Origin of the sequence: Sorangium sp. So ce281, from assembly GCF_051527395.1 — a bacterium.
In the GTDB taxonomy this organism is placed as follows: Bacteria; Myxococcota_A; Polyangia; order Polyangiales; family Polyangiaceae; genus Sorangium; species Sorangium cellulosum_B.
In genome coordinates this window covers 3,472,843-3,703,528 of sequence record NZ_CP150322.1, presented here as the reverse complement: position 1 = coordinate 3,703,528, position 230,686 = coordinate 3,472,843, and the positions used below count along the sequence as shown (strand labels likewise).

General features: G+C 72.0%; 169 protein-coding genes, 2 tRNA genes and 4 pseudogenes (2 of these 175 running past the window's edge). 82 read left to right on the top strand and 93 right to left on the bottom strand.

Annotation, left to right across the window (positions count from 1 at the left end):
* On the bottom strand, positions 1–1,543 hold the 5' portion of the coding sequence (gene groL, locus WMF27_RS14145) for a chaperonin GroEL (protein WP_437768349.1). The gene continues 146 nt to the left of window position 1, outside the view; 1,543 of the gene's 1,689 nt are visible here — the first part of the coding sequence; the start codon lies at positions 1,541–1,543; its stop codon lies beyond the left edge, outside the window.
* A 68-nt stretch (positions 1,544–1,611) separates the two neighbouring features.
* A complete protein-coding gene (gene groES / locus WMF27_RS14140) occupies positions 1,612–1,911 on the bottom strand; it encodes a co-chaperone GroES (protein WP_437768350.1) in 300 nt (99 codons plus the stop codon).
* Positions 1,912–2,518: 607 nt separating this feature from the next.
* Between groES and WMF27_RS14135 the strand changes: the two genes are divergently transcribed.
* Positions 2,519–2,592: transfer RNA gene (locus WMF27_RS14135), tRNA-Gln, on the top strand.
* 39 nt (positions 2,593–2,631) lie between these two features.
* A tRNA-Glu gene (locus tag WMF27_RS14130) sits at positions 2,632–2,706 on the top strand.
* Between the two features lie 237 nt (positions 2,707–2,943).
* Here WMF27_RS14130 and WMF27_RS14125 read toward each other — a convergent pair.
* Positions 2,944–3,915, bottom strand: coding sequence for a hypothetical protein (locus WMF27_RS14125; RefSeq protein WP_437768351.1), 972 nt, complete (start codon positions 3,913–3,915; stop codon positions 2,944–2,946).
* 547 nt (positions 3,916–4,462) lie between these two features.
* Here WMF27_RS14125 and WMF27_RS14120 point away from each other — a divergent pair.
* Positions 4,463–5,350, top strand: a complete 888-nt coding sequence (locus tag WMF27_RS14120) for a DNA adenine methylase (RefSeq protein ID WP_437768352.1) — start codon at positions 4,463–4,465, stop codon at positions 5,348–5,350.
* A gap of 22 nt (positions 5,351–5,372) precedes the next feature.
* Here WMF27_RS14120 and WMF27_RS14115 read toward each other — a convergent pair whose 3' ends face one another.
* Entirely contained in the window at positions 5,373–5,639 is a 267-nt protein-coding gene (locus tag WMF27_RS14115; RefSeq protein ID WP_437768353.1) for a hypothetical protein, read from the bottom strand.
* Between the two features lie 295 nt (positions 5,640–5,934).
* Here WMF27_RS14115 and WMF27_RS14110 point away from each other — a divergent pair, with 295 nt between their 5' ends.
* The 4 genes from WMF27_RS14110 (at position 5,935) to WMF27_RS14095 (ending at position 14,550) form a co-directional block, all read left to right on the top strand.
* Entirely contained in the window at positions 5,935–10,443 is a 4,509-nt protein-coding gene (locus WMF27_RS14110) for a DUF2339 domain-containing protein (protein WP_437768354.1), read from the top strand.
* A 77-nt stretch (positions 10,444–10,520) separates the two neighbouring features.
* Positions 10,521–11,762, top strand: a complete 1,242-nt coding sequence (locus WMF27_RS14105) for a putative metal-binding motif-containing protein (protein WP_437768355.1) — start codon at positions 10,521–10,523, stop codon at positions 11,760–11,762.
* Positions 11,763–11,902: 140 nt separating this feature from the next.
* A complete protein-coding gene (locus tag WMF27_RS14100; protein WP_437768356.1) occupies positions 11,903–12,796 on the top strand; it encodes a LysR family transcriptional regulator in 894 nt (297 codons plus the stop codon).
* Between the two features lie 62 nt (positions 12,797–12,858).
* Entirely contained in the window at positions 12,859–14,550 is a 1,692-nt protein-coding gene (locus WMF27_RS14095) for a right-handed parallel beta-helix repeat-containing protein (RefSeq protein ID WP_437768357.1), read from the top strand.
* A gap of 115 nt (positions 14,551–14,665) precedes the next feature.
* Here WMF27_RS14095 and WMF27_RS14090 read toward each other — a convergent pair whose 3' ends face one another.
* The 3 genes from WMF27_RS14090 to WMF27_RS14080 form a co-directional block, all read right to left on the bottom strand.
* Positions 14,666–15,388 carry a type II toxin-antitoxin system RatA family toxin gene (locus WMF27_RS14090; RefSeq protein ID WP_437768358.1) on the bottom strand — a complete coding sequence of 241 codons (723 nt, stop codon included), beginning with the start codon at positions 15,386–15,388 and terminating at the stop codon, positions 14,666–14,668.
* Positions 15,389–15,586: 198 nt separating this feature from the next.
* A complete protein-coding gene (locus tag WMF27_RS14085) occupies positions 15,587–17,134 on the bottom strand; it encodes an aminopeptidase (RefSeq protein WP_437944188.1) in 1,548 nt (515 codons plus the stop codon).
* A gap of 225 nt (positions 17,135–17,359) precedes the next feature.
* The gene (locus tag WMF27_RS14080; protein ID WP_437768360.1) at positions 17,360–18,472 is read right to left on the bottom strand and encodes an S-(hydroxymethyl)glutathione dehydrogenase/class III alcohol dehydrogenase; all 1,113 of its coding nucleotides are present in this window, start codon (positions 18,470–18,472) and stop codon (positions 17,360–17,362) included.
* Between the two features lie 248 nt (positions 18,473–18,720).
* Between WMF27_RS14080 and WMF27_RS14075 the strand changes: the two genes are divergently transcribed.
* Positions 18,721–19,938, top strand: a complete 1,218-nt coding sequence (locus WMF27_RS14075; RefSeq protein WP_437768361.1) for a hypothetical protein — start codon at positions 18,721–18,723, stop codon at positions 19,936–19,938.
* Positions 19,939–19,947: 9 nt separating this feature from the next.
* On the opposite strand, the gene WMF27_RS14070 is transcribed toward WMF27_RS14075, so the two are convergent.
* Positions 19,948–20,841: a serine/threonine-protein kinase gene (locus tag WMF27_RS14070; protein WP_437944530.1), complete on the bottom strand. Its 894-nt coding sequence runs from the start codon at positions 20,839–20,841 to the stop codon at positions 19,948–19,950.
* Between the two features lie 766 nt (positions 20,842–21,607).
* On the bottom strand, positions 21,608–22,030 hold the full coding sequence (locus WMF27_RS14065; RefSeq protein WP_437768362.1) for a tellurite resistance TerB family protein: 423 nt from the start codon (positions 22,028–22,030) through the stop codon (positions 21,608–21,610).
* Between the two features lie 253 nt (positions 22,031–22,283).
* On the opposite strand from WMF27_RS14065, the gene WMF27_RS14060 reads away from it, so the two are divergent.
* A complete protein-coding gene (locus WMF27_RS14060) occupies positions 22,284–23,327 on the top strand; it encodes a serine/threonine protein kinase (RefSeq protein ID WP_437768363.1) in 1,044 nt (347 codons plus the stop codon).
* A gap of 28 nt (positions 23,328–23,355) precedes the next feature.
* Here WMF27_RS14060 and WMF27_RS14055 read toward each other — a convergent pair whose 3' ends face one another.
* The 10 genes from WMF27_RS14055 to WMF27_RS14010 all read right to left on the bottom strand — a co-directional run bounded on the left by WMF27_RS14055 (position 23,356) and on the right by WMF27_RS14010 (position 35,342).
* The gene (locus WMF27_RS14055) at positions 23,356–24,681 is read right to left on the bottom strand and encodes a GNAT family N-acetyltransferase (RefSeq protein WP_437768364.1); all 1,326 of its coding nucleotides are present in this window, start codon (positions 24,679–24,681) and stop codon (positions 23,356–23,358) included.
* A complete protein-coding gene (locus WMF27_RS14050; protein ID WP_437768365.1) occupies positions 24,678–25,814 on the bottom strand; it encodes a D-alanine--D-alanine ligase family protein in 1,137 nt (378 codons plus the stop codon). Before WMF27_RS14050 ends, WMF27_RS14055 begins: the two co-directional genes overlap by 4 nt.
* Positions 25,815–26,321: 507 nt before the next feature.
* Positions 26,322–28,109, bottom strand: coding sequence for an ATP-dependent zinc metalloprotease FtsH (ftsH, locus tag WMF27_RS14045; RefSeq protein WP_437768366.1), 1,788 nt, complete (start codon positions 28,107–28,109; stop codon positions 26,322–26,324).
* A gap of 396 nt (positions 28,110–28,505) precedes the next feature.
* Positions 28,506–28,931, bottom strand: coding sequence for a DoxX family protein (locus WMF27_RS14040; RefSeq protein WP_437768367.1), 426 nt, complete (start codon positions 28,929–28,931; stop codon positions 28,506–28,508).
* A 129-nt stretch (positions 28,932–29,060) separates the two neighbouring features.
* Positions 29,061–29,906: an ABC transporter ATP-binding protein gene (locus WMF27_RS14035; protein WP_437768368.1), complete on the bottom strand. Its 846-nt coding sequence runs from the start codon at positions 29,904–29,906 to the stop codon at positions 29,061–29,063.
* Entirely contained in the window at positions 29,903–30,826 is a 924-nt protein-coding gene (locus WMF27_RS14030; protein WP_437768369.1) for an ABC transporter permease, read from the bottom strand. The genes WMF27_RS14035 and WMF27_RS14030 overlap by 4 nt, the downstream gene beginning before the upstream one ends.
* A complete protein-coding gene (locus WMF27_RS14025) occupies positions 30,823–32,262 on the bottom strand; it encodes an ABC transporter substrate-binding protein (RefSeq protein ID WP_437768370.1) in 1,440 nt (479 codons plus the stop codon). Before WMF27_RS14025 ends, WMF27_RS14030 begins: the two co-directional genes overlap by 4 nt.
* Before the next feature lie 4 nt (positions 32,263–32,266).
* The gene (locus WMF27_RS14020; RefSeq protein WP_437768371.1) at positions 32,267–33,262 is read right to left on the bottom strand and encodes a HEAT repeat domain-containing protein; all 996 of its coding nucleotides are present in this window, start codon (positions 33,260–33,262) and stop codon (positions 32,267–32,269) included.
* A gap of 21 nt (positions 33,263–33,283) precedes the next feature.
* A complete protein-coding gene (locus tag WMF27_RS14015; RefSeq protein ID WP_437768372.1) occupies positions 33,284–33,568 on the bottom strand; it encodes a 4Fe-4S dicluster domain-containing protein in 285 nt (94 codons plus the stop codon).
* A gap of 40 nt (positions 33,569–33,608) precedes the next feature.
* Complete coding sequence (locus WMF27_RS14010) at positions 33,609–35,342, bottom strand: fumarate reductase/succinate dehydrogenase flavoprotein subunit (RefSeq protein ID WP_437768373.1); 1,734 nt, start codon at positions 35,340–35,342, stop codon at positions 33,609–33,611.
* A 490-nt stretch (positions 35,343–35,832) separates the two neighbouring features.
* On the opposite strand from WMF27_RS14010, the gene WMF27_RS14005 reads away from it, so the two are divergent.
* A complete protein-coding gene (locus WMF27_RS14005; RefSeq protein ID WP_437768374.1) occupies positions 35,833–40,317 on the top strand; it encodes a serine/threonine-protein kinase in 4,485 nt (1,494 codons plus the stop codon).
* Positions 40,314–41,600: a patatin-like phospholipase family protein gene (locus WMF27_RS14000; RefSeq protein WP_437768375.1), complete on the top strand. Its 1,287-nt coding sequence runs from the start codon at positions 40,314–40,316 to the stop codon at positions 41,598–41,600. Before WMF27_RS14005 ends, WMF27_RS14000 begins: the two co-directional genes overlap by 4 nt.
* A gap of 52 nt (positions 41,601–41,652) precedes the next feature.
* Here WMF27_RS14000 and WMF27_RS13995 read toward each other — a convergent pair whose 3' ends face one another.
* On the bottom strand, positions 41,653–41,817 hold the full coding sequence (locus WMF27_RS13995; protein ID WP_437770011.1) for a hypothetical protein: 165 nt from the start codon (positions 41,815–41,817) through the stop codon (positions 41,653–41,655).
* On the opposite strand from WMF27_RS13995, the gene WMF27_RS13990 reads away from it, so the two are divergent.
* Both WMF27_RS13990 and WMF27_RS13985 read left to right on the top strand, forming a co-directional pair.
* A complete protein-coding gene (locus WMF27_RS13990) occupies positions 41,737–42,474 on the top strand; it encodes a DUF6602 domain-containing protein (RefSeq protein WP_437769850.1) in 738 nt (245 codons plus the stop codon). The two genes, WMF27_RS13995 and WMF27_RS13990, sit on opposite strands and share 81 nt — an antisense overlap.
* 22 nt (positions 42,475–42,496) lie before the next feature.
* A complete protein-coding gene (locus WMF27_RS13985) occupies positions 42,497–42,808 on the top strand; it encodes a hypothetical protein (protein WP_437768376.1) in 312 nt (103 codons plus the stop codon).
* 41 nt (positions 42,809–42,849) lie between these two features.
* Here the strand turns inward: WMF27_RS13985 and WMF27_RS13980 are convergent, their stop codons facing one another.
* On the bottom strand, positions 42,850–43,821 hold the full coding sequence (locus WMF27_RS13980; protein ID WP_437944187.1) for a phospholipase D family protein: 972 nt from the start codon (positions 43,819–43,821) through the stop codon (positions 42,850–42,852).
* Between the two features lie 1,078 nt (positions 43,822–44,899).
* The gene (locus tag WMF27_RS13975) at positions 44,900–47,200 is read right to left on the bottom strand and encodes a PilZ domain-containing protein (protein WP_437768379.1); all 2,301 of its coding nucleotides are present in this window, start codon (positions 47,198–47,200) and stop codon (positions 44,900–44,902) included.
* 393 nt (positions 47,201–47,593) lie between these two features.
* Between WMF27_RS13975 and WMF27_RS13970 the strand changes: the two genes are divergently transcribed.
* Complete coding sequence (locus WMF27_RS13970) at positions 47,594–47,950, top strand: hypothetical protein (RefSeq protein WP_437768380.1); 357 nt, start codon at positions 47,594–47,596, stop codon at positions 47,948–47,950.
* A gap of 20 nt (positions 47,951–47,970) precedes the next feature.
* Here WMF27_RS13970 and WMF27_RS13965 read toward each other — a convergent pair whose 3' ends face one another.
* Positions 47,971–53,121: an AAA family ATPase gene (locus WMF27_RS13965; protein ID WP_437768381.1), complete on the bottom strand. Its 5,151-nt coding sequence runs from the start codon at positions 53,119–53,121 to the stop codon at positions 47,971–47,973.
* Between the two features lie 264 nt (positions 53,122–53,385).
* On the opposite strand from WMF27_RS13965, the gene WMF27_RS13960 reads away from it, so the two are divergent.
* On the top strand, positions 53,386–54,027 hold the full coding sequence (locus tag WMF27_RS13960; RefSeq protein ID WP_437768382.1) for an RNA polymerase sigma factor: 642 nt from the start codon (positions 53,386–53,388) through the stop codon (positions 54,025–54,027).
* Positions 54,020–55,393, top strand: coding sequence for a FecR domain-containing protein (locus tag WMF27_RS13955; RefSeq protein ID WP_437768383.1), 1,374 nt, complete (start codon positions 54,020–54,022; stop codon positions 55,391–55,393). The genes WMF27_RS13960 and WMF27_RS13955 overlap by 8 nt, the downstream gene beginning before the upstream one ends.
* An 11-nt stretch (positions 55,394–55,404) precedes the next feature.
* On the opposite strand, the gene WMF27_RS13950 is transcribed toward WMF27_RS13955, so the two are convergent.
* On the bottom strand, positions 55,405–58,194 hold the full coding sequence (locus WMF27_RS13950; RefSeq protein ID WP_437768384.1) for an RICIN domain-containing protein: 2,790 nt from the start codon (positions 58,192–58,194) through the stop codon (positions 55,405–55,407).
* Positions 58,195–59,240: 1,046 nt separating this feature from the next.
* Between WMF27_RS13950 and WMF27_RS13945 the strand changes: the two genes are divergently transcribed.
* Positions 59,241–60,284, top strand: a complete 1,044-nt coding sequence (locus tag WMF27_RS13945) for an MBL fold metallo-hydrolase (protein WP_437768385.1) — start codon at positions 59,241–59,243, stop codon at positions 60,282–60,284.
* A gap of 52 nt (positions 60,285–60,336) precedes the next feature.
* Here WMF27_RS13945 and WMF27_RS13940 read toward each other — a convergent pair whose 3' ends face one another.
* Complete coding sequence (locus tag WMF27_RS13940) at positions 60,337–62,235, bottom strand: hypothetical protein (protein ID WP_437768386.1); 1,899 nt, start codon at positions 62,233–62,235, stop codon at positions 60,337–60,339.
* Positions 62,236–62,533: 298 nt separating this feature from the next.
* Between WMF27_RS13940 and WMF27_RS13935 the strand changes: the two genes are divergently transcribed.
* Complete coding sequence (locus WMF27_RS13935) at positions 62,534–63,661, top strand: hypothetical protein (protein WP_437768387.1); 1,128 nt, start codon at positions 62,534–62,536, stop codon at positions 63,659–63,661.
* 151 nt (positions 63,662–63,812) lie between these two features.
* On the top strand, positions 63,813–65,378 hold the full coding sequence (locus WMF27_RS13930; protein WP_437768388.1) for a hypothetical protein: 1,566 nt from the start codon (positions 63,813–63,815) through the stop codon (positions 65,376–65,378).
* A 12-nt stretch (positions 65,379–65,390) separates the two neighbouring features.
* On the opposite strand, the gene WMF27_RS13925 is transcribed toward WMF27_RS13930, so the two are convergent.
* The 4 genes from WMF27_RS13925 to WMF27_RS13910 are packed head-to-tail and all read right to left on the bottom strand — an operon-like array spanning position 65,391 to position 70,813.
* On the bottom strand, positions 65,391–65,969 hold the full coding sequence (locus tag WMF27_RS13925) for a TlpA family protein disulfide reductase (protein ID WP_437768389.1): 579 nt from the start codon (positions 65,967–65,969) through the stop codon (positions 65,391–65,393).
* A 3-nt stretch (positions 65,970–65,972) separates the two neighbouring features.
* Positions 65,973–69,107 (bottom strand): efflux RND transporter permease subunit, encoded by a 3,135-nt coding sequence (locus WMF27_RS13920; RefSeq protein WP_437768390.1) that lies wholly within the window; start codon positions 69,105–69,107, stop codon positions 65,973–65,975.
* Positions 69,108–69,117: 10 nt separating this feature from the next.
* Positions 69,118–70,482 (bottom strand): efflux RND transporter periplasmic adaptor subunit, encoded by a 1,365-nt coding sequence (locus tag WMF27_RS13915; RefSeq protein WP_437768391.1) that lies wholly within the window; start codon positions 70,480–70,482, stop codon positions 69,118–69,120.
* A gap of 1 nt (position 70,483) precedes the next feature.
* Positions 70,484–70,813, bottom strand: coding sequence for a hypothetical protein (locus tag WMF27_RS13910; RefSeq protein WP_437768392.1), 330 nt, complete (start codon positions 70,811–70,813; stop codon positions 70,484–70,486).
* 398 nt (positions 70,814–71,211) lie between these two features.
* Between WMF27_RS13910 and WMF27_RS13905 the strand changes: the two genes are divergently transcribed.
* Together WMF27_RS13905 and WMF27_RS13900 are read left to right on the top strand one after the other, a co-directional pair.
* Entirely contained in the window at positions 71,212–72,720 is a 1,509-nt protein-coding gene (locus tag WMF27_RS13905) for a 3' terminal RNA ribose 2'-O-methyltransferase Hen1 (protein ID WP_437768393.1), read from the top strand.
* Entirely contained in the window at positions 72,717–75,284 is a 2,568-nt protein-coding gene (locus tag WMF27_RS13900; RefSeq protein ID WP_437768394.1) for a polynucleotide kinase-phosphatase, read from the top strand. Before WMF27_RS13905 ends, WMF27_RS13900 begins: the two co-directional genes overlap by 4 nt.
* Positions 75,285–75,393: 109 nt before the next feature.
* Here the strand turns inward: WMF27_RS13900 and WMF27_RS13895 are convergent, their stop codons facing one another.
* From WMF27_RS13895 to WMF27_RS13865, 7 genes are all read right to left on the bottom strand, one after another.
* The gene (locus WMF27_RS13895; protein WP_437768395.1) at positions 75,394–75,591 is read right to left on the bottom strand and encodes a hypothetical protein; all 198 of its coding nucleotides are present in this window, start codon (positions 75,589–75,591) and stop codon (positions 75,394–75,396) included.
* 150 nt (positions 75,592–75,741) lie between these two features.
* Positions 75,742–77,250: a cellulose binding domain-containing protein gene (locus WMF27_RS13890; RefSeq protein ID WP_437768396.1), complete on the bottom strand. Its 1,509-nt coding sequence runs from the start codon at positions 77,248–77,250 to the stop codon at positions 75,742–75,744.
* A 511-nt stretch (positions 77,251–77,761) separates the two neighbouring features.
* Positions 77,762–79,141, bottom strand: a complete 1,380-nt coding sequence (locus WMF27_RS13885; RefSeq protein WP_437768397.1) for an MFS transporter — start codon at positions 79,139–79,141, stop codon at positions 77,762–77,764.
* 316 nt (positions 79,142–79,457) lie between these two features.
* A complete protein-coding gene (locus tag WMF27_RS13880) occupies positions 79,458–82,469 on the bottom strand; it encodes an ATP-binding protein (protein WP_437768398.1) in 3,012 nt (1,003 codons plus the stop codon).
* Entirely contained in the window at positions 82,466–82,768 is a 303-nt protein-coding gene (locus WMF27_RS13875; protein ID WP_437768399.1) for a hypothetical protein, read from the bottom strand. The genes WMF27_RS13880 and WMF27_RS13875 overlap by 4 nt, the downstream gene beginning before the upstream one ends.
* Before the next feature lie 97 nt (positions 82,769–82,865).
* Positions 82,866–83,864 (bottom strand): macrolide 2'-phosphotransferase, encoded by a 999-nt coding sequence (locus WMF27_RS13870; RefSeq protein ID WP_437768400.1) that lies wholly within the window; start codon positions 83,862–83,864, stop codon positions 82,866–82,868.
* A 280-nt stretch (positions 83,865–84,144) separates the two neighbouring features.
* Positions 84,145–85,305 (bottom strand): DTW domain-containing protein, encoded by a 1,161-nt coding sequence (locus tag WMF27_RS13865; protein ID WP_437768401.1) that lies wholly within the window; start codon positions 85,303–85,305, stop codon positions 84,145–84,147.
* 224 nt (positions 85,306–85,529) lie between these two features.
* On the opposite strand from WMF27_RS13865, the gene WMF27_RS13860 reads away from it, so the two are divergent.
* Positions 85,530–87,017 carry an amino acid permease gene (locus tag WMF27_RS13860; RefSeq protein ID WP_437768402.1) on the top strand — a complete coding sequence of 496 codons (1,488 nt, stop codon included), beginning with the start codon at positions 85,530–85,532 and terminating at the stop codon, positions 87,015–87,017.
* Between the two features lie 32 nt (positions 87,018–87,049).
* Here WMF27_RS13860 and meaB read toward each other — a convergent pair whose 3' ends face one another.
* The 3 genes from meaB to WMF27_RS13845 are packed head-to-tail and all read right to left on the bottom strand — an operon-like array spanning position 87,050 to position 91,137.
* Complete coding sequence (meaB, locus tag WMF27_RS13855) at positions 87,050–88,042, bottom strand: methylmalonyl Co-A mutase-associated GTPase MeaB (protein WP_437768403.1); 993 nt, start codon at positions 88,040–88,042, stop codon at positions 87,050–87,052.
* Position 88,043: 1 nt separating this feature from the next.
* Positions 88,044–90,692, bottom strand: a complete 2,649-nt coding sequence (scpA, locus tag WMF27_RS13850) for a methylmalonyl-CoA mutase (RefSeq protein ID WP_437768404.1) — start codon at positions 90,690–90,692, stop codon at positions 88,044–88,046.
* A complete protein-coding gene (locus tag WMF27_RS13845) occupies positions 90,685–91,137 on the bottom strand; it encodes a VOC family protein (protein WP_437768405.1) in 453 nt (150 codons plus the stop codon). The genes scpA and WMF27_RS13845 overlap by 8 nt, the downstream gene beginning before the upstream one ends.
* A gap of 230 nt (positions 91,138–91,367) precedes the next feature.
* Here WMF27_RS13845 and WMF27_RS13840 point away from each other — a divergent pair, with 230 nt between their 5' ends.
* Complete coding sequence (locus WMF27_RS13840) at positions 91,368–92,231, top strand: PAS domain-containing protein (RefSeq protein WP_437768406.1); 864 nt, start codon at positions 91,368–91,370, stop codon at positions 92,229–92,231.
* Between the two features lie 19 nt (positions 92,232–92,250).
* Here the strand turns inward: WMF27_RS13840 and WMF27_RS13835 are convergent, their stop codons facing one another.
* Positions 92,251–93,750, bottom strand: coding sequence for a M14 family metallopeptidase (locus tag WMF27_RS13835; protein ID WP_437768407.1), 1,500 nt, complete (start codon positions 93,748–93,750; stop codon positions 92,251–92,253).
* A 593-nt stretch (positions 93,751–94,343) separates the two neighbouring features.
* Here WMF27_RS13835 and WMF27_RS13830 point away from each other — a divergent pair.
* Positions 94,344–94,664, top strand: coding sequence for a hypothetical protein (locus WMF27_RS13830; RefSeq protein ID WP_437768408.1), 321 nt, complete (start codon positions 94,344–94,346; stop codon positions 94,662–94,664).
* A 145-nt stretch (positions 94,665–94,809) separates the two neighbouring features.
* Positions 94,810–95,619 carry a class I SAM-dependent methyltransferase gene (locus WMF27_RS13825; protein ID WP_437768409.1) on the top strand — a complete coding sequence of 270 codons (810 nt, stop codon included), beginning with the start codon at positions 94,810–94,812 and terminating at the stop codon, positions 95,617–95,619.
* A gap of 298 nt (positions 95,620–95,917) precedes the next feature.
* Here WMF27_RS13825 and rnk read toward each other — a convergent pair whose 3' ends face one another.
* The 5 genes from rnk to WMF27_RS13800 form a co-directional block, all read right to left on the bottom strand.
* Positions 95,918–96,340: a nucleoside diphosphate kinase regulator gene (rnk, locus tag WMF27_RS13820; protein WP_437768410.1), complete on the bottom strand. Its 423-nt coding sequence runs from the start codon at positions 96,338–96,340 to the stop codon at positions 95,918–95,920.
* Between the two features lie 945 nt (positions 96,341–97,285).
* Positions 97,286–98,449 (bottom strand): integrase core domain-containing protein, encoded by a 1,164-nt coding sequence (locus tag WMF27_RS13815; protein ID WP_437764580.1) that lies wholly within the window; start codon positions 98,447–98,449, stop codon positions 97,286–97,288.
* 357 nt (positions 98,450–98,806) lie between these two features.
* Positions 98,807–99,346: an LEA type 2 family protein gene (locus tag WMF27_RS13810; RefSeq protein ID WP_437768411.1), complete on the bottom strand. Its 540-nt coding sequence runs from the start codon at positions 99,344–99,346 to the stop codon at positions 98,807–98,809.
* 141 nt (positions 99,347–99,487) lie between these two features.
* A complete protein-coding gene (locus tag WMF27_RS13805) occupies positions 99,488–99,739 on the bottom strand; it encodes a hypothetical protein (RefSeq protein WP_437768412.1) in 252 nt (83 codons plus the stop codon).
* A gap of 118 nt (positions 99,740–99,857) precedes the next feature.
* On the bottom strand, positions 99,858–101,105 hold the full coding sequence (locus WMF27_RS13800) for an NrdH-redoxin (protein WP_437944186.1): 1,248 nt from the start codon (positions 101,103–101,105) through the stop codon (positions 99,858–99,860).
* A 162-nt stretch (positions 101,106–101,267) separates the two neighbouring features.
* Between WMF27_RS13800 and WMF27_RS13795 the strand changes: the two genes are divergently transcribed.
* On the top strand, positions 101,268–103,550 hold the full coding sequence (locus tag WMF27_RS13795) for a heavy metal translocating P-type ATPase (RefSeq protein ID WP_437768414.1): 2,283 nt from the start codon (positions 101,268–101,270) through the stop codon (positions 103,548–103,550).
* Here WMF27_RS13795 and WMF27_RS13790 read toward each other — a convergent pair.
* On the bottom strand, positions 103,451–104,131 hold the full coding sequence (locus WMF27_RS13790; RefSeq protein ID WP_437768415.1) for a phosphoribosyltransferase: 681 nt from the start codon (positions 104,129–104,131) through the stop codon (positions 103,451–103,453). The two genes, WMF27_RS13795 and WMF27_RS13790, sit on opposite strands and share 100 nt — an antisense overlap.
* Before the next feature lie 197 nt (positions 104,132–104,328).
* Between WMF27_RS13790 and WMF27_RS13785 the strand changes: the two genes are divergently transcribed.
* Positions 104,329–104,739 (top strand): hypothetical protein, encoded by a 411-nt coding sequence (locus tag WMF27_RS13785; protein ID WP_437768416.1) that lies wholly within the window; start codon positions 104,329–104,331, stop codon positions 104,737–104,739.
* Positions 104,740–104,747: 8 nt separating this feature from the next.
* The gene (locus WMF27_RS13780; RefSeq protein WP_437768417.1) at positions 104,748–106,316 is read left to right on the top strand and encodes a ferredoxin reductase family protein; all 1,569 of its coding nucleotides are present in this window, start codon (positions 104,748–104,750) and stop codon (positions 106,314–106,316) included.
* Here WMF27_RS13780 and WMF27_RS13775 read toward each other — a convergent pair.
* The 3 genes from WMF27_RS13775 to acsA all read right to left on the bottom strand — a co-directional run bounded on the left by WMF27_RS13775 (position 106,258) and on the right by acsA (position 109,590).
* Positions 106,258–107,166 carry a PLP-dependent cysteine synthase family protein gene (locus WMF27_RS13775; RefSeq protein WP_437768418.1) on the bottom strand — a complete coding sequence of 303 codons (909 nt, stop codon included), beginning with the start codon at positions 107,164–107,166 and terminating at the stop codon, positions 106,258–106,260. The genes WMF27_RS13780 and WMF27_RS13775 overlap by 59 nt on opposite strands.
* A gap of 252 nt (positions 107,167–107,418) precedes the next feature.
* Positions 107,419–107,601 (bottom strand): hypothetical protein, encoded by a 183-nt coding sequence (locus tag WMF27_RS13770; RefSeq protein WP_437768419.1) that lies wholly within the window; start codon positions 107,599–107,601, stop codon positions 107,419–107,421.
* 201 nt (positions 107,602–107,802) lie between these two features.
* Complete coding sequence (gene acsA, locus WMF27_RS13765) at positions 107,803–109,590, bottom strand: acetate--CoA ligase (protein ID WP_437769851.1); 1,788 nt, start codon at positions 109,588–109,590, stop codon at positions 107,803–107,805.
* A gap of 329 nt (positions 109,591–109,919) precedes the next feature.
* On the opposite strand from acsA, the gene WMF27_RS13760 reads away from it, so the two are divergent.
* From WMF27_RS13760 to WMF27_RS13720, 9 genes and pseudogenes are all read left to right on the top strand, one after another.
* Complete coding sequence (locus tag WMF27_RS13760; RefSeq protein WP_437768420.1) at positions 109,920–110,201, top strand: N-ATPase subunit AtpR; 282 nt, start codon at positions 109,920–109,922, stop codon at positions 110,199–110,201.
* Positions 110,198–110,875 (top strand): F0F1 ATP synthase subunit A, encoded by a 678-nt coding sequence (gene atpB / locus WMF27_RS13755; RefSeq protein ID WP_437768421.1) that lies wholly within the window; start codon positions 110,198–110,200, stop codon positions 110,873–110,875. Before WMF27_RS13760 ends, atpB begins: the two co-directional genes overlap by 4 nt.
* Positions 110,872–111,114, top strand: a complete 243-nt coding sequence (locus tag WMF27_RS13750) for a F0F1 ATP synthase subunit C (protein WP_437594783.1) — start codon at positions 110,872–110,874, stop codon at positions 111,112–111,114. The genes atpB and WMF27_RS13750 overlap by 4 nt, the downstream gene beginning before the upstream one ends.
* Before the next feature lie 3 nt (positions 111,115–111,117).
* Positions 111,118–111,870, top strand: a complete 753-nt coding sequence (gene atpF, locus WMF27_RS13745; RefSeq protein ID WP_437768422.1) for a F0F1 ATP synthase subunit B — start codon at positions 111,118–111,120, stop codon at positions 111,868–111,870.
* Entirely contained in the window at positions 111,857–113,428 is a 1,572-nt protein-coding gene (locus WMF27_RS13740) for a F0F1 ATP synthase subunit alpha (RefSeq protein ID WP_437768423.1), read from the top strand. Before atpF ends, WMF27_RS13740 begins: the two co-directional genes overlap by 14 nt.
* The gene (locus tag WMF27_RS13735) at positions 113,415–114,290 is read left to right on the top strand and encodes a F0F1 ATP synthase subunit gamma (RefSeq protein WP_437768424.1); all 876 of its coding nucleotides are present in this window, start codon (positions 113,415–113,417) and stop codon (positions 114,288–114,290) included. Before WMF27_RS13740 ends, WMF27_RS13735 begins: the two co-directional genes overlap by 14 nt.
* A gap of 2 nt (positions 114,291–114,292) precedes the next feature.
* Positions 114,293–115,817, top strand: a pseudogene (gene atpD, locus WMF27_RS13730) (F0F1 ATP synthase subunit beta); the annotation flags it as partial.
* Positions 115,708–116,139 (top strand): F0F1 ATP synthase subunit epsilon, encoded by a 432-nt coding sequence (locus WMF27_RS13725; protein WP_437944529.1) that lies wholly within the window; start codon positions 115,708–115,710, stop codon positions 116,137–116,139. The pseudogene atpD and the gene WMF27_RS13725, both read left to right, overlap by 110 nt.
* Positions 116,136–116,468 carry an AtpZ/AtpI family protein gene (locus WMF27_RS13720; RefSeq protein ID WP_437769853.1) on the top strand — a complete coding sequence of 111 codons (333 nt, stop codon included), beginning with the start codon at positions 116,136–116,138 and terminating at the stop codon, positions 116,466–116,468. Before WMF27_RS13725 ends, WMF27_RS13720 begins: the two co-directional genes overlap by 4 nt.
* A gap of 2 nt (positions 116,469–116,470) precedes the next feature.
* Here WMF27_RS13720 and WMF27_RS13715 read toward each other — a convergent pair whose 3' ends face one another.
* From WMF27_RS13715 to WMF27_RS13700, 4 genes are read right to left on the bottom strand one after another with little or no spacing between them, the layout of a single operon-like run.
* A complete protein-coding gene (locus WMF27_RS13715; protein ID WP_437768425.1) occupies positions 116,471–116,728 on the bottom strand; it encodes an acyl carrier protein in 258 nt (85 codons plus the stop codon).
* Positions 116,729–116,731: 3 nt separating this feature from the next.
* Positions 116,732–117,949, bottom strand: coding sequence for a dihydrolipoamide acetyltransferase family protein (locus WMF27_RS13710; protein ID WP_437768426.1), 1,218 nt, complete (start codon positions 117,947–117,949; stop codon positions 116,732–116,734).
* Positions 117,942–118,928: an alpha-ketoacid dehydrogenase subunit beta gene (locus tag WMF27_RS13705; protein WP_437768427.1), complete on the bottom strand. Its 987-nt coding sequence runs from the start codon at positions 118,926–118,928 to the stop codon at positions 117,942–117,944. Before WMF27_RS13705 ends, WMF27_RS13710 begins: the two co-directional genes overlap by 8 nt.
* The gene (locus tag WMF27_RS13700) at positions 118,925–119,188 is read right to left on the bottom strand and encodes a hypothetical protein (RefSeq protein ID WP_437768428.1); all 264 of its coding nucleotides are present in this window, start codon (positions 119,186–119,188) and stop codon (positions 118,925–118,927) included. Before WMF27_RS13700 ends, WMF27_RS13705 begins: the two co-directional genes overlap by 4 nt.
* Before the next feature lie 701 nt (positions 119,189–119,889).
* On the opposite strand from WMF27_RS13700, the gene WMF27_RS13695 reads away from it, so the two are divergent.
* Positions 119,890–120,186 carry a hypothetical protein gene (locus WMF27_RS13695; protein ID WP_437768429.1) on the top strand — a complete coding sequence of 99 codons (297 nt, stop codon included), beginning with the start codon at positions 119,890–119,892 and terminating at the stop codon, positions 120,184–120,186.
* Between the two features lie 171 nt (positions 120,187–120,357).
* Complete coding sequence (locus tag WMF27_RS13690) at positions 120,358–120,954, top strand: DUF981 family protein (RefSeq protein ID WP_437768430.1); 597 nt, start codon at positions 120,358–120,360, stop codon at positions 120,952–120,954.
* 71 nt (positions 120,955–121,025) lie between these two features.
* Here WMF27_RS13690 and mgtA read toward each other — a convergent pair whose 3' ends face one another.
* The 3 genes from mgtA to WMF27_RS13675 form a co-directional block, all read right to left on the bottom strand.
* Complete coding sequence (gene mgtA, locus WMF27_RS13685) at positions 121,026–123,593, bottom strand: magnesium-translocating P-type ATPase (RefSeq protein ID WP_437768431.1); 2,568 nt, start codon at positions 123,591–123,593, stop codon at positions 121,026–121,028.
* A 46-nt stretch (positions 123,594–123,639) separates the two neighbouring features.
* Entirely contained in the window at positions 123,640–124,620 is a 981-nt protein-coding gene (pdhA, locus tag WMF27_RS13680; RefSeq protein ID WP_437768432.1) for a pyruvate dehydrogenase (acetyl-transferring) E1 component subunit alpha, read from the bottom strand.
* Between the two features lie 154 nt (positions 124,621–124,774).
* Positions 124,775–125,734, bottom strand: a complete 960-nt coding sequence (locus WMF27_RS13675; protein ID WP_437768433.1) for a ribose-phosphate diphosphokinase — start codon at positions 125,732–125,734, stop codon at positions 124,775–124,777.
* Between the two features lie 299 nt (positions 125,735–126,033).
* On the opposite strand from WMF27_RS13675, the gene WMF27_RS13670 reads away from it, so the two are divergent.
* Both WMF27_RS13670 and WMF27_RS13665 read left to right on the top strand, forming a co-directional pair.
* Complete coding sequence (locus tag WMF27_RS13670) at positions 126,034–126,489, top strand: CBS domain-containing protein (protein WP_437768434.1); 456 nt, start codon at positions 126,034–126,036, stop codon at positions 126,487–126,489.
* Positions 126,490–126,550: 61 nt separating this feature from the next.
* A complete protein-coding gene (locus WMF27_RS13665; RefSeq protein ID WP_437768435.1) occupies positions 126,551–127,906 on the top strand; it encodes a phosphoribosyltransferase family protein in 1,356 nt (451 codons plus the stop codon).
* Between the two features lie 32 nt (positions 127,907–127,938).
* On the opposite strand, the gene WMF27_RS13660 is transcribed toward WMF27_RS13665, so the two are convergent.
* Entirely contained in the window at positions 127,939–129,099 is a 1,161-nt protein-coding gene (locus WMF27_RS13660; protein WP_437768436.1) for a CapA family protein, read from the bottom strand.
* Positions 129,096–130,049: a CNNM domain-containing protein gene (locus WMF27_RS13655; protein ID WP_437768437.1), complete on the bottom strand. Its 954-nt coding sequence runs from the start codon at positions 130,047–130,049 to the stop codon at positions 129,096–129,098. The genes WMF27_RS13660 and WMF27_RS13655 overlap by 4 nt, the downstream gene beginning before the upstream one ends.
* Here WMF27_RS13655 and WMF27_RS13650 point away from each other — a divergent pair.
* The gene (locus WMF27_RS13650) at positions 129,946–130,686 is read left to right on the top strand and encodes a CBS domain-containing protein (RefSeq protein ID WP_437944185.1); all 741 of its coding nucleotides are present in this window, start codon (positions 129,946–129,948) and stop codon (positions 130,684–130,686) included. The genes WMF27_RS13655 and WMF27_RS13650 overlap by 104 nt on opposite strands.
* Before the next feature lie 224 nt (positions 130,687–130,910).
* Here the strand turns inward: WMF27_RS13650 and WMF27_RS13645 are convergent.
* The 5 genes and pseudogenes from WMF27_RS13645 to WMF27_RS13625 all read right to left on the bottom strand — a co-directional run.
* Positions 130,911–131,036 (bottom strand): annotated as a pseudogene (locus WMF27_RS13645) (transcription termination/antitermination NusG family protein); the annotation flags it as partial.
* Positions 131,037–131,328: 292 nt separating this feature from the next.
* Positions 131,329–131,886 carry an HPF/RaiA family ribosome-associated protein gene (locus WMF27_RS13640; RefSeq protein ID WP_437768438.1) on the bottom strand — a complete coding sequence of 186 codons (558 nt, stop codon included), beginning with the start codon at positions 131,884–131,886 and terminating at the stop codon, positions 131,329–131,331.
* A 156-nt stretch (positions 131,887–132,042) separates the two neighbouring features.
* Positions 132,043–132,480 carry a CBS domain-containing protein gene (locus WMF27_RS13635; RefSeq protein WP_437768439.1) on the bottom strand — a complete coding sequence of 146 codons (438 nt, stop codon included), beginning with the start codon at positions 132,478–132,480 and terminating at the stop codon, positions 132,043–132,045.
* A gap of 13 nt (positions 132,481–132,493) precedes the next feature.
* Positions 132,494–132,919 (bottom strand): CBS domain-containing protein, encoded by a 426-nt coding sequence (locus WMF27_RS13630; protein WP_437768440.1) that lies wholly within the window; start codon positions 132,917–132,919, stop codon positions 132,494–132,496.
* A gap of 225 nt (positions 132,920–133,144) precedes the next feature.
* On the bottom strand, positions 133,145–133,903 hold the full coding sequence (locus WMF27_RS13625) for a BON domain-containing protein (protein WP_437768441.1): 759 nt from the start codon (positions 133,901–133,903) through the stop codon (positions 133,145–133,147).
* Between the two features lie 354 nt (positions 133,904–134,257).
* On the opposite strand from WMF27_RS13625, the gene WMF27_RS13620 reads away from it, so the two are divergent.
* The 3 genes from WMF27_RS13620 (at position 134,258) to WMF27_RS13610 (ending at position 138,158) form a co-directional block, all read left to right on the top strand.
* Entirely contained in the window at positions 134,258–135,487 is a 1,230-nt protein-coding gene (locus tag WMF27_RS13620) for an RNA polymerase sigma factor RpoD/SigA (protein WP_437768442.1), read from the top strand.
* Positions 135,488–135,563: 76 nt separating this feature from the next.
* Positions 135,564–136,337 carry a DUF72 domain-containing protein gene (locus tag WMF27_RS13615; protein ID WP_437768443.1) on the top strand — a complete coding sequence of 258 codons (774 nt, stop codon included), beginning with the start codon at positions 135,564–135,566 and terminating at the stop codon, positions 136,335–136,337.
* Between the two features lie 408 nt (positions 136,338–136,745).
* On the top strand, positions 136,746–138,158 hold the full coding sequence (locus WMF27_RS13610) for a glycoside hydrolase family 15 protein (protein ID WP_437768444.1): 1,413 nt from the start codon (positions 136,746–136,748) through the stop codon (positions 138,156–138,158).
* A gap of 27 nt (positions 138,159–138,185) precedes the next feature.
* Here the strand turns inward: WMF27_RS13610 and polX are convergent, their stop codons facing one another.
* From polX to WMF27_RS13595, 3 genes are read right to left on the bottom strand one after another with little or no spacing between them, the layout of a single operon-like run.
* Positions 138,186–139,937 (bottom strand): DNA polymerase/3'-5' exonuclease PolX, encoded by a 1,752-nt coding sequence (gene polX, locus WMF27_RS13605; protein WP_437768445.1) that lies wholly within the window; start codon positions 139,935–139,937, stop codon positions 138,186–138,188.
* An 11-nt stretch (positions 139,938–139,948) separates the two neighbouring features.
* Entirely contained in the window at positions 139,949–140,359 is a 411-nt protein-coding gene (locus WMF27_RS13600; protein ID WP_437768446.1) for a BRCT domain-containing protein, read from the bottom strand.
* Complete coding sequence (locus tag WMF27_RS13595) at positions 140,359–141,231, bottom strand: DNA ligase LigA-related protein (protein WP_437768447.1); 873 nt, start codon at positions 141,229–141,231, stop codon at positions 140,359–140,361. The genes WMF27_RS13600 and WMF27_RS13595 overlap by 1 nt, the downstream gene beginning before the upstream one ends.
* Positions 141,232–141,420: 189 nt before the next feature.
* Between WMF27_RS13595 and WMF27_RS13590 the strand changes: the two genes are divergently transcribed.
* Together WMF27_RS13590 and WMF27_RS13585 are read left to right on the top strand one after the other, a co-directional pair.
* Complete coding sequence (locus tag WMF27_RS13590) at positions 141,421–141,852, top strand: archease (protein ID WP_437768448.1); 432 nt, start codon at positions 141,421–141,423, stop codon at positions 141,850–141,852.
* Positions 141,818–143,287 (top strand): RtcB family protein, encoded by a 1,470-nt coding sequence (locus WMF27_RS13585; protein ID WP_437768449.1) that lies wholly within the window; start codon positions 141,818–141,820, stop codon positions 143,285–143,287. The genes WMF27_RS13590 and WMF27_RS13585 overlap by 35 nt, the downstream gene beginning before the upstream one ends.
* A 176-nt stretch (positions 143,288–143,463) precedes the next feature.
* On the opposite strand, the gene WMF27_RS13580 is transcribed toward WMF27_RS13585, so the two are convergent.
* Positions 143,464–145,239, bottom strand: coding sequence for an adenosylcobalamin-dependent ribonucleoside-diphosphate reductase (locus tag WMF27_RS13580; RefSeq protein WP_437768450.1), 1,776 nt, complete (start codon positions 145,237–145,239; stop codon positions 143,464–143,466).
* Between WMF27_RS13580 and WMF27_RS13575 the strand changes: the two genes are divergently transcribed.
* Together WMF27_RS13575 and WMF27_RS13570 are read left to right on the top strand one after the other, a co-directional pair.
* Positions 145,223–145,843, top strand: a complete 621-nt coding sequence (locus WMF27_RS13575; protein ID WP_437768451.1) for a CBS domain-containing protein — start codon at positions 145,223–145,225, stop codon at positions 145,841–145,843. The two genes, WMF27_RS13580 and WMF27_RS13575, sit on opposite strands and share 17 nt — an antisense overlap.
* 293 nt (positions 145,844–146,136) lie before the next feature.
* Positions 146,137–147,147: a universal stress protein gene (locus WMF27_RS13570; protein ID WP_437768452.1), complete on the top strand. Its 1,011-nt coding sequence runs from the start codon at positions 146,137–146,139 to the stop codon at positions 147,145–147,147.
* 135 nt (positions 147,148–147,282) lie between these two features.
* On the opposite strand, the gene groL (WMF27_RS13565) is transcribed toward WMF27_RS13570, so the two are convergent.
* From groL (WMF27_RS13565) to WMF27_RS13550, 4 genes and pseudogenes are all read right to left on the bottom strand, one after another.
* On the bottom strand, positions 147,283–148,905 hold the full coding sequence (gene groL, locus WMF27_RS13565) for a chaperonin GroEL (protein WP_437768453.1): 1,623 nt from the start codon (positions 148,903–148,905) through the stop codon (positions 147,283–147,285).
* A 167-nt stretch (positions 148,906–149,072) separates the two neighbouring features.
* On the bottom strand, positions 149,073–149,930 hold the full coding sequence (locus WMF27_RS13560; RefSeq protein ID WP_437944184.1) for a 2-oxo acid dehydrogenase subunit E2: 858 nt from the start codon (positions 149,928–149,930) through the stop codon (positions 149,073–149,075).
* Positions 149,931–150,214: 284 nt separating this feature from the next.
* Positions 150,215–150,385 (bottom strand): annotated as a pseudogene (locus WMF27_RS13555) (PAS domain S-box protein); the annotation flags it as partial.
* Between the two features lie 72 nt (positions 150,386–150,457).
* On the bottom strand, positions 150,458–151,000 hold the full coding sequence (locus WMF27_RS13550; protein WP_437768455.1) for a hypothetical protein: 543 nt from the start codon (positions 150,998–151,000) through the stop codon (positions 150,458–150,460).
* A 695-nt stretch (positions 151,001–151,695) separates the two neighbouring features.
* Here WMF27_RS13550 and WMF27_RS13545 point away from each other — a divergent pair.
* Complete coding sequence (locus WMF27_RS13545) at positions 151,696–154,407, top strand: cation-translocating P-type ATPase (protein ID WP_437944183.1); 2,712 nt, start codon at positions 151,696–151,698, stop codon at positions 154,405–154,407.
* On the opposite strand, the gene WMF27_RS13540 is transcribed toward WMF27_RS13545, so the two are convergent.
* Positions 154,331–156,241 carry a GNAT family N-acetyltransferase gene (locus WMF27_RS13540; RefSeq protein WP_437944182.1) on the bottom strand — a complete coding sequence of 637 codons (1,911 nt, stop codon included), beginning with the start codon at positions 156,239–156,241 and terminating at the stop codon, positions 154,331–154,333. The two genes, WMF27_RS13545 and WMF27_RS13540, sit on opposite strands and share 77 nt — an antisense overlap.
* Before the next feature lie 424 nt (positions 156,242–156,665).
* Here WMF27_RS13540 and WMF27_RS13535 point away from each other — a divergent pair, with 424 nt between their 5' ends.
* Together WMF27_RS13535 and WMF27_RS13530 are read left to right on the top strand one after the other, a co-directional pair.
* A complete protein-coding gene (locus tag WMF27_RS13535) occupies positions 156,666–158,465 on the top strand; it encodes a pyridoxal-dependent decarboxylase (RefSeq protein WP_437944181.1) in 1,800 nt (599 codons plus the stop codon).
* Positions 158,466–158,640: 175 nt separating this feature from the next.
* Positions 158,641–159,696, top strand: a complete 1,056-nt coding sequence (locus tag WMF27_RS13530; protein WP_437944180.1) for an alcohol dehydrogenase — start codon at positions 158,641–158,643, stop codon at positions 159,694–159,696.
* A 235-nt stretch (positions 159,697–159,931) separates the two neighbouring features.
* Here the strand turns inward: WMF27_RS13530 and speB are convergent, their stop codons facing one another.
* Complete coding sequence (gene speB / locus WMF27_RS13525; protein ID WP_437944179.1) at positions 159,932–160,924, bottom strand: agmatinase; 993 nt, start codon at positions 160,922–160,924, stop codon at positions 159,932–159,934.
* 262 nt (positions 160,925–161,186) lie between these two features.
* Here speB and WMF27_RS13520 point away from each other — a divergent pair, with 262 nt between their 5' ends.
* Positions 161,187–161,819: a pyruvoyl-dependent arginine decarboxylase gene (locus WMF27_RS13520; protein ID WP_437944178.1), complete on the top strand. Its 633-nt coding sequence runs from the start codon at positions 161,187–161,189 to the stop codon at positions 161,817–161,819.
* Between the two features lie 111 nt (positions 161,820–161,930).
* On the opposite strand, the gene WMF27_RS13515 is transcribed toward WMF27_RS13520, so the two are convergent.
* Both WMF27_RS13515 and WMF27_RS13510 read right to left on the bottom strand, forming a co-directional pair.
* Complete coding sequence (locus tag WMF27_RS13515; protein ID WP_437768461.1) at positions 161,931–162,413, bottom strand: ABC transporter permease subunit; 483 nt, start codon at positions 162,411–162,413, stop codon at positions 161,931–161,933.
* A 2-nt stretch (positions 162,414–162,415) separates the two neighbouring features.
* Positions 162,416–164,281: an ABC transporter substrate-binding protein gene (locus WMF27_RS13510; protein ID WP_437944177.1), complete on the bottom strand. Its 1,866-nt coding sequence runs from the start codon at positions 164,279–164,281 to the stop codon at positions 162,416–162,418.
* Positions 164,282–164,417: 136 nt separating this feature from the next.
* Between WMF27_RS13510 and WMF27_RS13505 the strand changes: the two genes are divergently transcribed.
* From WMF27_RS13505 to prdB, 3 genes and pseudogenes are all read left to right on the top strand, one after another.
* Positions 164,418–165,548: a proline racemase family protein gene (locus WMF27_RS13505; RefSeq protein ID WP_437944176.1), complete on the top strand. Its 1,131-nt coding sequence runs from the start codon at positions 164,418–164,420 to the stop codon at positions 165,546–165,548.
* 250 nt (positions 165,549–165,798) lie between these two features.
* A pseudogene (gene prdA, locus WMF27_RS13500) lies at positions 165,799–167,070 on the top strand (D-proline reductase (dithiol) proprotein PrdA); the annotation flags it as partial.
* A 94-nt stretch (positions 167,071–167,164) separates the two neighbouring features.
* Complete coding sequence (gene prdB, locus WMF27_RS13495) at positions 167,165–167,890, top strand: D-proline reductase (dithiol) protein PrdB (RefSeq protein WP_437768464.1); 726 nt, start codon at positions 167,165–167,167, stop codon at positions 167,888–167,890.
* 64 nt (positions 167,891–167,954) lie between these two features.
* On the opposite strand, the gene ppsA is transcribed toward prdB, so the two are convergent.
* Positions 167,955–170,282 (bottom strand): phosphoenolpyruvate synthase, encoded by a 2,328-nt coding sequence (gene ppsA, locus WMF27_RS13490; RefSeq protein WP_437944175.1) that lies wholly within the window; start codon positions 170,280–170,282, stop codon positions 167,955–167,957.
* Between the two features lie 171 nt (positions 170,283–170,453).
* Here ppsA and WMF27_RS13485 point away from each other — a divergent pair, with 171 nt between their 5' ends.
* Genes WMF27_RS13485 through hypE form a run of 11 tightly spaced genes read left to right on the top strand, consistent with a single transcriptional unit; the run spans position 170,454 to position 180,870 of the window.
* On the top strand, positions 170,454–171,707 hold the full coding sequence (locus WMF27_RS13485; RefSeq protein ID WP_437944174.1) for a 4Fe-4S dicluster domain-containing protein: 1,254 nt from the start codon (positions 170,454–170,456) through the stop codon (positions 171,705–171,707).
* Between the two features lie 6 nt (positions 171,708–171,713).
* Positions 171,714–172,181: a cyclic nucleotide-binding domain-containing protein gene (locus tag WMF27_RS13480; RefSeq protein WP_437944173.1), complete on the top strand. Its 468-nt coding sequence runs from the start codon at positions 171,714–171,716 to the stop codon at positions 172,179–172,181.
* On the top strand, positions 172,178–173,056 hold the full coding sequence (locus WMF27_RS13475; protein WP_437944172.1) for an FAD/NAD(P)-binding protein: 879 nt from the start codon (positions 172,178–172,180) through the stop codon (positions 173,054–173,056). Before WMF27_RS13480 ends, WMF27_RS13475 begins: the two co-directional genes overlap by 4 nt.
* A 5-nt stretch (positions 173,057–173,061) precedes the next feature.
* On the top strand, positions 173,062–173,838 hold the full coding sequence (locus WMF27_RS13470; protein WP_437944171.1) for an oxidoreductase: 777 nt from the start codon (positions 173,062–173,064) through the stop codon (positions 173,836–173,838).
* Positions 173,828–175,240 (top strand): Ni/Fe hydrogenase subunit alpha, encoded by a 1,413-nt coding sequence (locus WMF27_RS13465; protein WP_437944170.1) that lies wholly within the window; start codon positions 173,828–173,830, stop codon positions 175,238–175,240. The genes WMF27_RS13470 and WMF27_RS13465 overlap by 11 nt, the downstream gene beginning before the upstream one ends.
* Positions 175,237–175,797 carry a hydrogenase maturation protease gene (locus WMF27_RS13460; RefSeq protein WP_437944169.1) on the top strand — a complete coding sequence of 187 codons (561 nt, stop codon included), beginning with the start codon at positions 175,237–175,239 and terminating at the stop codon, positions 175,795–175,797. The genes WMF27_RS13465 and WMF27_RS13460 overlap by 4 nt, the downstream gene beginning before the upstream one ends.
* A gap of 4 nt (positions 175,798–175,801) precedes the next feature.
* Positions 175,802–176,143: a hydrogenase maturation nickel metallochaperone HypA gene (locus WMF27_RS13455; RefSeq protein ID WP_437768472.1), complete on the top strand. Its 342-nt coding sequence runs from the start codon at positions 175,802–175,804 to the stop codon at positions 176,141–176,143.
* Positions 176,144–176,145: 2 nt separating this feature from the next.
* The gene (hypF, locus tag WMF27_RS13450; RefSeq protein ID WP_437768473.1) at positions 176,146–178,473 is read left to right on the top strand and encodes a carbamoyltransferase HypF; all 2,328 of its coding nucleotides are present in this window, start codon (positions 176,146–176,148) and stop codon (positions 178,471–178,473) included.
* A gap of 2 nt (positions 178,474–178,475) precedes the next feature.
* Entirely contained in the window at positions 178,476–178,721 is a 246-nt protein-coding gene (locus tag WMF27_RS13445; protein ID WP_437768474.1) for a HypC/HybG/HupF family hydrogenase formation chaperone, read from the top strand.
* Positions 178,718–179,845, top strand: a complete 1,128-nt coding sequence (gene hypD, locus WMF27_RS13440) for a hydrogenase formation protein HypD (RefSeq protein WP_437768475.1) — start codon at positions 178,718–178,720, stop codon at positions 179,843–179,845. Before WMF27_RS13445 ends, hypD begins: the two co-directional genes overlap by 4 nt.
* On the top strand, positions 179,842–180,870 hold the full coding sequence (hypE, locus tag WMF27_RS13435) for a hydrogenase expression/formation protein HypE (RefSeq protein WP_437769856.1): 1,029 nt from the start codon (positions 179,842–179,844) through the stop codon (positions 180,868–180,870). The genes hypD and hypE overlap by 4 nt, the downstream gene beginning before the upstream one ends.
* A gap of 249 nt (positions 180,871–181,119) precedes the next feature.
* Here hypE and WMF27_RS13430 read toward each other — a convergent pair whose 3' ends face one another.
* The gene (locus WMF27_RS13430) at positions 181,120–181,665 is read right to left on the bottom strand and encodes a DUF4123 domain-containing protein (RefSeq protein ID WP_437768476.1); all 546 of its coding nucleotides are present in this window, start codon (positions 181,663–181,665) and stop codon (positions 181,120–181,122) included.
* A 71-nt stretch (positions 181,666–181,736) separates the two neighbouring features.
* Here WMF27_RS13430 and WMF27_RS13425 point away from each other — a divergent pair, with 71 nt between their 5' ends.
* Together WMF27_RS13425 and WMF27_RS13420 are read left to right on the top strand one after the other, a co-directional pair.
* Positions 181,737–182,300: a hypothetical protein gene (locus tag WMF27_RS13425; protein ID WP_437768477.1), complete on the top strand. Its 564-nt coding sequence runs from the start codon at positions 181,737–181,739 to the stop codon at positions 182,298–182,300.
* Positions 182,301–182,342: 42 nt separating this feature from the next.
* Complete coding sequence (locus WMF27_RS13420) at positions 182,343–184,760, top strand: DUF2169 family type VI secretion system accessory protein (protein ID WP_437768478.1); 2,418 nt, start codon at positions 182,343–182,345, stop codon at positions 184,758–184,760.
* Positions 184,761–184,778: 18 nt separating this feature from the next.
* On the opposite strand, the gene WMF27_RS13415 is transcribed toward WMF27_RS13420, so the two are convergent.
* From WMF27_RS13415 to WMF27_RS13385, 7 genes are all read right to left on the bottom strand, one after another.
* Entirely contained in the window at positions 184,779–185,603 is an 825-nt protein-coding gene (locus tag WMF27_RS13415; protein WP_437768479.1) for a DUF4123 domain-containing protein, read from the bottom strand.
* Positions 185,604–185,617: 14 nt separating this feature from the next.
* The gene (locus tag WMF27_RS13410) at positions 185,618–185,974 is read right to left on the bottom strand and encodes a PAAR domain-containing protein (RefSeq protein ID WP_437768480.1); all 357 of its coding nucleotides are present in this window, start codon (positions 185,972–185,974) and stop codon (positions 185,618–185,620) included.
* Between the two features lie 19 nt (positions 185,975–185,993).
* Positions 185,994–188,000 (bottom strand): type VI secretion system Vgr family protein, encoded by a 2,007-nt coding sequence (locus WMF27_RS13405; RefSeq protein ID WP_437768481.1) that lies wholly within the window; start codon positions 187,998–188,000, stop codon positions 185,994–185,996.
* A 166-nt stretch (positions 188,001–188,166) separates the two neighbouring features.
* Positions 188,167–189,000 carry a class I SAM-dependent methyltransferase gene (locus WMF27_RS13400; protein ID WP_437768482.1) on the bottom strand — a complete coding sequence of 278 codons (834 nt, stop codon included), beginning with the start codon at positions 188,998–189,000 and terminating at the stop codon, positions 188,167–188,169.
* The gene (locus tag WMF27_RS13395; RefSeq protein WP_437944168.1) at positions 188,997–189,407 is read right to left on the bottom strand and encodes a hypothetical protein; all 411 of its coding nucleotides are present in this window, start codon (positions 189,405–189,407) and stop codon (positions 188,997–188,999) included. Before WMF27_RS13395 ends, WMF27_RS13400 begins: the two co-directional genes overlap by 4 nt.
* Before the next feature lie 427 nt (positions 189,408–189,834).
* Positions 189,835–190,650 carry a hypothetical protein gene (locus tag WMF27_RS13390; RefSeq protein WP_437768484.1) on the bottom strand — a complete coding sequence of 272 codons (816 nt, stop codon included), beginning with the start codon at positions 190,648–190,650 and terminating at the stop codon, positions 189,835–189,837.
* Positions 190,647–190,904 carry a hypothetical protein gene (locus tag WMF27_RS13385; protein ID WP_437768485.1) on the bottom strand — a complete coding sequence of 86 codons (258 nt, stop codon included), beginning with the start codon at positions 190,902–190,904 and terminating at the stop codon, positions 190,647–190,649. The genes WMF27_RS13390 and WMF27_RS13385 overlap by 4 nt, the downstream gene beginning before the upstream one ends.
* 207 nt (positions 190,905–191,111) lie before the next feature.
* On the opposite strand from WMF27_RS13385, the gene WMF27_RS13380 reads away from it, so the two are divergent.
* Positions 191,112–191,384 carry a hypothetical protein gene (locus WMF27_RS13380; protein ID WP_437768486.1) on the top strand — a complete coding sequence of 91 codons (273 nt, stop codon included), beginning with the start codon at positions 191,112–191,114 and terminating at the stop codon, positions 191,382–191,384.
* Positions 191,385–191,623: 239 nt separating this feature from the next.
* Positions 191,624–193,198: a hypothetical protein gene (locus WMF27_RS13375; RefSeq protein ID WP_437768487.1), complete on the top strand. Its 1,575-nt coding sequence runs from the start codon at positions 191,624–191,626 to the stop codon at positions 193,196–193,198.
* A 232-nt stretch (positions 193,199–193,430) separates the two neighbouring features.
* Here WMF27_RS13375 and WMF27_RS13370 read toward each other — a convergent pair whose 3' ends face one another.
* The 4 genes from WMF27_RS13370 to WMF27_RS13355 form a co-directional block, all read right to left on the bottom strand.
* Complete coding sequence (locus WMF27_RS13370) at positions 193,431–195,272, bottom strand: glycoside hydrolase family 43 protein (protein WP_437768488.1); 1,842 nt, start codon at positions 195,270–195,272, stop codon at positions 193,431–193,433.
* A 368-nt stretch (positions 195,273–195,640) separates the two neighbouring features.
* Entirely contained in the window at positions 195,641–197,029 is a 1,389-nt protein-coding gene (locus tag WMF27_RS13365) for a sigma-54-dependent transcriptional regulator (protein WP_437768489.1), read from the bottom strand.
* A gap of 238 nt (positions 197,030–197,267) precedes the next feature.
* Positions 197,268–198,662, bottom strand: coding sequence for an SGNH/GDSL hydrolase family protein (locus WMF27_RS13360; RefSeq protein WP_437768490.1), 1,395 nt, complete (start codon positions 198,660–198,662; stop codon positions 197,268–197,270).
* A 521-nt stretch (positions 198,663–199,183) separates the two neighbouring features.
* The gene (locus WMF27_RS13355; protein WP_437768491.1) at positions 199,184–199,435 is read right to left on the bottom strand and encodes a hypothetical protein; all 252 of its coding nucleotides are present in this window, start codon (positions 199,433–199,435) and stop codon (positions 199,184–199,186) included.
* Between the two features lie 899 nt (positions 199,436–200,334).
* On the opposite strand from WMF27_RS13355, the gene WMF27_RS13350 reads away from it, so the two are divergent.
* The 9 genes from WMF27_RS13350 (at position 200,335) to WMF27_RS13310 (ending at position 217,110) form a co-directional block, all read left to right on the top strand.
* Positions 200,335–201,153: a class I SAM-dependent methyltransferase gene (locus WMF27_RS13350; RefSeq protein WP_437768492.1), complete on the top strand. Its 819-nt coding sequence runs from the start codon at positions 200,335–200,337 to the stop codon at positions 201,151–201,153.
* Positions 201,146–201,805, top strand: coding sequence for a class I SAM-dependent methyltransferase (locus WMF27_RS13345; RefSeq protein WP_437768493.1), 660 nt, complete (start codon positions 201,146–201,148; stop codon positions 201,803–201,805). Before WMF27_RS13350 ends, WMF27_RS13345 begins: the two co-directional genes overlap by 8 nt.
* A gap of 24 nt (positions 201,806–201,829) precedes the next feature.
* Positions 201,830–204,109: a hypothetical protein gene (locus WMF27_RS13340; protein WP_437768494.1), complete on the top strand. Its 2,280-nt coding sequence runs from the start codon at positions 201,830–201,832 to the stop codon at positions 204,107–204,109.
* Between the two features lie 177 nt (positions 204,110–204,286).
* Positions 204,287–211,189, top strand: coding sequence for an eIF2A-related protein (locus WMF27_RS13335; protein WP_437768495.1), 6,903 nt, complete (start codon positions 204,287–204,289; stop codon positions 211,187–211,189).
* Positions 211,189–213,138 (top strand): metallophosphoesterase, encoded by a 1,950-nt coding sequence (locus WMF27_RS13330; RefSeq protein WP_437768496.1) that lies wholly within the window; start codon positions 211,189–211,191, stop codon positions 213,136–213,138. The genes WMF27_RS13335 and WMF27_RS13330 overlap by 1 nt, the downstream gene beginning before the upstream one ends.
* An 803-nt stretch (positions 213,139–213,941) precedes the next feature.
* On the top strand, positions 213,942–214,391 hold the full coding sequence (locus tag WMF27_RS13325) for a CoA-binding protein (protein ID WP_437768497.1): 450 nt from the start codon (positions 213,942–213,944) through the stop codon (positions 214,389–214,391).
* A complete protein-coding gene (locus WMF27_RS13320; protein ID WP_437768498.1) occupies positions 214,388–215,101 on the top strand; it encodes a formylglycine-generating enzyme family protein in 714 nt (237 codons plus the stop codon). Before WMF27_RS13325 ends, WMF27_RS13320 begins: the two co-directional genes overlap by 4 nt.
* Before the next feature lie 114 nt (positions 215,102–215,215).
* On the top strand, positions 215,216–215,677 hold the full coding sequence (locus WMF27_RS13315) for a hypothetical protein (protein ID WP_437768499.1): 462 nt from the start codon (positions 215,216–215,218) through the stop codon (positions 215,675–215,677).
* A 65-nt stretch (positions 215,678–215,742) separates the two neighbouring features.
* Positions 215,743–217,110, top strand: a complete 1,368-nt coding sequence (locus WMF27_RS13310; protein WP_437768500.1) for an MFS transporter — start codon at positions 215,743–215,745, stop codon at positions 217,108–217,110.
* Between the two features lie 88 nt (positions 217,111–217,198).
* Here WMF27_RS13310 and WMF27_RS13305 read toward each other — a convergent pair whose 3' ends face one another.
* The gene (locus WMF27_RS13305; protein ID WP_437768501.1) at positions 217,199–219,307 is read right to left on the bottom strand and encodes a hybrid sensor histidine kinase/response regulator; all 2,109 of its coding nucleotides are present in this window, start codon (positions 219,305–219,307) and stop codon (positions 217,199–217,201) included.
* 183 nt (positions 219,308–219,490) lie between these two features.
* On the opposite strand from WMF27_RS13305, the gene WMF27_RS13300 reads away from it, so the two are divergent.
* Positions 219,491–221,398 carry a PAS domain S-box protein gene (locus tag WMF27_RS13300; protein WP_437768502.1) on the top strand — a complete coding sequence of 636 codons (1,908 nt, stop codon included), beginning with the start codon at positions 219,491–219,493 and terminating at the stop codon, positions 221,396–221,398.
* Here the strand turns inward: WMF27_RS13300 and WMF27_RS13295 are convergent, their stop codons facing one another.
* The 3 genes from WMF27_RS13295 to WMF27_RS13285 all read right to left on the bottom strand — a co-directional run bounded on the left by WMF27_RS13295 (position 221,399) and on the right by WMF27_RS13285 (position 228,479).
* A complete protein-coding gene (locus WMF27_RS13295; protein WP_437768503.1) occupies positions 221,399–221,896 on the bottom strand; it encodes a response regulator in 498 nt (165 codons plus the stop codon).
* A 14-nt stretch (positions 221,897–221,910) separates the two neighbouring features.
* Positions 221,911–227,343 (bottom strand): trifunctional serine/threonine-protein kinase/ATP-binding protein/sensor histidine kinase, encoded by a 5,433-nt coding sequence (locus tag WMF27_RS13290; RefSeq protein ID WP_437768504.1) that lies wholly within the window; start codon positions 227,341–227,343, stop codon positions 221,911–221,913.
* A 248-nt stretch (positions 227,344–227,591) separates the two neighbouring features.
* Positions 227,592–228,479 (bottom strand): helix-turn-helix domain-containing protein, encoded by an 888-nt coding sequence (locus WMF27_RS13285; protein ID WP_437768505.1) that lies wholly within the window; start codon positions 228,477–228,479, stop codon positions 227,592–227,594.
* 146 nt (positions 228,480–228,625) lie between these two features.
* On the opposite strand from WMF27_RS13285, the gene WMF27_RS13280 reads away from it, so the two are divergent.
* Positions 228,626–229,588, top strand: coding sequence for an alpha/beta hydrolase family protein (locus tag WMF27_RS13280; RefSeq protein ID WP_437768506.1), 963 nt, complete (start codon positions 228,626–228,628; stop codon positions 229,586–229,588).
* A gap of 278 nt (positions 229,589–229,866) precedes the next feature.
* Here WMF27_RS13280 and WMF27_RS13275 read toward each other — a convergent pair whose 3' ends face one another.
* Positions 229,867–230,686, bottom strand: partial view of a reverse transcriptase family protein gene (locus WMF27_RS13275; protein ID WP_437768507.1) — the 3' portion only. 746 nt of this gene lie beyond the right edge of the window; the window shows 820 of its 1,566 coding nt (coding positions 747–1,566); its start codon lies off the right edge, out of view — the gene reads right to left on this strand; it ends in the stop codon at positions 229,867–229,869.

Genomic DNA, 230,686 nt, shown 5'->3' with positions numbered 1-230,686 from the left:
TGAGCATCAGCGCGGCGACGCTGGCCGCGTTGGAGAGCGCGTGCCGCACGACCTTGGCCGGGTCGATGACGCCGCCGGCGAGCAGGTCCTCGTACGAGTCGGTCGCGGCGTTGTAGCCGAACGTCGGCGCGCCCGACCGGACCTTCTCCGCGACCACCGTCCCGTCGACCCCCGCGTTCTGGGCGATCTGGCGGAGCGGCGCCTCCACGGCGCGGCGCACGAGCCTCACGCCGACGTCGCGGTCGTCGTTGAACTTGAGCGACTCCAGCGAGGCGGCCGCCCGGAAGAGGGCCACGCCGCCGCCGACCACGATGCCTTCCTCGACGGCCGCGCGCGTCGCGTGCAGCGCGTCCTCGACGCGCGCCTTCTTCTCCTTCATCTCGGTCTCGGTCGCCGCGCCGACCTTCACCACGGCGACGCCGCCGGCGAGCTTCGCGAGCCGCTCCTGGAGCTTCTCGCGATCGTAGTCGCTCGCCGTGTCCGCGATCTGCTTGCGGATCGCCTCGATGCGGCCCTTGATGCCGCCCTTGTCGCCCTGGCCGTCGACGATGACCGTGTTGTCCTTGTCGATCTCGACCCGCTTGGCCGTCCCGAGGTCGCGCACCGTGGCGCTCTCGAGCTTCTGGCCGAGGTCCTCCATGAACGGCGTCGCGCCCGTGAGGATGGCGATGTCCTTCAGCATGTCCTTGCGGCGATCGCCGAAGCCGGGCGCCTTCACGGCGGCGACCTTGATCGTGCCGCGCAGCTTGTTCACGACGAGCGTGGCGAGCGCCTCACCCTCGACGTCCTCGGAGAGGATGAGCAGCTCGCGCCCCTGCTTCACCACCTGCTCGAGCAGCGGCAGGAGGTCGGCCATGGCCGAGATCTTCTTCTCGTGCACGAGGATGAGCGGGTTCGTGAGCACCGCGGTCATCTTCTCGGGGTCGGTCACGAAGTAGGGCGAGAGGTAGCCGCGGTCGAACTGCATGCCGTCGACGGTCTCGAGCTCCGTCGTCATGCGCTTGTTCTCCTCGACCGTGATCACGCCCTCCTTGCCGACCTTCTCCATGGCGTCGGCGAGGATCTGGCCGATCTCCTTGTCGCCGTTGGCGCTGACCGTGGCGACCTGGGCGATCTGGTCCTTGTCCTTGGTCGGCTTGGCGGCCTTCTGCACGGCCTCGATGACCTTCGCGACCGCCGCGTCGATGCCGCGCTTCAGATCCATCGGGCTGTGGCCGGCCTCGACGAGCTTGAGGCCCTCGCCGAAGATCGCTTGCGCCAGCACCGTCGCCGTCGTCGTGCCGTCGCCGGCCTTGTCGCTGGTCTTCGAGGCGACCTCGCGCACCATCTGGGCGCCCATGTTCTCGAGCTTGTTGGCGAGCTCGACCTCCTTGGCGACCGTGACGCCGTCCTTCGTCACGACCGGGGAGCCCCAGCTCTTCTCGATGACGACGTTCCGCCCCTTCGGCCCGAGGGTCACCTTGACCGCATCGGCGAGCGTGTTCACGCCCTTGAGGATCGCGGCGCGAGCGCCGCGGCTAAAAACGATCTGCTTGGCAGCCATCTCTCAATCCCCTCGCGGCCGCGAGGCCGCGTGTACTAACGCTTGCGTTCGGTAGCCTCAGACCTGGTTCACGTCGCGGCGGGCTCGGTCACGGCGAGCACGTCGTCCTCGCGGATGAGCACGTGCTCCTCGCCGTCGAGCTTCACCTCGGTGCCGCTGTACTTGCCGAACAGCACCTTGTCCCCGACCTTCACATCGAGCGGGCGAACCTTGCCGTCCTTCAGGACCTTGCCGTTGCCCACCGCGACGACGCGCCCCTCGATCGGCTTCTCCTTCGCGGCGTCGGGGATGATGATGCCCCCCTTGGTCTTCGTCTCGCTCTCGACGCGCTTGACGACAATCCGATCCTGCAGCGGCCTGATTTTCATGGTGGCTCCCTCGTCCTCGGCTTGTTGACTGACCATCGGCTCGCCGGAGGTCCCGTTCGCCCCCCCGCTGGGGCGTTCCGCCCGCGCGACGAGAGCTAAGTGCCCGAGATCGCAGTCTCTTGGCACTCTCCTAGGCCGGTGGCTAAACCGCGGCCGAAAGTAAATCAGTCACCCGGCGCGTCAAGGGCACGCAGCAGGGAGCCGCGACTTTTCCGGAGCCGAGAGTCCCGAACGGCGAAGCCGAGATGTCGGGAGAAGCGACGGCGAGGGCGCGGTCGCGACCTCGTGGAGCCTCCTCGGGGACGAGCCCCCGACAGCACGTGGACAATCTGGACGGATCATGGCGAGAGCACGACGACGCGCGACGACGCGCGACGCGCGACGGCAGCAACGGACGGCATGCAACGAGGGCGGAGCGGGTTGAGCGAGGGGTTGGGCAGGGGGGAGGCCTTGCTCACCCCATGAAGCGCTCGAACCATGCGAAATATGGGCGATTTCTGGCAGCGGGCATTTTTCTTCGGCGGGTCCGATCTTGATCGCTTGACAATCCAGGCAGCCCAAGTAGATTCCGCGGCCCGTGGCGCTGATGAACACGGCGCTGACCCCTTGGGGGATCGTCTAACGGCAGGACGCAAGATTCTGGCTCTTGCTATCAAGGTTCGAATCCTTGTCCCCCAGCCAGGCCGCTCAGCTCAGCTGTCGGCTTTCTCCGCAGAACAAGGTCCCATCGTCTAGCGGTTAGGACATCGGCCTCTCACGCCGGTAACGCGGGTTCGATTCCCGCTGGGATCGCCACTTCACCCCCTCGCCTCGTTTCCTGCTGCTTCCGTCTATGTCGTGCGTCGAGCGCGACGCGAAGCGCAGCGTCGTTCGACGAGCGCGCGAGCACGCAGATCAGCGAGAACGTCCTGCTCCGTTCACGTTGCGCTACCCTCTGGCGCATTCGTCCGAGGCGAGGTGCCCCGCGCGGCGGCCGCCGGCCCCGTGGCTCCTCGGCTAGGACGGCGGCGCTTTCTCCTCGCGCCCGTGCTGTCAGCCTGAGCCGCGGCGCCCGTCCGCCGGCCGCCGGGGCTTCTCGGGGGGCACCGCCGACGCGACGAGGAACCCTTCGGCGCGGTGCGGGGCGAGCCCGCAACGCGCGTTCATGCGCTTGGCGATCTCGTCGCCGGCCTTGACGAGCGCGTAGAACCACCGGATCCCGAAGCGATCGTGCCCTTCCCGGAGCGCCGCCGCCTGCAGCGGGGCCCCGAGCCCCCGCCCGCGGTGGTCCTCGCGCAGGCAGGTGCAGATCGGCATGGCCGTCCACGAGGGCGCCTCGCCCACGTCGGAGATCCAGAGCGGCGGGGCGCCCAGCAGCCCGAGCTGGGCGAGCGCCTCGCGCCCGCCGATCTCGGCAGGCTGTGGCCGCGTCACGACGCACAGGGTGGTGCAGCCGATCAGCGCCCCCGCGCCGTCGCGCAGCGCGAACGTCAAGGAGCGCCCCTCGCCGCCGCGCAGGTACCACCCCGGGAGCGGCGCGTGGCCGCTCTCGGCCTGAAGCTCCTGGATCGCGCGGATCGACGCCTCGTCGTCGTCCGGCGACACCCTGGACAGGCGCAGGCCCGGCGGGAATGTGCGAAACCGGCTGAGCCCCTGCACCGCGGCGCGCACCTCGCCGGCCGGGGCGCCCATCACCGAGAGGTCCTCGTCCACGGAGAGCCCCGCCTGGCGCAGCGACGCGGCGAGCGCGGCGAGCTCCGGCCGGGGGGCGTGCAGGATCACGCGCTCGAAGCAGCGCACGAGCGCCTCGCGCCGATCCGGCGGCGTCCGCTGGGCGTGCAGCAGGATCAGCGAGCGACCGTCGGTCGTGATGCCGTCCTGCTCGCCGATCCAGTCGCGGGCGGCGTACAGGATCCGCTGAGCGCGGTAGTCCGCGGCTTCACCGAAACAACCCGGTCCGTCCGCAGGACCGGGGCCGCGCTGCTGCGGGGCGTCGTCGCGATCGAGGTCGAAGGCAAGCATCATGGCGGCATCCCTCCTGTCGAGAAGCAACGGCGGCTGCCACGAATGGCGGCCCCTGGAGGAGCCGCCACCCGGCGCGGGACGCCCGCGCCCAGCGCCCGAGCGAGCCCCTGCCGCGCCGCGCAGGTCCACCGGCGAGATGGCCTGACGCGGCGGTGCGCGAATGCGGGAGAGCTCCGCTCCACCAGCGGCTGTTCAGCCCGCGTGTCGAGACTTCAACTTATCCCTGCTCGGCGATCGCGCAAGCGGCGACATGCCATGATCCGGGCGGCGCTCCAGCCGGGACACGCACGCTCACGCATGCTTACAAGCAATCGGAATCACTAGCAAATCAGACCAACATCCACTGTCGACCTCAAGGCACATCGCCGCCCGACGGGGCCGCGACGTGGACATAGAACGACCTAGCCTGGAGAGACCCATGGCCCCGGGCACCCGCGCGTCGGGGGCGGACCGGCGAGGCGCGTCGGACCAGGGTGCTCGCACGCGGTGGCCTTCGGCGGTTGAGGACGATCGCGCGCCCTGGTAGGTTGGCGTCCAGTATTGCGCGATGACCACCGCCCTTGTCACCGACTCCGACGACGACGCGCCCGTGACGCCCCGCCCGTTTCTCAAATGGGCGGGCGGCAAGGGCCAGCTGCTCCGGCAGTTCCAGCCGCTCCTCCCCGCGTCCTACGGGCGCTACTTCGAGCCCTTCATGGGGGGGGCCGCGCTCTTTTTCTGCCTGCAGCCGAAGCGCGCGACGCTGACGGACGTCAACGCCGAGCTCATCGACTGCTACCGGGCGGTGCGCGATCGGGTCGACGAGGTGATCGCCGCGCTGGGCGGCCACGCCTACGAGGAGGCGCACTACTACAGGGTTCGCGACGTCGATCCCGCCTCGCTCACGCTGCCCGAGCGCGCCGCGCGGACCATCTTCCTGAACAAGACGGGGTTCAACGGGCTCTACCGGGTCAACAGCGCCGGCCGCTTCAACGTGCCTTTCGGCCGCTACGTCAAGCCGTCCATCTGCAACCCGCCCCAGCTGCGGGCCTGCTCGGCGGCGCTGCAGGGCGTCGAGATCGAGGTCCGCGACTTCGAGCGCGTGCTCGACCACGCCCAGGAAGGTGACTTCGTGTACCTGGACCCGCCGTACTCGCCGGTCTCGCCGACCGCGAACTTCACGTCCTACAGCGCGGGCGGCTTCGGCTTCCGCGACCAGGAGCGCCTCGCCGCCCTCTTCGCGGAGCTCGACGGGCGAGGCGTCCAGGTGATGCTCTCGAACTCCGATGTTCCGGAGATCCCGCCGCTCTACAAGCGGTTCAAGATCGACCGCGTCGCGGCGCTCCGGAGCATCAACGCGAAGAGCGACGCCAGAGGCCGCGTGGGGGAGATCGTGATCCGGAACTACGGGGCCAGACGGAGCCGCAAGGCGGCGCCCGCAGACAAGGCGGGCTGAGCCCGGCGCCGCGGCGCGCGGCTCAATCGACGGTCTTCCCCTCGTGCTTCTTCGGATCGGGGGCCGCGCGCTCCTCGGCGTACGCCATCGCCACCTCGATCTCCTCGTGGATCTCGCGCGAGGTGACCTTGTTCCCCGAGGGATCGACCGCCTCCCACACGAAGCCGCGGACCTCCCCCGGGCGCTCGGGTATCCAGCGGACCCGCAAGGTCCAGCCGTGCAACTCGGCCGTATAACCACCTTCCTCGTGATCCCGCTGCCATGCAGAGACGGTCGGGTGCTTCACCATCGTGACGTCTCCGGCGCAGAGGGTCGAGAGGACAGAAGAACTGTTCCCGAATGGCCGCGCTCCCCCCCCGAGCAACGCCGCCGTCCGGGAACACGGGGAAGATAGCAGGCGCCCGGCGCGCGGCGATCAGGCAGGCGTGTGTTCCTCATGCGGATGCACCTTACCCGAATCCCAGCGCGCGCCGAAAGGTCCTCGCCTTCCGATGGGGCCGTCAGCGCGAGCAGCGTGAACAGCACAAACACCATCGCGCGGACGGGCGGCGCCTGCGACGCGCACCCCATGCTACGAAGCATGCATGGGGGCAGGAATCGTCGTCTTCTTCGGGCTCGCGCTCGTCGCCTATCTCCTGGTTGCCCCGCTCGTCGCCTTCGTGTTCGCCGTCCGGGCCAACCGGCGCAACGAGGACCTGCAGCTTCGGATCCACGCGCTGGAGCACCGGGTGGCCGAGCTCTCCGGACAGCGCGGCCGCGCAGCGCTCACCGCAGCGGCGGAGAGCCCGCGAAGCACACACGGCCTGGAGCAAGAGCCGATGGCCCAGGGCGCGATCCCGCCCCCAGCGGCGGGGCAAGCCGCGCTCGACCCCGAGAGCGCAGGTGCGCCGCCCGCGCTCGACGCGGCGACCGCCGGCGCGCCGCCCGCGCTCGACGCGGCGACCGCCGGCGCGCCGCCGGCGGTCGCGTCCACGGCGTTCGCCGCCGCGTTCGCCGCCGCGGAGGCCGCGGCGCCCCCCGCGGTCGCGTTCCCGGATCCCGCCGCTCCTCCAGCGCCTCGCCCCACGGCGACGCTCGACGCGAGCGCGTTCGGCGCCGGCTCGCCCGCGCACCGCGAAGCCCCGGAGCGACCCTCCATCGAGGAGCGGCTCGGCCTCACCTGGCTCACCCGCGCAGGCGCGACCACCTTCTTGCTCGGCGCGCTCTTCTTCTTCAAGTACGCCTCGGACAACGCCTGGATCGGGCCGTTCGGGCGCGTCGCGATCGGCGCCGCGACCGGGGCCGCGCTCCTCGCGATCGCCGAGGTGCTCCGCGAGCGCGCGCAGCGTCGCTTCGTCCACACGCTCCTCGGACTCGGCCTCTCGGTCCTGATCGCGTCGGTGTGGGCGAGCGCCGCGCTGTACGAGCTCATCCCGATCCCCGCTGCGTTCGCGGCGGACACGGTGCTCCTCCTGCTCGGCGCCGGCCTCGCGCTCCGCCACCGCGGCGAGGCCATCCTGATCCTCAGCCTCGTCGCCGGCTTCCTCAACCCCGTCGTGCTGTCGACGGGGCAGGACCGGCCGCTCGTGCTGTTCGGCTACCTCCTGCTCATGACGAGCGTCGCCCACGCCGTCGCGGCGAGGCTCGGCTTCCGCGTCGCGCCGTGGCTCGCGATCGCAGGCCATACGGCGCTGTTCTGGGGCTGGTACGCCACGCACTTCGACGCCGGCGCCGCCCCGGCCAGCGGAGACCCGGACGCGGCGCCCTGGCTCGACTCGCCCGCGCAGGCGCTCCCGGGGCCCTACTTCCCGCTCGCCGCGCGCGCGGCGCCCCTCGCGTTCGTCGCGCTCGCCGCGGCGCAGGGCATCGTGCGCGCGCTGTGGCTGCGCCGCGCGCCCGCCCCGAGCCCCGACCGAAGCGCCGCGCTGACCGGCGGGGCAGCGACCGGCGTCCTCCGCGTCGCGGCGCGCGCGGACGCCACGGCGACCAGCATCGCCGCGCTCGTGCTCGCCCACGCGGGCGCGACCGCGCTGCTCTTCGACGCGCCGCGCGCGCTCACGGCCACCGCCATCGCGCTCGCGCTCGCGTCGCTGGTCGCCCTGCGCGCGCCGGAGGAGGGCGCCTGGCTGCTGGCGCCGATGGGCGCCGCCTTCCTCGCCTTCGCCGCGACGTTCGCGGACGCGCCTGCCGCGCACCGGACGACGCTCGTCGCGCTCGTCGCGGCCTGGACGCTCGTCTACCTCGCGGGGTGGCTCCGCGGCGCCGGGCTCACAGGTCAGCTCGATCGGAAGACCGCCATCGCGTGCTCCGCCGGCGCGGCGCTCTTCGCCTGCACGGCGGGCATGCTGCTGATCGAGGACGATGCGGCGCTCTTCGCGCTCGCGCTCGCGGGCGCGGCCGCCCTCGCGGCGTGGACGGCCGCGCGCGCCGCGCTCCCCGCCCTGCTCCTCGCCGCGGCGCTCGTCTCGGCAGGCGCGCTCGCGGCGGCCGCGCGCTTCGCGATCGCGCCGGCGGACGCGGGCGCCTCGGCGGCCGCCGGGGCCGTCGACGCCGTGAGCGCCGTCAACGCAGGGTTCCTCGGCGCATCAGCGCTCGTCATGCTGGTGTTCCTCGGCGCCGCGGGCGCCTCGGCGCGGCGCACGCGCGAGCCCGGCGCGCCGGCGCCCTCGTGGTCCGACGCGCTCGCCGCGTGCGTGGCGACGCTCGGGTTCGTCGCGGCCGCGCTCGGCGCCACGCCGGAGGACGCGCCGACGCTCCGCGCGCTGCTCACCGCGGGCGCCGGCGCCCTGGACCTGGCGCTCGGCGCCGCGCTCCTCCGCGCCGGCGTGACCCGCGCCGGCGCCGCGCCCCCCGCCGATCGCATCGCCCTGCTCCTCGGACAGGCGCTCGCCCTGTTCGCCGCGGCCGTCGCGTTCGGGCTCGGCGGCGCGACGGTCACCGTGGTCTGGAGCATCCTCGCGGCCGTGGCGGCCGCGATCGCCGCGCGCACCGGCGAGCGCGCCTGGCTCGCGGTCACCCTGCTGCTCTTCGCCGCCGCCCTCGCGCGGGCGCTCGTCGTCGATCGGGCCGAGGCCGAGGCGCTCGTGACGACCTGGTTCGCGACGCACGGCCGCGACGGGACCATGGCGGTTCCCGTCCTGCTCAACGCGAGGACCTATGCGTTCGCGGGCGTGAGCGCCGCCCTGCTCGCCGCGGGGCGGCTGCTGTCGCGCGCGGCGCTCGCCCGCCCCCCGGACGCCGCGCGCGCCGAGCTGCGCGGCGCCGCGGCCGCGGCGCTGGGCGCAGGGTATGCCCTGCTCATCACGACCGTCGTCCTCGAGGTGCGGAGCGCGATCACCGCGCTCCCCGCCGCCCCCCCTGCCCCGCTCGACGCGGCCGAGTTCGCCGAGCTCACCGTGCAGCACCGCGCCGCCCTCGAGGGCCAGCAAGGCAGCCTCGCGATGGCGACCACGCTCGTGCTCGCCCTCGCGGCGATCGCGCTGCTCACCGCGGGGTTCGCGGCGCGCGACGCCTTCCATCGCTACGCCGGGCTCTCCCTGTTCGCCGTCACCATCGCGAAGCTCGTGACCTGGGACGTCTGGCACGTCGAGCGCATCTACCAGATCGCCCTCTTCACGGGCGTCGGGGCGCTGCTCGTCGGCGGAGGGTTCCTCTACGCGCGGTTCGGCCGGCGCCTCGTGACGCTCCTGCGCGCCGGATCGCGGGGCGCGGCCGGGCCGCTCGCGCTGCTCGCGGCGATGAGCCTCGCGCGGCCCGCCGAGGCGCAGACCGGCGCGGCGCTCCCGACCGGGAGGCACGCGCTCGTCCGGCCCATCGAGGGCGTGGACGCCGCCGGCGACCACCGGGTCGACGTCGATCTCGACCTCTACCGCGAGAGCCGCGCGGAAGAGCTGCTCGCCGACGTCCGCATCGCCGGCCCCGACGGCGCCGAGGTGCCCTACGTGATCCGCGAGCCAGGCGCCGCGCACGCCTCCGGGCGGATCGCGGCCACGATGCTCGATCCGGGGGTCGACGCCGCCGGCGTGGCGCACGCGACCTGGGCGCTCGACGCGCTCGGCACGCGCCACTGCCGCGTCGAGCTCAGCGTCACCGGCGGCAGCTTCCTCCGCGAGGCGCGGGTCGAGACCGGCGCGGATCCGAGGGCGCTCAGCGAGGTCGCGCGCGGCGCCTACGTGTACCGCATCCCCCAGGGCACGGAGACGGTCGAGCACCTGTCGGTCCGCTATCCCCTCTCGCGCGCCGCCCTCGTCCGGATCCGCCTTGTCCCCGAGGGCGCCCCGGCGCGCGACGCGGCCGCGGAGGTCCGGATCACGGGCGGCGCCGTCTCGTGCGAGCCGCAGGCCCCCACCGAGTCCCCCGCGCTGCTGCCGCTCGCGATCGTCGAGACGCAGCGGGACAGCGAGGCGAAGACGACGCTCGTCACCCTCGACGCCGGCGCCGACGGCGCGCCGCTGGAGGCCGTCCTCCTCGACGTCGCCACGCCGGAGTTCAGCCGCCGCGTCGACGTCGCCTCGACCACGTACCGCGCGGTCTGGCCGGCCGTGGGGAGCGGCATGATCCACCGCATCCATCCGCACGGTGCGTCAGGGCCCTCGCTCGCGTCGACGCGGATCCCGCTGAGCCCCACCCGGAAGCGCTTCCTCCGGCTCACGATCCACGACGGCGACTCGGCGCCGCTCTCCCTCTCGGGCGCGCAAGGCGAGGTGCGGGCGCGCGAGATCGTGCTCCGCGCCGCGCGGCCGGGGCCGCACTGGCTCTACGTCGGCGACACGCTCGGCAAGCGCCCGAGCTACGATCTGGTCGACCTGCTCGACCCCACCGCGCGCGAGCGTCCCCCCGCCGCGAGGCTCCGCGCCGCAGCGGCAAACCCGGGGCTCGGCGCCGCCCCGGTCGCGCGCGACCTTCCGTTCACCGAGCGGCACCGCGCGCCGATCGGGGGCGCGCTGGCCGTCGGGTTGCTCGCGCTCTCGCTGTGGGCCGCGCGGCTCCTCCAGCGAGGGGAACCGGAGCGAGACGAGCGAGGCGAGCGAGGCGAGCGAGGCGAGCGAGGCGCGCCGCCCGACGACCCCACGCCGCCGCGGCAGCGAACAGAAGACAGCGAGCCCAGGCCGTGATGTGCTCGCATGTTGCCGCAGGTCGCCGGGAACGCGGCGCTCCGGCGGTCCGGACGAACCATCGAGGTGGATGCACCATGAGAGGCGGGCGCTTCGTCTACTTGGGTCTCTGCGCGAGCGTCGGGGCGGCGCTCTGGGCCTCGGGCGCGTGCTCCGCGACGGCGCGCGACCGGCAGGCGCCTGGCGAGGGCGGCGGCGGAGGCGCGACCAGCGCCACGACCGCGGAGGCGGGCGCCGGCGGACGGGTGGAGTCGACGGGCTCCTGGGCCGATTTCGGCGACGGCGGCGCGCCGGCGGAGGAGGGCCCGTCGCCCGACGAGGACGGCGACGGGTTCACCATCGAGGACGGCGACTGCAACGACGGCGACCCGAACGTCAACCCAGGCGCCGTCGAGGTCGTGATCACGGAGCCCGACCAGAGCGGCGCGGTGCCCGAGCCGGCCGACGAGGACTGCGATGGCGTGATCGACAACGCGCCGCCGGCCTGCGACAGGAACATCGCTCCTGCCGATTTCGACGCCATCCACGGGGCCCACGCGATCGACCTCTGCGCCAAGGCGTCGCCCGGGGACAGGAAGTGGGGCGTGCTGAGCGCGCAGTACGTGCGCGGCGACGGCTCGCCCGCGGAGCCCTCGCCCGCGGTGGGCGTGCTCGATTCCTTCGGCCCCAACGTGCGCCCGCAGGGCGGGGCCCGCCTGCTCGTCCTGTCCTCGGGTCGCGCCCGGATCGCCCGGTGGCCGGGCTCGTGCAACGCGGATAGCTGCAAGAACTACGGGCCGGGCGAGGCGCCGCCCGGCTTCCCGCAAGGCAGCCTCGAGTGCGGTCCCTCGGCGAACATCAACGACGACATCGCCCTCGAGCTCGTCCTCCGCACGCCGACGAACGCGACAGGCTACGAGTTCGCGTTCAAGTTCTACACCTTCGAATACCCCGAGTTCGTCGAGGACTGCTTCAACGACCAGTTCGTCGCCCTGGCGACGCCGGCCCCGCCAGGGTCGCTCAACGGCAATCTCTCGTTCGATAGCCTTGGCAACCCCGTCAGCGTCAAACTCAGCTTCTTCGAGGTCTGCGAGGCGTGCCCGCTCGGGACGGACGAGCTCGAGGGCACCGGCTTCGGGCTCTGGAACGACGCCGGCGCGACCGGCTGGCTGCGCACGCGGGCCCCGGTGACCGGCGGCGAGGAGCTCAAGCTGCGGTTCATGATCTTCGACACCGGCGACGAAAGGCTCGACTCGACCGCGCTCGTCGACGGCTTCAAGTGGGTCGCGAACGGCGGCACCGTCCCGCTCGAGACCGCGCCCGTCGAGGATCCCCGGTAGCGCCCCGGCGTCCGGACGACCCGAGCCCTCCGGATCACGCGCGCCGGCCGCGGCGCGGCGCGAGGTGGACCGCGCGCCGTGGCCGGCGCGATCCCGTATTTTACGACAGGGATTGTTGCGCAAAACGATACAATACCGCGATGCTGCTCCCTTCCTTGGAGAACCTCGCCTGCTTCGAGGCCGCGGCGCGGACGCTGAACTTCCGGACCGCAGCGCGCGCCGTCGCGCTCAGCCCCGCCGCGTTCGGCCAGCGCATCCGGCAGATCGAGGAGCAGGTCGGCGCTCCGCTGTTCGAGCGCACCACGCGCCGGGTGCAGCTGACGCCGCGCGGGCTCGCCTTGCTGCCGCGCGCCCGCCAGTGCCTGGCGCTCGCCGAGGACTGCCTCCGCAGCGCGATGGGCCCCGCGCCCGCGCCGGTCGAGCTGACGCTCGGCACGCGGTTCGAGCTCGGGATGTCGTGGCTCGTCCCCCAGCTCGGCGCGCTGACGCGGCGGCGCCCCGAGCTGACGCTCCACCTCTACTTCGGCGCCTCCGACGACCTGCTGAAGCGCCTCTACGACCGCAGCGTCGATTGCGTCGTCACCAGCGCGCGCTGGAGCGCCACGACCCTCGCGGCGGAGACGCTGCACGAGGAGCGCTACGCGTTCGTCGCCTCCCCCAAGCTGCTCCGGCGCGAGGCGTTCGCCCGCCCGGAGCACGCGTCGCGGCACTGCCTGCTCGACATCGACCCGACCATGCCGCTGTTCCGGTACCTCGCGGATCAGGCGGGCGGCGCCGGCTGCTTCGCGTTCGCGCGGCACCGCTGGGTGGGGCTCGGCGCCGCCATCAAGGCGCTGGTGCTCGCCGGCGAGGGCGTCGCCGTGCTGCCGCGCCACATGGTCGCCGCCGAGCTCCGCGGCGGCAAGCTGAAGCGGCTCCTGCCGTCCGCGCCCCTCGCGCGCGATCACTTCCGGCTCATCTACCGGCGCGACGACCCGCGGACCTCGCTCTACGCGAAGCTCGCCGAGTCGCTGCGCGCGGTGCCGATCCAGTGAGGCGCGCGCTCGCCAGCGCCGCGCGGAGCGGGCTGAGCGGCGTAGACTCCCGGCCGAGGACCATGAGCGAGCTCCCCGGCGCCAGCGCGCGCCTCCCCGCGACGCCGATCACGGCGCAGGACATCAACGGCGGACCGGACCCGGAGCGCCGCGCCCCCTTCGTCATCACGACGCCCGGCGTGTACGCCCTCGTGGAAGACGTCGACTGGGTGGCGCCGGACGCGAACGCGCGGGCCATCACGATCGCGAGCGATGACGTCACCCTCGACCTGCGCGGCAGGACGCTGCGGCAGATCGACCCTCCGGCGCCCGTCCTCGCCCCCGGCCCGGGCGCGAGGCCTTGCCGGGGCGAGGTCGTCTCCGGGAACGTGGGCGTGTTCGCCGAGGGGAGGACGCGGCTCGTCATCAGGAACGGCAGCGTGCTCGGGATCCAGGGGGTGGGGATCGCCGCCAGGGCGTGCAGCCAGCTGGATCTGCTCGATCTGTCGGTCCGGCGGTGCGGCGGCGACGGCGTGTTCGACACGGGCTTCCTGTGCCGCAACGGCGGGATCTTCGTGATGGGCGCCCGGGACGCGGCCGGCGGCGTCGCCTTCGCAGCAGGGATCCGGATGATCAACTGCGTGTGCTCGGAGAACACGAGCCGGCTCGACTTCGTCGTGACGCTGGGCGCGCTCGTCCTGTTCTGCGACGACGTGCAAGTCAAAGGGTGCGTGTTCAACCGCACGGCGAACACCAGCGCCCAGCCGAGCGGCGTGCAGTTCAACGTCGTCGGCGCCGACTTCGTCATCTGCCGCAACGTGCTCGTGGAGGACTGCGAGGCGCACGACAACACGTCGGGCGGAGAGCCGGCCGGCTTCTTCGCGTGGGGAGAGAACTACAAATTCCTGCGCTGCAGGGCGAACCGGAACTTCACGCTCACCGGGAACCGCGCGTGCGGATTCAACATCTCGACCACGAGCAACCTGGAGATGGTCGAGTGCGAGGCGGACGGGAACTACAACGCGAACCCGGCCGCGTCCGCCGATGCGGTCAAGGACTTCTCCGCGCTCGGCTTTCGCATCGGCAGGGCGGTGTACCGCGGGCTGATCGAGGGCTGCCGCGCGCTCGGCAACCACGGCGCGAGCGCGAACGCGCCCGCCGGCGGCTTCGCGCTCCACTCGACCCGCCACGTGGTGCTGAGGCGCTGCGTGGCCGTGGGGAACAGGAACGCGAGCGGGACCGCCGAGGACGACGGGCTCGCGGCCGGGTTCATCGCCTCGACGCCGCTCGCGGATCCGCAGGGCGGCCTGGTGGGCGGCGAGGGCAACGCGTTCGTCGACTGCATCGCCGACGGCAACACGGTCCACCGCGCGCCCCTGTTCGTGCAGCCGCCGGCCCCGCCCGTCGACGCCGGTCCGTCGCGCGGCGATCCGCAGAAGGGCGCGGGGTTCCTGCTCGACACGCAGCGCGACGCGCGGATCATCGGCTGCCAGTCCGCGAACAACGACGGCAAAGGGATCTGGCTGAGGGCCTGCGCGCGCGCGCTGGTCGAGGGAAACACGCTGTCGAGGAACACGCTTTACGGCATCCAGGACGAGGATCCCGCGGGGCTCAGCGCCTTCACCGGCAACCGGGCGCACCTCAACGGGTCCCGGCACCGCCACAACTACGTCGGCCTGCCGCCGGGCACGCCGGTCCGCAAATGGACGCTCGGCTCCCATCCCCTCGACGGCCCTTCGGACGGGATAGCCAACCTCAGCACCCGGCTGCCCTGAGGGCCGCGAGCGCCTCGCGCCGCCGCGCGGCGATCACCGGCCACGGGCGAGCGCGCCCGGCGAGCGGCTTTCGTGACGCCGGCCTCGCCGCCTCTCCGCCTCGCTCGCGCGCGCGTCAGCGATTCCCGTCCTGCGGCTGCTCGACACGCGCCCGGATGGCTGCGACGGCGCGCGCCGAGCCGTCCAGGTTCTCCGCGTTGAGGAGGCTCTTCGGAAGCGGCAGCTTCGGCCGGAGGAACACCTCGAGGGACAGGCGCATCGACTGGGCGTCGATCTTCTCGAGCCGCCAGGTGGCCTGGAGATCTTGCACATTGCCGGAGATGAAGCGGGATGAGTACGTCTCGACGCCATCCTCGACGACCGGCTTCTGGATCTCGATGCGCGCCCACATCGTGACCGCGCCCGAAAGGGCCGAGACCTCCATGTAGAGATCCCACCCGCCCGCGGGCGTGCGCCCGAGCAGGCGGCACTTCTTGTAGTGCGGCATGAACTCCGGATAACGCTCGAACGAGAGCACCGCGGCGCGCACGCGCTCCAGCGAGCCCTTCACGACCACCGTCGACCGTCCACGCGCGAATCCGGTGCTTCCGATCGGGACTGCCATGCTCGTGATCCCGGTCGTATCGGGCGCCGGCTGCGCGCGCTCGGCCTGCTCGCCGTCGCTCGTGGCAGCCGGCAGGACATCGCCTCTGTCGCGCTGTGCCGGCAGGCGCGGTACATCCAGGTTGATCCCCCGTTCCCCCGTGCTGCACGCGGCGGCCGCGAGGGCGAGTCCCCCGGCGAGCGCGCGCGAGATCGGTGCGCGATGGCCGGTCGTGGTCGAGCGAGTTCTCCGCATGACGGCCCAGCTTGCCAGCGACGTGCCGGCCGCCCCCATCGCCCCGATGATACCGCGCGACACATCCGCGCGGGCCGCCCCCCACGCTGCCACCGAGAACGGATCACCCGCCCATCGAGCGCGGAAAACACGAGCTCCCTCCGGACTCTCCACGAGTGCTCGGAAGGCCCCCTGTCTCCTCCTTCCCGCTGCTATCGGCTAGGATTCGCCTGAGAGGTAGGCTGTCAAGCTGGGAATGGGGACGCCGGTCGGGCGGCCGAACTGCCAGTCCGCCGACTCGACCCCGACGCCGCCGATGTCGAGGTGGATGAACGGCAGCGCCCCCCCCTTGAGCCCCGAGGCGATGTCGAGGAACGCGAAGGGGAACTGGTGCCCGCGCGGCGTGTTCACCGAGGCGAGGCGGTTCGAGGACACCACGTCCTCGGCGCTCGATCGGGGCGCCACGAACGCGTAGTCCTCGCGCCGCGGCCGGGCGCGCTCCATCGGCTCGCCCCAGCGCTCCGCGAGGACGTCGAGCCTGTCGAGCTCCGGCCGCGCGGCGGAGTTGCCGATCGCGCCGGTATAAGGCCCGTGGGCGCGGTAGACGTGCCCGGTCAGCGTCGCGACCGAGAACACGATAGGGTCGGCCGCGCCGCTCATGGCGAGCTCCCGCCCGAGCGCGAGCAGGTCAGCCAGGATGAGGCGGCCCTCGGCGTCGGTGTTGCCGATCCGAACGCGCACGCCGGCGCGGCTGCGGATGATCTCGTCGCTCACATAGGACTCCTCGCCGATGCTGTTGCGCACGAGCCCGAGGAGCCCGACGATGCGCACGCCCTCCAGGCCGAGCGCCGCGGCCGCGCGCACGAGGCCGGCGACCGCGCCGGCGCCGCCCTTGTCCCGGGACATGCCGGCCATGTGCCCGTCGGTCTTCAGATCGACGCCGCCCGTGTCGTAGGTGACGCCCTTGCCCGCGAGCAGCACCGTTCGCCGGATCTCCCCGCGAGGCCTGTAGTCGAGCCGCACGACGCACGGCCGGTGCCGCTCGACGACCCGCGACGCCCGCGAGACCGCGCTGATGAGCGGATAGTCATCGACGTTGCGCTCGATCTTGACGAGCACCCCCGTCCTGGCGAACGCCGCCTCGCACATCTCGGCGACGCGGCGGGGCGCCATCCGCTCCGGCTCGGTGCCCGTGATGTCGCGGCAGAGCGCCCGACCGACCTCGATGGCCGCGATCTCGCGGGCGCGGGCCTCCGACAGCCCGAGCACCGCGACCGACTCGGCCGAGCGCGGGGCCATCTCCGCCTCCCGCGCCTCGAGCGGCGTCCACTGGCTCCCGAGCGCGGCGAGCGCGCCCACCTCCACGGCCCGCGCGAACCGCGGCGCGGCGCCCACCGGAGCGCGCACGACGAGCAGCGGCCGGCTCGCCCCCGCGTCCACCGCCCGCGCGAAGCCGGCCGCAGCGGCCTCCGCGACGGAGCGGACGTCATCGATGTCCTCCGAGAGAGGCCCCATCGGCGCGAGCACCAGGCGCCCGCCAGGCACCCCCGGCGCCGGCAGGACGAGCGGAGCACTCTTGCCCTCGAGCGCGGAGTCGACGCGCGCCGCCGCCTCGACCACCGCGCCCACGGCGGACCCGAGCCCCCCCGCGTACTTCGCGATGGGCGATGGCGCGACGAGGACGACAGCATCACACGCCGCGATCGCCGCGTTCGACTCCGCGAGGGCGTTGGCGGGCAGCCCCGCCAGGGAGGTGACATGGACCATGGCGGCGAATGATGTCACATGGGTCAGCATTTTTGCAGCACCCGTCGCCGCCGATAGGGCACCGACATGCGCCCCGAAGAGCAGGCATGGCGCGCGGCCATGGCGCGCAGGCCTGGCGCGCGCGCCGCGCTCGGCGCGCGCCATGCCCGCGCGGCGAGCGGCCCAGTGCGCTCGTCCGCCCCTGCGGTCACGCGCGAGGCGGCCGGCGTCGAGCTCCGCGCCGCTTCAGGAGAAGAGCACGACGCTGCGGATCGACTCGCCTTCGTGCATGAGGTCGAAGGAGTGATTGATGTCGTCGAGCGGCATCGTGTGGGTGATCAGCTCGTCGATCTTGATCTTGCCCTCCATGTACCAGTCGACGATCTTGGGAACGTCGGTGCGCCCCTTGGCGCCGCCGAACGCGGTGCCCTTCCAGACGCGCCCGGTGACGAGCTGGAAGGGGCGCGTGGCGATCTCCTCGCCGGCCCCCGCGACGCCGATGATGATGCTCGTTCCCCAGCCCTTGTGGCAGCACTCGAGCGCCTGGCGCATCACCTTGACGTTGCCGATGCACTCGAAGCTGAAATCGGCGCCGCCCCGGGTCAGATCGACGAGGTAGGGCACGAGATCCCCCGCCACCTCGCTCGGGTTGACGAAGTGGGTCATGCCGAACCGCTCGGCCAGCGCGCGGCGCTTCGGGTTGATGTCGACGCCGACGATGATGTCGGCGCCGGCCATCCGGGCGCCCTGGATCACGTTCAGCCCGATGCCGCCGAGGCCGAAGACCACGACGTTGTCGCCGGGCCTCACCTGCGCGGTGTTGATGACGGCGCCGATACCCGTCGTCACGCCGCAGCCGATATAACAGACCTTGTCGAACGGCGCGTCCTCGCGGATCCTGGCGACGGCGATCTCGGGCAGGACGGTGAAGCTCGAGAAGGTCGACGTGCCCATGTAATGGTGAATCCGCTCCTTGCCGATCGAGAATCGGCTCGTTCCGTCCGGCATGAGCCCGCGCCCCTGCGTGGCGCGGATGGCCTGGCAGAGGTTGGTTTTTCCGCTCGTACAATAAGAGCACTGCCGGCACTCGGGCGTGTAGAGGGGAATCACGTGATCGCCCTTCTTGAGGCTCTTCACGGACGGCCCGACGTCGACGACGACGCCCGCGCCCTCATGGCCGAGGATCGCGGGGAAGAGTCCCTCCGGATCCTTGCCCGAGAGCGTGTAAGCGTCGGTATGACAGACGCCCGTCGCCTTGATCTCGATGAGGACCTCGCCCTCGCGAGGGCCCTCCACCTGGACGTCCTCGACCGTCAGCTTCTCGCCGGCCTTGTGGGCCACGGCTGCGCGCGCTTTCATGATCGGTGGTTCTCCTCCCGCAAGCGGGGCGTTCGGGGCCCGAGCGGCGCCCGAGCCCCTCCAATAGCCGGGCGGGGAAGCAGGTTTCAAGGGGAACCCCGCTGGCGCCGCCCCGCCTCGCCCCCCCGTCCAGCCTGCCCGCATTGCGCCGCCCGGCCTGCCCGCATGCGCAGCCCGCTCGCTGCCCGCGCCCCCACCCGAGGATGGCGTTCGCGTGACAGCACGCGTACGATCACCCCGCTGTCCTTATGAACACACTCCGTTGCCCACTGGGTCTCCGCGCGCTCATCACGACAGCCGCGCTGGTCCTCGTCGCCTGCACCGGCGAGAGCCCGCCTGCTGGCGAGGCGGCCGGCAAGGGCGCTGGCGGCGCCGGCGGCGGCGGCGGCGAGAGCGCCTCCTCCGAGGGGGGCCATGGAGGACAGGGAGGCGCGCCGAGCGACACCGTGGCGTGTGTCGACGAGTGCCCCGCGGAGAGCGCTGGTATCACGATCGGCTGCAAGAAGCGCTTCATGTTCGGAATGAACTACGCGTGGCACAACTTCGCCGGCGACTTCGGCGGCATCGCCGCGTGGGACAAGCGCGGCGTCGCGGCCGAGGCGGAGACGCACGCGAAGAACCTCGCCGACATCCGTGCTCACGGGGCGAGCGTCGTGCGGTGGTGGATGCTGCCGGAGATCCGGGGCGAGAGCGTCGTCTTCGACACGAGCGAGAACCCGACCGGCCTCGGCGGGACGGCGCGGCGCGACGTCCAGAAGGCGCTCGAGCTCGCGGAGCAGGCGGACGTCAACCTGGTGTTCTGCCTGTTCTCGTTCGACAACTTCCACCCGACCCGGCTCGACGCCGACGTGAAGACCATCGGTATCACCTCCATCGTGAAGGACGCAAAGCGGCGCGCGAAGCTGATAGACAAGGTCGTCCGGCCGATCGCCAGGGCCGTGGCGCAGAGCCCCTACCGGCACCGGATGGTCGCGTGGGACGTGATCAACGAGCCCGAGCTGGCCATGACCGGACCGAGCCCGGACGACGGCCCTCGCTACGAACCCGACTCCCAGGTGGACCCGGTCGAGCACGCGCAGATGGCGGCGTTCCTCGGCGAGGCCATCCAGGCGCTGCGCGCGGAGAGCACGGCGCTCGTCACGATCGGCTCGGCGTCGATGAAGTGGGCGCAGTCCTGGCGCAACACCGACGTCGATTTCTACACATTTCATATCAACGACCGGGTCAACCTGTACTGGCCATACAACCAGTCGCCCAAGGACTACGGCATCACGGACAAGCCCGTCATCATGGGAGATTTCCCCATCGCCGGCCTGGCGACGGCCGCTTTGCCGACGCTCCTGGAGAGCTGGTACAGCCAGGGATACGCGGGCGCGATCAGCTGGGCCTACAGCGACGCGACCACGGCCGAGCTCGAGACGATCAAGGCCTTCGCCGACGCGAAGGGCTGCGGCGTGACGTACTGAAAGCCCCTCTCACGACAGCCAGTAGTCGACGAGAGACGCGCCCGTCACGTCGTGGGCGACCCCGGCCGCGATCGCCCACTGGGCCAGCGCGCGGCCGAGCGCCGCCATGGTCGTGAAGCGCCCGTCAGGGTCCTTGGCCAGGCCGCGCTCGATGATCTCCCAGAGCCGCGGGTGCAGCTCGAGGGCCTCCGGGCGCGGCGGGGCGGCGCGCAGCACGTCGTGCACGATGGAGATGCTGCTCGGGCCGCCGAACGGGCGACGGCTGCTCACGAGCTCGTAGAGCACGACGCACGCGCTCCACACGTCGGCGCGCGCGTCCGACTCCTGCCCGCCGCGGACCTGCTCGGGCGCCATGTAGGCCGGGCTCCCGACCAGCGTTTCCCTCCGCTCGTCGCCCGCCGCGCGCACCGCGGTGAACGCGATCCCGAAGTCGATCAGCTTGGGGACCGTGCGGCGGCCCTCGCGCACGAGGACGATGTTCGCCGGCTTCACGTCCCGGTGCACGACCCCCGCGCCGTGCGCCGCGCCGAGCGCGCCGATCACGGGAAGAAGCAGCTGGACCGCGGAGATGGGCGACATCGCGCCCGACTCGGCGAGCGCCTGGGCGAGCGACCGGCCCTGGAGGAGCTCCATCACCGCGAACGGCTCTCCCTCCTCCGTGAAGCAGAGATCGAAGATCCGCACGGCGGCGCGGTGCGACACCCGCGCCGTCGCCTGCGCCTCCCGGGTCAGCCGCGAGACGGCCTCGGGGACGGCGCAGTCGTGACGGATGAGCTTCAGCGCGACATCGAGGTTCAAGGAGAGATTCCGCGCCTTCCACACGGCGCCCATGCTGCCCTCTCCGAGGAGCTCAGTGAGGCGATAGCGCCCCCCGAGGACGTCGCCTGGGGCGTAGCGCCGCAGCGCGGCGGAGCACGGGTCGTTCGCAGGAACCGCCAGGGCGGCAGCGGGGGGAGGCGCGCCGGCAAGGCCGGTCCGCAGCGTGGCGGGCGGTACGCTCGCCGGGGTGGCCGGAGCGTCGCTCGGCGTCTCCAGCGGCGCGACGTCCCCGCCGTGACGGAAGGCCGAGCCGGACGGCCGCGACAGGCGGCCCGACGTCCGGAGGTCGACGGGCTCGAACGGAGGGCGGTGAGAGGAAGGCCAGCGCGGAGACCGCGGCGAGCGGTACGCACGCTGAGAGGCTCGGCCCCCGCTCGGGGGGCGGGAGCGATTCGACGCGGGATCCATCGAGCCGCCATGTGGCGTCGTGGAGCTGTCAGTTCGGTGGCTGTCCATGTCCTTGCCCACGTGTGCTGCAAGGAGCAGGCCGATGAAAATCGCCTCAGATCCGCCTCTTTCCCGCCCGCCGCGGCGCCGGGATTGCGGTGTGGAGGCATCAGATCCGGCGCCCGCAGCCATCGGCCCGCCCCGGGGGCTGCGCGCCGTCCGCCGCGACCGGCGCGCGCGTCTTCCGCGACCGCGACGCGTCGTCCGCCGGCGCGGTTCCGGGACGAGCGCGCGACCGATCCGTCGGCGCAACGGTCGTCGCACGACGCATTCCCTGCACGCCACACCGGCGCTCGACGGGTACATCGACAGCGGATGTCGGTCAGGATCGCCCGATGGCCAGCGAGGCCCCCACGGGGGCGCGCGCCGGGGTCGCCGTGGCGCGGTCGCCCCCTCGCGCCGCTCAGCGGGCGGAGCCGGGCACGACGCGCCCCTTGAACGCGATCGGCACCTCGAGGGCCCTGGCCGCCTCGACGAGCAGCGCGTGCTCGCTCTCGTGGATCACGCCGTCGGCGGCCACGAGGCGGACGGCCAGCTCGATCGCGGCCTCGCGCATCCGCACGTCGGGCAGGCGGACGCGCAACGCCGCGAAGCGGCCGCTCCTGCCCTCGTCGCGCACCGAGCGCTCGATGATGGAGAGGAGCGACTCCACGAGGTCGGCCCCGATGCGCCCCTCGCTCATGGCCATCACGTGCCGCGCGAGCTCGGCGCGCTCGGCCTCGTTGATGGATCCGTCAGCGTAGGCTGCGAGGAACATGATCTCGACCATCGCCTCGAGCCTGTTGATCTCGAGGTGACGAAACGAAAGCTGCGTTTCTTCCATCATGAGGTCCTCAGGATAGCGTATCACGGCCGCGCTCGACACAGCGCCCCTGAGCCCGCTCAGTAACGGCGCTCGCCGCGCGGCAACGGCGCTCGCCGCGCGGCAACGGCGCTCGCCGCTCAGTAACGGCGCTCGCCGCGCGGCAACGGCGCTCGCCGCTCAGTAACGGCGCTCGCCGCGCGGCGACGGCTTCCAGGAGCGCGCGGCGAAAGTTCTCGTCGAGCGCGACGCCGGTCGGTGCTCAACTCTCCCCACCATGAGCACAACCACCCCGACCGACCTCTTCCTGTCGCTGACGCCGCACAAGGTGATCGAGGCCGTCGAGGCCGCGGGCGTCCACTGCAACCGCGTCTGCTACCCGCTGAACTCGTTCGAGAACCGCGTCTACGAGGTCGAGCGCGAGGATCGCACCCGCGTCATCGCCAAGTTCTACCGGCCGGGGCGCTGGACGCGGGAGCAGATCCTCGAGGAGCACCGGTTCCTCGCGGAGCTCGCGGACGCCGAGATCCCCGTCTGCCCGACGCGCCCGTTCCCCGACGGCGAGACGCTCAAGCAGATCGACCACATCCCGTACTGCCTCTTCGAGCGCATGGGCGGCCGCGCCCCCGACGAGCTCGGCGACGAGCTGTTCGTGCGCCTCGGCAGGCTCGCCGCCCGCATCCACAACGTGGGCGCGGCCAGCGCCGCCGAGCACCGCGTCCGGCTCTCCGCCGACACCTACGCGCGCGAGGACCTCGGCTGGCTCGTCGAGCGCAAGCTCATCCCCGCGGCCGTCGAGCGGCGGTACCTCGCGGCCGCGCGCGCCGTCGCGGACGCGGCCGAGGAGCGCCTGCGCGGCGTCGACGTGCACCGCATCCACGGCGATCTGCACCCGGGCAACCTGCTCCTGCGCGACGGCGCGCTCCGCGTGCTCGACTTCGACGACATGGTCGTCGGCCCCGCCGTGCAGGACCTGTGGCTCCTCCTCCCCGGCCGCGACGAGGCCGCCCGGCAGCAGCGCGAGCTCTTCATCGAGGGCTACGAGGAGCTCCGCCGCTTCGACCGCTCGACCCTCGGGCTGATCGAGCCGCTCCGAGGGCTCCGCATGATCCACTACGCGGCGTGGATCGCGCGGCGATGGCACGACCCCATCTTCCCGAGGACCTTTCCGCACTTCGGCACGGAAGCGTACTGGCGCGAGGAGGCGAGCGCGCTCGAGGAGGTGCTCCAGCTGACGCGCGACGGAGACACGGGCGGCCCCGGCGGCGCCGCGGACGAGCCGCCGCCGAGCGGGGGCAAGTACTTCTGGGACCTGAACTGACCAGCGGGGCGCAGCCGCGCCGTGCCGATCAGAGGCGCTTCAGCACCAGGATCAGCCGCCACGCCGCGGCGTGCTCGAACGGGACGTCGACGTTGAAGTCGCCGAGCGTCGCCACCAGCGAGAGCTCCGGCACCCGCTCCGCGACGCGCCGCCACCCGGCGAGGTCCGGGACGTACCACGTCGCCTCCTGCCGGATCGACGAGAGCTCCCTCGGCGCGCCGCCGTTGCGCCGGGCCGAGCACACCACCTCGAGGGTCACGGGCACGACGCGCTCGGGCGTCGACCGCTCGATGTGGATACGGAACCGCGCGTCGATCGACTGCTCGCCGCGCAGCTCGGTCCACTCCGTCCTGTTCACGCCGGACGGCGTGAGATCGGCGGGGTGGGTCGCCTCGATGACGTGGACGCCGCCCGGCAGGAGGAGCGAGGCGGCGAGCCGGAGGTGGCGCTCGAGCGCCGCCGGCGTGGCCAGCTGGTGGATCGCCGAGAGCGGCACGAACGAGAGATCGACCGGCGCGACGTCCGGCCGCTCGTCGAGCTCCGCGCACGAGAAGCGGATGCCCGCCCCGGCGCCGCGGGCGCACGCGGCGCGCTCCGCGAAGGCGATCATCGCCGCCGAGCCGTCCGCGCCGGCGCAGCCGACGCCGAGCTCCGCGAACGCCTCCAGGTGCCGCGCGGGCCCGCAGGCCCACGAGAGGACGCGCTGCACCGGGCGGCCGCCGAAGCGGCGCGCGCACGCGAGCAGGAAGTTGCGCTCGGCGGCGTAGTCGCGGTAGCCGAACGCCGCGTCGTAGAGCGCAGGCTCGCCCGGAAGCGGCGCGTCGCCGCGCGCCGGCGCCTCGCCGGCCGAGGCGCGCGCCTGGGCGACCCGCTTCGTGTAGATCATGAGATCGTCGCCCGGCGCGTAGAAGTCGGCGAGGACCGCGGCCCGCGTGAACTGCACCGCGTCGTAGAAGCGCACCGCCGCGCCGTGCCCCTCCCGGCTGCCCGTCTCCACGCGCACGAGGCCGCCGCCCTCGCGCGCGATCTCGCTCTCCATCGTGGCCACGAGCCCCCGCGCCACCCCCGACCTGGCGAAATCGGGCGAGGTCGCGATCCAGTACAGGTCGTACGTGGACTGCGTCATCGGCGTGCGGCCGTAGCAGAGGTACCCGAGGAGCCGCGGCGCCCCGTCGCCGCCCTGGAAGCTCAGCACGAACCGGTAGCCATGACCGTCCGTCGAGGGCTGGCCGAGCGCCACGTCGACGAGCTCCAGCGCCACCGCGCGCTCGTCGTCGGTGAACGCCGGGACCGACTCGAGCAGCGCGGCGATGAGCGGCCGATCTTCCGCGCGGAGGCCGCGCCGGGTGATCACGGCGCCTCGGGCGCGGCGGCGAGGGCGCCGCGGGCGGCGGAGCGCGCCGCGGCGCGGGCGAGCGCCGGCGCGCGGCCCCGCGCGCGGAGCAGATCGTCGTGGCGCGCGCCGCGGGCGAGCGCCGCGCGGAGGATCTCCCAGACGACGTCGGCGTACGACAGGCCGGCGCGCGCCGCCGCCCGCGCGAAGCCGGCGTCCGGCGAGAGATCGCAGTTCGGGTTGACGTCGATGACGTGCGGCGCGCCGCGCTCGTCGAGCCGCACGTCCACGCGGCCGTAGTCGCGCAGCCCGAGCACCTCGAACGCGCGGCGGCCCGCGGCGACGACCCGGCGCAGCTCGAGCGGCCGCAGCACCGCCGCCGAGGAGGGCGTCCCGATCGACGCGGCGGTCTCCGGGCGCCACTTCGACTCGTACGTGACCACGTGCGGGTGCCCGTCCGGCAGGCCCTGAAACGTGACCTCGCCGGGCGGCAGCACGCGCGGCGTCGGCCACCCGAGCAGCGAGACCGAGATCTCCCGCCCGTGCACGTAGCGCTGCACCACCACCGGCTGGCGGCACTGCGCGACGACCGCGGCGACCTGATCGCGGAGCGCCCTGCGATCGTGGACGACCGAGCCACGATCGATGCCCATCGAGCCGTCCTCGCGCTCCGGCTTGACGATGACCGGGAATGCGACCTCCGGGATGCGATCCGGGCCTTCGACCCGCACCGTCGCCGGCACCCGCACGCCGGCGCGCGCGAGGATCCGGTTCGCCTCGGCCTTGTGCAGGCAGCTCCGGAGCGCGACGTGATCGCTGCCCGTGAAGCGGAGATCGAGCCCCGCGAGCAGCCACGCGCACATGACCTCGTGGCGGCTGTCGCCGTCGAGCGCCTCGCACAGGTTGAAGATCACGTCCGGGCGATGGTCGCCGATGGCCGCGAGCACCTCGCTCGGCCGGAGCACGGGCCGGTGCGCCACGCGCACGCCCGGGGCCGCGGCGAGGGCCGCGAGCACGCTCTCCGCGACCACCGCGCTGCCGTCCTCGCGACCGAGCCGGAGCCGCCCGCTCCCCACCCGCTGCGCGAGTGGCGGCTCGTCGACGGCTTCCTCCGGATCTCTGTTGGACAGGATCAGTATCCGAGGCTCAGGCACCGCGCGCCTCCGGGCCTACGCGGGGCAGGAGCGCCCGCGACGGCTGCGCCGGGCTCAGGGAGCGGCCGGAGAGCGGTCTGGCGATTGGCGAAGGCGGAGAGGGTGGCCTGTCGAGAGACACGCGAACGAAACGAAGTCCACGCATGCAAGTGGCCACACTTCACCAGCTTGCCCGGCAATCGCAAGGGGAGATTTGGCCATTCCGGACGGAAAGGAAGGCGCGACGCGCCGCGGCTCAACGCCCCCGCGCCGGATCGGATCCGGCGCGCGTGGCCGGAAAACGAGCTTTCCGAGCACAACGTATCTCGGACAACAGGCTCTTCACACGCCGGCCACACGCGTGGGCTCGTCGCAGACGAGAGGAGACGGCTGGGCTGCAGGGGGGGAAGGGTCGAGTCCGGCGGCGAGATGGGGAGAGCGCCGGACGCGCTCGCGGCGGGCGGGCGGCCTGCCGCCGAGGACGCCTGAAAAGGACTTCCCTTTCCGGCGTCCTCGAGCCTCCGTCGGTCAGGCGGCCTGGCCTTCGGGGCGCGGCCTGCGATCGGCCGGGAAACAGGCCTGGATCTCGTCCATGCCGAGCGTCTCCTTCTCGAGGAGCGCCCTGACGAGCGCCTCGATCTCGCCGCGCCGGGACCTCACGATCTCGATGGCGCGCGAGAGCTGCGCTTCCGTGAGCGCCCGCGCCGTCTCGTCGACCCGGTCGAGCAGGGCCGGGCTCCGCGAGGGGTGCCCGTCGCCGACGCAGATGGGGCCGAGGTGGCTCATGCCGAGCTCCGCGACCATCTTCCACGCGATCGTCGAGGCGCGCTGGATGTCGTCCGAGGCGCCCGCCGTCATCGTCCCGAGGACGACCATCTCGGCGGCGCGGCCGCCCATCAGCATGCAGATCTGATCCTCGAGGTACTCTTTCCGGTACATCAGCCGATCCTTCTCGGGCAGCGCCTGGGTGACGCCGAGCGCGCGGCCCCGCGGCAGGATCGACACCTTGTGCACGGGATCGCAGCTCGGCGCGAGGAGCCCGACCGCGACGTGCCCGGCCTCGTGGACGGCGGTCGCATAGCGCTCGTCCTCGTCGACGAGCACCCCCTTGCGCTCGAGCCCCATGAGCACCCGGTCGCGCGCGCGGTCGATGTGCGTCGGGTCCACCGCGTCGGCGCCCTCGCGGGCCGCGAGGATGGCCGCCTCGTTCAGGAGGTTGGCCAGGTCGGCGCCCGAGAAGCCCGGCGTGCCGCGGGCGATGTAGCTGAGATCGACCTCCCCCTGGAGCGGGATCGGCCCGGCGTGGACGTTGAGGATCTCCTCGCGGCCGCGCACGTCGGGGAGCGGCACGGTGACCTTGCGGTCGAAGCGCCCCGGCCGGAGCAGCGCCGGGTCGAGCATGTCGACGCGGTTGGTCGACGCGATGACCACGATGCCGGTCTCGTGGTCAAAGCCGTCCATCTCGACGAGCAGCTGGTTCAGCGTCTGGTCGTGCTCCGCGGAGGCGGAGTCGCCGTGCCCCTTCGCGCGAGCCCGCCCCACGGCGTCGATCTCGTCGATGAAGACGATGCACGGCGCGGACTTGCGCGCCTCGGCGAAGAGCGCGCGGACGCGGGAGGCGCCCACCCCGACGAACATCTCCTGGAAGCTCGACCCCGACGCCGAGAGGAACCGCACGCCCGCCTCACACGCGACGGCGCGCGCGAGCAGCGTCTTGCCGGTCCCGGGCTCGCCCGTCAGCAGCACGCCGCGCGGCGGGCGGCCGCCGAGGCGCGCGAAGCGATCGGGGCTCTTCAGGAACTCGACCGTCTCGGCGAGCTCCTGCTTGACCTCGTGCATCCCCGCGACGTCGGCGAAGCGCACCGCCGCCCGCGCGGCCCCGGCCTTCACGTCGGAGAAGACCTTCGGGCTGCGCCGCCGGCTCACCGTGAAGAGCGCGAAGCCGACCGCGGTCAGCACGATCACCGGGAGCACCGCGGACGCCGCGCGCGACGGATCCTCCCGGGGGGCGAAGTCGACCGAGGCGCCGGCGCCCGCGAACCGGGAGACCAGCTCCTGCCGGAGCGTCGGCTCGTCGACGACGGCCGTCACCGCGACGCCGCCCGCCTGACGCACGAGGAAGTGATCCCCGCTCACCTCGACCGCGGTCGCCTGCCCCGCCTGCGCGATCTGGAGGAGCTCGGTGTACGTCGCCGTGCGCTGCACAGACGACTCGCGCGCCGCGCGCAGCGCGAGCCCGAGCGTGACCGCGAGCACCACCCCCATGAACCCAAGCACCCAGAGCCGGCGCCCCGCGGGCCCCAGCCGCTTACTCACCTGCAAGAACCAGGAATTCACTGCTGCGCCACCTTACTGCCCCGGCGTCGGGCCGGAGCGGATCTCAGGTCTAGCAAGGATACGGACCTCAGGAAGTTCCTTCTGCAATCATTCTGACGATCTGAGCCGTAGAAACCTGTGAAAGGATGGCAGCCCCGCAAAACGGAATACGGAGAACGGCCAGCGGCAGGACAAACGCCGATTCAATGGTGAGGGGATTGGTAGGATCGATGGACGAGCCCGCCGCTCGCGGATTGACGAGCTCGCCTGATAGCCCCCTTCTCGGGATGAGGTCGCCGGTGGAGCAGGAACCAGGAGAGAGGGGCTGAGAGCTCCGGCGCGCGAGCTCGAGCGGCGACCCCCTCGCGCGGACCGCGCGAGGGCGCGCCCGTAGGCTCAGCGCTTCGTCCCGAAGACCGCCGCGTCGACGGAGAGCCTCCCCGGCCCGACGAGGAGGAGCGCAACCGAGATGCCGAGGTAGACCGCCGCCGCCTCGTAGGAGGGTCCGCCCATCGCGACGAACGGATCGCCGTTCGAAACGTGAACCGCGACCGCGACGGCCATGGTGGCGGCGAGGCCCAGCGACGCGACCGGCGTCAGGAGGCCGAGGATCCAGGCAAGGCCGCCCCCGAACTCCGAGAGCGCGGCCAGCCCTTGCAAGAACCCCGGAACGGGCGCGGTGGGCCCCATCCAGCTGAAGGGGGCCTGGATCTTCCCCCAGCCGTGAAACATGAACGCGACGCCGATAACGACGCGCAGCGCGAGCAGCCCGACCGAGGCCGAGAACGGCACGTCGGTTACCCGCAGGAATCTCTTGAGCATCTGGATCACTCCTCTCGGCTCGGTAGTAAGGAGGAACGCCCGGGACAGCAAGCGCGTACGAGAGGGCCGGAGCCGCCGGCCCCGAGGCGCCGGGCCCCCGCGGCCCGGCACGGCGCGCCGGCCCGCGCCTCACGCGCTCGTCTGGGCCTCCAGGTCGTGGCGGTGCGCGGCGGCCGCGCGCTCGTCGCGGAGGGCCTCGAGGCACCGCCGCTTGATCGCCGCGAACTCGCCGGAGCCCACGATCGCCGCGGTCCTCGGCCTCTCGAACGGCACCGCGATCTCCGCGCCGACCCGGCAGGGGCGGCGGGTCATGAGGGCGATGCGGTCGGACAGGAAGATGGCCTCGTCGATGTCGTGCGTGACGAACAGCACCGTCGTGCGCACCTGGCGGAAGACGTCGAGCAAGAGCTCCTGCATCGAGAGCCTGGTCTGGGCGTCCAGCGCGCTGAACGGCTCGTCCATCAGCACGACGCGCGGCTCCGTGATCAGCACGCGCGCGATCTCCACGCGCTGCTGCATGCCGCCGGAGAGCTGCGCCGGATAGGCGTCCTCGAACCCCGACAGCCCGACCAGCGAAAGCAGGCGCCGGGACGCCTCCCGGCGCTCGCGCTCGGGGACGCCGCGCACCTTGAGGCCGAAGCCGACGTTGTTCAGCACCGTCTTCCAGGGGAGCAGCGAGCTCTGCTGGAAGACCATGCCGCGCGCCGGCCCCGGCCCCTCGACCCGCTCGCCGCCGACGACGATGCTGCCGCGCTCCGGCGCCACGTACCCGGCGACGGCGTTCAGGATCGTCGACTTCCCGCACCCGGACGGGCCGAGGAGGCTCACGAGCTCGCCGCCCTCGACGCGGAGGTCGAGATCCCGCACCGCCTCGACGCGGCGGGCGCCCGTCCCGAGGGCCACGGACAGGCCGCGGATCTCCACGGCGCCCCCCGGGCTCTCCCGGCGCGCCGCGCGGTTCGCGTCGAGCGTCATCGGCCCTTCTCCTGGGGCTCTTGCCACGGGGTGAGCCACGCGCCGGCCCGCAGGACGAGCGCGCTGCTGAGCATGCCGAGCAGGCCGATGAGCAGCATGCCGAGGACGATGTCCGGATAGCGCTGCAAGTTGTACGACTCCCAGGTGAAGTAGCCGATGCCGTACTGCCCCCCGATCATCTCGGCGGTCACGAGGCAGAACCAGGACGTCCCCATGCCGATGCTCATCCCCGTGACGATGCTCGGCAGCGCGCCCGGCAGGACGACCTCGAGGAACAGGCGGAGCGGGCGCGCGCCCAGGCTGCGGGAGCTCGCGATGAGCCGCGGATCGAGGGCGCCCACGCCGTGGATCGTCGCGATCAGGATCGGGAACAGCGCCCCCATGTACGTGATGAAGATCATGCTCAGCTCGGCCGACGGGAACATCAGGATCGCGAGCGGGAGCCAGGCGACGCCGGGGATGGGGCGCAGGATCTCGAGCGGCGGCAGCAGGGTGTCCTCGGCAAGCCGCGACCTGCCGATGAGGAGCCCGAGCACGACCCCCGTGGCGCCCGCGGCGGCGAACCCCGCGAGGACGCGGAACACACTGTTCCCGAGGTGCTGCCAGAGCTTCGGCGAGGCGAAGAGCTCCCGCGCCGCGGCGAGGACGTCGGTCGGCGCGGGCACGTTGAGGAACGTGACGACGCCGAGATCCGCGCGCGCCATCGACGCCCACTGCCAGAGGCCGATGCACGCCGCCACGGACAGGGCGCGCAGGAAGGCGCGGCGGAGGTCGCGGCGCGGGCGCCCCTCGCGGGGCGCGCGACCCGGCGCGGGCGACGGCGCGCCCCGCCGGGCCGCGCTCGCCGGGGCGGGCGCGAAGGCCGCGCCGCCGGCGAGCTCCGCCCCGGCCGGCGCGCTGCGCTCGGAGATCATCGTCATGGCGCCGCCGCCGTGAGCTTCGCGCGCTCGGCCCGCAGGGCCGCGAAATCGACGACCGCCGCGCCGTTCTCCGCGGCCCACCGCTCCGCGTCCTCCTTCGCCAGGAACGCCGACAGGCCGCCGTCCGGGCGCCTCGCGTACCACGCGCGATCGGCCAGGAGCTTCACCCCGCTCGCGCGATCGTGCACGAACACCGCGCGGATCTCCTTGCCCTCGGTCGTCAGCTGCCCGAGCGCGGCGAGCGCCGTGCCCGGGCTGGCGTACGCGCGCACCTTCGGCTCGCCCGCGACCCAGATCTGCGCGACGAGCGTCGGCTCGGCGATCGGCTCCCCGGACAGCGCGTCCTTCCCGGACAGCGGGAGCTTCGCGTAGCTCGCGAGCCGCGCCTCGTAGTCGAGCCCGAGCTCCGCCGCCGCGCGCCGGATGTACCGGTCGTCCACGAACGCGCCGACGTCGAGGGTCGTGTCCGTGCGCTTCAGCAGCGTGAGCGTGTCGACCGCCACCTGGAGCGCGCGGCGGACCTCGGGCTTGATCGTGAAGTCCCGCGTCTGGATGCCGAGCGGGCCGTGGAACATGTAGGCGACCTCGGCGTCCACCCCGGTCACCTTCTCGATGAGCTCGCTGTGCTTCTCGGGCTCCTCCGCGAACAGGCGGTCGGCCTCGAGCGCCGCCTTGAGGAAGGCCACGACGATCTCCGGGTATTTCTCCGCGTACGCCTCGCGCACCAGCACGCCGTGCGCCGTCGGCACCTTCACGCTGGAGCCGTCGTAGATCTTCCGGGCGAAGCCGCGGAAGGGGAACAGCTCGGCGAACGGGACGAAATCCGCGTGTGCGTCGATCTTGTTCGCCTTGAGCGACGAGCCGCCCACCTCCGGCGACTGCGAGACGAGCGTCACGTCCCTGTCCGGGTCCCAGCCGAGATCGCGGATCGCCCGGAGCAGCATGCCGTGGGCCGACGACCCGAACGGCACCGAGATCTGCTTGCCCTTGAGGTCCTTCAGGCCCTGGGCCGGGGAGTCGTTCGGCACGACGATCCCGTTGCCGCTCCCCAGCGCGCTCCCGGAGAGCGTGGCGATGAAGCGGCTGCGGCTCCCCTGCTTCTGGAACGCCACGCCGTTCAGCACGCCGGGGAAGTCGGCCATCGCGCCGATATCGAGCTTCTCGGCCACCATCTCGGTCGTCAGCGGCGGCCCCGAGGTGAAGTCCTTCCACTCGATCTCGTAGGTGACGTCCTTGTACTTGCCGTCCCTCGGCAGGTGCTTCTCGAGCAGCTTGAGCTCCCGGATGAGCAGCCCGCCGGTGGCGCAATTGATGGTCGTGTCCTGCGTCCCGATCGCGATCCGGATCGTCTGCTTCGCCTCGGGCTTGCACGACAGCCCGGCGACGACCGCCGCGAGGAAGCTGAGGAAGGCGAGCGCGCGGAGTGCCCTGGTCATCGGTTCAATCCCTCGCAAAGGTCCCATGTCGTTCGTCGCCTCGTCCGATCCCCGCCCGGATGGCCTCGAGCGCGCGGCCCGCCGCCTTCCGCACCTCGACGTCGGCGTCGCCGAGCAGCCGGCGGAGCGGCGCCTCCGCGGCCGCCGCCTCGATCTCGCCGAGCGCCTGCGCGGCCGCCTTGCGCAGATCCGCGAGGTCGCTCCCGAGCAGCCCGACCAGGTCCTCCGTGGCCGAGGCGGCCCGGAGCCGCCCGAGCGCGAGCGCCGCCTCCTTCCGGACCTGCCAGGCGCGGTCGTCGAGCGCGCTCCGGAGGTGCGGCGCCGCGAGGGCGTGCGCCGAGCGGCCGAGCACGACGGCGGCCTCGACCCGCACCCGCCAGTCCGGATCGGAGAGCAGCCCCACGAGGTCCTGGACGAGCGCGGGTTCGCCCGGCGCGCCGAGCGATTCGAGCGCGCCGATCGCGACCTGCCGCACCCGCGCGTCGGGATCGCGCAGGCTCGGGCGGAGCGCCGGCGCGGCCTCGGGCCGCCGCAGGTAGGCCAGGGCGAGGACCGCCTCGCGCCGCACCTCGGGATCCGGGTCGCCGAGCGCCCCTTCGAGGGGCGCGAGCGCCCGCGGGTCGCGGATCTCGCGGAGCGCCACGATCACCGAGGTGCGGACGAACGGGCGCGGGTGCCCCAGCGCGTCGATGAGGTGCGTGGCGGCGTCCGCCCCGCGGATCTCGCGGAGCGCCGTGGCGGCCGCCTCCCGCACGCGGGCGTCCTCGTCGTCGAGCGCCCCGACGACGGCCGGCACCGCGCGGGCGTCGCCGAGATCCTCGAGGTGCCCGAGCGCGAGCGCCCGCACCGTCGGATCCTCGTCGCGGACCGCCGCGATGAGGGGGTGGAGGATCTCCGGATCCGAGAGATCCTCTATCTGCGTCAGCGCCAGCTGGCGCGCGCCGGGGTCGGGATCCCCGAGGATGCCCTCGAGATCCTGCGCGAGCGAAGGCTGTGTCATGTCGTCTCTGCCGTGGTGTCGCTATCGGATGAGAAAGGGGATCTTCACGGTGATGGCCTCTTTGGGGCAATCGATCTCGCACGCGAGGCAATACCAGCACTCGTCGTAGGCCATGCGGGCCTTCTTCGTCTCGGGATCGATCGCGAGGCAATCGACCGGGCACGAGTCGATGCAGATGCGGCAGCCCTTGATGCACGACGCCTCGTCGACGACGACGGGCAGATCGAGCCGCACGGCGGCCTCGGCGTGGCCCACGGACCTGGCGCGCTGCGCCTTGACGGATTCGCGGTTGAGCAGGTGACCCATCGCTTGATTGACCTCGTGTTCTCGCGTTCTCGGGCGCTCGTCAGACCGACGCGCGCTGCTCTTCGGCCGGGATGCGCAGCCGGTGGTAGGCCGCGCGCTCGCCGTCGTCGATCGGGAAGAGATAAGGCTCCACCGGCCTCTTGAAGGCGACCATCTCGCCGCGCTCGTCCTTCTTCAGGTTCACGTGCGTGAACCAATTGCGGTCGTCCATCTCGGGGTAATCGAGCCGGTGGTGGTAGAGGCCCCAGCGGCTCTCGGTCCGGTACAGCGACGCGCGCGCCGCCATCTCCGCGCAGTCGCGGATGAAATGGCACTCCATCACCCGCATGAGCTCGTGGGGGCTCTCCGCGGTGACCTCCTCGAGCTCCTCCTTCGCCCGCAGGAAGTACTCGAGCCCGAGCGTCATCTTGTTCCCCGTCTTGGGCGGCTGGAGATAATCGTTCACCAGGCGCCGCACCTTGTATTCGTACTGGTGCGGCGCCACGCCGCTTCGTCGAGAGAGGGGGGCGAGGATGCGCTCCCGCTCGGCGTCGACCGCGGCGGCGAGCGGCTCGACCGCGGGCGCGCGCTCGAGGTAATCGAGCGCGCTCTGGGCGCAGATCTTCCCGTAGGTGAGCGCGCCGAGCAGGTAGTTGTGCGGCACGCACGCCATGTCGCCGGCGGCGTAGAGCCCGGGCACCGTGGTCTCGCCCTTCTCGTTGACCCAGACGCCCGACGCGCTGTGCCCGCTGCACAGGCCGATCTCGGAGATGTGCATCTCGACGAGATCGCTCGCGTAGCTGTGCCCCCTCCCCTCGTGGAAGCGCCCGCGGCTCGGGCGCTCCGTCTGGTGCAGGACCCGCTCGACCTCGGTGATCGTCTCCGGGGCGAGGTGGGTGAGCTTCAGGTACACGGGGCCGTTCGCGGAGTGGAGCTCCCGGTAGAACTCGAGCATCATCTGCCCGCTCCAGTAATCGCTCTCGATGAAGCGGTGCCCGCGCGCGTTGACCGTGTGCCCGCCGAGCGGGCCTGTCACGTACGCGCACGCCGGACCGTTGTAGTCCTTGATGAGCGGGTTCACCTGGAAGCACTCGATGCCCGAGAGCTCGGCGCCCGCGTGGTACGCCATCGAGTAACCGTCTCCCGCGTTCGACGGGTTCTCGTACGTCCCGTGGAGGTAGCCCGACGCCGGCAGCCCGAGCCGCCCCGAGGCGCCGCAGCACAGGATGACCGCCCTCGCCTTGATGATCTCGAGTTGTCCTTCCCGGGTGTCGAAGCCGATCACCCCGGCGACGTGGCCGTCGGTCACGAGGATCCGCGTCGCCATCACGCGGTTGACGACCTTCACGCCGGCGCGCTTGACCATGCGCGTCAGGATCTTCTTGAGATCGTAGCCCTCGGGCATCGGGAGGACGTAGCTCCCGTTGTGGTGGACCTTCTTGACGTCGAAATCGCCCGATCGCGTCTTCTGGAACTTCACGCCCCAGGAGTCGAGCTCCTGGATCATCGCGAAGCTGTTGCGCGCATATTCATAGACGGCGCGCTGGTTCACGATGCCGTCGTTGGCCACCGTGATCTCCTTCACGTACTGCTCCGGCGTCGCGTGCCCTGGGATGATGGCGTTGTTCAGCCCATCCATGCCTATCGCGATGGCGCCGCTCCGCTTGATATGCGCCTTCTCGAGGAGGACCACCCTCCCCCGGGGCAACCGCTGTTGCGCCTCCACCGCTGCAGTGGAGCCTGCGCTGCCGCCGCCCACGACGACGACGTCCGCCTCTGTCACGCGAATGTCCATTACAAGCCCTCAAGGTTTCAGGCGCGCGCACACGACGACCCCACCGCCTCTCGGCCCAATGGCCAACGGCCAGCGGCCGGGGTCGGACGCCCGGCGTCTCCCATCACAGACGCGACATCCGTTTTAACAGACGAACTGTGCTTCGGCAACAGCTTTGTTGCTGCTGGCGCAGCACAGGCCTGGTGTCGGGCGCCGTGGGAGGGCGCCTTGCAAGCGAGACGTCAGGGCCGGGGTCTGGCGGCGCCGCCATCGCGGATGTGCGGCGCGCGGGCGGGCTCGCCCACGGCGGGGATCCCCGAGCCACCCAGAAAGATTCGCCTTTCCACCCTGGTTGTCTCCCCGGAGACGCGGGCGGGACGCTACCATGCGGGTCAACCCGTAGTCCTCCCATGGATCGGGGGAACCGAGCGCGGACCTCGTTCATCACCGGTCACCCGATTCACCGCGCCCGGCGCCTCCCAGCCAGGGCGCCCGCGCGCCGCTTCGCTGCATGGCCAAGCACCCGTCCCAGCTCGCCGACCTAGAGATCCAGCGCCGCCTCGGCGCTGGCGGCATGGCGGAGGTCTTCCTCGCCAAGAAGCGGGGCGCCGAGGGGACGTACAAGCTCCTCGTCGTCAAGCGCATCCTCCCCGCGCACGGGGCGTCGCGGCGCTTCCGCGCGATGTTCGTGGAGGAGGCCCACCTCGCCACGCGCCTGAACCACCCGAACATCGTCCAGGTCTACGAGTTCTCCGACCACGGCGAGGACGGGCTGCTCCTCTCGATGGAGTACGTCGAGGGCTTCGACCTCGGCAAGCTGATGCGGGCCGCCCAGCAGAAGGAGTCGCGGATCCCGCCGCTCGTGTCGGCGTTCATCGTCTCCGAGGCGGCGAAGGGGCTGCACTACGCCCACGAGCGCAAGGACGAGGGCGGCATGCCGCTCGCCATCGTCCACCGCGACGTCTCGCCGCAGAACATCCTGCTCTCGCTCGAGGGCGTCGTGAAGATCGCCGACTTCGGCATCGCCAGCGCCAACCTCTTCCGCGAGGAGCCCGGCGTGCTGAAGGGCAAGTTCGGGTACATGTCGCCCGAGCAGGCGCGCGGCGAGCGCGTCGACCGGCGCAGCGACATCTACGCCCTCGGCGTCGTGCTCTACGAGCTGCTCGCCATGCGCTCGCCGTACGGCAAGCTCGACGACGAGGCGCTGCTCCAGGCCGTGAAGGAGGGCCGGTTCGACCCCCCGTCGTCGCACGCGCGCGACATCCCCGCGGAGCTCGAGGCGATCGTGATGCGCGCCATGGAGCGCGAGCCCGAGGCCCGCTTCCAGACCGCGCGCGACCTGGCCGGGGCGGTCGCGCGCGCGCTGCTCGCGAGGCAGGAGCTCGTCGACAACGCCTCGGTCGAGCAGACCGTGGCCCACCTGCTCGGCCGCGACCGCGCGGAGGAGGCGCGCGAGGGCGCCGCGCGGCGCGCGGAGGGCGCGGAGGGCGCGGAGGAGCAGCCCGCGGACGGCGGCTCCGTGGCGCAGCCGCAGACGCTCGCGGCGGTGCCGGCCGCGCGCACCGGCGGCGACGCCGAGGGCACGGGCGCGCCGCGCGCCGTGCGCGAGGTGCGCCACGTCGCCGTGGTCACGCTGCGCATCGAGGGCGTCGACGCGCTGCTCGGGGCGCAGGGCCGGCTCGCCGGCAAGCGCAGCGGGCGCTCGATCCGCACGACCCTCGACGCGATCGCCTTCAAGCACGGGGCGATCTGGTCGTGGGAGTCGCACGCGAGCGCGCGCGCGGTGGTCGGGCTGCTCGCGAACCCCTCGCGCGCCGCCGCCGACGCCGCCTCGCTGGCGGTCGACGTGCACGAGGCGCTCGCGGGCGCGTCGGAGGACCTGCCCGTCGAGCTCCGCGCCGCGATCGGCATCGTCCGCGGCATCGCGTACGGCGAGCGCGACGAGCAGGGGCACCTCATCAACCACGCCCTCAAGGAGCCCGCGAACTTCCTCGCCGAGCGCATCGGCAGCCGCACCCCGTTCGGCAAGACCTGGGTCGCGGGCGGCGTCTACCGCCTCGTCCGGCGGGACTTCCGCTGGGGCGACGCGCCCTCGCTCGACCTCGACGACGCCCGCGGCTACCCGGTCCCGCACCAGATGCGGCTCTACGCGCTGCAGCGCCCGCTCACCCGCGAGGAGCGCATGGCGGAGATCGCGCTCTCGCCGAACGACCTCGTGGGGCGCGACGCGGAGCGGGCCGATCTGCACGCGGCCTACCACCGGGCGATCTCGCCGCCCGTGAAGGGCAGCGTCGAGCCGCCCGCGCGCTTCGGCGGGAGCGAGCCGCCGGGGAGCCGGCAGAGCAGGCCCCCGAGCATCTCGAGCAGGCCCTCGAGCCCGCCGGTCGGCGCGCTCCGCGGCCAGTCCGTGGCGCGCGTCATCGCCGGCGAGATGGGCATCGGCAAGAGCGCGCTCATCGCCACGTTCCTCTCGGAGCTCCCCGGCGACGCGCGCGTGCTCCACGTCGAGTGCTCGCCCGTGAAGAGCGAGCTGCCGCTCGCCACGGTCTGCGACGTGCTCCGCGACGTCACCGGGATGGGGCTCGACCACGCGATCGACGACGCCTCCCACGTGATCCGCGCCCTGCTCGGGCCCATCGCGCGCTCGCCGCTCGGCGCGCGCATCGTCACGCGGCTCGCCGAGCTCGTCACGGGCAAGCAGCTCGAGCACCCCGAGGAGGAAGCGGCCGCCTACGGCCGCGACGTGGTGGTGCGGGGCGTGAAGTACCTGCTCGGCTCGCTGGCGCGCCACCAGCCGCTCGTCGTCGTCATCGACGGCCTCCAGTGGGCCGACCGGCCGAGCCTGGAGCTCCTCTCGGAGCTCCTGAAGCAGCGCGCGGAGCGGCTCCCGGTGCTCGTGCTGCTCCTCACGCGCCCCGAGGAGCGTGTGACCCCGTTCATCGAGGGGCTCGTGCGGATCGAGCTCCGTGGGCTCAGCGCCGAGGAGCAGATGCGCCTCGTCGAGGCCCGCCTCGGCGTGCGCGACGGGGTGGCGGCCGTCTGCGGCGAGCTCGTGCCGCGCGTCGCCGGCAACCCGTTCTTCCTGCTCGAGATGATCGACGCGCTCCTCGAGCGGGGCACGCTGGAGATCGTCGAGCATCCGGGCGGGCGGCACGAGCTCGTGCGCCACGACCGGACGGGGGATCGCGGCGAGCCCCTGCCCTCGACGCTGGAGCAGCTCATCGGCGACCGCCTGCGCGAGCTGCCGCCGGCGGAGCACGACGTCGTGAACTGGCTGGCGGTCGCGGGGGGGCCGCTGCTCAAGGACGACATCCTGAACCTGACGCGGCTCGCCGACGACGAGGCGGTGACGCGCCTCTGCGCGCGCGGCCTGTGCGATCGCCGCGCCGGGGCGGTGGACTTCCGGCACCCGCTCGTGCGCGACGTGGCCTACCTCGCGCTCGACGGCGCGAGCCGCGTGCGCATGCACCGGCGGCTCGGCGAGCACCTCTCGACGACGCCGCTCTCGCAGGGGCTCTCGGCGGCGATCGTGGCGCAGCACCTCGCGCGGGGCGAGGCGCCCGGGCCGGCGGCGGAGCTCTACCTCGACGCCGCGCGGGCCGCGCGCGCGGGGCACCAGGCGCAGCTGTCGCGGCGGTACTACGAGCGCGCGCTGTCGCTCCTGCCGGCCGGCGACACGCGGCGGATGATCGCGCACGAGGCGCTGGAGGCGATCTTCCGCCACCTCGGCCGCCGCCGCGACCGGCGGCGGCACCTCGCGGCGCTGCGCCAGCTCGCGAAGGAGAGCGGCCAGGCGCGCTGGGCGGCGCTCGCCCTCGTGCGCACCGCGCGGTTCGACCTCGACGACGGCTACCTCGCCCGCAGCCTGCCGGTGGCGCAGCGCGCGGCCGAGATCGCGCGCATCGCGCGCCGCCCCGCGCTCGAGGTCGAGGCGCTCACGATCCTGTCGGAGGTGCTGCGCGAGCTCGGCGACGTCCAGGGCGCGATCAGCGCCGCGGATCGCGCGCTCCGGGTGACGCAGGCGGGCGGGCTGACGCCGCGGGCGCGCGCGGAGGTGCTGCGCACGAAGGGGGTGCTCCTGCGCCGGGTCGGCCGCGTGCAGGAGGCGGTGGAGGCCCACGCCGAGGCGATCGCGGTGTTCCGCGCGGTGGGGGCGCGCCGCAGCGAGGCGCGCGCGAAGAACTCGCTCGCGGTGGCGATGTTCGTGCTCGAGCGCTTCGAGGACGCGATCGCGGTCGGGCTCTCGTCGATCTCCATCGATCTCGCGATCGGCGGCCGGTTCCAGATCGCCAAAACGTTGAGCAACATCGGCCACGCCTACGCGAAGCTCGGGGACGTACCGCGGAGCCTGGCGTACATGAAGCGGGCGCGCGAGGCCCACGAGCGCTATGACGATCAGGATGCGCGGGCCGACACGCTCCTCTGCTCGGCGGGGATCCTCCTCGAGGCGGGCGACGTCGACGCCGCGCACACGCTGTGCGCCGATGCGGGCGCGCTCATCGCGGTGACCGGCAGCGTCTACGACATGATCCACGAGCGCAACGTCCGCGGCCTGCTGGCGAGGGCGCGAGGCGATATCCAGGGCGCGATCGCGAACGCCTCCGAGGCGCGGCAGCTCGCCGAGTCGCAGGGGCTCATGAGCTACCACGCCCACGCGACGGCGATCGAGGCGGCGTCGCGGGTGGACGCGGGCGAGGTCCACTCCGGGGTGCTGCTCGCGCGGACGGCGCTCGGCGCGGTCGAGGCGGGCAGCTCGGAGTACGGCATCGAGGTGCGCGACCTCTGCTGCGAGGCGCTGCAGAAGGGCGCGCCGGCGAGCTCGACGGACGCGTACCACCGCGCGGCGGCGCACGTGCGGCGGGTGGCGGGCTACATCCGCGACGCGCGGCTCAGGGCGCTGTTCCTGGAGCGCACCGTGGTGCGGCGGGTCTTCGCCGCGGAGGCGGACGGTCCGGCGGCGGGGCACGACCCGCTCCGCCGCGGGGAGATGGCATGACGGGAACGGGCGCGAGGACCGGGGCGAAGCAGCGGCGCAAGGTGGCGGTGATCCTCTCGGGCGGCGGCGCTCGGGGGGCGTACGAGGTCGGGGTCCTGTCGTACGTGCTCGACGCGTTCGCACGCCTGCGCGGGGCGCCGCCGCGCATCGACATCCTGTGCGGGACGTCGGTGGGCGCGGTGAACGCGTGTTACCTGGCGGCGCACCTCGACGATCCGACGCTGGGGGTGCGGCGCCTCGTCAACCTGTGGACGCAGCTGAAGCTGGAGACGGTGCTCGGCTTCGGGGTCCGGCAGGCGATCTCGATGCCGAAGCTCCTGTTCGGGGGCGGGTCGGAGGGGGTGGGCCTGTTCGACGTCTCGCCGATGCAGCGGCTCGTCGAGCGGGAGATCCCGTGGCGCGCGATCGCGCGCACGCTGCGCCACGGCTACCTCTCGGCGGTGAGCGTGTCGGCGACGGAGATCGGGACGGGCCGGACGGTGATCTTCATGCAGACGGGCCCGGACGGGGCGCTGCCGACGACGGCGCCGCCGCGGACGCTCATCCGGGGGGCGCTGATCGGCCCGCAGCACGCGCTCGCGTCGGCGGCGATCCCGATCCTGTTCCCGCCGGTGCGGATCGGCCGCGATCTGTACATGGACGGGGGCGTGCGGCAGAACACGCCGATCGCGCCGGCGCTCCGGCTGGGCGCGACGCACGTCCTGGCGATCGGGCTGTCGCGCGAGGTGCGGAGCATCGACGCGGGGGACAGCGGCAAGCCGCCGGGAATGGCGCTCGTGCTCGGCAAGGTGCTGAACGCGTTCCTGCTCGACCACATCCAGACGGATTTCGAGGTGCTGACGCGGGTGAACCACATGATCGAGGACGGGGAGCAGGCGTTCGGTCCGGATTTCCTGCAATCGATCAACGGGGCCGCGGCGCAGCGCGGGGCGCTGCCGTACCGGCGGGTGGAGACGCTGGTGGTGCGGCCGAGCACGGATCTCGGGCGCCTGGCGGCGGAGCACGTGCGGGCGGGCAAGCTGCAGGGCGGGCCGGCGATGATGCGGCGGCTGCTCTCGCTGGTGGACGTCGGCGCGGCGAACGACGCGGATCTCGCGAGCTATCTCCTGTTCGACGGCTCGTTCACGCGGAAGCTGATCGAGCTGGGGCGCGCGGACGCGGAGGCGAGGCGGCACGACGTCGCGGACTTCTTCGGGAGCGCGGCGGAGGAGGCGGAGCCCAGGCTGTCGGACAGCGCGGAGTGGTCGATCCCGCCGCCGGTGGGGCCGGGGAGGTCGGTGTAGGGGGCGAGAGGTGGTCGAATCAATGAACCTCGCAGAACTCCTCCGGAACCGCCTACGTGCCCAGGCGGATCTCTTCGCCGCGCTCACGAACCACCCCACGGTCGTCGGTTCCGGCAGGGAGCACGCGCTTGCCGAGCTGCTCCGCGAGGTCGTTCCGCGCCGCCTGGAGGTCCTCACCGGCGCGATCGCGCGCGTGGACGATCAGGGACAGCCCCAATTGGCGACCGCGCAGGCGGACATCATGCTCGTGGACACGATCGACTATCCGATGCTTCTCCGTGTCGGGACGACGGTCGTCGCGATCCCGCAGGCGGTGCGCGCAGTGGTGGAAGTGAAGAGCGGCCTCGCGCGCGGGGCGAAGTTCATCGATGCCGTCGATCAGCTTGGACGGCTCCAGCTCGACGCCGGAGCCGACAACCCGTTCGTGACCGCCCTCTTCTCCTTCGGAGCGCCGACGAAATCGGCCACGTTCCGCGGCTGGCTCGAAGACGTCATCGAGGCGCGCGCCAAGCGCGGAAACGCCGTAACCGCTGCGTCCGACGCCGAGGCGAAGCGAACCGCACGCGAGGCGCAGGCCGCGCTCGCCCCGCCCTTCCTTCCGGACCTCCTCTTCTCGGACGAGGGTGCCATCGCCATGAAGATCGACGATGGCGGCAAGCCGGCATACCGCTTCTACGAGTGCGAGGCCGGCGCCCCCACCGCCGTCGCGTTTCTCGACCAGATGATGATGTTGACCGCGCCGCGTGTGCTCGAGACGGTCCCCGCGGACCCGGCGGTCGCCGGCCGCGTAACCAAGGCGTTCCGCCTTGTTTCGTCGTTCCTGAGGGCGCCGCTCGCGGAGGCCAAGAAATGTGCGATCCTACAGGTGGCGTAGCGAGAAAGAGCCGGGCGAGCCCATGTTCGTGACCCAGATCTACGATCGGAAGGCATTCCTCGAAAAGGCGCGCGAGATGAGCGTCGAGGTACGGATCGTACGGTCGCCCACGGTCGTCCCGGTGACCGAAGGCAGCACCGTGCTCATGCACCCGGCCATCCGAGTGCAGTACGCGATCGAGTTCCCGTCGGAGGACGGACCCGCGACCTGGATCTACCGAGAGACCCATCTCGCCGACGATCGCGGGAACATCAAGCTGGGCAGCGCGCTCCTCGCGGACGTTGAGGCGCAGAAACTGCCCCACGTCATCCTGAGCCGCAGCGGGTCGATATAGTCTTGACTCGGACGCAGCTGCCCGGTGTCAAGCAGCTGTGCTCACTTCCGCCGCTCCCCGCCGGATCCCCAGAGATTGAGGAGCGCGTGCGCAGCCGCGGGCACCCGCACGAGGCGTGGGAGCCAGCCCTTGGGTAGCAGGCGCTGGTGCCCCCCGAGCGCGGCCCGCACGGCACGCAGGCCCTTGCGGTGGGCGTGGAGGCGAGCAGCGAGGAACACCACCATTCGCCGCGCGCCTCTGGGCCCCTGGAAGCGCCGGATCTCGATGACGTGAGCTGCCTGGTACGCGTGCCACTGGCGACCGTCCTTCACCACCTGGAGCACGAGGTGGCCCTTCTCGAGGTGCTCGCAGAGAGAGGCCCCAACCCACGCGAACTCCTGAAGCTCTTCGGCACCACGACGGACGCGCCGCGCGGCCGCCGGCCGTGCGCGCTTCGCCTCACGCTCATCGTCCTCGTCCCAGTCGTTCGTCGTCAAGGGGACGACCCAGAGCGGCGGATGCTCTGGCACGCCACCCTTGCTTGAACGCCGGCGGGGGGCAGACGGCGGAGCATGCCCGATCTGCGGGGGCTTGTAGAGCTTCCGCAGCTGCCTAGCGTGTTCGGCCGTCACCTCCTCGCCGAGATGGCTCTCAACGAAGCGACGAGCTTCGGCGACGACGGCGCGGTCCGTGATCAGCACAGCTGCCTCCTGGAGCACGGAAGCCGACTGGCGGGACACGTTCATCGAGCCGAGGACAACCGTGTCCGCGAACACGAAGACCTTGGCGTGGAGGTTCTCGACGCTGTGGACGGCCACGCCACGGTTGATGAAGTAGAGGAGCTCGGCCGGGTCAGTCTGGCCCGACTTGACGGCGCGCTCGCTGGCGTCGACCACGAGACGGCTTCCGCGCTTGAGCGGCAGCAGCTTCCGCGCCCCCCGGGCGCAGTAGGCGACGGCGATATCTCCCGGCACGCGCCGCGCGAGCTTGGTGATGCGCGACCACACACCGCTCGCGATGAACTCGGTTCCCATCCCAGCACTCCCTCAGTGCCCGCGAAGCGTCGTACGCGCGTTTGTTCGCCGCGCGGCGAGCGACCGCCGTCCGCCGCTCCGACCACGTTGCCGAGCGCCCGTCCTGCGCTCCTCGCTGTTCGCGCTTCCCACCTCCGCCTTCAGCTTCACCGGCATCACCTCGGCGGGCTCGTCGTTCGGATTCCGGTGGACGAGCAGGCGCGTCGCGAGCGTCGAGGCGGTCGAAGTTCGGCGAGCGGAGCAGTTGGGGCACGTATCCAATTTTCGGCCACCGTGTCGCCTTCGTCTACACCGCCGAGTAGTGCTCGATCGAAGGCGAAGCCTCTCGGAGAAAACGACCTCGACGAGACCGTCGAGGAGTTCGTCCTCGCGAGCGACATGCTTGTGGAGGGAACGACGTCGGGAAGAGCCGCACTGGCAAACGCGTACTCGTCGGCGTGCGCGACAAGATCCTCATCGCCGTCCCCGGCTGACGGCCCGGATTGGAGCGAGGACCATGACCATCAACGCGAGGATCGTGATCACGGCCCTGGGGGCGGGAATACTAGGTTGGGCTTCCGTGGCGCGCGCCAAGGTTCCCTCCTCAGCACCCGAGGCGGATCGCGCTCCGAACGAGTTCGCCCCGGCCCTACGGCGCGGGGGATGGCCTCCGTCCGAAGCCTGGTGGCAATCGACAGCTCGTGGCACGGCGTCGTGGCCGCGGGCGGGATCCTGGAGCTCAACCCGCACCTCCATGGAGACGGCGTCCTCGGCGGCGCCGAGGCTCGGTTCGACGACGCCCTGGGCGGCATGCTGGAGCTGGGCGTTCTGTGGGGGTCGTCCGAAGGGCTTCGGGTTCGAGATGACCGGGCGCTGGACGATCCTGAGCTACGAGTACATGGGCGAGAGCAGCAACGCCAGCAGCGGGTCCGTCAACCTGACGGCCCACTTCTTCCTCTGAGGAGGAGAGGAAAGCGCCGAGCCTGGATTCGACCCCAGGCGGGCGGCGCGCCGTGCGGATCAGCGATCGTCGAGCGATTCGGTACCAGCAGCGGACTCGGTTCGTTGCGAGCCGTCAGCCATACTCGCCGAGCGCCCCTCAGCGCTCCTTGTCCTTCTTGCCGCTCGCCTTCTCGCTCTTCTTCTTGGCGTCGTTGCCCTTCTTCTTCCCGTGCTTCTCGTTCTTCTCGGGCTTCTCGGGCTTCGACTTCGACGCCACCTTCTTCGACTCGCCGCGGCCGAGCGCGATCTCCAGGCGATCGCCGCGCGCCTTCGCCTTGTAGGCGGGCACGCCGTCCTTGAACTGCAGGGTGACCTCCGCGCCGTGCGCGGTGTTGACCACGCGCACCGACGCGATGCGCTTGTCCTTGCGGGCAAGGCCGTTGCCCGACGACAGCGCCCGCCGATCGGGCAGCGAGACCGTGAAGCCCATCGCGCCGGCCGCGCCGTTCAGCTGCTCGATCGGGCCGTCCATCTTCAGCTTCAGGACGATGGGGTTCCGCACCGACCCCTGCCCCCACTCCCGCGACCCCGCCTGGTCGCCGTCGTCCGCCACTTCCACCTCGTCGTCGTCGCCCGGGCCGCCCGGGACCGCCGCGCCCGGCGCGAGCGCGCCGCCGGCCAGCGCGCCCGGATCCGCCGGCGGCGTCGGCGGCACAGGCTCCGTCGTCGACAGCGGCGTCGCGCCGAACAGCGGGACGTTGGCCGTGAGCGCGCCGCCCGGCGCGCCAGCCGGCCCCGCGGCCGCCGCGAGGGCCGGCGCGCCGGAGGACGCCGACGCCGGCAGAGCCGGCGCGCCCGCGGCCGACTCGGCCCCGGTCGAGGGCGCGTCGCCGCCCCGCAGGCCCAAGAGGCGCGCCGCCCCGAACACCACGAGCACCGCCGCCAGCCCGAGGAAGCTGCCGGCCGCGGCCGCCTTCTTGTTGAAGCGCGGCGGCTCCCCGCCCTCACCCGCCGCCTCCTCGGGCTCCTCGCGCACCAGCCGGCGCCCGCCGGACTTCAGCGCGCCGGCCGGCGGCGGCGCCGTCTTGCGGCGCGGGCCGCCGTCCTTGCCGGACCCGTCACCGTCGCCGTCGCCGGCGCGCGCGGCGCGCCGCGCCTTGATCCTCGCCACGAGGCCCGCCATCGCCGTGGCCGCGCGCGCCCCGGCGCCGGCGAGCGCGGGCGCGATCTTGCCCGCCACCGCCTTGCCCGCCATCGCGGCCTTCTCGCCGACGTCGCGCAGCCGGCCCGGCTGCGCGTCGGCAGCCTCCTCGGCGCCCGCCTCCTCGGCCGCGCTCCCCGCGGAAGACGGCGCTGCGTCGTCCGTGGAGGGCGGGGCCGCCTCGGCGCCCGCGCGCGCCTCCCGGGCCGAGAGCGCCGGCGACACGTCGCTGTCGTGATCGTCGTCCGCGTGGGCCGCCGCGCCGCCGCTCGCGCCGCCGCTCGCGCCCGAGAAGGCGCGCTCGCCCCGAGGCTCGGCCGTCGGCGCCGAGGACGGCCGCGCCATCGCGCGCTCGCCTTGATGATCGCGCGCCGGAACCGTCGGCGCCGTGGAAGGCCGCGCGGCCGCGCGCTCGCCCTGGTGATCGCGCGCCGGGACGGTCGGCGCCGACGACGGTCGCCCAGCCGCGCGCTCGCCCGGCGGCGGCGACGACGCCCGCGCCGGCGCGCCGGCGTCGTGGGAAGATCGCGCCGGGGCCGGGGGGAGCGCCTCGGGCGACGAGGGCCGCGGCCGCGGCGCCCTGGCCGCGCGGGGCGCCTCGTAGGCCAGCGTGACCACGAGCTGCGGCACGCTCGTCACCGGGTCGACCTCGACCTTCACGTGATCGATGTACGCCTCGCGGCGCGTGCCCTGATCGACCTCCTCCAGCTCGAGGGAGCGACCCACCTTGAGGAACTCCAGGTTGGAGCCGACCTCCAGGTCGTCGAGCCCGCCGCCGCGCACGCGCGCCTTCATGGGCGAGCCCAGGCCCTCGATGTGGAGCCGCACGCGGGCGCCCCGCTGCGCGGCCCCGAGCGACGCGGCGGCGGCCTGGACGGTGAGCGCCGGCGCGGGGCCCGCGGCGCCTGCGCCGCCCGGGTCGATCGACGAGCACATCGCGCGCACCGCCTCCTCCGACCCGGCGTCGAGGCCGGTGAAGCGCAGGCCGAACTCGCCGCCGCGCGCCTGCTCGGCGCGCCAGCAGACCTCGCCCTCGACGACCAGCTCCTTGCCGAGCCCGTCGAACCTGCAGATCAGGGCGTCGCCGACCCGCGGCAGGTACGCCGTGCGCAGGCGCATCCCCTCGGGAGACATGTCGATCGACTCGGCCTCGAAGCCGCCGCCCGCCGTCTCGCCGACCGCGACGAGCGCCTCGACGCGGACCCGCTGCCCGGCGCCAGCGCGCCGCTCGCCGCCGCCCTCGCGCTCCCTGTCCAAGGATTCCGGCGCCTTGCGAACGCCCTCTCCCTCTGCGCCTCGACCGTTCATACGCCCATACCTCCGCCGCGAAGCCGCGTCCGCAATCGCGGGCCCTCCGCGGTGCAGAGCGCCCATTGGCCGGCAGTACGGCGTAAGCCCCGCGCTGGCCAAGTTTTGGAGGCTCCGGCCATGCGCCACGTGCCAGGTGAACACGCGCCGCCGTGATGCGCAGCGTTGCGACGCTGGGAAGAGACGCGACGCGGGGAGCGACGGAGCAACGCGGGCGGAGGCGGTGTGCGATGGGCGGCAGGCGGTGGCAGGCAATGACAGGCGGTGACAGGCGGTGACAGACGGTGATCCAGCGCTCGCTTCGCCTGGCGTTCGGGGGGGCAAACGTGGGAAACTCTCGCGATGGGCAAGGACGAGCCCCCGCAGAACCAGGACACGCCCGCGCCCGCCGCGAATCAGGATGTCGTCTTCATCCATAGCCCCGTCGAGCAGGGGGAAGGCTTCCGGGTGATCCGGAGCCGGGAGGACCGGCTCGAGATCGGCGAGCTGCGGCCCACCGAGCACGGGCGCCCGCTGAACGGGGAGCTCGTGAAGCTGACGCAGCGGTCCGAGCACGCGCGGCTCTTCGACGTGGAGGTGCTCCTCCCGGCGGCGCGCGAGTCGCCCCGGTCAGGCCCCGCGCAGGTCGCGACCGACGCCTACCGCTCGAACTGGGAGGCGATCTTCGGCCCGCGAGAGGCGAACAAGCTCGCCAACTGAGCGCCTGCGATCGCGGGCCGTCAGCGAGGGGCCATGGCGGCGAGCTGCCGCGCCTGGCCGGTCTTCCGGAGCGCGTACGCGATCCCGCGCTGGAGCGTCCCCTGGACGACGGTCTCGCGGAGGTCGATCCCGAGGCTGACCAGCGTCTGCGACACGTGGCCTCGGATCCCGGTGATCACCGCCTCGGCGCCGAGCAGCCGCAGCGCGGTCGCGGCCCGGACGAGCGTCGCGGCGACGCTGCTGTCCACGCCCTTCACGCCCGTGATGTCCAGGATGACGACCTGCGCCGACGTGTCCGCCACGCCGCGCAGCGCCGTCTCGAGCGCCTCGTCCGCCCGCTCCGCGTCCAGGGTCCCGATGAGCGGCATGACCATGATCTGGTCGGTGATCGGGATGAGCGGCGTCGACAGCTCGGCGAGCCGCTCGCGCTGCACCCGGATGAGGTCCTCCTGGAGGGCGGCGCGCGCCCGCTCGGCGCTCTCCCGCTCGACGAGCTCCGCCTCCAGCTGCACCTTCGCCGCGGAGAGCTCCGCGGTGCGGGTGGCGACGGCCGCCTCGAGCGCGTCGTTGGCCCTGCGGAGCTCGTCGCTCGCCGCCTGGACGCGCGCGTAGAGCAGCGCGTTCTTCACGGCGATGGCGGCCTGCGCGGCGACGAGCTCGAGCACGTCGAGGCGGGCGGGCGAGAACACCTCGGGCGCGGCGTTGTTCTCCAGATAGAGGACGCCCGAGATCTCCCCCTGGCTCACCATGGGCAGCGCGAGCACCGATCGCGGCTTGCGCGCCGCGACGTAGGGGTCGCCGTCGAACCGCCCGTCCTGCGCGGCGTCGGCCACGACGACGGCGCTCCCGGTGCGCATCGCGAGCTCGACCACCCGGGCTGCGGCGGCGCCGCTCTCGCGCACGGGCGTGGACGGGCCGACGCGCACCTCGCCCTCGTCCTCGGCGACGGCCTCCACGCGCGGCCCGCCCTCGTGGTCCAGGATCAGCGCGCCCCGCTGGGCGCCGACGCTCTCGATGGCGAGCCGGAGCAGCCGCGTCATCACGCGGCCGAGGTCGATCTCGCGCGCCACCGCCTGCGCGGCGCGGATGAGCGCCGCCGCGTCGAGCAGCGCCACGCGCCGCGCGCCCGTCTCGATCGTCGACGAGGCGACCGAGGTCAGGCTCGACAGGACGCTCGCGGACGCGGGCTGGCCCGCCGCCGCGCGGGGGAGCAGCTCGACGTACGCCTCCTCCATCTGCCGCACCTTGGCCGTGGCGCCCCAGCGCGCGTAGGCCTGGTAGGCCTCGACGAGGCACGAGCGCGCGAGCCGCGGCATGCGCCTCGCCGCGAGGAACCTGCCGCAGAGCTCGCTGACGAGCGCGCGGTAGCGCACGTACCCCGCCTGCTCCGCCGCGTCGCTCGCCTGCTGGTAGAGCTCGAGGATCGGCTCCAGCGCCTCCCCGGCGACGCGCGCGCGCTCCGCCCGGACGAGCAGCTCCAGGTGCCGGAGCTCGGGGCAGTCCCGCGCGAGGACGGCGAGCTTGTCGTGGCTCGACGCGAGCATCTCGGCCAGCGCGCCGCCCTCCTCCCCGCTCGCCCGAGGGCCGAGCGCCAGGAGGGTGAGGCAGGTGTAGAGCGGCAGATCGACGATGCCGATGTACTGGCCCGTCAGGGCGCGGGCCCGCTCGTGCGCGCGGCGCGCCATCCGCAGCGCGCCCTCGTGATCGCCGTAGAGGTACGCGAGCGCGAGCTTGTTCGTGTAGTAGAAGCCAGCGACGATCGCGAAGGCCACCCCATCGAGCTTCGGCACGAAGGCGTCCTCGTCGAAGCCGGCGTCGCTCAGCGTGCCGCGGTCCAGCGTGCGCCCCTCGAGGTTCTGGATCACCTGCAGCGCGACGGTCTGGACCGCCGTCGACAGCGCGTCCTTCGTGCGGGAGGTGAAGCGCAGGAACCCGCCGACGTCCTCGCGCACGCGCCGGAGCTCGCCTTCCAGGCTGAGCTTCATCTGGGCGACGATGTTGGAGGCCGCCGACGCGAACATGAAGTCGCCGGTCTCCATCCCGGCGACCCGCGCCCGCTGGAGGACCTCGAGCGCCTCGCGCTGCGGCCTCGAGTGGTTCATGACGACCCCGTAATTGAAGTCGACCTTCGCCCTGATGGCGTCGATCCGGTACCTGTCGTTCAGGGCGACGCCCATCCGCACGATCCTGTAGCCCTCGTGCGGCTGGCCCCAGAACGCGGCCAGGTAGAAGCCGTGGAGCGCGTACGCCACGCTGGCCATCGGCGAGATCCCGTGCCGGAGCGACAGGTTCGCCATCCTGACGGCGAGGAGCTGGGCCAGCGGCGGGTTGACGATGTACGCCGAGGGCGAGCCGTAGCCGAGCATCTCCACCACGACCCTGACGTGCGGATCGGCGAGCTCCGGGCCCGCGCAGACGTCCTCGCCCCGCCGGGCGGCGAAGCCGCGCTCGGCCTCGGCGAGCTCCGCGCGGAGCGCGGCGGCGAGCGCCTCGCCCTCGGTGGGCACCTCCATGCCGAAGAGGCGCAGGCCCTGGAGCGCCACCGCGAGCGAGTCCCACCAGCGGTGCTGCGCGTTGTAGAGGACCATCCGCATGCAGTAAACGCGCGCGCGCTCCGCGTCCGAGGCGGCGCGCTCGAGGAGGGCGTCGAAGAGCGCCTCCGCCTCGTCGCAGCGGCCGCTCAGGTACGCGCACTCGGCCTTCGCGGCATAAATGTCGAAGATGTCGAAGATGTCGAAGACGCCGGAGGCGAGGCCCGCCCCGCCGGCCCATGGATCCGGGCCGAGCGCGGACGCCGCGGCGCTCAGGTAGCCGAACGCGGCGTCGTACGCGGTCGCCGCCTGCGCGCGCCGCCCCGCGGCCAGGTTGAGCCGCGCGAGCTCGCCGCGCTCCGCCGCGCCCTCGATCAGGTCCGCGGCGAGGTTCAGGTGCCCGACGACGACGAACAGATCCTCGTCGCTCGGGTCCTCGCCGAGGCTCGCCGCGAGCAGCCGGCCGATGCGGTGGTGCAGCCGCTTCCGCTCCTGCTCGTCGATGAGCGCGTACGCCGCCTGCTGGACGCGATCGTGCAGGAACCGGTACGACACGCGGAACGAGGGGTCCTCGAGCAGCCTGCCCGCGACCGCCGCGTCGCCGGCGTGGACGAAGCGGTACTCGGGATCGAGGGGCACGACGAGGCCCTCCCGCAGGGCCCCCCAGAGGGCCGCGGCCACCTCGCCCGGGGGCTGCTCGGCGACGAGCGCGAGCGTCCGGAGGTCGAAGCGGTGGCCCACGCAGGCGGCGAGCCGGAGGGCGCGCTGCGCGCCGGGCGCGAGCCGCCGGATCTTCGCGGCCATCAGCTCGACGACGCCCTCCGCGCCCTCCGCGCTCCGGGCGCGCTCGAGGCTCCACGCCCACGCCCCCGCGGCCGGATCGAAGCGCACGATCCCCTCCCCGGCGAGGGCGTGCAGGAGCTGATGGATGAAGAACGGGTTGCCCGCGGTCCTCTCCAGGATGAGCGCCGCGAAGGCGTCCGTGTCCTCGAGGCGGCAGCGCAGGGCGTCGGCGAGGAGCCGGCGGATGTCCTCGATCTCGAGCGGCCCGAGCCACACCTCGGAGGCGGACGCGCCCGCCGCGCGCAGGCCGTGGATGAGCCTCGCCAGCGGGTGGGCGTCGTCGACCTCCTGGTCGCGGTAGGCGCCGATCACGAGCGTCCCGCGGGCGTCGGGATCGGTCATCAGGAGCTCGAGGAGCTTCAGCGAGGCGGGGTCGGCCCACTGGAGGTCGTCGATGAAGAGCACGAGGAGGTGCTCCTCCGTGACGGCGCGGACGAAGGCCTGGAACGCCACGCTGAAGCGGTTCTTCGACTCGGTCGGCCCGAGCGGCTGCGCGGGGGGCTGGGGGCCGATGATGCGCTCGAGCTCGGGGATCACGTCGATGACGACCTGCCCGATCGAGCCGAGCGCGGCGCTCAGCCGGGCCTTCCAGCGCGCCGCGGGCTCCTCGCCCTCCGACAGGATGCGCTCGCACAGCTCGCCGAACGCCTGCGCGATGGCGGCGTAGGGGGTGCGCTGCTTGAGCTGGCCGAACTTCCCCGAGACGAAGTACCCGGGCCGCCGCGCGAGCACCTTGTAGACCTCGCGGACGAGGGCGGACTTGCCGACGCCGGCGTGGCCGGAGATGAGGAACAGCTCGACGGCGCCGGCCGCCGCGCGCTCGCACGCGGCCACGACGGCCTGCGTCTCGGCCTCGCGCCCGTAGAGCTTCTCGGGCAGCCAGAGCCGGCCGCCCGCGTCGCGCTCGCCGAGCGGGAAAGGGTCGACGCGGCCGTCGGCCTCGTACCTCCGGAGGCACTCCTCGAGATCGGCGCGCAGCGCCTCGGCGCACGGGTACCGATCCTCGGCGGCCTTGGAGAGGAGCTTCATGACGAGATCGGAGACGACGCGCGGGATCTCGGCCGACGCGACGTGCGGCGGCGTCGGCGTCCTGGCCAGGTGGCAGTGCACGAGCTCCATGGCGCTCGGCGCGGTGAACGGAGGCGCGCCCGTGAGCAGCTCGTAGAGGGTGACGCCCAGCGAGTAGAGGTCCGTCCGGCAGTCGAGGCTGCGGTTCATCCAGCCCGTCTGCTCGGGTGACATGTACGGGAGGGTCCCCTCCGCGGCGTCCGGGTTCTCGGCCCTCGGCGCCTCCTGCGACAGGCGCGTCGCGATCCCGAAGTCGGAGAGCTTGACCACCAGCGGATCGAGGCGGACGAGGAGGTTGTGCGGCTTGATGTCCTTGTGAATGATGCCCGCGTGGTGCAGCGACGCGAGGGCGTCCGCGACGTGGATGCCGATCCGCAGGGTCGTGCCCAGCCCGAGCCTCTCGCTCCGCAGGACGATGTCGAGCGACGCGCCGCCGAAGTCCTCCAGGACGAGCACGGGCCCCCCATCGCTCTCCTCGACGTCGAGGACGCGGAGGACGCCCGGGTGCGCGATCTCGCGCGTGATCACCTGCTCGTGGCGGAGCCTCGCGATCGCGCGCGGCGACGCCCGCCCGGCGCTCGGTCCCTTCAGCACGACGGGCTGCCCGTCCGACGCGCGGCGCGCGCGGCGCACGGTGATCATCGTCCCCTCGTGGAGGATGGCCTCCGCGGCGTAGCCCTGCGGCAAGCTCGCCGATCCGATGACATGAACCGCCCCGTGTGTCGTCATGCGTACAGGTTACGACCGATACGGAACCTGTCGTGACAGCGTTCGACGCCGCGTCGGGAGCCGCCGCGGCCGAAATCAGTAGTCCAGCTCACATGTCATCGATATTCCTCAATCGTTACCTTGTCTCGAGCTCCTCCGGTGCGCGGGCGTGCGGAATCTTGAGCCGCGGCGGACCGCTGGAGAACACTGCTGAGCGTGTTCCCGACGCGCCGGTCGACCGTCCCGCCCTTGACAGCGGTGGCGCCCTTCACGCAAAGGCGGGGCGTGCAGGCGCTACCGCTGGCGGCGACCGACGACGAGGCGCTCGCGCGCGCCGCCGCGCAGGGGCACCCAGGCGCCGCGCCGATCCTCTGGCAGCGGTTCGCGCCGCTCGTGCGCCGGATCCTGACGCGCACCCTCGGGCCGAGCGACGAGGTCGACGATCATGTGCAGGACACATTCCTGCGCTTCTTCCGCGTGGCGAAGGACCTCAGGGACCCTTCGCTGCTCTCGAGCTTCATCGTCGGCATCGCGGTGCGCGTGGCGCGCGCCGAGCTGCGGCGCAGGCGCGTGCGGCGCTGGCTCCAGCTGTCGCCCTCGGGTGAGCTCCCGGACCTGGGGGGCGCGCAGCAGGATCCGCAGGGGCGCGCGGCGCTCACGCGGCTCTACCGCATCCTCGACCAGGTCGACGACAGGTCCCGGACGCTCTTCGTGCTGCGGTTCATCGAGGGGCTCGAGCTCACCGAGATCGCCGCCGCGCTCGGCTGCTCCCTGGCCACGACGAAGCGCCACCTCGCGCGCGCGTCCCACCGGATCCTCACCGCCGCGGAGCGCGATCCCGCGCTCTCGGCCTACCTCACCAACGCCCCGCAGGACCTCGATCGGCCCGGGACCCTCCCCGCCGACGGAGGAGATCGCGATGAATGAAGCGGAGAAGCTGAGCCGGCTCGCGGACCTCGCGCGGAGCGGCGTCCCCGCGGACGTCGACGCGGCGCACGACGCCGCCGAGCGCGCCCGCTTCGTGGAGGCGGTGAGCCGCGGCGCGGGCCGCGCGGGAGCCCTGGGCCGCGCGGGCGCGTGGCTGCGCGCCTCGCCCCTGTGGAGCGCGCTCTCCGGGCGGCCGCGGTGGAGCTTCGCGCTCGCCGGCGCGGCGGCGCTCGCGCTCGCGCTCGTCACGCTCTGGCCGGCGCGGCCGCTCGACTACGCCGTCGAGGGCGCGCCTTCCGCCGCGGGCCGGTACATCGCCGCGACGGCCGGCGAAGAGGCGCGGCTCCGCTTCACGGACGGCACCTCCGTCGCGCTCTCGCCGGGCAGCGCCATGCGCGTGGTCGACGTCGACGCGGCCGGGGCGCGCATGCTGCTCGAGGACGGCCGCGCGTCGCTGCGCGTCACGCGGCGGCCGAAGGCGCGCTGGTCCGTCGAGGCGGGGCCGTTCGCGGTGCTGGTCACCGGCACGGCGTTCGACGTGTCCTGGAGCCGCGGCGACGGCACGCTGCGCGTCGATCTGCACGAGGGGAGCGTGACCGTGCGCGGGCCGCTCGCGCCCGACGGGCTGCCGCTCCGCGCCGGGCAGCGGCTCGTGGCGCGGATGCGCGAGGGCGACGTGCAGATCTCGAGCGGCGACGCCGCGAGCGCGGCGGACCCGGCGCCGAAGGCGCTGCCGCCCGCGGGCACGGCGGCGCAGCCCCGGGAGGAGAAGACCATCGGACCTGGCGGCGCTGGGGGCGGCGACGCCGGGGTCGTACGGCCGGAGGGCTCGCGGGCAGAGGGGGCGCCCGCGAGCTCTCCGACGGACGGTCCGGGGCCGGCGGCGCCGGCCGGCGCGGCGGCGGCGCCGAGCTGGGCCCAGCGCGTGGCGGCGGGGGATTTCCGGGCGGTCCTGGCCGAGGCGGAGCAGCGCGGCCTCGGGGGGGTGCTCGAGCGGGGCTCGCTGGACGACCTTGTCGCCCTCGGGGACGCGGCGCGGTACGCGCGGCGCGGCGACGTGGCGCAGCGCGCGCTCTCGGCGACGCGCAAGCGGTTCCCGGGGACGAGCCAGGGCAAGGCGGCGGCCTTCCTGCTCGGCCGCCTGATCGACGACGGCGGCGCGCCCGAGGCGGCCGTCGCCTGGTACGACACGTACCTCGCCGAGTCGCCGGGCGGCCCGTTCGCGGCCGAGACGCTCGGCCGCAAGATGGTGGCGGTCGAGCGCACGGCCGGCCGGGCGGCGGCGCGCCCCATCGCGGAGCTCTACCTGAAGCGCCACCCGCGCGGCGCGCACGAGCCCGTGGCGCGCGATCTCCTCACGCCGTGACGCCCGGGGTGCTAGTTCGAGCGGCTCAGCGGGTACTTGTAGAAGTTCTGCGCCCACTCGATGGTCCAGATCGTCGGCTCCACGTACACGTTCTTGTCCGCGCCGAGGATCATGCCCCGCTTCATCTTCGCCATCGCCGTCAGGAAGACCTTGCGATCGTCCTCCATGCGCGGCCGCATCACGGTCGACGGGGGATACAGCTCCTTGACCTGGGCCACCGTCGCCGCGTCGTTGATCCACCCGTCGACCCCGTGCTCGCCCTTCGGGAGGCGCGAGCCGCCGGCGTCCAGCCAGTCGCGTAGGTCGTTGTTGCCTCGGTTCATGCCGTCGGCATGGCAACCGATGCAGGAGCTGCCGGTGTTCAGGCGGCGGTCCTGGGTGGCGAAGCCCAGCGTGCTGTTGATCTGCGCGTCCGAGGCGTTCCGGAGGAGGCGCGGATCGCGCACGATGTTGCCGAAGGCGTCGACGCGGCGCTGGTTGATGCCGCCCCAGAGGGAGTACCCCTGAAGGCCGTTCGGCAGATCCCAGATCACCTCCTCCGCCGACTGCTGGAGGCCGTCGGTCCCGGTGTAGTAGCGGCAGTTCAGGTAGCTGCCGCCGGCGTAGCTCGGCGCCCCGTCGCACCCCGGCGGCTCCGTGCCGTTCGGCTGAGCCAGCGTCGCGATGAAGCTGTAGTTGCTCGCCGAGCCGCCGGCCCCGCTGATGAACTTGGGGATCGGGTGCGCCCAGAAGGGGAACCGGATCTGGCCTGTCTCGTACGCCTGCTCGATGGTGGTCACGCCGTCGAGCTGCCCGGAGAAGACGTCCCACGTCTTCCAGTAATACCCGCCGCTCTTCGTCCTGGCCCTGTAGTACATGCGGGAATCGACGGTGATGGCCTGCTTCGTGAGCATGTACTCGTACGACTTGATCCCCGCGTCCTTGATGACGCCGAGCTCGGCCTCGAGATCCTGCGCGTACCAGGGGATCGCCATGATGGCGTTGTAGACGTCCGGGCGTGTCAGCGTGTAGACGAGCTGGCTCGCCTCGATGTAATCCGTCTTGAAGCCGTTGACGTTGGGCGGCAGCACCTGGCTGTCCGTCGCGCCCTCCACGTTGCCGGCGAGGACGCGCCCCCAGACGAGCCTGGCGAAGCTCGGATCCACCTGGACCGTCGATGTGTATCTGTAGCGCTCCCTGAACGTGACGTCGGAGCCGACGGGCTCACCCAGGTAGTTGACGGAGGTCCTCCCGAAGAAGACGTCGTCGTCCGATCCGCCGAAGTGGAGCTTCGTGACCCCCTTGTTGTAGCCCCAGTAGTTGCGGGTATCGAAGCGGTAGACCATGCCCTTGCCGTTGATGTCCACCGGGTTGACGATCGTCGGGGCCCAGCGCGCGGTCGAGTTCAGGGCCTTCGACAGCCCCACGCGGGCCACGTTGAGCTCCTCTGCGCTGACGCCCGCGTTGTGGAGCTCGTGCAGCGAGGCGTACTTGATGAACTCCGCGTCCGCCGCGGCGACGGTGGCCTTGTCCGTCGCGATCCACGCCTTCACCTGGTCCTCGGTGACCTTCTCGCCGGCCGCGACGGGGCGCGGGGTGACCGGCAGGGTCGGCGCGACGGCGTTCGCCCACGCCGTGACGGCGTTGAGCATCTGCGTGTTCGCGTCTCTGCAGCTCGTGCCGAAGCAGTTGTGCCGGTCGATGCCCATCCGGACCACGAGCTTGGAGTCCGCCGGCTTCTTGAAGTTGACGCGCGTGAGCGCGTACTCGTGGGCCAGCGCCGGATCGACGTCGGCGTGCATGGGCGCCTGGGCCTTGCCCGTCGAGCTGTGGCAGCCAGAGCAGTTGGCGGTCAAGAGCGGGTAGACCGTCGTCTTGAAGGCCTCCAGCGACGCGGCCATGTTGAAGTTCATCTCCTTCGGAAGACAGACGGCCTCGACGTTCTTACCGCCCTTCCCGTCCGGGATCTGGCTGTAGCCGAGCGTGCAGCCCGACGCCGGGTTGACCCCCGTGTCGGCGTCGCCGCCGCCGGAGCCGCCGGAGCCGCCCGAGCCGCCAGCACCGCCGGAGCCGCCCGAGCCGCCCGAACCACCGACGCCGGTGCTCGCGCTGCTGGAGCTGGTCGAGCTGCTGGAGCTCGTCGAGCTGCTGGAGCTGGTCGAGCCACCGGCGCCGCCAGCGCCGCCGGCCCCGCCCGAACCACCGCCGCCGGTGCTCGCGCTGCTGGAGCTGCTGCTTGAGCTGCTGCTCGCGCTGCTTGAGCTGCCCCCCACGACCTTGAACGTGAACTTCTGGTTGTCGCCGTTCGCCCAGCTGTACTGCTGGAGGCCGGCGCCCTCTGCCGTCGACCGCCCGATGACGTCGAGCGCCTTGTTGCTGTTTCGGGCCATGATCCGCTGGGCGTTGTTGCCGACGTCCACGAACGAAAATTGCTGGCTCGTGGCGTTGCCGCAGCTGGATTGGACGACGCTGGCGCCGTTCGCCGTCGATCCACCGTTGATCCCGAGGCAGCGGCCGCTGTTCACGTTCCGCAGCCGGAAGTATCCGCTCCCCGCGGACTCCGCCCGGAACTGCTGTCGCGTGGAGCCGTTGCACGTGGCGATCTGCGCAGCCGCCGAGCTCGCCGTGCTGCCCCCGCGTATCTCGACGCACTTGTTGCTCTGCACGCCGACGAGCGTGTAGGCCGCGTTCGGGTCGATCGTGAGGCTCTCCTCGAGCGCGTCGCCTTGCTCGCTGCCGGTGTCGTCCAGACCAGCGATGCATGAGACGGCGAGAAGGCTCGTCGCGGAGGCAAGCAAGGCGCTCCTTGATGCGAATCTCATGTTGTTCTCCTCTATCAAGTAAGAAGTACGGTCTATCTACAGCTCGACGCTGCCCTTGCGCTGGTCAGGGGCTCTCGACACGCAATGCGCGACGAAGGCTCCGGAGGGACGGCCGCGGTGGTCATCGGTCATCGCCCCCCCAGGGGATCTCGATCGCGAGGTGCGGAGCTGGAGGACTCGTTCGACAGGCGGTCAGGCACCGCTAAGAGGATTACTCTTGTCCCGTACCGTGTTGCGAGTCAAGCCAATCATGCGTCCCGCCGCGTCATTTGCATGTTCGTTTGCGTGGTAGCTCGCGTGAGCGTTCACATGCTCGAACCCACGTTCGTTTGCGTGATCGTTTGCGTGATCGTTTGCGCGATCGTTTGCGCGATCGTTTGCGCGATCGTTTGCGCGATCGTTTGCGCGATCGCTTATAAATCCGCGCAAACACGCACGAATTTGCGCATCTCCGCGCCGGTCTCCCGCCGTCGATCCTCTTCACCTTGCCGCGCATCTGTCCATCTCGTTCACTTTACCGGCATTTATGAACGACTATTTACGAAGCCACGACCACGACAGTTGATGGCCAATGGCCTGTGCCGCAATGTCCCACATCGACCGAGACATTTGGCTTCTCGCGCCCTTCTCGCCCGTGCCACTGAACGGGTCGAGTCTCGCCTGAACGAGAGTTGCCGCGGCACCCCTGGATCATCGGATGACCAGGGATTCGCCATGCGTTGATTCCTGCACAAATCCAGGCAGGTCGCTCCCCCGAGGCGGTGCCCGGAGGGGCACGGGGCGGATCGCCAAGGGCCCAGGGCAAGGAGAGAGCGTCAGGTGATGGTCAACATTGACAATTTGAGAACAATTTGTCAAGTTCAGGCCTTGACGGTCTGCGCGCCGATCGCAAAGCTCGTCCGGTGCGTGAGCGAGCCACCCTGGCCGAGCGCGCGCTCCCCCCGGAGGAGCCCACGCCTCCTCCGGCGACCAGGCCGCGGAATGGTCGCCTTCAAGGTCGTGTTCTGTCTCGCCAGGCACCGCGCCTGGCAGGAGGTCGTCCCCTCATGAACGATTCACGGCGTCGCAAAGGGCTGCGGCTCGAGCGGGCGCGCGCTTCAACCCAGTTCAAGGACGGCAAGTTCGAGAACCCGTCGGGCGCCGGCCCCACCATGACCAAGGGCTCGACGCTGCCCGTGCTCGGCGAGTTCTTCTTCCGCCGCGGCCGGCGGGAGCCGCCCGCGCCGCTGCCCGTCGTGCGGCCCCACGAGACCTGGACCCGGCAGAGCGACACCGGACTGCGGGTCACCTGGCTCGGCCACAGCACCGTCCTCCTCGAGCTCGATGGCCGCCGGGTCCTCACCGATCCGGTGTTCGGCGAGCGCGCCTCGCCGGTCTCCTTTGCCGGCCCGCTGCGCTTCCACCCGGTCCCGGCCGCGCTCGACGAGCTGCCGCCGCTCGACGCGGTCCTGCTCTCCCACGACCACTTCGATCACCTCTGCGCGCCGACGATCGAGGCGCTGGCCCGCACGCGCGTCCCCATCGTCACGCCCCTCGGCGTGGGCGCGCTCCTCGAGGCGCTCGGCGTCGACCCGGCCCGGATCACCGAGCTCGACTGGCACGAGCGCGCGGAGATCGGCGGCGTCCGCTTCACCGCGACGCCCTCTCAGCACTTCTCGGGCCGCGGGCCGACGAGCCGCAACGCGACGCTCTGGGCTTCATGGGTCATCGAGGCGGAGCGGCGCAAGGTCTTCTTCTCCGGCGACACCGGGCTGTTCCCCGGGTTCGAGGACATCGGCAAGCAACACGGCCCCTTCGACCTGGTGATGCTCGAGGTCGGCGCGTACCACCCTGCGTGGGGGACCATCCACCTCGGCCCCGAGAACGCGCTGACCGCGTTCGAGATGCTCGGCGGCGGCACGCTCCTGCCCGTCCACTGGGGCACCTTCAACCTCGCCCTCCACGACTGGGACGAGCCGGCCGAGACGCTGCTCTCCCTGGCCAACGAGCGCGGCGCGCGCGTCGTGACCCCCCGGATCGGCGCCGCGTTCGAGCCCGAGCGCGTCGGGGCGCCGACCCCGTGGTGGCGGGCGGTCGCGGGCCCGCGGTGACGGACGGCGGCCAGCCCCGCTCCGCCGGAGGGCCGCGCCGCGCCTCGCGCGGTCACGCCGCCCGGGGCCTCGTCTCGGGCGAGGGCGGCGTGAGCTGCTCGACGGTGTAGGCGTACTCGTAGGTCTTGCGGAACTCGCGCCAGCTCCGGAGCTGCGGCATCCACTCGTCGTCCCGCAGCGCGCTGAGCAGGAGCAGGATGCGCGACTCGGAGGACAGCCGTATCACGGCGTCGCGCGTCTCCTCCGCAGCCATGCAGAGCTCGAGATCGGTCGCCGTGCGGATCCCGTGCGCCTTCAGCCTCGAAAGGATGCTCGACGGCGCGTTCCGGGCCGGCTCGGCCTCGTCTCGCGCGTGGAGATACAGGATCGCCTGATCCACGAGGTCGACAAGGCGCGGGGCCGGGATGCGCGTGCGCAGGATCAGCTCGATCAGGTTGTGGTGCGCGAGGTTCTCGATGTTCTCGATGCCCTCCTCGAGCAGGCGCGCCTTGTCGTAGAGCGTGATGCCCTCGAGGTGGGTCAGCGGGTCGCGGTCCTTCAGGGTCGGGACGAAGAAGGTGACCATGCGTGTCTTGAGCAGGTCATGGAGAACGGCGAGCCCGGTGTCCGGGACGATGCCAATGAAGAAGGCGAGCAGGAGCAGGTGCCAGGGCGCGTTGTCGATGGGCGCCGCGCCGCCCGAGGGCGAGGCGCCCTCGAACGTCTTGCTCATGACCCAGGCCAGGATCGTGGCGATGATGATGCGCACGGAGATGTGGCTGTACGCCTTGGGCCCGAGATCCGCCCGCACATAGCGGCGGAATACCATGTTGAGCGCGAAGAAATACGTCCCGAGGAACGCGAACGTGAAGGCGGTCCGGTTGGGGATGAACAGGGAGTGAAGCTCGACCGGCTTGTCCCCCAGCGTCTCCGCCACGGACGCCACCGTCGGCAGCGCCGAGATCACCCAGCCGACCGAGAGGAGGAACGTGCTGAGGATGATCGGGACGAAGAACAGCGGACCGCGCCGGGTGTCCAGCGCGTCCTTCATCAGCGGAGAATAGGCCCGCTCCGCCTCGTCGATCGTGCGGAGCGCGGGGTCGAGCCGCAGCACGTCGCGGTGAAACTGCTCCTTCACCACGTTCCGGCGCTGCTCCGCGAACAGAAAGAACAGGAGCGCGGGCAGCGTCGCCGCGGCGCCGATGAACAGCGCAAAGAGGAGCAGCAGCGCCATGCTGCGCATCGATAGCGTGAAGATCTCGTGAAGGCGCTTCTCGGCCTGCAAGAGGACCGTGGCGGCGGGGATGCCGAAGCCCACCAGGCACACCCCCAGCATGCCGATCGCGCGCCAGAACTGGTCGCGCAGCATCAACGCGGTGCTGCGATGGCGATGCCGGGCCCAGCGCTCCAGCGACGGGAACACGGTGAACGCGATCATCCCGACGCCGACCGCGCCGAAGGCCAGGCGGGCCCAGCCGTCCAGGGTGACCATGAACAGCGACGTGAGCCCCCCGAGGACCAGCACCCCCGCGATGGCGGCGGCGTCGAGGCTCGGCTCTTCGGACTGGACCGGGGCGCGCTTCTCCACATAACCACGCTCGAGCCAGACGCTCAGATCCAGCCCCTGCGCCGCCGTCTCCGTCGTGCGCACCACGTCGAAAGGCGCCACGACGAGATCGCTGCCTTCGCGCCGGATGCAGATCCGGCGAGCCGTCTTGTTGACGAGCTCGATCTCCTCGGCGGGCGGCGCCTGCCGTACGTCCCCTCGCCCGCTGGGCGGCCGCCGCGCCCGCTCTGGCCTGGAAGGGGGCTGCCCTGCCTCCGGCGAGGCCTCCTGATGGCCTGACTGCCCCTGCCGGCCCCCGGTCGTCGGGCTCACGAGCACCAGCGGACCGCCTTCGCGCTTCGAATCCGAGCCGCTGTGTTGGCGCGACGGCAGCTGCTGCAGATCCTCGATCTCCCCATCTGCCATGGCGTTTCCCCTCGATCGGCGCGGTCGCCCCCTGATCCCTGCGGCGGCGCCTCGACGGCAGGTTGGGGTCCAGTCGAGCTTATGCCCATCGACGCTCCTCCGCGAGAGCGCGCCGCATCGTGGAGGTCCTCCCGGTCGTGGCCCGTCCGGACGGACGCTGCGGGATCGCCGTGGCTCGGCTCCTCGGCTACTCGCCGGGCCCCGTGCCCCCTCCCCTTCCCCTTCCCCTTCCCCTGGCCCCACCCGTTCGCGGCGATGCGCCTCCACCCCCGCGTGCGATCTGATAGAGCCCTGGCGCGTGCGCTCCCTCCCTCTCCTGCTCTGGCTCCTCCTCGCGTCGGCGCCCGCCGCGGCGCGGGCCGACGCGGCGCCGCCCGGCGCGCCCTCACGGAAGGTGGAGGCGGCCGCGTCACGGGTGGTGATCGTCGAGGCCGGCGTGAGCGACCCGCTCGTGCTCGAGGCGGCGATGCGACTGCGGGCCGAGCTCGGCGCGGCCGGGTTCGAGGTGGTGCGCGTCATGGGAGCGCCCGAGGGCGATCTGCGCGCAGGGCTGGAGCGCGCCGCGAAGGAGGCGGACGCGTTCGCGGCCGTGACGATCGCCCGCTCGCGGACGGGCGCGACCGCCGACCTCTGGATCGTCGATCGGGTGACGCAAAAGACGGTGGTGCGCGCCGTGGAGGCGGCCGGCGCGGCGGCGCCGTCGGTGATGGCCGTGCGCGCGGTCGAGCTCCTGCAGGCGAGCTTGCTGGAGGCGAGCCTGCAGGAGCCGCACGGGCGCGCCGCGGAGGACGGCGGGGCCGCCGTTCCCGACGACGTGCGGCGGTGGATGGCGCCCGTCCGGCGGCGGGCCGGGATGCCCCCTGCGCCGGAGCGGGCCGGGATGATCGCGGGCGTGGGCGTGGAAGCCGGCTTCGTGGCGCTCCTGAGCGCAGACGGCGTCGGGCCGGCGCTGGGGCCCGCGCTGCGGCTGTCGTACGGGGCCGGCGCGGACGGCCGCGGCGGCGCGCTGCCCGCGGGGCTCGCGGCGCGGCTGACGTTCGCTGGGCCGACGCTGGGGCCTGCGCTCGAGGGCGAGCACGGCACGGTGTCCGTCCGTCACGAGATGGCCTTTCTGGAGGCGGTATGGGCGCTGGACACGGGCAGCGCGATCTCACCTGTGCTCTCGGCCGGCGTGGGCGGAATTCACCTGTTCGTCAGCGGTGATCCCCTGCCGCCGCTGCGGAGCGCGACGGGCGATGTCTGGTCGGTCGCCGCGGCCGTGGGCGGGGGCGCCGGGCTGCGCCTGACCGACCGCGCGGCCCTCCTGGTGGATGCACACGCGATCTTCGCCGAGCCCCGCGCCGTCGTGACGCTCGGCGGCGAGCGGCTCGGCGCCGCGGGGAGACCGACGTTCGCCGGGTTCCTTGGGCTGCTCGTGCGGCTCTGAGCGGGACCGCGCCCGGGTGGCCCGGCGGGGGCAGCGAACGCCGGCACAAGGCGGTTTGCCGATGTTGGAGAGGCGCCGATTCCGGTACCGTCTGTGAATCAGTCGATGGCGCGCCCGATGGGGGCGCGGCCTCCTGGTTCGGGTGACAGCGATGAGAGTGCGAAGAATTGCGGCGGCTTTGCTCACCACGGTCGCCTTTTCGACGGGATTTCTCGGCTGCTCTGACGATTCCGACAGCGCGGGAGGAACATCGACGAGCGACGGCGCGGGCGCCGGCAGCAGCGGCGCGGGCACGGCGGGCCATGGCGGCTCCGGCGACGGCGGCTCCGGCGACGGCGGCTCGGGCGACGGCGGCTCCGACGGCAACGACGGCGGCTCCAGCGCCCAGAGCGGCGCCGGGGGCGACGGCGGCTCCGGCGACGGCGGCTCGGGCGACGGCGGCTCCGGCGAAGGGCGGGGGCTCGGCGCCCGGTGCGAGAAGGACGCGGACTGCGGCCAGCGCGGCCTCTGCTTCACGGAGTCGGGCGACGAGTTCCTCGGCGGCGGCCCGGCGGGCGGGTACTGCACGAACGCGTGCGATGGAGACAGCGATTGTGAGGGCGAAGGCAGCGCGTGCTTCGACGGCCTCTGCCTTCTCGGCTGCACCTCGGGCGAGCCCCCGCTCGAGACCATCGTCGACGAGCTCGATCCGACGAAGTGCCGCGGCCGCGAGGAGCTGCGCTGCGAGGTCATCGAGGATGTGTCCGTGTGCATGCCGAACTGCGGATCGGACAGCCAGTGCGGCGGGCGGGTGTGCGATCCCCGCATGAACATTTGCGTCGACGAGCCCACGCAAGGGCTGCCAGCAGGCGCCGCGTGCGCGCTCGAAGCCGACGGCACGGATCCCTGCGCGGCGTGGTGCATCGACATCGGCGCCGACGTCGGCGTGTGCGCCGGGGTGTGCGGGATCGGCGGGGACGTCGCCAACGAGGACTGCGGAGGGCTGGAGAACGGTCTCTGTGCGTATCCTCTGGTCGCCGAGCCCGGGATTGGTGACCTCGGAATGTGCGCGCCCGCGTGCAACAGCCACAGCGACTGCCTGCTGCCGCACGCCTCGTGTGTGTTCCTCGGCGCGGAGACCAACGGATTCTGCCTCTTCGACGTGACGAAGTGCCCGAAGGGCCAGAGGGCCTGCGCGACGGGAGAGATCTGCACCGCGACGCCTGAAGGCCGTTTGTGCCTCGACGAGAATTACCCCCTGGAGGACCCGGGCACGGGCGGTGCGGGAGGTGGTGGCGGCGCCGGTGGAACGGGCGGCGCGGATGGCACCGGCGGCGCCGATGCAACGGGCGGCGCCGATGCCGCGGGTGGTGCAGGCGGCACGAATGGCGCGGGCGGCATGGATGCCGCAGGCGGCGCAGGCAGCACGAGTGGCGTGGGTGGCGCAGGCAGCACGAATGGCGCGGGCGGCACGGATGCCGCAAGCGGCGCAGGCGGCACGAATGGCGCGGGCGGCACGGATGGCACCGGCGGCGCAGGCGGCACGATTGGCGCAGGCGGCACGGATGCCGCAGGCGGCACGAATGGCGCAGGCGGCGCAGGCGGCACGGATGGCGCGGGCGGCACGGATGGCACCGGCGGCACGGATGGCGCAGGCGGCACGATTGGCGCAGGCGGCACGAATGGCGCAGGCGGCTCCCTCGATGGGTCGTCGGTATCTGCCGGGGGCGCCGAATAGCGGGAAGCGCGATCAGGGCGCTGGCCGCTCCTGTCCAAGCAGCAGCGTCGTCGCTTCGGGCGCTCGCCAGTCCCTCGCGCCAGTAAAGCGGAGGGACATCCTGCCGTCCGCCTCCACCAGGAAGGTGTCGGGCAACGTCGAGACCCCGAACCGCTGCTGCACCGCGGGGGATCCGGCCCGCACGACGCCGGGAGGGACCTCGCCCCCGAAGAAGGCGCGCACGACCTCCCAGTTCTCGTCGACGCTCACGGCCACGACCTGGAGCCTCCCGGCCCTCTCCAGCTGCTGGCCGAGCTCCAGCAAGCGCGGGAGCTCGGCGCGGCAGGGGGCGCACCAGGTGGCCCAGAAGTGGAGCAGCACAGGCCGGCCGCGCAAGGCGGCGGCGCGAAGCGAGGTCCCGTCCGGCTGCTCGAAGGCAGCGTCGGGCACGCGCCGGCCGTCGTGGAGCCGCTCGACCGCGAAAGGGCGGCCTGGCCGCCCGGCGCCGCGGCGGCGCTCCACGGCCCAGTAGAGCCCCACCGCGAGCGCCTGGACGAGGATCAGGACGCCCGCGGCGGCGGCGATCGTGCGGAGGCGGGAGCGCGCGCTCACCGGCTACTCCGCCGCAGGCGACAGGGCCGGGCCGGCGCGCCGCGGAGGCTCGGAGGCGCCCGCCTCGCCGGCGGCGTCCGCGCGGAGCCTCCCGCCGACCACGCTGTAGAGCGCCGGCAGGACGAGCAGCGTGAGCAGCGTGGAGGAGATCACGCCGCCGATCACGACGGTCGCGAGCGGGCGCTGGACCTCGGCGCCGACGCCCGTGTTCAGCGCCATCGGCACGAAGCCTAGGGAGGCGACGAGCGCCGTCATGAGGACCGGGCGGAGGCGCCGCTCGGCCGCGAGCTCGATGGCGTCCCGCGCCGGCATCCCGGCCGCGGTGAGCTGCCGGATGGTCGAGACGAGCACCATGTCCCCGAGCACCGCGACGCCCGACAGCGCCACGAACCCGACGCCCGCGGAGATGCTGAACGGCAGATCGCGAAGCCAGAGCGCGACGACGCCGCCGATCGCGGCGAACGGGACGCCCGTGAAGACGCGGACCGCATCCAGGAGCCGCCCGTACGTGAAGTAGAGCAGGAGCAAGATCAGCCCGAGCGCGATGGGCACGACGACGAGCAGGCGCGCCTGCGCCCGATCGAGGTGCTCGAACTGCCCGCCGAAGCGGACGTAATAGCCGGGCGGGAGCTCGACCTCCCGATCGAGCCCCGCCCTCGCCTCCTCGACGAAGGTGCCCACGTCGCGGCCGCGGACGTTCGCCTGCACGACGATCCGGCGCTTGGCCCACTCGCGGTTGATCGCGGCCGGCCCCTCGGTCGTCCGGATCTTCGCGAGCCGCGCGAGGGGGATGCGCTCCCCGCCGGCCGCGGTGACCAGGATGCGGCCGATGGAGGCGGGGTCCTCCCGGTAGCGATCGTCGATGCGCAGCACCACGGGGAAGCGGCGCTCGCCCTCCTGGAGCTGCCCCACTTCCCGCGCGCCGAGCGCCTCGACGACATCCAGGACGTCGGCGGCCGCGATGCCGTGGCGAGCGATGGCCGCGCGGTCGACCTCGATCTCGAGGACGGGCTGGCCCGTCACCTGCTCGGTCACGACGTCCGCGGCGCCGGGGATCTTCTTGAGGGTGGCCTCGATCTCGCGCGCCTTCTGCTTGAGCGTGTCGAAGTCGTCGCCGAACAGCTTCACCCCGAGATCGGCCCGGATCCCCGCGACCATCTCGTTGACCCGCATCTCGATCGGCTGCGTGTAGATGACGCGCATGCCCGGCATCCCCGCGAGCTCGGACTCCATCGCCTGGACGAGCTCGTCCTGCGTGGCGGCGCGCTTCCATGCCTCCCGCGGCTTGAGCGTGATGAACATGTCGGACAGCTCGAGCCCCATCGGATCCGTCGCCACCTCCGCCGTGCCCGTGCGCGTCCAGACGCGCTCGATCTCGTCCGGGAACCTCTCCAGCAGGACCCGCTCGAGCCGGGTGCCGTAGCGGATCGACTCGCCCGCCGAGACCCCCGAGAGCCGCACGGTGTTGGCGACGAGGGTGCCCTCACGGAGCCGCGGCACGAACTCGGCGCCGAGCCGCGTCGCGAGGAAGGCCGCGTTGCCGAGGAGCAGCGCGGCCCCGGCGAGCACCGCCCAGCGCCACCGCAGCGCGGACTGCAGCGCGGGCCGGTAGGCCCGCTTGAGGAGGCGCACGAGCACGTTCTCGCGCTCCTTCATGCGGCGCGGCAGGAGCAGGCTCGCGAGCGCCGGCATGAGCGTGAGCGACAGGATCATCGAGCCGATGAGCGCGAAGATCACGGTGAGCGCCATCGGCCGGAACAGCTTCCCCTCCGCCCCCTCGAGCGCGAGGATCGGCAGGTAGACGATCATGATGATGAGCTCGCCGAACATCGTCGGCCTGCGGACCTCGATCGAGGCGTCGCGCACGACGTCCGTCGTGCTCCGGTCGCTCGTGTCCTCCGAGAGCCGCCGGACCGAGTTCTCGACCATGATCACCGAGCTGTCGACGACGAGGCCGAAGTCGATCGCGCCGAGGCTCATCAGGCTCCCCGCGACGCCCGCGCGCAGCATGAGGTCGAACGCGAAGAGCATCGACAGGGGGATGGCCGAGGCCACGATGAGCCCGGCGCGGAGGTTGCCGAGGAAGATGAAGAGCACCGCCACGACGAGGAGCGCGCCCTCGAGCAGGTTCTTCCTTACGGTGCCGAGCACCCTGTCGATGAGCTCGGTGCGGTCGTAGACGACAGCGACGTCGACCCCTGGCGGCAGGCTCTTCTCGACCTCCGAAAGGCGCGCCTTGAGCCGCGTCGTGACGTCGTGGCTGTTCTCGCCCATCAGCATGAAGCCGAGGCCGAGCACGACCTCCCCCTTGCCGTCGGCGGTGACCGCGCCCCGCCGGATCTCGCGGCCCTCGACCACCCGGGCGACGTCGCGCACCCGGATGGGCGCGCCGCCCTTGGCCGCGACAACGATGTCCTCGATGTCGCTCACGCGCGTGGCGATGCCGATGCCCTGGATCAGGCTGGATTCGCCGGCCTGGTCCAGGTTGCCCCCGCCCACGTTGGCGTTGTTGCGCTCCAGGGCTTCCGAGAGGTCGTGGAGGGAGAGCCCCCGGGCGGTGAGCTCCGCCGGGTCGACGAGCACCTGGATCTGCCGCTCATCGCCGCCCCACGCGTTCACCTCGGCCACGCCGCGCACCGAGCGGAGCTGCGGCGCGATGACCCAGTCGTGGACCGTCCGCAGCTCGCTCAGCGACTTGCCCTTGCCCGTGACCACGTAGTGGAACACCTCGCCGAGCCCGGTGGCGACCGGGCCGAGCTCCGGGCGATGGATCCCCGGCGGCAGCGTCACGGTCTGGAGCCGCTCCATGACGACCTGGCGGGCCAGGTAGATGTCCGTGTCGTCCTCGAAGCGCGCGGTGACCTGCGAGAGGCCGAAGCGGGAGAGCGAGCGGACCTCCTCGAGCCTCGGAAGGCCCGAGATCGCCTGCTCGACGGGGGCCGTGATCTGGCGCTCGATCTCGACGGGGGAGAGGGCCGGGGCGACGGTGTTGATCTGCACCTGCACCGGCGTCGTGTCCGGGAAGGCGTCGATCGGCAGCTGGCGGAACGCGAGGACGCCCGCAAGGGAGAGGCCGATCGAGGCCAGGATCACGAGGAAACGGTGGCGGAGCGACCAGGTGATGACGGCGTTCAGCATCGCGCGCGCCTCAGTCCTCGCCGCAGCAGCCGGCGCCGATGCTCTCCTTGAGCGTCTCGGTCTTGAGCAGGAAGCTCCCTTCGGTCGCGACCTCCTCGCCCGGGCGCACGCCCCTGGTCACCTCGACGACATCGCCCTCGGTCGCCCCGATCTCGACCCGCCGCGCCTCGAACTGGTCGTCCGCGAGCCGCACGAACACGAGCTTCACCGTCCTCGCGCGCTGCACCGCGGCGCGGGGCACCACGACCGCCGCGCGGGATGGAGCGAGGATGCGCGCCCGGCCGAACATGTTGGCCCGCAGCGCGCCGCCCGGGTTCGCGAGCGGGACGCGCGCCTTGGCCGTGCGCGTGGCCGGGTCGATGGCCGGCGCCACGTACGTGATCTCCCCGCTGAGCTCGCGCCCCTCGATGCCGTCGACCTCGATGACCACCGGCTGCTTCAGCGAGACGGCAGGCAGCTCGGTCTCGGGGACGTCGAGCTCGGCCCACATGCTCGAGACGTCGACCACCTCGAACAAGATCTCCTCGACGCCGACCAACCTGCCCACGGTCGCCTTCCGCTGCGTCACGACGCCGGCGAGCGGGGTCGTGAGCGTGTAGCCCCCGCTCCCGCCCGCGCTCGCGCCCACGACGGCCAGGGAGGCCGCGAACGAGGCGCGCTCGGCGCGGGCAGCGTCGAGCTCCTGCTGGGCGGCGAGGACGCTCCGGCGCGACGAGATCCCCTCCTCCTCGAGCTGCTCCTCGCGCTTCAGGTTCTCTTCGGCGACCTTGAGGCGCGACTGCGCGCCGGCGAGCCGCGATCGATCCGCCCCCACGCCGGCGCTGTCGATGATCGCGAGCGGCGCGCCCTTCTTGACCTCCGCGCCGACGTCCACGTGCAGCTGCCGGACGACCCCCGCGGCGCGGGCGTTGATCTCCGCGACCTTGAGCGCGTCGTAGACGATCCTGGCGGTCACGGGGATGCCACCGCCGCCCTGACGCTCCACGGCCTTCGCGGTGAGGATCCCGGCGAGCCGGGCCGTGTCCTTGGTCTTGAGCTTGACCTTCGTCCCGTCGGCAGGCGCGCCGTCGCTCGCCACGTCGGCCGCCGGCTTGCCGCCGCGCTCGGGGTGGCAGATGGGGCAGATGGACTCCGGGAGCTCGTGCTCCTTGCACCAGTCTCCCTTGGCCTGGAAGACCGGGACGAGCCTCGGATTGCACTTCGTGCAGAGGGCCTCCAGCACGCCGTGCTCCTTGCACATGGCGCCCTCGACGGCCGGCGCCGCGCTCCGCTTCGCCCCGGCCTTCTCCGCCGCGGCGTTGTCGGTCGCTTTGCCCCCGCAGCCCGGGAGCGCGGCGAGGAGCAGGAGCACCGCGATGCCAACGCGGCCTGGCACGTCAGCTCTCCTTCGGCGGCCGGACGATCTTCAGATCGGGATTGCACGTGAGGCACTGCGACTCGGGCAGCCCGTGCTCCGCGCACCAGTCGCCGGTGGCCTTGAAGGCCGGGATCAGATCCGGGTTGCAGCGGGTGCACTGCGACTCGGGCACCTGGTGCTCTCCGCACCAGTCCTCGTGGGAGCCCGGCTTCACGTCGGCCGGCGCGTGCGCCGCCTTCGCCTGCGTCTGCTCAGGCGCGGCCTTGCCGGCGCTCGGCGCCTCCTTCGAGCACGACGCAGCGCCGAGGGCAAAGACGCAGATCAGGACCGAGATGGAACAAAGCTTCATGGGCCTTTTCTCTTTGTTGTTCGCGACGTCACGCGACGGAAGCGTCTCGGGCGCGCGCCGGCGCAGCGCCACCACCGTTACCGCCGCTGACCCTGGCCGCAAGCGTAGAGCGCGAGCCGGGGACGAGGTACGGCCATCCCGGGCCGGACCGCTGGCGGGCACAGCCATCGCCGGAGGGCGGCTCCCCACCGCCCGCCGTCTTCACGCTGCTGCAGGCTTCTCCGACAGCGACTGGATGCACATCCGCGGGCCTCCTTCCGCTCCCGGTCCAGGGAGACCACGTGCCACACGCCCCAGCCCGCCGTGGCCGCGCCGACGCCGAGCGCCTTGAAGCCCTCGAGGCGCGGGCGCGCGGAGCGTGTCGCGCGTCGTCCCGCTCGCGTAGACTCGGGCACCCGATGCTCCTCACGCTCACCACCACGCACCGGCCGGCGACCGATCTTGGCTACCTGCTCGTCAAGAACCCTGCGTACACGCAGTCGTTCCCGCTGTCGTTCGGCGAGGCGCACGTGTTCTATCCCGAGGCGACCGAGGAGCGGTGCACCGCCGCGCTCCTGCTCGACGTCGACCCCGTGGACCTCGTGCGCGGGCGCGGCGCGGGCGAGCCCGGGACGCTCGCGCAGTACGTGAACGATAGGCCCTACGTCGCCTCGTCGTTCCTGTCCGTGGCGATCGCGCAGGTCTTCGGCTCGGCGCTCGGCGGCAAGTGCCGCGACCGCCCGGAGCTCGCCGACGCGCCGATCCCCCTCTCCGCCACGATCGAGGCCCTGCCGTGCCGCGGCGGAGAGGCGCTGCTCCGGCGGCTCTTCGAGCCGCTCGGCTACGAGGTCGCGGCCGAGCGCCTCCCGCTCGACGAGGCGTTTCCGGAGTGGGGACAGAGCGCCTACCTGCGCGTGTCGCTCGCGAGGACGTGCCGGCTCAGGGAGCTGCTGGCGCACCTCTACGTGCTCGTGCCCGTGCTCGACGACAAGAAGCACTACTACGTGGGCGACGCCGAGGTCGACAACCTGCTCGCCAAGGGCAAGGGGTGGCTCGCGGAGCACCCGGAGCGCGAGGCGATCGCGCTCCGCTACCTGAAGCACAGCCGGCCGCTCTTCCGGGCCGCGCTCGCGCGGCTCGTGGCCGACGACGAGGCGAGCCCCGAGGAGGCCGAGGACGAGAAGGCCGCGCCCGAGGACCGGGGCGAGGCGCGGATCAGCCTCGACGAGGCGCGGCGCGAGGCCGTCGTCGCGGCGCTCCGCCGGGCCGAGGCGAGGAGCGTGCTCGACCTCGGCTGCGGCGAGGGCAAGCTGCTGAAGCGCCTCGTCGACGAGCGCGCCTTCGAGCGCGTCGCGGGCGCCGACGTCTCCATGCGCAGCCTCGAGATCGCCAGGAACCGGCTGCGCCTCGACGACCTGCCCGACAAGCAGCGGCGGCGCATCCAGCTCTTCCAGGCGTCGGTCACCTACCGCGACGCGCGCTTCTCGGGCTACGACGCCGCGACGCTCGTCGAGGTCATCGAGCACGTGGACCTCTCGCGGCTCGGCGCGCTCACGCGCAGCGTCTTCGAGCACGCGCGGCCGCGCGTCGTCCTCGTGACCACCCCGAACGCCGAGTACAACGCGCTGTTCGAGGGGCTGCCGCGCGGCGCGCTCCGCCACGGCGACCACCGCTTCGAGTGGACGCGCGCCGAGTTCCACGCCTTCTGCGAGGGCGTCGCGGCCGCGCACGGCTACGCCGTCGAGCACCTGCCCATCGGCCCGATGGATCCCTCGCTCGGCGCGCCGACGCAGATGGCGATCTTCACCCGCGAGGGCGGCGCGGGCAGCACGAGCAGCGCCAACGGCGCGGGCGGCGCAGAGGCCCAGGACGGCGGCGCGGGCGGCGCGGGCAGCGCCCTGGCGCAGGCGACGGAGGCGGCGTCGTGAGCGAGCAGGCCCCCCTCATCGTCCCTTCCCTCTCGCTCGTCGTGCTCGTCGGCGCGTCCGGTTCCGGCAAGAGCACGTTCGCGAGGGCGCACTTCAAGCCGACCGAGATCCTCTCGTCCGATCACTACCGCGGCGTCGTGTCCGACGACGAGAACGATCAGGCCGCCAGCGCGGCCGCCTTCGAGGTCCTGCACTTCATCGCGGGCAAGCGGCTCGCGTCGGGGCGGCTCGCCGTGGTCGACGCGACCAACGTGCAGGCGGACGCGCGCAGGCCGCTCGTCGCGCTCGCGCGCGAGCACCACGTGCTGCCGGTGGCCATCGTGCTCGACATGCCGGAGAAGCTCTGCCACGCGCGCAACGCCGGCCGTACGGACCGGCAGTTCGGCCCGCACGTCGTGCGGGGCCAGAGCCGCGAGCTGCGCCGCTCGCTCAGGGAGCTCCGGCGCGAGGGCTTCCGCTACGTGCACGTGCTCTCCTCGCCCGAGGAGGTCGCGGCGGCCACGATCGAGCGGCAGCGCCTGTGGACCGATCGCCGCGACGAACGCGGGCCGTTCGACATCATCGGCGACGTCCACGGCTGCTTCGACGAGCTGGTCGAGCTGCTCGAGGCGCTCGGCTACGAGCTGGAGGGGCTCCCGGACGCGCCGCGCGCGTCGCACCCCGAGGGCCGGCGCGCGATCTTCCTCGGCGACCTCGTGGACCGCGGGCCGCGCTCGCCCGACGTGCTGCGCCTCGCGATGGCGATGGTCGCGTCGGGCGCGGCGCTCTGCGTGCCCGGCAACCACGACGTGAAGCTGCTGAAGAAGCTGCGCGGGCGCGACGTGAAGCCGACGCACGGGCTCGAGCGGACGCTCGAGCAGCTCGAGGCGGAGACGGACGCGTTCAAGGCGAAGGCGGCGGACTTCATCGACGGGCTCGTCAGCCATTACGTGCTCGACGACGGCAACCTCGCGGTCGCGCACGCGGGGGTGAAGGAGGCGTTCCAGGGCCGGGGTTCTGGCGCGGTGCGCGAGTTCTGCCTGTACGGCGAGACCACGGGCGAGACCGACGAGTACGGCCTGCCCGTGCGGTACAACTGGGCCTCGGAGTACCGCGGCAAGGCGATGGTGGTTTACGGCCACACGCCGACGACGGTGGCCGAGTGGGAGAACCGCACGATCTGCATCGACACGGGGTGCGTGTTCGGCGGCGCGCTGACGGCGCTCCGCTACCCGGAGCGCGAGCTGGTCGAGGTCAAGGCGCGCCGCGTGTACTACGAGCCCGTGAAGCCGCTCGCGCCGCTCGCGGGCGAGCCGAAGGCCGAGCCGCGCGGGCAGGCCTACGACGTGCTCGACATCGACGACGTGCGCGGCCGGCGCGCGATCCGGACGCGGGTGCACGGCATGGTGACGATCCGCGAGGAGAACGCGGCGGCGGCGCTCGAGGCGATGAGCCGCTTCGCCGTGGATCCCCGGTGGCTCATCTACCTGCCGCCGACGATGTCGCCGAGCGAGACGTCGAAGGACGGGGGCCTGCTCGAGCACCCGCGCGAGGCGTTCGCGTACTTCCGGCAGAACGGCGTGGGCCGCGTCGTCTGCGAGGAGAAGCACATGGGGTCGCGCGCGGTGCTCACCGTGTGCCGCGACGAGGCCGCGCGGCGGCGGCGCTTCCGCCTCGACGAGGGGCCGCTCGGCGTGTGCACGACGCGCACGGGCAGGCCGTTCTTCTCGGACGAGGCGCGGAGCCGGGAGCTCATCGACCGGGTGCGGGCGGCGATGGATCGGGCGGATCTGTGGGCCGAGCTGCGCACGGACTGGGTCTGCCTCGACGCGGAGCTCCTGCCCTGGTCGGCGAAGGCGCAGGATCTCCTGCGCGGCCAGTACGCCGCCGTGGGCTCGTCGGGCCGCGCGTCGCTCGACGCGGCGGTGCGGGCGCTCACGATGACGGCAGCGCGCGACGAGAGCGCGCGGGTGCTGCTCGAGCGGCACGCGGCCCGGAAGGCGGCGATGGACGGGTACGTGGCGGCCTACCGGCGCTACTGCTGGCCGGTGCGGTCGCTTTCGGACCTCCGGCTGGCGCCGTTCCACCTGCTCGCGAGCGAGGGCGCGGTGCACGCGGCGCGGGACCACGGCTTCCACCTGCGGCAGCTCGCGCGCCTCAGCGAGGTCGATCCGGCGTTCTTCGTGCCGACCCCGCACCGCGTGGTCGACCTCTCGGACCCGCAGAGCGAGGCGCAGGCGGTGGCCTTCTGGACGGAGATGGTCGAGCGCGGCGGCGAGGGCATGGTGGTGAAGTCGTGGGAGTGGGTGGTCCGCGGCCCGCGCGGGCTCGTCCAGCCGGCGATCAAGTGCCGCGGGCCGGAGTACCTGCGCATCATCTACGGGCCGGAGTACCTGGCGCCGCAGCACCTCGCGCGGCTGCGCCACCGCAGCGTGGCGGGGAAGCGCGCGCTCGCGCTGCGGGAGTACGCGCTCGGCCTGGAGGCGCTCCACCGCTTCGTGGAGGGCGAGCCGCTCCATCGCGTGCACGAGTGTGTGTTCGGGGTGCTGGCGCTGGAGAGCGAGCCGGTCGATCCGCGCCTGTGACCGGGGGGCTGACTGTCGACGTGGCCGGACGGCTGGCTGTCCATGGCCAGGCGTCTGGCCGTCGAGCTGGCCGGCGCAAATCCCGAGGGACGCGCCGCCCCCGCAAGGCTCAGGGCACGGCCACCTCGAACGCCACCGCGTAGTTCGGCTGCGCGGTCCCCGTCATCGAGCCGACGAACGGATCGGAGTCGCGCAGCTGGCCCGAGCGCCACGTCCGCCCCGAGAACGGCGTGCCGTCGCTGGTCATGGCGTAGCCGACCCAGACGCCCGTCGCGGGGAGCGCGCTGTCCCAGGCGAGCGGCGGCACGGGCTGGAGCTGCCGGCGTCCGACTCGCCGTGGGTGATCACGATCGCGCCGACGCCGTACGGGTGATCGCCCTGGCCGGCGTCCCCTGCGCCCCGACCGACAGGCTCTGACTCGTCAAGGAGGGGGCCCGCGGGGCGCGGGCCCGCTTCGTCACGGCGCCAGCGTCACGGACTTCGCGTCGAGCGCGACTTCGTAGTAGCCGTGCGGATCCCAGCTCAGCGGAACGCCGTTCTGCTTGAGCGTGCCGCCGGTGACCGTCACGCGCAGGTACCTGCCCGGCGGGAAGTTGGCGGGGAGCTGCCAAGAGTAGGTCGTCGCGCCGCCGGACGTCGAGGTGGTGGCGGAGGAGACCGCCTTCTGCCCGCGCCAGTAAGCGCCGACGTTGACCACGCTGTCGAGCCACATATCGCCGAGCGCCTTCGCGTGCTTGACGTGATCGACGAAGGCCTGGAGCCCTATCGGCTGATAAGCGCCGTCGGAGCCGCCGGTGAAGCCGTGCACCAGGACGGTGCGCCACTTCCTGGCGTCCCGCGCGCTCGTGACCTGCTGGTCCAGCACCGCCGTGGAGGCGCCGGTCGGGGGGATGTAGCAGGGAAGCGTGAACGGATCGGTCGAGTCGTTCGGGCCGATGAGGTTGTTGGCCACGCCCCGGTTGATGAGGAAGCGGGTCCTGGCGATGCTCGAGTACACCGACGAGCCGTTCGGAGCCGCCATCGTCCACACCTTGGTGCCGAACCTGCTCTCGATGAACTGCGTCGCGGCGTCCGTATCGGCGCCGCTGTCATTGCTCGAATGGCTCTTCGTGTGGTTGCCGAGCTCGTGCCCGTCGCTCAGCGCCCTTTGCCACACCGAATTGGTCGATTCGCTCTTGCCCGTCTGGAGGTAGAAGGTGAACGGAACGTCGAGCGCGTTCAGCGTGTCGTAATTCTGGATCTGGCTCGAGTTCGAGTCGTCGAACGTGTACGACACGGCGCCCGTGAAGCCGGCCCAGTTGATGACCCTGAACCCGCCGACCGCGCCCGACGGCCTGGCCACGTTGCTGGAGCCTGGGGGCGTCGGAAGGCCGGAGTTGACCACCGGACCGCCACCGCTGCCGCCCGCTCCTCCGCTGCCGCCCGCGCCGCCTCCGCCCGAGCTGGCCGAGGAGCTGCTGCTGGAGCTGCTCGTAGCGCTGCTGGAGCTGCTCGAGGCGCTGCTGGAGCTCACCGACGTCGAGCCGCCGTTCCCGTTGCCGCTGACCGACGTGATCGAGGGCTTCCCCGTGCCGTTCGCGCAGAACCCCCAGGTCGTCGATGCTCCTGCTTCCGTCGACGCTGCTCCCAGCGAGCCGTTGTAGCTCTCGTTGGTGGCGTTCAGCTGCCCGTTCGACTGCGTGATCCGCGCGTTCCACGCGTTGGCCAGCGTCGCGCCGTTGAGCGCGATCGAAAGGCCCCAGGACGTGCTCGGCCTGGAGCTCATGTTCTTCACCGTCACGTTCGCGCAGTACCCCGTCTGCCACTGCGACTGGTACGACAGCTCCGCCGACATCGTCCCGTCCGAGCTGAGCAGCCCGCCCTCCAGCGACAGGATCTCTTCGTCGTCCGGAGACGCAGCGATACAGGCGGCCAGGCAGCAAGCGATCGAAACCGAGCACCAGCTCAGCAAGCTAGCAAAGCGCATAAATTTTCTCCCAGGAGCGGCCGAACGGCCGCAAGCAAGTTCCGCAAGATGCCACGCCGACGCGCCGCGCGCAAAGCACATGACGCGGCGCGCTCAATCTAACCTTGTTTCGCGGCCCCCGATTTCCGGATTCCCGACGAGAGACCCTTCGGTCACACCACGTACCGAGTCAAGCACCGATGCGGTAACAGAGCGCCTCTCAGCCGAATCGCCTCGTCGCTCAGGCTCATCCCATGCCAGCGCCCATCCGGTAGGCCCCGTGGCGTGGGGTCGTCGCGCGCGGCGCCTAGAGAGCCGAAATGACAGGGCTGTTACGGAGACAAGGTGAGCGCGGAAATTCGAGGAGATGCCTCGGCTACACGGGCTCGTCCGCGTCGTTCGGCTCGCTGCGGCATACCTTCGTACGCCTCGCTTCATTGCCTGAAGGCTGAGCCCGTATCCCGCGGATCTGCGAGGAGCAGGAGGCGGCGGACGGCGCGCGAGCAGCGCTCCGTCCGCCGGGAGATCGCCGTCAAGCCGCGCGATCGAGCTCGTCCCAGAGGCGCACGTCGCTGCGCTCTTTCAGGAAGATCCCGCCGACGACGACGGTGATGAGCGCCACCGCGATCGGATAGAGGAGCCCCGCGTAGATGTTGCCCGTCGCGACCGTCACCGACGAGGCGATGAGCGGCAAGAGCCCGCCGAAGACGCCGTTGCCGATGTGGTACGGGATCGAGAGCGACGTGTAACGCACCTTCGCCGGGAAGGCCTCGACGAGGTAGGCCGCGATCGGGCCGTAGACCATCGTGACGAACAGCACGAGCACGAACACGAGCGCGGTGAGCACGACCGGGTTGTCCGCGTTCTGCTTCATCGCCCAGAACACGGGGAAGAAGCCGATCGCGCCGCACAGGTTGCCCGCGAGCATGATCTTCTTCCGGCCGATGCGATCGGAGAGCGCGCCGAAGAACACGAAGAACGGCATGCCGAGGGCGAGCGCGGTGGCGATCACGATCGTGGCCGTGATGAACGGGACCTTGAGCGTGTTCTGCAGGAAGTAGAGGGCATAGAACTGCCCCGTGTACCAGACCACGCCCTGGCCGGCCGTGGCGCCGAAGAGGGCGATCAGGATGACCTTCCAGTTGCGCTTGTTGCCGAGGCTGTCCTTGATGGGAGCGGTCGACGTCTTCCCCTCGGCCTTCAGCTTGCTGAAGATCGGCGACTCCTTGAGGCGGGAACGCACGTAGAAGGACACGCCGACGAGGAGGACCGACAGGAGGAACGGGATGCGCCAGCCCCAGTCCTTGAAGGCCTCCTCGCCCACGAGGAGGCGGGTGCTGAGGATCACCGCCAGCGAGATGAACAGACCGAGCGTCGCCGTGATCTGGATGAACGAGGTGTAGAAGCCGCGCTTCTCGTCAGGTGAGTGCTCGGCGACGTACACCGCCGCGCCGCCGTACTCGCCGCCGAGCGCGAGGCCCTGAACGAGGCGGATCAGGACGAGCGAGATCGGGGCGAGGAGCCCGATCTTGTCGTACGTCGGCAAGAAGCCGATGAGCGCCGTCGCGCCGCCCATGAGCAGCAGCGTCACGAGGAACGCGTACTTCCGACCAACGATGTCGCCGATGCGCCCGAACACGAGCGCGCCGAACGGGCGGACGACGAAGCCCGTGGCGAACGTGCCGAGCGTCAAGAGGAAGCTCGCCGTCGGGTTGTCCTTCGGGAAGAAGTGGGTCGAGATGATCGCGGCGAGACTCCCGAAGATATAGAAGTCGTACCACTCGATCATCGTGCCGCCAGCGGACGCGAAGATGACCTTCCAGAGCGTGGAGCTGCTGACAACCTCACGCTCGGCCGCGGGGGCCGGGCTCGTGGGCGTCACGGCGAAGGTTTGGGGAGACGTCTGTGCCATGAGAACGGTTCCTCGGAGGAGTTCCAGCGCCTGTCGAGAGGGCCGGAGACGGGCTTAGAGGCGCGCCGAGCGGAAAGAGGCAGCCAGGGTGTTCTTCATGGCTCCTCCTCCCCCGCACGCGAGGGAGGACGAGGGGCCGGCAGCGCGTGGGTCGATGCCCTGTCACCCCCGGCTCGCGGAATGCTGCTCTCTTTGCTCCGAATACCACGCAAGCAGCCTTGAGAATACCTGCTCGTCCACGGGGCAAGCACGTTGGCGGGCCCGTTCGGCACGTCTCGTTACGATCGGTAACACCCGACGTCCCGCGCCGACCGCTTCACCCCGCGCCCGCGAGCGGCAGCCGGACGACGACCGTCGTCCCCCGCCCCACCGCGCTCCGCAGCGCGAGGGTCCCGCCGTGATCCTCGACGATCGAGCGCGAGAGCGGCAAGCCGAGCCCCGTGCCGCTCGGGTCTCGCTTCGTCGTCACGAACGGCTCCAGGACCGCGGCGAGGAGCTCCTCGGGGATGCCGCAGCCGTGGTCCTCGACCTCGACGACGATCTGGCCGGCCTCGATCCACCCTCGGACGGCGATGAGCGCGCCGGCCTCGGACGCGTCGCGCGCGTTCGCGAGCAGGTTGACGAAGACCTGGACGAGCTCGCGCCGGTCGCCGATGACGACGAGCGACTCGGGGCAGGCCTGATCCACCCGGACGTGGGGCGCCGCGCGGTCGAGCCGGATGAGCCGCACGGCCTCGGCGACCACCTCGGCGAGCGCCACGCGCCCGACCCGCGCGCGCGCGCCCTCGCCCGGCTTCGGCACGGCGCCGGTGCGGCTGTGGTCGAGCAGGGAGCGCAGGATGGCCTCGATGCGCGCCGCCTCGCCGAGGATGAGGCCCGCCCGCGCGCGGATCTCGTCGCTGTCGGACTCGGCGCGGAGGTTCTGCGCGAGGCAGGCGATGCCGGTGAGCGGGTTGCCGACCTCGTGGGCCACGCCGGCGGCGAGGCGGCCGAGCTGGGCGAGGCGGTCGCGGTGGGCGAGCTGCGCCTCGAGCGCGCGCTGCTCGGTGCGGTCCTCCACGAGCAGGACCACGCCCCCCGAGGCGGCGCGCGCGTCGAGCGGGTCGAGCGCGGCGCGGTGGACGCGCAGCGAGCGCGCGCGCCCGGCCACGTGCGCCTCGATCTCCTCGTCCGCGCCGGCCTCGCCCGCCGAGGCGGCGCGGGCGGCGCGCGCGAACAGCTCCGCGAACGGGGCCGGCAGCCGGTCGAGCGGCGCCCCGACGAGGTCGCGCTCCTCGGCGCCGACGAGCGCCTCGAGGCGCCGGTTCACGAGGCTGATCGCGCCGTCGGAGCCCACGGCGCAGACGCCGAGGGGGAGCTGCGCGAGCACCGAGCGGAGCCAGCGCCGCAGGAGATCGAGCTCCTTCGCGGCGCCGACGAACGTCGTCGTGGCCTCCCCGCGCGCGAGGCGCCGCTCCAGCCACCGGAGCTCCTCGGTGAGCGCGCCGCTCGCCGCCCTGCTGCCGAGCGCCCCCGGGGCGGCCTGCGTGTCCGCCTCCGCGACGGTCCTCGCGAGCACCGGGCCGACGAGCGGCGACAGGTTGCGGTGCAGGCGCTCCTGGAGCGCGTGGAGCTCCGTGGGCCGCGTCTCGTCGCGCGGGATGTCGAGCTCGATCCGGGCGCGCGTGACCTCGAGCGCGGCCGCCTCGCGGCCGAGCAGCCGCGCGAGCCGCTCCTCCAGCGCGCCCACGCTCGAGGCCACGGTCGCGCGCTCGACGGACGGGCCGATCTCGCGGCGCGTGCACAGGCGCGCCGCCTCGCGCTCCTCCTCGGCCGGGGGGCGCAGGAGCGAGACGAGCCCGAGCGTGGCGCCGTTGACGGCGAGCGACACGAACGTGGGCAGCGACCAGGTGTCCGTGACCGTCACGTACACGGCGGGGTCGGCCCGGCCCGCGCCCTCGCGCAGGAGATCGAGCCACCCCGGGTCGAGCCCGGACAGCTCGGGCAGGAAGGGCGCGAGGCAGGTGGCGGTCCACGTGCCGATGCCGGCGAGGAGCCCGGCGAGGAACCCGGCGCGCGTCGCGCGCTCCCAGAAGAGCGCGGCGAGCAGCCCCGGCAGGAACTGCGCGAAGGCGACGAACGACACGATGCCGCTCTCGACGAGCAGCCCGCGGTGCGGCTGCGCGCGGTGGAAGAGCCACCCGCCGGCGAGGATGACGACCAGGAGCCCGCGGCGGAGCCACAGCACGCGCGCGTAGACGTTGCGGCGCAGCGTCCTCCGGGCGAGCGGCAGGAGCAGGTGCGTGGCGCTGGCGCTCGCGAGGGCGACGGCCGTGACCATGACCATGGCGCTCGCCGCGGAGATGCCGCCGATGAACGCGGCGAGCGCGAGCCAGCCGTGGCCGAGCAGCTGCGGCACGAGCAGCACGTAGCTGTCGGCGGGCTCGGCCGGCGCGAGGCGGGTCCCGGCCCAGAGGATGGGCAGGACGGGCAGGTTGAGCGCGAGCAGGAAGAGCGGGAAGGCCCAGGCCGCCCTGGCGAGCGCGCGATCGCCGGCGCCGCCCGCGAACGCCATGTGCCACTGCCTCGGCAGCAGGAAGGCGGCGGCGAAGCTGATGACGAGCATCGACGTCCAGCCGCTGTCCTCGCGCACCGGGCGGCCGAGCGCCTCGACCTCGGCGGCGTGCTCGCCGAGCCAGCCCGCGAGCCCGCCCGCCCCGCCGAAGACCCCGAGCACGGCGACGAGGCCCACGGCCGCGAGCACCGCGAGCTTCGCCGCCGACTCGAACGCGACCGCCGCCGCGAGGCCGTCCTCCCGCCCCTGCTCGGCGGCCGGGCGGGCGCCGAAGAACGCCGTGAAGAGCGTGAGCAGCGCCCAGAAGACCGCGCCCACGGCCTCCTCGTGCCCGGGCCCGGAGAGCAAGCGGACCGACTGCTCGGTCGCGCGGAACTGCTGCGCGATGTAGGGCACGCTGGCGACGACGGAGAACGCGGCGACGACCGCCCCCGCCGCGGGGCTCTGGAAGCGGAAGGCGAAGAGGTCGGCGAGCGAGGAGAGGCGCTGCTCGCGCGTGATCCGCAGGACCCGCGACCAGAGGAGCGGGGTGGCGATGCATGCGAGCGTCGGGCCGAGGTAGACCGCGAGGAAGACGAGGCCGTGGCGCTGCGCGAAGCCGACGCCGCCGTAGTAGGTCCACGACGAGGCGTAGACGCCGAGCGACAGGGCGAGGACGAGCGGGTGACGCGCGAGCGCGCGGGGGATCCGCTCGCGCTGCGCGGCGAGCGCGATCGCGGCGAGCACGGCGAGCCAGCCCACCGTGGCGAAGAGCAGGACGCCGACGTCGATCACGGCGGCCCTCGATCGGCGTCACCGGCACCGTCACCGGGCCCCGGGTCGCCGCGCGCGGGATCGCCGCGCGCGGGATCGCCGCGCGCGGGATCGCCGATCGCCGGGTCTCCGCGGTCGCCGCGCGCCGCGAGCACGGCGAACGCGATCAGCGCGGCCCAGACCGCGAAGACCGTGGCCACCGCGAGCAGGCCTCGGGCCCAGAGCAGCCGCGCCGGCGACACGAGCAGCACCGTGCCCAGCAGCATGAGCACGAGCGCGCGATCCGCCGCGCCGGCATCCGCGCCGTGTCCTCCGGTCATGCGGAAAGGCTACTCAGGGCCGCAGCGGCTGAACATGCGCGGGCTCACAACGCAACGCGTTATCTCGATGGGGTGATGGGGCGCGACGAGCCGGGCCTCACCCGCTCTCGGCCGCGATCCCTGCGAGCAGGTTGCGCGCGTGGGCGATCACGCCCTCGTTGCCCGAGTCGGCGCCCCACTTCGCTGCCAGCGCGGGCCACGCCGCCCAGCGCTCGGCGGCGTGGGCCGCGAGGCCGGGCCACGTGGCGCCGCCGGCCGCCTCGAAGCGCGCGATGAGCGCGTCGAGCACCCCCTTGCCGAAGGCGCCGGCGAAGAGCGCGAAGTCGCTCGAGGGGTCGCCGAGGTGGGCCTCGGTCCAGTCGAGGATCCCGGTGAGCCGGCCGCCCTCGTCGACGAGCATGTGCCCGGGGTGCAGGTCGCCGTGCACGAGGGCGAGGTGCCGCGGCCAGATCGCGTCGTTCGCGAGCCAGCGCTGCCAGCGCGCCCACAGGACGTCCGGCGGCGCCAGCGCGGCGCGCGTCTCGTCCATGGCGCGCGCGAGGGCCTGGCGCGCCTCGTCGATCGGCTTCACGGGGACGCCCGCCGCCTCGATCTCCGCCGCGCCGATGCGCTGCAGCGCCGCGAGGGCCTCGGCCATCGACGCGATGAACGCCGCCGACGGCGCCGCCGGGTCGACGCGGTTCCAGCGAACGCCCGCCTCGGGATCGATGGAGATCGCGGGCACGTCGACGAGCCGCGGGTAGGCGATCACCTGATCGGTGTGCACGCGCCAGTCGGGCACGGAGACCGGCAGGTGCTTGCGCACGAGGGCCAGCACGCGCGCCTCCACGCGGGCCGACGCGACCACCGCGGGCCGGCGCGGCGTGCGCACGACCCACGGCGCGCCGTCCTCGTCGTGGGCGTGCACGACGAGGAAGTCGAGCCCGGACTGGTCGAAGTCGGCGTGGCTCGTGGCGAGCCGGAGCCCCTCGCGGCGCGCCGCATCGAGGAGCGCGCCGGCGGACTCGATCGGCGCGAAGGAGGTCGGCGCGAAGGAGGAAGGAGCGGTGGAAGAGCTGGGGGACGAGGAGTCTTGGCGTTCTTGGCGTTCGGTCATGATCGCGAGCCTCTGGGCGCGCCGCCGGCAGGGCAGCGCGCGTGAAGGGGGGGAAGACTCGCGGCGCGAGCTCACGACCGATGCGCGTGGCGTGATCCATCCAGGCTCCCGGGCGTGAGTCGACGCGCCCCGGCCTTCCACGTTTCGAGCGAGCTCGGAGGAAGACAGGGCACGGACAGGCACCCGCGCGCTCACCGCGTGCCCCGGCGGCGCCGTGGCTACGGGGAGGACGAGGATGCCGGACTCAGCGGAACCGGATGGAATGCACGGACGGAGGATCTCATGCGGCGCCCCGCGCGGCAACGTCGTCCTCGCCCGCGAGGGCGAGGAGGCGCGCGAGGACGACCTCGAGCCACCCCACCGTGCGCCCGGCGCGCCCGCCGCCGCGCGCCGCGGGCTCCCCGGCCAGGAGCGCCCGCGCCCCGTTGGCGATGCCGCCGGGCCGCCGGCGCAGGTGCCGCGCGCAGAGGTCGCGCAGGTCGAGGGAGGGCGGGCGCCCGAGGCCCTCCTGCGCGAGCAGGTCCACGGTGAAGGTGCCCCAGGCGCCCAGCACGCCGCCCGGGCCGACGAAGGCGCGGAACCGGGTCAGGGCGGTGCTCACGTCCTCGCCGTCGAGCAAGCGGCGCTCGGGCACCTCGAGCTGGTGCGCGACGCTCGGGCCCAGCGGCCGCCGCGGGCGGAGGAACGCCTCGAAGCGCTCGCCCGACGCGCGGCAGGCCACGAGGTGCACGAGCTCGGACGTCGGCTCGCCCGCGCCCGCGCCCGCCGGCCAGCCGGAGCTGGCCCCGCCGTCGACGAGCACCACCCTCGCCGGCTCGGCGAGGTAGGGGCGCAGCGGCGCGAGCGGCGAGGCCGCCTGCGCGCGCCGCCGTCGCGGGGCCTTGCTCGTCGCCTGGTGCTCGATCTGCCGGTCGACCATGAACGTGAAGGCCCGCAGCATCTCGTCGAAGCGCGCGGGCTCGCCCTCGAGCGCGGCCAGCGCGCTGGCCACCGCCTCGACCGTGGCGAGGCACTCGGGCCGGGGCTCCTTGCGGATGCGGTAGTTGCCCGGCGCGCGGGGGGTCACGCCGATGCGGCGCACCGAGGCCAGGCGCGGGTTCAGCGCGAGCATCTTCCTCGCCTGCGACCACGTGCCGTCGACGACGATGAGCGAGCGCACCGGCGCCCCGCCCGCCGCGGGCGCGTCGCCCCCGGGAAAGAGCAGGGCCGTGGTCGGATCGCTCGCGAGGGCGGCGATCCGGGCGTCGTCCTCGAAGACCACCCCCTCGTGCAGCTCGGAGTTGGGCAGCGCCAGGTGGGTCATGCGCGCCGTGCCGATGCCCACCTTCCGCTCGCGCGGGTGCTGGAGGAGCACGACCCGGGTCCTCGTCGGCAAGGAGGGCAGGAGCGCGCAATAGCAGACCGGACGGGGGCGCCGGCAGCGCCAGCAGACGTCGCGCATGGGAGGCCCCTTGTACCGCATCCCTGGCGGGCGAAGGACCGAGCGGGGGGTCGCCGCCCTCGCGGACGATACGAACGGCCCGTCGAGGCGGCGCAGCTCGCGAACGTCGTCAGCGGCATGCTCCTGGAGGGGCTGAGGCCGCGTCCGGCAGAGCCTCTTCCCGCGGACGCGTCTCCGGCTTGACGTGCCGCGGGCCGGGCCGCAGAGCCTGCGCAGCGAAGGCCATGGGGAGCCGGCTACTCGTCCGCAAGCCGATGTCGGTCATGAACAAGGAGCTGGAGGCGGAGCACCGCCTCCGGCGCGCCCTTGGGCCGCTGCAGCTAACGAGCCTCGGGATCGGCGCCATCGTCGGGACAGGCATCTTCGTACTCACCGGTCAGGCCGCGCACGACAAGGCAGGTCCTTCGCTGATGCTGTCCTTCGTTGTCGCGGGGATGGCCTGCGTGTTCGCGGCCCTCTGTTACGCGGAGTTCGCGGCGATGGTGCCGGTCGCGGGCTCGGCCTATACGTACGCGTACGCGACGCTCGGCGAGCTGCCGGCGTGGATCATCGGGTGGGATCTCGTCCTCGAGTACGCCGTCGGCGCCGCCGCCGTGGCGCACGGGTGGTCTCACTATGTCCAGGACTTGATCGGGATCTTCGGGGTAGAGCTGCCAAGAGAGCTCAGGAGCGCGCCGTTCGACTACGATCCGGCGCTCGGCGAGCTGGTGTCCACAAGGGCGATCCTCGATCTCCCGGCCATCGTCGTGACGGCCGCGGTCACGGTGATCCTGCTCAAGGGCATCCGCGAGAGCGCGACAATCAACGCCGTGATGGTCGCGCTCAAGCTCGCCGTCGTGCTCTTCGTCATCGTTGTCGGCGCGTTCTACGTCACCCCGGACAACTGGCGGCCGTTCGCGCCGTTCGGGCTCGGGGGGCTCAGCGTCTTCGGTCACACGATATTCGGCGAGATCGGCAAGGGGGGAGAGCCGCTCGGGATGCTCGCCGGCGCCGCGACCATCTTCTTCGCCTACATCGGGTTCGACGCGGTATCGGCGCACGCGGAGGAGGCGAAGCACCCGCAGCGCGATCTCCCCATCGGCATCGTGGCCTCGCTCATCATCTGCACCACCCTGTACGTCGCCGTCGCGGCGATCCTGACCGGCATGGTGCCCTACACCGAGCTGAGCATCGACGCGCCGGTCTCCGACGCCTTCGCGCGCGTCGGCCTCCCGTGGGCGCAGTTCATCATCTCCCTCGGGGCGGTCGCCGGAATCACCTCCGTGCTGCTCGTGCTCATGCTCAGCCAGCCGCGCGTGCTGCTCGCCATCGCCCGCGACGGGCTCCTGCCCAGAGGCTTCTTCGGCGCGGTGCACCCGGTCTTCAAGACGCCGTGGAAGTCCACCCTCCTCACCGGGTTTGTGGTCGCCACCCTCTCGGCGCTCCTCCCGCTGCGGATCCTGGCGGAGCTCGTCAACATCGGGACGCTCCTTGCGTTCCTGTTCGTATGCGCGGCGGTCCTGATCATGCGCCGGACGGCGCCGGACGCGCCGCGCCCGTTCCGGGTGCCGCTCTACCCGCTCACGCCGATCCTCGGGATCGTGATCTGTCTCCTCCTCATGTTCTCGCTGCCCACCGAGAACTGGCTCCGTCTCGGCGCCTGGCTCCTCCTCGGGCTCGCGATCTACTTCGGCTACAGCCGCAAGCACAGCGCGCTCACGGCGAGCCAGTGACGCCGCGGCGCGCACCGCGTTCGGCCCCGCCGTCACCCCTTCCCGGCCGGATCCCAGGCCTCCAGCAGCTGCCGCGCGGCGCGCAGCGGGCTGAGCGATCCCGCCTCGACGAGCGCCTCCACGCCGGACAGGCGCTCGCGCACGCCGGCGCTGCGCAGGAACGCCTCCCGCAGGTGCCCCTCGATGAGCTCGAACAGCCAGCGGCGCGCCTGCGCCCCGCGGCGGCGCAGGCGCCAGCCGCTGGCCTGCATGTGCGCGCGGTGGCGCAGCACGATCTCCCACGCCTCGCTGACGCCGCGGCCCTCCTGGGCCGAGCAGACGCCGACCACAGGGGCCCAGCCGTGAGGCGCCGGCGGGAACAGGTGCAAGGCGCTCTCGTAATCGCGGCGCGCTCGCGCGGCCCTGTCGACGTTCCCGCCGTCGGCCTTGTTGATGATCACGAGATCGACGAGCTCCATGATGCCCCGCTTCACGCCTTGCAGCTCGTCGCCGGCCCCAGGCAGCATGAGGAGCAGGAAGCAGTCCGTCATGTCGGCGACCGCGACCTCGGATTGCCCGACACCGACCGTCTCGACAAGGATGTTGCGGTATCCCGCCGCCTCGCAGAGCAGGATGGCCTGGCGCGTGGCCCGCGCCACGCCGCCGAGCGAGCCGCCCGACGGCGAGGGGCGGATGAAGGCCCGCGGGTCGCTCGCCAGCCGTGGCATCCGCGTCTTGTCGCCGAGGATGCTCCCGCCGTGGACAGGGCTGCTCGGGTCGACCGCGAGCACGGCCACCGTCTCCTCGCGGTCGCGCACGAGGTGAACGCCGAGCGCGTCGACGAACGTGCTCTTGCCGACCCCGGGCACGCCGGTGATGCCGAGGCGCGTGGCGCCGCCGGCGTGCGGCAGGCAGCGCTCCAGGACCTCCTCGGCGAGCTCCTGGTGGCGGGGGAGCGAGCTCTCGGCCAGCGTGATCGCGCGCGCGAGCGCCGCCCGGTCGCCCGCGAGGAGACCGTCGACGAGCTGCCTCGGGCTCGACTTCAACCTAGCGCGCCTCCTGCGACGAGAGGCCCCCGAGGAGCGTCCGGACGATCCGCGCCGCCGCCTCGGGGATGACCGTCCCGGGCCCGAAGATCCCCGCCACGCCGCGCTCCTCCAGAACCCGGTAGTCCTGCGGCGGGATCACGCCGCCCGCCACCACGAGGATGTCCCCGCGGCCGGCCTGCCCGAGCGCGTCGATGAGCTGCGGCACCAGCGTCTTGTGGCCGCCGGCGAGCGAGGAGACCCCGACCACGTGCACGTCGTTCTCGACGGCGTGGCGCGCCACCTCGTCCGGGGTCTGGAAGAGCGGGCCGATGTCGACGTCGAACCCGAGATCCGCGAAGGCGGTGGCGATGACCTTCATCCCCCGGTCGTGCCCGTCTTGACCCATCTTGGCGACCAGGATGCGCGGGCGCCGGCCCTCGAGGGCCGCGAACTCGCGGACGAGCGCCTCCACCTCGCGGCCGGCGCCCGCGTCGCGGATCTCCGCGCCGTACACGCCGCTCACCGTGCGCACCGGGGCCTCGTAGCGGCCGAAGACGCGCTCGAGCGCGCCGGAGATCTCGCCGAGCGTCGCGCGGCGGCGCGCGGCGTCGACCGCGAGCGAGAGCAGGTTCCCCTCGCCCGTCTCGGCGGCGCGGGTGAGCGCGGCGAGCGACTCGCCCACGGCGCCCTCCGCGCGGGCGGCCTTCACCTCGCGCAGCCGCGCGAGCTGGTTCTCGCGAACCGCGGTGTTGTCCACCTCGCGGAGCGCGATCGGCGCCTCTCTCTCCAGCCTGTACGCGTTGACCCCGACGATGACGTCACGGCCCGCGTCGATCCGGGCCTGCTTCCGGGCCGCGGCCTCCTCGATGCGCAGCTTGGGCAGGCCGTTCTCGATGGCCTTGACCATGCCGCCCAGGGACTCCACCTCCTGGATGAACTGCCACGCTCTCCGCGCGAGCCGGTCCGTCAGGCGCTCGACGTGGTGGGAGCCGCCCCACGGGTCGATGACCCGGCAGACATCGGTCTCCCGCTGCAAGAAGAGCTGCGTGTCGCGCGCGATCTTCGCCGAGAAGTCCGAGGGGAGCGCCAGCGCCTCGTCCAGCGCGTTCGTGTGCAGCGACTGCGTGCCGCCGAGCACCGCCGCGAGCGCCTCGACGGCCGTGCGCGTGACGTTGTTGAACGGGTCCTGCTCGGTGAGGCTCCAGCCCGACGTCTGGCAGTGGGTCCTGAGCGCCATCGTCTTCGGGTTCTTCGGGTGGAACCCCTTCACGATCTTCGCCCACAGGAGCCGCGCGGCCCGCAGCTTGGCGATCTCGGTGAAATGGTCCATGCCGATGCCGAAGAAGAACGAGAACCGCCCGGCGAAATCGTCGATATCCATGCCCGACGCGAGCCCGGTGCGCAGGTACTCGAGGCCGTCGGCGAGCGTGTACGCGAGCTCCAGCTCGGCGGTCGCGCCGGCCTCCTGCATGTGATAGCCGCTGATGCTGATCGAGTTGAACTTCGGCATCCTCTCGGCGGTGTAACGGAAGATGTCGGCGACGATCCTCATCGACGGCGCCGGAGGGTAGATATAGGTGTTCCGGACCATGAACTCCTTGAGGATGTCGTTCTGGATGGTCCCGGAGAGCAGCTCGGGGCGCACGCCCTGCTCCTCGGCGGCGACGATGTAGAACGCCATGATGGGGAGCACGGCGCCGTTCATGGTCATCGACACGCTCATCGTATCGAGCGGTATCTGGTCGAAGAGGATCTTCATGTCCTCGACGGTGTCGATGGCCACGCCGGCCTTCCCCACGTCGCCGACCACGCGCGGGTGATCCGAGTCGTAGCCGCGGTGGGTCGCGAGGTCGAAGGCCACCGAGAGCCCGGTCTGCCCTGCGGCCAGGTTGCGGCGGTAGAACGCGTTCGACTCCTCGGCCGTGGAGTACCCGGCGTACTGGCGGACGGTCCACGGGCGGACCACGTACATGCTGGTATACGGCCCGCGCAGGAACGGCGGCGCGCCGGCGGAGAAGCCGAGGTGCTCGAGCGACGCGACGTCCGGCGGGGCCGCGCCCGGCGCCGGGATCTCCGTCGTGTCGCCGAGCTGCTGCAGCGCCGCGCGCGCGAGGCTCCGCGCGAGCTGCTCGATGGTCCAGGAGCCGGCCGCCGGGCTGTCTCGCGCGTCGAAGCGGGCCTCCTCGCGGAGGATGACCCGGGCGTTGCCGAGCAGGCGCTCGGGCGGCGAGACGACGATGTCGTCCGCGCCGCCCGCGATGGCCGCCATCATCCCGACGACGCCGCGGAGGAGGTTCTTGTGCTCCTCGTCGCCAGGGACCGCGGCCGACGGGATGACGGCGGTGATCGTGGCGCCCGGCCGCAGGCGCTCGGCCAGGAGGCGCGCGGCAGAGAGGCGGGCGATCTCCAGGAAATAGCTGCATCCCATCGTGAAGCGCAGCTCCGGCGCGCCGCTCCGGAGCTCGGCGACCAGCGACGTCACGAGCGGGCCGCCCGTGGCCGGCGGGAGCGGGGGGCTGTCCGGCGCGAAGATCGGCGGCACGAGGAGCCCCTCGGCGCTCGCCCAGGAGAGGTCGTCCGCGGTCTTGCCCTTGAGATCCCGGTGGAGCGCCTGCTTCCACGTCGCGAGCGCGACCGGCGCGAAATCGGCGAAGAGCCTGTCATCCATGGGACTGCACGACCTCGATGAGGTGACCGAACGGCGCGTCATCGCGCGATCGGGGGTGCACGAAGAAGATCGTCGTGCCCCGGGAGCCCGGCCGCGGCGCCGCGTCGATGATGCGGAAGCCGCGCGCCTTGAGCTCGTCGAAGGCGGCCTGGACGTCGCTGACCCGGTAGGCGACGTGGGCGAAGCCCCCGCGACCGCCGTTCTTCTCGATGAGCTTCTGGACGGGAGACTCGGGAGAGAGCGGCTCGAGGAGCTGGACGTGGTTGTCGCTGTCGCCGATGCGGAGCATCACCTCGCGGACCTGATCCGTGCCCCGCACCTCCTCCCGGTGCACCTCGCGGAAGCCGAGCATCTCGTACGCCTTCACCTGCGCGTCGAGCTGCCCGGCGGGCACCGCCATGGCGATGTGGTCGATGAACAGAAACCCGGGAATCTGGTCCTGCATGGGCTCTCGTTGGATCGGGAGGCCGGTCGGAGCGGCAGGGGCCGGCCGTGTCGAGGGGGGCGCCATGCGCGCAGCTTGCGCCGCGAAGCGGGGCGGCGGCAAGAGACGCGCGACGTCAGCGACGCGCGACGGGCTGCGGGCGTCGGCCGCGTCGTTATAGTCATAGATAGACTCGCGACGACGTGCGAGAGCGGGAGCGCGCCCGGGACAACACAGGGGGAGCGTGCGACATGCAGGGACGGGATCACGACGAGCTCGTCGCGGAGCTCGAGCGGCTGCGCCTGCGCGTGAGCGAGCTCGAGAAGGAAAGGATCCGTCGCGACGCGGGGGTGGAACGGCTCGAGGACTACGTGCGACTCCTGACGAGCTACATGCCGGCGGCGGTCGCGCTGTTCGACCGCGACATGCGTTACCTGCTGACGAGCAAGCGCTGGCTCGATGACTATGGCCTCTCGCCGCGCGAGATCATCGGTCTCTCGCACTACGAGGTCTTCCCCGGGCTCCCGCAGCGATGGAAGGACACCCATGCGCGCTGCCTCGCGGGGGCGAGCGAGCGCCACGAGGAGGACCCGTTCCAGCGGGCCGACGGGCGCATCGAGTGGGTGCGCTGGCAGGTCTTCCCGTGGCACGACGAGCGCGGCGAGATCGGCGGGATCATGATGTTCACCGAGGTCATCACCAAGCAGAAGGAGCTCCAGGATCGGCTGCGCGTGCAGTCCGCCGCCCTTCGCGAGCTCTCGACGCCGATCATCCCGATCTGCGACGAGGTGCTGGTCCTGCCGCTCATCGGCACGCTGGACGAGCGCCGCTCGCAGCAGATGACGGAGGCGCTCCTCGACAAGATCGCCGACAAGGGAGCGCAGATTTGCATCGTCGACCTCACGGGCGTCTCCGCCTTCGATCCGCGGGCAGCGAGCGCGCTCGCGCGGATCGCCCAGGCGGTGCGGCTGCTCGGCGCCGAGGTGGTGTTGACGGGCATCCGGCCCGAGGTCGCTCAGGCGCTGATCGGCCTGGAGGTGGAGCTCGGCAGCATCGTCACGCGCCGCGACCTCTCGCACGGGATCGCGTTCGCGATGGCGACCAGGAAGCCCTGACCGCCCGACCCCTCCGGGCTCACCGGACCCGCCACGCCGGGTGCTCGTCCCCGATGGCGGGCGCCTCCACGAGGCCGTTCTCGACCGCCCCGTCGTCGCTCTCCGGCTCGCACAGGTACACGGCGATCGCGCCGAGCGGCTGGTCGGTGTCGACCCGGGACCAGCCCTCGGGGGCCCGCCGGGCCTCCTCGCGCCACCGCACCGACACCTCGCCGACCCGGGCCGCCTCCAGGATCGCCCGTCCGCCCTCGGCGCCGAGCGACGCCACCCGGGCGACCTCGACGTCGTGGACGCCCCCGGCCGGCTCGACGCGGAGCCCGTGCCGGCGCAGCGCCTCGGCGATCGCCGGCGACACGAGGTAGGCCCGCGGCCGATCCACCACCGTGGTCCCGACGAACCGCGCGTGGTGCGGGATCCGCAGGGTGGCCGGCTCGCCGCCGAACGCCCGCGGGCTGCGCGTCAGGATGTCGATCGGGGTCCCGGTCGGCTCGAGGCGGTACCGGACCGCGACGCGCTCCGGCGGCCGGGCGCTCGCGGCCACGACCTCGCGGACCGCGTCGGCGTGGCCGGCGACCCAGGAGAGGGCCTCGATCTGCCACGCCGAGGCGGTCTGGACGCGCTCCTCGAACGGGAGATAGCTGTAGCACTCGAGCAGCAGGTCGAGCCGCCCCGTGAGCCCGCGGTAGTTCGAGCCGAACCGCGGGTGATGCGGGTAGGTCATCCAGCCGAGGCCGACGGGCGCCGCCGGGTCGACCTCGCCGTCCGCGTCGAGCACCCGCTCGTCCTCGACGAAGTTGCCGTACCAGCCGCTCTCGAAGCCGCGCCGCCGGACCGCGGCCATCACGTCGGGGACCAGGCGGTCGCGCACCATCGCGATCGGCTCCGGGCGGCCGGACTCGATGGTGTGCGGCACGTCGACCGTCATGTGGAACCGGTGCACCGACCCGTTGGTCGCGTGGTTGTCGATCGTGAGATCGGGCGCCCAGGGGATGCACACGCGCTGCTGGAGCAGGCGCATCTCGGGCGCGGCCTGGCGGAGGTAGTCGCGGTTCAGGTTGATGCCCTGGCTCTGGGTCCGGGTGCCCACGACGGGACCTGGCTGGCCGGTGAGCTTCTTGAGGTCCAGGCGGCGGTTCCGCGGGTCGAGCGCGTCGTTGCCATCCGCGTTGAACAGCGGAACGACGAGGAGCACGAGCGCGTCGAGCCAGTCGGGGTGGCGGCCGTCGAGCAGATCGCGGACGAGCGCGAGGCTGGCCTCCTTGCCCTCCACCTCGCCGGGGTGGATCCCGTCGAGCATCAGCACGACGGGGCGCCCGGCGCGGCGGGCCTCGTCCGGGGATCGCACGCCGTCCCTGGACAGCACGAGCAGCGGCAGCTCCCGCCCGCCCGGGCTGGTCCCGAAGGGGGTCACGTGCAGGCGCGGGTCGTTGCGGCCTTCGAGCGCGCGGACGAACCGCATGACGTCGGCGTGCAGGGAGGTCTCCCGGAATCCGGTGGCTTCGGCGCGGGTGAGCAGCATGGGCCCGATCTCTACCCCGCCGCCCGCAGGAGGGGGCAGCGATCGGCGGCGACGGCGCGATCGCGACGACGGCGCGCCTCGCCGGAAGAGCCCGCACGTGCGGTCGTGTGGTGCGTGTGGTGGACGAAGCGACGGAGTCCTCGTCCAGGCTGGTCAGATCGACAGGACAGGATGCGACCCGAAAGCGTGGAAGTCGCGGCAGGCACGTCAGACACGCATGTCTTCCCGTCGCCACGGTCGCCGGCGCGCGCGGTCGGCGCTCGGTGCGCAACGCGGCCCATGCGGCGACGCGGCAACGTGACGACGCGGCAACGTGACGACGCGGCGACGCGACGACGTGACGACGTGACGACGTGACGACGTGACGACGCGGCAACGCAACCACCAGACGCTCAAAGAACGGATTGTCATTTTGGCAGGATGAGCCATTGTACAGGTGGCGGACGTGTCAGCTTTGGCAGAGCGGCGCAAGAAGCGCCTCGATCCATGCGCTGGTTCCAGCGGATGCCTGCTGGCACGACGCTCGCATTCGCAGGAGTTGTCCCAGAGACGCTGGCAGCGAGCGGGCGCTCGCGAACGAGGCAGGTAGCACCATGTTGAAGATCCTCCGGAAGTTGAATGAAGGGAGCCTCCTCCAGCGCACAATGATGCATATCGCGGTGCTCGTCGCTGGATCTGCGAGCGTCGTCGCGCTGACCAGCGTGCTGCTCGTGTCGACCGCGAGGACCGTGCTGCCGCGCCACGACGCGACCGAGGCCGGCGCCGACAAGGCGGATGAGGAGCAGGGCGCCGACTCGGACGCTGATCCGGGCTCGCCGGAGGCGGCGGCGAGCCCCGCCGGCCCGAGGGCCGTGCCGAAGGCGCTGGCGCAGGCGCGCATGGCGAACCGGCGCGAGAGCGCGGTGGCGCGGTGATCACCACGTCATCTCATCCCGGCATGGCGCTGGCGCGGCGTGCTCGCCGCCTGCGCCGCCGGGGCGAGGCGGCGACCACGAATACGCCGCGCCAGGGCACCGGCGGCTGGATCCGTTCGGCGCGTCCGTGATAGCACCTCTGCCGATGACCCAGCCCTCGAGTCCCCTCGCCACCCCCGTCGCGTGGAACCTGGTCGCCGGCGATTACGCGTCCGACATCGTTCCTCACTTCGAGAAGTATGCCGCCGACGCGCTCCGGCTCGCCGGCGTCGGCCCGGGCGCCCGCGTGCTCGACGTGGCCGCCGGGCCAGGCACCCTGTCCCTCCTCGCCGCCGGGGAGGCGCGCGTGACCGCGATCGATTTCGCCCCCGCGATGGTGGAGCAGCTGCGCGAGCGGGCCGCGCGCGCGGGGCTCGCGGTGGACGCCCGCGTCGGCGACGGCATGGCGCTGCCCTTCGAGGACGGCTCCTTCGACGCTGCCTTTTCGATGTTCGGGCTGATCTTTTTCCCCGACCGCGACCGCGGCTTCCGCGAGCTCCTCCGGGTGCTGCGCCCCGGCGGCCGCGCGGTCGTCGCGAGCTGGGTGCCGATGGACAGGACGCCCATCCTGGGCGAGCTCTTCTCGGCGATCGGCGCCGAGCTCCCCGGGCTGCCCTTCGGCGAGGGCAAAGCGCCCCTCGGAGACCCAGGCGAGTTCCGCGCCGAGATGGAGGCCGCCGGGTTCCGGGACGTCTCGGTGCACGAGGCGGAGCACTCCCGCGAGTCGCCCTCGACCGAGGAGCTCTGGCGCTCCGTGAACCGGGGCAACGCGCCGCTGGTGCTCCTGCGGGACAAGCTGGGCGACGAGCGCTGGGAAGCGCTCGGCAAGGCGATCCTCGGCAGGCTGCAGGCGCGGTTCGGCGACGGTCCTCAGCAGCTCTCGATGACCGCCCTCCTGGGCGTCGGCTCGCGCTAGCGACGCCACGGGCGCCCGGCGGAGGGCGCTCCGGTCGTCGAGGTCGAGCCCGGGCGGCTCGCGCACGTGCCCGCGCACGTACTCGCGCACGTAGAAGATGCCGTGCCGGGCGATGAAGCGCAGCCCGGGCTCGCCCCGGGCGTCGCCGTCGACGGGCTCCGCCTTGCCGTCGCTCAGCCGGACCGACACCTCGCGATCGCGGACCACGCGGCGAGGGCCGCCGACGGACGGGGGCGCCGCGGGGGTCAGGCCCTCGATGGGGCCCACCCCGGCGAGGCCGGCCGTTCACGCCGGAGGCTCACAGATCGAAGCGACCCGACGCCTCGGGCTGATAGACGATGCGCTCGATCCGGAGCCGCCGGGTGCGGCTCGGCGTGGGCCACTCCACCACCTCGGCCTCTCGACAGCCGAGCAGCGCGAGCCCCATCGGCGCGAGCACCGAGATGCGGCCGCTCTTCACGTCGGCGATCCCGGGAAACACCACGGTCATGCAGAGCCGCTCCTCTGTGTCGAGATCGACGAGCTCGACCCTGGAGTTCATGGTGACCACGTTCGGTGGGATGTCCGCCGCCTTCACGACGTCGGCGCGCTCGATCTCGATCTCGAGCGCCTCCAGGTTCGGGGAGTCTCCCCCGGGCCGCGCGCGCAGCGCCTCGAGCAGCCGCGCGAGGCGATCGCGGTCGAATTCGGTGAGGACGATGGGGTTCGTGTGAGGTGCCATGAGCGGATCTCCTTGTGTCGTCGATGCGATCCGGGCTCGGCCGAAGGTCCGCGCCGGCGAGCTGGACAGCGTGAATGCTCGCCCAGATCGCCCGCTCAGGCGCCCTCGACGCCAAGCCCGCTTCCTTCCGGGAGCGGCCAGCGAAAAACGCCGGAAGGCCGCTCCCCTACGAGCGTGCGGGCGACCTCCGGCAGAGGAGCCGGGATCGCAGGGAAACGAGCGCGCTACGCGCGCCGTGGCAAGGCCACGAACGCGACGCGACGGGGTGCAGACAGGCGCTCATTCCATGAGCATGGTAACACGGCGGTCCCCCCCAGGGCCATGACAAGGGAAGGCGCGCCCGGGAAGCGGTCCTCATTGGCCGTTGTCGTCCCCTCCCCTCGACCTTGCCTCACCCCCAGGCGGGCTCGGCCATCGACCGGAAGTCCCAGGCGGTCCCCGCGGTCAAGACCCCGGCCGAGGCGGAGCGAGACCTGCACGAGCAGGCGAACGCCGGGCTGCGCGCCCATGTCCGACATGCCCGGGGGTCTCGCCGAGCAGGCACCCGCCCATGTCCGACATGCCCGGGGGTCTCGCCGAGCAGGCACCCGCCCATGTCCGACATGCCCGGGGGTCTCGCCGAGCAGGCACCCGCCCATGTCCGACATGCCCGGGGGTCTCGCCGAGCAGGCACCCGCCCATGTCCGACATGCCCGGGGGTCTCGCCGAGCAGGCACCCGCCATGTACGAGCGGAGCCCTGGTAACACTTCTGACCGGGAGCCGCGGTGACACTTTCCTGAGCTACAGGCCCCTGCTCCGGGAGGGCTGGAAACAGGGACCGGATCCTCATCGACGCGACAGGCTTGCCTCGCTCTCTCGGATCGCCAGGATCTATACACGAACCGCTCCCCGCGGTCTCGGTGCACGCGAGCCTCTCCTCACGGTCTGGCGTGCGAGCGCGCAGGTCACCGTGCCTTGACGAGCTGCAGCTCCTTGTTCTTCAGGGTGACCTGCGCGAGCAGAACCGGGCCGTAGTACAGCTCCCAGACATCGTCTGCGAGCGGAAGCAGCCCTACCGGCTCGCGCGCGATCAGCTTGGAAACGAAGCTCTGCCCGCCCCCGAACTGCAGCTGTCCCGTGTCGCCGATACGTCGCACGGCCATCGTGTCCGGATACTCCGGCGAGGAGGGCTTGCTTGGCATCGTCCGTCGCGAGGGCGTGTAGCGCGAAGCCGGCGTTCTCTGCCCGAGTGCCTCGTGGGGCCGCTGGTCGTTGTACTCGTGCCGGAAGCGGTCGAAGACGCGCTGCTGCGCCGCAAGCGTCGCTTCGGGCGGCGAGGTCGCCTCCGCCTTCAGCGTCTTGTGCATGCGCTCGTGACGGCCGTTCTGCTGCGGTTTGCCGGGCTCGATGCGCTCGGGAACCACGCCGAGCTTGATCCAGCTCACCGACAGCGCCGAGAGCCCTCCGATACCCAGCGTGGCGAACGGCGGGCCGTTGTCCGAGCGGATACGGTTCGGCAGCCCGAACTCGTGGAACGCGCGCTCGAAGTGCGGCCGCACCGAGGCGTCGTCCGGCTTCGCCACGCCCTCGCACTTGAGCAAGTACCGCGATGCCTGGTCCGTCAACGTCAGCGGGTGGCAGCGCGTCTTGTCGCCGAGCGCGAAGTGGCCCTTGAAATCGGCGCACCACGTGTCATTAGGCTGCTCGGCCGGAGCCAGCGTCGACGGCATCGCTGACGGCGGCGTCACCACGCGGCGGCGACGGGGCCGGATCAATCCGTGCTTCTTGAGCAGCTCGCCGATGGTGCTCGTCGCTGGCAGCCCCTCGACGCCCAGGCTCTCCAGCCGTGCACGCAGCTTCTTCGGCCCCCACGTGGGGCGCTCCTTCCGCAGCTCGATCAGCGCGTTGACGAGCGCCGCTGGCGTCGCATGCGGGAACGTGTGCGCCACGGGCCGCCGCTCTTCCAGGCCGCGAGGTCCGGCCTGCTCGTAGCGCTCCACCCACTTGTACCCCGTCTTCCGGCTGATGCCGAACCGCCGGCACAGCTCCGCAAACGTCTCGTCCGACTCGTTGACCTGCGCGATGAACTGAAGTCTCTCGTCCACTGAACATGTCTCTTTCCAGGGCACCGGCGCTCCTCCGTCGCCGGTCCTCTACGACATGTGTCACCGAAGCCCCCGGTCCGTCCGGGTGCTACCCAGGCTCCCGGTCTGAACCGTTACCCAGGCCACCGGTCCGTACCCCCATGTCCGACATGCCCGGGGGCCTCGCTCAGCACGCGCCGCCCATGTCCGAACTGGCCTCGATGCCCGCATGCTCCGTGGCGGCGCGAGGCACCGCCGAGGCGAGCTCGGCACGTCGCGCGCCGCGCCAGCGCGGGCACCGCGGCGCGTGGTCCTCGCCGGACACCGAGCGCGTGTTCGTCCGCGCGGGGGCGCCCCGTGGGCCGCCAGGGCGCCGCCGGCGGCCTCGGGCCGCGGCGGGTGTTATCGCAGGACGCCGAGGGCGGTCTCGATCTGATTGCGGGCGACGACGCCGTGATCGTCGATCGAGTAGTCGTCGGCCTCGAGCCGGAAGGTGCGCGTCGCGGTGACGTCCGCCCGGCCGCTGAAGCGGTACGGGACGACGGGCGACGAGAGCGTCTCCCGGAGCAGCTGGAAGCCGAGATCGACGGGGACGCTGACGGGGACGCGGACCTGGGTCGTGCGGTCGGATGCGAGCCATACGCCGTCGCCGTCGGCCCGGAAGTCGACCGCCAGCGGGTAGCGGCCGGCGAGCACGACCTGACCGCGCACCGCGCGGACAGCGACGTCGTACGAGTTCGGGTTGTGGACGTTGACGACGATCGTCATGAGGATGCCGAGGCTCGGCGGGAAGGCGATGCGGATCCCAGTGATCTCGGCGTGGTCGAGCTGCATCGTCGGCTTGCTGACGCACGCGGCGCCGGCGATCGCCGCCAGCGCTGCGAGCGCGAGCGCGAGCGCGGGCAGGCGGCGCAGGGGGTTGGTCTTCCGGGGAAACGGCACGAGCGCGAGCTTAGCCGCGCAGGGCCACGCCGTCACCTCGCGGCGTGGCGAGGGGGGCGCGGCGACCGGCGGCGCTCCGCGCGCGCCGGCGATCCCCGTCGGCGCGCTGGACCCACGTTCGCCGGGGTCGTCGGCCGCCGGTCAGGACGAGCGCCCGGAGGAGCTGGCGGAGACGCTGTCGTGCAGCACCTCGCGCGCCCCGGCGCCGGCGACGAGCAGCCAACTCTGGAGCGTCTTCAGGTCGTGCGTGGCCTCCACGGCCGACCGCAGCGCCGGTGGCATGAGGCCGAACCGCTCTTCATAGAGCTCGATCGTCGCCACTGCCATCGCCTGCGCCATGCCCTCGGCGCGCCCCTGCTCGATGAATTGCCCGACGAATTCCTTCCTGGCCATCACGGGCTCCCCTTCCTCCCGCGTCGCCGGCCCGTGCTCGGCGGCCTCCGCCCGCGAGCGTAGCAGCGGTTCGAGCGCGATGTCGCCGCGTGCAGCGGCCGCCGGGGATCCGGGGCGATCATGTCGCCAGCCAGGCGGGCTTGAACAGCAGGACGAGACCGAGAAGCACCATGATCGCTCCGCTCAGCAGCTTGAGCCATCGTCCCTCCTTTTCCTGCAGCTTGCGGCGGCTCAACGTCACCACCGCGACGCCGACCATGATCATGTCGTCCGCCATATAGGCCACGTTGTAGAGCCCGAGATAGGCATAGTGCTTCCACGCGGGGAGGCGCTTCTCGACGAGGAGCTGGGTGTAGAGCGCCGGCAGGCCCGCGGTGCAGAGGAGCTCGACGACGTTGACCATGACGGCGAGGAGGCACGCGGCGGCGAGCGCGGCGGGCAGGCTCTCCGCCCTGACGACGGCCCGCATCCTCGCGTAGATCCCCGGCTTCACCGACTCAGGGATGCTGAGCGACACGCCCCGCTTCCATGCGAAGAAGTCTTTGACGTGGACCGAACCGGCGAGCACGGCGATGGCTCCCAGCGCGATCTGCGCGGCGCGCGAGGCGCCGACCAGGAGAAAGAAGTTCAGCCAGGCAGCCATGAAGGCGAAGTAAGCGAGGCCGCTCACGAGCACGAATACGCCGGCAATCAGCAGCATCTTCGCCCGGCTCCGCAGCGTGGCGAGGAAGGAGAGGAGAAAGAGGAGCACCCACATGGCGCACGGGTTGAATCCGTCCACGAGCCCCAGCAGGACGGTGAACGCCGGCAGGCCGAGATCGCGGACGTCCAGCCGCCCGAAGACGGGCACGTCGACGACCCCCGCGCTCGGCCCGGCGCCGTCTGCCGGGCACGGTGGCTGCTCTGACGTGGCAGACGTGGGAGGAGTGAGAGGGCAGGACGCAGCAGACTCGTCGGCCGCGGTGGGCGGCGGCGCGTTGTCGAGCAACGCCTCGATGCGCCGGCCCGTCGCGTCGCGCCCCGCGTACCCGACGACGAGCACCCCGCGCACATAGAACGCGGGGACGCTCACGGCAGCGGTCGACTGCCCCTCGGCGATCGCCCTCAGCCGATCGAGCGCGGCGCGGTCCTCGACGACATCCGAGACGATCACGCGCAGGCCGGGTCGGCGGCCCGCGAGCTCGGCCACGAAGCGCTTGGCCTCGTCGCAGCGAGGGCACCCCTCGCGCGCGAACAGCTCCACATCGGCGCGCGGCTCGATCGGCGCAGCGCGCCCGGAATCGCTCCAGAGAAGGGAGAAGGCGAGCACGCACATCACCAGCGCTCGCACGACGACGGCAGGTCGCATGCAGAGCGGCTGTCGCACGATGCATGCTCGGCGGATCACGTGATCAGTCCACAGTCACAGCGCGACACACCTCGACTCGAGCGGCCGTCTCTGAGCAGGGGTGCGCTCGTCGTGTCGACGCTCTCGGGCTTGCTGGGCGGAGCCGCGGCGCACCTCGAAGGACACGCGCGTCTAGGAGACATGTTCTGGGCGGCCAGCGCGATGATCGCGCTCGCCCTCGTGGGCGCGCGCATCCTGGCGGACGTGCTGAAGAAGCGGGCGGGCGTCGACGTCATCGCGCTCCTCGCCATCGGCGGCGCGCTCTTGCTCCGGGAGTACCTGGCCGGAGCGCTGATCGGCGTGATGATGGCGACGGGCAGCGCCCTGGAAGGGTACGCGGCCGCGCGCGCCCGGCGCGAGCTCTCCGCCCTCCTCGCGCGCGCCCCCCGCGTCGCGCACCGCCGCGAGGGGGCCGACGTCACGACCGTCCCGATCGGCGCTGTCACCCCCGGCGACCTTCTGCTGGTCAAGGCCGGCGAGATCGTGCCAGTCGACGGGGTCGTCGTGGGCCCTCGGGCGCTCCTCGATGAATCGGCGCTGACCGGCGAGCCGCGGCCGGTGGAAAAGGCCCCCGGCGACCGCGTGGGCAGCGGGACAACGAACGCCGGCGCCGCCTTCGAGCTCCGCGCCGTCGCGAGCGCGGACGAGAGCACGTACGCCGGCATCGTCCGCCTCGTGCAGCAGGCGTCCGCCTCGAAGGCCCCGCTCGCCCGCCTCGCGGACCGCCATGCCCTGGCGTTCGCCGCGCTCTCGCTCGCCGTGGCCGCCGCGGCGTGGGGCTTCTCCGGCGACGCCGGCCGCGGGCTCGCCGTGCTCGTCGTCGCGACGCCCTGCCCGCTGCTCCTCGCGGTGCCCATCGCGATCGTCGGCGGCATCTCGCGCTCGGCCCGGCGCGGCATCGTGGTGAAGGGCGGCGCCGCGCTCGAGGCCCTCGCTCGGGCGGAGATCCTGCTCCTCGACAAGACAGGCACGCTCACGTTCGGCGGCCCGCGCGTGACCGGAGTGACGTGCTTCCGGTCGATCGAGGACGACACGGAGGTGCTCCGCCTGGCGGCGTCCCTCGAGCAGATCTCGTCACACCCGCTCTCCGCGGCCCTGGTGCACGCTGCCCGCGAGCGTCGGCTCGACCTGTCCTTCCCGGAGGGCGCTCAGGAGGCGCCCGGCGCCGGCATGACGGGCCGGGTGGACGGGCGCGCCGTCCGCGTGGGGAGCGCCGAATGGGCAGCGCAGGGCGCGCCGCTTCCGGAGGACGCCCGCGCCTTCCGGCGCCGCGCGTCCCGCGCCGGTGCGATGACCGTCTTCGTGGCCGTGGACAGCGGCGTCATCGGCGCGCTGACGCTCGACGACCCGATCCGCCCCGATGCGCCGCGGACCTTGCGGGCGCTGCGGCGGGTCGGCATTCGCCGCGTCGTGATGGTGACGGGCGACCACCCCCTCGTCGCCGAGACGGTCGGCGCCACGCTCGGCGTCGATCGCGTGCTCGCCCAGCGCTCGCCGGAGGAGAAGGTCGCCGCCGTGCGCGAGGCGCGCGCCGAGGGGCTGACCGTGATGATCGGCGACGGGATCAACGACGCTCCAGCGCTCGCCGCCGCCGACGTCGGCGTCGCGATGGGCGCGCGCGGGGCCACCTCGTCCGCCGAGGCGGCCGACGTGGTGCTCGTGGTGGACAGGCTCGATCGCTTCGCCGAGGCCGTGACCATTGCGCGCCGCACCCGCGCGATCGCCGCGCAAAGCGCGATCCTCGGCATGGGGCTGTCGCTCTTCGCGATGGGCGCGGCGGCGCTCGGCTTCCTGCCGGCCGCCGCCGGCGCGCTCCTGCAGGAGGCGATCGACGTCGCCGCGATCCTGAGCGCGCTGCGGGCGCAGGGCGGCGGGCGCGGCGCGAGGAGGCCAGCCCTCGGCGAGGCCATGAGCCGCCGGCTGGAGCTGGAGCACGACCAGCTCATCCCGATGCTCGATCGGGTGCGGGTCGTCGCCGAGCGCATCGACCACCTGGCGAGGGAGGCGGCGCGCGCAGAGCTCGATGCGCTCGACCGCTTCCTCCGCGAGCGGCTCCTCCCGCACGAGCGCGCCGACGACGCCGAGGTCTATCCTGTCATCTCCCGGCTGCTCGGCGGCGAGGATCCTCTGGCGCCCATGAGCGCGACGCACCGGGAGATCTTCCACCTGATCCGGCTGTACGAGCAGCTGCTCGGAGAGCTCGACCCGCGCGGGCCCACGGCCGCGGATGTGCAGGATTTCCAGCGGATCCTCTATGGGCTCCACGCGGTGCTGCGGCTCCATTTCGCGCAAGAGGAGGAGCTCTATGCGTCGCTGAGCGAGCGCTACCACGCGGAAGCGCCGGCGGCGCCGCGGCGCGATGCGGCCGGATCGAGCGCCTCTCCGAGGAGCCGGCAGACGTCCTGCTCGGACACCGGCGCGTAATCCTCGTACCAGAGCCCGACCGAATAGACGGGATCTCGGATATAGCAGTACACGAACTCGCGTGCGCGCCCCGAGAGCTCCGCGTACGCGGCATACGATGCGACGGGGACCGCGATGACGATGCCCGCCGGGCCGCCTTGCTCGACGGCTGTCACGGCGGCGCGCATGCTCGCTCCGGTCGCCACGCCGTCGTCGACGAGGAGGAGCGTCCTATCCCGGATGTCAGGCGTCCTGTGGCAGCCGTAATAGACGCGCTCCAGGCGCTCCACCTCCCGGGCTTCCACGTCGGCGAGCCATTGCACCGTCGTGTCCGAGACGCCCAGCGCTCGGCAGAGCTCTTCATCGACGACCCGAACGCCGCCGCTCGCGACGGCGCCGATCGTCATGTGATCATGGTTCGGCGCCACGATCCGGCGCGCGATCAGCACGTCCAGCGGCACCCGCAGCAGCTTCGCTATCTCGAAGCCCACCGGCACCCCGCCCCGCGGCAGCGCCAGGAGGGTCACGTCCTCCCGCCCCGCATAGGCGGTCAGCCGCGACGCGAGCTGGCGGCCGGCCTCGGCCCGATCTCGAAACGGCATGTTCCCCTCTCCAGCCGGCGTCGCTGGGAGCGCCGGCGATGCTCGGTGCAGGGTGCAATTGTCTCGCCAGGCGCCGCGCCCGGCGCGGCCGGGGCGCTCTGCTCGCGTGAGCGTGTGCCACCGTTTCATGCCATGGCCCGCGAGCTGCATGACTGGGCGCAAACGCACCTCTGCTGCGTATCTACGGAGGTCATGTGATGAGCACCCGCCCGAGCCCGATCGCCCCGATCGCCACCGAGCCGTCCGCCGCTGCGCGGCAGGCCAGGCGCTCGGTCGCGCCGGCGACCTCGATGCCTTTGAAGCGGGGCTTGCTCGCCTGCGCGGCCTGCGTAGGTCTCGCGGCGTGCAGCGAGACCCGCTCGACCCCCTCGCAGGAGCCGGCGCGGTTCGCCGATCGGATCGCTCCGCTGGCCGCCGAGCGATGTGACGGCTGCCACGCCACGGCGCCGGGCGGCTCCATGGCGGCATACCGCACCGCGAGATCGTTGGTCACGCCCGGCAAGCCCGACGAGAGCCTTTACTACACCCTGCCGGAACGCCATCCGGCCGCGTGGGGAGACGCTGCCGGGCTGGTGCGCGCGTGGATCGAGGCGGGCGCGCCGGAGTAGCCTCGACCGTGGAAGCATGGGAGGCACCGCGGGCAGCGCGCGCGCGCGTCGCTCGGCTGCTCTGGATCGCCGTCTACCTGGCGCTCGCCGCGAGCGTCCTCTTGCTGCTGCTCGTCGGCGCCGTCCCGAGAGGACGAGGTCTCGCGGTGGAGATCGCGGCAGGGCTCGGCTACGTCGCGCTGGCGCTCCTTTCTCTGCAGCTCGCGCTGGGGGCGCGGGCACGGCGCATCGTCAACGCGCTCGGCCTGGACGCGGTGCTCCTCTTCCACCGGCAGGCCGGGCTGTGGACCGCGGGCTTCGTCGCCGCGCACGTCGTGCTCCTCGCCGTCGCCGAGCCCTGGTACGTCGCGCACCTCCTGGACCTCTCCGCGAGCGCGCCGCGCGCGCTGGCCCTCGCCTTCGCGCTGATGGGTCTCCTGCTGCTCGTGCTCGTCCCGCGCCAGCTGACCCGGCTGCGCATCCCCTACGAGGCGTGGCGCGTCGGGCATGGGCTGCTGGCGGTGACCGTCGTGGGCATCGCGCTCTGGCACGTGCTCATGATCGGACGCTCGAGCGAGACGCCGGCGAAGCAGGCCGCCGTCACGGCGCTCGTCGCTGTCCCGGCGGCGGCGCTGGTCGCGTCCCACCTGCTGCGCCCGCTGCTGGCGCTCCGGCGAGCGTGGCGTGTCGCCGAGGTGCGCCGCGAGCGGGATGGCGTCTGGACCCTGGTCCTCGAGGCGGCCGGGCATGACGGGCTCCGGTTCCAGCCCGGCCAATCGGTCTGGCTCACGCTGGGCCGGTCGCCGTTCTCGCCCCGGCAGCACCCCTTCACCATCGCGTCGAGCGCGGCCTCGCCGCGGCGCGTGGAGCTCACGATCAAGGAGCTCGGCGACTTCACGCGCACGATCGGGCAGACCCCCGTGGGGACGCGGGCGTACCTCGCCGGGCCATACGGCGCCTTCGCGCTCGATCTCCGGGCTCGGCACCCGCTCGTCTGCATCGCCGGCGGGATCGGCGTCACGCCGATGATGAGCATGATCCGCACGCTGCACGACCGGGGCGATCGCCGCCCGGTCCTCCTCGTGTACGCGAGCAGCACCGTCGACAAGATCGTGTTCGCGCAGGAGCTCGAAGAGCTCGCCCGCGCCATGGACCTCAGCGTCGTGCACGTCATCGAGAGACCGGCCCCCGGCTGGAGCGGGCAGGGCGGGCTCATCGGACGCGAGCTCCTCGACCGCCACCTGACCGACCGGTACGAGGGCGCCGAGGTCTTCGTGTGCGGCCCCGAGCCGATGATGAACGTCGTGGAGCGGGCGCTCCGCGACCGCGCCGCGCCCGGCGGGCGCGTGCACGCAGAGCACTTCGTGCTCGTCGGATCGAGGCCGCCCGGGCGGCGATCGATGCGGGAGCAGCACATCCGCGCCCTCTCGGCGGGCATCGCGCTGGTCCTCCTCGTGGCCGTGCTCCTCGTCGCCGCTGTCCGCGCCGCGCCCGCGGGCTCCGCCGGTCAGGGCGAACTCACGCGGGCCGAGCGCGCGCTCAGCGCGAGAACCAGGACTCGCTCAGGTATTTCTCCCCTTCGTCCGGGAACAAGGTGACCACGTTCCTCAGCTCGGGGTTCTTCTCCTTGACCCGCCTGGCGGCCAGGAGGTTCGCCCCGGAAGAGACCCCGACGAAGCAGCCGTGCGTCCTCGCGATCCGCCTCGCCTCCTCGATCGCGTCTTCGTCCTCGATCAGGAGGACATCGTCGATGAGCTCGATGTTGTCCTCGATGAGCGGGGGCACGAACCCGTCGGCGATGCCCTCGATCCGATGGGGCCGGCACACCTCGGGCCGGCCGTACAGGCGCCCGTAGACGAGGGCGCACCGGGCGGGCTCGACCCCGAAGACCTCGACGTCGGGGTTGACCCGCCTGAAGGCCCTCGCGAGGCCGATCAGGGTCCCGCCGGAGCCGATCGCCGCGACGACCGCGTCGATCCGCCGGCGACCGAAGGCGCGAAGGATCTCCCCGCCGAGGTGCTTGTCGTGGTCTTCGGCGTTCCAGGGGTTGGCGAACTGGTTCACATGGAAATGGCCCTTTTCCTTTCCCATGGCGCTCGCCCTTTGCACGGCGATATCCGTCCGATCCCGCGGGACTGTCCGCACGTCGGCGCCGAACGCCTTCATCATCTTGTAGCGCTCCTCGGAGAGGCCCTCGGCGATGAAGATCGTCACCTTGTAGCCTTTCACGGCGCCGACCATGGAGACGGCAGTTCCCGTGTTTCCGGACGATGCCTCGACGATCGTCCCGCCCTTCTTCAGGAGCCCTTCCCTCTCCGCCTTCTCGATGATGTACCTGGCGAGCCTGTCTTTGACGGAGCCAGAGGGGTTGAGGTGCTCGCACTTTACGTGAACGCCGTCGAGCTTCAGCAGGGGAGTTTCGCCTATCGCGTCGAGTATCGTCTTCATGTCCACGCCCCCGCGTTGTCCAGCGCGTCGGCCTCCCGCCGCGCCCCCCTTGCGCCGCTCTGCTGGCTCGCGGTGCACGAGCTGGACCGCTCGGCTGCGTCACCGCCGTAACCGCTCGCGAGGTGGTGAGATCCACGCACGGCACGCCGCGTCATGCTCCTCGTCAACCGGCGCCCGAGGCCCTCAGCCGGCGGGGCTCCTTCGCGAGGGGTAAGCTCGCAGAGCCCTCATGCGCTCGCGCCAGTCCCGCCGTCACCCGGCCGTGGCGGCTGCCCCGGTCGGGGCGGCTGTTCCTGCGTCGCCGCCTGACGTGAGTTGGCTCTGGGGGTAGGTGCTCTCGCCGAGCTTCTCGATGAGGAAGAGCTGCGTCTGGATCCAGGCGACGTGCTCCTCCTCGTCAGCGAGGATGCATCCACGTAGAAGCAGGGATTTCACAGGGAGGCAGGGAGGCAGGGGCCCTCTCGGCTAAGCACGTCCCTCAGCCAGAGCCACGACCATACCGGCGCCGAGGTGCGGGGAATGAGCTCGCCGGGCGCCGTGAGCCCGGCGGCCGGGCGCACCGCGAGCGCGGACGCGGCGCGCGGCTGACCCAACCTGCGCGGCCGACCGGAGAGACCGGTCGTGCCCGCACGGCGCTCACGGCGCCTCCTCCCCGGCCGTGCCGGTCGCCCCCGTGGCCGCCTCGAGCGTGGACAGGTCGCCCTCGGGCAGACCGAGCTCGCGCGCCCGGAGCAGCCGCCGCATGATCTTGCCGCTGCGCGTCCGCGGCACCGAGCCGGCAAAGGCGATCTCGCGCGGCGCGACCGCCGGCCCGAGGTGCTTGCGCGCGAAGCCGATGAGCTCCCGCTCGACGTCCGGCGACGGAGCGTGCCCGGGCTTCAGCGCGACGAACGCCTTGACGACCTCGCCGGCTATCGGATCCGGCCGCCCGATGACGGCGGCCTCGGCCACCGCGGGGTGCATGAGCAGCGTGCTCTCCACCTCGAAGGGACCGATGAGGTGCCCGGCGCTCTTGATGACGTCGTCGTCGCGCCCGACGAACCAGTAGTATCCATCCCCGTCTCGCCGGGCGAGATCTCCGCTCAGGTACCAGCCGCCCGCGAAGCACTTCGCATAACGCTCCGGGTTGTTCCAGTAGGCGCGAAACATCGATGGCCAGCCGGGGCGCAGCGCGATCTCCCCCTCCACGTCGGGCTGCTCGATCACCTCGACACCCCCCTCGGGCGTGCGGCGGACGATCGCCGCCTCCACCCCAGGCAGCGGGCGCCCCATGGATCCCGGGCGGACATCCACGGAGGCGAGGTTGGCGATCATGATCCCGCCCGTCTCGGTCTGCCACCAGCCGTCATGGAAGGGGCGACCCAACACCTCGTTGCTCCATGACACGGCGTCTGGATTCAGGGGCTCACCCACGCTGGCCATGAAGCGGAGCGCGCGGAGGTCGCGGGCGCGGAGCGGCTCCACGCCCGCTTTCATGAGCATCCTGATCGCCGTCGGCGCGGTGTACCAGACCGTGATGCGCTCTCGCTCGAGGATCTCGTACCAGCGCTCGGCGTCGAAATCGGCCTCGTCGACGACCAGGGTCACGCCGTTCGTCAGCGGCGCGAGGATGCCGTACGAGGTGCCTGTCACCCACCCCGGGTCCGCCGTACACCAGAAGATGTCGTCCGGATGGAGGTCGAGGGCGAGCCTCCCGGTCACATGGTGCATCAGCACGGCTGCGTGGACGTGGAGGGCGCCCTTCGGCGTGCCCGTCGTCCCGCTCGTGAAGTGCAGCAGGGCCGGCGCCTCCGGGTCGGTCGGCGGGACCGACGCCGCGGCGGGCGCCCCGTCGAGCAACCTCCGGTAGGAGAGCGTCCCCGGCGCCTCGCCGTCCACGAGGATCACGTGCTCGAGCGACGGCAGCTCGCCGCGGATCGGCGCGACCCTGCGCGCGTAGAGCCGCGATGTCGTCACCAGCACGCGCGCCTCGCCGATGCTCATCCGCGCGCGCAGCGGCTCGGGGCCGAAGGCCGAGAACAGCGGACAGAAGATCGCCCGGTGCCTGAGCGCGCCGAGCGCGGCGACGTAGAGCTCCGGCGTCCTGCCGAGCAGCGTATAGACGCGATCTCCCGGCCGGACCCCCAGGCCGGCGAGCGCGCCGGCGAAGCGGGCCGTGAGCTCGGCGAGCTCGCCGTAGCGGATGTCCACCCGCGCTCCGTCCTTGCCGAGCCAGCGGATCGCGACGCGATCCCTGCCAGCGCCCGCGGCATGGCGGTCCACGGCTTCGTAGGCCATGTTGAGCCCCTGTCCGCCGGGCAGCCCGGTCAGCTCGGCCCGCGCGTCCGCCCACGAGAAGCGGCGGCACGCCTCCGTGTAGTCGGCGAGGTTCGGCGGCGGCTCTCCCGCGCCGCGAAGCTTCTTGATCTGCCTCGGCGCCTCCATCATCGCCTCCCCTGACCGGCACGCAACCACCGTACCCGGCGCGGGCTCTCGCCCTCGGCGCCGAAGTGGCGACAAAGAGCCCACGCCGCCCAGGCGGCCACGGCCGCTCCACACGCTGCTCGCGCAGCGCACGCACACGCGCGCTGCGGCGCTTCCGCAGCCCCGGGCCGGCCTTGCCGCGAGCGCCCCGGAGCTCGGGGTCGCCGTCACCTCCGTTCCGGGCCGCGGGATCACGCCTTTCGATCGGGCGCAGCTCTCTTATTGATCCGACTTGGTCCGGCGCGCCGCCGGCGCGCGGAGCGGGCGGCCCGGAGCGCAAGGAGAACGGCATGTCGTCCCTCATCTGGTCCCTGGTCGGCGCGTCGCTCGCGGCGGCCTTCTTCGGCGCGCTCGCCCGCTCCGTCCGCCGGCTCCTCGCCGAGGGCGCCACCGCGCGGGCGCTGCTGCTGCACGCGGGGCGGTGGATCCTGCTGCTCTCGGCGCTCACCGCGATCGCGCGGCTCCACGCCCGCGCCCTCCTGCCCGTCGTGGCAGGGTTCGCGCTCGTCCAGGCCGTGGCCTGCATGGTCGCGCGGGCATGCCTGCGTCCGACGGAGGACAGGCGCGCATGATCTCGCCGCTGGCCGAGCCCACCCTCTTCCACGTCGGTCCGGTGCCCTTCACGGAGACCATGCTCACGAGCGTCGCCATCACCGCGGCGCTCGGGGGCGCGAGCGCCCTGATCGGACGGCGGCTGTCCGTGAGGCCAGGCAGGCTCCAGGCCGCCACGGAGGTCGTCGTCACCGCGATCGGCGATCAGATCCGCGCCATCCTCCGGCGCGACCCCGAGCCCTACCTGCCTCTCCTCGGCACGCTCTTCCTCTTCCTCGTCACCGCCAACTGCGCCGGCGTGCTCCCCATGGTCCATGCTCCGACCGAGCGCATCGAGACGCCGCTCGCGCTCGCGCTCATCGTCTTCTTCTCCGTCACGGGCTACGGCGTCCGCGCGCACGGCCTGCTCGGCTATCTCAAGCATTTCCTCGAACCGAGCCCGCTGCTCGCGCCGATCCACCTGCTCTCGCAGGCGACCCGCACCTTCTCCCTGATGATGCGCCTGCTCGGGAACATCATGAGCCACGGGCTCGTGCTCGCCGTGGTCGTGTCGGTGGCCGGCCTCCTCGTCCCCATCCCCGTCATGGCGTTCGCGCTGTTCGTGGGGGTCGTGCAGTCGTACATCTTCACCGTGCTCGCGGCCGTCTACGTCGGCGCGGCGATCGAGGAGCAGGTCGACGGGAGGGCCGCGTGAGCGCGGAGAGCCTGAGCATCCTCGGCGCCGTGCTCGCGGTCAGCGCCGGGGCCGTCGGGCCGGCGTTCGCCGAGGGCCGCGCGATCGTCGCGGCCATGGAGGCGATCGCCCGCCAGCCGGAGGCCAGCACGACGATCGCGCGGACCCTGTTCGTCGGCCTCGCGATGATCGAGGCCACGGCGATCTACTGCCTCGTGGTCGCGCTCGTCCTGCTCTTCGCCAACCCGTTCGTGCGCTGAGCCATGCACGTCTCCGGCTGGAACATCGCGCTGCAGACGGTCAATTTCGTCGTGCTCGCCTGGCTCCTCCGGCGCTTCCTGTGGAAGCCGGTGGCGAGGATCGTCGAGGCGCGGCAGCGGGACGCCGCGGCCGTGCTCGGCGATGCGCGCGAGGAGCGCGCGCGGGCGCAGCGGGCCGAGCAGGAGGCGCAGGTCAGGCGCGCGGCGCTCGCCGAGGAGGGGCGCCGCGAGCTCGAGGCGTCGCTGCGTCGCGCCGACGGGGAGGCGCAGCGGGTCCGCGAGGAGGCGGAGCAGAAGGCGCGCTGCCTGATCGAGCAGGCGCGGGCCGAGATCGCGGAGGAGCGGGCGCACGCGCTCCGCGAGCTCGAGGCGCAGGCGACCGAGCTCGCGATCACGATCGCGGAGAGGCTGCTCCGCGAGGCGTCGGCGGGGCAGGACGCCCTCCTGGTCGCCCGGGCCATGCAGACCCTGGACGAGCCGGAGCAGCGGCGGCTCGTCGCCCGGCAGCTCGACCAGCTCGACGAGGCGCGCGTGGAGGTGGTCTCGGCGAGCCCGCTCGGGAAGGACGCGGAGCAGCGGCTCCGCGCGTGGCTCTCGGGGGTCGCCGCGCGCCCCGTGGCCCCGGTGTTCCAGGTCGATCCGTCGATGGTCGCCGGCCTGGAGCTGCGCTTCCCCCACGGGGTGTGGCAGCTCAGCTACCGGGCGTGGCTCCAGCGGATCGCGGCCGCCATCGAGGTGCGGGATGGGGCTTGCTGAGGACCTCGGCGGCTGGGCGGGGCGGGCGAGAGAGAGCGCGCGCGGCCTTCCTCTCGGACCGGAGGCGCGGGAGGTCGGGCGCGTGCTCCGCGTGGCCGACGGCATCGCGGCCGTCAGCGGCCTGCCCAGCGCGAAGCTCGACGAGGTCCTCGTCTTCGAGGACGGCACGCGCGGCCTCGCGGTGGCGCTCGATCCCGGCACCATCGGCTGCGTGCTGCTCGGTCCGGACAGGGGCATCGCCGCGGGCTCCGCCGTCCAGGGGACGGGCACGGTGATCGACGTGCCCGTCGGGGAGGCGCTGCTCGGGCGCGTCGTCGACCCGCTCGGGGTGCCGATCGACGGGGGCGGCCCGCTCGGCGGGGCGGCGGTCTATCACGCACGCGCGCGCGCGCGCGCGCCGATAGAGCGCCGGGCGCCGTCCATCGTCGATCGCGACCCCGTGGCCGAGCCGCTCTTCACGGGGATCCTCCTCATCGACGCGATGCTCCCGCTCGGGCGCGGCCAGCGCGAGCTCATCATCGGCGACCGCGGCACCGGAAAGACCGCGATCGCGGTCGACGCGATCCTGAGCCAGCGGGAGACCGACGTCGTGTGCATCTATGCGGCGATCGGCCAGACCTCGTCCTCGGTCGGCGCGGTGATCGACGCGGTTCGCCGCTACGGCCCGAAGAACCGGACCACGTGCGTCGTCGCCGCGCCGGACGCCACGGCCGGGCTCCAGTGGCTCACCCCCTACGCGGCCTGCTCGATGGCGGAGCACTTCGTCGAGCGCGGCGGGCACGCGCTGCTCGTCCTCGACGACCTCACGAGCCACGCCCTCGTGCACCGGCAGATCTCGCTCTTGCTGCGCCAGCCCCCGGGGCGCGAGGCGTTCCCGGGCGACGTGTTCTACCTGCACTCGCGGCTGCTGGAGCGCGCCGCGAAGCTGACCGGGGCGCTCGGCGGCGGCTCCCTGACCATGCTGCCCATCGCCGAGACGCAGGCCAGCAACCTGAGCGCGTACATCCCGACCAACCTCATCTCGATCACCGACGGGCAGATCTTCCTCGACCCGCGCCTCTACAACGAGGGATGGAAGCCCGCGATCGACGTCGGCAAGAGCGTGTCCCGCGTCGGCGGCAAGACGCAGACGCCCGCGATGCGCGCCGTCGCGGAGAGCCTCCGGCTCGAGTACGCGCAGTTCCTGGAGCTCGAGCTGTTCGCGCGCGTCGGCGGGGGCGCGGAAGAGGCCACGAAGCGAGCGCTCGAGCGCGGCCGTCGAGCGCGCGCGGCGATGGCGCAGCCGCTTCACCGGCCGCTGCCGGTCGGGCGGCAGATCGCCTTGCTGATGGCGCTCCAGGAGGGCCTGCTCGACCCGCTCCCGGTGGCGGCGATCGACGCGCTCCGCGAGGCGCTCGACCGCGGGCTCCCGTCGCGGTGCCCCGCGACGCTCGCGCGGCTCGAGGCGGGCGTCGAGCCCGCGCCGGAGGAGCGCCGCGCGCTCCTCGCCGAGCTGGCCGCGATGGTGGCCGAGGTCGGAGCTCGCGGCGACGAGGGGCGAGGCGATGGACGCGGTTGAGCTCGCCGCGCGGATCCGCACGCTCTCGCAGGCGGCGAAGGTGGTCGACGCGATGCGCTCGGTCGCGGCGTCGCACCGGCGGCAGGCCAACGACGCCTTCATGGGGTTCGAGCGCTACGCCGCGGCGACGCGGGAGGCGCTCGGCCAGGCGCTCGAGCTGCTCGACGCGGAGGAGGGGCGCGCGCCCTTCGAGGAGCCCGCCGGCGCCGCCGGCGCCCGGCGCGTCGTGGTCCTCTTCTCGGAGCACGGGTTCGTCGGCGCGCTCAACGAGCGGCTGCTCGACGCGGCGCTCCGCGTCGCCCGCGGCGATCCGGGGCCGGCGGAGCTCGCCGCGCTGGGCACGCGGGGGCTCCGGCTCTGCCGCGACCGCGGCGTCGCCGCGCTGGCCTCGGGCCCGCTGCCGTCGACGATCCCGGGCGTCGGACCGGCCGCGGATCGGCTCACGCGGGACCTGTTCGGCGCGATCGCCGGCGGCGCGATCGCCTGCGTCGATCTGGTGTTCGCGCGGCGCGCCGGCGCGCTCGGGTGGCGGCCCGAGGCGCTCCGGCTGTTCCCGCCGGAGCGCGGGTCCGGCGCGGGGGCGGCGCGGGGCGAGCCCCCGCTGCGCACGTTGCCGGCGGCCGCGCTCGTCGCGCGGATCATCGAGGAGCACTGCCTGGCCCAGGTGGTCTGGGCGCTCGGCGAGGCGTTCGCGTGCGAGCGCGCGGCGCGCCTCGCGGCGATGGAGGCGTCGCAGCGCAGCCTGCGGGACGAGCTCGACGAGCTCTCGCGCGCGGAGCGCACCGCGCGGCAGGAGGCGATCACGAGCGAGCTCCTCGAGATCGCCGCCGGCTCGGAGCCGCTGCGCGAGGCGGAGGGGTGACGATGGCGGGCGGCGGCGGAGCCGGCGCGGGGCGGGCCGAGGGCGCCGTGCGCAGGGTGCGGGGTTCGGTGGTCGACGTCGCGTTCCCCGCAGGTGCGCTCCCGCGCACGGGCGAGGCGCTGGCGCTGGAGCTCGACGGCCGCCGCCTCGTGCTCGAGGTGCAGCAGCAGCTCGATCCCGAGCACGTGCGGACGGTGGCCCTCGGGTTCACCGGAGGCCTGCAGCGCGGGGCGCGCGTCGCGGCCGCCGGGGCGCCGATCTCGGTGCCCGTGGGAGAGGCCGCGCTGGGCCGGCTGGTCGACGTCCTCGGCGACCCGCTCGATCGGCGCGGCGCTTTCCCGCCGGACACCCCGCGCCGCCCGATCTCCCGCCCGGCGCCGCCGCTCGAGGCCGAGGTGCGGGCGCGCGAGGTCTATCCCACGGGCATCAAGGTGATCGATCTGCTCGCGCCGCTCGCGCGCGGGGGCAAGGCAGGGCTCTTCGGCGGGGCCGGGGTCGGCAAGACGGTGCTCTTGATGGAGCTCATCCGGAGCACGATCTCGAAGCAGCGCGGCATCGCTGTGTTCGCGGGGATCGGCGAGCGATCGCGCGAGGGGAACGAGCTCTGGCTCGAGATGCGCTCCTCGGGGGTGCTCGACCGGACGGTGCTGGTCTTCGGCCAGATGAACGAGCCGCCGGGCGCGCGCTTCCGCGTCGGGATGACGGCGCTCGCGCATGCCGAGTTCTTCCGCGACGAGCGCGGGCAGGACGTGCTGCTGCTCATCGACAACATCTTCCGCTTCGTCCAGGCCGGCAGCGAGGTCTCCGGCCTCCTCGGGCGCCTGCCCTCCCGGGTGGGCTACCAGCCCACGCTGGCCACGGAGATCGCCGAGATCGAGGAGCGGATCGCCTCCACCGCGCGCGCATCCATGACGTCGATCCAGGCCGTGTACGTCCCCGCCGACGACATGACCGATCCGGCGGTCGCGCAGATCCTCACGCACCTCGACGCGGCGATCGTGCTCTCGCGCAAGCTGTCGAGCGAGGGGATCTATCCGGCGATCGACCCCCTGACCTCGAGCTCGATCTTGATGGATCCGCTCGTCGTCGGCGCGGGCCATTACCGGACCAGCGCGCAGGTCCGCCGCACGCTGGCGGAGTACCGGGAGCTCGCCGACATCATCGCGATGCTCGGCATCGAGGAGCTCTCGCCGGAGGACCGGCGCACGGTCGCGCGGGCGCGGCGGCTCCAGCGGTTCCTCACGCAGCCGTTCGTCGTGACCCAGGCGTTCACGGGGCGCTCGGGCGCGACGGTCGAGATCGCCGAGTGCATCCGGGGGTGCGACGCGATCCTCGCCGGAGAGTGCGACGACTGGCCGGAGGCCGCGCTGTACATGGTGGGCACGCTCGACGAGGCGCGCGCGCGGGTGAAGGGATCGTGAGGCTCACCATCGTGACGCCGGCGGCGCTGATCGCGGAGGTGGATCCGGTCCGCCACGTCCGCGCCGAGGACCCGACGGGCTCCTTCGGGATCCTCCCGGGGCACGCGGATCTGCTCACGGTGCTCGTCGTCTCGGTGCTCGTGTACGGGGACGACGCGGGGCGCGAGCGCTTCGTGGCGGTGCGCGGCGGTGTGCTGACCGTCCGCGAGCGGCGGGCTGTCGAGGTCCTCACCCGCGAGGCCGTCGCGAGCGACGACCTGGACCAGCTCGAGCGCGACGTGCTCGTCCGCTATCGCCGCACGGCCGCCGCCGAGGAGGAGGCCGCCCGCGGCCTGCGCCGGCTGGAGGGAGCGCTGCTGTGCAGGGTGGCCGACCACCTGCGGATCACAGGGCCGCGCCATGGGGTCCCTCGGTTGGAGCCGCGGTGACGTCCCCGGGAAGCGAGGGGCCGGGGCGCGCGCCGACGGAGCGCGACCCCTTGCACGAGGGCGTCGTCCGGTTCGGCGAGCGGCGCAGGCGCTGGGCGTGGGAGCGGGGGCGACCGCTCGGGCTCGCGCTGTCCCTGGTCGGCCTCGGGTGGCTCGTCGTGCTGCCGGCCCTGCTCGGGCTCTTCGTGGGGAGCTGGCTCGACGCGCGCTTGCGGACAGGCGTCATGCTCCGGGCCGGCCTCGGTCTGCTCGGGCTCTCGCTCGGCTGCGCGAGCGCGTGGCGGTACGTCGCGCGCCAGCTCCGGCGCGGTGACCGCGGGCGCGGCTGACGCTACGCCGCTCGCTGCGCGAGCGTCTTCGCCAGGTAGTCGGTGCACCCGCGGACCGTCGCGATCCGCCGGTAATCCGACTCGGGCACGCTCACGCCGAGCGCCGCGTCGAGGGCCGTCACGAAGCGAAGGAAATCCATCGAATCGATGTCGAGCTCCTCGCGGAAGTCACGGTCCGCGCCGAGCGCCTGGAGGTCCGCCTCCGGCGCGATGCGCTGGAGCTCCCGGCGCACGACGGCCTCGATCTCGTCCTTGTCCATCGGTCAAAGTCCCTCCGGTCGTTGCAGGAGCGCCTCGAGCGAGGCGAGGTAGGCGGCCGCGCGGTGGCCGTCCGTCACCCGGTGGTCCGCGGCGAGCGTCGCGTTCACGAGCGGCCGCGCCACCACACGGCCGTCGACGACCCACGGCCGCTCGGCGATCTTGCCGAACCCGACGATGGCCACCTGCGGCGGAAAGATGACGGGAAACACCGTCTCCACGCCGCGCTCCCCGAGGCTCGTGACGGTGATCGTGGGGTCGCTCATCTCGGAGCTCCGGAGCGTCCCGGCCCGGGCGCGCTCGACCAGATCCTTCAAGGCGGCCATCAGCTCGTCGAGCGGCAGCCGGTCCGCGTCGTGCAGCGCCGGCGCCACGAGCCCGCCGCCCCGGAGCGACACCGCCACGCCGAGGTGGATCCTCGGGGCGGGCGGCGCCTCATCCCCCTCCCAGCGGGCGTTCAGCTCGGGGACGGCGCGCAGGGCGAGCGCCGCCGCCTTGAGGAGGAGCGCGCCCGGCAGGAGCCGCCCGGCCACGTTGCGCTCCGCGTTCTCCCGCTCGACCCAGGACATCGCCGTGCGGAGGTCGACGGTCGTGCCGAGGTAGAAGTGCGGCGCCTCGCGCTTCGATCGGGCCATCGCCGCCGCGATCGCCCGGCGCATGCGGGCCGACGCCTCCTTCGTCGTGGCATCGGCCGCCGCCTCCTTCGTGCCGGCCGCCGCCGCCCGCTCGACATCCACGGCCTCGACGGCGCCGTCCGGTCCCGTCCCCTGGACCCGCGCAAGGTCGACCCCGAGCTCCTGCGCCCGCCGCCTCGCGCGGGGAGACACGCGCGGCCCGTGCGCGAGGGCCGCGGGCGGCGGCGCGGCTTCCTGCGGCGGCGCGGCGGCCTCCTGCGGCGCCGCGGCGGCCTCCGGGGGAGGAAACGGCGGCGCGGGCGCGGCGGGCGCGGCGGGCGCGGCGGGCGGGGGCGCGCCGGCCGCAGCCTCACGCCCCTCGAGGATCACGGCCATCGCCGTGCCGACGGGCACCTTCTGCCCGGGCTCCACGAGGAGCCGGTCGATGACGCCGCTCGTGAACACCTCGACCTCCACGAGCCCCTTCTCGGTCTCGACCTCGGCGATCACGTCGTCGCGCGCGACGCGGTCCCCCACCGCGCGGCGCCACTTCACCAGCGTCCCGGCCTCCATGTCCGCGCCGAGCGAGGGCATCAGGAACTCAGCCATCGCGCCGCACCGTCCTCTCCACGGCGGCGACGATGCGCGGGACCTGCGGCAGCGCCGCCTCCTCGAGGTGGCGGGCGTAGGGGATCGGCACCTCGGCGCTGCACACCCGCGCGACGGGCGCGTCGAGCTCGTAGAACGCGCCCTCCATGATCCGCGCGCTCACCTCGGCGGCGAGGCTCCCGCTCCGCCACCCCTCGTCGATGAGCACGGCGCGGTGCGTCCGCCGTACGGTCGCGAGGATCGCCTCCTCGTCGAGCGGCCGCAGGCACCGGAGGTCCAGCACCTCGGCCTCGACGCCGCGGCCCGCGAGCTGCTCGGCCGCGGCGAGCGCCTTCGGGACCGAGCCGCCGTGCGCGATCAGGCTCACGTGGCGGCCCGCGCGCCGCACCTCCGCGCGGAAGGGAGCCGCGGGGGGCGCCTCGTCGTCGAGCTCGCCCTCCATGGGGTAGAGGTACTGGTGCTCGAAGACGACCACCGGGTCTGGATCGTCGAGCCCGGCGAGCAGCATGTCGCGCGCGTCCTGCACCGTCGCGGGCGCGAGGGCCTTGAGCCCGGGCACGTGCGCGTACCAGTTCTCGAGGCTGTGCGAGTGCTGCGCGGCGAGCTGGCGGCCGCCCCCCGTGGCCATGCGCACGACGAGCGGGATCGAGAACTGGCCGCCGGACATGTGCCGGAGCGTCGCCGCGTTGTTCACGATCTGGTCGAGCGCGAGCAGGCTGAAGTTGACCGTCATCACCTCGACGATCGGGCGCGCCCCGCCGAGGGCGGCGCCGATGCCGGCGCCGACGAAGGTCGACTCGGCGAGCGGCGTGTCGCGGACCCGCTCCGGCCCGAACTCCTCGAGCAGGCCGGCGCTGCACGCATAGGCGCCGCCGTAGCGGCCCACGTCCTCGCCCATCAGGAAGGCCCGCGGCTCGCGCCGGAGCGCCTCGCGCAGCCCGGAGCGGACCGCCTCGCGGTAGGTCGCCGTCCGCTTCACGTCACGGGTCCTCCGGGGCGCGGACGTACATCGAACGCGCGCACAAGCGGTACGTCAGGAGTGTGCAGGAGGAGGAAGCAGCGGATCTTCTGGAGGGTGTACAGCTCGGCGCAGCGCTCCTCGAAGCGGCGGATGAGCAGCACGCTCCTGCGGAGGACGGCGACGGCGAGCGACTCGGGAGGAGGGAGCCCGAGCGCGTCTTCGGGACCGGCCGCGCGGTGCTGTGCGATCTGCTGCTCTGATCGGACGCCGCCATTCATCACATCCAGGCTCCGTGGATCCAGGTCGAGCAACGAGCGTACCGGCGCCGGAGCGCACGGGCCGGCCTGCCTGGCGCTGCGAGCTCGGCCGCGAGGTGCGCCGAGCTCCTGGTGCGATTGGCAGCGGTTGTCTGCCGATACGGGGCAGCCGCGACCGCGCGACCCGTCTCACGCGACGGCGAACACACGACCGCGCTGTCCAGTGAATGCAGGTCGTTACCGCATGAACGCGCCGTCGCGCAGCTTCGCGCCCGGCTGACCATGAAGTCACGTGGACGGAGGGCGTCAAACCGCAGCTCGTCGGATCGCTGGGTGCATCATCGCGCCCGCAGCCGACGTCGTCGAGAATCTCGGATTTTAAACGCAAAGGCGCAAAGGCGCAAAGGCGCAAAAAGGCGGACAGAATGACAGGGAATGAGATCACCAAGGTCGTCGTCGACGCAGCGAGCGAGGTGCATCGTACCCTTGGAGGCCCAGGCTGCTCGAGACAGTCTACGAAGAGGCGCTTGCCTTCGAGCTCGAGTCGCGAGGGCTCACCGTGGTGCGCCCGTACCGCTCGTGTACAAGGGTAAGCGTCTTGCGGCGGACCTTCGCCTCGACTTGCCCATGGGCGATCGAGTCACCGTCGAATCACCGTCGAATCACCGTCGAATCACCGTCGAATCACCGTCGAGTGCAAGGCGGCGGCCGCCTACAACAGGGTGTTCGAGGCGCAGGCCCTCACCCACCTGCGGCTATCCGATCTCAAGCTCGCGATTATCATCAACTTCGGCGAAGTGAGGGTGAGGCAGGGCATCCATCGCGCCGTCAATGGATTGCAAGAATGGCCTTCCTCTCTCTTGCATTTTTGCGCCTTTGCGCCTTGGCGCCTTGGCGTTAAATTCTCCGGTCTCCCGCCACGTCAGCTGATCCGGCTGGCAATAACCGCACTGGGACACCTCCCCTCGCGCCATGCCTGCTGGACCGGATGCAGCTCGCCGCCGCCAAGCCCTCGATGAAACATCTCGTCAGGTCGCGCGCGACGAGCGCGCTCGAGGAGCACCGATATGGAGAGTGGAGAAACGGAGCGGCGCTCGTTGACGTGACCGCGGGTCCGTCTCCACGCTTCTAGAAGGGCGCCTGCCGTCGCGCCAGAGCGGCGACGAAGGAATGGAAGGAGAGGATGAAGCATGCTGTACATCAATTATCTGACATTCCCCTTGGTGGCCGTCACCGGCGTCCTCCTCCTTGGCGCGTGGTACGTCTCGAGGGCTGAACGGCGCGAGGACCACCGGAGAGCGTTCGCCGCTGCGTTCGGGGCCGGAGGTCTGATCCTGGCCGTGACCGGGTTTCACCTTGCGCTCACATGGCCGATCCCGGGACAGTACAACATCGTCTTCGGCGAGCCTCTGGCCTACTTCGGCACGCTGCTCGTCATCGGCAGCATCGCGCTCTCGCGCGGCGTGGACCTCGGGCCGCTCTCCATCCTGGGCGCGCTCGGGGGGGTGACCAACCTCGTGTCGGCCGTGGCGATCTTCCGTTATCGCCTGACCGCGATACCGATGATCGCCGCAGTGATGTTCGGGGCGAGCGGCCTCGCGGCGATCCTCTTCCCGCTCCGGACCAGGAGCGCGCTCGTGCGGTCGTCCGTCGCCGTGCTCCTGCTGATCGCTGGCGCGCTCTTCGGGGTGACGGCTTATGGGGCCTACCTGCACCACCTCGCGCCGGGCTCCTTCGACCGATGGATCCCTGCCCAGGCGAGGAGGGCGCCGGCCGCGTCCGAGTGAGGCGGATCGGAATCTCGTGAAGTCGATAGGGTCGGGCGTCCGGGCACCGGCGGCCGAACGGCGGCCCCGCGTCACGCGAAGATGCGCCGCATGAGCGCGCGTTTGATCGCCTCGACGATGGCGAGGTAGGTCAGCGTCGCGCCCGCGAGGAACAGGAAGAAGCCGGGCGGCAGCGGCACGAAGCCGAGCAGCCCGGCGAAGGGGCTGTACGGCAGCGCGAGGGCCACGGCCACGACGCCGAGCGTGGTCGCCGCGAGCGCGCGGCTCGGAGAGCTCTTGAAGGAGCTGCCCATCGTGCGGATCACGAAGATCACCAGCGTCTGCGTGGCCAGCGACTCGACGAACCAGCCGGTGCGGAAGAGCGGGGCCGGCGCGCGGAACACGCGGAGCAACACGTAGAAGGTGAGGAAGTCGTACAGGGAGCTGATCGGCCCGATCACCATCATGAAGCGGCGGATCAAGGCGATGTCCCACCGCCGCGGCTTCCGGACGAAGCTCGCGTCGACGTTGTCCGTCGGGATCGTGATCTGCGCGAGATCGTAGAGGAAGTTGTTCAGGAGGATCTGCGCGGGCAGCATCGGCAAGAACGGGAGGAGCAGCGAGGCCCCGGCCATGCTGAACATGTTGCCGAAGTTCGAGCTCGTCCCCATGAGCAGGTACTTCATCACGTTGCCAAAGGCCTTCCGCCCCTCGAGGATGCCCGAGCGCAGCACGTCGAGCCTGCGGTCGAGCAGCACGATCTCCGCGGCGTCCCTGGCCACGTCGACGGCGCCGGCGACGGAGATCCCGACGTCGGCGGTGTGCAGCGACGGCGCGTCGTTGATGCCGTCGCCGACGTAGCCGACCACGTGGCCGCGGGCCTTGAGCGCGCGGAGGACGCGGTTCTTCTGCGCCGGCGAGACGCGCGCGAACACGCGGGTGCGCTCGGCGAGGTGGGAGAGCGCCGGGTCGTCGAGGCGATCGATCGCGCCGCCGAGGACGATCTCGCCGGGATCGAGGCCGACCTGCCGGCAGACGTGCCCGGCGACGAGCTCGCTGTCGCCCGTCAGGATCTTCACGTCGACCCCTTCCTCACGGAGGGCGCCCACGATCCCGGCGGCGTCGGGGAGCGGCGGATCGACGAACGCGAGCAGCCCCGCGAGCGTGAGATCGACCTCGTCGTCGCGCCCGTACGCCGGCCTGGCCGGCACGCCGCGGTAGGCGACCGCGAGCACCCGGTAGCCCTGCTGGCCGAGCGCATGGAACGCCGCCTCGCACCGCGCGCGGGCGCCGTCGTCGAGCGGCCGCACCTCGCCGCCGGCCTCGTACGAGGTCGCGATCGCGAGGACGCTCTCGGGCGCGCCCTTGGTCACGAGCAGCCGCTCGCCCTGGCGCTCGGCGACCACGCTCACGCGGCGCCGCTCGAAGTCGAACGGCAGCTCGTCGAGCTTGTGGAAGCCGTCGATGTCGGGGTGCTCGTGGCGCAGCACGGCCGCGTCGAGCGGGTCCACCGCGGATCTGCGGAGCACGGCCGCGTCGACGGGGTTGTCCACGCCGCTCTCGAAGTAGCTGTTCAGGTAGGCGAGGAGGAACGGCCTCTCCGACGGCTCGCCGAGCGGGTCCACGTGGGCCTCGAGCTCCATCTCGCCCGTGGTGAGCGTCCCCGTCTTGTCGCTGCAGAGCACGTCGATGCTGCCGAAGTTCTGGATCGCCGAGAGGTTGGTGACGATCACCTTCTCGCGCGCGAGCCGCACCGCGCCCTGCGCGAGCGTGACGGTGGTGATCATCGGGAGGAACTCGGGGGTGAGCCCCACGGCCAGGGCCACCGCGAAGAGGAGCGACTCGAGCGGATCGCGCCGGAGCGCGGCGGTGAACGCGATGACGAGGAGCACGAGGAAGAGCACGAGCCTGAGGATGAACGCCCCGAAACGCGCCATCCCCCGCTCGAACTCGGTCTGCGGAGGGCGGGTCGCGAGGGCGCGGGCGATGCCGCCGAACGCGGTGTCGGCGCCCGTCGCGAACACGACCGCGGTCGCAGTGCCGCTCACCACCGACGACCCGAGGAACACCGCCTGGGTCATCTCGTCCGGGCTCGTCGCGGTCGAGGGCCCAGGGTCGGGGCTCTTCTCGGCGGGCAGCGGCTCGCCGGTGAGCGCGGCCTGGTGCACGTGCAGATCCTTGGCCGTGAGCAGGCGCGCATCGGCGGGGACCAGATCGCCCGCGGCGAGCCGCAGGACGTCGCCCGGCACGAGCTCGCGCCGCGGGAGCTCGCGGAACACCCCGTCCCGCAGCGTCGTCGCGGTGGGCGCGACCTGGGCGCGGAGCCGCTCGGCCGCGCGGTGGGACCGCCGCGTCTGCACCGACTCGACCGCGACGCTCAGCGCCACGATGACCACGACGACCGCCGCGTTCGCCAGGTTGCCGAGGAGCGCCGACACCACGCTGGCGAGCAGGAGGATGCTCACGAGCGGGTTCGCGAAGCGGCGCAGCACCTGGACGACGGCCGCCTCTCGCCTCGTCGTGGCCGCGGGCTCGTTGGGGCCGAACCGCCCGAGCCGCTGCCGCGCCTCCTCGCTCGTCAGCCCGCCCGGTGAGGTCCCGAGCCGCTCGAGCAGCTCCGCGAGGGGTAGGCCCGAGAGCCGCTGCGCGTTCGCGTCCATGCGTTCACGAACTCCGCCTTCTCCTCGCCGCACTCCCCGGGCGCGATCACGGCACCTCCCGGGCGTAGACGAAGCGGGTCAGGTCCTCCACCGGCTCGAGCGGCGCCTCCTCCGCGGCCTTCACGGCCGCCTCGACCTCGGCCGCGACCTCGCCCAGGATCCGGGCGAGCGAGCCGTCGTCGAGCAGCCCCTCGGCGCGCAGCCGCGCGACGAACAGGTCGATGGGGTCGCGCTCCCGCCAGGCGGCCACCTCGCTTTTGTCCCGGTATCTCTCGGCATCGTACATCGAGTGCGCGCGGAAGCGGTACGTCAGCAGCTCGAGGAAGCGGGGGCCGGCCGCCTCCCTCACGGCCGCGGCCGCGCGCCGCGTGGCCTGCTCCACCGCGAGCACATCCATGCCGTCGACCTGCTCGGCCGGCACGTGGTGGGCCGCGGGGGCGTCGATGAGCCGCGGGTTCGCGGCGTGGCGCGCGAGCGCCGTCCCCATGGCGTACTGGTTGTTCTCGCAGAGGAAGAGCACCGGCAGGCTCCAGAGCGCGGCGAGGTTCAGCGACTCGTGGAACTCCCCCTCGTCGGTCGCGCCGTCGCCGAAGAACACCGCCGTGACCCGCCGCCGGCCGGCGAGCTTGTCGGCGAGCGCGAGCCCCACCGCGATGGGCAGGCCGCCGGCCACGATGGCGTAGCCGCCGTAGAAGCGCCGCTCCGCGCAGAACATGTGCATCGACCCGCCGCGCCCGAGGGCGCAGCCCGTCGCCTTCCCGTACATCTCGGCCATCGCCGCGGCGGGCGAGACCCCGCGCTGCAGCGCATGGCCGTGCTCGCGGTAGGCGGCGACCACGGCGTCGTCGTCCTCGAGCGCCCGCATCGCCCCGACCACGACCGCCTCTTCACCGATGACCAGGTGGAGGAAGCCCCGGATCTTCTGGAGCGTGTACAGCTCGGCGCACCGCTCCTCGAAGCGGCGGATGAGCAGCATCGCCCGCAGCACGGCGTGCGCCTCGGCCGGAGGGATCCCGAGCGAGCTCATGAGGGCTCCTTCGAACGACGCAGCCTCCTGCTCGGCACAGGCGCCTCCATCCAACACACCTCCGCGACAGGGCTCGGCTCGGGCAACGATCGTACCGGCGCGGGCGCTTCCCGTCGTCGGCGCCGCTCATGGGTCCTCCTGCTCGGGCGCCGGCTCAGCGCGGAGGGCCTGCGGCCTCGCCGCGCGCCAGCAGCGCCTCCAGCGACCGGCCGTCATGGAGGAGCCGGATCGCCTCGGCCAGGAGCCCATCCAAGTGGACGAGCTCGACGGGGATCGCCGCGCCCGTGGCGGCAGCGACGCTGTCGGTCACGAGGAAACGGCGCACCGGGAGCGCGGAGAGCCGGGCCATCGCCGGGCCGACGAAGAGGGCGTGCGTCGCGAGAACGGTGATGTCCGGCGCGCAGCCCGCCGCGAGCAAGGCGTTCACGGCGGCCTCGATCGTCCCGCCGGTGCTGATCATGTCGTCGACGAGGAGGGGCGACCGTCCCCGGACCTCGCCCGTGATGGCGTGGACGCTGACGTCCTCGCCGCTGAGGCGGGTCTTGTGCACGACGGCGACAGGCAAGCGGAGGAGCCGGGCATGGCGATCCGCGAGCTTCGCGGCGCCCAGGTCCGGCGCCACGATGACGCTGCGCTCGGAGATCCAGGGTCTCGCCGCGTCCGAGAGCAGCGGCACCGCGCTCAGGTGCTCGAGCGGGATGGAGAAGAACCCCTCGAGCGCGGCATTGTGGAGATCGACGGCCACCACGCGCGAGAGGCCCGCTGTCGTGAAGAGATCGGCGACGAGCCGGGCCCCTACCGGCTCCCTTCCCGAGGCGCGGCGGTCGTGGCGGGCATAGCCGAAATACGGCATGACGGCTGTCAGGCGCGAGGCCCCTGCGCGGCGACATGCATCCGCGAGGAACAGGAGCTCGGCGATGTGCTCGTCGACCGGTGGGCTCGTCGGCTGGAGGAGAACCACGTCCCGCCCTCGCACGCTCTCCCGGATCTGCACGTGAAGCTCGCTGTCCGCGAAGCGGCGCACCAGGGCGTCGCCCAGGCCGACGCCCAGGCGCTCCGCCACGGCCTGTGCGAGAGGGAGGTTCGCGTTGCCCGCGAAGAGGCAGATCTCCATGGCTGCTCCGCTGCGCCGCCTGCCGTGTCGTGGGGGCTCATGGCGCCGCTCATTCGAGCTGTGACCGCTCTCCAGATGCAACCCCAGGGCCTGATGTCTCCGGTGACGTCCGCTCGCCTCCGCCGTCATCACGCCTCTGCGCCTGCTCTGCCTGCTCTGCCTGCTCTGCCTGCTCTGTTTGCTCTGTTGGCTCGCCACGTGCCACACGTGCCATAGGAGCGCACCGCCTCCATGACCCCTGGGTATGGGCTTCCCGGAGCCGACTCCGGCTCCATGGAGCGTTCGCTGGGAGGAATGCCGTGACCACTGCGGGAGAGCTCTGCAATCGGCGCGTCGTCACCATCGGCAAGACCGAGACCGTGATCGAGGCCGCCCGCCGCATGCGGGCGCATCACGTCGGCAGCCTGGTCATCGTCGACGAGCCCGCCGGGAGGACCGTGCCTGCCGGCATCATCACCGATCGCGACATCGTGGTCGGCGTGGTGGCGAACGCGAGTCCCTACCTGGAGTCTCTCCAGGTGGCGGATGTCGCGACCGAGCCGCTGGTCACAGCGCGAGAGCAGGAGGACCTCCTGGACGTCCTCGGCAGGATGCGCGCCGAGAGCATCCGCCGCGTGCCGGTGGTGAACGACGAGGGGGTGCTCCAGGGAATCATCGCCTTCGACGATCTCCTCGAGTTCCTGTCGGACGAGCTCTCCGAGCTGAGCGCGCTGGTGACGAGGCAGCAGCGGCGGGAAGCGCAGAGGAGGCTCTGAGGGCCGGGTATGTCACAGGGGCGAGAGGTCACGGTCAGCACGCGACCGGAGGAGGGGCTTCATGCTGTTTCGAGATCGCGTTGATGCAGGGCGCCGCCTGGCCTTCGCGCTGGGTCGCTACCGCGACGACGCGCCCGTCGTGCTCGGGCTCCCGCGCGGCGGCGTCCCGGTCGCCTACGAGGTCGCCCGGGCGCTCAAGGCGCCGCTCGACGTCTGGGTGGTGCGCAAGCTCGGCGCTCCGGGGTACGAAGAGCTGGGTATGGGCGCCATCTCGGAGGGGGGAGAGGTGTACCTCAATGAGGAGGTGCTCGCGGAGCTCGGCGTCCCCCAGGAGGAGGTCGCGGAGATCGTGGACCGCAAGGCCGCCGAGGTCGAATCGCGCGTGCGGCGCTTTCGGAGCGGCCGGCCGCCGGTCGACATCGAGGGCCGCACCGTCATCGTCGTCGACGACGGCATCGCGACCGGCGGGACCGTGCGCGCCGCGCTCCGGGCCATCCGGCGGCGCAGGCCGAGCCGCCTCGTCCTCGCGGTCCCGGTCGCGTCGGCGACGACGCTCGAATCGCTGCGCCCCGAGGTCGATGAGGTGGTCTGCCTCGACGCGGATCCGCACATGTTCGCGATAGGCGCCTATTACCAGGACTTCCGCCAGACCACGGACGAGGACGTCGTGGAGCTGCTCGAGCGGGCGCGCACCGGCGGCGCGGGCGCGGAAGGCGAGGAGGGGCCCGCGGGCCCGCCCGAGCCGGCAGAAGAGCTCGCCGTCGAGCTCGCGCTCGACGACGGCGCGCGCCTTCAGGGCAGCCTGACGATCCCCGCCGGGGCGACAGGCATCGTCCTGTTCGCCCACGGGAGCGGCAGCAGCCGGCATAGCCCGCGCAACCGGTACGTCGCCGAGGTGCTCCAGAGCGCCGGGCTGGCCACGTTGCTCTTCGACCTCCTCACCGGCGAGGAAGAGGCGGTGGATGAGCGGACTGGCCACCTCCGGTTCGACGTCGAGCTCCTCGCGGGGCGGGTCATGAGCGCGGCCCTGGCCACGCGCGAGCAACCCGAGACGAGCGCGCTCCGGATCGGCTACTTCGGCGCGAGCACCGGCGCCGCGGCCGCGCTGATCGCCGCGGCGAGGCGTCCGGATCTCGCGGACGCCGTGGTGTCGCGGGGCGGGCGCCCCGATCTCGCCGGCGCGTACCTCGAGCAGGTCCGCGCGCCCACGCTGCTCATCGTCGGGAGCGCGGACACCGAGGTGCTCGCGTTGAACCGGCAGGCGCTCGATCTCCTGCGCGGACCGCGACAGCTCGCGATCGTGGAGGGAGCGACGCACCTGTTCGAGGAGCCAGGGACGCTGGAAGAGGTCGCGCGCGCGGCCAGCGCGTGGTTTGTCCGCTACCTGGCGCCCCAGGCGCTCGAGGCGACCGCGTAGCCGCACGAGGGCAGCGGCGCGATGCTCGCGGATCAGCTCCAGCGCAGCAGCAGGCTGCCTTCCTCCCCGAGCTCGACGCGCGTCCCGAACCGCGCGCCCTCTCGGCTCAGCACGTCCCTCAGCCAGAGCGCGTCCTCTTGCGCGGCGCGGTGGAGGCGAAACTTGCTCATCCGCAGCGGTACCAGCTCCAGACCGACGAGCTCGCCGGTCCCCGCGCGCAGCGTGGCAAAGTACATCGTGGCCAGATCGCCTCGATAGGCCTCGTGTCCGCTGATGCCCTCATAGTCGTTCACGAAGTCGCCGCAGCCGTAGAGGATCAGCCGCCCCGCGTGGACCTCGATCGCCTTCGGATGATGCGAGGAGTGCCCGTGAACCACGTCGACGCCGGCGACGTCGACGAGGGCGTGGGCGAGCGCGATCTGCTCCTCCGGGACCTCGTACCCCCAGTTGGGGCCCCAGTGGATCGAGGCCACGACGATGTCGCCCTCCCGCCTGGCCGCCCGCACCGCGTCCAGCACGCGACCGACCTCCGCGGGAGACGACTCATCGACCAGGTGAATGCCCGGGCGGTCCACCGAGGCGCCCCAGCGCCGCGGGACGCCGCTGGTCTCCGAGCCCAGCGAGAAGACGAGGACCCTCCCCTCGCCCTCGACCTCGATGAGCGCCGGCGCCGCCGCCTCATCGAGGTCGCGGCCCGCGCCGGCCGTCGTCACGTTCACCGACCGGAGCGCGGCGATCGTGTCGATCAGCCCGGCAACTCCCCAGTCGAGGACGTGGTTGTTGGCCAGCGCGCAGCAGCCGATCTGCGCCGCGGCGAGGCACGAGACGTTCCCTGGGTGCATCCGGTAATTGATACCCTTGAGACACGGCTCATCGCTGGTCGTGATCGCCGTCTCGAGGTTGACCAGCCGGACGGCGGGCGCCCGCCGGCTCCACGCTTCGAGCGCGGCCCCCCAGACGTACGAGAAATCGACGGGACGGGGAATGGGGCCGCTCGCGCGCTCGGCGAGCTCGACGTACCCCCTCGCGTCCTCCACGGCCAGCTCGTACAGCACCGGAGCACTGGGGCACGGCAGGATCTGATCGATCCCCCGGCCGGTCATCACGTCACCGCAGAGAGAGAGGGTGACAGCATCTGCAGTATCTGCAGTCGACGTGCCCTGGGTCCGCTCCCTCGCCGCGTCTTGCATCATGGGTCGCCGCTCCATCGAGCTGCACGAGCTGCAAGGAAGAGACCAGGTGCGGCGCGCGGCCTTGGCCTCCGGACCGCGTGAGCGCGCTCGGCGACGTCACAGACGGCGAGGCTCCTCACCCTCCCGGGCGGAGTCGGTCGTCCTTCGCTCCTCCTCAGCTGGTCCACCGACGTGCGCGCGTTCACGCGATAGGCCTTCTCGCCGACGGGCTTCACGTTCGGCTCCTCGCGGTCGTACTCGTCGGCGATCTCGCCGACGATCTCCTCGAGCACATCCTCCAACGTCACGAGCCCGCCCAGCGTCCCGTGCTCGTCCACGACGAGCGCCATGTGGAACTTGTCGCGCTGCATCTCCTTGAGCAGCTCGGCGACCTTCTTCGACTCGGGGACGAGGCGGGGCGTCTGGGCGATCCCGGAGAGCGGTCGCTCGACGTGGCCGGCGTGAAACTCGCGCACCACGTCCTTCGCATACAGGACACCGACGAGTTCATCGAGCCCAGCATCGTAGATCGGGATGCGCGAGTAGCCGACCGGCCCGAGCATGGCGCCCAGGGCGAGGACCATCGGCGCGAGGCGGAGCGCGATCCGGTCCGTGTGCTGCACGGCGAAGGTCTTGGGCATCGCCTCGGCGAGCACGAACAAGAGCACCGTCATGATCAGCGTGGCGACCAGGTCGCCGTAGCCGCCGAGGACCCGCAGCGCCACGGAGCCGGCGATGGTGGTGCCCGCGAGCTGGAAGAGCAGGGTGAGCAGGAGGACGACGTTCAGGTGAGGCGCTGGGTCGTCGACCAGCCGCACCAGCGACGCCGCCCCGTGCCGGTCCTCCTCGCGCAGCCGGTAGGCGCGGATGCGGCTCATGCGCGTGATCACGACCTCGGCGGCCGCCATCAGCGCCGCCAGAAGGATCAGGACCGCCACCGCCCCGAGGCCCACCCAGTCCGCGCTTGTCATCGCCAGCTTGCTCCGGATCGCGAGCGCCGCGCCGCCGCCGACGTTTCTTGGCGGCGGCGCGGCGTATCCGCAACTCGAGCGAGACGCAGCATGCGGGCGCGTCCTCCGGGAGCGACCAGCGGGGCCCGACGCAAAGGCAACGTCCGGACGGGGGCGGGGCGGCTCATCGACGGATCGACCGGTCCGCGAGTTGCACCGAGCGTGGAGCGAGATGGCATTGCCCAGGATCCGCGCCGCCAAGCTCATGACCGAGACCCCCCGGACCGTGCGGGTCGACGACCCCATCGGCGAGGCGGTGGACGTGCTCCAGACGACGGACTTCCGCCACTTGCCGGTCGTCGACGAGCTGGGTGAGCTGGTCGGGATGCTCAGCGATCGCGACCTGCGCGCGCTATGGGTGCCCTACGCGGAGGACACCGCGGCGGTGGACGCAGCGCTGCAGAAGGCCCGCGTGCCGGTGTCCGTGATGATGAGCAGCAATGTCGTGAGCGCCGGTCCGGACGCGGACGTGACCGAGCTGATGGAGCTCATGGTCGACAACAAGATCGGCGCGGTCCCGGTCGTCGACGGAGAAGGTACGTTGCTCGGCATCGTCAGCTATGTGGACGTCTTTCGCGGGATCCTCGGGGAGGCGTGACCCGTCTCCCATTGCTGCGGCGGCCGCCTCGAAGCGCCGCTGCGGCCGAATTCGAAGTTCCCAGATCGATGCCAATGATCGCCATGGTCGACCTCCGCGGGCGGCCCGCTCCTCGTCCACCCGCCGGCCAGCCGCCGAGCCTTCGCCGCTCCGACGCCCGGCGTCTGCGCCCTCACATGCCGGACCCCCGCCCTGTAGCTTCGCGAGGCCGGCTCCCTGACCACCTCGCTGGGGATCAGGATCTCGCCGAGCGCGCTCTCGAGGCCATGCTGCCTGAAGCGCTGCTGGAGCGCATCGCGCACCTTCGTCTCGAAGCCCGAATACGTCTGGATCACATACCAATTCTTCATAGTGCGCGTACCTCTTGGGGCATGACGGAGCCCCTGTCGCGCGCAGGCGGTCCTCGCTCCGGACCGCGACGGCGGCGCCCACGCCGGGCGCCTTGGCGGCTATCCTCTCGGTGGCGCGCTCGACCGCGTCTCGCCTGCGCTCGCTCGAGCCGCTCCCGCGGCGAGCGATCGTCTCCGGAGATGATAACCATCGCCGTCGACCTCGCCAGTCGGCGATTCCATCGTACCGGCAGCCGTTCGAGGCGCGGCTGCCGGCCGTGAATCGACGACGGACCCGAGCCGCAGGACGTCGTCAGCCTTTGCCGGCGATGAAGACCACGCTCGCCTGCGGCCCCTGCTCGCCCTCCTCCTCCACGAACCGCACCTGGGTGCCGACCGAGAGCCGGTTGAACCCGTGGCCGTGGACGCAATGGCCGTGGAAGTACACCTCGCGGCCGTCGGGCGTCTCGATGAAGCCGTACCCCCGCTCCGGGAAGAGCTTCGAGACCCGGCCGTGCGGCCGCTCCTCGTGGGCCTTCACGTCTCCCCGCTGCCGTCGCGCGTATTCCTCGAGCTCCCGGCGCACCTGGTCGAACGCTTCCCGGATCGCGATGTAAACGTCCTCGTGGAAGCGCTGCGGCTGCGGCTCGTACTGGCCGACGAGCTCGCCGCCAGGCACGGTCAGATCGACGCGCACGTGGTACACGGTGCCCGCCGTCCTCTCTCGGCGGTGCGACGCCTCGACGATCACGCGGCAGGACGTGATGCGCGGGTAGAACCTGTCGAGCTTCTCGATGCGCTCGAGCACCGCCGCCTCGATGGCGTCCGAGCGCTCCAGGTTACGAAACGTCACTTCAGGCGGGATGATCATGAGTCGCCCCCCTCGTCCAAGCCGCCGCCCCGGCGTCCGCTCGGTCCGGGAGGCGCTCCCGACCGTGCTTCCACCATCGGCGCTCCGGTCCACACCAGCAACCCACGTGCGCCGGCCCTCGGTGCGGCCTCCGGGGCCGCGGGGCATCGGCTGTGATCATGAGCGCTGCTGGCTCGCCATCACTTCTTTTCGCACCGCCTCCCCGAGATCGTGGAGCTCCCGACCGAAGAGGTCGATCAGATCGTCGGCCGAGAGCAGCCCGATGAGCTCCCCATCCGGCGAGACCACGGGCATCCTGCGCACCCCGAGCTCTCGCATCCGCGCGGTCGTCGCCTCGAGGCGGTCGAGCGGACCTGCGGTGATCGCCGGCTGGCTCATCACGTCCGCAACCGTGGTGCGCTCGGGGTCGCGCTCCGCCGCCATCACGCGCAGCACGAGGTCCCGATCGGTGACGACCCCGACGGGCCGCGTCCCGTCCGCGACGACGACGAGCGCGCCCACGCCCTGATCAACGAGCAGCTCCGCGGCCACCCCGACGGACGCCTCCGGCCGCACCGTCACCACATCTCTCCGGCAGAATTCGATCAGCGACATCAGCGCCCTCCCGTCATGGGGCCCCGTCCCCTGCTCCTCCGCGGGTAACCGCGGCAACGTCGGAGAGCTCCCGCCCGAGGAGCTCCACGAGGTCGTCGCAGGTCACGATCCCAACGAGCTCGCCGCCCGCGCCGACGACCGGCAGCCGGCGCACCGCGCGCGCGCGCATGAGCGCCGCCGCCTCCGCGAACGAGGCGTCCGCGGACAGCGTTGCCGCCGGCGCGCTCACGATCTCGGCGAGGCGAAGCTGCTTCGGATCATGCCGCTTGGCGAGCACCCGCACGACCAGATCCCGATCGGTCACGATCCCCGGGCCGCCCGCGGTCTGCACGACGACCGAGCCAATCCCCTGGTCCCGCATGAGCCGCGCCGCCTCGGCGGCGGTCGCATCCGGCTGCAGGGTCTCGACCTTCGCGGTGCAATAATCGATGACAGCCATGGACCAACCCCTCTCGTGATCCCTCGGATCACGGGCGGAGAGGAAGCATGGGGTGTGCCCGCCGCTGCCGATGAGCGGCGCGTGGCCCGATGCAGACGAGCGGCCCGAGCTTGCCGTCCTCGGTGCCGGCGAGCGCGCGGGCTCGCCATCCTCCGCACGCTGCCCGAGAGCGCCGGGGCGCCAGCGCACCAGGACGGCTTTCGCGGCAAGCGCTCCCTCGGGGACTCATGAGGCGGCGACAGGCCTCCACCGCGCGGAGGCCATGTCCGGGGAGACCTCGATCTCGTTGCTCACGTCGTTCACGCCGAAAACGTACCAGGCGTCGTGCTCGGCGGTCCTGCGTTGCTCCTCGCTCGCCACGAGGCCTCGCAGCGTGACGCGCGAGCGCTCGGTGCTGACCCCGATCTCCGATGCGTCGAGGAGCGGCTCCTTCTCGAGGACGATGCGCACCGCGTCGGAGATCTCGTCGTCGTTGTCCTCCTCCGGGGCGTCGACCTCAAGCGCGTTCACCACGTCGCGGGTTCCTGGCGCCCACCAGCAGAGCACGCCGGCCAGGCGCTTGTGCGAGAGGCTGGGCACGGCCCCTTCGAGCCTCACGATCCCCTCATCGACGGCGACCTCGAGCGCGCCGCGCGACCGCGGCGGCTCGCGAACCACGTCGAGCGCGCCCCCACGGCGCCCCCGGACGGTGCACTCGTCGAACGTCGGCTCCGAGAGCAGGATATCCCGGATATGGCCGAGGACCTCGACGTCGCTCATGCCGACGCTCGGCTCGACGCGGAGCCGGTCGGCGACCCAGCGCACCTCGGGGAGCGCCGCGCCGCGCTCGAGCGCCCGCTTCTTCGCCGCAATATCCGGGAGCTCGCCCTCCATCGTGAGCACGCCGTCCAGATACTCGAGTCGGACCGGATATCGATGGAGGTCAAACCCGAGCCGGCCCAGCGCGGCGTGGGCCCTGCTCGTGACCGAGTCTGCGCCATCCATGTTTCGAGTCCATGGTGCCGAGCAGCGGCGATGCACAGGCCACGCGGCGGCCAAAGCCGCCCGCTGCGGTCGCCGCCGCACACCTCGCTCGCGCCCACCGCGCCGGGGCCTTCCGCGAGGCGCTCGCGTGGTTATCATGCATCACGGCGTAGAGCGTCGGGCGACAGAGCGCCCGCGCACGCTCCGCCGCAATCGCCACACGTTGCGCACGACGCTGCGCATGCGCGCAAATTACCCACGATGAGACAGACCGCTTCCATTTTCGACACCAACAACAGTGCTATCCGACCTGACGAGCTCAGCGAGCCGCGCCGGCACACCCCTGCCGCGCCGCGCTCCCGATGGCCCCTGGGCGTGGCCCGGCCGCGCCGCAGCGTGACGCCCGGGCGCGAGGGCGCGAGCCGCTATCTCGGCGGCTTCGGCGCGCGCCCCGCCCTGACGCGCGAGGAAGAGATCGCGCTCGCCCGCCGCATCGAGGAGGGGGAGGCAGCCATCCTGCGCGCGCTGGTGGGCTCGCCCGTCGCGCTCCGGGAGCTCGCCAGGATCGGCGAGGAGCTCGCGGCGCACAAGCTGCGTGCGCGCTACGTCCTCCGCGCCGCCGACGAGGAGGAAGCCGCCGCCGATCCGATCGAGGCCTCGCTCGTCGCGCTGCTCGAGCGCGCCGGCACGCTCGCCGAGGCGCTCGAGGCCGGCCGGCCGCGCCGGCGTGACCGCGACGCGCTCGCCTCCGGGCTCGAGCGCGCCCGGCTGCACCGCCGCGTCCTCGACCGCGTCGTCGACGCCCTCCGGGCAGCCCCGGCGCGGGACGGGGCCGCGCGCGCCACCATCGAGGCGGTCCAGGAGGGCCGGCGGACAGCCGATCTCGCCAGGGCCGAGCTTGTCGCCTCGTGCCTCCCGCTCGTGGCCAGGTTCGCGACCAGGTACCCGCACACGGGCCTGTCGCTCCACGACCTCATCCAGGAGGGCAACATCGGCCTCCTCCGCGCGGCCGACAAGTTCGACTTCCGCCGCGGAGTCCGGTTCTCCACCTACGCCGCGTGGTGGATCAAGCAGCAGATCGCGCGCGCGATCTCCGATCAGGCGCAGACCATCCGCGTGCCGGTGCACATGGTGGAGAGCCGCCGGAAGCTCCTCCGAGCGCGGCGCGCGCTCGCCCAGGAGCACGGACGCGAGCCCGAGGGCGATGAGCTGCTCGAGCGGACCGGCTTCTCCCAGGCGAAGATCGAGCTCGCCCTCGGGCTCGCGCCCGCGCCGCTCAGCCTCGACGCCCCCGCCGGTGAGGACCGCGAGGCGTGCGTCGGCGACTTCGTCCCCGACCCGAACGCGCCGGCGCCTGACGAGCAGGTCGCCGAGGGCCGGATGCGCGCGCAGGCGATGCAGCTGCTCGGCGAGCTCACGCCGCGAGAGCAGGACGTGCTCCGGCGCCGGTTCGGGCTCGACGGCGCGCCCGAGCTCACCCTCGCGGAGATCGGCGCGTCGATGTCGCTGTCGCGCGAGCGCATCCGGCAGATCGAGGCGGACGCGCTGCGCAAGCTCAAGGCCAGGTCGAAGCAGGCGAAGCTCGGCAGCTACCTCGCCCAGTGAGGCTCGGGGCGCGTGGCCCCCTGGGCGGAGGGCGGGTCGAGGGCGGCCGGCTCCGTGCCCATGGCTCTTGCTTGTCATGCCGGTGCTCGTGGGCACGTCGGGGTGGCAGTACCCCCATTGGCGAGGGCGCTTCTACCCCGAGCGCCTGAGCGCTTCGCGCTGGCTCGAGCACTATGCCCAGCGCTTCCAGGCCGTCGAGGTGAACGCCGCGTTCTACCGGCTCCCCGAGGCCTCGACATGTGAAGACTGGGCCGCCCGCACGCCCGAGGATTTCGTGATGGCGGTCAAGATGAGCCGCTTCCTCACGCACATGCGTCGACTCCGCGCGCCGGCCGAGCCGGTGGCGCGGTTCCTCGATCGCGTGCGCCACCTGGGCAGCAAGCTCGGCCCGGTGCTGCTGCAGCTCCCGCCCCGGATGAAGGCCGACGCGGGGAGGCTCGCGGCCGCCCTCGACTGCTTCCCGCGGTGCGTCCGCGTGGCCGTCGAGCCCCGGGACGCCTCGTGGTTCACCGAGGAGATATCGACGCTGCTCTCCGCGCATGACGCCGCGCTGTGCATCGCCGACAGCCCGTGGTTCAAGACACCCTTCCACCGCACGGCGACGTGGGCCTACCTGAGATTCCACGCGGGGTGCGCCACGCCGAGCCCGTGCTACGGCGGGGCCGCCCTCCGCGCCGCGGCCGAGCGGCTCGCCTCCACGTGGGGCCCGGGCGCAGACGCCTACGTCTTCTTCAACAACGACGGCGCCGGGTGCGCCGTGCGCGATGCCATCGTGTTCGCGCGTGCGGCGGAGCGAGCTGGGCTGACGGCGACCAGGGTGCCCCTGCGGCGCGAGGTGCGGGTGGGGTGAGGCACGGCACGGCGCGGGTCGTGCTCAACATTGCCCGGAGAGAGTTCACATGAAGGCGGGAAGGCGGGAAGATCATTGATCTTTTCTTCCCGCCTTCCCGTCTTCATGTTCAATTTTGAGCACGACCCTCCGCGGACCCCAGGAGGCCGCCGGCCAAGCCCAGCTCTTGCAATGCTCGGGAACGATGGCTCCTCCCGGATCACCCTTCGGATCATGGTGGATTGACCGGTTCGAGGCCGGGCGCAGCGAGATCGCCTCCTTGCGAGGTGGATAGGACACCGATCCCGTTGGCCAAGCGAGAAATGAACCGCCGAGACACCAAGGACGCCAAGATAGCTCTCCGTTCTTGGCGTACTCGGTGCGCTTGGCGGTCCGAAGTCCTGCGCTTTTCATGCGGTTTTAACCCGCTTGCAGCTCCAGGAGATCGACGTGAAAGCACAGGACCTGCGAAAATGGCTCCAGCAGGACACGGAGCGCGCCAAGGAGCTCTTGTTGAAGAATGTATCGCCTCCGGGATCCATCCGAGGAGCCATCGTGGCTTCCCCATCTCGATCGAACCCGAACTACTATTTCCACTGGGTTCGGGACTCCGGCATCGCGGTGAAGGCCATCCTCTCCCTGTACCAGTCGGCGACGCAGCCCGTGGCCCGGCAACGGTATTTCAACCTGCTGATGGATTTCGTGGATTTTTCCAGGCACATTCAGCGGACTGCCACGCAAAGCCCTGCCGGGCTGGGTGAGCCGAAGTTCACGATAGACGGAGAGCCCTACTCGGGGCCATGGGGACGTCCGCAGCACGACGGACCTGCCATTCGAGCCATCGAGCTCACTCGTCTCGCCTTCGTCCTTCTGAGCGAGGGCAAGCGGGAGCTGGTGCGTGAAAAGCTCTACGACGCGAAGCTGCCGACCGACTCGGTGATCAAGACGGACCTGGAATACATCTCGCACCACTGGCGCGAGCCCTGCTTCGATCTCTGGGAAGAGGTGTGGGGACACCATTTCTTCACGCGGCTCCTGGAGCGGACGGCGCTCATCGAGGGGGCCGCGCTCGCGATGAAGCTCGAGGATGCCGGCGCGGCCCGCTGGTATCTCGAGCAGTCGCGAGCGCTGGGCGATGAGTTGCTCTTGCACTGGGATCCCGGGCGCAATTACCTCGTCGCGACCCGTGAGCTGGACGGACGGCCGAGCGCTCGGAGCGGCCTGGACAGCTCGGTCGTCGCCGCGACGTTGGGCGGATATGCCACGGAAGAAGACCTCCACCCCGAAGGGGGTTGTGTTTACCCAGTGGACCAGGAGCAGGTGCTCGCGACGGCCGCGGCGCTGGAGAGTACCTTCGAGGCCATGTACCCGATCAACGATCCGTCGAGGCGTATCGAGGGGACTGCCATCGGCCGCTACCCGGAAGACCGCTACGATGGATATCGCGGGGATTCGCTCGGTAACCCGTGGCCAAGTCTCACGATCGCCTTCGCGGCGTATTACTACAAGCTGGCCGAACGCTACCTGAGGCTGGAGAGGGCCGTCCTCACCTCCACGAGCCTGCCGTTCTTCCAGAGGCTGCCGCTGGAAGACGCGCGCTTCCGCCCAGGCGAGGAGCTCCTCCTCGGCGACCCGCGCTTCGACGACGTCGTCTTTGCGCTCCGGCGCAAAGGGGATGCGCTCCTGGGTCGCGTGCATCACCACAGCAATCGCGGAGGATCGCTGTCAGAGCAGATGAATCGATTCACCGGGTATCAACAAGGGGCTCCTGATCTGAGCATGAACTACGCCGCTTATCTGCTTGCAGCTGGGATGAGCGGGCATCTACCGTCTTCTCGCTGAGCCGCGAATCGCCCACGATGAGAGCGCTCATCCAGCCGATGACAGCGAGGCGTCGCGCCTGCGCCGGCCGATGAGCTCGAGAAACTCCGCGCGAGGCGCGGTGTTCGCGATGTCCGCCCCGGCGCACCAGCCCCGCCGCGCCTGATCGATCCCGTGGCGCATGAAGTCGAGCTCCCCCACGGCGTGCGCGTCGGTGGCGACCACGAGCTTCGCGCCGGCCTCGCGCGCGAGGCGGATGTGGACGTCGCAGAGGTCCAGGCGCTCGGGCTGCGCGTTGATCTCGAGCAGCACGCCGAGCTCGCGCGCGGCGCGCGCGATCCGCGCGACGTCCAGCGCGTACGGCTCGCGCTTGCCGAGGAGGCGCCCGGTCGGGTGGCCGAGGGCCGTGACGAACGGGCTCTCGAGCGCGCGGAGGACGCGGCGCGTCATCGCGGGCTCCGGCATCGTGAGCTTCGAGTGCACGCTGGCGACGACGTAATCGAGCGCCGCCAGCGCCGCGTCGTCGAGGTCGAGCGACCCGTCCTCGAGGATGTCGACCTCGGCGCCGTGCAGGATCGCGATCCCGCCGATCGTCCGGCGGAGCCTGTCGACGGCCCTCGCCTGCTCGCGGAGCCCGCGGGCGTCGAGCCCGCGCGCCACGCGGACCGCCTGCGTGTGATCGGTGATCGCCACGTAGTCGTACCGGCGCGCCTTGCACGCCCTGACCATCGCCTCGAGCGAGTCGCGCCCGTCGGTGGTCGTCGTGTGCACGTGCAGGTCACCCCGGATGGCGCCGACCTCGACGAGCTCGGGCAGCCGGCGCTCGCGCGCGGCCTCGATCTCGCCGGCGTCCTCGCGCAGCTCGGGCGGGATCCAGGGCAATCCGACCGCGCGAAAGACGTCCGCCTCCGCCCGCCCCGCGATCCGCCGATCGTCCCGGAAGATCCCGTATTCGTTGATCTTGAGCCCGCGATTCACGCCCAGCGTGCGGACGGCGATGTTGTGGGCCTTCGAGCCCGTGAAGTAATGGAGGGCCGCGCCGTAGGACTCCGGCGGCACGACGCGGAGGTCGATCTGGAGCCCGGACCGCAGCACGACCGAGCACTTCGTCGCGCCGTGGGCGAGCACCTGCTTGATGTCCGGGTAGGCCATCAGGCGCGACGCGACGGGCTCGCCCTGGCTGGCGGACACGAGGATGTCGACGTCGCCCACCGTCTCCTTGCGGCGCCGGAGGCTGCCCGCCACCTCGACGGCCAGGGCCCCGCGCGCCGCCCGGAGGTGCTTGAGCAGCGGCGCGACCTGCGCCTCGGCGTCCGCGAGCCGCACGCGCCCGGCGGTCGCCCGACGCTTCACGCAGCCGTCGAGGATCGTCGCCGCGAGCTTCTCGCCGAAGCCGCGCACCTCGAGGAGGCGACCCGACCGCGCGGCCTGCTCGAGCTCGTCCGCCGTCTCGACGCCGAGCCTCTCGTACAGCAGCCGCGCGCGCTTCGGCCCGAGCGACGGGATCCGCATCATCTCGACGAGGCTCTCGGGGGTCTTCGCCGCCAGCTGCTTCAGCAGCGGCAGCTCGCCGGTCTCGAGGAGCTCGACGATCTTGCCCGCGAGATCCTTGCCGATTCCAGGCAGCCCGGTGAGCGCGCCCGCGCCCTCGCGCTCCACGAGCCCGGCCACGGGCTCACCGAGCGCCGCCAGCGTGCGCGCCGCGGTGCGGTAGGCCCGCACGCGGAACGGGCTCTCGTCCTGGATCTCGAGCAGATCCGCCACTTCCTCGAAGATGCGCGCGATGTCGACGTTCTCCATGCACCCCCCGTTCACGCCTGGACGAGCTTCCGGAACTCGCCCTCCGTCAGCAGGGCGACGCCGAGCGCCCTTGCCTTCTGGAGCTTTTCGCCGGGGCTCTCGCCCAGCACGACGTAGTCCGTCGACGCTCCGACGCTTCCGGACGCGCGTCCGCCGGCGCGGCGGACGAGCTCCTCGGCCTCGGGGCGCGTCATCGACGGGAGCGCGCCGGTGAACACCACGGTCTTTCCGGCGAGCGGGCTGGCCGCTGCGGCGGGCGCGGCGCCCGCGCGGCGGGGCCGGTGCGCCGGACGGACCCCGCGCTCGAGGCAGCGCGCGATGACCCGCCGGTGCTGGGGGCGCCCCAGGAAGCCGGCGATGCCGGCCGCAACGTTCGGTCCGATCCCCTCGACCTGCTGCAGCGCGCGCTCGTCGGCCGCCATCACCGCCTCGATCGATCCGAAATGATCGGCGAGATCTCCTCGTCGCTCTCGACCTGGCGGTTGTGCGGGCTGACGCGGAGGCCCCACCCGCGGAGGGCCTCCAGCCGCTCCCAGTGCCTCGTGAGCGCCGGGCCGCCCGCCATGGCCAGCACATCGTAGAAGACGATCTCGAGCGGACGCGCGGCGGTGACGCGCGGATCGAGCTGCCGGAGCGACCCCGCGGCGGCGTTGCGCGCGTTGGCGAACAGCGGCTTTCCCGCCCTCGCCAGCTGCTCGTTGAGGCGGCGGAAGGCGGCCGTGGCCATGAGCACCTCGCCGCGCACGGACAGCCGCTCCGGAGGCGGCCGTCCGTCATCGACGAGCCGGAGGGGCACGGAGCGGATCGTCTTCACGTTGGCGGTGACGTCCTCGCCGCGCTCGCCATCCCCCCGCGTCCCGGCGCGGACGAGCGCGCCGCGCTCGTACACCACCTCGATCGACGCGCCGTCGAGCTTCGGCTCTGCCACGAACGTGGGCCGGCCCTGGCCGAGCGCCTGGCGAAGGCGGTCGATGAAGCGCCGCACGTCCTCCTCGTGGACCACCGAGTCGAGGCTGAGCATCGGCGCCAGGTGGCGGACCTCGGGGAACGCCGGCAGCGGGGCTCCGGCCACGCGCTGCGTCGGCGAGTCCGGGGTCACGAGGTCCGGATAGAGCCCTTCCAGCCGCTTCAGCTCGTCGAGCCGGCGATCGTACTCGGCGTCCGAGATGACCGGGCGATCGAGCACATAATAGAGGTGGTCGTGGACCCGGATCTCGCGGCGCAATGCCTCGATCCGACGGCGCGTGTCCTCGCGCGGTTGGCGCGTAACCCCGGCCGGCGATGCCGTGCTCATGCGTCGGATCCCTTCCAGCCGGCGGCGCGCTCGATCGCTCTCGCCGCCGTGCCGTTCATTGAGGCAGGCGGTGTGCCACGAGGCCGGCCCGCGCGGCCGCTGCGCCCTGTCGTTCGCCCTCATGCCGACGCCACCACCTTGTCGGCGCGGTCGGCGCGACCATGCTCCTCGTGAGGAGGTGATCTGCCCGTGCCGCCGCATCCGACCTCTGCTGCCTCGCACGCCTTCGAGGAGCACACGGGCGAGCTCCGCCTCCGCGTCGACGCTCCCGCGCTCGCGGAGCTCTTCGCCGAGGCCGGCCGCGCGCTCGCCCGGATCGCGTGCGGCGATCGGCCGCCGCCCCCGCCCGAGGGCGAAGCTCAGCCGGTCAGCCTGCGATCGCGCGATCGAGCGGCCCTGCTCGTCGACTGGCTGAACGACCTCATCTTCCGCACCGAGGTCGAGGGCAGGGTCTTCAGCGAGTTCCGCTTCACGCGCCTCACCGATCGCGATCTCGACGCCTGGATCCGCGGCGCGCGAGCGCCGGAGGCGCGGGCGCTGGTCAAGGCCGCGACGCTGCACGATCTCGAGATCACGGAGACCTCTCATGGCATATCCGCAACCGTCGTCCTCGACGTCTGAGGCGCCCGCCCGCGGCGTCCCGCTCACGCGGCTCGGCCCCTTCGAGTACGAGATACCGACCTCCTACCGCCGCGACATGCGCGTCCCCGCGCGCGTCTTCGCGGATCCGGAGCAGCTCGCGGCGATCGAGCGCGACCGGAGCCTCGAGCAGCTCGTCAATGTCACCACCCTCCCCGGCATCGTCGGCGCCGCGCTGGGCATGCCGGACATGCACGAGGGGTATGGCTTCCCCGTGGGCGGCGTCGCCGCGACGCTCCTGCCCGACGGCGTGATCTCGCCCGGCGGGATCGGCTTCGATATCAACTGCGGTGTCCGCTTGCTCGTATCACGCATCGACCAGGCGACGATCGCGCCGCACCTCGAGGCGGTCGTGCACGAGCTGAGCCGCAGCGTACCCACGGGCGCGGGGCGCGGCGGCCCGCTGATGCTGTCGGACGACGAGCTCGATCGGTTGCTCAACGAGGGCGTGCCCTGGCTCATCCGCGCGCACGGCCTCGGTCGGCCCGAAGATCTCGAGGTCATCGAGGCGGGCGGCTGCCTGCCCGGGGCCGACGCGGCGCACGTCTCCTCGCGCGCCAAGCAGCGAGGCCGCGGTCAGCTCGGCTCGCTCGGCAGCGGCAACCACTTCCTCGAGGTCCAGGTGGTCGAGGAGATCTTCGACGAGGCCGCGGCGGCGCGGCTCGGCCTCGCGAGCGGCCGCGTCGCCGTGCTGATCCACACCGGCTCGCGCGGCCTCGGCCACCAGGTGTGCACCGACCACGTGCGCCTGATGGACGAGGCGGCCGGGCGCCTCGGGATCGAGCTTCCGGACCGCCAGCTCGCCTGCGCGCCGCTGTCCTCGCCGGAGGGCCGCCGCTACTTCGCGGCCATGTGCGCCGCGGCGAACTTCGGCTTCGCCAACCGGCAGGTCATCGCCGAGACGGCGCGGCGCGTGTTCGCGCGCGTCGTGGGCGACGGGGAGCTCGCCCTCGTCTACGACGTCGCCCACAACACGGCGAAGATCGAGCGCGCCGCCGGCCGCGAGGTCTGCGTCCACAGGAAGGGCGCGACGCGCGCGCTCGGACCCTCGAGCGCCGAGATCCCGGCGCGCTACCGGGGGCTCGGCCAGCCCGTGTTCATCCCCGGCAGCATGGGGACGGCCTCGTTCGTCCTCGTGGGCACGGACGCGTCGGCGGCGGTGTCGTTCAGCAGCACCTGCCACGGCGCGGGCAGGACCATGAGCCGCGGCGCGGCGAAGCGCCAGGTGACGGGCCACGAGCTGCGCAAGGAGCTCGAGCGGCGCGGCATCGTGGTCCGCTGCCCCTCGAACGCCGAGCTCGCGGAGGAGGCGCCCGTCGCCTACAAGGACGTCGAGCGCGTCGTCGAGGTCGTCCACCGCGCGGGCATCGCGCGGAAGGTGGCGCGGCTCCGGCCGATGGGCGTGGTGAAGGGGTGAGGCCGGGCGCGCCCGCGCGGCAGCGAGCCGATCTCGACAGGCGAAACCGCCGACGGGCGCCGGGCGCGCCGCACGACGGGAGCCGCTCGGGACCGCCTTCGGCTGCGCGGTTCCGAGCCGCTTGGGCGCCGGCCTCCGTCCTGCCGACGTGCGCGCTCATGGGGCCCTCGGCCTGTCTACAGCTTGCACGCGGCCGGATCGCAGCGCGCGAAGTGCTCGATCGCCGCGGCGCTCTCCTGCGCGCCGAGCTCGAGGACCTGCCGATCCTTGCTGCCGTAACGATACACCGTGACCCCCTTGAGCCCGAGCTCCCACGCCCTCCGGTACGCGGCCGCGACGTCATCGGCGGTAGCTGTCTCGGGCAGGTTGATCGTCTTCGAGACCGCGTTGTCCACGTACTTCTGGAATGCCGCCTGGATCCGGAGGTGCGCCTCGGGGCTCATCTCCAGCGCCGTCCGGAAGAGCTCCACGACGGCGCGCGGGATGCCGGCGATCGCGGACAGCGAGCCTTTCGCCGCGAGCTCGGCCGCGAGCGCGTCGGACCAGACGCCGAGCTCGCGCGCGTGCTGCTCGAAGAGAGGGCTCGCTTCCACCAGCGTTTGCCCGCCGAGCACGCCGGTGTGCCGGAACACGAGGCCAAAGAGGGGCTCGATGCCCGCCGAGGTGCCCGCGACGAGGCTGATCGTGCCCGTCGGGGCGATCGAGGTGAGGGTGGCGTTGCGTACCCGCCGGCCGCGCGCCGAAAAGACGCTCTGTTCCCAGGCCGGGAATGGGCCGCGCTCGACGGCGAGCTCCTCCGACGTCGCGAGCGCGCGCTCGGCGATGAAGCCCATGACCTCCTCGGCCGCGCTCACCGCCGCCGTCGAGCCGTAGGGGATGCCCAGACGGAGCAGCAGCTCGGCGAAGCCCATGACGCCGAGCCCGATCTTGCGGGTCCTCCGGACCGCCGCGTCGATCGGCGGCGCAGGCCGGCGTCCCACCTCGATCACGTCGTCGAGGAAGCGCACGGCGAGCCGCGCCGTGCGGGCGAGCCTGCCCCAGTCGATGGCCTGCCCGCCCGCGCCGCGGCGGACCATGCGGCCGAGGTTGATCGAGCCGAGATTGCACGCCTCGTACGGGAGGAGCGGCACCTCGCCGCACGGGTTCGTCGCCTCGAAGGCGCCGAGCGCGGGCGTCGGGTTGGCGCGGTTGGCCGCATCCAGGAAGAAGAGCGCCGGGTCGCCGCTCCGGTGGGCCGCGCGCGCGATGCGCTCGAAGAGATCGTGCGCCGGGACGGTTCGAACGATCTCGCCAGTCCGAGGATGGCGCAGCGGATGGGGGCGATCCGCGCTTGCGTCCGCCATGAAGGCGTCGGTCATGGCCACCGAGAGGTTGAAATTGGAGAAGCTCTGCCCGTCGAGCTTGGCATCGACGAACGCTTCGACGTCCGGGTGATCGACGCGCAGCACACCCATGTTCGCCCCGCGGCGCCTCCCTCCCTGCTTGATGCTGTCCGTCGCGCAGTCGAAGATCCTCATGAACGACACGGGGCCGGAAGCCCTTCCCCCGGTGGAGGCGACCAGGGCGTCCTTCGGCCGGAGGCGTGAGAACGAGAAGCCGGTGCCGCCGCCCGACTGCTGGATGAGGGCCATGTGCTTGAGCGCGTCGAAGATCCCGTCGAGGCTGTCTTCGACGGGCAGCACGAAGCACGCGGAGAGCTGCCCGAGCGGGGCGCCAGCGTTCATCAGCGTCGGAGAGTTCGGCAGGAAATCAAGCGCCGCCAGCGCGTCGAAGAACGCCTCCTCCCACGGCTCCGGACGCCCGCCGGCGAAGTCGCCCTCCGCCCGCGCGACCGCGCGGGCGACGCGGCGGAGCAGCTCCTCGGGCGTCTCGAGGATCTCCCGGTTCGCGCCTCTCCTGAGGTATCGGGCCTCGAGGACCCGCCTCGCGTTGTCGGTGAGCGCCAGCCCCATCGTCGTGCTCCGATTCGACCCCTGCGCGCTCGGCGAGCTCGACGTGACCCCGCGCGTCTCCCACAGCCAGCTCGTACAGCACCGGAGTTGCAAGGAAGAGACCATGTGGCTCACGCCGGCGGCGCGGCTCATCGCGGGATCGGCTGGTCCGCGAGTTGCACCGAGCGCGGAGGAGATGCCGTTACCCAAGATCTGCGCCGCCGAGCTCATGACCGAGAACCCCCGGACCGTGCGGGTCGACGACCCCATCGGCGAGGCGGTGAACGTGCTCCAGACGATGGACTTCCGCCACGTGCCGGTCGTCGACGAGCAGGGTGAGCTGGTCGGGATGCTCAGCGATCGCGACCTGCGCGCGCTCCAGTTGCCCTACTCGGAGGACGCCGCCGTCGTCGACAGGGCGCTGCGGAAGGCCCGCGCGCCGGTGTCCACGATCATGAGCGGCAATGTCGTGAGCGCCAGTCCGGACGCGGACGTGACCGAGCTCATGGAGCTCATGCTCGACAACAAGATCGGCGCGCTCCCGGTCGTCGACGGAGAAGGTGCCCTGGTCGGCATCGTCAGCTATGTGGACGTCTTTCGCGGGCTCCTCGAGGAGGAGGAGTGACCCGTCGTCTCCTTGGCGCGCAGGATGCGCACATGATCGGGAGCTCCCTGAAGGCGTGAATCGCTCCGGCTCAGCCAGGTCCTCGCGATGGCCGCCAGGCACGGCCAGGTCGACACGCACATGGCAGGCGGTGATCGCCGTCCTCGAACCCCACCGCCGTCGCGTTCACGGGGAACCAGTACAGCGCGAGGTGCGGGCGGGGTGAGGCCGGGCACGGCGATTGCTGCGATCGGTGGATACGACGCGCAAAGCGCCGGTCCCACGGCGATGGGACATGGACCAGCGGAGGCAGCATGCAGCCTGTGCAGCGGATCCTGGCCACCACGGATCTCTCGGAGCTCTCGAGCGCGGCGGTGAGGGTCGCCCTGGAACAAGCGCGCTCCTGGGGCGCCGAGCTCCGGATCCTCCACGTCGCAGCGTCCGCGCAAGCGCAGCCGAACGCGGCAGAGGCGCTGCGCCATTTCGCCGCGGAGCTCGGCAACGGGGTTCGCATCGTCCCGCTCGTCCGGGTGGGATCTGCCGCGGAGGAGATCGTCAGGTGTGCTGAGGAAGACGACGTCCAGCTGATCGTGATGGGCTGCCACGGGCGCACCGGCACCACGGCCGTGCTGCTGGGCAGCGTCGCCGAGCGCGTCGCGCGGACCTCGAGCCGCCCCGTGCTGATGGTGCCCCCGGAGAAGGAGGCCCGCGGGACCGGGATGATCATGGGACCGCCGCCGTACGCCTCGCGGTCTCGCTGCCTGCGCTGCGGCGTGCGCTCGGAGTACCAGTTCTGCGCCGCGTGCCGCGCCCATTTCCGCATGTTCGATGTGCCCGCAGGAGGGGGGCCTCCGGAGGCTCCTGGGGCAGGCCCCCTCAGCGCGGAGCGGATCGAGGCGCTCCTCGAGCGCGGCGCCTTCGGCCGGCTGGGCTGCCACGCCGAAGGACGGACGTACGTCGTGCCGATGAGCTACGCCTACGAGAAAGGCCTCCTTTACCTGCGCTCGGCGGAGGGAACCAAGGTCCGGATGATGCGTAAAAATCCGGAGGTCTGCTTCCAGGTCGACCATATCCAGAGCCTCGCTGACTGGGAGAGCGTCATCGTGTTCGGGGTCTTCCGCGAGCTCACGGCGCAGGAGGCGGTCGAAGGCCTGCGGCGCATCCGCGACCGGCTGGCGTCCCTCGCCCACGAGGACGCCTGGCCGCGCCCGTCCGAGGCGTCCGCCGACGACACGCTTGGCCACCGGGCCTACGTGGGGGCGCGCGGCGCGGTCGTCGGTTGCATCGAGCCCGTGGAGAAGACGGGGCGCTATCAGATGCGCTGAACCACCTCGGCGGTCGAGGCGACCGCCGGCCGCGCACGTTCTCGAGCAGCTCGCGGTTTTCGCAGGTTGCCGGTGCTCTTCTCGAGAGCTCAGATGGACGAGATCGCCTGATGGCCGATGAACCCGACGCGCCGCTCATTCGAGCGGTGGCGCGGCCGCCCGATCCTTCGCCGCCGACTCGGGCACATCGGTCAACGTCGCCTCCGTCAAGAGCAGCACGCTCGCCACCGACACGGCGTTCTCGAGCGCGACGCGCACCACCTTGGTCGGGTCGATGATGCCCGACTCGACGAGATCGACGTACGCGCCGCGCGCCGCGTCGAACCCGAGATTGCCGCTGCCGGCGCGCATCCGCTCGAGCACGACGCCGGCGTCGACGCCGGAGTTCTCCGCGATCTGCCGCGTCGGGGCCTCGAGCGCGCGGCGCAGGATGCGCACGCCGGTGCGCTCGTCGCCGTCGCAGTGCTGCTCCTCGTGCTCCACCGCGACGCTCGCGCGCAGGAGCGCGAGCCCCGCGCCGGGCACGACGCCCTCGACCACCGCCGCCTTGGTCGCGTTGATCGCGTCCTCGAAAGCCTCTTTCCGAGACTTCATCTCCGTTTCGGACGGCGCCCCGACCCGGACGACCGCCACGCCCCCGACGAGCTTCGCCAGGCGCTCCTCGAGCTTCTCGCGATCGTAGTCGCTCTTCGTCTCTCTCCTCAGCCGCCGGAGCAGCTCGACCCTCGTCTGGATGGCGTGAGGGTCGCCGGCGCCGCCGACGATCGTCGTGCTCTCCTGCTTCACGACGACCCGCGCCGCCCGCCCGAGCTGGTCCCGCGTCACGTGCTCCAGCTTCACCCCTGCTTCCTCGGCGATCACCTCTCCCCCGGTCAGGATCGCGATGTCCTCGAGCATCGCCTTGCGTCGGTCCCCGAAGCCGGGCGCCTTGACCGCGACGCACGCGAGCGTCCCGCGCAGCTTGTTCACGACGAGCGTGGCCAGCGCGTCGCCCTCGACCTCCTCCGCGATGAGCAGGAAGCTCTGCCCCTCTTTTGCGACCTGCTCGAGCAGGGGGAGCAGGTCTTTCATGACGCCGATCCGCTTCTCGTGGATCAGGATGAGCGGCTCCTCCAGCACGCACTCCATGCGCTCCGGGTCGGTCACGAAATACGGCGAGAGATACCCGCGGTCGAACTGCATGCCTTGCACCACCTCGACCGCCGTCTCTGTCCCCTTCGCCTCCTCGACGCTGATGACGCCCTCCCCCCCGACCTTCTCCACGGCGTCGCCGACGAGCTCGCCGATGGCTGCGTCGTTGTGCGCCGCGACCGTGGCGACCTGGATCTTCTCCTGGCGGCTCTGCACGGGGCGGGAGAGCGACCGCACCGCGTCGACGGCCGCGTGGAGTCCCCGTTCGATGCCGCGCTTGAGGTCGATCGCGCTCGCGCCCGCGGCGATGTTGCGGAGCCCCTCCGCGTAGATCGCGTGAGCCAGGAGGGTGGAGGTCGTCGTGCCGTCGCCGACCGCGTCGCCCGTGCGCTCGGCCGCCTCGCGGATGATCTGCACGCCGACGTCCTCTTCCGGGTCCTTGAGGCTCAGCTCCTTGGCGATCGAGACACCATCGTTGCACACGATGGGGCGCCCCCACGCGCGCCCGATGAGCACGCTCTTCGACTTCGGGCCGAGCGTCACGCGGACCGCGTCGGCGAGCGCCGTGGCGCCGCGCAGGACCTTCTCGCGAGCAGCGGCGTGGAGAAGGAGTTGCTTGTGGGGCATCGCGGAAGACCTCCTGGACGAGCGCGGCCGACCTTCTGTCTGTGGCCGCCCTCCAGGATGCAACCTCAGGGCCTGCTCTGTCGGGTGCCGGTCGCGCGCTCCGATCGTCGTCTCCCGAGAGATCGACGGCTCGCCTGCGCCCGCGGCGCCGGCGGCCGTGATGTGTGTCAGCGAGAAGCGGAAATCTCGGCGTCCAGCCGGTCGAAGCAGCGGAACGGGTCCTCCAGCATCTCGCGCACGGTGCGCGCCAGCACGCTCGCGTGGAAGCCGTCGATGAAGCGGTGATCGAACGTGGCGCTCACGCGCATCACCTTGCCGGGCACCACCTTGCCGTCCTCGACCACCGGCTCGTCGCTCACCACGCCCGGGACCACGAGGACCGGCGTCCGCGTATAGGGCACGAGCGGCACATAGGCGTTCTCCAGGCCCAGCGAGCCGACGTTGGTCACCGTGAGCGCGCCGAACGGATCGCGCGGAAGCCCCAGCTTCGACAGGTCCAGGTTGAGCGTGTACATCACGAACGAGAGCAGGCGCAGGAAGACGTTCATGAAGAGGAACGGGATGTGCCGGATCGTTCGCTTCGTCTCTTCCACCGCCCTGTCGCGCCGCTGGCGCGCGCGCTCGATCGTCCGGTCCAGCTCGTCGACGATCTGCACCAGGCTCTTCTCATGGGCCCGCTCGATCGTGGTCACGGTGAGATCCACCTCGCCGTCGATGCCGGCCGCCTGCACGACCAGCACCGAGACGGTGACGCCGCGCCGGAGGTAGATCCTGTTCCAGCGCAAGATCGCGTTGGCGTCGGGGCAGCGGCGCAGCGCCTCGGCGCAGGCCTTGGCGACCAGGTGTGTCACCGTGAGCCGGCGGCCGGTGCTGAGACGGAACGCCTTGATGTAGTCGAGCGCGCGATCCATGCGCAGGGTGAGCGTGCCGTACACCGAGGGATCGTAGGCGGTGCGCCAGGTGCCGATGGCCAGCTTGCGGAAGCTGGAGATCTCCTGTTTGGGCACGAGATCGAGGTTGGGCATGATCCACCCGGCCATGGCCCGCGCCGCCGCTGCATGGTTCGGGCCACCGAGGACAGCGCCGCCGCCGCCCTCTCCGGAGGTCTCCGGCGGAGGACGCGCATCGTCGCCGCACGCGGTACGACCAAGTCATGACCCAGCGGAGAGCACGTTCCGTTCGCCTCGGCAGCGGCGCGGGGGCAGCCTGCGCGGGGTCGCCGCGCGGATGCAGGACATGGACCGCATGTGCACGATCGCCTCCGCCACATGAAAAGGAACCGCCTCAGGCGCTCCCGCTCCTCCTCCGCCTGCCTGCGCGCCGTCACGTCCTCCACCTGGGCGATGTAGTGAACCGGCTCGCCCTTCTCGTCGCGCACCACGGAGGTGTGCAGGAGGACGTGGATGATCGTGCCGTTCTTGGGGAGGTATCGCCTGGCGAGACGACAGCGCGGGATCTCGCCGCGACGCAGCGCCCGCACCGGCAGGGCGAGGCCGCGCAGGCGACCTCGTCTTGGCGGCCCACGGACGGCTCCGTAGTATCTGTCCACACGCTACCGTGGCTGACCTACCAGCAGGCCGATGATGGGGAACGACAGCAGGACCGAGAAGGAAATTCCCATCGTCCAGCGCATCCATCTCTTCTGCGGATGTTGGACCCAGGCTGACAGCAGCAGCGACAGAGACAGGGACTGCAGGAGGACCTCTGGAAGACCCCTGAGGTGGACCCATGTCGGCAACGTTGTATAGACCATCCCCTCGATGGAGCCCGGAGCCGGTCCGAACGTGCCGAGGATGCCTATCACCACCAGGGCGATCCACATCACCAGCCATCCGTTCTTCTTCCCGAAGAACGGCTCGCGCAGCAGATAGAAGACCCCCCCGAACATCGCTCCCCGGATAGGTTGAAACAGCGGTCCCGCCATCACCCAGGGATCGCTCGTCGGCCGCATCAGGAGGTTCAGGCTCGACTCTGCGAAGAACCGTGTATAATCGAGCAGCGAAGACGCCAGGAGACCCACGATCGTGTAGGTGACAGAGTGGGTCACGGCCGTCTTGACCACGATCTCGAGAAGCGTTGGTCGAACTTGGCTCACGACGTGCTCCCTGTAGGACGAGGTGGATGCGCTGTGCATCATTATTGCAGGATTGCAGGGCACGTGCCAGCGATTGCCCCGACCACGTCGAGCCACCTGACCCGAGCCGGCCGGAGCACGCAAGCCTTGGATCGGTGCCCACCTACAGGCCCGGGCAACCCGCGGGGACCTACCGCCGGGCTTCGCCGAGATCTGGCACGGTGGCGTCGTCGAGGGGCCGCAGCGGCGGTAACGGGCAGCGAACGCGCAGTTCTTGCGCCGACACGAACGACACGCGTATACGAAGTGTCGGGTTCGTCGACTTTCACCTCTATGAATCGGATGGAAGCACGGCAAGGGTGCGGAGGGCATGAGGAGAGCGCCGTGGTCCCAGGTCGTGTTGTGATTGGCTATGGCACGGAGGCGACCGATGTGGCCAGGTTGGCCTGCAGAGACAAGGAGAACGATAGTGAGCTCGTTCTCGACGCGATCGCTCGACCGTAAGTAGCGCCGAGGCTCCGAAACAAATAGCGGGTGAAGAGCCTCGGCAGCTCGTCCGGAGCGATACCCCTCCCCTCGTTCTCGAGGCGAGCTCGCTGAGATCGGCCGCGCGCCACGGTCAACCCATGTTCAGCGTGCGCGCAGGTGGCTGTCCCGCCATCGTTCGGAGGACTCGGGGCTTGCTGTTTGCTACTCCGTCGCCGAGGCCCGCGGAAGTGAGTCGATCGTCCTCTCCTGTGGCCGCGGCCGGACAGGCAAAGTCGTCTCGCGCCACCGGCCCTCAGCGGCGCATCCCTCCCTCGGAGCTCGCCGCGCTCTCCGTCGAGGGGCGAATCCAGGCGTTGCGGTCCAATCCGACTGGATTGACGGACGTCGATGCGGCGAGGAGGCGGCTCGCTTGCGGCGACAATGAGCCCGCGCCGCCGAGGCGGTCGCGTCCGCTCCGGACGCTGGTCGCGCAATTCACGCACACGCTCGCGCTGCTGCTCTGGCTCGGCGCCGGGCTGGCCTTCGCCGCGGGCGCCCCGGAGCTCGGGTTCGCCATCGTCGCCGTCGTCGTGCTCAACGGCGCGTTCGCGTTCATCCAGGAGCACCGCGCAGAGCAGGTCGTCAGCAGCCTGATGCGCCGTGTGGCCGTGCGCGCGCGCGTCGTACGGGCGGGCGTCGAGCGGCGAGCGCCGGCGCGCGAGCTCGTCCCGGGCGACGTGGTCCGGCTCGCGGCAGGTGAGATCGTCCCGGCCGACTGCATCTTGCTCGGCGCAGACAGCCTCTCGCTCGACCTCTCGATGCTGACGGGCGAGACGGCCCCGGTCGATCGCGACGCCGCGCCGATCGCGTCGCCGGGCCGAGGCGCGGAGGAGCTCGCGCTCCCGAGCCTGCTCCCGAGCGGCGCGTCCGTGGTGACCGGCGCGGGCGAGGCGCTCGTGTTCGCGACAGGCGCGGAGAGCGCGGCGGGCAAGATCGCCATGCTCCTCGAGCAGGGCGGGCGCGAGGGCTCGCTGCTCGAGCGCCAGGTCGCGCAGCTCTCGCACGTCACCGCGGCCATCGCGGTGATCGCCGGCGCGGCCACGCTGGTGCTCGCGCAGGCGTTCCACCGCGTCGGCCCGCTCGGCGCGCTCACGTTCGCGATCGGCGTGATCGTGGCGCTCGTCCCCGAGGGGCTGCTGCCGACGCTCAGCGTCTCGCTCGCGATCGGCGCGCAGCGCATGGCGGCGCGCGGGGCCCCGGTGCGGCGCCTCTCCGCGGTCGAGGTGGTCGGATCGGTGACGACCATCTGCACGGACAAGACGGGGACCCTCACGCAGAACGCGCTCTCGGTGCGCGGCTTCATCCCCGCGCGCGGCGCGCCCCCGGACGCGGAACAGGCGGCGCGGCTCGCGGCCGCGCTGTGCAACAACGCGCGCCCGGCGCCGGCGGGCGGCGATTACGAGGGCGATCCGGTCGACGTGGCCCTCGCGCGCTGGGCCGCGGCCGGCGGAGTGGACCTGGCCGAGGCGCGCGCCCGGTGGCCGCGGATCGCCGACACCGCGTTCGACGCGCACCGGCGCTACATGGCGGTGACATGCGCGGAAGGCGGCGCCGCGCGGGACTTCGTGAAGGGGGCGCCCGAGGCGGTCGTCGCGCTGACCGGCGCGCCGGCGCCCGCGGGCCTCGACGAGGCGGTGGTGGGCGCGGCCGAGCGCGGCGAGCGCGTCCTCCTGCTCGCCGTGAGGGAGGCCGGCGGCCCGCTCACGTGCCTGGGCCTCGCCTGCCTGCACGACCCGACGCGGCCGGAGGTCCCCGCGGCGATCGCCGCGTGCAGGCGCGCGGGCGTGCGGGTCGTGATCCTGACGGGCGATCACCCCGCGACCGCGCGCTCCGTGGCCGCCGCCATCGGGCTGGATGCGGCGGACCGCATGGTCGAGGGGCCCGAGATCGACGCGATGGACGACCGGGCGCTGCTCGAGCTGCTCCAGGCCGGCGCGAGCCTCGCGCGCACGACGCCGGAGCAGAAGCTGCGGGTCGTGCAGGTGCTGCGGCGGTCCGGCGAGGTGGTCGTGGCGACCGGCGACGGCGTGAACGACGCCCCCGCGCTCCGCGCCGCCGACGTCGGCGTGGCCATGGGCCTGCGCGGCACGGAGGTGGCCAAGCAGGCGGCGGACATCATCCTGTCCGACGACAACTTCGCCACGATCGTGGCGGCCATCGAGGAAGGCCGGGCCATCAAGCAGAATATCCGCCGCTTCGTGAGTTATGTGTTCACGAGCAACGTCGCGGAGCTCGTCCCGTTCCTTCTCTACATCTTCTTCCCGATCCCTCTCCCGCTCGCGATCGTGCAGGTGCTCGCGATCGACCTGGGTACCGACGTGCTCCCCGCGCTGGCGCTCGGCGTGGAGCCGCCGTCGCCCGCGACGTTGCTCGTCCCCCCGGAGCCGCCCCGAAAACCGATCCTCACCCGGGCGCTCGCGCTGCGGACTTTCTTCCTTTACGGGACCGTGGAGGCGTTGCTCGGCGTCGCGGCGTACTTCGGGTACTACTGGGCGCACGGCTGGAGGCCGTTCGGCGCGCTCGAGCCGTTCCGCGCGCTGGAGCGCGAGGCGGCGACGATGACCTTCATCGGGATCGTCTCGGGTCAGATAGGGTGCCTGTTCGCGCAGCGCGAGGGGCCTCTCCGGAAGCGGCTCGCGTTCTGGTCGAATCCCTGGGTGGCCGCGGGGCTCTCGCTCGAGATCGCGCTGACGATCGCGCTCCTCTATATGCCTGGGCTGAACCGGCTCTTCGCGATGGTCCCGGTGGGATCGGCGTGGCTCCTGTGGCTGCCCGGGGGCGCCGCGGTGATGGTGCTCGGGGATGCCCTGAGGCGCGCCGTGCTCACGCCTGGCGCGGTCCGGAGCTGCTCGGGCCGGCCGCCGGCGCGCCGGCGGCGGCCGCATCGAAGCGGGCGGTGACGTGGTAAACGCCGGCCTGGAGATCGAGGCAGAGGTGCAGGCCGCTCTTCTCGAGCACCCGCATCATCGCCTTGTTGGTGAGCAGGACGTCCGCCTCGAAGCCCGAGATCCCCCGGGCTCTCGCGATCTCCGCCATTCGCCGCATGAGCAGGGTGCCGACCCCCTTGCCCTGCCACTCGTCGCGGACGACGAAGGCGACGTCGGCCAGGTTGTTCTTCGGATCGACGTCGTACCGGGCCATCCCGAGGAGGGTCTCATGCTCCGGGCCGGCGCAGGCCACGATGGCCATGTTCTGGTCGTAATCGAGGTTCACGAGCTGCTGCATCTCCTCGTGAGGATGCTCCCGCTTGTGGCTCATGAAGCGGCGGTAGATGCTCTCGTCCGAGAGGCGATAGAAGAGGTCCTGGAGCGCGGCCTCGTCGGAGAGCCGGACCGGCCGGCAGAGCAGCTCCTCGCCCGACGGCAGGCGCGCGGCGCGCGTCTCCTGCCAGGGGTAATCCGCGCGCGAGATGACCTGATCGACGAACACGTAGCGGCGCTGCTTGGCCGCGGCGAGGAGGTCAGCGCGGTGGTCGGGGTGGGCGATCTCGATGAGCGCGAGCGCGCGCTGCCGGATGTTCCGGCCCCAGAGATCGGCGACGCCGTGCTCCGTCGCCACGTAGTGCACGTCTCCGCGGCTCGTCACGATGCCGGCGCCCTGCTCGAACGCCGGCTGGATGCGGCTGATCGTGCCGTCCTTCGCGGTGGACCGGAGCGCGATGATCGGCTTGCCGCCGGCGCTCCGCGCGGCGCCCCGGATGAAGTCGACCTGCCCCCCGATCCCGGAGAAGAAGCGGCCCATCAGCGTGTCGGCGGCGACCTGGCCGGTCAGGTCGACGGCGAGGGCCGCGTTGATGGCGACCATCCTGTCGTTCCTGGCGATCGTCAGCGGATCGTTGGTGAAGGCGGAGCCGCGCATCTCGATGACCGGGTTGTCGTGGGCCCAGGCGTAGAGGGCGCGGCTGCCGAGGAGGAACGAGGTCACGAGCTTCCCCGGCAGGAGGGTCTTCCTGCGGTTCGTGATGACGCCGCGCTGGACGAGCTCCATCACGCCATCGGAGAGCATCTCGGTGTGCACGCCGAGGTCGTTCCTGTCGCCGAGCGCGGCGAGGACGGCGTTCGGGATCTTGCCGATGCCGGTCTGGAGCGTCGCGCCGTCGGGCACGAGCGACGCCACGTTGCGGCCGATCGCGCGGTCGATGTCGTCGAGCGGCTCGGCCTCGCGCTCGGGCAGCTCGCGATCGACAGGGACGAGATGGGTGATCCGGTCCACATGCAAGAACGAGTCTCCGTGGGTGCGAGGCATTCGCGGGTTGACCTCGGCGAGGACGAGATCGGCCGAGTCGACGGCGGCGCGGACGATATCGACGGAGACGCCGAGGCTGACGAAGCCGTGGGCGTCCGGGGGGCTCACCTGGATGAGGGCCACGTCGATGCGCACCCGGCGCGACAGGATCAGATTCGGGATCTCGGAGAGGAAGACCGGCATGAAGTCGGCGCGCCCCTCGTGGATCGCCTCGCGGACGTTCTGGCCGATGAAGAACGCCGTGTGACGGAAGCGCCGCTCGAGACCGGGGCGGACGTACGGCGCGGGGCCTTCGGTCATCAGGTGGACGATCTCGTTGTCGGCGAGGTGGTCGCCGGACGCGACCATCGCGTTCACGAGGTCGCTCGGCTCAGCGGCGCCCGAGCCGACGAGGATGCGGCGCCCCCGCGGGATCGCGCGGATTGCTTGCTCGGCGGTCGTGATCTTGTCGGCGAAACGCGTTCGCCAGTCCGTGACCGTGCGCTGCATGGTGTGCCTTCTCCCGTGCTCCGCGGGTTTCAGCAAGAGGCGGTCCACCGGCCGGAGCTCGGCGCGCACGGGCCCCTCTTCATCATCGGGGGCGGGGCGATACCCCGCATCCCGCGCGCATCCTGCGCCACGCCGACGGCGTCGGGCGCCGCCGCGCCCGAGCGCGCGCCTGCATCGGCTGCGGGCGAGCGCAAGCCGTTCGCCAGGCGGGACCACGCGCGAAGGCTCAGACCGCCGTCGAGCCAGGGAGGCTCGGCGGGGAGGAGCATCGCGGTCGCCGGGTGAGCCCATGCGGTGCGCCGGAGCGTCGCGAAGATTCTCGCGCACCCGATCGCTTGACGGCATCGCTGGCGGGCTCAACCGTATACGCGGTGATGCGTCGCCGACAGGTCGACAGAGCTGCGGAACGCAGGGTGGAGCGAACATGAGCGCAGAACATGAAAAGAGGAGAGCGCGAGCTGGCGCGGAGGCCGGCCTCGGGGATGAACCGGCCCTCGTCTCGGCGGTCGAGCCCGCGTGCGCTCCGCCCCCCGCGCCTCCCGTCACGGACCCGTGCGCCGTGTACCCCGAGATGCGAGGAATCGACTGTGAGGCCTTCCGTCTCTCCCCGCAGGGCCTGTCGCCCGAGCAGCGCGCCGAGGCGCACCGGCAGCTCCACGAACATCAATCTCGTCAACGAGCGACTTTCCTCGGTTACCAGTGCAACCTGCGCCTCAGCTACGCGGAAGATCTGGGCCGGTACCTCGACTATCACCTGAACAACATCGGCGATCCGTTCCGCGGCAGCAGGGTCACGACGAACGTCAAGTGGATGGAGCGCGCCGTGCTCGACTACTACGCCGCGCTGTGGCGAGCGCGCTGGCCGCACGATCGCCTCGACGGCGAGTCCTACTGGGGCTTTGTGCTGACCATGGGGTCGACGGAGGGCAACCTCTACAGCCTGTGGAGCGGCAGGGACTACCTGGCAGGGCGGTGCCTGCTCGAGGAGCCGGAAGCGGAGCGAGACGTCTCGCGCGCCGAGGTGAGCGGCGAGCGCCGCGCGGCGCCGCAGCGCCTCGTTTATGCGCAGGCGCAGGCGCCGGCCGAGAGCCCGAACGCCTACGCTCCTCTCGCGTTCTACTCGGAGGACACGCACTACTCCATCGTCAAGGCGGTGCAGGCCCTCGACATCCGGACATTCTACGAGATCGGCGCCACGCGCTACCCGAACGACAACCCGCTCGCGCCCGGGCGACCCTGGCCGCGAGAGGTGCCCTCCGTCGGCGGCCCCGGCGGCCCCGGCGTCATCGACATCGCCGCGCTCGCCACGCTCGTGGAGTTCTTCGCGTCGAAGGGCCACCCGATCCTCGTGTGCTTCAATTACGGGACGACCTTCAAGGGCGCCTACGACGATGTGGAGGAGGCGGGCAACGTCCTTCTCCCGATCTTGCGCAGGTACGGGCTCGACGAGCGCAAGGTCCACTGCGATCCCAGGAGGCCGGAGAAGTACGACGTCCGTACGGGCTACTGGTTCCACGTCGACGGCGCGCTCGGCGCCGCTTACATGCCCTTCCTCGAAATGGCCCACGACGCGGGCAAGATCGCTCGACGAGGGCCCAATTTCGATTTTCGTCTTCCATTCGTGCACTCGATCGTGATGAGCGGACACAAGTGGATCGGCGCGCCCTGGCCCTGCGGCGTCTACATGACGAGGACGAAGTACCTGCTGCGCCCTCCCAGCGTCCCGGAGTACATCGGCTCGCCGGATACGACGTTCGCCGGGTCGAGGAGCGGGCTGTCGGCCGTCGTCCTCTGGCACCACCTGGCGCGCCGCTCGTACGAGGATCAGGTGGACAAGGCGCTCTACACCGAGTCCATCGCCGCGTACGCGCACCGGAGGCTGCTCGAGCTCGAGGCTCGGCTCGGGCAGGATCTGTGGGTCGCGCGTGCCCCTCTATCGCTGGCAATCCGCTTCAAGGCCGTGAACGCCGAGCTGGAATTCAAGTACACGCTGGCGGTCGAGACAATCTACGTGGAGGGCGAGAAACGGACTTACAACCATATCTACGCGATGGAGCACGTGACCGCCGAGCTGATCGACGCGTTCATCGAGGATCTGGCGCAGCCAGGCGCGTTCCCGGAGCAAGAGACCGCGGTGCCCCCGCCGCCGAACGACGGCAGCGCCGCCGCCCCGCGCGGCAGGCGTCTCCACGTACCGCACAACGGGCGCGGCTTCCGGGACTGACATACCGCGCGCGTCCGTTCGGCCGGTAAAGCACGAGCCCATGGGCCGCGCGCTTGGAGCCACCGTCGAGGACTGGGCTCGGCATGCCTGATTGACCACCACCCGCGCGACCGGTTCGACTTGCGCCCCTCACGGCTTGCCGTTACTCGTACGGGCAAGGGGAGGAACGGGGGCCATGAAGAGTTTCAAAGTCTCCGACTTCGGCCAGCCGCTCGTCGAGGTCGAGGCGCCGACACCGGAACCCACCGGGAGCGAGGTCGTCCTCAAGGTCAGAGCGGCCGGCATCTGCCATACCGACTTGCACATCTGGGAAGGCGGCTACGAGCTCGGCCATGGACGCGGCAAGCTGTCGCTGAAGGATCGCGGCATCCCGCTGCCGATCACCCTGGGGCACGAGACGGTCGGGGAGGTCGTTGCGCTCGGCCCGGAAGCTCGCGGCGTCAACGTCGGCGACGTCCGTCTGGTGTATTCGTGGCAGGGCTGCGGCGTCTGCGAGCTTTGCAAGCGGGACCAAGAGAACCTTTGTCTGACTCCGCGCTTCCTCGGCATAGATTGCGACGGCGGCTACGCGGATCACATCGTCGTCCGTCATCCCAAATATCTGATCGACCTGAAGGGGCTCGCCCCCGTCGTCGCGGCGCCCTATGGCTGCTCGGGCGTGACCACCTATAGCGCGCTCAAGAAGGTCGGCGACGTGCTGAAGGAGGAGCCGATCGTCATCATCGGCGCGGGCGGCCTCGGGCTAATGGCCCTGACCCTGCACAAGGCGATGGGCGGCAAGGGTGTCATCATGGTCGACATCGATGCCAAGAAGCGCGAGGCAGCCAAGAAGGCGGGCGCCATGGCAGTGGTCGACGGCAATGCGCCGGACGCGCGCCAACAGATCATCGATTCGGCCGGCATGCCGCTCCATGTAGCCATTGATCTCGTGTGCAGCGAGCAGACGGCGGCCATCGGCTTCGACGTCATCGTCCAAGGCGGGAAGCTCATCATGGTCGGGCTGTTCGGCGGCGGCGCGCCATGGGCTCTGCCGCTGATCACATTTAAATCCGTGACCATTCAAGGCAGCCTTGACGGCGATCTCATGGAGATGCAGGAGCTGATCGACCTCGTGCGCCGCGAGAAGATCGCACCGATCCCGATCACGCGCCGGCCGCTGAAGGAAGCGACGCAAGCGCTCATCGACCTCAAAGACGGCAAGCTCATCGGTCGCACCGTTCTCACGCCTTAGAGCGCCTCTCAAAACCTCCCGTCGCCAGGCGGCCGAGGAGATCTGCCGCAAGGCGGGCATCCCGCTGCTTCTGGCTCCCAGCCTGAGGGATCCCCTCGTTCTTCGCGGAGCCGGGAATCCATCACCCGCAGGGCAGCTCTCGTATGCATCTTCGCACCATGTGCAGCATCGCTGTCGCGCGTCTGAACGCACTGCATCTCCGGACACGCTGGCGACGGCTCTGCGACGGACGAAGTCAGTCGGATCGCATAGAGAATCTTCTGGGCTCGCTGTTGCCTTCAGGAACACCGCGCCGCCGCACGACCATCAGCGACAAGAGCTCGAACGCCAGGTTGGCGGCCAGGATCGAGGTGATATCACCATGATCGTACGGTGGGGACACCTCCACGACATCGCACCCCACGAGCTCGACCCCGCGCAGCCCTCGCACGAGCTGCAGCATCTCTCGGCTGGTGAAGCCGCCCACCTCCGGCGTGCCGGTGCCGGGCGCGAACGCCGGGTCGGCGGCGTCGATGTCGAGCGAGACGTAGATCGGGCCGCGGAGGGCCTCTCGCATCGTCCGGACGACGGCGGGCAGGCCGAGCTCCACGACGTCATCCATCGTGATCGCGCGCACGCCGCGCTCGCGCGCCCACTGCCAGTCCATCGCCTCGGGCGTCGGACCGCGCAGCCCCATCTGGACGTAGCGCGAAGGATCGATGATCTTCTCCTCGATGGCGCGGCGGAACGAGGTGCCGTGGCTGTAGGGCTGCTCGTCGAACTCGCGGTGCCAGGTGTCCGGGTGGGCGTCGAAGTGCACGACCCCGAGCGGGCCGAACTTCCTGGCGTGAGCGCGCATCAGCGGCAGGCTGACCGAGTGATCGCCGCCGAGCGCCAGCACCGTCGCGCCCGCCGCCAGCACGGCGTCGGCTCTGGCCTCGATGTTGGCCATCGACTCGGTGATGGACGGCGGAATGACGTTCACGTCGCCGTAGTCCACCACCTTGAGCACGTCGAGCGGCTTGACCGCGAGGGCGTTGTTGTACCCCCACAGCATCACGGACGCCTCGCGGATCCGTCGCGGCCCGAGGCGAGCGCCGCTGCGGTAGGACGTGCCGCCGTCGTACGGTACGCCGACGACGGCCACGTCCACGCCGGTCAGGTCGCGTGTGACCGGAAGACGCATGAACGACGTTATCCCGGCGAAGGGCTCGAGCTCGGCGCCAAAGCCGGATTCCGGTGTGGTCATGAGGCGCTCCTGCGGTGAGGGGACCCGCGCCATCCTGACCGCTCCCGCACGCTCCAGCCAGCGCTCCGATCGACGCGCCGGGCAGCGAGGACAGCGCGAGTCCGTCGCCGTGGTCCTCGCGGGCGCCGGAGACCCGGGGGGGCAGCGCCGGCATCTCATGCTGCCGGGGCGCGGGCCCGGCCATGCGCGCGAGCACCACGGATCTCGCGCGCGAACGCCGAGACGTGCCGCGCGGAACCTGGACGTCCCGGAGGCGAGGACGATGCTGCGAGAACCGGATTACCTCACCCGCGTGCCGCTGGCCTATTTCGTCACTTCGGGATACGGAGACACCGACTTCGGCGGTGGGCTCGATCCATGGCATACAGGGTCGTTCGATCTGGCCCTGGCGATGGGCGGGATCGAGAACTTCAACATCGTCCTCTGCAGCTCGGTGATCCCGCCGGAGGCGTACGAGATCCCCATCGAGGTCGCAAAGCCCCACTTCCGCCACGGTGCGGTGATGGAGGTGATCATGGCCTCCGTGAACGGGAAGGCCGGCGAGACCGTCACGGCGGGGCTGGGCCGCGTCCGCGTCCGCGATCGGCGGACCGGCGCCTGTCTCGGCGGGTTCGCCGCCGAGTACGAGGGGCACGACGACGCCGCCGCGGCCGCAAGCACGCTCCGTCGCGAGCTGGAGGGGATCGCGTTGCGCCGCTATGGCGCAGCGCAGGTCGACCTCGAGTACGCCGAGCCGGCGATCGCCTCGCGCGAGGTGCAAAACAGGCACGGCACCGCCATCGCCGCGCTGTGCTGGCTCACCTATTCGTTCCCGCAGCTGACCGACCCGCAGCGCGAGGCCCTGCGCGCCGCGGAGAAGGCGGATCGTTGGTCTCCGGCGCCCGCGAAGCGGTGAATGCGCCCCAGCCGATGCGCTCGAATCCGCGTGGAGCGACGCTGCGGCGGAGGCATGTGATGGGCTATCCTCGACCACCGAGGTAGGCGGAGCTCACGGCCAGGTCCGTGCTCAGCTCGCCAGCGGAGCCCTGCAGGGTGATGCGGCCCGCCTCCAGGACGTACGCGCGGCGTCCAGGTTGGTGGCGGTGATCCGGGTGATCTCGCCGAAGCCCAGCGTCACGATGGCCAGATAATCGCGGCGGAGCCGGAGCACGAGGAGGCCGATGAGGGAGCCCAGCGCCATGGCGACGGCGCCGCTGGCGGGCAAGGCCAGCGTGAAGGAGAGCCCGGCGCGCTGGGTGAGGAGCGCCGCCGTGTACGCGCCGACGGCGAAGTATGCGGCGTGCCCGAGATCGAGGAGGCCGGCATAACCGACGACGACGTTCAGGCCCACGGCCACCGTCATGTAAATGAGGGCCATGACCGCGATGTCCATGAGATAAGGATCCTGCACCCCGAGCGGCAAGGCGACCGCGAGCAACAGCAGCGCTGCGGTCCCCCACCGCCGGACGAGCCGCCTTCCGCCGGAGCCGAGCGCAGCGAGGCGCCCCACCCTCACATCCTCTTGCCGACGCGCTCGCCGAGCAGCCCGGTGGGCTTGACGAGCAGGATCGCGATGAGGGCGGCGAACGCGAAGACATCCTTCCACTGGCCGCCCACGCTCCGCGTCCCGATGACCTCCAGGAGCCCGAGCATCATCCCGCCCACCACGGCGCCCGAGAGGTTCCCGATGCCACCCAGGACCGAGGCGGTGAACGCCTTGATCCCGACGATGAAGCCCATCAGGAAGTTGATCTGGCCATAATACAGGCCTGCCATCACGCCCCCTGCCGCCGCCATGACGGCTCCCAGGAGGAACGCGAGGGAGATCATCCTGTCGACGTCGATGCCCATCAGCTGGGCTGTCTCGGCGTCGAACGCCGTGGCGCGCATGGCCAGGCCGACGGTGGACCGCCCGATGATCCGGCGCAAGGCCCACATCAGCGCGAGCGCGGTCGCCAGGATGGCGATGTGGGCATATCCCACGTGGACGCCCAGCAGCGACGTCCCGGCTCGCGTCAGGGTGACGGGATATACACGGAAGCTGGGCCCCCAGGGCTCGAAGAGCATGATGGCATTCTCCAGGAGGAGCGACATGCCGACGGCCGTGATGAGGAGGACGAGCTTGGGAGAACGGCGCAGCGGGCGATAGGCGACCCGCTCCATCAGCGCGCCCACGCCGCCCGTGACGGCCATGGCGGCGAGCAAGGCGAGGCCGATCCCGAGCGCGCCCGCGCCGAGGAAGGACCCGCTCGCGAGCGCGAGGGCGCTGTAGCCGACGAAGGCGCCGAGCGCGTAGAGGTCGCCGTGAGCGAAGTTGATCATGCGCATGATCCCGTAAACCATGCTGTATCCCAGGGCGACCAGGGCGTAGAACGAACCGATGACCAGCGCGTTCAAGAGCTGCTCGAGGGCGTTCGAGAGGCGGCTCGTGGAGCGAGCGGGGGGCCCGGGCTCCGCCGCCGCGCGCGGCGGCGGAGAGGGCGCGGCATCGGCGCGCGGGGCGGCTGGCCCCTGGACGAGCGCGAATCTGCCCCTCCTGATCTCGAGGACCACGAAGGCCGCGTTCTGGCGCCTTCCGGAGGCGTCGAAGGAGACCGCGCCGGTCACACCATCGTGGTGAATGGCGCGAATGGCCGCGGCGACCGCGGCGCGGTCGGTGGAGCCCGCCGCCTGGATGGCCGCTGCGACGATCTGCGCGGCGTCGTACGCCTGCGCGCTGTAAGGGCCTGGCTCGCCGTGAGCCGCCGCGTAGCGCCGCGCCCAGCCCGCGGCGCCCGGGAGCTCGGCCGCGCTCGGGGGGCTCGTGACGAACACACCCTCTGCGCTGGCGAGGCCGGCGGTGGTGATGAGGGCGGCGTCGCGCGAGCCGTCGCCGACCATGATCGACGCGTCGATGCCCTGACCACGGGCCTGCCTGATGATGAGGCCCCCCTCGGCGTAGTATCCAGTCCAGTAGATGGCGTCCGGGCGCCTGGCCTTGAGGTGCGTCAGCACGGCGGAGAAGTCCCGCTCGCCGGGCGTCACCGCATCGAAGGCGACGACGCCGGCCTTTCCGTTGTGGGCGGCGGCCACCGCGGCCTCTGCGTCGCAGGCGTCGTCCTCGAACCTGACCTCCAGCCTGCGATCCAGCACGCCGCCGCGGCCGTTGATCTCGTCGACGGCCATCTCGATGGCCTGTCTCATGTCCTGCCCCATCTTGGCGCTGGAGCCCGTGAGCGGGACCGCCGAGCCGATGACGATGGCGGCGCCGCGTTCGTCGCCAGCGCTGCGTTCGCCACGGATCGGGCCGCACGCTCCCGCGACGAGCGCGACGACCGCGACGCACGCGGCAAACAGGTGCAGCAGGCGACCGGGCGAAGGCTTGCTCTCGAGACGCACGTTCCCGTCCGGCTATTGCGCGCATGCTGCGCGCGTCAAGGTGCCCGTCAGACACGGCCGGGGGCGGCCATCACCGCTCTCAACCACGCCTGCCCGGCGCCCGGACGCCTGAGGCGCCCCAGGTGACAGCCCTGACGTGACGCTCGCCGCCACGCATCCCATAGTTGCGCTCTCGGCGGCTACGGAGCAGCAGGTCGTGCCGCGCTGCGCGTCCTCGATGCGCCGGCGCGAGCAGGCGCACCCAGGAGGAACCATGGCAAGGCTGTCCCATGTTCTCTCTGCCATCGATACCCATAGCGGCGGCGAGCCGAATCGCATCCTCATGAGCGGTGTGCCGCCCCTGCCGGGAGCCACGATGGCCGACAGGAAGGAGTACATGCGAGCGCACCTGGATCACATCCGTACGCTCGCGGTACAGGAGCCCAGGGGGCACCGTGACATGCTGGGCGCCGTGCTCACGCCCCCCGTGACGGCCGGCGCCCACCACGGAGTGATCTTCATCGAGGGCAGGAGCTACCCCGATATGTGCGGCCACGGGATCGTCTGCATCGCGACCGCGCTCCTCGAGACCGGCGCGATCGTGCCTCACGCGCCGGGGGGCTCCCTCGTCTTCGATACACCCGCAGGGACCGTCGAGGCGCATGCGCGGGTCGAAGGGCATCAGGTGGCCGATGTGACCGTGGTCAATGTCCCCTCCTTCCTTTACGCCGATGGCGTCGAGGTTCAGCTCCCGGGCGGCAGGGAAGTCGAGATCGCCGTGGCGTTCGGCGGCAACTTCTTCGCCCTGGCGAGAGCGGAGGACCTCGGGGTCTCGATCCGCCCCGAGAACGCGGCGAGGCTGGTCCAGCTGGGCGTGGCGCTGAGGAAGGCGGTCAATGAATCGATGCGGGTGCGCCACCCGACGGCGCCGCACATCACCACGGTCGAGATGGTCGAGATCTACGAGGCGCCGGCGCCGGGAGGCCATGGCGCGAAGAACGCGGTCATCTTCGGAGAGGGACAGCTGGATCGGTCGCCCTGCGGTACCGGCACCTCGGCCATCATGGCCATGCTCCACGCGCGAGGGGACCTCCCGCTGGGCGTGGAGTTCACCAATGAGAGCATCCTGGGAACGAGGTTTCTCGGGAGGCTCACGCGACAATGGCAGATAGGCGAGACTTGCGTGGTCGAGCCGGTCTTCACCGGACAGGCGTACATCACCGGGCTCCAGCAGCTGCTCGTCGACCCGGACGATCCGTTCCGGTTCGGCTTCGTGCTGGGGAGATAGCGGGGGTTTTCTTGGCGCCCTTGGCGGCTTGCCTGTTCGCTTCCCCGGCCGACTTCCCACAGCTTGTCTACGCATCGAAGGGTGCCGAATTCACTCCACAGCCAGCCTGCGGGAGATGTGAGGAGCGGGTGTCGGAGGCGGGCGCGCGTCCGAGGTCATCCGTCTCCCCGCGCCCGGCTCTTGCATGACCATGACGACGACACGAGCGTGCTGCGCCGCGCCCCTCGAGCCTGCCGCGCCGCCGGGATGGGTCGTGCGCACGCTCACGCACAGGAACTACGACGTCAGCCGGGTAGAGATCAGGGGCGCGACCTCCTTCGAGGACGGGCGGCTGACGGTCCGCGAGTCGCTGAGCAGGGAGTCGCTGAAGGCCGATCCCCTCGTCAAAAAGGTGGAGATGGATGTCATCACCCCCGACAGGCGGCACGTCTTCTCCAATACCATCATGGATGTGATCCCGGTCGCCACGAAGGCGGAGGGCAGGCTCGGCGAGGGCGTGACTCACGTGATGGATGGCGTGGTGTTCATCCTCACGGGCGTGGACGAAGCTGGCATTCAGCTGCACGAGTTCGGCTCCTGCGAGGGATATCTGGATGAGAAGATCAGCTTCGGCCGCCCGGGCTGCCCGGACTCCGGCGACCTCATGGTGCGCGTCAACGTCGTCATCCAGGCCGGCACCGGCATGGAGCGCCGCGGCCCCTATGCGGCGCACAAGGCGTGTGATGCCATCATGCAAGAGGTCCGCGAAGCGCTCAAGAGAGCCCCCACGAGCGGCTGCATGGGGGTGAAGACCTATAGCGACATGAAGAGGCCCGGCAGGCCGCGCGTCGTGCTCGTCAAGGAGATCATGGGCCAGGGCGCGATGCATGAGAAAGTGCTGCTGCCCGCCGAGCCCGCGGGCGTCGAGGGCGGTCGCCGGAATGTCGACCTTGGCAACGTGCCGGTCGTGCTCTCCCCCAACGAGGTGCGCGACGGCGGCATCCACGCGCTGACCTGCGTCGGCCCCGCGACCAAGGAGGGCACGCGCCACTATTTCCGTGAGCCGCAGCTGCGCCTGATGGCGGAGGACGAGGAGATCGGCCTCGTGGGGGTCGTCTTCATCGGCAGTCCGCAAGTCAATGATGAAAAGGCGTTCGTCTCGGCGCGGCTCGGGGCGCTCGTGGAGGCGCTCGACGTGGACGGCGCGATCGTCACGACCGAGGGCTTCGGCAACAACCATATCGACTTCGCCGACAGCATCGAGCAAATCGGCGCGCGCGGGGTCAGCGTGGTCGGCGTGTCGTTCTCTGCCTGTCAGGGCCAGCTCGTCGTCGGCAACCGATACATGGACGCGATGATCGAGCTCAACAAGAACCCGGAGGGCCGTGAGAGCGAGATCCTCGGCGAGAGCACCTTGTGCCTCGAGGACGCGCGGCGCGCCCTTCTCATGCTCAAGACGAAGATGGCGGGTATCCCGATCGCGCCTGCCAACCGCAGGTGGACCCAGTCGGTCATCGACGCAAATCAGAGGCTCGTCAAGTGAGGGAGCGGCACGGAGTACGCGCAGGAGCCAGCATAGCGGGTTTATCTGAGTCACGTGAGGGTGCTCCGACGTGACTGACGTGAGGAGAAGCTCCATGAAGCTGACGACGGCGACAGGGCTGAAGAGCGAGATAGCTGTTCCGATCACGCCGCCTGCGGTCTGGACCCCCCTCGCGAAGCCGCTGGCTGAGTGCGTCGTGGCCCTCTGCACGGCGGGCGGCGTCCACCTGAAATCCCAGAGGCCGTTCGTCCTGTCCGGCGATCACACGTTTCGCGAAATCCCGTCGACGACGCCGTCGTCCGAGCTGATGGTCAGCCACGGCGGCTTCGACAACAGCGACGTCAACAGGGACATCAACGCGATGTTCCCAATTGACCGCCTGCGCGAGCTCGAGGCCGAGGGCTTCGTCGGCAAGGTCGCACCGACGCTGATCGGGTTCATGGGGGGCGGCGGCGACGTGGACAGATTCCGCGGCGGGAGCGGGCCGTCCATCGCAAAGATCCTGAAGGACGAGGGCGTGGACATCGCGGTGTTCACGGGCGGCTGCGGTACGTGCCACCGCTCGGCGGTCGTGGTGCAGCGCGCCGTGGAGACCGCGGGCATGTCCACGATCATCATCGCGGCACTGCCTCCGATCGCCAGGCAGCAGGGCGCGCCCCGCATCACCGCGCCCCGTGTCCCCATCGGTTCGAACGCCGGCGAGCCCCGCAACGTGGAGATGCAGACGGCGATCCTCAAGGATACCCTCCGCGCCGTCGAGGAGATGACCCATTTCGGGCAGATGAAGGCGCTTCCGTACGAATACCGGCACGACGTGTGAGCCCGCTACCAGGCGATGGCCGAGCGGGGCATCCAGCTCGGGCACGGTGGTCTCGTCGCCGCCGTCACGCCCGCCGCGCCGCGTCGAGCAAGAGCCGCCGCTCGGCCGCCGCGATGACCTGGCGCGCCGCCGGCTCGGCGTCCGGGTTCACCGAGATGGACGTGATGCCGAGCCGCACGAGGTGCTCGGCGAACTCGGAGCGGTTCGACGGCGCCTGGCCGCAGAGCGACGAGGTGATCCCGGCCGCCCTGCACGCCTCGATGATCCGCCGGATGGCGTCGAGCACCGCCGCGTCGGACTCGTCGAACAGCTCGGCGCACACCGCGGAGTCGCGGTCCACCCCGAGCATGAGCTGGGTCAGATCGTTCGAGCCGATCGAGACGCCGTCGATGCCCATGCGCGCGTACTCCGGGATCCAGAACGCGACGGAGGGCACCTCGGCCATCACCCACCGGTGCAGCCCGCGCTGGCGGCCGAGCGGGCTCCTGTCCATGAGCTCCAGGCAGGCCGCGAGCTCCCAGCGCGTGCGGACGAACGGGATCATCACATGCAGGTTCGGCGTCTCCTCGCGGACGCGGGCGAGCACCTCCAGCTCGAGCGCGAACAGCTCCGGCTCGCGGACATACCGGTAGCAGCCGCGGTATCCGATCATCGGGTTGTCCTCGGCGGGCTCGAATTGCTCACCCCCCTTGAGCCCGCGGAACTCGTTCGTGCGGAAATCGTAGGTCCGGTAGATGACCGGACGGGGCAGGAAGGCGCGGGTGATGCGGAGCAGCGCGGCCGACATCTTCTGGAGGAACTCGTCGCGGCCGCCGGACGCGATCAGGGCCTTCGGGTGCGCGCCGCCGAGCGCGTCGAGCAGCATGAACTCGGCCCGGAGCAGCCCCACGCCGTCGACGGGCAACGCGGCCACCTCCTCGGCGCGCTCGGCGATCGCCAGGTTCACGTAGAGCCGCGTGCCGAGCACCGCCGGCGAAGCCGCGGGCGAGCCGGCGGCGCTCGGCACGCGCTCGATCCGCGCCTCGGCCTTCGCGGCGGACCCGGCTCCCGCATCCGCGGGCGCCCCGTCCGGAGCGGCCCCGGGCGCCGCGGCGGCGGCCCGGGCCCCTTCGAGGACCTTGCCGTGCGCGCCGTCGACGGTGACGGTCTCGCCGTCCCGCAGGATCCGCGTGGCGGCGCGCGTGCCCACGACACAGGGGATGCGGAGCTCGCGGCTGACGATCGCGGCGTGGCAGGTCATCCCGCCGCTGTCCGTGACGAGGGCCGCCGCGCGCCGGATGGCGGGCACCCAGTCGGGCGACGTCATGGGCGCCACGAGGACCTCGCCGGCCTTCAGCCGTTGCCCCTCCTCCGGCGAGCGGAGCACGCGCACCGTCCCGGAGGCCGTGCCCGGGGACGCGCCGAGCCCCGAGACGAGGAGCTCTCCGGGGGCGGGGTGCGGCGCGCCCAGCGTGGTGATCGGGCGGGTTTGCACCAGGTACGTCGCCCCGCCCTCGACGGCCCACTCGATGTCCTGGGGAGCGTCGTAATGCGCTTCGACCTTCAGCGCGAGGCGCGCGAGATCGAGCACCTCGTCGTCCTCGAGCACGCGCCGCGCGCCCTCGTCCTCCGGCAGATCCACGCGCTGCTCTCCGCCGTCCGGCGCGCGCACCAGCTTGAACGCCTTGTGGCCGACGCGCGCCTCCAGGAGCCGCGGCCCGCGCTTCGCGACCGTGTACGTGTCCGGCTCGACCTGCCCGCCCACCACGACCTCGCCGAGCCCGAACGCCGCCTCGATGACGAGGCGTGACGTGTCCTTCGTGGCGGGATCCGCGGTGAAGATGACGCCGGAGCGCTCGGAGCTCACCATGCGCTGCACGACGACCGCCAGGGCGGGCTCCTCCGTCAGGCGCTGCGACTTCCGGTAGCTGACCACGCGCTCGCCGAAGGCGGAGGCCCAGCAGTCGCGCACGCGATCCAGCAATGCCTGCTCGCCGGTGACGTCGGTGTACGTCTCGTGCATGCCGGCGAACGAGGTCGAGGCCGAGTCCTCCGAGGTGGCGGACGACCGGACGGCCACGATGGTGTCGAGCCCCAGCCTCCGGTAGGCATCGACGATCTCCGCCTGGATCTCCGCCGGGAGCGGCGCGGCGCGGACGAGGCGCCGCAGCGCGGCGCAGGTCGCGCGCAGCCCGGCCGGGTCGCTCGGATCGGCCTCGGTGAAGAGCGCGACGAGCTGCTTTCGCACGCCCGCGGCGCCTATCGCCGCGAGGTACGCGTCCGCGGTGATGACGAAGCCCGGAGGCACGGGCAGGCCGGCGCGCGTGAGCTCCCCGAGGTTGCTGCCCTTTCCGCCGGCGGACGCGACATCCGCGCGAGACAATGAATCGAACCAGAGGACGTGCGCGGTCACCGTGTCTCCTCATCATCATCGAGATCTGGATGCCTCTGCTCGGCGCTGCCGCGCCGGCGGACGCTCGATCGCCCGTGCGTGCGTCGGAGCAACAAGCGGACCCGCCGCGGTGCGGGTGTTGGTCGTCTGCTGCTCGAATCCGGCGGCACGGACCATGCTCACCGGCCCCGCATGAGCGGCGCAGAGACCGGCTTTCATCCTGGCGATCGCGCCGTGCTCGGCCGGCCGGGGATCGCCGCGCTCCTCCAGGGCCTGCGCGAGGAGGGATACCGGCTCATCGGTCCCACGCTGCGCGGCGGGGCCATCGTGTACGACGAGATCCAGGGCGCGGAGGAGCTCCCTGCCGGCTGGACCGAGCAGCAGGAGGCCGGCCGCTACCGGCTCGCCAGGCGCGCGGACGAGGCCCTGTTCGGCTACGCGGTCGGGCCGCGGTCGCTCAAGCACCTCCTGTTCGTCCCCCGGCTTCGCCTGGTGCAGCTCAGGCGGCGCGGCGGATCCATCTCGCGGACCGACGAGGCCGAGGCCCCTCCGCGCCTCGCCGTCCTCGGCGCGCGGGCGTGTGATCTTGCCGCGATCGACGTGCAGGACCGCGTCTTCGTCGACGGCCCGCATCCGGATCCCGACTACGTGGCGCGCCGCAGGGGCCTCTTCGTGATCGCGGTGCAGTGCGGACAGGCCGGCGGCACGTGCTTCTGTGTGTCGATGCGTACGGGGCCGCGCGCAGAGCGTGGCTTCGACCTCGCGCTGACAGAGCTCCTCGACGAGGGCCACCGCTTCTTCGTCGAGGTGGGCAGCGACGCCGGCGCTTCCTTGCTCGCTCGCGCTGGCGCTTCCAGAGCGGGCGAGGACGACGCCCGCGCAGCCTTCGAGGTCTCGCGCCGCACGGCGACCCAGATGGGCAGGAAGCTCGATACAGACGGCATCAAGGAGCTCTTCTATCGAAACCTCGAGCACCCCCGCTGGGATGACGTGGCCGAGCGCTGCCTCGGATGCACGAACTGCACGCTCGCGTGCCCGACGTGCTTCTGCAGCACGATCGAGGACGCGACAGACCTCCCCGTTGACGCGGGTCCCTCCGTCAACACGGGTCGGGACTCCGCGTACGCGGGTCCCTCCGTCGACACGGGTCGGGACCCCGCGTACGCGGGTCCCTCCGGCGAGACGGCCGAGCGCTTCCGGCGGTGGGACTCGTGCTTCTCCCTCGACCACTCGTACCTGCACGGCGGCAGCGTCCGCGCCTCGCTCCGGGCCCGCTACAGGCAATGGCTCACGCACAAGCTGGCCACGTGGATCGATCAGTTCGGCACGTCCGGCTGCGTCGGCTGCGGCCGGTGCATCACGTGGTGCCCCGTCGGGATCGACATCACCGAAGAGGCGGCCGCCATCCGGGCCGGAGACGGCGCCGTCGCCGCCGGGAAGGGGTAGGCGCCGATGAAGGCGGAGGAGCTCCTTCCCATTCTCGGAGCCCACCCGTTCCTGGACGGGCTCCCGGCCGCGCACCTCGCATGCCTGGCCGAGGGCGCGTTTGCGCGGAGCTTCCCGGAGGGGGCGTTCCTCCTCCGGGAGGGAGGCGAGGCGGACACGCTCTACCTGCTCGCGCAGGGGCGCGTGACGCTCGAGATCCACCGCCCCGGCCGCGCCCCTGTGCAGGTCGAGAGCCTGACGGGCGGGGACATCCTGGGCCTGCACTGGCTCTTCCCGCCGCGGCGATGGGTGCTCGACGCGCGGGCGGTCACGCCGGTCCGCTCGATCGGGCTCGACGCCGCGCACCTGCGGGCGTGCTCGGACGCCGATCCCGGGCTCGGGTACGCCGTGTCCCTGCGCCTCCTGCGGCAGCTCTACGCGCGGCTGGAGCGCGTGCGGCTGCAGCGGCTCGACGTCTACAGGGCCGAGCCATGACCTTCGTGCCGCGGGACATCCCGCTGCCCTTCGCGCCGGACGCCGCGACGCCAAACCCCTGGGCGCCGGAGCCGGCGCGCGTGCGGCGCGTCCACCGCGAGACAGCGGCGACCTTCACGGCGACGATCGACCTGCCGGGCCGCCCGGGCGGCCTCGCCTTCGCGCCCGGCCAGTTCAACATGCTCTACGCCTTCGGGGTCGGCGAGGTCGCGATCTCGATCAGCGGGGATCCCGCGCGGCCCGATCGGCTCCTGCACACGATCCGCGAGGCGGGCTCGGTCACGCGCGCGCTCGGGCGCCTCCGCGCGGGCATGGCGCTCGGGCTGCGCGGCCCGTTCGGGAGCCCGTGGCCCGTCGACGAGGCGCGCGGCGCGGACGTGCTGCTCCTCGCCGGCGGGCTCGGGATGGCGCCGCTGCGGCCAGCGCTCTGCCACATCCTCCGGCACCGGGCCGCGTATGGCCGCGTCGCGCTGCTCTACGGCGCCCGCGGGCCCGAGGACCTGCTCTACCGCAGGGAGCTCGATCGCTGGAGCCGTCGCGCCGACCTGCAGGTGCTCGTGACCGTGGACCGCGCGGGCCCCGGGTGGCGCGGGTACGTCGGGGTCGTGCCGGCCCTCCTGCGACTCGCGGACTTCGAGCCGGGCCGCGCGGTCGCGTTCGTCTGCGGGCCGGAGGTGATGATGCGCTTCACGGCGCGCGAGCTCGAGCGCCGCGGCGTCCCCGGCGAGCGCGTCCACGCCTCGCTGGAGCGGAACATGAAGTGCGCGGTGGGGATCTGCGGCCGCTGCCAGCTCGGGCCGAGCTTCGTCTGCAAGGACGGCCCCGTGCTCCGCTACGACCGCGTGGGGCCGCTGCTCGCGGTCCGGGAGCTGTGAGCGCCATGGCGCGCCGCGCGAAGCCGAAGCTCGCCGTGTGGAAGTTCGCCTCGTGCGACGGCTGTCAGCTCAGCGTCCTCGACCTCGAGGACGAGCTCCTGTCGCTCGCCGCCGCGATCGACATCGCCTACTTCAAGGAGGCCACGAGCCTCGAGCGCGCGGGGCCGTTCGACCTGTCGCTGGTCGAGGGGTCGATCACGACGCCCGCCGACGCCGAGCGGATCCGCGAGGTCCGGCGGCTGTCGAAGGCGCTCGTCACGATCGGCGCCTGCGCCACGGCCGGGGGCATCCAGGCGCTGCGCAACTTCGCGAATGTACGTGATTTTTTGTCGGTTGTGTACGCCTCGCCCGCCTACATCGAGACCCTCGCCACCTCCACGGCGATCGCCGACCACGTCCCCGTCGACTTCGAGCTGCGCGGCTGCCCGGTGAACAAGCGCCAGCTCCTGGAGGTGATCAGCGCTTTTCTCCACGGGCGCCGGCCCAATGTCGCGAGCCACAGCGTCTGCGTCGAGTGCAAGAGCCGCGGCAACGTGTGCGTGATGGTGACCGGGACCCCTTGCCTCGGCCCGGTGACGCACGCGGGCTGCGGCGCGCTCTGCCCGACCTACCAGCGCGGCTGCTACGGCTGCTTCGGGCCCATGGAGGCGCCGAACATGGAGTCGCTCTCGCGCGCATTCCGGGCGGCGGGCGTGCCGGAGCGCGACCTCGTGCGGCTCCACCGCACCTTCAACGCGAACGCCCCGGCGTTCCGCGCGGAGAGCGAGCGGCATGAGCGCTGAGACGCGCACCATCGCGATCGACTACCTGGCCCGCGTCGAGGGCGAGGGTTCGCTGACGCTCGTGATCGAGGACGGGCGGGCGAAGGAGGCGCGCCTCTCGATCTTCGAGCCGCCGCGGTTCTTCGAGGCGTTCCTCCGCGGCCGTGGCTACGCGGAGGCGCCCGACATCACGTCCCGCATCTGCGGCATCTGCCCGGTCGCGTACATCACGAGCGCGTGCCGCGCGATGGAGGACGCGCTCGGCATCGAGCTCGGCCCGGAGCTCCGCGCGCTCAGGCGCCTGCTCTACTGCGGCGAGTGGATCGAGAGCCACGCCCTGCACGTCTTCCTGCTGCACGCGCCCGATTTCCTCGGCTACCCGGACGCGGTCGCCATGGCGCGCGACCACCGCGACTGGGTCGCGAAGGGCCTCGCCATCAAGAAGGCGGGGAACGCCGTCCTCGCGCTCCTCGGGGGCCGCGAGATCCACCCCGTCAACGCCCGCGTCGGCGGCTTCTACAGCGCGCCGTCCCGCGCGGAGCTCACGCGCCTGCTCCCCGAGCTGCGCGCCGGGCGCGAGCGCACGCGCGCGTGCCTCTCCTGGATGGCGACGCTGCCGTGCCCGGAGCTCGAGCGACCCTACGAGTTCGTCGCGCTCCGCAGCGACGACGTGTACGCGATCGCCGAGGGGCGCCTCGTCTCCTCGGGCGGGCTCGACATCGAGGTGCACGACTACGATGCGTGTTTCGTCGAGGAGCACGTCTCCTGGTCGACCGCGCTGAGGTCGAGGATCCGGGGTCTGGGGCGCAGGGCGCCGCCAGGCGACCCGGAGCCCCGAGCGTTGGACCAAGGTTCGGGGCGCAGGGCGCCGCCAGGCGAACCGGAGCCCCGGACGTCCGGACACGGCAGCGGCAGCTACCTGTGCGGCCCGCTCGCGCGCTTCAACCTGAGCTTCGATCGCCTGCTACCCGAGGTCCAGGACGCGGCGCGCGCCGCCGGCCTCGCCGTCCCGTGCCGCAACCCGTTCCGGAGCCTGCTTGTGCGCCTCGTGGAGATCCTTCAGGCGTTCGAGGAGTCGATCCGGATCATCGAGGCCTACGCGCCCCCGCCCGCGCCGTTCGTCGCGCCTCCCGCGGTCCGCGCGGGCACGGGCTACGGCGGCTCCGAGGCGCCGCGCGGCTTCCTGTACCACCGCTACACGCTCGACGCCGAGGGGACGATCCTGGACGCCAAGATCGTCCCGCCCACGTCGCAGAACCAGCTCTCGATCGAGGAGGACCTCTGCGCGCTGTCGCCGTCCTTGGCGTCGCTGCCGCTCCGCGAGGCGACCGCGCGCGCCGAGCAGGCCGTGCGCAACCACGACCCCTGCATCTCCTGCGCGACGCACTTCCTCACCCTGCGCGTCGAGGAGGCGCCGCGATGACCACGCGGATCATCGGCCTCGGGCAACGCGCCGCCGGAGACGACGCTGCCGGGCTCGCCGTGCTCGAGGCGCTGCGCCGCCGGGGTCTGCCGGACGACGCGGAGGTCGTCGAGGCGAGGGACGCGACCGCGCTCGTCTCGCTCCTCCAGACGCCCTCGACGGTCGTGGTCGTCGACGCCGTGCTCGCGTCGCCGCCCGGGGAGGTGCTCGATCTCTCGCCCTCGGACCTCGCCGCCGGTGCGCCTGTCCCGATCTCGACGCACGGCCTCGGCGTCGGGCAGGCCATCGACCTCGCTCGCATCACGGCGCCGGACCGGCTCTCCCCCGACATCCGCATCGTCGGCGTGAGCATCGGCATGATGCCTCATCAGCGGGGTTCGGGGCGCAGGGCGCCGTCAGGCGACCCGGAGCCCCGAGCGTTGGACCGACGTTCGGGGCGCAGGGCGCCGTCAGGCGACCCGGAGCCCCGAGCGTTGGACGAGCTCGGCCTGTCGCCCGACGTGGCCGCGGCGGTCCCCCGGGCTGTCGCCCGCGTCCTCTCGTTCCTCAGAGGGTGAACCCGTGCACGAGTCGTCCATCGCAAGGCAGCTGCTCTCCGCCGCCCTGGACCGCGCCGCGGCCGCGGGGGCGACGCGGGTCGTCTCGGTGCGCGGCTGGGTGGCCGAGGCCGAGGCGCTCTCGCCGGAGAGCCTCTCGCTCCACTTCGCGGCGCATGCGCGCGGCACGCCGGCCGAGGGGGCGCGCCTCGATCTGCAGCTCCACCGCGTCGAGGCGCGCTGCCTCTCCTGCGCCGGCACGTACGCGCCCGACCATCACGTGCTGCTTTGCCCGCGCTGCGGCGGCGACCAGGCGACGCTCCTCGGGCGTCTGGGGCTCGGCCTGGACGCCATGGAGGTGGAGTAGCCGTGCCGCGCCTCGCGCTCCGCGTGTACGGCGTCGTCCAGGGGGTGGGCTTCCGGCCGTTCGTGTACCGGCGCGCGTCCGCGCTCGGCCTGCGCGGCTGGGTGCGGAACCGCCCCGGCGGGGTCGAGATCGAGGTGCAGGGGCCGGAGCGCAGCCTGCACACCTTCGTCGCCAGCGTGACCCGCGAGCCCAGCGCGCCCGCGCGCGTCGAGCGCATCGAGATCGAGCGGCGAGCCGAGGAGGACGCCGGTCCGTTCCAGATCCTCGGCAGCGAGGCGGGGAGCGGGGCGCGCCCGTCGGTCCCCGCGGATCTCGCCGTCTGCGAGGAGTGCGCCCGCGAGGTGGACGGCGAGACCGGCCGCCGCCGCCGCTACCCCTTCACGAGCTGCGCGCAGTGCGGCCCCCGCTACACGATCCTCTCGGGCCTCCCGTACGACCGGGCCAGGACCACGATGGAGCGCTTCCCGATGTGCCCCGCGTGCGCCGCGGAGTACGCGGACCCCTCGGACCGGCGCTTCCACGCGGAGCCCATCGCCTGCCCGGCATGCGGCCCGCGCGTCCAGCTCGCCGCCGCAGCCGGAGACCCGATGGAGCCCGGCATTCGGAGCTCCGGGTCGCCTGACGGCGCGCTCCGCGAGGCCACGGCCGCTGTGCTGGCGGGGAAAGTGGTCGCCGTGAAGGGGCTCGGTGGTTTCCATCTGCTGGTCGACGCGACATCCCCGGACGCGGTCGCGCTCCTGCGCCGGCGGAAGCGCCGCGACGCCAAGCCGTTCGCGGTGATGTTCGGCTCGCTCGACGCCGTGCGCGGCGCCTGCCGCGTGTCTCCCGCGGAGGCGGACGCGCTGCGCGGTCCCGAGGCGCCGATCGTGCTGCTGCGGCGCCTCTCGCCCGCCGCCGCGCGGGTCGCCATCGCCGACGCGGTCGCGCCGGGCACGCCGCGCCTGGGCGCGCTGCTCCCCTACACGCCGCTCCACCGGCTGGTGCTCCAGCTCGTCGGTCGCCCCGTGGTCTGCACGAGCGGCAACCTCTCGGACGAGCCGATCTGCACCGACACATCGGACGCGCTGGAGCGCCTGGGCGGCATCGCCGACCTGTTCCTCGTGCACGACCGGCCGATCGTGCGCCCCGTCGACGACTCCGTGGCCCGCGTCGGGCCGGCGGGTATCGAGCTCCTCCGCCGCGCGCGCGGCTTCACCCCGCTGCCTCTCCCGCTGCGGGTCGCCGCCCCGCCGATCCTCGCCCTCGGCGGCCACCTGAAGAGCACGACGGCGCTCTTCTTCGACGGCCAGGTGGTCGTCAGCCAGCACCTCGGCGACGCGCACACCGCGGAGGGCGCCGCGCTCATCGAGCGCACGGCCCTCGACCTCGCGCGCCTGTTCCGGGTGCGGCCGGAGCGCATCGCCTGCGATCTCCACCCCGACTACGCATCCAGCCGCATCGCCGAGCAGCTCGCGGCGGCCTTCCGCGCGCCGCTCGTCCGGGTGCAGCACCACCACGCGCACGTCGCCGCCTGCGTGGCCGAGCACGGCCTCGACGGACCTGTCCTCGGCCTCGCGTGGGACGGAGCCGGCTACGGGCTCGACGGCGCCCTCTGGGGCGGCGAGGCGCTGGTCGTGGACGGGGCGTCGTTCCGCCGCGCGGCGCACCTCCGCTCCTTCCCGCTGCCGGGTGGCGAGCGCGCCATGAGGGAGCCGCGCCGCTCCGCGCTCGGCCTGCTCTGGGAGCTCCGCGGCGAGGGCGCCCGGGACCTCGCGCGCGCCTGGTTCCGCGAGGCCGAGCTGGGCCCGCTGTTCTCCATGCTCGCGCGCGGAACGGGCTCGCCGCGCGCGACGAGCGTGGGGCGCCTGTTCGACGGGGTGGCGGCGCTCGCGGGCCTGCGCGGGGCGGCGAGCTTCGAGGGGCAGGCCGCCATGGAGCTGGAGTGCCTGGCCGAGGCGGCCGGCGAGCAGGCGGGCTATCCGCTGCCGCTGCGCGCCGGCGCGCCGGGGGTGCCGGCGGTGATCGACTTCGGACCGCTGATCGACGCGGTGCTGGGCGATCGGCGTGACGGCGTGCCGCCCGGCGTCATCGCGGCCCGCTTTCACGCGGCGCTCGTGGACGTCGCCGAGGCGCTCGCTGCCACGAGCGGCCTCGGGCGCGTCGTGCTGGCGGGCGGGTGCTTCCAGAATGCGCTCCTCGCCGCGTCGATCCGCGAGCGCCTCGCGGCGCGGGGCATGGAGGTCTACACGCCGAGGCTCTACCCGCCGGGCGACGGCGGCCTGTCGCTCGGTCAGGTCCTCGTGGCCGCGCAGCGCGGCGCCGACGCGGAATCGGACGCGATGGAGATGTGACGATGTGCCTCGGCGTCCCTGGCAAGGTCCTCGGCGTCGCGGGTGGCGACCTCCGGCTCGGCCGCGTCGCCTTCGGCGGGATCGTCAAGGAGATCTGCCTCGCCTACGTGCCGGAGGCGGAGGCCGGTGATTACGTGATCGTGCACGCGGGCTTCGCCATCAGCCGCATCGACGAGGCGTCGGCGCGACGGACGCTCTCGTACCTCGACGAGCTCGGCGCGGCGCGCGAGGGGGAGGAGCCGCGATGAAGTTCATCGACGAGTACCGCGACGCGCAGCGCGTCGGGCCGTACGTGGAGGCGATCCGGCGGGTGGTCTCTCGCCCCTGGTCGATCATGGAGGTCTGCGGCGGTCAGACGCACGCCATCGTCCGCTTCGGCCTGGACGAGCTCCTGCCTCCGGAGATCTCGCTCCTCCACGGCCCTGGCTGCCCGGTGTGCGTCACGCCGGTCGAGCTCATCGATTGCGCGCTCGAGATCGCCTCGCGCCGCGAGGTCACGTTCTGCTCGTTCGGCGACATGCTGCGCGTCCCTGGATCGAGCGACGATCTGTTCGCGGTGAAGTCGAGGGGCGGCGACGTGCGCGTCGTCTATTCGCCGCTCGACGCGCTCGCGCTCGCCGAGCGCCTGCCGGATCGCGAGGTCGTCTTCTTCGCGGTCGGCTTCGAGACCACGGCGCCCGCGAACGCCATGGCGGTGTTCGAGGCGCGACGCCGCGGCATCCGGAACTTCTCGCTCCTCGTGTCGCACGTGCTCGTGCCGCCCGCGATGGAGGTGATCCTCCGGGCGCCGGATCGGCGCGTCGACGGGTTCCTCGCCGCGGGCCACGTGTGCACGGTGATGGGCATCGACGCCTACCGCCCGCTCGCCGCCGAGCACCGCGTCCCCATCGTGGTCACGGGCTTCGAGCCGATGGACATCCTCCAGGGCATTTTCATGTGCGTCCGGCAGCTCGAGGAGGGCCGTAGCGACGTGGAGAACCAGTACGCCCGCTCGGTGCGCGAGGCCGGCAACGAGGCCGCGCAGCGCATGATCCGGGAGGTCTTCGAGGTCGTGCCCCGGACCTGGCGAGGCATCGGGCCCATCGCCCGGAGCGGGCTCGGGCTCCGGGCGCCGTACGCGGAGCACGATGCGGAGCGGCGTTTCGGGGGTTCGGGGCGCAGGGCGCCGCCAGGCGACCCGGAGCCCCGAGCGTTGGCCGACTGCAAGAGCGGCCTCGTGCTCCAGGGGGTGATCAAGCCGCCGGACTGCCCCGCCTTCGGTGCGCAATGCACGCCGGAGACCCCGCTGGGCGCCACGATGGTCTCCTCGGAAGGCGCGTGCGCAGCCTATTACCGTTACCGGAGGGCGGACCCGCCGTGCGGTTCGAGATGAGCTGCCCCGCGGCGCTGCGCAAGAGGACGGTCCAGCTCGCTCACGGCGGCGGCGGGCGGCTCATGCGTGAGCTCATCGAGCACGTCTTCCTGCCCGCCTTCGACAGCGCTCCGCTCTCGGCCCGTCATGACGGCGCCGTGGTGCGGCTCGGCGGCGCGTCCCTCGCGTTCACCACGGACACCTACGTCGTGCATCCGCGCTTCTTCCCCGGAGGCGATATCGGCAAGCTGTCCGTCTATGGCACGGTGAACGACCTGGCCATGACGGGCGCCCGGCCTGCTTACCTGAGCGCCGGCTTCATCGTGGAAGAGGGTCTGCCCATCGGCGAGCTCCAGCAGATCGCGCTGTCGATGGGCGCTGCTGCGGAAGCGTGCGGGGTCGAGCTCGTGACGGGCGACACCAAGGTGGTCGACCGGGGCAAGGGAGACGGCCTGTTCATCAACACCGCCGGCATCGGCGTGGTGCCCGAGGGCGTGGCCATCGCGCCGCGCCGGGTCCGGCCGGGCGATGCCGTGCTCGTGTCCGGCGACGTGGGGCGGCACGGGATCGCGGTGCTGTCCGTGCGTGAGGCGCTGGCGTTCGAGGAGCCCGTGGAGAGCGACTGCGCGCCGGTCCAAGGCCTCGCTGCGGCGCTGATCGACGCGGGGATCGACGTCCACTGCCTGCGGGATCCGACCCGCGGCGGGCTCGCGGCGGTATTGAACGAGATCGCGCTCGACGCGGGCGTCCACGTCGAGGTGGAAGAAGCGCAGATCCCCGTGGAACCTGCGGTCCTCGGGGCGTGCGAGCTGCTCGGGCTCGACCCGCTTTACGTGGCGTGCGAGGGCCGGCTCGTCGCGTTCCTGCCGGAGGCCCAGGCGGAGCGCGCCCTGGCGAGCCTGCGCGACCACCCGCTCGGCCGGGGGGCCGCGCGCATCGGTCGGATCGTCGGCGAGGGAAAAGGGAGCGTTGTCCTGAGGACCCGGCTCGGGACCCGGCGCACGCTCGATCTGCTCTCCGGCGAGCAGCTCCCGCGGATCTGCTGAGGCCGCGGATCGGAGCACGCGAAGCATTCGTGTCGGGCGAGCCATGCGGGGCTCGAGCAACACGGAACGGTGGGTGTCAAGCTCGTTGGCCATTGAGTTGGTCACGACCTCATCACCCGATGTCGTGCGCGCTTCTTACCTATTCTGCTCCATGTCCACCGAAGGAGCGTGCCCCCGCCATGGCGAGGGGCGACGGCGGCGGTCACCTCAGGATGTCGAGCCGGGGTGGTCCCTTCGGGAACACCCGATTCACGCCGGCGCGGCCGCGCGGAGGTCGACCACGGAGCGCGCGAGCTCGGGCCCGGCGCGCCGGAACACGACGAGCTCCCCGCCGTCTTCGCCCTCGACCGCGTAGCGGAGGACGGGACCGAACACCTCGCCGAGCTCGCCGGCGTTGCACGTGGGCAGGTAGGTGCGCAGCACCCGCGGGTCGTAGTAGCGAAAGAACATGGCCGCTCCGTCCGGGCCCAGGACGCGGAGCAGCCGGCGCAGGTGCCGCCGCACGGTCTCGAGGGGAGACGGCGTGGCGAGGAAGATACCCCAGCTCTTCCCCCACCCGAGCCGGAGCAGGCGCCGCGTGAGCTCACCCGATCGCTGGAGCCTCACCAGGTAGGGCGCCACCTGGGCCAGCTCCGGGCCCAGCTCGCCCGCGAGGAGGCAGCAGTGCGGCAGGTCCGAGGAGCGCACCGAGTCGGAGATCGCCGCGTCGCGCGCGCCGTCGAGGACGGCGTAGACCAGATCCGCCTCCGCGCCCCAGAGGTGCTGAACGATTCGATCGAGCGCGGCGCCATCCATCCATCACCTCGCGGCGGCGCCGCCCGGCGCGGCCCCGGGCATGATAACCTGCCTCGGTGCTGCGGCTGCGGTTGAACGAGCGTTTTCTCGACCTTGTCTCGCCGGCGGGCGGCGGGCCCGCGGGGCCGGGCGAGGCGCGGTGGATCGATCTCTTCTGGTGGTGGGAAGAGGCGCCCCCGGGCGATCGCGTGCCGCTCCGCGGCGATCGGCTCGCGGCGCGGCGCTACGTCGCCTCGCTCGGCGCGCGCGCCGAGATCCTGCACGAGCTGCGGCGGTTCCTCCGCGAGGATCGGCCCTGGCTCTCGATATCGCCGGACGATCGCGAGGTGATCGACCACCTCGCGGCCGCGCTCGCGGCGGGACAGGTGCACGTCGCGGAGGCCCCGGACCAGGGTGGCTCCGGGAAGGACCTGGCCCAGCCCGCGCCCTCTCCCGCCGCGGCGGTCCCGGCCCAGCGCCCGCGCGCCGCGGCAGCGCCGGTGGAGGAGCCCGACGACGCGCACGAGGAGCCGTGCTGGCCGTGCCTGCAGCGGGCCGCCGCCTCGGCCCAGGCGTTCCGGGACGCGGCCGCGGAAGGGCTCCCGTTCATCGCGGACAGCCCGCGCGCCGCTGGCGGCGCGGAGCGCCGCGCCTGACCGAATCCAATCGGCCGGAGTGGTGGTACCGTCGGCCCACCTATGGATGTCGTCTCCGACGGGCCGCTCCCCGTCGCCTCGCTCCTCTGGCAGGTGCGCTCCTTGACCTGGGTGCTCACCGTCGTCTGCAAGGCGACGTTCACGCTCGCGCCGGGCGAGTCGCCGCTCGCGCCCGCGCAGGAGCCGATCCGCGAGCGTGACGCGCACCTGGACGACGACCCCGCGCGCAGCCTGATCGAGGCGAGCGACCTCGCGCCGCTGAAGCAAGGGGCCGATGTCGTCCTCGTCGGCCACGCCCACGCGCCCGGCGGCGGCCCCGCGCGGTCGCTGATCGCGCGGATGGCGGTGGGCGAGATCGACAAACCCATTCAGGTGTTCTGCGATCGCCTGTTCACCCAGGAGGGCGAGCTCCAGGAAGGAGCGCCCTTCACGACGATGCCGCTCGCCTACGAGCGCGCCGCGGGCGGGCCGGACACGGACAACCCTGCGGGCATCCATCGCGAGGCGCGCGACGCCCGCGGCAGGGCCGCCGTCCCGAACCTCCTCCCCGTGGATCGGGTCGTGGCCGGCCCGGACGACCCCATCGCGGCCGTGGGCTTCGGGCCCATCGCCCCCACCTGGCCTTTGCGGCGCCGCAGGCTCGGCAGACACGCGGCGGCCTGGTCGTCGGGAGCGCTCCTCTCGAGCCCGCTGCCGGAGGATCTCGATCGCACCTTCTTCAACATCGCTCCGCTCGATCAGCGCCTGCTGCAGCTCCGCGACGACGAGCAGATCGTGCTCGAGAACCTCCATCCTCGCCACCCGCGCCTCGTCACCAGCCTCCCCGGCGTCCGCCCGCGGGCGACCGTCACCGGCCGCGCCGGCGGGCCGCGCGATCTCGCCATGCGCTGCGACACGCTCGTGATCGACACCGATCGCCTCCTCTGCACGCTGACCTGGCGGGGCCAGCTCCCGCTCGCGAGCCCGAAGGAGTCAGGGCAGATCCGCGTCTCGCTGGAGCGGCCCGCGCGGCAGGCGCCCGCCGAGGCGCCCACCCCCGCTGCGGCGGAGCCCCAGCCGCCGCCGCGGGTGGCCCCGGCCGCGCCCAGGGTGAAGCCTCCCTCCCTCGGCCTGCCGAAGCAGACCGTCGACATGCCGGCGAAGTCGCTCGACGCCGTGCAGGCGTCGATCATGCCCTTTCGCGCGGGACCGCCTGCGCCGCCTCCTCCCGAGGCGCCCGCTCTGCGGCCGGCCGCGCCGCCCGATATCCGGCCGAAGCCGAGCGCGACCGAGGGCCAGACGAGCGATCTCACCGAGGAGGCGACGAAGGTGCCTCTCCCCTTCGTCGCCCCGTCCTCGGCGCCGCCGCCCGCCGCCGCATCGAACTCCCCTCCTCCGAACTCCCCTCCTCCGAACTCCCCTCCTCCGAACTCCCCTCCTCCGAACTTCCCTCCTCCGAACTTCTCTCCTCCGAACTCCCCTCCTCCGATCCCTGCCCCGCCGATCGCGAAGGCCTCGCCCGGCGAGCCGGTGAGCCCCTGGGCGGCCGGCGCTCCGCAGCCCGGGTCGAGCGCCATGGGCATGATCCCGCACGCGCCGGCGGCGCCGCAGACCATCGGCGCGATGCTCGCGGGCACGGGCGCGGCAGCGGACGCGAGCGCCGCGTTCGCGCCGGCGGCGGCGCAGCGGGACGCGCTGACGCTCGTGTGGTTCGATCGGAAGAGCGTGCCGCGCATCGTCCGCAAGCCGGCCTGGCAGCGCCTGCTCGACGCGATGGAGGACGAGCCCATCGACCCGGAGGCCGACGATCCGGCCCTCTCCGACGAGCCCGCCGAGATCGAGGACCGGGCGCAGGTCTTCGAGATCCTCGATCGCGGCGCGGCCGCCGACGTCGCGGGCGTGCACGGGGCGCTCGCGCGCGCCGCCGGCAAGCGCGGCATGCCGGTGCCGCCCCTCGAGCTGGTCGAGGGCGAGCTCTCGCTGTCCTTTGACGAAGTGGAGACGCTGAAGGCGCTGGTCTCCACGGCGACGCCGCTCGCGACAGGCGACGACGCGCTCGCGGCGGCGCTCGGGGCCGCCGAGAAATTCCTCGCCACGCCGGGCGTCTCGACAGCGCCCGCCGTCGCCGAGGCGCTGGGCGGGAAGATCCGCGAGGCGCTCGGCCACGGAAAGAAGGGCCGGGTGGAGCTCGCGAACGAGCAGGTGGAGCGCGCGCTGCTGGAGCAGCGGCACTACCAGAAGCGCAAGGTGCTGGGCGGGCCGCACCTGCGCGGCCTCTTGCGCGTGGCGGGAGAGACGCAGCCGCTCGTCATCTACCTGCCGGCCTCGCTCGCCGAGGCGCTGCCGCTCTCGGCGCGCTTCCGGGCGCGGGTGATCGCGGCGGTGCACCCGGCGATGGACGAGCGGGAGGCGGAGCCGGTGGCGCTCCAGGCGGCGGCGCTGGGGCGGGTGGTGCAGGTCAGGCAGCGGCGCGCGTCATGAGGATCCGGACAGGCGCCGTCACGCCCCCCCGAACCGCAGCACCTCTCCCGTCTCGCCCTCGATGACGAACCCGCCGATCTCGGTCCCCACGATCTCGCTCCGCTGCCGCGCCGAGCACGACGGCAGGAACAACCGCAGCACCCGCGGATCGTAGAACCGGAAATAGAGCCCCTTCCCCGTCTCTTCGTCCCTCACGATCAGCGACCGCCGCAACCTCTGCCGCACCTCTCGAAGAGGCCTCCGCCCGGTCAGGTAGACTCCCCAGCTCTCGCCCCACCCCTCGTTCACGAGCACCGGCAGGAGCGCCGACCCCTTCTCGATCCGCACCAGGTGCGGCGCCGCCCGGGCCATCGCCTCGCCCGCGACGCCCTCGAAGAGCGAGCGACTCTCGTCCTCGCAGGCGCGCAGCAGCGTGAGGATGCGCCGCTCGCGGGCGGCGTCGAGGAGGGCGAAGAGCGGCTCCGGCTCGCTCTGCAGCGCCTCCAGCGCGACCGCCCGCGCGGCGAGCAGCTCCCGCGACGGCGGCGGGCGCGGCAGCGCAGGCGGGAGATCGGCGCCCAGGTCGTCGGGCGCGAGCCGCAGCAGGAAGTGGGTTTGCCCCGCGACGACGAGGGCGCCGTCGCCGATCATCGCCTCGGCGACCGCCTTGCCGTCGACCTGCGTCCCCCGGCGGCTCCGATCGACGAGCCGGCACGCGGCGCCGTCCCACGCGATCTCGAAGTGGACCGGCGCCATCTGCTCGTCCTGCGAGATCACGATATCCGCCCGCCCGAGGCGCCCCACGCGCAGCGCCTCGCCGGCCTGGAGGCGCACGCGCCGCCCGGCGAGCAGCCCTGATGTCACGTGGAGCAGCGCCTTCACCCGGCGCCGCCCATCCGGCAGCTCTCGCAATCGAGGAACGGAGTCCCCGACACGGACGCGGCGAGCAACGCGTCGATGGCGGGGGTCGAGCCGATGTTCACCGTCGGACACCCCGTCACGACCGCGCCCTTCGGCGCCGTCTCGTCGCCGAGCCGCGCGGCCATGGCGCCCTCGATGAACACGGTCGCCGACCCCTGGACGATCGCGGCGCTGGCCGGGCACGCGGCGCGATCGCCGACCCGCGCCGCGGGCTGGAAGCCGATGTTCACCGTCCCGGCCGACGAGACGATCGGCGTGGGCCCAGGGTGGGTCTGGCAGGTGTGCAGATCGGTGAGGCGCGCGGCGGCGGGCATGATCTCGCTCCTCCTCGTCTCAGGGAGACGGCGTGTCCTTGGGGTGCGCCTCTTCGGCCTGGAGCGGCGCCTCCGGGTTCGCACCCTGGCCGGCGCCCGGCGCGCCGCCGCTGTTGATGTTGACGATGGATCCCACGATGTCGACGCCCCCCGGGTGGATGTCGATGAAGCCCCCTGGCCCCTTGATGGTGAGCCGCTGTCCGGCCTCGAGCACCAGGGTCGCGCCCGCCTTGATGTGGAGCTGCCCGCCGGCCTCGAGCGCGTGGTTCGCGCCCACGCGCTCGTCCCGGTTCACCGCGACCGTGAGCGACACCGAGCCATCGACGGCCGTTCGCTGGTCCAGCTTCACGTGCACGTGGTCGCCCCCGTGGACGAGCTGCTTTCGCGCGCCCTTCACGACCAGGTGCTCGTCGCCGCCCACGGTGCTCCGCTTGTGGCGCGCGGTGCGCTCGACCTCATCGCGCTTGACGAGCTGGTTCCTGTCGCGCTGCGCCTGCATGTAGACGAGCTCCTGGCCCGCCTGGTCCTCGAACTTGATCTCGTTGTACCCCTCGCCGCCGGGCGACGAGCTGCTCTTCCAGGTGCTCACCGTCTTGTGATCCGGCAGCTTGTACGGCACGAGCTCGCGGCCGTTGAAGGCGCGCCCGGCCACGATCGGGAGATCTGGATCGCCGTCGAGGAAGGCCACCAGCACCTCCTGGCCGACGCGGGGGAGCATGAACATCCCGAACCCGGCTCCCGCCCAGCCCTGGCTCACGCGCATCCAGCACGAGCTGTTGTCGTCGAGCTTGCCCTCGCGATCCCACGGGAACTGCACGCGCACCCGCCCGAGCTCGTCGGTGTGGATCTCGGCGCCCGGCGGCCCCACCACGGTCGCGCTCTGCAGCCCGGGCGCGACAGGCCTGGGCGTCTTGCGCGCCGGCCGGTACGGGACCCTGGGATCGGCGAAGAGCGCGCGCCCGCGCACGCTCCACGGCTCGCCGAGCGAGGCCACGATCTCGAGCTCGGCCGCCATCAACGGCCCTTTTCCGAGCTCCGGGTGCGGGTGCTGATCGACGGCGAAGACCCGGCCGGGGTAGAGGTCGATCACGTTGGCCTCGAAGAGCACGCCGCGCTTGTCGGCGCGCATCGCCGCGAGGACCCGCGTCGAGAGATCGGCTCCGTGCTTCGGGTCGTGGCGGTAAACGCCCTTGGCGTCGCCGATGGGCGCGCCGCCCCCGGCGCTCGCGGCGAGGAACGCGCCGGGCTCGTAGCGGTACTGCTCGTACTTCGCCTCGGGCGCGGGCGCCGGGGGCGCCTCGCCGGTGAGCGCGAACGAGGGCTTGCGGAAGTCGTGGCCGCGGATCGTGCTCGCGCCGGGCCGGACCTCGTGGCCGAGCCGCACCCTGGTGACGAACTCGCGCTCGGCGGTCTCGAGGGGGTTGTCGACGTACGGCAGCGGCGGCCCCGGCCGCAGCGGCTCCGCCTCGAGCTTGTCGCTCAGGGTGAGCTTGGTGTCCGCCCCGCGGTCGGGGAAGGTGTAGGCGATGCCCGCCTCCTCGAGGAGGCGGCTGAGAAAGGCGTGATCACTCTCGCCGTGCTGGACCCTGTACTCGAGCCTGGGGTACGCGCCGCGATCGATCTTCCACGCCGGCTCGATCGCCCACTCGCCGAGGAGCGCGTCGACGATGTCGGGGATGGAGAGGTGCTGGTAGATGCGATGGCCGCGGCGCTGGGTGAGCAGCCAGAGGCGCGGCACGATGCGGAGGTAGTATGTCGAGAGCCCCGTCGGCTCGGCCTGCACCTGCTCCACGTGGCTGCACACGCCTTGCCAGAGCCTGCTGCTCAGCCAGTGGAGGTGCGCGGCGTCGGGCTGGATCTGGAGCGACGCGCTCTGGCCGACGAGCGACTCCAGCTCGAGATCCGAGAGCCTGGACCGGGCCCACACCGAGACGGAGAAGAGCTCGGAGACGGCCTCCTGGACCACGACGCGGCGCACGGAGAGCGAGGCCTCCCCGGACTGGAACGAGAGCTCGAAGATCGACATTCGGATCGGTCCTGGGTGCGAGCGCCGCCGCGGGAGGCTGCGGAGAGCGCAGGGTAGCCCACCTCGGAAAAGAACGGGGCGTGGCAACCAGGAGCATCACGTCGTCCTGGCCCCGAGACCAGACAAACGTCGACGCGATCCGGAAAAATCCTCGAGATTCTGGGAGTCAGCCTTCGCGTCCCCACGAGTGCGCCGGGGCGAGCCGCGCCTCGAACCAGCAGAACGTCTCGCGCACCCGGAACACGCCGCCGTCGCCGTGCTGCTCGGCGAACCGGGAGAGCGCCGCGGGCTCGACGGCCCGCGGGTCGAACCGCTCGTGGGTCGTCGCCTGCCACCACCTCAGCAAGGCGTCCAGCGTCGGATACACGTGAATTCCATGCTGCTCCTCCAGGCGGACCAGCTGCAGCCCGGCGCCCTCGACGTGGTGCGCGAGCGCCGCGGCGTCCTCGAAGGCGAAATCCCGCAGGATCTTCTCCCCCGACGGGTCGGCGAGCCGCGAGAGCTCCCCGACGAGCGCGGGGAGCGAGGAGACGCACTGGACGAGGATGCGCCCCGCGGGGCGGAGCAGGTCGCGCATCAGGCGGAGGACCGCGCGCTTGTCGCGGATCCAGTGAAACACGAAGTTCGAGAAGACGAGATCGAAGGGGCGGCCCCGGGCGACCTCGCCGAGGCCCTCGGCCGCCGCCACCTGGAACTCCAGGTTGGGCGCGCCTGCGGTGCGCCGGGCGAGCGCGATCCGCGCCTCGTCCGGATCGATGCCAAGGACGCGCCCGTCGGGGCCCACGAGCTCGGCGAGCTGCCGCGTGAGGCCGCCGGTGCCGCAGCCGAGGTCGAGCACGAGCTCGCCCCGCCTCACGCCGGCGAACGCGATGAGGCGCTCGCCGCGACCCCTCTGCCAGAGGCTCCCTCTCCGGTAGGCCTGCGCGGCGCTCGACGCGGCCACGGCGTGCCTCCTGACGCCGACGTCCTTGTCGAGGCTCCGAGGAAGAGCACGTCTCATCGCGCACCCCCGTGGTCGAAGCGCGCGGTGATGAAGTAGCCGGAGCCCCGGACCACGTTCGCCGAGTGCGGGACGCCCGGCGGGATCCAGATGCTCGTGCTCTCGGTGACGTGGTGGACGCGGGAACCGAGCTCGACGCGGTACTCGAGGCCCGCGGGATCCGGGAGGATCAGGTTGATCTCCGGGCCGTCGTGGGTGTGCAGCGCCGTGTAATCCCGGCGCGCCGCCTCGGCGCTGTCCACCCGATGAATCGCCAGGTGAACCGGGAACCCCGCGGCGAAGAACCTCCGGATGCACTCGACGTCCTCATGGAACGCGACCGAGGACAGCGGGCTCGGCACGTTGGCGCAGAGGACCGCCTCGTCGAGCCGCTCCTCGACAGAGAGGGACCTCGTGAGGAGATTCATTGTCGTCATCGGTATCGGTCCAGACATCATGGCGCTCAGCTCCGTGTGATGGCGCGGCGGCGCCGCGCGCCCGTGGACGGGTGTCGCGAGCGAGCGATCACGCAACGCGCGTGCCGCCTGGCGCGCCCTCCCCGGCGTGACGTCCCTGGGCGCAGCGCAAGCGCACCGACGCGGCAAATTCGACCCCGATGGGCGGCCGCGGCGCGCGCCGGGCCGACGGCTCGACCTCTGCGCCGGGCGAGCCGCCGTGACATGTCACGCCCGACAGCGTGACATGTCACGCCCGACAGCGTGACATGTCACGCCCGACAGCGTGACATGTCACGCCCGACAGCGTGACATGTCACGCCCGCCGTCACGCTCTGGCCGTGCCATCGCGCGCCGCCGGGGCGCTCTGTGACCCGTGGCGAGCACCGCGCCACCGCCGTCAGTCGGTGATCGTCTCGTATTGGAGCATCGTCCCGCACGCCGCCGCGAAGTACCCGAGGAGCAACATCATGTCCACGCCTGGCCCGAACGCGGTCACATTCGCCGAGGAGAAGAACGCGAACAGGATGTCTCCCACGGCCATGAGCGCGCAGCCCGCGAGCAGCGATCCCCAGATCGCCCACACCTTGCCGCCGCGGAAGGCGCGCGCGATCCGCAGCATCACCAGCGCGGGGACGAGCGCGATCAGATCGAGGATGGGATACGCGATGTTGATGAGCCGCTCGCCGAGCGGCACCGGCGCGCGCGCGATCGGGGCGAGCAAGGGATAACCGACGATCGCCATCGCCGCCGCCGCGCCCGCGGCGATGCCGAGGTGCTCGCGCGCGCTGCCGACGGGGAAGCCGGACGCGCGGTACACGAAGACGAAGCGCACCGACGCGGCGATCAGCAGCGCGTACCCCAGGAGGAACGCGGCGTCCGCGATCGACGGCAGCGGCGCGGGCGCGCGCGCGACGAGGGGATAGTACACGAGCCCGACCTGGCCCAGGGTGAAGAGCGCGAGCCACGCGCCGAGCAGGAACCACGGGCCGCGCGCCGGGTTGTCGCGCTCGAGGCGCGCGGCGCTGCGCAGGCCGAACACGGCGGCGACCGCGAGGCACGCGAGCCGCACGAGCGGACCCACGGCCTCGACGACCGACATCGGGAGGAGCCGCTCGGAGAGCTCGGCGGCCTGCGGCACGAGGCGCGGGACGTACACCGCGCACACGATCGTCACCACCACCGGCGCCACGCGGCGGACGGGGACTCGCGTCATGGAGCTCCTCCCTGCGCCCCGATCGCGGCGCGCGCCTCGTCGAGGATCCGCTGGGCCTTGTCGCGCCCGACGAACACGCCGAGCCCCGGCGCGACAGCGGCCAGCAAGCGCTCCACGTCGGCCGGGGAGAGGCGCCCGTGCTTGAACCCCAGCTTGTCCGCCTGGCTGCACACGGCCGCGCGCGCCATGTTCTCGCCGAGGTACGGCGCGAGCACGTGCACCAGCTTCTTGATGACCTCGTCCGCCGGGAGCATCGCCCTCAGCAGCGACGCGCCATGGCGGCCGGGAGCTCGCCCTGACGGACGACGTGGATGGTCATGGGGGCGCTCGCAAGGTAGCTCGCGCCGCGCGAGAGGGGCAACGAGGCAAAGGACGCGCCCGCGCTCCGCCCCACATGCTCCGTGACGATCGTGGAGAGCTCATCGAGCTTCCCGCGCCCGAGCCGGCGCTCGAGAGCCGCGGTGTTCGCGCCGCAGCGCAAACGCGATACCCTCCTTCAGGGTTTGAAGCGTCACGAGATCGCCGAGACCGACGCCCTGTTCGATCAACGACTGCGCGATCCGCGGCTGGACGCCGGTGAGCACCACCTGGGCGGGGCTGCCTCCACGCGCTGCCTCTCGGTCGGGCAGAAACGGGCAATTATGGCCTCACTGAACAGGATCAACCGGCGATACAGCTTCACTTTTCCAAGAGGAAGGCGGATGGCGCACGGAACCCTCGATCACCTGGGGTGAGCGGTGATCACCCTTGACTTATTAAAAACTCTTTACTTTCCCCTCCCCCGCGGCTCATCCAACGACGGCGATGATCGTTTTGGAGCAAATTTACACCCGCTTCTCTGCTCGGAGGCCTCGTGCTACGCCAATGTCACCGGCGGTTGGCCGATGCTCCATCTGGCGTCCGGCTCAGCGGCTGCGCGGAAGCATGCGCCCGGAACCCAGCGGTCCGGCATCCAGCGGTAACGAGGAGCACCATGCGAATCAACGATCAGGCAGGTCCGTCCACCGTGTCATTGGGCAAGATGTCTCAACGCACGTTCGGTTTCCTCTCGTGCGTTACGGCGTTGCTGCTGGGCGCCTGTGGCGGCGAAGACCCCGACGTCGGGGGCTCTGGTGGAGCGGGCGGCGGCATGTCGTCCGCCTCCACCACGACCTCCTCGTTGACCGGCACCAGCGCCGGCCCCAGCACGAGCGGCGCCGGCGCCGGCGACCCCTCCACCTCCGTCGCGACCACGGGCTCCTCCTCGTCGACCGGAGATCCCGCCGGCGGCACCGGCGGCTCGAGCGGGACGGGCGACACGCACCCGAAGGATCATTGCGTGGATGGGTACGATCCCCATCCCAGCGACGCGGCGATGAAGGACGGCGCGGCGGAGTTCGTGAAGAGCAACCAGATCGATCTCACGGTTCAGCCGGAAGTCATCTCCTGGATGGAAGAGAACGAATGGCAAGCCGCCCACTTCGAGTGGCACAGCATCCGGCGCTGCAATGGCGGCATGGGCATGAGCAGGGTCAATATCTGCAAGTCGGCGGTCCCGGTCCCGTCGGACCAGGAGTGCAAGACGACGGGCGACGGCTACCAGTTCCTCGCCATGCACCGGCACATGATCCAGTCGCTGAAGCAGCTCTGGCCGAAGCACTCGGAGCAGTTCGAGGGCTTCAAGAAGTTCCCCACGACGGCGGAGGAGCTGCCCCAGCAGTGGAGATCGGACTTCAGGCCCTGGAGTTCCACGACGCTCGCCAACGCGAAGATCGGCGACGAGATCGACAAGCCGGAGAACCTGAGCCGCTTCCCGGACGAGGGCGCGCTCGGTATGTGGCTCCAGTGCTTCGCCGGCCAGGCCATCCCGGGCACCAACCAGCAGGCCAGCGGCCTTCACGGCGATCTCCACTTCAAGTGGGTGCGCCCCCAGAACACCGACCACGGCCTCGGCAACCAGTTCACGAACATCGACAACTACATGTTCTGGAAGCTGCACGGCTGGATCGACAACGTCTGGGAGAAGTACCGTGTCGCCAAGGGCATGTCGCCCACCGACCAGAAGCTGAAGGACGCGGTGGCCGCCCAGTGTTACGAGATGGACGCGATCGCTCAGGTCATCAATCCCGACCTGAAGCCGGATCCGGATCCGGGAAATCCCCTGCCCGAGGAGTCCGGCGTGTTCCATGAGACCATCCGTCCGATCTTCGAGAGCGCGATCCACAAGTGCAGCGGTTGCCACGCTGCGCCGTCGACCGGTCCCCAGGCAGGTCTGTCGCTCGGCGGCGACATCAGCTCGACGGACATCGTCGCGGGCCTCGTCAACAAGACCGCCAAGGGCGGCGGGCAGTTCAAGCTCGTGGTCCCGGGAAATCCGGACCAGAGCTGGCTCTACCTCAAGGTCGCAGGGACGGCCGGGAACGCCGGATGCAGGCCTTCCGCCGGAGGCACCTGCCAGACGGGCGTCATGCCGCAGGCCGCGGACGGCAAGCCGACCGTGACGAGCGCTGAGCTCGCTGCCCTCCGCCAGTGGATCCAGAGCGGCGCGCCCGCGCCGACGAGGAACTAGACTCGCCCCGCTCGGCCTCCCCCACGGCCCGCTCGCCCCTGCGCCGGCGCGGCCCCTGGGGGGCAACCCCCCGTCAAGGCACGCCTCTCCATCGTCATCGATGAACGCCGCCGGCTCGATGCCACCCCCTGGGGTGCGCGAGCCGGCGGGCGACGCAGCGCGCCCTCGAGCGGGCCCGTGGGGCGCTCGCGCTCGGCCACGCGGATGACCATGCAGGCGGCCGGCTCGCATCTTACGGCTTGGTTACCTCGAAGGACGCGACCTTCACCGAGCCGCCCAGAGACTGTGTGGCGTAGTTGAAGATGCCGAACCGGTAACCGAGGAAGTACTGCCAGTTCTTGTTCATGTTGAGCGTGTTGCCCAGGTTGGTGAATCGGGCGCCGTCCGTGCTGTAGGAGAAGCGCGCTTGCGCGCCGCCGTTGTCCGAGCGGACGTTGGCCTCCACGCGCAGCCAGATCGTGTTGCCGGACGCCTCGGCGGAAGCCACCTCGGTGCCCGTGCTCGTCGTGGCCCAGGAGGTGTTCATGTTGACGCCGTTGGTCATCACGACGCGCGCCGCCCCGTTGGTCTTCTTGACACCGATCCACGCCGACACGTCGCGCAGCGCAGCGAGGCCGGCGACATCGCCGTTCTGCATCTTGCTATGATCGAGCTCGATCGTCGCGATCGACACGGGCCCTTCGACACGGCGCGTCAGCGTGTTTCGCGCGGCGTACAGGTCGTTGGTCACCGTCGCGGCTTGCAGGGTCAGCCCGGCCCCGGACGACCACTTGGTGCTGTCGGGGTTGTGGTTCCACTCCCACTCGGGGCGCAGGGTCGCCTCCGCGAAGGTGTCCTTGGTCGTGGGCGGCTTCACTCGGTTCGATCCGCAAGGCAGGTTCGGGAAGGGGTACGTACCTCCCCATTTGCCGTCCACCAGGGTGAGCGAGGGCCATCCGTCGGTCCAGGTCATCGGGGCCATCACCGGGATGCGGCCAGCCGGGTACGAGTCGTTGAAGCCGAGGTAGTACCAGTCGCCGTTCTGCGTCTGGACGACGCCGCCCTGGTGCGGGGACCCGCCGGAGCCCGGAGCGCCGGCGTAGGGCAGCTTGACCGCGAAGGGCCGCAGCTCGTAGGGGCCGAAGGGCCCGCTCGTCGAGCGGAGCACGTACTCACCGTTCGCGTACTGCGTGGTGAAGATGTAGTAGTCTCCGTCCTTCTTGATGATGCGAGAGCCCTCCAGCGGTCCGGAGATGTTGCCCGGCGTCTGGAAGACGACCTGATTCTTGACCTGGCTGAAGCCGTCTGCGCTCAGCTGCGCCACGCTGATCGTGTTGTTTCCGTAGGCCACGTACATGGTGTCGTCGTCGTCGATCAACAGCCCCATGTCGTAGTAGCAGCCGCCCTTGTGCTTCTCCCACGGGCCTTCGGGGGACTTGGCCGTGAAGACCCAGCCGCCGCCCTTGTTGTGCATGCAGCCCATCCAGTAGAAGGTCTTGTTGCTCTTCCGGTACTGGAGCGTGGAGGCCCAGATGCCGTTCACATACGATCTATCCCGGCCCAGGTCGTACGACGGGTCGACGTCGAGCAGAGGAACGGAGTGGGAGACGTATTCCCAGTGGACCAGATCGTAGGAGCGGAGCAGGGGCGCTCCAGGCGCATGGTGGAAGGTGGACGCCGTGTAGTAGTAGGCGTCGTCCACGCGAATGACCTCCAGATCGGGGAGGTCTTGCCAGAGGAGAGGATTGGAGTAGGTCTCGGGGCAGACGGCGGGGGCGCTGCCGCCGTCGCCGCCGTCACCGCCGCCGCCGCCGGCGCCGGGGTCGCCGCCCCCGGACGCGGCCGAGCTTCCGCTGGCGCTCGTCGAACCGCCGCTCGTCGTTTGCCCATCGCTCCCGCCCGAGCCGCTGCTGCTCGAAACGCCCGGTCCAGGGCCGGTCGTCGCGCCCGTGGCGCCGCCGCCGCCATCACCGTCGCCGCCCTGCGACTCGCCGCTACAACTTGCGAGGAGAGCGAGGAGACAGACAGCGGACGCCGCACCGCCTGCACGTCGGTTGAGAGAGCGGGTGTTGGTAGATCGGGAAGGGAAGTGCATGGTGATGCCCTGATGAAGAGGTGTCAGCGAGAGCGCGCGGTGCACCGCTGTCAAAAAAAGAAAAACGAACGCGTCGAGGCGACGCGGCTCCCTGGTCGGGACGACCCGGCGTGGTCGCGCGGTCGCCGCCCGGAAGCGTTCGCCCGAAAGTTTCGGGAAAATTCACAGGGAGGCAGGGAGACGGGGAGTAAAATTCCACCGACTCCCCGTCTCCCCGCCTCCCTGTTCAATTTCCCGCGAAAAATGCCCAGCCCAAGGGAGGCTTTGTCAGGTCGCCGCCCTGCCCGAGCGCGCCTGAGTCAATTGTGAACGTTCACATTCCACCAGTCAACCAAAATTGACGGGGGCGCGCCGCCGGCGGCGGAGGCTCAGGAGCGCGGCCGGGGGATCCCGAGCCGCTGCCGCCGCTCCCACAGCGCCTTGCGGCTGATGCCGAGGCGGCGGGCGATCTCGGTCTCCGTCAGCTCGTGCTGGTGCTCGAGGACGAAGCGGCGGAAATAGCCCTCGAGAGAGTCGGACGGGGGCTCTCCCTCGTGCGCGTCCGCGGCAGGCGCGGGCGAAGGCGGCGGCGGGGGCGCGTCGAGCCCGAGCAGCTCCAGCCCGATCTCGCTCGCATCGGCGAGCACCATCGCGCGGTGAACGGCGTTCTCCAGCTCCCGGATGTTGCCCGGCCAGGGGGCCGCCGCGATGGCGGCGCGCGCCTCCGGCGTCAGCGTGAGCGGCGCGCGGCCCATCGCCCACGCGCGCCGCCGGAGCAGCGACTCCGCGAGGCGCACGGCGTCGCCCGGCCGCTCGCGCAGCGGCGGGAGGCGGATCTCGAGGACCCGCAGCCGGAAGTAGAGGTCGCTCATGAACGATCCGTCGCGCGCCATCGCCGCGAGATCTCGGCGCGTCACCGCGATGAGGCGCACGTCGACGCGCCGGGCGCGGGTCGCGCCCACGCGCCGCACCTCGCCCGTCTGGAGGAAGCGGAGGAGCCGCGCCTGGACCTTGGGCGGCAGCTCGGCGATCTCGTCGAGCAGCAGCGTCCCGCCCTCCGCGGCCTCGCAGAGCCCCGCGCGCGCCGAGATCGCGCCGGGGACGGCGCCGCGCTCGTAGCCGAAGAGCTCTCCCTCGATCTGCCCCTCGGGGATGGCCGCGCAGTGGACCGGGACGAACGCCAGGTGCCGGCGCGGGCTCAACCGGTGCACGGCGCGGGCGAGCGTCTCCTTGCCCGTGCCGCTCTCGCCGAGGACGAGCAGCGTCGCCTCGCTCGGGGCGACCTTGCGCACCCGCGCGAACACCTCGCGCATGGCCGCAGAGCCGCCGACCATGCCCTCGAGCTCGTCGTCTTCGGATGTAGGCGGCACGGACGGCGCGGGCGCCGAGGCGCGCGGCGCGACGTCGGGGAGCGCGCTCCGCTCCGATCGCGCGCCGGGGAGATGATGGTCGAGGAGGGCGACGAGCTCGGCATGATCGAACGGCTTCGACAGGTAATCCGCGGCGCCGCGCTTCACGGCGTCCACGGCCGCCTTCACCGTGGCGTAGCTCGTCATGAGCACGACCGGCGCGCCGCCGCACTGCCCGACGAGCGCGGTGCCCGGCGCGCCCGGCAGGCGCACGTCGGCCAGCACCAGATCGAACGCGCGCAGATCGTGATCCGCCGAGGCATCCTCGACCGACCCCGCCTCGATGACGTCGTGCCCATGACGAACGAGCAGCCGCCGGAGCTCCGTCCGGATGACGACCTCGTCCTCGACCAGCAGGATCCGGCTCACGGCGCCACCTCGAGCCCGCGCATGGGACAAGGCTACTCAGGACCGGTGCGGCTGAATACGTGAGGACGCATGACGCAACGCACCAACGATGACGGCTCAGTTGTCCAGGTTACTGATCGCAGCGCCATGCGAGGACCGAGGCGCATTCTCCGCCGGAGAAGCGGGGGGCTTCACAGGGCGCGCAGGGGCTCCGAGCTCCGCGCGCCCGATCGGGCGCCCCCCACGATCGGCCTGCGATTTATGGCTTGGGGACGAACAGCAGGAGGTCAATGGAATTCGCCATCGCCTCCAGACCGGCCGAGTTCAGGTGCAGCCCGTCGCTCTCGAAGTTGAAGTCAGCTCTCAGCTTGGCGGGATCCTCGGGGTCGGCGACCGCCGGCTCGAAATCGATGACGCCGTCGAACTTGCCGCTCATGCGGATCCAGGTGTTGACCGCCTGGCGCGTGGCCTCGTGCTCGTCGGTGTAGTACTTGTTGCCCTTGAACTGCGTGATGGGCGCTCCGTAAACGAGCATCCCCTTGTCATGCGCCTTGGTGATGAACTCGCCATAGGCCGCGATCAGGCCGTCGCCGACGGGCGGCGCGCTGTCGGTGCCGATGTCGTTCGTGCCGATGAACGTGATCAGCCATTTCGCGCCGCGCTGGTCCAGGACGTCACGCTGGAAGCGGGCCTTGGCGGTCGGCCCGAGCCCGCCGGCGAGCACGTTGCCCCCGCCGATGCCCAGGTTCAGCACGGCGACCTGCTGGGTCCCCTGATTGGAACGCAGGCGGCGAGACAGGAAGTCCGGCCAGCGGGTGTTCATGTCCGTGATCGAGCCACGGCCATCGGTGATCGAGTCACCGAGGATGACGACCGCCGCGGCCTCGGGGACCGCATCGACGTCGAGGCCCGTGATGTAGTACCAGTGCGCCGTGGACACAGGGGAGGTCAGGTTCGCCGCCGAGACCCCGTTGCCGGTCTGGATATACGAGTTGGTCCGCGAGCCCGGGTGTCCGGTGATCCCGGCCGGCACGGCGCCGAACTTGATGGTCACCGCCATCTTGGTGAGGGGCTTGATGGTGTACTCGATCGGATCGGAGAAGACCGTCTTGCCCACCGGGATGGTCACCGCATCGGCCCCCGCGAACTTCAGGGCATGATCGGTGGCCACGTTGATGCCGTCGGCGGTCGTCGACTCCGCGATGTGGACCGACTCCATGGTCACCGGTCCGTCGCCGAACTCGTTCGAGAGCAGCAGTCGCACGCCCTTGCCGCCGATCGACGTATAGATCACCTGGCGCAGCGTGTTGTTGGCCAGGCCCGGCGCGGGCGGGTTGTTGCCCTCCTCGGTCAGCTGCGGGCCGGTCGTCCACGTCCCGACCCAGTGCGCCTCCGCCGCGCCGCCGGCGCCACCGCCGCCATCGCCACCCCCCACGCCCGTGGCCCCGCCGCCGCCGGTGGCGCCGGCGCCGCCGCCTCCGGTGTCGCCGCCACCAGCGCCGCCGCCGCCGCCGGAGGCGTCACCCCCGCCGGAGCTCGCCGCGCTGCTCGAGCTGGACGTCGAGCTGGACGTGCTGCTCGACGTCGTGGTGTCCGTGTCATCGCCGCAGCCGGCGACAGCCAAAAACAGAAGAGCACAAAGAATTCTTCGCATGGTCCTCGACGCTCGAAAGATTGCTGTGTTCGCGATCGTTCGAATTGCCCCTCGGCGCACCGCCCCCGATCAGCAGCTCCTTCAGCGCATTCGAACTTTCGAGTTTCCTTGATTTCAGCCGATAGCGCGCCGGTTCGCTCGTGCGCACAGCGTCGCCCGGATCGAGCCCGGATCGAGCGAAGAGCTCGTCTGGATGGCTGCGCTGCCCACCGTCGATGTCCGGAGGCGCGCGGGAGAGCGCGGGCCGATGCCATGCCCCTCACACGCGCCATCGAGTGTGTCACACGAGGACTCGAACTACTACACGGTTCATCGCCGGGAGAACGCCCGGGGCGCGCCGTCCGGCCAGGTGACGTTACGTTCGGTAACGCTTCGACGCGCTCGCGTTACGTTCGGTAACAGCCAGCGCGACGCGTCGTCTAGGCGCTTCGGCCCATGACCCGAGGCCGCCGCGGGTCGCGCGTGCGGCGCTCCGGCCAGCCCGCCGCCGGGCGGCTGGCGGAATGACCTGGCGGCGGGGGTCAGGACGAGCGCTCGGCGGGACCGGCTGCGAGGGCCTCGTGCACGGCCTCGCGCGTCCCGGTGCCGGCGAGGAGATGCCACGCTCGGAGCGTCGGCAGGTCGCGCATGGCCTCCACGGCCAACCGCAGCGGCGGCGGCATGGGGCCGAACCGAGCCTCGTAGAGCTCGATCGTCGCCTGCGCCATCCCTTGCGCGACCCCCTGCGTGCGTCCCTGCTCGATGAATGGCTCGACGAGTTCCTGCGTGGTCATCACGAACTCCTCTTCTTCCGGTGTCGCTGGCCCGCGCTGGGCGACCTCCGCTCGGAAGCGTAGCAGAGGACCGAGCGCGATGTCGCGCTCCGACGCGTCCTCCGGCAGCCGCCGGAAATCTTCGATCGCCTCTCGCAGCACGCGCCCTCCGCCCTGCGCGCACCTCGTCCGCGCTCGGCGTGTCGCTGTAGGCCTCGATGGTGCACGCCGTCGCTGCGAGGCGGCCGAGGAGACCGAGCCGTTCTCGCCCCGACGCGCGCGCCGGGTCGGACTCATACCATAGGTCCGCATGCTGCGCCTCTCCGGGGACCTCGGCGTCGGTCACGACCTTGCCGATCGGTGTCATCCCCTCCTGAGCGATGTCCTTCGCCAGCCGATCGAATCGGTTCCGCATGGCGGGCGCAGGCTGGCACGCCGAGTGGACGAGATGAAGAAAAGTGCAGGCTCGCCCGCACGGCGGGCATCGCAAACCGCTTACGCGCGCTCGGCACAATGCATTTCCCCTTCGACACGCCAAGTGCCACCAACAGCTGTGATCACACGGTGACCAAACATCTGGCTGCCCGTGGCCGCGTACTCGAACTCGAAGAAGATGGGCGCGTCCTCGCGCGGCAGCCCCGTACAGGCGCAGACAAGGTGCTTCACGAGCACGCGTCCGGTCGTCTCCGACCGGCCGAGCCGGAACCCGGCGTAGCGCGGCCTCGGCGTCCCCCGTGTCGGAGAAATTCGGCCGTACCCGAGGAGCGCCGCTCCGATGTTAGGATGCGGCGCATGCCCCCGCCGCACCTCGATCCCGGAGCGCTCAAAGCCATCGTCGAGTCCCCCGATGAGCCAGACCCGACCGATGCGGTCCGCGCATACCGGCGCTCCTTGCGCCTCCACGGGTGATGAGCGCCCCCATGGACCGAGAGTGGCCGCTCGACGCGGACGACTTCTCCGCCTACTACGCCTTCGCGCCGGCGGCGCTCGCCATCCGCGAGTGCGTGCGGCTGCGCGCCGTGCGCGAGCTCGACCTGCCGGAGCCGCTGCTCGACGTCGGCTGCGGCGACGGCCTGTTCGCGCGCCTCGCCTACCCGGACAAGCAGGCGTGGGGCATCGACATCAACCCGACCGAGGTGCAGCGCGCGCAGCGGACCGCGTCGTACCGCACGCTCATCTGCGGCAACATCGTCAACGTCCACCTGCCCGAGGGGTTCTTCGGCAGCGCGATCGCCAACTGCAGCCTCGAGCACGTGCCCGATCTCCACGGGGCCCTCGTGAACATCCGGCGCGCGCTCCGGCCCGGGGCGCGGTTCGTGCTCATCGTGCCCACGCCCGACTGGACGTACCAGCTCGCCCTGCCCGAGGCGCTCCGCTCCGTGGGCCTGGTCGGCCTCTCGCGGACGTACGGCGACGCGCTCGATCGGGTCTTCTCGCACGTCCACCTCTACGACGAGGCGGGCTGGCGCGATCACCTCGCGCGCGCGGGCTTCGACCTCGTGGAGACGCGCCCCATCGCGGGCCGGCCGACCTCGTGGGCGTTCGACTTCATGCTGTACCCGAGCTTGCTCGGCTACGTGATGCGCAAGCTCACCGGCCGCTGGGTCGCCATGCCAGCGCTCCGCCCGCTCACCGTCGACGTGGCGCGCGCCGTGGTCAACGCGCTCGGGCGCCTCGCCCCGGGCGGCGACGCGGCCGCCGAGTACCTGCTCGTGGCGCAGGCAGGGCCCGATGGCTGAAACGGCGGCGCCGCCCGGCGACTACTTCTCGAACCACCGCCGCCGCGAGCGGTTCCCGTGGTCGCTCTACCACGGCGCGCTCACCCGCCCCCTCGCCCGCGCCATCGCCGCGCGCGGCCCGCGCCCGCGCGTGCTCCTCGTCGGCTGCGGCCTCGAAGGGGAGATCCCCGGCGCGCCGCCCGCGACGGAGCTCTACGGCTGCGATCTCGACGCGCGCGCCATCGAGGCGTGCCGGCGCCTCTACCCGGCGCGCGCGGAGCGCTTCGCCGTCTGTCCGGGGCCGTACGAGCTCCCGTCGGGCGGCGGGTTCGACGGCCCGTTCGACGTCGTGCTCGCGAAGGAGGTCGTCGAGCACACCCTCGATCCGTCGCGCTGGGCGCGCGGGCTCTCGGCGCGCCTCGCGCCGGGCGGCGCGCTGCTGCTCACGACCCCGAACTACGGCCGGCTGTCCACGCTGCCGCTCCTCGAGGCCACGGTGCTCGAGTGGATCGCGCGCCGCGACGGCTTCTCGCGCAAGCACATCCACCCGAGCAAGTTCGACGAGCGCAGCCTCGCGGCGCTCGACGTCGGGGAGCGGATGCGGCTCGTGTCGGTGCGGCGCACGCTCACCGGCTGGTCGCTCCTCGGCACCTGGCAACGCGCCCCCGGCTGACCCGGGCGAAGGCGAGCTCCGCTGATGCTCTACCTCCTGCTCGCGCTCGGCGTCCTCGTCCTCCGGCTGGCCGAGCTCCGCGCCGGCGCGGCCGCAGGCCCCACCGCGCCCGCGCCCGCGCCGGCCGTACCCGTCGCGCCCGGGCCCGCGCCGCGCCTCGCCTGGCTCGCCGCGGCGGCGGCGGTGGTGGTGGCGCTCCTGCCCGCGCTGCGCGACGCACCCGCGCTCGCCGGGCCCGGCGCCGCGCTGTCGAAGGACACGATCTCGCACCTCGCCATCGCCTACGACATCGCGACGAGCGGCCTGCCGCACGGGTGGATCGCCACGAACAACGGCGGCTTCCCGGTCGCGCTGCACTACCCGCCGGTCGGCTGGCTGCTCGTGGCGGCGCTGATCCGCCTCGGCGTCGCGCCGGTGGTCGCGGTGAAGGGGCTCGGCTTCGCCGCCTTCATCGGGGCGCCGCTGCTCGTCGTCGCCGCGGCCCGCGCGGTCGGCGCGCGGCCCGCTTCGGCCGCCGCCGGCGCGGTGGCGCTCGCGTGGGTCGCGCCGTACGTGCAGTTCGCCGGCGGGTGGCCGTCGTTCTTCCTCCTCGGGCTGCTCTCGCAGATCCTGGTCATCCCCGTCGTCATCGCCTGGGCCGCCGCGGTGATCCGCCCCGCCCGCTTCGAGCTCGGGCCGGCGCTCGCCGCCGCCTGCGCGGCGACGCACCCGCAGGTCTTCACGGTGAGCGCCGCCGTCCTGGGCGCGGCCGCGATCGCCGTGTGGGATCGGCGGCTGTGCGCGCGCGTGCTCCGCTCGCTCGCCGGCGGCGGCCTGGTCGCGGTCGCGCTCTACGGCCCCGGCATCGCGTCGATGGCCGCGCCCTTCGGCTGGCCTGCGGGCCTCGGCTGGCGGCACATCGGCTTCGGGCCCGAGCGCGTGCTGCCGTGGATGCTCGACGGCGACCTGCTCGACTACGAGCACGCCCCGGTGATCGGCTCCGCGTGGATCGCCGCCTGCTTCCTCCATGCGACGCGCCTCCGCGCCCCGGCGTCGCGTGCCGTCCTCGCGGCGTCGGCGGTCGCGCTGCTCCTGTCGATGAGCGGCGGCTGGATCGTCGGCGCAGGCCCGCTCGGTCGCGCGCTGCTCTCGCTGTTCCAGCCGATGCGCGCCCTCGCCCTCCTGCCGCTCGTCGCGGCCGCGACCCTCCTCAGCGCGCTCGACCTCGCGGCGGCGGCGCTCGCGCGCATCGGCGCCGCGCTGGCCGCGCGGGGCGCGCGCCGCTCGCGCCCCGCGCTCGCCGGGCTCCTGCCAGCCGCGCTCGCCGGGCTCCTGCCGGCCGCGCTCGCGCTCGTCGCGGCCCTCGAGATCCCCGCCCGCGCGGCCGATCTCCACGTCATGGCAGAGAAGCAGGCCGCGCTCGTCGCGTCGCGCGGCTGCCCGCCGCCCGCCGAGGGCTTCGACCCCGATCTCATCGCCCGCTGGCTCGCCGAGGCGCCGCACGGCCGCGCGAGCTACGCCGCCGAGGACGAGTTCGCGACCTGCTCGAGGATGCACGCCGCCCATCTCCGCCGCGCGGTCCCGATGGCCGGGTCGACAGGCGCCGGCGCGCATGTGGGCGTTCACGCCGCGGCCTTCCTCGAGGTGGCGCCCGAGCGCCCCGGGAGCGCCGCGCGCGCCGAGGCGCTCGGCATCCGCACGCTCATCCACCTCGCCGCGCAGCGGCCGGGGCCGCGCGAGGCGTGGGCGCTCGTGGACAGGCGCGGCGAGGTCGAGCTGTCGCGGCGGGTGGGCGGCACGGACTACGTGGGGCTCGGGTGCGTGCGCGAGGTGTGGCGCGGCCGGGAGGCCGATCTGCTCGCGGCGCTCTTCGAGCACCTGAAGCAGCCGCGCACCGTGCTCGACACGCCCGGCGAGCTCGTGGCGCTGGAGGCGGCCCGCGGCCCGCTCGAGCGCGTGGCCGTGGCCGGCGACGGCTGCGATGCGGCCCGCGCCAGCGTGCGCGAGGCGCCGCGCGAGCCGGGCGCGTACGAGGCGATCGTCGACGCGGAGGCGCCTGTCGACGTCGTGTTCCGCGCGACGGCATTCAGCGGCTGGCGCGTGCGCGACGGCGGCGCCGAGCTGGCCACGACGCGCGTCGCCCCGGGCTTCTTCGCGGTGCGCGTCGGCCCCGGCCGGCACCACCTGGAGGCGGTGGTGGCGCTGCCGCGGTTCTACGTGCCCTTGCTCGCGCTGGCGTGCGGGGCCGCGCTCGCGCTGGGGGCGCCGCGGCTCCGGCGGGCGCTCTTCCGCCGTGGCCGGCTAGCAGTCACCGAGCGCCGGTGACTGGCACGTCGTCTGGCGTCTGGCATCTGGCATAGAGATAGCCAGACGTCTGGCCACGGCGGCCAGGCGCGCCGCTTTCGCTTCCACGCGCCGCGCTCGCGCGATAGCCTCGCCGATCGACGCGCGGACAAGGGAGCAGCGGCGAGCAAACGAATGCAGGTGGCGGCGGGGGGAGCGATGTATACGCGGGTTGCTGTCGTACAGCTCGCCTATTACCCAGCGATCATCATCGATCGACGGTCTCCGCTCGAGGATCCGCTCTTCGATCCAAGAAGAGCAGCGGACTCGCTGCTCCCGGCGCGCGCTGATGTGCCCGTCGCGATCAAACCGAAGCTCGAGGCGCTCCGGCGGCGCATCCGCGAAGCCTACGATGCGCAGCTCCTCGCGCGCATCCGCGCGGTGCTGTCGGCTTGCTCGGAGTACGGGGCGAGGATCGTGGTCTTTCCCGAGTACAGCGTCCCCTGGGAGATCCTCGGCGGCGTCGCCGACGCCGCGGGCGACATGGTGGTCGTGGCGGGGACGCACTCGGTGGACCGGGCGGCGCGCCGCTCCGGCATGTACGAGCGCCTCGGCGCCACGGGGCTCCCCGCGCTCGGACAGTCGGTCTGCCCGGTGCTGCACCAGGGTCGGCTCCTCGGCCTGCAAGCGAAGAGGACCACGGCGGCGGTGGAGCGGAGCACGATGCGCCCGGGCGAGACGTGGGCGCCTGTGGAGATGCCGGACGGGATCGCAGGCCCCATGGGCGTGCTGGCCTGTCTCGACTTCCTCCTCCGGGACAGCGCGCACGACCTGGCGCCCGTCGCGAAGCGCATCGGCGAGTGCCGCTTCCTCGCCGTGCCCAGCGCGACCCCGCACACCACGCTGCCAGAGCTCGCAAGAAAGATGTGGGAAGAGGCGCGCCGGTACGGGCGGCCCACGCTGTATTGCGATGGCGCCGAAGGTGGCGGCACCTCGATTTACGTCGACGAGGCCCAGCCCCACGACCTGCGGCGGTTCCCGGATCGGGCGGGATATCTCGAGCCAGGTGACGAAGGCGTGATCGTCGCGGACGTTGACCTCCGGTACGAGCGGACCAGCGCGTACCTCGCTCGCTCCGCGCCGCGGCCGGTCCTGCCGGTCGCCGAGGCGACACTCGTGTACCGAGGGCACCCGGCGGGAGAGGCCTATGCGCGGTGGCTCGACGGCGCCAGGGAGCTCCTGGGACGCGATGACGACGAGGCGCTCGAGGCGCTCGTTGCGCGCCTCGAGGACGCGCGCGACGTGTTGTTGAACGCGGGCGCCCTGTCCGGGGCCGCGGCGCGAGGCCGGCGGCTGCGCCGACTCTATGGCGAGCTCGACAAGCTGACCCGCGTCGAGGAAATAAGGCAGTTCACACGGGAGATCATCGTCCCCGCCGAGGTCCTGCCGCTCGAGGCCCTGCGGGCGGCGACAGCGGGTGCGGCCGCAGACGTCGTGTTCGGGTGGATGACCGAGCGGGAAGCGCGCGAGGCCGGGTTCGTGGAGGTCGAGGCGCGGCTCCGCAAGGCCGTGGACGCGAAGCGGGGCAACGGCGAGTGGACGCTCGACGGGATGGCGGCGCTCGGCGCGGTGGCGCAGGCGGTGCGCGGCGCGCCGGAGGCCAGCGACGACGATCGAGAGAGCTCCCTGCCGCCCGATCTGCTGGTCGAGCTGCCGCGAAGGCTCGACCCGATGGCGCTGGGAACGCAGCAGCACCGGGGCTGGGCGCTCTCCTTCCAGCGACATCCATCCGACTTCCGCGCCCCGATGGACGACGCCGCGCCGCGCGCCTACGGCGATGCCTGCGCGGCGCCGGGCCCCATCGCTGAGCCGAGCAAGGGCGCGCACGCCCCGCGGTTCTCCGAGCACCAGATCCTCTCGGCGGAGACCGTCTTTCTGCTCGCCCTCGCCGAGGGGCGGGAGCACGTGGCGGCGGTCGGCGTCTGGCCTGAAGGCCGGCCGGCCTGGTGCACGCTCATGGTCGCGGCCCTCCGGGACGAGGGGTGGGCCCTGCTGTGGATCGAGGGCCTCGAGCGGTGGAGAGGGCCCCGGCGAGCGTGGGAGAAGCTCCGCTCGGCCGCCGTCCGGTCAGGGCTGGCGAACGCAACGCTCGAGGCGATCCCTCAGGACGCCCTCGCGCAGCGGATCGCGCGCCTGTCACCGCGCTTCGACGGCGCGCGCGGCGTCGTCGCGGCGCTCCGCGAGCAGCGGCTGCGCGAGGTCGGGGGGCGGTTCGTGGAGCCCGACGCCTGCGTCGACGGGCACGACGAGCCGGCACCCCTGCTCGGCGCCCTCGACGCGTGGCTCTCGTCGAGCGAGAAGATCGCGCTGGTGCTCGGCGAGTTCGGCCTGGGGAAGTCCACTGCGCTCGCCGCGTGGGCCGAGCGGCGATGGGCGTCAGCCGAAGGGCCGAGACCCCTGCTCGTCAACCTCGCTGGCGCCTCGCCCCACGCGAGCCCGGAGCAGCTCCTGCTCCAGGCGGCCGGCGCCCCGGACCTCCCCGCGAACCGAGCTGCCCTGCGCCTGCTCATCCGCCACCGGCTCGTCGTCCCCTGCTTCGACGGCTTCGACGAGATGGCGACACGACTGGAGGCCTCCGAGCTCGCAGGGCGGCGCGCCAGCCTGCTGGAGATCGCCGCCGGCGGCGGCAAGATGGTCGTCTCCTCGCGGGATGACCACTTCCCCGCCGAGGCGCACCTCCAGACCACCGCCGAGAGCGGGCCCTCCCAGGCGCCTGGCACGTCCGTCGGGATACGGCGCTTCACCATCCAGCCGTTCACCGAGGCGCAAGTGCGCGAGCTCGTGCGGCAGATCCGCGGCGAGGACGGCGCCGCGGCGCTCTCCCGCATCGCCGCGATCTACGACCTCAAGGACCTCGTGCACCGGCCGCTGCTGCTCGGGATGGTGCTGGCCACGCTGGACGAGTTCGCCTCCGGGGCGAAGGTGGGACGCGCCGACCTGTACGAGGCGTACCTGAAGCGGTGGCTCGACAACACGCGGAAGGACGCCCCCGAGAGCTTCACCGACGAGCAGAAGAAGGAGCTCGCCGAGGCGCTCGCCGAGCAGCTGTGGCGGTCCGGCCAGCCGGCATGCACCTGGCAGGAGCTCAAGCAGTCGGTCCGCGCTCGGCTCTTTCGCTTTCTGCCCGAAGGCATGCCGACCGACGCCGCCTTCCTGGAGATCCAGGGCGGGACATTCCTTGTGCAGGAGGGCAGCGACGGCTACCGCTTCGCGCACAAGGCGTTCCTCGAATACTTCCTGGCGCGCGCCCTGGTGGCGACGCTGGCCGAGCGGCCGATCGAGGCGCTCCGGACCAAACCGATCACGCGGGAGGTCGCGGCGTTCGTCGGCGAGATCCTGAGGACGTTCGGCGAGCCGAGGCGCGCGGGGGCGGTGCGCGCGGTCCAGTCGTTCCTGAAGATGGACCGTCAACTGACGCCTTCGACGAGGGAACCGGCCGAGAACGCGCTCCGGTTGCTGCTCGGCCTCGCGCGATGGGCCGAGGAGACCGCCGGGTGGATCCCGGAGGGGGCGGATCTCCACGGCGTGCAGCTCGCCGGCGAGGACCTGCGCGGCGCGCCCCTCGCGGGCGCGAACCTGCGGGACGCGAACCTCTCCGGCGCCGATCTGTCCGGCGCCGACCTGACGGAAGCCGCGCTGAGCGGGGCCATGCTGTCCGGCGCGAAGCTCGACGGGACGATCCTCCGGCGCGCGATCGCGCACCGGGCGGACTTCTCGCAGGCCGAGGCGAAGGCGGCCGTCGTCGAGCTGGCCAAGCTGAGCGGCGCCGTCCTGCGGCAATCGACCTGGACCGGATGCCGCTGGAACGGCGTGCAGGCCGAAGGGGCCGACCTGAGCGCTTGCTTGATCGCGGGCAGGGGCGCTCACCCGGAGCGCGCGCGCAGGCTCGCCGCGACGCCGCCGCTGGCGCACGTTGACCTGGTGTCCGGACACACCGGCACGATCAACGCGCTCGCATGGTCGCCGAACGGCCAGCGCCTCGCGACCGCGGGATACGACCATACGGTGCGCCTCTGGCACGCGGACACCGGCGCGGAGCTCGCCCGGCTCGAGGGACATTCCGATTGGGTTCTGGTCGTGGCGTGGCGCCCGGACGGCCAACGCCTGGCGAGCGCGGGATACGACCTCACAGTGCGGATCTGGCACGCCGGCACGGGCAAGGAGCGCGCCCGGCTCGAGGGCCATGCCGACTGGGTCAGGGCCGTCGCGTGGCACCCGGACGGCGAGCTCCTGGCCAGCGGGAGCGACGACCGGACCGTGCGCATCTGGGACGCGAGCACGGGCAGGGAGCTCGCTCAGATCGAGGGCCATGCGCGCGGGGTCAGGGCCGTGGCGTGGCACCCGGACGGCAGGCGCCTGGCCACCGCGGGCGACGGGAACACCGTGCGCATCTGGGACGCGAGCATGGGCAAGGAGATCGCGCGGCTCGAGAGCCACGTGCGCGGGGTCTCGGCCGTGGCGTGGCACCCGGACGGCAGGCGCCTGGCCACCGCGGGCGACGGGAACACCGTGCGCATCTGGGACATCGGCACCGGCGGCGAGATCGCCCGGCTCGAGCGCCGATCGAGCGGGGTCAGGGTCGTGGCCTGGCGCCCGGATGGCAGGCGCCTGGCCACCGCGGGCGACGGGAACACGGTGCGCATCTGGGATGCGAGCACCGGCAGCGAGCTCCCGCGGCTCGAGGGCCATACCAACTGGGTCAGGGCCATGGCGTGGCACCCGGACAACAGGCGCCTGGCCACCGCGGGCGACGGGAACACGGTGCGCATCTGGGACACCGGCACCGGCAAGGAGCTGACACGGCTCGAGGGCCACTCCAACTGGGTGCTGGCCCTCGCCTGGCACCCGCACGGCAACCGCCTGGCCAGCGCGGGGAACGACTCGATGGTGCGGGTCTGGGACACCGGCACCGGCAAGGAGCTGACACGGATCGAGGGCCACTCCAACTGGGTGCTGGCCCTCGCCTGGCACCCAGACGGCAACCACCTGGCCAGCGCGGGCGACGACCAGACGGTGCGGATCTGGGACGCGAGCCAGGGCGAGGAGCTCGCGCGGCTCGTGGGCCACTTGAACGGTGTCCTGGCCCTTGCCTTTCACCCTCTCGGCCATCGCCTGGCCAGCGCCGGGAACGACGGCACCGTGCGCATCTGGGAGACGACTACGGGTCAGGAGCTCGCTCGGTTCGAGGATCATTCCGACTGGATCCTCGCGCTGGCCTGGCATCCGGACGGCGGCCGTCTGGCGAGCGCAGGACACGATACGATGGTGCGGATCTGGGATCCGGACACCGGCAAACAGCTCGCGCGGCTTCAGGGCCACACGCGCGACGTGAAGGCCCTGGCGTGGCGCCAGGACGGCGAGCGCCTGGCCAGCGCGGGCGACGACACGACGGTGCGCATCTGGGACGTGGGCACCGGCGAGGAGGTCGCCCGGCTCGAGGGCCATGCGCACGGGATCACGGCGGTCGCCTGGGCGCCGCACGGCGACCGCCTGGCGAGCGCGGGGCACGACGGCACCGTGCGGATCTGGGACGCGCGCACAGGCGAGGAGATCGCCCGGCTCGAGGGCCACACGCGGCGGGTCATGGCCATGGCCTGGCAGCCGCACGGCGACCGCCTGGCGAGCGCGGGGCACGATGGCACCGTGCGGATCTGGAGCGCGGATCAGGGCAGGCTCCTCGCCTGCTTCGCCTCCGCCGGCATGACCGCGCTCGCGCGCACGCCGGGGGGCTTCTGCTTGCTCGACGGCGCGGAGCCGGAGCGCGCGCGCCTCACCCTCCGCCGCCCCGACTCGAGGACGACGCTGTACCTGCCCCTGGCCGGCTTCCGTGACATCTTGCAACGTCCAGACAAAGTGAGCGCCGCGCTCGCTGGCGATCTCACCGGCGATAACGTCGCAGAGGAGCTCGCGCGGCACGGCTATGCAGGCGGGGTCCCCTGGGATGGCGAGGAGCTCTTCCTCTCGGGTGCTCCAGGAGCGCCTGCGCCGCGGACCGTCAGCTCCGTGCCGCCGCGCGCAGCCACGGACGGCCCCCCTGCGCCCGACGCTCCGCTGTCGAGCGCCCTCGCGAACCCCTTCCGTCCCGGCCCCGCCCTCATCGACGCCCCCTCGCTCCCGGGCCGCGCCCCGGTGCTGGCGGAGCTCTTTGCCCTGATCGAGAGCCGCAGCCCCGCGATCCTCCGCGGGCCGCGCCGCTCGGGCAAGACGTCCATCCTTCACCACCTTGCCGCGCGCCTCTCCGCGAGCCACGCGGTTCACCACAAGACCCTCGAGGGCCGGGCCCAGCCCATCTGCACCGCCGACGATCTCGCCCTCTTCCTCGATCCCTCTCTCCAGTCCGACGCCACCCCCGCGTTCACCCTCCGCGACCGCCTCTCCGGCGCCGGCAACGCTGTCCTGCTCCTCGACGAGGTCGCCAATCTCCACCAGGCAGACGCCACCGTCTTCGCCTGGCTCCGCGCCGTTGGCCAGGAGAGGACCAGCGTGGTCCTCGTCGGCTCGCACTGGGACTGGGTCACCATCGTCGAGCACGCCTTCGCCGCCGCCCCGGGCTCCTCGTTCGGCAACGATGTCACCCCGATCAACCTCGGTCCGCTCCCCGAGGCCGACGCCATCCGCTTCCTCGTCGACACCGCGCCTCCCGACGTCCCGATGGAGGCGGAGCGCACCGCCCGCTGGATCGTCGAGCTCTGCGGCCCATGGCCCTTCTATCTCCAGGTGATGGGCTATGCCCTCGTCCAGGCCGTCCGCGCAGGCCAGCGCCGCGCCCTGGTCGAGCGCGCCGGCGTGCGGGAGCTCTACGAGCAGCGCCTCCTCCTAGACCGCGACGCGGCCTTCTTCCGCCCCCGCTGGGCCGAGCTGCCCGCGCGCGCGCGCGCCGTCCTCGGCGCCCTCCGCGGCGCCCCCGACGCGGCGCTGCCCGAGGTGCGCAGGCTACCTTCCGAGGACGTCGCCGTCCTCTGCGACGCGGGCCTCTGCGATGCGTTCGGCGCATGGCTCGCGGATCCGCCGTTCTTCGACTGGATTCGACGGGTGGCCAGGGAACCACGGAGGGAGCCTTGATGCGCGCGTTCGACGTGAGGAGACCCTACTCGCCGGAGCGCGACGTCCGCGATCACGGCCACCTCCTCGATCTCTTGCTGTCCCTGCCCGCGAACGGCGTTCTCTGGCCGCTCGTCGGCGCGCGCAGGGCCGGAAAGAGCTGGATGCTCAAGGCGATCCAGCACCACCTCGGCCTCGCCCAGGGAACGATCGTGCGCTACATCGACCTGCGCAATGTCGGCCCAGCGCTCCCGAGCGTGCCGCCGGGGACAACGCTCCTCCTGGACGAGCCGCAGCTCGCCGGCAAAGCCGGCAGCCGGCGCGACGCGAGCGCCTTCCTGCGCTGGTGCGCCGATCTCTACAGCACCAACACGAAGATCCTGCTGGCGATGAGCCCCGCCGAGTGGATAGCGCTCGAGCGGGCGGCCGCCGGCGACGCCGCGTTCCTCTCCTCGCGGGACATGCGCTTCCTCGATCCCCTCACGCCCTCCGAGGCGCTCAAGCTCGCCCGCACCGAGGCGTCGAGGGCGCTCCTCCCCGAGCTGCCCGAGACCTGGCGCCGGAATCCCTTCCTGCTCGAGTTCGTCTTCGAGCTCGCCGAGAAATTTCCCGATCTGGCGAAGGCCCCATGGACGCTCCTGCGAACGGCGCGCGTGCAGAGCGAGCTCCGGGAGTTCACCTATCACCGCACCGTGTTCGACGAGGGGCTGACCGACGCGCAGCGGGGTGTGCTCCGCGAGATCGCGCGCGGCGCGTCGCCCCGTGGCGGGAACGTCGATCTGCTCGAGCGCTGCGGCCTCGTGGAGCAGCGCAGCGGGCGCGCCATGATCGCCGATCCGATCCTCGAAGCGAACCTGTGTCCGCTGCGGATCCACCATGTCTCCGACATCCACTTCGGCAAAAAATCCGCCGAGCGCATCGACGTGAAGGAGAAGGGCGAGCACGGCAACACCATCGCTGGCGGGCTGGGGCCCCCGCGCGTCTGCGATCACTACGTCGAGCACGTCGCCGAGCTCGCCGCGGCCGGCCGTGCGCCGCACCTCCTCGTCGTGTCCGGCGACGTCGCCGAGCAGGCCAACGACGACGAGTACGCCGACGCCCGTATCTGGCTCGAGCAGCTCTCCAGGCACCTCGCGGATCACCCTCGCCTGCCGCCCGACGAGCCCCACGTGCTGCTCGTGGGCGGCAATCACGACGTCGACTGGCGTCAGGCGACGGCCTCCGGGCAGGCCGGGACGCAGGCGCGCCACGTGCCTTTCGCGAGGGCGTTCGCCGCTCACCCGCGCTGCGCGCGGCCGCCGCTCGAGGAGCCGCCGGCGACGCGGGCGCTCGCGGTGGCGCGGTATGCGGATCTCGGGGTGGAGTTCGCGCTGCTCGGCTCGGCGGAGTTCGGCGGCCAGGAGGAGAAGGATCCGGTCCGGGACGAGCTCCTCTCGCTCATCGGCCGCCTGCGGCAAGGCGCCATGGAGGAGCCGGACGCCAAGCGCGCCGCGGCGCTGCGCGACCAGGTGTCGCGCATCGATCCCGGTCTGGTCCACGACGCGGATCTCCAGCGCCTGCGCAGGGCGCAGTGGCACGCGCCGATCCGGATCGCGGTCCTGCATCACCCGGTGTCCCCGCTGCCGTCCACCGAGCTCGCCCGCTTCGGCGGCCTGATCAACGCCGGTGAGGTGAAGGACGCGCTGGCCCACAAGGAGTTCTGCCTGGTGCTCCACGGCCACAGCCACACAGGCTGGTTCGGCAAGGAGCAATGGCCGGAGCGGCACGAGGACCGGACCATCCGTATCGTCGCGGCGCCGTCGCTCTCCAGCCGGGAGGTGCAGGAGCACAACGGCTACAACGAGATCGAGATAGCGCGCGACGGCGTGGGCGACAAGGTCAGCTATCAGATCCACGTGAGGCGCATGGTGCGAGAGGGCGCGACCTGGACGCGGCGGGCGTCGATGGGGCCATTCGCGCCGGGGAAGTAGCGCCGCGGCCGGGGGGGCTCCCGGTCGTTCAGCCTCGGCGCTCTTCCTGCGCGGTTCCAGCCCCCTCCTGCGCGGTCCCCGCGGTCCTGCTGCGCGGCCTCGGCGCTCTTCCTGCGCGGCTCCGGCAGCCCCCGGCGCGGTTCCAGCCCCCTCCTGCGCGGTCCCGGCGGTCCTGCTGCGCGGCCTCCGCGCTCTTCCTGCGCAGCCCTGGCAGCCTCCGGCGCGGTTCCAGCCCCCTCCTGCGCGGTCCCGGCGGTCCTGCTGCGCGGCCTCCGCGCTCTTCCTGCGCAGCCCTGGCAGCCTCCGGCGCACCCATTTTTGTGGCCTGCCGTACGATCGAATGGCTCCTGCGCGGTCCCGGCCCCCCTCCTGCGTCCCCCACCTGGTGCCCTATCACACGTTTACGCAGCTCCTACGCAGCCCCGGCGCCCTCCTGCGAAGCCCCGGCCCCCCTGTGCGCCCCGCTTGGTGTCCTGCGCTACCATGGCTCGGCGCCAGCGCCTGGTCGTCGCCTCCGCGGCGTAGCTCCGGGGTCCTCCTGCGCGGCGCTGCTGCCCCTCGCGACCTCGGCTTCGTGCTCTCCCCGGATCGACGCCTCGATATCACCGAGTTCTTCATCGAGCGACCGCATCTCGGCTGCTCGAGCCGCCGGTGGCGCCCCGGCAGCATTCAACGCGGAGATCGCGACGGCGATGGAGAGAATCTTCATCGCAAGGATCACGCAGGCGCAGGACGACGTCGCGCATGCTAGCTTTTCTGCGGCGCACGAGATGCTCGACGTCCCTCTCCTCAGCACCGTGGACATGGAACGGACGCTCAGGAATGCGCGCTCCATCGCGGTGCTGGGTATCAAGCCGGAGAGCCGCCGGGACCTCGATGCGCACCAGATCCCGCTTTACCTCCAGAAGGTCGGCTACCACATCCTCCCCGTCCCGACCCGCTATCCCGAGGCGACCCGGATCCTCGGCGTGCCCGTCCGCCGCCGCCTGATCGAGCTTCCCGCGCCCGTCGACGTGCTGAACGTCTTCTGCAAGCCCGAGGAATTCGTGCCCCACGTCGAGGATGCGCTCGTGTTGCGTCCGTCGGTTGTGTGGTTCCAATCCGGGCTGCTCGAGCTCTCGGCGGCGCGCAGGCTGCTCGACGCCGGGATTCCGGTCGCGGAGGATTGTATCGGCTGCCGGCGCGCGTCGATGTGGCCTTCCATCGAGCCATTCGAAGCACAGCGCGCGGCGGCGGGCCCGCGGACGCCATGACGACAGGCCCGCGCTCGGCGCCTTCCGGCCTCGTGTGGATCCCTGGCGGCACCTTCACGATGGGCCAAGATCCGATCTTCGAGTCCGAGACGCCAAACCCACCGCATCGCGTCGAGCTGTCCCCCTTCTGGCTCGGCGCGCACCCGGTCACCCGCGCCGAATACAACGCCTTCGTCGAGGCGACGGGCGCCGCGGCGCCGCCCTCCGCGGGCCGGCCCGAGCTCGACGCGCCCGACCGGCCCGTGGTGAACGTGAGTTACATAGAAGCCCTTCGGTATTGCGCCTGGGCCGGGGGGACCTTGCCCACGGAGGCGCAATGGGAGCTCGCCGCGCGCGGATTCGATGGGCGGCGATACCCCTGGGGAGACGACCCCCCGGACGAACGGCGCGCCTGCTTCGCCGAGGACTGGAATCGCGGCGGGCCGAGCCCGACAGGCGCGCACCCGGCCGGCGCGAGCCCCTTTGGTTGTCACGACATGGCCGGCAATGTCTGGAGCTGGTGCCTGGACGCATTCCGCGCGGACGCGCACCTCGAACGAGCGCGCCTCGGCCGGGATCCGTGCGTGGGCGGCGCGACGCGGGTGCGCCCGCTGCGCGGCGGGTGCTGGCGCAGCATCGAGAGCAGGCTCCAGTCGGCGTACCGCAACTGGAGCCACGAGGTCGCGCGACATACCACGATCGGCTTTCGCCTCTGTGTCTCGACGGTTTGACGCGAGGGCCGTCAAGACGAAGGCAGATCGCGTAAAGTTGACGGGGGCGGGGATGCCGACGGCATCACCTTCGTCCTGGCCGGCGCCCCGGAGGCCTCGCTCCCCCGCTGGGCGGTGAGGCTCGAGTTCGAGCGCCATCGAGCCGGCGTCGTGCCCGAGGGGAAGGATCCCACCGGCGCGGTGGTCAGCTATTTCACGGGCCCTCGCGAGCCGTGGAGGACCGGCGTCCCGACCTATGCCGCGGTGGTTTACGAGGACCTCTGGCCCGGCGTCGATCTCGAGATCTCGGGCACGGCCCACGCGCTGAAATGCGAGCTCGTGGTCGCGCCGGGGGCCGTTCCGGCGCAGATCCGGCTCACCTACCGGGGCGCGAGCGCGGTGCGCCTGACCGAGGGCGGGCAGGTCGAGATCTCCACGCCTGCCCCATCCAGGGTCCGACATCGACCGGAAACATACGTTCGACAACCCATCCGGGGTCCGACATCGGCCGGAAACATACGATCTGCAAACCATTTGTACTCCGACATCGACCGGAAACATACGATTTACGACCCATTTACGGTCCTTGTTTTATGAATCCGTCCTGAGGCCTCGAGCGCCGCACCGCGAGGTCCTTCAGAACTTGCCACTTACGAGGACCCATGACCCAGGCTACCAAGGCGACCAAGATCGAGCTATTTTCGCTGTCGACTCCAGCGATGCGCGCATTCCACCTGACCTGGCTGGCGTTCTTCGCCTGCTTCTTCGCGTGGTTCGCGGTGGCACCGCTGATGCCGGTCATCAAGGGCGAATTCGGGCTGACCAAGGAGCAGATCGCCAACATCAACATCGCCGCGGTGGGAATCACGGTGGCGGGGCGTCTGGTGATCGGGCCGCTCTGCGACAAGTACGGCCCGCGGGCGACCTACACGTGCTTGCTCGCGCTCGGCGCCATCCCCGTGCTCGGGATCGCGCTCGCGCAGAGCTATGAGGTCTTCCTGTTCTTCAGGCTGCTGATCGGCATGATCGGCGCGAGCTTCGTCATCACGCAGTATCACACGTCCGTCATGTTCGCTCCCAACGTGGTCGGCACCGCGAACGCCGCAAGCGCGGGCTGGGGCAACGCCGGAGGGGGGGTCACGCAGTCAACCATGCCCTGGGTGCTCGCGGCGGTGCTGAGCCTGGGTGTCAGCTCATCGCTCGGCTGGCGCCTCGCGATGGTGGTGCCGGGCGCGCTCATGCTCGTCGTCGCGGTCCTCTACTGGAAGTACACCCAGGACTGCCCGCAAGGGAACTACAAGGACCTCCGCGCGGCGGGCGTCGAGATCGAGGGCGGGAAGAAGGGTGGATGGGCGGTCTTCAAGGCGGCGATGGGCAACTACCGGTCCTGGATGCTGTTCGTCACGTACGGGGCCTGCTTCGGGATCGAGCTCTTCGTGCACAACGTGGCGGCCAGCTACTTCGTGGACCGCTTCAAGCTGGATCTCCAGACCGCGGGCATGGCCGCGGGCAGCTTCGGGCTCCTGGCGCTGTTCGCGCGCGCCGTGGGCGGCATCCTCTCCGATCGGCTGGCCCACCGGAAGGGCCTGGACGCGCGCACGACCCTCCTGTTCGCGCTGATGGTCGGCGAGGGGCTCGGCCTGCTCTGGTTCTCCCGGACGCAGACCGCGGGGATGGCGGTGCTCGCGATGATCGTGTTCGGGCTCTTCACGCACATGGCTTGCGGCGCCACCTACGCGCTCGTGCCCTTCATCGATCGCAAGGCGCTCGGCGGCGTCGCGGGCATCGTGGGCGCGGGCGGCAACGTCGGCGCGGTCGCGGCGGGCTTCCTGCTCAAGGCGGTCGGCGACACCCAGGACTGCTTTGCGGTGCTGGGCTTCGCCGCGCTCGTCTCGTCGGTGTGCGCGATCCTGGTGCGCTTCACGGCCGCCCACAAGGCCAGCGAACAGGCCCTCTACGACAAGGCCCTCGCCGAGCGCCTCGCCCAGAGCGGCGCCCCGGCCCCGGTCGGCCTCGCGCGCGCGAGCTGAGCCTCCTCGAGGTGACCGCCGCGAACCATCGAGGGTCTCGCGGCGCTGCCTGTCGGCGCGACGGAGCGCGAGCGAGCGGGGCCGCGGGTCAGCCCGAGAGCGGACCCGCCGTGCTGCGCAGCTCGCGGCGCCCCGCCGACAGGGCCTCCATCAGCGCGGCGTTCTCGGCTGGCTTGACGAGGTGCTTGTCGAAGCCCGCCTCTCGCGACCTCCGCCGGTCCTCGTCCTGACCGTAGCCGCTCAGGGCGACGAGGCGCGTCGACGCGAGCGACGGCTCGGCGCGGATGGCGCGGGCCACGTCGTAACCGTCCATTCCTCCCGGCAACCCGAGGTCGCACAGGACCACATCCGGAGGGCGCGTCCGGGCCGCCGTCAGGCCGGTCGGGCCGTCGAACGCCGTCTCCACGTCGTAGCCGCTCAGGGTCAAGAGCATCTCGAGGCTCTCGGCCGCGTCGTGGTTGTCCTCGATCACGAGGACGCGAACCCCCTGGCGACTGGCCTCCTCCCCGTCGGAGGCGGCCGGCAGGCCCCGGGCGACCGGCGCCGCGAGCGGCAGCCGCAGCGTGAACACCGAGCCGCGGCCGGGCCCCTCGCTGTGAGCCGCCACCGTCCCGCCGTGGAGCTCGACGAGCCCCTTCACCAGCGCAAGGCCGAGCCCGAGCCCCCCCTTGCTCCGGGCCAGCCCCTGATCCGCCTGGCTGAACGGATCGAAGATGCGCGCTAGCAGCCCCGGATCCATCCCGACGCCGTTGTCCTCGACCGTGATGACGGCCTGTCCAGACACGCCCCCGTCGCGCCCGGGCGCGCGACGACGAGGATCCGCCTCGACACGCACGCGCACGCGCCCGCCCCCGCTCGCGCCCGCGTCGGTGAATTTGCCGGCGTTCTGCAGCAGATTGCCCAGCATCTGCGCCAGCCGGGTGTCGTCGCCCTCGACCCAGAGCGGCTCGTCCGGCGCGCTCACGCGGAGCGCCACGCCGTCGGCCTCGAGGTTCGCCCGGTAATCCTCGGCGGTCTGGCGGACGATGCCGACGAGATCGCAGCGCGCCTTGCGGAGCTGGATCCGGCCGCGGGCGATGCGAGAGATGTCGAGCAGGTCGTCGATCAGCCGGACCATGTGCGTGACCTGGCGATCGATCACGTCCCGGGCTCGCCGCTGCACGGGATCCGCCGCTCCGACCCTCCGGAGCATCGCGACGGCCGTGCGGACGGGCGCGAGGGGGTTGCGCAGCTCGTGGGCGAGCATGGCCAGGAACTCGTCCTTCCGCCGGTCCGCGTCCCGCAGCGCCTGCTCTGCCAGCTTGAGGTCATGGATGTTGATCGCGATCCCGAACCACCGGACGATCCGGCCCGAGGCGTCGCGGATGGGCCGCCCGCGCACCTTGAACCACTGGTATCCGCCGTCGCGCCGCCGGACGCGGTACTCCAGATCATACGGGGCGAGCCCCCCGACCGCGGCGCGCCAGGCGGCGAAGACCCGCTCCCGATCGTCCGGGTGCAGGACATCGAGCCACCCGTCGCCGAACTGCCGCTCGGGGGGCACGCCGGTGAACTCGACCCATTGCTCGCTGAAGAACTCGCAATAGCCGTCGGGCCGGGTAGCCCACACCATGCCCGGGATCGATTCGAGGGTCTGGCGGTGAAAGAGCTCGCTCTCGCGCAGGGCGGCCTCTGCCCGGTGGCGCTCGGTCAGATCGAGCATCGAGCCGATCATGCGGGTGGGCGCGCCGCTCGCGCTCCGGCCGATGTAGCCGCGGTCGAGGAAGGGCGCGTACGAGCCGTCGCTCTTGCGAAAGCGGTACTCGTCGGTCCAGCTCTCCCCGGTGCCGTCGATCGCCGCGCGGATCCCCTCGGACACCCGCGCCCTGTCCTCCGGGTGGATGCGGTCGTGCCAGCCCTCGGGGCCGTCGCCGAGCTCCTCCGGCGTGCAGCCGAAATGCTGGACGACCGCTCCGTTCCAGTAGACCCGGTTCGTCTCCAGATCCCAGTCCCAGATCACGTCGTTCGTGGCGCGGTTCAGGAGGCGATACTGCTCCTCGCTCCGCCGGGCGGCCGCCTCGGCCTCCAGCCGGGCGGCTTCTGCGCTGGCCGCGCGGTCGCGGACCTCGCTCTCCCGCAGCGGCACCTCGGCCTGCCCGGCCGCGGTGGCGCCCTCGGAGCGCTGGCGGCCAGCCCCGTCCAACCGTGTGCTCTGCATCGTCCTCGCCCGGAGGGTTGCGTAGTGGCGCGCCTGGCGTTTGGCCACCCGCCAGCGCCCGTCGCGACGAGGACGATGCTGGAGATCTCGGCGATGCGGGCCCCGCGCGGCCCTGTCATCCGACGCGAGCTCGTCCGCGCGGTTGCGCGCGCGACCTCTGGTAACAATGCATGGAGCGTGGCTGTGCTGGGGAAATCCGCGGATGAGGGCGCCGCCGACGCGCTCAAGCGACAGCTGGCCGAGCCCGGCGGCGCCAAGGCGTTGCTGCAGGCGATCCTGGACAGCGCATCCGAGTGCATCCTGGTGATCTCCCCGGAGGGCACGATCCTCCTGTCCGGCCGCGCGCTGCCGAGCGCTAGCTCGACGGGCCTGCTGCGGACGAGCATCTACGAGCACATCGCGCCGGAGGCGCGAGAGGCGGCCCGCTCGTGCGTCGAGCGCGTCGTGCGGTCGGGGGCGTCCGGCAGCTGCGAGTGCACGATCCGCGGCGAGCACGGCCAGGAGGCGCGCTACGAGGCGAGGGTCAGCCCCATCCTGTGCCGCGGCCGCGTCGCCACGCTGCTCATGATCTGCGCCGACGTCACGGAGCGGAGGGCGACGGAAGCGGCGCTCCGGAGGAGCGAGGAGCGCTATCGTTCGGTGATCGCCGCCCTCGACGAGGGGATCGTCCTCCAGGACGCGAGCGGCTCGATCGAGGCGTGCAACGCGAGCGCCGAGCGCATCCTCGGGCTCACGTCCGCGGAGATGGCGGGCCGGGAGAGCCGCGATCCCCGCTGGCGGGCCGTCCACGAGGACGGCGCTCCGTTCAACGGCGACCTGCACCCGGCCATCGTGACGCTCCGCACGGGGGTGCCGCAGAAGAACGTGATCATGGGGGTCCACCGGCCGGCGGGCGACATGGCGTGGATCTCCATCAACTCGCAGCCGTTGCTCCGCGCGGGCGAGTCCATCCCGTACGCGGTGGTCACGTCATTCCACGACATCACGGAGCGCAAGCGCTCCGAGGAGGAGCTGAGGAAGAGCGAGGAGCGCTTTCGCGCCACCTTCAACCAGGCCGCGGTCGGCATCGGCCAGGCGTCGGTCGAGGGCCGGTGGCTCCGGCTGAACGAGAAATTCTGCGATCTCGTGGGTTACTCCCACGCAGAGATGACCGATCTCACGTCCCAGCAGATCACGTATCCACCGGATCTGCCGGCCGATCTCGAGAACGTGCGCCGCATCTTGTCGGGTGAGCTCCAGACGGGCTCGCGGGAGAAGCGTTATGTCCGGAAGGGCGGCGAGCTGGTCTGGGCGAAGGTCACGACCTCGCTGGTCCGCCACGCCTCCGGGGCGCCTGCCTACTTCGTCATCATCGCGGAGGACGTCACGGACCGGAAGCACGTCGAGGAGACGCGCCAGGAGTTCTTGACCCTCGCGTCGCACGAGCTCAAGACGCCTCTTACCCCGGTGATGCTCCGGGTGCAGGCGCTCCTGCGCATGTACCGGAGGGCCGGCGGGCCGCCGCCGGCCGCCGAGGAGGTGATCCCGAGGCTCGAGGCCGTGGAGGCGCTGCTCGAGAGGCTGCACCGGCTCGTCGAGGAGCTCCTCGACATCTCGCAGATCACGGCGGCGCCGATGACGGTGGCGCTGGAGGAGGTCGACCTCGGCGCGCTCCTCCGGGACATCCTGCATGCACACGCGGCGCTGCTCCGGCGCGCGGCGTGCCCGGTCACCGTCGACGCGCCGAGCGCCCTTTGCGGCCACTGGGACCCGGCGCGGCTCGAGCAGATCATCACCAACCTGCTCTCCAACGCGTCCAAGTACGGCGTCGGCAAGCCCGTCGACGTGGCGCTCGAGGCGTCCGGCGACATGGCGCGCCTGACCGTCCGCGACCGCGGGATCGGCATCGCGGCGGCCGATCACGAGCGGATCTTCCGCTGCTTTCAGCGGGCGACGACGTCGCGCCACTACGGCGGGTTCGGGCTCGGGCTGTGGATCGTGCGCGAGGCGGCGGAGGCGATGGGCGGGACGGTCCGCGTGGAGAGCCGCCTGGGCGAGGGCGCGAGGTTCACGGTCGAGCTGCCGCGCGCGCGGCGGCGCGCGAGCTCCTGATCAGCTCGCGTCCGGGGGCATGATCCCGCGCACGAGCTTCTGCGCGCTGGCCATGCTGGAGACCAGGCTGTGATGCTGGACGGCCTTCTCGACGGCCGCGATGAGCCCCGACACGTCGCCATTCTTGTCGAAATAGCCGAACGCCTTGTGGGTCGAGAGCAGATCTTGCTTCTCCAGGATGTCCTGGAAGGCGGTGTAGAAGATGATCGGCACCTTCGGGAACAGCGCCTTGATCTTCAGGTAGGCAGTGAGGCCGTCGATGCCCGGCATGCGGATATCCAGGATGACCAGGCTGACCATCTCCGTCATGGCGGCGATGCCCTCCTGCGCGCTCGCGTACAGGCGCACGTCGTAATCACGCCGCAGCGTGAACTCGAGCGCAGACCGCATCCGCGGGTCGTCGTCGATCACGACCACGATCGCCCGCTCTTTGTCAGGCTCCTCCGGCGCCTCGCCCGAAGCTTCGCGGAAGCGCCTGGTGAATTTCGCCGATGTCATCTTGGCGCCTCCATTCAATTCCCGGAGAGGTTGAGATCGAACCGGCCGACGGGCGCGCCGGCCGTCTGCGGCCGCTGCGGCTGCTGGTCGCGCGCCGCGCGCGGGAGCCGGACGACGAACGTCGTTCCGCGCTCCGCGGCGCTCTCGACGTCGATCGTCCCGCGGTACATCGCGACGAGGCGGGAGACGAAGCTGAGCCCCAGGCCCACGCCGGTCGTCGGCTTGGTCGAGAAGAACGGCTGGAAGATCCTCGAGAGGTCGTCGGACGAGATCCCGTCGGCGTTATCGCTGATGGTGAGGACATGGAGCTCCCCCTCGTCGACCGTCTCGACCCGCATCCGCCGGCCGCGGCCGTCGCCGACCAGGAGCAGCGCGTCGCGCGCGTTCAGGACGATGTTGCTCACGATGGAGTCGAAGTGCGACTCGTACCCGACGACCGCCGAGCCGCCCCGGAGATCGAGCTCGATCGACACGCCCTGGCGCGCGAACTCGTCGCGGTGCCGCGCCGCGACGGACTCGACGACGCGGCGGAGGCTCACGACCTCGCTCCCGGCGAGCGCGACGCCGAGCTTCGAGTACTCCAGGATCCTGTTCGTTACGCTCAGCGCGCGCTCCGTGCAGTCGCCCACCATCCGGAGCACGCTGTCGAGCGTCTCCTCCGCCTCCTCGATGTCGCCCAGACAGGCGATGGCCGCCTTGATCTTGCCCTCCGGGATATCGCCCTTGAGCAAGTCGAACAGCTCGCCGAGCCGGGCCGCGTTCTTCGCGCACAGCGTCTCGCCGCCCTGGGTCACGGACTCGAGCACCATGGCGGCCCCCGAGAGGGCGTTGCGCATCTCGTGCGCGAAGCCGCCCGCCATCTGGTTCTCGACCGCCTCCCGCTCCAGGCGGACGATCGTCGCGTGGGCCTGCTCGAGCTCCGCCGTGCGCTCGCGGACCTTCTGCTCCACGCCCGTGTAGAGCTTCGCGTTCTCGATGGAGATGGCCATCTGCGAGGACAGCATCGAGAGGAGCTCCAGCCGATCCTGGGTGAACGTCCCGGCCGCCGTGTTGTTCTCGAGGTAGATGGCCCCGTAAAGGCCGTTATGGTGGGTGATGGGCGTGCACAGGACCGACCTCGGGCAGCGCTGCGCGACGTAGTCGTCGCGCTGGAACTGCCTGTCTGTCGAGGCGTCGGAGAGGACGACGCACTGGCCCGTGCGCGCGACATACTGGACGATCGCGGCCCAGAGGAGCGGGCGCTCGTGCGCCGCGGCCTGGTCGAGGGGCAGCCCCGGGAAGCGCGGCTCGTCGCGGCCGTCCGTCCAGTCGACCTCGGCCTCGATCCGCAGGCCGTCGCTGTCCCGGAGGACGAGGCAGCCGCGCTGGGCGCCGGCGTTCTCCATGGCGACCGACATGAGCTTGGCGAGGAGCCTGTCGAGCACGATCTCCCCGGAGATCGCCTGCGCCGCCTTCAGGACCGTCCTGAGGTCGAGGCGAGATGCGCCGAGCGAGGTCGTCGTGACGAACGTCCGCGAGGGCGCGAGCTCCGAGGATCGCGGGGAGTGCGCCTCGCGCGCGGCGAGCTGCGGATACCGCTCCTCCAGGTCCTGCGCCTTGCGGGCGGCGCCCCAGAGGTCGTAGTGGTAACTCGCGTCCGCGAGGTACACGCGCGCGAGCTTCTCTTTCCCCTGCGCGAGCCAGAACCGCCCCGCCAGCTCGCAGGCCACCGCGGCCTCGTTCACGTAGTCGTGCTCCGAGGCGGACGCGATGGCGCGGTCGTACAGGTCCAGCGCCTCGGCCGCGCGGCCGTCGATCCGCGCGAGCTCGGCCTCCACGAGCAGGTACCTGTGCAGGAAGTTGCTGGCGCACGTCCCCGACAGCGCCTCGAGCTTCGCCTGGTTCTCCGACAGCTTCGCGCGGTAGCGCGCCTTGTCCTCCGGCGAGGCCGCCGGGTAGAGCGCTGTCATGGCGAGGGAGTAATAGAAGGTGTGCAGCGGCGTGAACACCTTGCCCGTGCTCGCGCCGAGGGTCGGCTCCGTCTCGGCGGCGTGCTTGTAGGCGAGCTCGTATTCGCCGAACACGAAATAGAGCATGGCCTGCGCCGTGTGGATGTAATTGACGGTGTTGAAGTTCTTTGTCGCGTAGAGGCCGGGGAGCGCCTGCTCGGCGTCGAAGAACTCTCCCTTGATCTTCGCCGCGTGCTCGGACCTGCCGGTGAGGTTCCGGATGACCTGCCGCCACACGCTGAGCTGGTTGATGACCTGCTCCTGCTTGAACCGGAACACCTCCTCGATGTGCCTGTCGAACATCGCCTCGAGGTCGAGGAGGTTCTGCCCGGAGACGGCGCCGCACACGAAGGCGTTGATCAGGCAGTACGCGGCGCTCTCGGCGTCGCCGTTCTCGGCGTAGCTCAGGTACCCTTCGAGGAGCGGCGCCTGGCTCTCGCGGGCCGGACGGTAGAAGTGCCGGGAGAGCCCGTAATAGAAGTTGTAGACGCTCGCCTTGTAGAACGGCTCGTCCCGGCGCCGGTGCACCGCGATCGAGAGCTCTCCGAACCGGGATCCCGTCGCGATGTCGCCCACGCCGGCGTTGACGAGCACGCTGAACGCCGCGAACGCGTAGGACGAGAGCGGCGACTCGCCGTGATCCATCGTCAGGTCGAGCGCGCGGCAGATGAAGAGCCCCAGCATCTCCGGCGCGGCGAAATACGACGCATGGATCGCGCGCCGGAGGATCACGAGCGCGGCGTGCTTCGGGGCCTCCGTCATCGGGGCGAGCCGGCCGAGGCGCTCGAGGCCGAGCTCGGCGACCTGCTTCGTCGTCTTCGTGTAGGCGTCGAGGAAATCCTGCATGCCGGGGCTCGCCGGGAACGTCTCTCCGAGCTGCGCGAGCGCCTCCACGGCGATGTCCACGGCCTTCCGGAACTCCGCCTGGGTGTGGTGATAGAGGATCAGGAGCTCGTAGAGCTTGCTCCTGTTCATGACGTCGCGGATCTCGCACAGGGCGGCGTCCACGAGCTCCTTCATCGCGCCCCAGTCCGCGTTCATGCACGCCGCCTCGGCCGCGCCGACGTGGAGCGCGCTCATCAGCGCAGGATCGCTCTGCCAGGCGCTCGCGGGCAGCAGCGAGAGGCCTCGGGCGAAGTAGCCGCGCGCCGCGTCGAAGGCGGCGGAGAGCAGCGCGCGCCGGCCCGCGAGGAGGTTCAGCTCCGCGAGGCGCCGCTGCTCCGCGGCGTCGCTCAGCAGGTCGGCGCCGCGGTTCAGGTGGTAAACGACGTCGAAGACCTTCTCCTCGGGGGCGCGCCCGCCCAGGCTCCGCAGGAGCAGCCGGCCGATGTCGGCGTGGAGGCCGCTGCGCTCGCCGTCCTCGATCATGGCGTACGCGGCCTGCTGGACGCGATCGTGGAGGAACCTGTAGTCCGGGAAGACGAGCGGCGCGGCGAGGTCGTCGGGCGCCGCGGGCTCCATCGGGGAGAGCGGGACGAGGAGGCCCTCCTGCAGCGCGGGCACGAGGTGCCGGTAGGCATCGGCGCGGGTCTGCTCGCGGATGACCGCGAGCCTGCCCAGGTCGAAGCGGTTGCCGAGGCAGGACGCCGACATGAGCGCTCGCTGCGTGTCCGCGGGGAGCTCCCGCAGCTTGCCGATCATCAGATCGACGACGTTGTCCGTGATGTTCCTGGACTCGATGTGCTCGACGTCCCACGTCCACGCCGCGAGCCCGGCGTCATAGCGCAAGCACCCGGTGTGGTGCAGCGTGCGGAGGAACTCGTTGACGAAGAACGGGTTGCCGCCCGTCTTCCGCGTGACCAGCGCGGCGAGCGGCATGACCGCGGCGGCGTCCGCGCGCAGCGCGTCGGCGAGCATCCGGCAGACCACCTCGGCGCCGAGCGGCCCCGGGGAGATCTCGCGCACCCGGCCGACCGCCCCTTCCCGTCGCAGCGCGGCGATCGAGGCCGAGAGCGGGTGCGCGGCCCCCACCTCGTTGTCGCGGTAGGCGCCGATCACGAGCAGGCCGCGCAGCTTCGCGTCGGTCATCAAGAGCTCGATGACCCTGAGGGACGCCGCGTCGGCCCACTGCAGGTCGTCGAGGAAGATGGCCAGCGGGCGCTCGGCGTCGCAGAACACGCGGACGAAGTTCTGGAGGACGCGCACGAAGCGGTTCTGGGACTCCGCGGGCCCCAGCGCCTGGACGGCCGGCTGGTCGCCCACGATGCGCTCGATCTCCGGGATCACGTCGACGAGGACCTGCCCGTTCGCCCCGAGCGCGGCCTTGATCTTCGAGCGCCAGAGCGCGAACTGCGCCTCGGGCTCGGCGACGATCTGCCGCACCAGATCGCGGAACGCGCTGGTGATCGCGGTGTACGGGGTGCTTCGCTGGAGCTGGTCGTACTTGCCCGCGACGAAATACCCGCGCGCCTCGGTGATGGGCTTGTACAGCTCGTGCGCCAGCGCGGACTTGCCGATCCCCGAGTACCCGGCGATGAGCATCAGCTCGGCGCCGCCCCGCGCTGCGCGCTCGAACGCCTCGAGCAGCGCCTGCACCTCGCGCTCGCGCCCGTAGAGCTGCTGCGGGATGCGGAGCTCGCCGGAGGCGTCGGCGCGGCCCAGCGGGAACGGGGCGATCTCGCCCGTGGCCGCGAGCCGCCGCTCGCACTCCTCCAGGTCGTGGAGGAGGCCCGCCGCGCTCTGGTAACGGCCCTCGGCCGCCTTCGTCATGAGCTTCATCACGAGGTCCGACAGGGCCTCCGGCACGCCCGGACAGCGCGCGCGCGGCGGGGCGGGATCGCGCGCGACGTGGCAGTGGACGAGCTCCATGGCGTCCGTCGCGCTGAAGGGCGGCGCGCCCGTGAGGAGCTCGTAGAAGGTGGCGCCGAGCGAGTAGAAGTCGGTGCGATGGTCGAGAGACCGGTTCATGCGACCGGTCTGCTCGGGAGAGATGTAGGCGAGCGTCCCCGCGAGCACCGCGGGGCTCTTGATCGAGAGCTCTTCCCGGGAAAGCCGCGTCGAGATGCCGAAGTCGATGATCTTGACAACACCCGTCTCGCGGTTGACTACGATGTTGGATGGATTGATATCCTTGTGTATGATTCCGCTTCCGTGGACTTCGCGAAGGGCGCTCGTGATCTGGATCGCAAGCCGGACGAAGTCCGCGGCGTCGAGCGGGCGGCGCTGGAGGTGGTGGAGGTGGTGCGCCAGCGAGCGGCCGCCGAAATCCTCGAGGACGAGGAGGAGCCCGTTCTCGTGCCTGCACAGGTCGAGCGCCCGGACGACGCCCGGCGCATCCAGGTCGCGGAGCACCGCGTATTCATGCCGGTAGCGCGTGAGCTCCGTCTGGCTGGGATAGTCCGAGCGCAGCAGCTTGAGGATCACGGCGCGCCCGTCTCCGGCGCGCTGGCCCCGGTAGACGCGCGAGCTGCCGCTCTCGTAGATCTTGTCGGTCGCTCGATAACCCGAGATCGTCAGCATCACTCCCCTTGACGTCAGACGTGCTCTGGCGCTGTCAGGCGCGGTCAACAGCCCACGGCGTGGCATGGCCCCACCACGAATGTGTCCTGGATGGTACCATGAAGCCGCTTCGCGGCTGGACGAATCTCGCGGGACGGCGTGGGTGGATATCCGTCATTGAGCCCTGTTCTGGCTCAAGGTGCCACTTTGAATGCGGTGGACCTCGCGCATGCCCGGGCGCGCGAGGCGACGCGGGGAATGGAGTCGCGCTACGACGCCGCGCGCTCGATGCGCGCTCGCGCACTGACCACGCCGCTCTCGCCGACATCGTGGCGGGCGTTCGCGCCGCCCTCGGCGCAGGCGCGCGCATCCTCGGCCGATGGGCCGAGAAGTCGCCTCGCGGCGCCGTCGTCGGCCGCTCGCTTCACGAAGGCGCCCGGCGTGAGCCCGACGAGCTCCCGGAAGTCGGTGATGAGGTGCGCCTGGTCGTAATAGCCCGCGTCCCGCGCGATACGCGCCCAGTCCTTCGAGGTCGCTGCCATCCGCACGGCACGCTGCAGGCGAACGGTGCGCGCGAAATCCTTCGGCGAGACGCCGACGCTCTCGGTGAAGGCACGGCGGAGATGCCGCGCCGTGACGCCCAGCCGCTCCGCCACGCTCTCCACCCGGACCTCGCCTCCTTCGAGCAAGCGGACCGCGCGGCGCGCGAGCCGCGCCGATGCCGATTCGAACGTCTGGCGGGTACGAAGGGCGATGGCGCAAGACACTCGGTCGAGGAGCTCCGGCAGGCTGCGCGCCGCGAGCAGCTCGTCGCATAGATCGCCGCCCGGGCGGCCCCAGATGTCTTCCAGCGGGACGATCCGATCCGTCAGCGCGTTCGCGGCCACGCCGAGGAGCGGCGCCGACCAGCCTGGCTTGAACTGGATGCAGATCGCCCGCGCCACGCCGCCGGCGTTCTTGAACAGCGCGCGCGTGCGCGGCCCCGCGACGCACACGTCGCCTCTCCGGCCCTCCTCGAGCGCGCGGAAGACGAGCATCGTTCGTCCGTCGGGCAGCCGTTCATGACGTGTGTGCCCCCCCACCGGCAGGAGCGAGTGAACGCCCTCGACGAAGCGCGTGAGCGAGAACGTCGCCGCGGTGTCCGTCGTGTGCAGCACCGTCGCAGTGTCGCGCGCCGGCTGCGATCGTTCAAGCCGACGCGGCGCGAGCGCTCCAGAAATGTCCGGTCCTTCCAATGAGAGCGCGGTGGCGGGAGCTACCAAGGCGATGAGCGGGGCCGAGCCCCCGAAAGGAACTCCACATCATGAGCCAACCGACTCCCGCAGCGAACGCCTCCAGCGCCCCCGCGCAGGTCTTCTCGATCCACCCCGTCGCGCTGCCCGCCCCCGGCCGCCCCGTCGATCTCCAGGTGCGCGTGTCCGCGCCCGTGACCGGAAGCGAGCTGCCCATCCTGCTGCTCTCGCACGGCCACGGCCCCTCCAACTTCGTCTCGTCGCTCCACGGCTACGCCCCGCTCGCCAACGACTTCGCGGCGCACGGCTTCGTCGTGATCCAGCCCACACATCTCGACTCGAAGACGCTCCCCTTCAGAGGCTCGGACCACCCCGATGCGCCTCTCTTCTGGCGCGCGCGCGCCGAGGACATGAGCCGCATCCTCGACCAGCTCGACGCGATCGAGCGCGCCGTCCCTGCGATCGCGGGGCGTGTGGATCGAAGCAAGGTGGCCGTCCTCGGCCACTCGATGGGCGGGCACACCGCGAGCGTGCTGCTCGGCGCGCGCCACGTGGGTCCCCACGACGGAAGCGAGGTGAGCGTCGCCGAGCCGCGGATCAAGGCGGGCGTGCTGCTCGCCGCGCCCGGCCGAGGCGACGCCCTCAGCAAGTACGCAGCAGAGAACTACCCATTCTTCGCGAGCATCGATTTTTCCACGATGACAACGCCCGCGCTCGTGGTCGCCGGCGACAAGGACGGCTCTCCCCACCTGACGACCGCAGGCGCCGCCTGGCACGCCGATCCCTACTTCCTCTCCCCAGGCCCCAAGTCGCTGCTCATGCTGGTCGACGCAGGGCACGGGCTGGGGGGCGTCGCGGGCTACGACCTCGCCGAGACCACCGACGAGAACCCCGAGCGCGTGGCTGCCGTCCAGCTCCTCACGCGGGCCTACCTCCGCACCGCGCTCTACCCCGGAGACCCCGCCTGGCAGGACGCACAAAGCGCGCTGGCGGGCGCTGCCAGGCCGCTCGGACGAGTCGAGTCCAGGTCGTGATGATCGAGCGCTCGCGGACGAGGCCTGCCGAGCACTAGAGCGACAAACGGGTTGAACCCCCGAGCAAAAGCAGGAAATTCACAGGGAGACGGGGAGGCGGGGAGCGAGAGACGGCAAGAAGGAGAAATTCATTTTCTTCTCCCTCCCCGCCTCCTCGCCTCCCTGTGAAAATTCTCCGGGTTTCAACATGATCGATTGGTGCTCTAGGCAGGCGAGTGAGGCGCACGAAAGTACCACGCAGCGAGCCGAACGACGCGGCACGAAGATGCGCCCCGCGTTCACCCCGTGAGCGCGTCGAGGGCCGCGAGCAGCGGCGCGGCCCTCTCGCGGTCGATCATCTGCACATAGGCGATCCTGCCGCGCAGGTGCGCCTCGAAGTCCGGCACGCCCCGGCGGTTCTGGGCGGCGAGGCCGGTCTTCTTCGCCGCGTGGAGGATCGCGCGCAGGCGGCGCACCTCCTCGCGCGGCGCCGAAGGCCTGTCGTTGACAACGACGCCCGTCACCACCTGCCTACCGCCGGAGCGCTGGATACGACCCTTCGCCGGATTGATGGCAAAGCCCTCCTCCTCGACGATGTGGCGGACGCGGGCGAGCAGCATCGCGATGTCGCCGCGCTTGCCCGGGGGCGCCGAGAAGGTGAGGTCGTCCGCGTAGCGCGTGTACGTGAAGCCCGCGCGGGCGCACATGCCGGCGAGGCGGCGATCGAGCTTCCGCGCGACCTGGTTCGAGATGGCCGGGCTCGTGCACGCGCCCTGCGGCAGCGCGCGATCGCCGACCGCGACCCAGTAGCGCTGCCCGTCGTACTCGACCGGCCGCCGCGGCGGCTCGGTGCAGAGCAGGGCGAGGAGCGTGGCCACCGCCGGGGAGTAGCCGAGCCGGTGGAAGACGCCGCGCACCCGCGGGAACGTGATGGTCGGGAAGAAATCGGACAGGTCGAGGTTCACCACCACGTCGCGGCGCGTGTGCGGGCGCGCGTTGGTGACCGTGGAGCGGCCCTTCACGAAGCCGTGCGCGGGCTCCTCGACGGGCAGCTTCTCCAGGATCTCGCGCAGGACCCACGCCTGCGCCGCGGCCAGCGAGGCGTGGGGCGCCGCGAGC

Bases quoted from the DNA above. Each gene is read 5' to 3' on its own strand.
- groES (WP_437768350.1), bottom strand. From the start codon at position 1,911: ATGAAAATCAGGCCGCTGCAGGATCGGATTGTCGTCAAGCGCGTCGAG.
- WMF27_RS14125 (WP_437768351.1), bottom strand. From the start codon at position 3,915: ATGATGCTTGCCTTCGACCTCGATCGCGACGACGCCCCGCAGCAGCGC.
- WMF27_RS14120 (WP_437768352.1), top strand. From the start codon at position 4,463: ATGACCACCGCCCTTGTCACCGACTCCGACGACGACGCGCCCGTGACG.
- WMF27_RS14115 (WP_437768353.1), bottom strand. From the start codon at position 5,639: ATGGTGAAGCACCCGACCGTCTCTGCATGGCAGCGGGATCACGAGGAA.
- WMF27_RS14110 (WP_437768354.1), top strand. From the start codon at position 5,935: ATGGGGGCAGGAATCGTCGTCTTCTTCGGGCTCGCGCTCGTCGCCTAT.
- WMF27_RS14105 (WP_437768355.1), top strand. From the start codon at position 10,521: ATGAGAGGCGGGCGCTTCGTCTACTTGGGTCTCTGCGCGAGCGTCGGG.
- WMF27_RS14100 (WP_437768356.1), top strand. From the start codon at position 11,903: ATGCTGCTCCCTTCCTTGGAGAACCTCGCCTGCTTCGAGGCCGCGGCG.
- WMF27_RS14095 (WP_437768357.1), top strand. From the start codon at position 12,859: ATGAGCGAGCTCCCCGGCGCCAGCGCGCGCCTCCCCGCGACGCCGATC.
- WMF27_RS14090 (WP_437768358.1), bottom strand. From the start codon at position 15,388: ATGCGGAGAACTCGCTCGACCACGACCGGCCATCGCGCACCGATCTCG.
- WMF27_RS14085 (WP_437944188.1), bottom strand. From the start codon at position 17,134: ATGGTCCATGTCACCTCCCTGGCGGGGCTGCCCGCCAACGCCCTCGCG.
- WMF27_RS14080 (WP_437768360.1), bottom strand. From the start codon at position 18,472: ATGAAAGCGCGCGCAGCCGTGGCCCACAAGGCCGGCGAGAAGCTGACG.
- WMF27_RS14075 (WP_437768361.1), top strand. From the start codon at position 18,721: ATGAACACACTCCGTTGCCCACTGGGTCTCCGCGCGCTCATCACGACA.
- WMF27_RS14065 (WP_437768362.1), bottom strand. From the start codon at position 22,030: ATGATGGAAGAAACGCAGCTTTCGTTTCGTCACCTCGAGATCAACAGG.
- WMF27_RS14060 (WP_437768363.1), top strand. From the start codon at position 22,284: ATGAGCACAACCACCCCGACCGACCTCTTCCTGTCGCTGACGCCGCAC.
- WMF27_RS14040 (WP_437768367.1), bottom strand. From the start codon at position 28,931: ATGCTCAAGAGATTCCTGCGGGTAACCGACGTGCCGTTCTCGGCCTCG.
- WMF27_RS14035 (WP_437768368.1), bottom strand. From the start codon at position 29,906: ATGACGCTCGACGCGAACCGCGCGGCGCGCCGGGAGAGCCCGGGGGGC.
- WMF27_RS14030 (WP_437768369.1), bottom strand. From the start codon at position 30,826: ATGACGATGATCTCCGAGCGCAGCGCGCCGGCCGGGGCGGAGCTCGCC.
- WMF27_RS14025 (WP_437768370.1), bottom strand. From the start codon at position 32,262: ATGACCAGGGCACTCCGCGCGCTCGCCTTCCTCAGCTTCCTCGCGGCG.
- WMF27_RS14020 (WP_437768371.1), bottom strand. From the start codon at position 33,262: ATGACACAGCCTTCGCTCGCGCAGGATCTCGAGGGCATCCTCGGGGAT.
- WMF27_RS14015 (WP_437768372.1), bottom strand. From the start codon at position 33,568: ATGGGTCACCTGCTCAACCGCGAATCCGTCAAGGCGCAGCGCGCCAGG.
- WMF27_RS14010 (WP_437768373.1), bottom strand. From the start codon at position 35,342: ATGGACATTCGCGTGACAGAGGCGGACGTCGTCGTCGTGGGCGGCGGC.
- WMF27_RS14005 (WP_437768374.1), top strand. From the start codon at position 35,833: ATGGCCAAGCACCCGTCCCAGCTCGCCGACCTAGAGATCCAGCGCCGC.
- WMF27_RS14000 (WP_437768375.1), top strand. From the start codon at position 40,314: ATGACGGGAACGGGCGCGAGGACCGGGGCGAAGCAGCGGCGCAAGGTG.
- WMF27_RS13985 (WP_437768376.1), top strand. From the start codon at position 42,497: ATGTTCGTGACCCAGATCTACGATCGGAAGGCATTCCTCGAAAAGGCG.
- WMF27_RS13980 (WP_437944187.1), bottom strand. From the start codon at position 43,821: ATGGGAACCGAGTTCATCGCGAGCGGTGTGTGGTCGCGCATCACCAAG.
- WMF27_RS13970 (WP_437768380.1), top strand. From the start codon at position 47,594: ATGGGCAAGGACGAGCCCCCGCAGAACCAGGACACGCCCGCGCCCGCC.
- WMF27_RS13965 (WP_437768381.1), bottom strand. From the start codon at position 53,121: ATGACGACACACGGGGCGGTTCATGTCATCGGATCGGCGAGCTTGCCG.
- WMF27_RS13955 (WP_437768383.1), top strand. From the start codon at position 54,020: ATGAATGAAGCGGAGAAGCTGAGCCGGCTCGCGGACCTCGCGCGGAGC.
- WMF27_RS13950 (WP_437768384.1), bottom strand. From the start codon at position 58,194: ATGAGATTCGCATCAAGGAGCGCCTTGCTTGCCTCCGCGACGAGCCTT.
- WMF27_RS13945 (WP_437768385.1), top strand. From the start codon at position 59,241: ATGAACGATTCACGGCGTCGCAAAGGGCTGCGGCTCGAGCGGGCGCGC.
- WMF27_RS13940 (WP_437768386.1), bottom strand. From the start codon at position 62,235: ATGGCAGATGGGGAGATCGAGGATCTGCAGCAGCTGCCGTCGCGCCAA.
- WMF27_RS13930 (WP_437768388.1), top strand. From the start codon at position 63,813: ATGAGAGTGCGAAGAATTGCGGCGGCTTTGCTCACCACGGTCGCCTTT.
- WMF27_RS13920 (WP_437768390.1), bottom strand. From the start codon at position 69,107: ATGCTGAACGCCGTCATCACCTGGTCGCTCCGCCACCGTTTCCTCGTG.
- WMF27_RS13910 (WP_437768392.1), bottom strand. From the start codon at position 70,813: ATGAAGCTTTGTTCCATCTCGGTCCTGATCTGCGTCTTTGCCCTCGGC.
- WMF27_RS13905 (WP_437768393.1), top strand. From the start codon at position 71,212: ATGCTCCTCACGCTCACCACCACGCACCGGCCGGCGACCGATCTTGGC.
- WMF27_RS13890 (WP_437768396.1), bottom strand. From the start codon at position 77,250: ATGCGCTTTGCTAGCTTGCTGAGCTGGTGCTCGGTTTCGATCGCTTGC.
- WMF27_RS13885 (WP_437768397.1), bottom strand. From the start codon at position 79,141: ATGGCACAGACGTCTCCCCAAACCTTCGCCGTGACGCCCACGAGCCCG.
- WMF27_RS13875 (WP_437768399.1), bottom strand. From the start codon at position 82,768: ATGACCGGAGGACACGGCGCGGATGCCGGCGCGGCGGATCGCGCGCTC.
- WMF27_RS13870 (WP_437768400.1), bottom strand. From the start codon at position 83,864: ATGACCGAACGCCAAGAACGCCAAGACTCCTCGTCCCCCAGCTCTTCC.
- WMF27_RS13865 (WP_437768401.1), bottom strand. From the start codon at position 85,305: ATGCGCGACGTCTGCTGGCGCTGCCGGCGCCCCCGTCCGGTCTGCTAT.
- WMF27_RS13860 (WP_437768402.1), top strand. From the start codon at position 85,530: ATGGGGAGCCGGCTACTCGTCCGCAAGCCGATGTCGGTCATGAACAAG.
- scpA (WP_437768404.1), bottom strand. From the start codon at position 90,692: ATGGATGACAGGCTCTTCGCCGATTTCGCGCCGGTCGCGCTCGCGACG.
- WMF27_RS13845 (WP_437768405.1), bottom strand. From the start codon at position 91,137: ATGCAGGACCAGATTCCCGGGTTTCTGTTCATCGACCACATCGCCATG.
- WMF27_RS13840 (WP_437768406.1), top strand. From the start codon at position 91,368: ATGCAGGGACGGGATCACGACGAGCTCGTCGCGGAGCTCGAGCGGCTG.
- WMF27_RS13835 (WP_437768407.1), bottom strand. From the start codon at position 93,750: ATGCTGCTCACCCGCGCCGAAGCCACCGGATTCCGGGAGACCTCCCTG.
- WMF27_RS13830 (WP_437768408.1), top strand. From the start codon at position 94,344: ATGTTGAAGATCCTCCGGAAGTTGAATGAAGGGAGCCTCCTCCAGCGC.
- WMF27_RS13825 (WP_437768409.1), top strand. From the start codon at position 94,810: ATGACCCAGCCCTCGAGTCCCCTCGCCACCCCCGTCGCGTGGAACCTG.
- rnk (WP_437768410.1), bottom strand. From the start codon at position 96,340: ATGGCACCTCACACGAACCCCATCGTCCTCACCGAATTCGACCGCGAT.
- WMF27_RS13805 (WP_437768412.1), bottom strand. From the start codon at position 99,739: ATGGCCAGGAAGGAATTCGTCGGGCAATTCATCGAGCAGGGGCGCGCC.
- WMF27_RS13795 (WP_437768414.1), top strand. From the start codon at position 101,268: ATGTTCTGGGCGGCCAGCGCGATGATCGCGCTCGCCCTCGTGGGCGCG.
- WMF27_RS13790 (WP_437768415.1), bottom strand. From the start codon at position 104,131: ATGCCGTTTCGAGATCGGGCCGAGGCCGGCCGCCAGCTCGCGTCGCGG.
- WMF27_RS13785 (WP_437768416.1), top strand. From the start codon at position 104,329: ATGAGCACCCGCCCGAGCCCGATCGCCCCGATCGCCACCGAGCCGTCC.
- WMF27_RS13775 (WP_437768418.1), bottom strand. From the start codon at position 107,166: ATGAAGACGATACTCGACGCGATAGGCGAAACTCCCCTGCTGAAGCTC.
- acsA (WP_437769851.1), bottom strand. From the start codon at position 109,590: ATGGAGGCGCCGAGGCAGATCAAGAAGCTTCGCGGCGCGGGAGAGCCG.
- WMF27_RS13760 (WP_437768420.1), top strand. From the start codon at position 109,920: ATGTCGTCCCTCATCTGGTCCCTGGTCGGCGCGTCGCTCGCGGCGGCC.
- atpB (WP_437768421.1), top strand. From the start codon at position 110,198: ATGATCTCGCCGCTGGCCGAGCCCACCCTCTTCCACGTCGGTCCGGTG.
- atpF (WP_437768422.1), top strand. From the start codon at position 111,118: ATGCACGTCTCCGGCTGGAACATCGCGCTGCAGACGGTCAATTTCGTC.
- WMF27_RS13740 (WP_437768423.1), top strand. From the start codon at position 111,857: ATGGGGCTTGCTGAGGACCTCGGCGGCTGGGCGGGGCGGGCGAGAGAG.
- WMF27_RS13735 (WP_437768424.1), top strand. From the start codon at position 113,415: ATGGACGCGGTTGAGCTCGCCGCGCGGATCCGCACGCTCTCGCAGGCG.
- WMF27_RS13715 (WP_437768425.1), bottom strand. From the start codon at position 116,728: ATGGACAAGGACGAGATCGAGGCCGTCGTGCGCCGGGAGCTCCAGCGC.
- WMF27_RS13710 (WP_437768426.1), bottom strand. From the start codon at position 117,949: ATGGCTGAGTTCCTGATGCCCTCGCTCGGCGCGGACATGGAGGCCGGG.
- WMF27_RS13700 (WP_437768428.1), bottom strand. From the start codon at position 119,188: ATGAATGGCGGCGTCCGATCAGAGCAGCAGATCGCACAGCACCGCGCG.
- WMF27_RS13690 (WP_437768430.1), top strand. From the start codon at position 120,358: ATGCTGTACATCAATTATCTGACATTCCCCTTGGTGGCCGTCACCGGC.
- mgtA (WP_437768431.1), bottom strand. From the start codon at position 123,593: ATGGACGCGAACGCGCAGCGGCTCTCGGGCCTACCCCTCGCGGAGCTG.
- pdhA (WP_437768432.1), bottom strand. From the start codon at position 124,620: ATGAGCTCGCTCGGGATCCCTCCGGCCGAGGCGCACGCCGTGCTGCGG.
- WMF27_RS13675 (WP_437768433.1), bottom strand. From the start codon at position 125,734: ATGGAGATCTGCCTCTTCGCGGGCAACGCGAACCTCCCTCTCGCACAG.
- WMF27_RS13665 (WP_437768435.1), top strand. From the start codon at position 126,551: ATGCTGTTTCGAGATCGCGTTGATGCAGGGCGCCGCCTGGCCTTCGCG.
- WMF27_RS13660 (WP_437768436.1), bottom strand. From the start codon at position 129,099: ATGATGCAAGACGCGGCGAGGGAGCGGACCCAGGGCACGTCGACTGCA.
- WMF27_RS13650 (WP_437944185.1), top strand. From the start codon at position 129,946: ATGCGGCTCATGCGCGTGATCACGACCTCGGCGGCCGCCATCAGCGCC.
- WMF27_RS13655 (WP_437768437.1), bottom strand. From the start codon at position 130,049: ATGACAAGCGCGGACTGGGTGGGCCTCGGGGCGGTGGCGGTCCTGATC.
- WMF27_RS13640 (WP_437768438.1), bottom strand. From the start codon at position 131,886: ATGATCATCCCGCCTGAAGTGACGTTTCGTAACCTGGAGCGCTCGGAC.
- WMF27_RS13635 (WP_437768439.1), bottom strand. From the start codon at position 132,480: ATGTCGCTGATCGAATTCTGCCGGAGAGATGTGGTGACGGTGCGGCCG.
- WMF27_RS13630 (WP_437768440.1), bottom strand. From the start codon at position 132,919: ATGGCTGTCATCGATTATTGCACCGCGAAGGTCGAGACCCTGCAGCCG.
- WMF27_RS13625 (WP_437768441.1), bottom strand. From the start codon at position 133,903: ATGGATGGCGCAGACTCGGTCACGAGCAGGGCCCACGCCGCGCTGGGC.
- WMF27_RS13615 (WP_437768443.1), top strand. From the start codon at position 135,564: ATGCCGGTGCTCGTGGGCACGTCGGGGTGGCAGTACCCCCATTGGCGA.
- polX (WP_437768445.1), bottom strand. From the start codon at position 139,937: ATGGAGAACGTCGACATCGCGCGCATCTTCGAGGAAGTGGCGGATCTG.
- WMF27_RS13600 (WP_437768446.1), bottom strand. From the start codon at position 140,359: ATGGCGGCCGACGAGCGCGCGCTGCAGCAGGTCGAGGGGATCGGACCG.
- WMF27_RS13595 (WP_437768447.1), bottom strand. From the start codon at position 141,231: ATGAGCACGGCATCGCCGGCCGGGGTTACGCGCCAACCGCGCGAGGAC.
- WMF27_RS13585 (WP_437768449.1), top strand. From the start codon at position 141,818: ATGGCATATCCGCAACCGTCGTCCTCGACGTCTGAGGCGCCCGCCCGC.
- WMF27_RS13580 (WP_437768450.1), bottom strand. From the start codon at position 145,239: ATGGGGCTGGCGCTCACCGACAACGCGAGGCGGGTCCTCGAGGCCCGA.
- WMF27_RS13570 (WP_437768452.1), top strand. From the start codon at position 146,137: ATGCAGCCTGTGCAGCGGATCCTGGCCACCACGGATCTCTCGGAGCTC.
- groL (WP_437768453.1), bottom strand. From the start codon at position 148,905: ATGCCCCACAAGCAACTCCTTCTCCACGCCGCTGCTCGCGAGAAGGTC.
- WMF27_RS13560 (WP_437944184.1), bottom strand. From the start codon at position 149,930: ATGCCCAACCTCGATCTCGTGCCCAAACAGGAGATCTCCAGCTTCCGC.
- WMF27_RS13540 (WP_437944182.1), bottom strand. From the start codon at position 156,241: ATGCAGCGCACGGTCACGGACTGGCGAACGCGTTTCGCCGACAAGATC.
- WMF27_RS13535 (WP_437944181.1), top strand. From the start codon at position 156,666: ATGAGCGCAGAACATGAAAAGAGGAGAGCGCGAGCTGGCGCGGAGGCC.
- WMF27_RS13530 (WP_437944180.1), top strand. From the start codon at position 158,641: ATGAAGAGTTTCAAAGTCTCCGACTTCGGCCAGCCGCTCGTCGAGGTC.
- speB (WP_437944179.1), bottom strand. From the start codon at position 160,924: ATGACCACACCGGAATCCGGCTTTGGCGCCGAGCTCGAGCCCTTCGCC.
- WMF27_RS13520 (WP_437944178.1), top strand. From the start codon at position 161,187: ATGCTGCGAGAACCGGATTACCTCACCCGCGTGCCGCTGGCCTATTTC.
- prdB (WP_437768464.1), top strand. From the start codon at position 167,165: ATGAAGCTGACGACGGCGACAGGGCTGAAGAGCGAGATAGCTGTTCCG.
- WMF27_RS13485 (WP_437944174.1), top strand. From the start codon at position 170,454: ATGAGCGGCGCAGAGACCGGCTTTCATCCTGGCGATCGCGCCGTGCTC.
- WMF27_RS13480 (WP_437944173.1), top strand. From the start codon at position 171,714: ATGAAGGCGGAGGAGCTCCTTCCCATTCTCGGAGCCCACCCGTTCCTG.
- WMF27_RS13475 (WP_437944172.1), top strand. From the start codon at position 172,178: ATGACCTTCGTGCCGCGGGACATCCCGCTGCCCTTCGCGCCGGACGCC.
- WMF27_RS13470 (WP_437944171.1), top strand. From the start codon at position 173,062: ATGGCGCGCCGCGCGAAGCCGAAGCTCGCCGTGTGGAAGTTCGCCTCG.
- WMF27_RS13465 (WP_437944170.1), top strand. From the start codon at position 173,828: ATGAGCGCTGAGACGCGCACCATCGCGATCGACTACCTGGCCCGCGTC.
- WMF27_RS13460 (WP_437944169.1), top strand. From the start codon at position 175,237: ATGACCACGCGGATCATCGGCCTCGGGCAACGCGCCGCCGGAGACGAC.
- WMF27_RS13445 (WP_437768474.1), top strand. From the start codon at position 178,476: ATGTGCCTCGGCGTCCCTGGCAAGGTCCTCGGCGTCGCGGGTGGCGAC.
- hypD (WP_437768475.1), top strand. From the start codon at position 178,718: ATGAAGTTCATCGACGAGTACCGCGACGCGCAGCGCGTCGGGCCGTAC.
- hypE (WP_437769856.1), top strand. From the start codon at position 179,842: ATGAGCTGCCCCGCGGCGCTGCGCAAGAGGACGGTCCAGCTCGCTCAC.
- WMF27_RS13430 (WP_437768476.1), bottom strand. From the start codon at position 181,665: ATGGATGGCGCCGCGCTCGATCGAATCGTTCAGCACCTCTGGGGCGCG.
- WMF27_RS13420 (WP_437768478.1), top strand. From the start codon at position 182,343: ATGGATGTCGTCTCCGACGGGCCGCTCCCCGTCGCCTCGCTCCTCTGG.
- WMF27_RS13410 (WP_437768480.1), bottom strand. From the start codon at position 185,974: ATGCCCGCCGCCGCGCGCCTCACCGATCTGCACACCTGCCAGACCCAC.
- WMF27_RS13405 (WP_437768481.1), bottom strand. From the start codon at position 188,000: ATGTCGATCTTCGAGCTCTCGTTCCAGTCCGGGGAGGCCTCGCTCTCC.
- WMF27_RS13400 (WP_437768482.1), bottom strand. From the start codon at position 189,000: ATGAGACGTGCTCTTCCTCGGAGCCTCGACAAGGACGTCGGCGTCAGG.
- WMF27_RS13395 (WP_437944168.1), bottom strand. From the start codon at position 189,407: ATGAATCTCCTCACGAGGTCCCTCTCTGTCGAGGAGCGGCTCGACGAG.
- WMF27_RS13390 (WP_437768484.1), bottom strand. From the start codon at position 190,650: ATGACGCGAGTCCCCGTCCGCCGCGTGGCGCCGGTGGTGGTGACGATC.
- WMF27_RS13385 (WP_437768485.1), bottom strand. From the start codon at position 190,904: ATGCTCCCGGCGGACGAGGTCATCAAGAAGCTGGTGCACGTGCTCGCG.
- WMF27_RS13375 (WP_437768487.1), top strand. From the start codon at position 191,624: ATGCGAATCAACGATCAGGCAGGTCCGTCCACCGTGTCATTGGGCAAG.
- WMF27_RS13370 (WP_437768488.1), bottom strand. From the start codon at position 195,272: ATGCACTTCCCTTCCCGATCTACCAACACCCGCTCTCTCAACCGACGT.
- WMF27_RS13360 (WP_437768490.1), bottom strand. From the start codon at position 198,662: ATGCGAAGAATTCTTTGTGCTCTTCTGTTTTTGGCTGTCGCCGGCTGC.
- WMF27_RS13355 (WP_437768491.1), bottom strand. From the start codon at position 199,435: ATGACCACGCAGGAACTCGTCGAGCCATTCATCGAGCAGGGACGCACG.
- WMF27_RS13350 (WP_437768492.1), top strand. From the start codon at position 200,335: ATGGACCGAGAGTGGCCGCTCGACGCGGACGACTTCTCCGCCTACTAC.
- WMF27_RS13345 (WP_437768493.1), top strand. From the start codon at position 201,146: ATGGCTGAAACGGCGGCGCCGCCCGGCGACTACTTCTCGAACCACCGC.
- WMF27_RS13340 (WP_437768494.1), top strand. From the start codon at position 201,830: ATGCTCTACCTCCTGCTCGCGCTCGGCGTCCTCGTCCTCCGGCTGGCC.
- WMF27_RS13335 (WP_437768495.1), top strand. From the start codon at position 204,287: ATGTATACGCGGGTTGCTGTCGTACAGCTCGCCTATTACCCAGCGATC.
- WMF27_RS13330 (WP_437768496.1), top strand. From the start codon at position 211,189: ATGCGCGCGTTCGACGTGAGGAGACCCTACTCGCCGGAGCGCGACGTC.
- WMF27_RS13325 (WP_437768497.1), top strand. From the start codon at position 213,942: ATGGAACGGACGCTCAGGAATGCGCGCTCCATCGCGGTGCTGGGTATC.
- WMF27_RS13320 (WP_437768498.1), top strand. From the start codon at position 214,388: ATGACGACAGGCCCGCGCTCGGCGCCTTCCGGCCTCGTGTGGATCCCT.
- WMF27_RS13310 (WP_437768500.1), top strand. From the start codon at position 215,743: ATGACCCAGGCTACCAAGGCGACCAAGATCGAGCTATTTTCGCTGTCG.
- WMF27_RS13305 (WP_437768501.1), bottom strand. From the start codon at position 219,307: ATGCAGAGCACACGGTTGGACGGGGCTGGCCGCCAGCGCTCCGAGGGC.
- WMF27_RS13295 (WP_437768503.1), bottom strand. From the start codon at position 221,896: ATGACATCGGCGAAATTCACCAGGCGCTTCCGCGAAGCTTCGGGCGAG.
- WMF27_RS13290 (WP_437768504.1), bottom strand. From the start codon at position 227,343: ATGCTGACGATCTCGGGTTATCGAGCGACCGACAAGATCTACGAGAGC.
- WMF27_RS13280 (WP_437768506.1), top strand. From the start codon at position 228,626: ATGAGCCAACCGACTCCCGCAGCGAACGCCTCCAGCGCCCCCGCGCAG.